This is a genomic window from Oceanospirillum sp. (assembly GCF_048265165.1).
GTDB lineage: Bacteria > Pseudomonadota > Gammaproteobacteria > Pseudomonadales > Halomonadaceae > Oceanospirillum.
The window spans coordinates 173,015-403,700 of the sequence record NZ_JBLXCD010000002.1; the positions used below are offsets into that span (position 1 = coordinate 173,015).

The following is a 230,686-nucleotide window of genomic DNA, read 5'->3' on the forward strand; positions in this document are numbered from 1 at the left end:
CCAAACCCGGTAAGGCGATTCGCCACACCTGAGGAAGAGTCACTCGAATAAAAGTCTGATACTGGGTCATACCCAGAGCAACTGCAGCTTCCTTTTGCCCTTTAGGGATCTCCTGCAAGGCACTACGAAAAACTTCTGTGGCATAGGCACCAAAAGCGATACTCAGCGCCGTTACCCCGGCAACAAAAGGACTAAGCTCAATATACTCGTCATAACCAAATTGACTGGCAACAGCCATCAACACGACTGACGAACCAAAGAAAATGGTCAGAACCAGCAGTAACTCAGGCATACCCCGGACAAAAAGGGTGTAACCATTACCGATTGCTCTGAGTGTTTTAGAAGAGGACACCTTGGCGGATGCACCCAACAAACCAAAAACCAGGCCAACCGCCAGACTGCACAATGCCAGTTGCAGCGTAACCCAGGCACCGCTGATAAGCAGATGACCAAAACCTTGCAGATCCATAGGAGATACCGATGACGTAAGAGGTAGGTTGAAAAAATAATGGCCGCATGGCGGCCATTACAGATCAGACGAGAGACCCGGTCTTAGTAGATAGAGAACGGGAAATACTTCGCATTGATACGGTCATATGTGCCGTTTTCTACAATCTCTTTAAGGGCTTTGTTCATTTTCTGACGCAGCTTGTCATTTTTACGAACAGCGATACCGATTTTGTCATCAATATCAATCTTCTCGCCTTTGAACTCAAATGCCTGACCTTCATCGGAGCGCAACCAGTCATAGGCTGGCAGCTGATCAGAAACAATAGCGTCCAGGCGACCAGAAGACAGATCCAGATAAGCATTGTCCTGGGTGTCGTACAGTTTAACGCTTACTTTATCTCCCAGGTTATCTTCCAGGTACTGGCCTGCAATTGTAGCTCGCTGAGCACCAATGGCTTTCCCTGATACGCTCTCCGGAGAAAAACTACCCTTCTTAGGAGCCACAAAAATCAGGCTATTGGAGTAGTAAGGGTCAGTAAAATCAACCACACGGCTACGCTCAGGAGTGATCGACATACTGGCAATAATCGCATCATACTTACGCGCCATCAGACCTGGGATAATGCCATCCCAGTCCTGAGCAACGATAGTGCAATCCGCTTTCATTTGCTCGCACAGAGCATTTGCAATATCAACGTCAAAACCTTTCAGCTCACCGGATTCATCGATGAAGTTAAAGGGCGCATAAGCACCTTCGGTAGCAATACGGACTTTATCCGCAGCCATAGAGAAGGGAGCAGCCAGGGTCGCCGCAACAAGGGCCACACCGGCCAATGCATGTTTTAGATTCATTGTGGATTCCTCTTGGGATTTATTTTAATTATGACTGGATACCTGCCCGGCTGTTAACCAAAGCAACAGGCACCCTTTTTAACGCCATGGTAAGGCACCATAAGCAGATAAAAACTTACAGATGGCTACTCAGAAACTCCCGACAACGGTCGGAGTCAGGGTTGCCAAATACTTTATCCGGCGGCCCTATTTCTTCAACCTGTCCCTTATGCAGAAACACAATCTGGGAAGACACATCCCGGGCAAAGCGCATCTCGTGGGTTACAATCAACATGGTTCGGCCTTCAGCAGCCAAATCACGCATCACAGCTAAAACCTCATTGACCAGTTCAGGGTCAAGTGCTGACGTCGGCTCATCAAACAACAGAACCTGCGGATCCATCGCCAATGTTCGGGCAATTGCAATTCGCTGCTGCTGTCCACCGGAAAGCTGGCTGGGGTAGTTGTGACGTTTATCAAACAGCCCTACTTTTTTTAACAAATCTTCAGCACGGGCGATCGCTTCATCTTTAGTGCGCTTTAATACATGTATAGGCGCTTCGATAATATTTTCCAGTACAGTGCGATGGGGCCAGAGGTTAAAATTCTGAAAAACAAAACCAATCTCTGAGCGCATACGTTCCAGCTGCTTCTGATCCGCGGCTTCAAGCTCGCTGTCTTTGTTTTTCTTAAGTTTAAGAGATTCTCCGGCTACAGTGATTGTACCGGATGACGGGGACTCCAACAGATTAATACAGCGCAGAAAAGTACTTTTTCCTGACCCACTGGAACCCAGAATAGAAATGACGTCACCGTCACGGGCTTGCAGGGAAATACCTTTTAAAACTTCTAAGGAGCCATAACTTTTATGGAGATCTCTGATTTCCAGAGCAACAGGCGCGTCGGACATGGGGTGCGCTTCCTGGTAACAAATGAATTGTGGATGTTTTTTTTAATTTTTGTTCGGCGTATTAGACCAAGGTGTCATTTTTAAAGCAATCGTATGAAATTTTCCAGTCAATTTTCCTGACAGGTCCGCTGAGTGAAAGCTAAATATCGTAACTTCCCGAAAAAAGACAGGATAACCTTACTAAATTAAAGCAATTGTTCACAAACTCGACAATCATAAATCATCCGTAAATCATAGTTTACACGCTATCATAATCTTACCCAGAAGTAGAAAGCAGCACAGTACTTTTTCGATAAAATGACTGAGCGCCCGCAAATGCCTCCCTGACCCACACGCTTCATACCCCATCAGCAGTTTATGATAGGGATCATTTTGTTTTCTTTGCAGTCAAAGCTGTTAACAGATGTAAACCTATTGCTTCTTTGGCCGATAGAAGGGTAGTAGGTTAAGGGCGTTACGTCAGAACAGGCCGCCAATATCAGCCTGTGTCAGGTTTAGGAGAGAACTATGGTATTTGCAGTTTATGAACAAGGGATGCGTATCCACACACCGCGGAAAACACTTCTCGGCCGCCGGGGAATTGATGCACTCCAGGAAACGCAAAATACCCGGCGCCTGGCGGATACCGACAGTGATTCAAGTCATCTGGAGCGGATGGCTGAGCGTTCTTTTGAGCAAATTCAGAATGCCGCGGTAAAACGTCGCCTTGAGGATCTTCCGGAGCAGGAAGAGCAAAACCCAGAGCAGGCGCAACAGGACAAATCAGATAGTCCGGTCGATATCTCTAAAAAAGCACTCAAAGCATACTCCTCTACGGAGCAAAGCCATACCCATGGTGAGCGTCCTGCCGTCAGCGCCGCGATGATTATGTCAACGCCTATTGTCTCTGCTGAATTCGATCAGAATCTGCAGCAGGGCTGGAGTATGATGCAGCAACATAAAGTACAGCACCTTCTTTTACTTAACCGAAAAGGCGCCTTAATGGGGCTGGTATCTGATAAAGATATTCTGAAGGTCACGTCCGGTGTCGGTGATATTGAACTTGAAGGGCGCACCGCATCTGAAGTCATGCTTGGGGATCTTATTAGCCGCAAGCTACTGACAGTAAGCCCTGAAGCCAGTTTATTGGATATTGCTCATGCCATGCTGGAACAGCATGTCTCAGCTATGCCAGTTGTCACAGATAATGATGAGCTTAAAGGTATCATTACAAGAACAGACCTGTTGCAGGCGATGATCAATGGTCAATTGGAAACATGGTACTAAATCAGAAGTATAATACTGACTCTTAGCAGGCATTTTTCCGGTAGGGTCGGCGGAATCAGAAACACCGGTAAATCCGGGTAAATTTGTGGCTTATTGTGCAAAAACAGATGTCACAGGTCGCATCAGTGAAAAAAAACCCTCAATATCGGACATCAGATCATTGAGGGTTATGGATCTAACAAGTGTTGTTAAACGTCAACTCAGGCTATTTTTTAGTCAAGAGCTGGGACAGCTTACTGTTAAGTCGTTTTTTCTCTTCTTTTATCCGAACTGATTTCTCTTTCTGCAAACGCTGTTGGCGGATGCCTTCCAACTGCTCTTTCGCATGGCCCGCTTCTTCTTCCGTCACAAAACCGGCATTATTTCCCGATAGATCCATCCGTACAGCGCCAGTTTTCAGTACGCGTAGATAGCGCGGACTTCTGACATACCCTGCCAATGCTCGCCGAATCCAGTGATCAGGAAGAGCCTCATGCTCTGCCAGGTCCTCATGAATGCCGATTTTAAGCGGCTGAATAGTCACCGTAGAAAAAGCCTTCGGATAACGCTCACTCCAATGTGCCAGAATAGCTTTAGCATCAAATTTTTCCATAACAGGCCCATGTGGTGTCTCATCCTGGTCTGCAGTTTTCTCCGACAGCCAGTCAGTAGGATCAAGAGTCTCACGAATTAACGCACGAACAGCATCAGAGCTTTCCAGCAAAGATCCATCCAGCAGATTTTTCAGGCGTTGCTGCAGACCGCCCAACTCCTGGCTAAGGGAGAGGTAATCTATTTTTAAGGCGTCAAGTTCCGATACCAGACGCTCATTATCTGCTTCCAGTTCAGAAACACGCTCCGAGCCTTCATCCGCATCCTGTTCTACTGATGCCAGCCCCTCTGTCGCAGCCACATCAGCCCGAAGAGCCGTTCCCTGAGCAACATTCAGTTCTGCTTTGGTATTCTCAAGAGTACGCTCCAGGTAGTTACAGTGCTCCTGTAAGCTCTGGTTTCTAACCTTAAGCTCATTGCAGTGCCGATTTAACTCTGTCATTCTTTTATGATGACTTCTCAGAGCCTGAAAACTATTATCCGCACGCTCATTCAGTTCATTGAACAGGTGATCTAATGTATTGGCTGATGAATCACTTGGCATGGGCAGCACCCTATCCTTCATAATCTACGGCGATCTTACCGGCAGTTACGCCATGTTACCCTGCTGGCTGATAAATATAAAAGCCATAATCATACTCACCAGTGCCTTCTTTCTTGCACTCTTCGCAGGAGACTTCCTGCCACTGGCTTTCATCATACTCGGGGAAGAAAGCATCTCCCTCAACGTCTGCATGTACCTTGGTAATATAGAGTTTATTGGCATACGGCAGCGCCTGCTTATAGATCTCGGCACCACCCATAACAACAATCTCTTCACCACCATCAATCAGGCACTGCTGATCTGCACGCTCCAGAGCGTCCTCCAGTGAATGCACCACCACACAACCACTTGCAGTGAAACCAGTATCACGGGTCACAATAATATTAGTACGCCCCGGCAGCGGGCGCCCTATCGATTCGTGGGTTTTGCGTCCCATAATCACAGGCTTCGCCCAAGTACACTGTTTAAAGAATTGCAGATCCTTTGGCAAATACCAGGGCAGCTTATTATCAACACCGATAACACGGTTTTCAGCCATCGCCCAGATCAGGGCAACCGGGGCATCCAGTTCTAAAGACATAACTTGATCTCACTCACGCACAGGCCGGTCAGAACGCAGAGTCACGGACCGGCAAAGAATTAAACCGAAAATGGGTACTGAATCGCTTCATGGTACTGATAACCCGCCACATCAAAGTCATCCAGAGTAACCCAAGTTTCCAGATCTTCTAGGCTCTTAATTTCAGGATTAATGTTCAACTGTGGTGATGGGAAGGGCTCACGCTTTAACTGAACATCACGCATCAGTTCCAGCTGGTCTTCATAAATATGGGCGTTAACAATTTTATGGTATGCCTTGCCTGGCTTGTGGCCGGTGATCTGCGCCATTAGCGCCAGCAGGGTAAATACCTGCACCTGATTAAAGTTCAGACCTAACGGAACATCACAGCTGCGCTGGGTACTATTCAGATACAGCTTGCCACCCAGTAGTGAGAAATGATGGCTGTACATGCAGGGCCGCAGACAACCCATCTCGAACTCGCCGGGATTATAAAAGTTCAGAATCTCGCCCCGGTCATCCAGTCCACGGCTCAGATCATCCACAATCTTTTTCAGCTGATCCAGATAAGTGCCATCGGGTTTCGCCCAACTCCGGCCCTGCACACCATACACGCGGCCCATATCGTCCTCTCCTTTACGGTGAGGGTTGTTCAGCCAGCTGGGGTTTTCATTGGCATTCGCATTCCAGGTGTTGCAGCCGATAGCACGGAACTCTGCAGCACTACTGTAACCCCTCAGGTAACCCAAAAGCTCAGCAATAGCGGCTTTCCAAAAACTTTTTCGGGTGGTAATCAGCGGGAACTGATTATTTTCCACATCATATTCAAGGTCGGCATTGATAACCGTCAGACAGCGCTTACCGGTGCGTTCATTATCAACCCAGATACCTTCTTCAACAATTCGACGGCTGAGATCAAGATACTGCTGCATGCTGGTTCCAAAAATTCAGAAATAAGGCGCAATATAGTACGTTACTACGCCCTTTTTTTCGCCCCTGATGCAGTGAAAATCTGTAAAGCCGTATCAGACGACCCGCTCACCCTTTAGTCTGATCAAAGCATGCCTGCTTTCTACCCCAGACGATCAACGCTAGGCCAGCCAGAATCATCGGCAACGACAGTAGCTGTCCCATTGTAAGCCAGTCAAAAGCCACAAAACCGAGATGAGCATCCGGCTGACGGACAAACTCCATCATAAAGCGGAAGATACCGTAACAGGTGAGAAAAGCGCCGGACAATACACCTCTGGCAGGCCGTTTACGATCCAAAAGGTTCAGAATGACAAACAGAGCAACCCCTTCCAGCGCAAACTGGTAAAGCTGGGAGGGGTGGCGGGCCAGGTTATCCACATGGGGAAACACCATACCCCATGGCAGATCTGTTGGGCGGCCCCAAAGCTCACCGCCAATAAAGTTGCCCACCCGACCGGCTCCAAGGCCAATGGGCACCAGCGGGGCGATAAAGTCAGTAACAGTCAGCATATTGGCCTGCATGCGACGGGCAAAAATAATCATCGCAACAATCACACCCAAAAGACCGCCGTGGAAGGACATGCCACCTTCCCAGACCTGAAACAACCAGAGCGGATCGGCCAGAAAGCGGTCAAAATTATAGAAAAAGACATAGCCAAACCGACCACCGAGTACCACCCCCATCGCACCGTAGAAGATCAGATCACCGACATCATCACGGCTCCACCCCAGACGGTGGGCACGCTGCTTAGCCAACCACCAAGCTCCGGCAAAGCCAATCAGGTACATCAGGCCGTACCAGTGAATTTTCAGGGGGCCTATCGCCACCAGTACAGGGTCAATCTGTGGGTATTGCAGCATGAATAAACCTTAACGTCAGCTTTGAATAAGCTAGCTCAGTAAAAAGCGGATACCGATCAGCAACAGCATTACCGCAAAGATGCGCTTCAGAGTATCAGAAGGCAGGCTATGGGCCAGTTTTGCGCCGACTTTAGCAAAGATAACACTGGTGGAAACAATCCCAATAAATGCAGGCCAGTACACATAGCCCGTTGCATACTCCGGTAACAGAGGATGCCCCCAGCCTTCTTCGATATTTGCCAGAGCACCCACAATTGCAATGGGTAAACCCACCGCAGCAGAAGTTGCGACGGCGGTCTGCATCTTAACATTACACCAGCTCAAAAAAGGCACTGTCAAAGAGCCTCCGCCAATACCAAAAATAGCGGAAGCCCAGCCAATAAAACCGCCAGTCCCTATAAGACCGGGCCTTCCGGGAATGGTTCGCCCAGGTTTAGGTTTCAGGCCAAATCCCATCTGCACAGCAATTAAAAGCGCAAAAATACCAATCACTTTCTGCAGTAATTCACCACTCATCATACCGGCGGTTTTAACTCCCAATACCGTACCAAAAACGATACCAATAGCGATCCCGGTGAACCAGTCCCAACGCACAGCACCTCTCCCGTGATGCGCTTTGATAGAACTGACAGACGTCACGACAATTGTCGCCAGAGAGGTACCCACTGCGAGATGAGTCAGCACTTCAGGGGAGATCCCCTGAGCAGAAAAACTGAAAACCAGCACCGGCACAATGACCAAGCCGCCACCTATGCCAAAAAGTCCTGCCAACGTTCCGGCAACCCCCCCTAAAGCGACATACATTAAAAGCGTTACCATAAAATGAGCTCACTCCAGAAAAAAAGACAGCGGGTATCTGTCCCGCTGCAAACATTATACATTTATTATCCGACCAACCTCTCAGAAGGGCACACGCCCTTCTTCATATTGCTGGCGCCAATGATCCACCTGGGAGCGTAGCTCTGAAGGATGGTAAGGTTTAGCAAGATATGCGTTCATACCCGCATCAAAGAAGCGCTGCCGCTCTGTTTCCAGTACATTTGCGGTAACCGCGATGATAGCAGCCGGCTGCAACTGCATCGCTTTCTCACGCTCCCGCCAGCGAATAGTGGTTTCGATACCATCCATATCAGGCATAAATATATCCATAAGTACAACCTGATACGTTTTCTCAAGCATCTGCTCAAGGGCATCCTGCCCGCTATTAACGACGTCGACATCATAACCCACTTTTTGCAAGGCTGATTTTGCCAGCATAGTATTTACAGGGCCATCATCAACCACTAGAACCTGGGCCTGCGACTGACTCCCTCGCTTCTGCTTTTCATTGGTTTCTGCAGACCCGGCCAACCAGTTATCCCGGGTCAGATACATAAGCGCATCTACCTTTTCTTTCAACTGTAAACTCAAGCGTTCGCGTTGCTCAGGTTGCGCCTGAATCTGCTCCGTAAGGCTCAGAATATTCTGCAAGGGCTTTTCCAGCTCACGGCGCATCGCCTGAAGATACTCAGTCTGTAGCTTTGAAGCCTCAAGTGCCCGGTCACGATCAAACTTCATCTGATCGCGGATCTGGTACTGTTCAGAAAGATCAAACAGCAACCCTACCAGGGTACGCCCCCGGGCATCACGGCTGCGCGCCGAATCCGATGAACGGGACAGAACAACTGATACAGGATGGTTTTTATCATCCGCACTAGCCAGAACCAGCTCTTTAACAAAAGTTCCCTCATCCACAGGTGTTACAGGGATAAATTCTGTCAGCAGGTGCCCCCGAAACTCCTCTTCAGTTTTGCCAAAGAAGCTTTCAAATGCACGGTTGCACCCCTGTATCCGAAACTCACCATCAGTATCAAAGACAGGAAGAGGGATGGTGTTGAGAAGATTGCGAAAGTAGTCATTCAGCTTATGGCAGCTGGCCTGATATTGTGCCATTTCCTGCTTAAGAGTATCGTTTTCATGCACAAAACGGTGCAACAGGCTGGCCAGATTATGAATCTCTTCTACCGGACTGCTCAGATCTTTTTTCGATGAGGCCTTATCCTCCAGAGAGGTGCGGGCAACTTCATCAAAATACTCCAGTGGTCCCTTAATCTGGCGATAAAGCTTATAACTCCGGGCCTTGTGAACGCCCATGTGCAGCGCCAATAATATCAGAATCAACAAAAGTACAAGCAGACCAACATCCTGCAGATAGTCTGCGAAATTATCAGCCCCTACGTATAACGCCTGCTCCGGTGTAACCGCTAACAGTTTCCATCCGGTGAGGGGCACCGTATTCCAGGCTACAACACTCGGCTCACTCAGGTTAACCTGGGCTAACCCAGCCTGCTGATGAGCCACCAGACGGGAAAGATCTGTCATTCCGGGACGCTTATAAAGATTGAACAGCTCCGGCTTAAACTCATTGGTCGTCACATGGCGAAAGCTATACTGACCATCAGTCAACTCTTTAAGGCCAAAGTCCTCCTCTCCTTCCGGCGGTAAGGCCAGAATATTGCCATCTTTGCCAACCAGAATTGCATAACCAGACCACGGCTGAGGCAAGGCAAACAGATGGCTGATCAGAGCTTCTACGGTCAAATCAAGACCCACAACCGCTTCCAGGCTGTCACCATCATAGACAGGGGCGATATATGAGATAATCCAGCCTAAACCGGCAGGGTCCAGATAAGCATCGGTCCAGACGGGTTGCCGCTGAGGGTTGTGGGTTTTATCCGCCAGATAATAGAAGCTGAAAGAAGTGAGATCCAGATCCGGGGCAAACTGTTCATGTACATTCCGATAAGGGTAGAGCAGATTGAGTTGATCCGACGTATTCAGATAAACCTGTTTAACCAAAGAATTAGCCTGCTGAAGATCGGCAAACAGATAATTCAATGGCAATAGCTGACGGGCCTTTGTCTCACGGGAAGAAAGATCCCGGGATTTAGTGGAGTAGTAAACAGCAACGCCGCCATCATCCACCGTTTTCATCAACACATTATCCCGAGTTAATCCAAGGGGGGTGCTCAGATCACCGGGCAGATCTGAAGCCAGTGTACGCTCTGTCTGGCGACGCAATATATGAAGCTGACTCTGCACTGAACCCAACTGAGCATTAACCCAGTCCGTTTTGGACTGCAGAGCAGCGATCAGCTGCTGCTCATACTCTTTTTTCGCGGCGCTCTGCTGATTGAGTCCCAGCAAAAAAAAAGCACCGAAAAGCGCAAACAGAAAAGCTGCATTGACCAATATCAGCTGAATCATCCCCGCACGCATGTACGTTTTATAGATCCAGGTTTTCAGCGATATACGCAATGGAAGTGCAGTTTCTGTCATGAGCGTCCCTGAATAAACTTGCTAGCAGAATTCATTTCTGGAGAGAAAGTATCATACACTGTCTGACAAGGTGATTTCATCCCTGCATTTTAGCCTGAAAACCTCCCAGGCTCGTACCCTGAGCTTTATAAAACGGAAAACCGGTATGTGTATTATTCTTTTTTCATGGCAAAAGAACCGTCATTTTCCTTTGGTTGTTGCAGCCAACAGAGATGAGTTCTATCAACGGCCAACATCAGAGCTATCATATTGGGAAAACAGTGACATTATCGCAGGCCAGGACCTTCAGGCTGGCGGGACATGGCTCGGCATTACACTGTCAGGTCGTTTTGCTGCGGTCACCAATTTCCGTCAGGTAACGGATATGCATAACAGCTATCCACTGAGCAGGGGTAAGCTCTGTCAGAATTTTCTTGAAGGGTCTATGTCACCTGAATGCTATCTCGAAGAGCTTGCCGATATAGCCATGGATACCGGTGGGTTTAACCTCCTGGTCAGTGACAGCAAAACACTGGGATATGGCTGCAACCGATTTGGTACTGAAGAAGGCGACCCTTATTACGATTTCAAACCTCATCTGCCGGCGGGTATTTATGGCTTAAGTAACCATCGGCTGGACACGCCCTGGCCAAAAATCCGGCAAAGCAAACAGCTGATGACTGAGTTTATCGCCTCACTACCGGAGCAGGAAACCCCACTGAGTGAAGCCCGTCGGTCTCACCTTCTCAACGAGGAGCATCTTCTGCCGGTTATCACCCATAGCAAAGAAGCTGCAGATCACGAACTACCGGACACAGGCATAGGTTTAGATAAAGAGCGCTTTTTATCTCCATCTTTTATAAATTCCAGTATGGACTATGGGACAAGGGCCAGTACAATACTGATCCGCAACGACTCCGGCCAACAAACGATAATGGAACAAACCTGGCACCCCGGCGGACAAACAGGGGTAAGAACGCTGGTCTGTCTGTGACTGAGCAGAGTTTTAATCCAACATCGCGACCGTTTCAAAGGGCAGTCTTTTGACCAGATTTCACCTGTTCACCACATCAGGCAACCATCCCCTAAACCGCATCATACTGTTGCTTGTCGGTCTGTTATCACTGCTGTCAGTTCAGACTGTAAAGGCCAATCTGATAGCTCCGGAGCAACACCAGCCAACTCCTGTCGAAAGCGCCTGGATTGGCGTCACTCTGCATAGCCGGTTTGATAATACCAAAGCAGACTTTGCACCTCAGATTGCACCAGCCTACCTGGAGAATGATTTTAAGCATATTTGGCTGAACGCTTCCGGAGAGCCCGGAGCTGCAGCTAACGAACTAACCCGGCTGGTTAAAGTTTTTGCAGCCATGGATCTCCCGCGACAACCCCATCCCTGGTTGCAGCCCTATCAGAATTTTTTGACCTTACAACAGCAACCTCTGGATCTGCCTCTTCCCCGATACCTGTTAGCTACAGATCTGCTCTATAGTGAGATGTACGCTCGGCTACGCCATGACATTGCCACACAGCGCTTTATTCAGGCTGACGAAGATGATGATCATCAGGAGTACCGTTATGGTGGCGTTGCTCTGAACAGTTTTGAATCTAAAGCCAAGCCCTGGATGGATGACCTTCAGCTAGAGCTAAAAACCGCATCAACACTACCGGATGATCAGCGGGAAAATTACCTGCAGCGCCAGATCAAAATGCTCTACCCGAAAAACGATCAGATACCTGCAATACTGGAGGCACTGAACTACTGGCAGCAGCAACAGGCATCTCCCTGGCCTGAACTGCCTTTTGACCAACACCTTGAGCCCGGAATGATTCGGGAAAGCTGGATGCCGGTACTAGTTGAGCAACTGCAGCGCTTACGGGTTCTCCGAGAGGAGTACAGCCCTGTCATTCCGGGGCGCTATGACGATAAGCTGGTTGAGGCTGTTAAAAAAGTTCAGGCCCAGCATGGCCAGACTATAGATGGAATCATAGGTCTGCAAACCCGCCGGGTACTCAACCTGCCCCCTAGTAAGCGAGTACTCAAACTCGCCCATAACTTTCGCAGGCTTTACCATCTGCCAGAGCAGCTGGGTCATCGCTATATGATGATTAATATGGCGGACTACAAGCTGGAGCTGGTGGAAAAAAACAAGCCAACAATGGAGATGCGGGTGATCATCGGTTCGCCTGAACATCGCACCCCCATTATGAAGCAGATGCTAACTTCAGTCATTCTCAGCCCCCGATGGAACATCCCTCAAAGCATCGGCGTTAAAAGTATTCTGCCCCGGATCAGAAAAAATCCGGATTACCTGAAAAGCCGTGAAATGCAGATTGTCGACGGCTGGAGCACCCCCGCTAAAGAAGTCCCTGTGGAGCAAGTCAACTTCAATGACTTTGCCGACAACCCGGATCAGTTTCCTTATCGGTTTGTACAGCTACCGGGAGAATATAATCAACTGGGCTATGTCAAATTCCGCTTGTCCAATAACAAAGCGATTTACATGCATGACACACCTGCCAAGCATCTTTTCAGTCGTCGTGAACGGGCGATGAGTAACGGCTGCGTCCGGCTTGAAGATGCGTTGTCACTGGTTGATCGTTTGCTGGCCGAGGAGCCTTGGGACTGGAACAAGAGACGTGTACAGGATGTACTACGCTCCAAAGAAGAGCGCTACCTGAAAATGAAGCCTTATCTTCCAGTGTACCTGATGTACTGGACAGTCTGGCAGGATAAAGAAGGCCATATCCAGTGGCGGGATGATATCTACAATAAAGACCGCCTACCGGGACCTGAGCAAGTCGAAAAGCTGTTAATCGCAGCAAAGAAAAAAAATCTCTGAATGCCCGGTCTTTCAGGCTATCTTAAACAGCCTTTGAACCAGGCCCGCTTAAGGCAAGAGTTGGCTGCAACAAAGCACTAAGCCCTAAATCGCTCATGGTTTCAGCCATACTGGCAACAACTTCTTCTGAGGTATTCAACAGTAATACCTGGTTCAAGAGGTTTTCCGCATCGGTTTTCCGCAGCTTGCGAATTGCCGACTTCACCCGGGGTAAGTTAACGGCGTTCATCGACAGGGTGTCATACCCCATCGCCATTAACAGAACAGCTCCTCGGGGGTCACCAGCCAGCTCACCACAAAGACTCAGGCTACAACGACTGCCATGGCAGGCCCGAGCAATAGTATTCAGGGCATTAAGAACCGCCGGATGAAAGCTGCTGTACAGATCAGCGACCCGGGGGTTGTTGCGGTCTACGGCCAGTAGATACTGAGTCAAATCATTGCTGCCAACAGATAAAAAGTCCACCAGCCGGGCGATTTGAGGCACCTGATAAATAGTTCCCGGCACCTCGATCATAACCCCGATATTCGGACGCTCCAGCTGCAGCCCTTCGGTGCAAAGCTCTTTATAAGCGCGTTCGATCAGCGTTATCGACTCAGCAACCTCCCTCAGGTTTGAAATCATAGGTAGCATGATATTCAGGTTATTCAAACCTTCACTAGCCCGCAGCATCGCCCTTACCTGGACAAGAAAAACCTCCGGGTGATCCAGGGTGACACGAACACCACGCCAACCCAGAAAGGGGTTCGCTTCATTGATCGGAAAGTAGGGAAGCGCCTTATCACCGCCAATATCCAGCGTACGCATGGTCACCGGCTGTGGATGAAACGCCTCTAACTGTTCACGATAAACCGCCTGCTGTTCACTTTCTGATGGAAAACGCTCGCTGACCATAAAGGGCACTTCAGTACGGAATAAACCAACCCCTTCAGCGCCATGATTCAGAGAGTGGGTGATATCCTGAGCAAGGCCGGTATTCACCATTAAAGGCATCTTGAAACCATCAAGGGTTTCACTGGGTAAGCCCGCCAGATCTTCCAGACCCTTTTGCAACTTTTGCTCAGCCCGCATCAGGTTGCCGTATTGAATCTGAAGCTCATCACTGGGGTTATTAAATACCACCCCCTGATAGCCATCAACAATCAATAACTGCCCATTAAGCAGCCCTAGGGGCAGATCTACCGTCCCCATCACCGCGGGGATACCCATCGCTCGCGCGAGAATAGCCACATGCGAGTTACTGGAGCCTTGAACTGAAACCAGACCAGCCAGCTTCTCTTTCGGAATTTCACCCAGCATGGCGGGTGTCACTTCCTCGCTGACCAAAACAGCTTTCTGAGGGTATTCAACCTCGTCCTGGTCAACCTTCTGCAGGTATCCCAAAACACGGCGGCCCAGATCACGAATATCGGTGGCCCGCTCTTTCAGATAATCATCTTGGGAGAGTTCAAAGAAACGGGCATGGCGGGTAACAACCTGACACAATGCGCCTTGCGCCCAGTTGCCCTCCCCGATTTTATTGATCACTTCCTGACCAAGAGCGCTGTCGTCCAGCATGCGCTGATACGCCTCAAACAGCGCCCGCTCTTCCTCACTCAGGCGCTGGGCCAGACGACGATTAACTTCATGAATATCATTACGTACCGCAGATAAAGCGCTGCGGAACTGTTCAATCTCGAACGCCGGATCCTCTGGTACTCTATCAGGCACAGTATCCAGATTAGCCACCGGCAGAATAACCACAGCAGAACCAATAGCGATACCGGATGTACCGGCTACGCCCTTAAAACAGCTACCATGGATATTGTTCTGGGCAAGGCCAGACAGGCTGGAAGAGCCGGTTGCCAATGAGTGAGCCAGCAAGCCCGCCAGCTGCGCAGATACCGTCACCAGAAAAGCTTCTTCGCCTTCATCAAAGCGGCGCTTCTCCTGCTGCTGAACAACGATCACCCCAAGAATGCGACGCTGATGAATAATAGGCACACCGAGGAAGCTGTGGAATTTCTCCTCACCGGTTTCCGCAAGATATACATAACTGGGGTGCTGGGTCGCATCATCCAGATTAACCGGCTCTTCACGCTCACCAACATAACCAACAAGCCCTTGTCCGGCGCTCAGGGAAACCTGTTTGATGGCCTCTTTTTTGAGCCCCACACTATCCATCAGAACATAACGCTGCTGATCCTGATCCAACAGATACACCGAACAAACATCCGTTTTCATCGCCCGCCGAACCCTGCGCACAATAATGGAAAGTGTCTCATCCAGTGTTCTGGCTGAGTTCACTTCCTGAACAATGCGCTGCAAGGTTTTGAGCATAGTCTCCCCTTTCCTTAAATGGGTTTGTCAGACAGGTAGCTGTCCTGACGAATATTGACTGTTAATGGTGTAAACAGGTTTCTGTTATAGCGGTGAGAAAGTTCCTTTAATGCCCTACGGTATACTTCCCGCTTAAAAGAAACCACCTGACCAAGTGGATACCAATAACTGACCCAGCGCCAGCCGTCAAACTCAGGCGAGGGTGTATGATCAACACAGATACTGTTTTCCGCGCAGCGAAGCTGCAACAAAAACCATTTCTGTTTTTGGCCAACGCATAAAGGCTTACTATGGCGACGGATCATTTTGCGCGGCAACCGATACCGCAACCATCCACGAGTGCAGCCAAGCACATGAACATCATCAGCGTTTAAGCCAATCTCTTCTTTTAACTCACGATATAAGGCCTGCTCAGGTGTTTCATATTCTTTGATTCCACCTTGCGGAAACTGCCATGCGTCTTGACCCACACGGCGTGCCCACAGCAGCTGCCCATACTGGTTCGTCAAGATTATACCGACATTGGGCCGGTAACCATCAGCATCAATCACGCAGATCACCTTGTATTTATATTAGGGCTATTGTTTCACAAAGCACCTGAGTTCTTCAATCAGACAACAGATCCATTGCTTTAGCAAATCAATCCTGTCAGAACAATCCTTTACAAGCTTCCGGGCTCTGGGATAATTGAGCTTTTCAAGGCAATGTCTCATATTTCATCCCGAAAACCACCCTATGCTGACTGGAGAACAAAACGTGAATCTGGCTATTTTTGACCTGGACAACACCCTTATCGCCGGTGACAGTGATCATGCCTGGGGAGAGTTTCTGACTGAAAAAGGCATTGTTGATGCCAGGCTCTATAAAGAGACCAACGACCGGTTCTACGAACAGTATCAGAATGGCACCATGGACATTATGGAGTACCTGAACTTTTCTTTAAAACCTTTGGCCGAACATGAGCCGAGCCAGCTGAAGCAATGGCACCGCGAGTTTATGCAGGAAAAAATTGAACCCATTTTGCTGGATAAAGCCTTTGCCAAACTGGACTGGCACCGCAAGCAAGGGGATTACATTCTGATCATCACCGCCACGAACCGCTTTATCACAGAGCCCATTGCTGAACGACTGGATGTCCACGAGCTGATCGCCATCGAGCCGGAACAGGTTGATGGCCGCTACACCGGCAAAGTAGCGGGTATTCCAAGCTTTAAGGAAGGTAAGGTCACCCGTTTGAATAACTGGCTGGCAGACAAAGACTTTAGGCTGTCTGACACCTGGTTTTACAGTGACTCCCACAATGATTTACCACTCCTGCGTTTAGTTGGTAAACCGGTCGCAGTGGATCCTGATGAAAGTTTACGGGCAGAAGCCCAGCAAAAAGGCTGGCCGGTTGAATCTTTCCGCTAAGTCACACGGCTTCCAAAAAAGACGTACCGGCATCACAGGTACGTCTTATCATCTAACGCGTTTAAAGCCCTTCCCTTTAGAAAATCAGAACATTTGGCAATGTTACTACGATGGCCAAAGGCCATTAACCCGTCTCCGAGCATGATCTGTCGAACCAAAAAAACCTGCCACAAAGGGCAGGTTAAAAGTACGGTTAGTCTAGCAAGCTAAGGACGATGACGACGACCGAACACCGCCCAGATTTCTAACCGTAGGACACAGAGTGTGCTTCACACAGGAGGTCAGGTGCAGCTACAAGTTAGCCAAACGCCTGAATACCCGTCTGGGCACGCCCCAAGATCAGAGCGTGAATATCGTGAGTACCTTCGTAGGTGTTAACCGCTTCCAGGTTCATCGCATGACGGATCACGTGGAACTCGTCGGAGATACCGTTACCACCGTGCATATCACGGGCAACACGAGCGATATCCAGAGACTTACCACATGAGTTACGCTTGATCAGAGAGATCAGCTCAACCGGGCAGCTACCCTCATCCATCAGACGACCAGCCTGCAGGCAGCCCTGCAGACCCAGAGTGATTTCAGTTTGCATATCGGCCAGTTTCTTCTGTACCAACTGCGTTGCCGCCAGAGGGCGGTTAAACTGGATGCGATCCAGTGAGTACTGACGCGCCGCATGCCAGCAGAATTCCGCTGCGCCCAACGCACCCCAGGCGATGCCGTAACGTGCTTTGTTCAGGCAACCAAATGGGCCTTTCAAACCCTTCACGTTTGGCAGTAGATTCGCCTCAGGGACAAATACATTGTCCATTACAATTTCACCGGTGATTGACGCCCGCAGCGAGAACTTGCCTTCGATCTTAGGAGTGGTCAGACCTTCCATACCGCGTTCAAGGACAAAACCGTGGATCTCACCATCCAGCTTCGCCCATACCACCATCACATCAGCAATTGGCGAGTTGGTAATCCACATTTTTGCGCCGGTCACACGGAAACCACCATCAACACGCTCGGCACGGGTTTTCATACCGCCCGGATCAGAGCCCACATCCGGCTCGGTCAGACCAAAACAACCCACCCATTCACCGGTGGCCAGTTTTGGCAGATATTTCATACGCTGCTCTTCAGAGCCATACGCGTAGATCGGGTGCATCACCAAAGAAGACTGTACGCTCATGGCAGAACGGTAGCCGCTGTCTACACGCTCAACTTCACGCGCCGCCAGACCGTAACAAACATGATTAACTTCCGCACAACCATATTTTTCCGGCAGAGTGCTGCCCAGAAGACCCATCTCACCCATCTCGTTCATAATTTCACGATGGAAGATCTCATTACGGTTTGCCTCAAGCACCCGTGGCTGAAGCTTGCTCTGGCAGTATTCACGGGCCATATCGCGCACCATGCGCTCTTCTTCCGTAAGTTGCTGATCCAGATTGAATGGGTCTTCCCAATTAAATGCGGCGCGTTGGCTCATGTTAGTAACCTCTGTCTTTCTTTGGCTTTTAGAATTATTCGTTTACGAGATCGATAGAGAGATCTGATATATCGACGTTAGCGAGGGCAGAACGATAAGTACAATATATGAATTATATAATTTCTATAAGAAGAGGTTATCAAGGTGACGCACGAGTCACAGGCAAGCAGCTTAAGACTTCGCAGGTACTCGCAGAAACCACGAGACGATTAGTACTCAGCAACCCTGATCATCGCGCTTATCATAAACACTAGTACCACAACATAATCATTCCGAATGTAGCAACACCAAACAAAATAGGCAGCCCCATGGATCGGGTACGCGTCCAAACAGCAAAAGTAACAAGTGTTCCGACACCTGTTGCCAGCCAGGATACGGTATCAAGATGGGCAGGGACTAAAGATGTGCCAAACATTGCTGCGATCATTGTTGGCCCTAATATCGTTAACCAGGACGGCATTGCACTGATACCGCCCTCCATCTGTTTCTTAGTCAGCGCCGCCTTCATCCAAAGATATGGCAAAAGGCGAAGTAAATAGGTACCAAGAGCAATACTGGCAAGAGCCAGCCACATAGATATTTCCATACTTAATGCTCTCCCAAAAAGCGTTGGTTTTTCAGTGCGTAAAATAAGATCGCACCACTAATCGCAGCTAGCGGAATAGCCATATTCGGATACCCTATAATTTTCAGAACTAAAGCGGTAACCGCAGACAAGGCAATGGTGGCTGACCACAACAAGCTCGTGCAGCGAGGAACAATTAAAACCAGAAACAAGGCAGGAAGTGCAAAAGGCAATACCTCGCTAATTAATGGCCAGCGCTGAGTCAACTCTCCACCGGCAATTGCCCCAAGAGCAGTACCGCCAATCCAGCTAAACCAGGCCAGAGCTGCCGCTCCGGTATACCAACCCAACCGCTCCTTTTCCGGTAGCTGTGGTAAACGAGCGTGAGCTAACGCAAATATCTGGTCCGTCAGGCCATGCATCAACGGCATCCACTTTTTATCTTCGCTCAAATAAGGCGCGAGATTTGGGCCATAGACAATATGGCGAGCATTGATCAGCAATGTCATGATAACAACCAGCCATAAGGGTGCACCGGAGGCAGCCATGGCAACAAAGAGAAACTGGGATGCGCCTGCATAGATAAAGGTGGAAATCAGAATCGTCTCCAGCACGCTAAAACCAGACTGAATCGAAATAAGACCAAACGAAATCGCCACAGGGATGTAACCACCCAGCAGCGGAATCGCGTCTTTTACACCTTGCATCCAAGGTGCACCTGCCAGCTGGCGGATCAGGGTACTCATACTGAAACATCCTGTTTGGGATAGGTAATCACCATCATTAAGGTCGCCCATGTCTCATAGGTCTGATAACAATGCGGGTTATCTGCAGCAAAGGTATAGGCTTTACCAATCTCCAGATCACGCCGATCATTGTTTTCCCCCGCCAGTAGCTTGCCACTGATTAACGTCAGGGTTTCTGTCGTACCGGCAAGATGTGGCTCCGATTGTTTAACCGTATTGGGCGCGCAAGACATCCAATAGACATCAACACGCGGATTGTCATCGCCCTGACCAATCAAACGTACCTGTACACCATTTTCTCCAAACAGCGGCTCTTCACTGGCAACCAGATCACCAAAGGGCACACCTAACTGGATCGCCAGACGCCAAATAGTTTCGAATGTTGGATTTCCATTACCTTGCTCAATTCGGGAAAGATTGGACTTCGCAAGCCCTGCATTTTGCGCAAGCTGAGACAACGATAGCTCTTTGGCTAGGCGCAGTTTCTGGATATTTCTCCCCAGCGAGCTGAGAACTGGTCTGTTCATGAACACCTCAATTTGTTCTTTATATAGAACGTTCTATATAAAGAACAGAATATTGTCAAACCATTAAATCCATAAACAGCAGGACTCACCAACAAAAAAAACCCGTAACCGGCAATCAGTTACGGGGCTGATGTTACACCGACAAAGGGTGCACAGATTGGCGATCTGAAAAGTGCTTACGCGAAATTCGCTTCCGCTTCTTCCAGAATATGCTTGCCGATCGGAATTGCGGAGGTTGCGGCAGGCGATGGCGCATTACAGACGTTGATGGTGCGTTTGGTTTTAACGAACAGGAAGTCGTCCACCAGTTTGCCATCTTCGGATACGGCCTGCGCGCGAACACCGGCAGGATAGGCTCCTAGATCCGATTTTTTAATAATCGGGCAGTACTTGTTCACCTCCTTCAGGTAGCCACCTTTGAAGATGGAGTTCTTCATCTCGATCAGGCCGGGCTTCAGGTTGGCTTTGAGTACTTTCAAAATACCGGGGTAGGTTAAGGCTTCGATACTGTCTTTTAACGAGATATCGGTTTTCTTGTAGCCTTCACGTTTCCACGCCATTACCGCATTGGGGCCAACGGTGACGGTGCCGTCAATCATGCGGGTCAGGTGCACACCCAGAAATGGCATACTTGGATCAGGAATCGGGTAGATCAGATGGTTTACAACTTGGTTGTGTTCCGGTTTTAGTAGGTAGTATTCACCACGGAACGGGCAGATTTTAAACTTAGGCTTAATGCCCAGCATCTTAACGACACGATCAGCCATTAGGCCAGAACAAGAGATCATATATTGGCTGGTGAATGCCCCTTTATTCGTCGTGACGGTCACTTCTGAGTCACTCTCTTTCAGAGTTTTCACCTCACAGTTAAACTCAATAAGACCACCAGCTTCACGAACTTTATCCGCCATCACTTCGGTGACACGACGGTAGCTGACAATGCCGCTTGAAGGTACAAAGATACCACCGATACCGGTAATATTTGGCTCCCGTTCTTTCAGTTCATCGGCATTCAGCCAGTAACGTTCAATGCCATTAGCCTCGGTACGCTCCCAAAGCGCCTGCATACGCTCCATTTCGATATCATTGGTGGCAACCAGCAGTTTGCCACACTCATCGTATGGAATGTTGTTCTCATCACAGAAGGCTTTTGTTGCCTTATTACCTTCCAGACAAAATTTGGCTTTCAGGCTGCCGGGCGTGTAGTAAACACCCGCATGAATAACACCTGAATTATGGCCGGTCTGATGGTTTGCCACTTGGGCTTCTTTTTCCAGAACCAACAGTTTGGCACCTGGTTTTTGTTGCAGTAGTTGCATCGCAGTAGACATACCGACGATGCCGCCGCCAATGATGATGTAATCGTACATTCTGTTCCTCGCTTGGCGCGAATAGCTTCTGTAAGGCGAAATCCGACGTTACAGAAATGCAGTGTCTATAAGGCAATTTACCCCGCCGGGAGCAAAGGGCTTCCAGGCAGGGTAAGAACCGAAGGATAACCCTCAGGTCAACCGGAAACCATCATGTTTCCGGCTTTTGCTTCCACGTTTTTTCACCGTTGACAGGTTAACCCTTGACCGGATTACTGGCGTGGTTTACGCAGCGTTTTCTTGTGCGTGAAATAACCGCGCTGACGCATCAGCTCACGCCGCAGTTCAGGGTGTGGTGTGAATTTATCACGACCATGCAGCCAGAAGTGGTTATTGATCAGCAGGAAGCTACCTACGGGAACGCGAACCGACTGAGTACCTTTACTGGATTCAAAAGACTCACCCAGCTCAGACAGCCACACACCTTCTTCCAGGTTAGCGGGTTGTGCAAACTGATCAATGTAAGATGTAATTGGCTTGCCATCCACGTCCAGGTCGAATACCGGGTGATAGATATCTTTAGAAATATTCTTACTCGGCGGCACAGCCCAACGAATCGGGCGATAAGCCATCGGGTGAGTAGAGAAGGTTTCCAGATCTTCCCAGTCATCCAGATGCAGCAGAAGAGAGTTGCCGCCGTCCATGTTTTGCTCATCAACTTTTAGCATCAGGTTGAAGTCAGTATCTTCTTCAACGTAAGTGCCATCATTGTGCAGCTCCATTACACGGTGAGGCTGACGCAGATAGCTGTCAGATTTATCAACATTCACAACGGCAAAGCGGGCATAGAACTGTCCACTCATGGCATCAAAGTTAGAGCGCCCCATCAGATGAGCAACGGCAGTACAGAACCGCACCATATCCTCAGCCTGGGACACATCATCCAACCCTTCCGGCTTAATCAGTAATGCGCCGGTTTGGCGGTCTGTCAGCGTATCCGCCAAAAATGCCTGCAGTTTATTACCGCAAAGGTCATCCAGAACTTTAGCCACACGAAAACGCAGGAAGGATTTATATTCCAGCGCCTGAATTGGCCACTCTTCGATGGCAGCCAGAAATTTCTCAACGGTTTCCTTGCTGAAAGTCAGATCAAGGATGCGGCCATTACTCTGTTCAGAAACAGATACGGTGAAACCTTTATATTCAGTGCCTGCGGTTAGGCCATGACGTTCAATAACAGTGCTCATTGGGTAGCTCCTGCAGTGTGTAATGCTGCTATCAAATAGGGTTTTTGTTCAATTCAGCTTCATTCTCAGAAGCCAGGGGACACTTAAAATGTCTCGATAAAGAAATAATATATTCATTATATAAAAATATCTACATTTTTTGCTAATAGCGATAAAATCAGATTTCCAGGCAGGAAAGAAACAGAGGGTGAGTTGTAAGGCTTGAGACTCTGTTTATAATCATCAGCACGCATCACCCCGCGCGTAACCTAGGGAACACGACCTGAGAGATGAAAACATCAGTGATAAACAGCACACAGACCAGTGGCCAGGCATACGGCGCTACCGATAAAGAGATGGAAAGCAGTAAGGCCAATCAGGCCACCATTGCGTATCGTTTGCTGAAGCAGGACATTATCAATGGTGCTTATCAGCCCGGAGATAAGCTGCTGATGAGTCATCTGAAAAGTCATTACGAGATTGGTGCCGGCCCAATGCGTGAAGCGCTGTCACAGCTGGTGGCAGATCGCCTGGTCACAGCGATCAGTCAGCGAGGCTTTCGTGTCGCAGAGATGTCTGAAGAAGAGCTGACGGATATCTACGATGCCCGCGCTCACCTTGAAGCCCTGATTACCGGCCTTGCAGTAGAGCGTGGCGATGAAGACTGGGAAGCGGAAGTGCTGGGCGAAGCCCATAAGCTATCACGGGTAAATGAGATCAACACACCGGAAGAGATGCTGCAGGTATGGGATAGCCGACATAAGTCCTTCCACCAATCCATTGTGAATGGCTGTGGATCTTCCAAGCTTCTGGAGCTGCGCGCTTCACTGCTGGATCAGGCGGAACGCTACCGTCAGCTCTGGCTGAAACAAACCGTATTCTCTCAAAACGCACTGGAAGAAAAACGTCAGGAACATGCAGAGCTGGTCGATGCGCTGCTCAAACGGGATAAAACCAGAGCCGCTGAGCTGATGTACCACCATATTCTCAGCCCTATTGCGATTATCAAAGAAAGACTTCCGGGCTGAATCTGACCTCTGGTCTCTATACCGAAGTAGAGGTTGAAGTGGTCGCGTTAAAGAGGCTTTAAGCCTACTTTTGTGATGATATCACCTTCGACCTCCACCACAATCCAGCGAATGCCGTGCCACTCAAACTGATCACCCACTACCGGGTGGCCACCAAAGCGGGAGCACATCAGCTCCCCCAGCGTCATCTCATTTTGATCGGGGCTGACCGTTAGCCCATATAAAGCGGCCAGATCTTTTAACGGCGCATCGCCGCTTAGGGTGAAGTCACCAAAAAAGCTACGGATCTTCTCTTTGCAGACTCGCGGGGCTTCATCAAACATCTTGTTCAATGCGGGCAGGTCCGCTTCGCGGCAGATAATACATACCATATCGCCCTGCTGAAGCCGTGTTCCACCGGAAGGATGTATCAGCTGCTTTTCGCGAAACACCGCTGCGATCCGTGCCCCGGAAGGAAACCGTAACCGTCGCAACTCTACATTATTCAGTGCCTCAGAACTCAGACGATAGGTTAACAGCTCATAATCTGTGTCAGGATACACGCCCAGTCGGGTGCGCCGCTTAGGTTCAAAAACAGGAGGCAGCTCCATCTTCAGCCAGCGCGCTGCCAATGGCAACGTACTACCCTGAATCAGTAGTGAGATCAGTACGACATAGAAAGCAATATTAAAATACAGATTAGATTGCTCTACCTCAGCTATCACAGGGAAGATAGCTAATACGATGGGCACAGCACCCCGCAAGCCTACCCAGGAGATAAAGCTTAGCTCTCTTATATTAAAACGGAAAAAGGGCTTCAGGCAGAGAAAAACGGCTAAAGGACGGGCAACCAGAATCATACCTAAAGCAAGCAATGTTGCTGGCAAAGCAACAGCCCACATCTGATGAGGCGTGACCAAAAGCCCCAGAATAAGGAAAAGACCAATCTGACTTAGCCAGGCCAGGCCGTCGTTAACCGGCAAAATATACTGCAGGTGCACCGAACGGCTATTACCGATAATCAGACCCGCCAGATAGATCGCAATAAAACCACTACCACCCAGCAGATTAGTCGCGGCAAAAAGGCCTAACCCGGCACCGGTAACCAGTAGCGGGTAAAGTCCCGGCGCCAGATTTAACCGCTTCAAAAGACGCGCGAACAACCAGCCGCCCACCAAGCCAAAGGGCAAACCAATACCAAACTGCTTCACAAAGATAAAGAGAACTGACCAGGCATCAGGATCAGGCTCCGTCAACAGAGTAATCAGGGTAACCGTTAAAAAAATGGCCATTGGGTCATTAGTGCCGGACTCAATCTCCAGCGTAGCACTGACCCGCTCATTAAGACGCACCCCCTGACCTCCCAGCATGGAGAAAACAGCAGCGGCATCGGTGGATCCAACAATGGCTCCTACCAAAAGACCTTCCAACAGTGATAGATCAAACAACCACATTGCCAAGAAGCCTGTTAAACCACTGGTCACAAGCACACCGAGTGTCGCCAGCGATAATGCAGGCCTGAGACCAACCCGAAAGGTTGTCATCCGGGTTCTCATTCCCCCATCAAGCAGAATAATCGCCAAAGCCAAGTGCCCAATCACATAGGCTGACTCAAAATCTGAGAAATTAATTCCGCCCAGGCCATCCTCGCCCGCCAACATCCCGATGCCGAGAAAAACAAACAATAACGGCATACCCACACTGGCCGAAATTCGACTGGCAAGAATACTGAGACACAGCAAGAGAGCTGCAATAAGAAAAATAAGATTCAGGTTGTCCATCAAAGTCTCCCGGGAGTGAAGGGGAAGTCACATCCCTCATATGCTACACACTTGATGGGAAAAGAAAAAATCTAATACACCCTGTATAAAAAAAGGCCGCATCAAAAGCGACCTTTTTTCAGTGCAGAGCTAAAAAGCGGGTTACCACTTCTTCTCATCGCGTACGACAAACACCGAGCAGTTAGCATGACGCACAATCTTCTCAGCATTAGAGCCAAGCAGATAGCTGGAGAAACCGGGGCGGCCCGCAGCGACAATAATCACCTCAGGCTTAACCTTATCCGCCTCTTCCAGCACAGTATCATACACAACACCGGACTTTACCCGGCATTTGCCGCGCAGATGCTCAGGTACATATTTTTTAAACAGCTTTTTCACCTGCTGTTTCATATCCCCAAGAGCCTGCTTCACCGCATCTTCCGATAAAGAAAAGTTACCGTGATGAACAAGGTTCTGATCAACATAAACCGCGTGGATCTCGCCTTTTTCATCACCAATCAGCTGCTGCGCCAGAGCAACCGCTTTAGGGAACATGTCTTCGTGTTCCAGATCCATCGGGATCAATACCGTGTTGTACATAATCTACCCCATTACCTTATTTGGCAGCCACATCACCAGATCCGGGTTCAGCATACAGATGATCAGCACCATTAGTTTCAGCAAAATGAAAGGCGTCACCGATTTATAGATATCGAGCATGGTGACATCCGGAGGGGCAATCCCCTTCAGATAGAAAAGCGCAAAGCCATACGGCGGCGTCTGAACTGCGATCTCAATATTCAGGATCATCAGGATACCAAACCAGATCGGATCAAAGCCAAGGTCAACCACGATAGGGGTGAACAAGGGCGCACACATCAGCACGATAATAAATTCGTCGATGATAAAGCCCAATCCGAGCATCACCAATTGCATCAGGATGATGACACCCAACGGCGGCAGACCCAAGTCCTGAGTAAAGTTAGCAATCATATCCTGAACGCCCATCAGCAAGTGGAAATTGCTGAACAAGGAAGCACCCAGAATAATCCACATAGCCACAGAAACCAGCATCGCGGTTTCCATACCTGCCATTCTGAACATGCCTAAACGGAAGCGTTTAAAGAAAAAGGCCAGAATAATCGCCCCGACAACACCGATAGCACCGGACTCTGTTGGGGTCGCAATACCACTGATAATACTGCCCAAAACAGCAAAAATCAGCAAAACAGACATAAAGCCATCACGCAAGGTACGTGCTTTCTCCTTCGGCGTCATTTTGGCTTCAGCACCGGTTCCCAACGGAGCCCGATCCGGATTCATTTTGCAGCTGATCAGGATGTAAGCCACCATCACAATAATGGCAAGCAGCGCAGGAAAGAGCGCCGCGATAAACATCTTGCCCACAGAGTTCTGGGTTGAAGCCGCAAACATAATCATAGGCACACTGGGTGGAATCAGAATTCCCAGACCACCGCCTGCCATGATCACACCCAGAGCCAGGCGTTTGTCATAGCCACGATCCAACATCGGTTTCAGAGCGATACTGCCGGAGGTCATAATACCGGCTCCGATAATGCCCACCATCGCACCGATCATGGAGCAAACGCCAATCACACTAATCGCCAGTGAACCGCGCACTTTGCCGATAACCAACTGGCTGGCATTGAACATTGCATCACCAATGCCCGACCGGGTCAGCAACTGTCCCATATAGATATACAGAGGAATCGCCAGCAGAATAAAACTGAATAGGGTCGCCTCAAAGGTATTAGGCAAGATATTAAAAATACCTTCACCCCAGGTTGCATACCCCACCGCCATTGCGATGCCACCCAGTGCAAAACCAACCGGCGCACCCAGGGCAAAACTCACCAGAATACAGAGCAGCAGAACACCGCTGAGCAACTCAATTCCCATCTTCTGTGTCCTCTTCTTCCGGCTCAGAAATCAAAGCCTGGCCCGCAATAACGTAATAGATATCTTTAACCATATTGCTGCTGATCTGTAGTGTAATCAGCGCACCGGATACCACCAGCATCATCCAGAAATGATGTGTGTGGGGGGCCCAATTACTCATCTTGCGGTAGTTAAACTGCAAGGCTTCGCCAAATTTTTCATAGGCAATCATCATCAGAACGAACATGAAAAATGCGGCGAGAATACCCGTCAGGACATCAAAAATACGCTTTGTTTTGGGTGATACAGTCAAATAGAGGATATCAACATTAATATGAGTCTTTTTCTGGTAGGCGTATGCACCACCGAGACCAACCAGATACGCAAAAAAGAATAATGCGAGATCCTGAGCCCAGATCGTAGGTTGATTGAAAAGGTACCGGGAGCCAACCTCATAGGCGATAACAATTGCCAATAGCGGCATTAAAACAGAAACACTTTTCCCTATAAAACGTACCAACCGATCAATCCATGAGCAGTAGAATATAAATATCTTTTTGACCATAACGCTATGCCTGCAATAAAAAATAAAGGGCGGAGTACGCCCTTTATTTAACAACGGAACCTGACATTCCAATAAGCTCAGAGCTTATTGCTGTTTTTTCAGGATCTCAATCAGCTCTGCACTGAATTTGTCAGCTTTCGCATAATCGTCCCATAGAGACTCACCCGCTTTTTTCCAGGCTGCATTATCAGCTTCGCTTGGTTGTGGGCTCCATTTCATGCCTTTTGCTTCCATATCGGCAATCGCTTCCGCTTCCCACAGACGGGATTTAGTCATCTGCTCACGGGCATGGATTGTCGTTGCTGCTTTAACAATCGCTTTCAGGTCATCCGGTAGTTTGTTCCAGGCTTTCTGGTTAACCACAACAGGCAGTACCTGAGCGCCAGCCAGCGGTAAACGGTACATATACTTAGCAACTTCTACGTGGTTACCATCGCGGTGGTCAATAAGGTTAGAACCGATAGAACCATCGATGACACCAGTCGCCAGACCTGTATAGATCTCACTCCAGGTCATAGATACCGGTGAGGCACCCAGGTTACGAACAAACTTGCCGTATGCACCTGGCGCACGCAGTTTCAGCCCTTCGAAGTCAGCAACTGAGTTAATTGGTTTTTTAGTCAGCAGATAAACCGGAGGCTGAATGTAAGGATCTAAGTAAACAAGTCCCTGCTCACCATAAGCACGGGTCAGTACTTCGTTCCAACCGTCTTCGTGGAACAAAACACTCAGTTTAGCGACATCAGCAGTACCGCCAGGCAGACCTACTTCAACGATACCTGCAGGCAGTTCGCCAGCATTCATCGGCTGGAAGTGCGCACCCATCGTGATCAGGCCAGACTTAACCGCACCCAAAATACCTGTAGTGGAAACACCTTCACCGGCATACATCATTTTTACAGAGATACGGCCACCGGACATCTTTTCGATGTTCTCAGCCATATTGCCGTAAACTTCACCAAAAGCAGTACCACGGGAGTACAGGTTAGCAAAACGCCAGTTATGCTCAGCAGCTTGTGCAGAAGTGGACGTAACAGCACCCAGGCCCATTACGGCAGCCAGGGAACCCGTTAGAATCTGTTTCTTGAGTTGACCGATTTTTTTCAGCATCTTTTTGCTCACTTTAATTGTTATTTCAGTTTAGGGGCATCATCTGCACCGGGGTAACCATCTGAAGTGGTTTTTAACCGGTAATAGGGTCGACGATAAGAGGACATCATCGGGACTACAAAACGTGCGAAACAAATGGAGAACTTAACCCTTGCGGGAATCATCGCCGTAAACCACTAAAAATAGCAGGCTATATCAGTGGTATGTCAGCATCGCGTCGCAGACTAAGAGTGAAGGTATATAGACACGTTAAATAAGTAAAGGATATGACAATTATACTTATGATAATTTTTTTTGATACATAAGTGCCTGCTGTATTGATGAGCAGACCATCATGAATTTGCACCAGATTGGCCCAGAGAAAGGAAATAAGTGATTATTTTCAATAAGATAGCCTTTATTCTATTTTGGAAAATTGATCTAGCTCAGGGTAAGGTCTAATACCCATACGCCTTCCAGGTCTTTCAGGGGAAAAATCATGAGGGAACAGCGGCTTCTTTTTGGGGCATTTTTTCTGTTTTTTTCCTGGTAACTGAAAAAGCTTTTCAGACCCGAAATTTGGGGTGCATAGCCAAAAAAAGCCTGAAATAAACAAAAAAAAGAGAGCACGGCAAAAGCGCTCTCTTTAGACTAAAGGCTGACACACATACGGATACCTGCAACGGCAAGATAACTACCTCTCCGAGATAACCCCTTTTGCTAACAACTGCTCTATCTGCTCAATCGTCAGGCCCGTTTCCTCCAGCACTTTACGGGTATGCTCTCCCAACAGAGGTGCAGGTTTCTCATAGGTAATAGGCGTACCGGACATTTTCAACGGGTTAGCTACGGAAGGTGACGTGCCATTTTCAGATCTCCCATGGGCAATTTCAACTTGCATTTGGCGGGCTTTAATCTGTGGGTCATCAAAGGCTTGCCCAATATTATTAATAGGCCCGCAAGGTACTGAAAGTGCCTCCAAGGCGGTAATCCAGTCCAGGGTTGTTCGCATCTGAACCAGGGGTTCAAGAATACCCAACAGCACGTCACGATTGGCGACCCGCTGAGCATTAGTTATGAAGCGCTCATCCTGTGCCAGGTTTGGCTTGCCGGCTTCCTGACAGAATTTAGCAAACTGAGCATCGTTACCCACCGCCAGAACCATATAACCGTCAGCAGTTTTGAAGCTCTGGTAAGGCACAATATTGGGATGAGCGTTACCAAGACGTGTGGGTGAGTTACCGGACACCAGATAGTTCATTGCCTGATTAGCAAGGCAGGCAACCTGCACATCCATCAGAGCAATATCAATATACTGACCCTGGCCAGTTTGCTCCCGTGATGCCAACGCCGCCAGTACACCCGTTGTGGCATACATTCCTGTCAGAATGTCTGTCAGGGCGACTCCCACTTTCTGCGGGCCAGCCCCGGGACGGCCATCTTTCTCACCGGTGATACTCATCAGACCACTCATCGCCTGAATCAGAAAATCGTAGCCAGCACGCTTAGCATAGGGGCCATCCTGGCCAAAACCAGTAATGGAGCAATAGATTAACTGAGGGTTAACTGCTTTCAGGCTTTCATAATCCAAACCATATTTCTTCAATCCGCCGACTTTGTAATTTTCCAGTAAAATATCACTCTCTGCCGCCAGACTTCTAATAATTTCCTGCCCCTGGGGACTGGTGATATCTAACGCTAAGGAGCGCTTACTACGGTTTGCACATAAGTAATAAGCAGCTTCGCCGCGCGGATCATTAGTAACCGGCATCCACGGAGGCCCCCAGCTACGGGTGTCATCACCGCGTAATGGTCGCTCGATTTTAATGACATCAGCTCCCAAATCTGCCAATACCTGTCCTGCCCAGGGGCCAGCCAGAATACGGCTCATATCCAGTACCCGAACATGAGATAGCGCGCCCATAAGAATCTCCCTAATTCGCACGCTGCTCCTGAATTGGAGTAGCTTTTCGCTTTATTATTTATTTTATCTTTAGCAAATTAACGAGACGGGAATGATAATTACAATATATAGTAGGTATAGTTTTGATAACTAACATGAATGGTGGGTCATGGATATTAAGCGCCTGAAGTATTTCTGCGCACTGGCACAGATAGGCAACTTTACTCACACAGCAACTTATCTTGGTATTGCCCAGCCGGCATTGAGCATGGCGATCAAGAAACTGGAAGAAGAGGTTGACCTGAAACTGGTCAACCGAGCTGAACGTAAGATGGCGCTAACCTCTGACGGCAAGGTGTTGCTGCGTCACGCTCAAAAAATTCTTGATGCAGTAGGCGACGCGGAGCTGGAACTACAGGAGCTGAAAGGCTGTGAAACCGGCACTATTCAGTTTGGTGCATCCAGCATGCTCAGCTCCTACTATCTACCGGAAATACTGGCCCAATTTAAGCGTCAGTACCCAAGAGTCCGAATCAATCTGGTGGAAGCCGGTACCGCATCCCTGCAGCAGATGCTGCTGGAAGGTGAACTGGATATCGCACTGGTACGGCTGGATCGGCCCCACGAACAGATCCGCAGCGTAGAACTGTTCCATGAGGAGATCGTTGCCTGCGTACCTGATGACCATCCACTAGCTAACCATGCCACGATTACATTGGACACGTTCTGTCGGGAACCACTGATTCTGTTTCGGGAGGGCTACTTTCTTCGGGAAGCGGTCAGTAAATACTCCAAACAACAACATATCAAGCTGGATATCCGCTTTGAAACGAACCTGATTGAGCTACTGAAATCTATGGTAAGTAACGGGGTCGGTATCAGTACAGTACTGTCCGGTATTATTCGGCCGGAGGACAACCTGAGGGCGATCCCGTTTGATTCAAGAATCCCGCTGAATATCGGACTTGGCTGGAAGCGAAATCACTACCTTTCCAAAGCAAGCCGTGCTTTTGTTGATTTTATGCAGGAGCACCTGACTGAAAATCTGGTCAGTAAATCCAGCAACACAACAACAGCAGCCAAGCCTGTTCCTCATATCCTGCCACTCCCCATCAGGGAAGAGCCCTGACAGGCGCTAGCCGATGTAGCGCAGGCGCGCAGTTCCGACCCTGTGCTTTACTGCGATACATAGCAACATCTGCATTTTTGATCAGTTGCTTGGCATCAATGCCATCATCGGGATAAAGTGTCAGGCCAATACTGGCAGAGATATTCAGGGTTACACCATGGATGACAACAGGCTCAATGACTGCCTGCAAAACTTTATCAGCTACCCACTCTGCAGCCTCATAACCTGCAATGTCCGGCAGGATGATATTAAATTCATCCCCCCCAATCCTGGCGATAACATCACTCTCACGAAGAGTTCTCTGCAAACGGACAGCAATCTCTTTCAGCAGCTCATCTCCCACCTCATGGCCGTGGTCATCGTTCACCGACTTGAAATAATCCAGATCCAGATACATCAGAGCCAGAGACTGTTGCTGCCGTTGCGCTTGTTTCAGTGCAATATCCAGCCGATCCTTGAACAGACGCCGGTTGGCTAACCCTGTCAGTGCATCATAGAAGGCCAGTCGCTCCATACGCTCCTGCTCGTGTTTAAGAGCGGTAATATCTTCACTAACATAGACCAGATGAGTAATAACATTATCATCGTTACGAATCGGTGCCACAGAACTCATCACCCAAAACGCTTTCCCCTTGTAATCTTTAAATCTGCGCTCTCCATGCCAGACATCACCGGCCTGAACAGTGTCACGGATATTATTCTGTAGCTCCGGCTCCTCATCATCAGATATCAGTAATCCCACAAACTGACCTTTCAACTGAGCCTCATCATAGCCTGTGGCCTCAATAAGGCTGTGATTAACATAATCAATCTGCTGATCACTATCCGTTATCATGACAAAGCTGGCTGAGTGCTCCACCGCCTGCGAAAGCTGAGACAGCTGCTCACTCATTTTAGCGGCTTCAATCGCAATAGCTCCCAGATGAGCATTAACCATCATAAGTTCCATCTGATCACGGGTTGGCTCAGAAGGCGATGAGTAATAGATAGCAAATGTGCCCAGCACCTTTCCCAAGCGGTTCTTAATCGGCATCGACCAACAGGCAGCCAGCCCCGCCCGGGAGGCAAGATCAGCAAAACCAGCCCAGTAAGGATGCTTTCGGATATCTCTGACAATAACAGGGCGGCCTGTGTAAGCCGCCGTACCGCATGAACCTGCACCTTCACCTATCGACAGGCCACTCACCGCCTTATTATAGAAACCTGGTAAGCTAGGCGCAGCACCCAGCTGAAGTGTATTGCTAAGCTCGTCAACCAGCAAAACAGAGCAGTAAATCCCCGGATAAAGCGTTTCAGTAAAGGTTACCAGCTCAGAAAAAATATCTGGTAAGGGAGACCCTTCCGCCAGTTTTTCCAACACCGTATTGCGATGCGTATCGATCTGCCGCATGCGGTTATCCGACGTTATATCCTCACTGATTGTCAGTACCCCACCAAAGCGGTCACAACAGCCAAGTAAGGGGAGCCTCAACGTTTCAATTAAATGAGATTCACCACTCTTTCCTGTCAGCCAGCGCGACTGTGAGTGTCGGGCGTTAGATAAGCGAACCTGCTCATCCTGCTGCTCCATTGAGAGATAGGTCTCTTTATCCGTAAAAAGATCCCGTGCACATTTGCCTATCACCTCATTCCGGGAAAGCCCCAAAAAATCCAGATAACTTTGATTGCACTCAATGTAACAGCCGTGCTGATCCTTAGCTGCAATAAGTAACGGCAGATGGTCTATCAGGTTTCGTAGTATCTGGTGGCTTTCCGACAGGCACTGATACTCATCTTCTTTCAGTCTAAGCCGAATATGGTTTTTCTGTTTCAATTGATTAAAGCGCCATAGTTGAACAGTCAACACAACGCATAAAATACTGGTCAGTACCAGCCCGCCAAGCAGAAGGCTGTTACCCCCAAGTGTTCCGGATGAAGCGATAAAGCCTGAGATATTCAATGGTGTTATCTCTATATTTGGGAGCCGGTGACTGACTCGTTAAAGACCGATAGAAAAATCGCCATGCCCCTGCGGGTAAGAAGCAATTACCACGATCTATTCTTACTAATTATATATTAGTAATGTTTTCCCGGTCTGTGATGTCAATCTAAGAAAACGAACCGGATAATCTAAAGTACCACCACCCATAGCAGCCACGGCCGCGACCGATTCACGTTCAGATACAAGATAGCTCAGCACAACAGGAATAGATGGTCTACCCTTTGTATCAGGTACGGTGATTTGCACGCATCCGCAGGAGGTCTTTATGTTTCAACACCTATTTGGGGTGATCTATCACCCAAAAGCCCAGTGGGAAGAAATTCGTGAAGAGAAGTACACTTGGGTTGACTGTTATAAAAACGATCTGGTTTGGCTGGCAGCCATTCCTCCGCTGTGTATGTTCATTGGCGCCACTCAGATGGGCTGGAGCGTCGGGGGTGGTGAATATATAAAAATGACGCTTGCCAGCGCATTACCCATATCCGTCGCCTTCTACTTTGCTCTGCTGACCGGCGTTTATGTGATGGCTAAATCTGTGCATTGGATGGAGCAAACCTATGGTGCCGATGCCGGTTTTGACCGCTGCATGGTGCTGACCACTTATACCTCAACCCCCTTATTTATAGCGGGTTTTGCAGGGCTCTGGCCCGCTCTTTGGTTTGTGGTATTTGCAGGACTTCTCGCCATGACGTATACCATTTATTTACTCTATAACGGCGTCGAGACTGTAATGGATATCCCTGAAGAACAGGCGTTCATGTTCGGAACATCAATCCTGACCGTTGGTCTTGTGGTATTAGTGGGCATGATCGTAACCAGCACTGTACTCTGGGGTATGGGTATGATGCCTGTATTTACCCAGTAACAGAAAGTCCGCCCTCCCCTTTATTCCCTGAACACCCCACACCCCGTCACATGGATGTGACTTCCTAATTTCGGACTCTGTTTTTTTATGTTCCCTGCTAATCCTTTCATGACCTTTGCGAATGAATTACCTACAATTCACCCTGACCGTATCAATAGCCTCTGCTCGTACCGGAATTCGCATGACCCGAAAGAAACAAAGCATGACTTCGAAGAATTCACCTCTGCCCTACCGGGACGGAGTACCGCCAAGCTACCTGATTTTACCCTGTGATGAAGAGCACCCTAAAGGTCGCTGGCCAAACCTGTTGAGTTTCCTGCAACACCGCTTTCCTCATATAGATCCCGAACTGCTGCGCCAGCGTTTAGCAAAAGGCGACCTGATGAACAACAACGGGGAACCTCTGACGGAAGATGCTGAGTTTATTGCCGGGATGAAAATATGGTACTACCGCGAAGTACCGGATGAACGGCCAGTGCCTTTTCAGGAAGATATTATTTATGAAGATGACCTGATCGTCATTGCTGACAAACCGCACTGGCTATCAACCATCCCCTCGGGACGCCATTTGAAAGAAACCCTGTTGATTCGCCTGAGAAACAGACTGCAACTTCCTGATCTGGTTCCGGCTCATCGACTGGACCGGGAAACCGCAGGCCTGGTGCTTCTCTGTAAGCAACCGCAACACAGAGGTGCATATCAGACGATGTTCCAACAGCGGCAAGTCAAAAAAACTTATCGCGCTGTAGCGGGTATCAACCCAGAACTGAAGCTGCCACGGATTCACCGGAGTCTGATGGTGAAAGGGGATTACTTTTTCACCATGAAAGAAGAAAAAGGCGAGCCTAACAGTGAAACAGCCATCACACTGCTTACCAGACAAGGTGATAGAGCACTCTACGAAATGAAGCCACATACCGGACGCCAGCATCAGCTGAGGCTACACTTGTCAGCAATGGATATCGGTATCGAGAACGATCCTTGGTATCCCAACGTTCAGCCGGAAGCAGATCACGATGATTTCAACACTCCACTTCAGTTACTCGCTTATACGTTAGAATTTACTGACCCAGTTACCGGCGAAAATCGCTTTTTTAAAAGCAATCTCCAACTGACGATTCCACACCCGGCAACCTGATCGCTTGTTTCTAGCCGTTAGAATAAACCGTTCATTACGCAGCAAAAGTATCTGATTAAAACAAGGAGAGTCTTATGTACAAGCTCGCTTTTTTCGTTCCGGAATCTCATCTTGAACCAGTTAAAAATGCAGTTTTTGAAACCGGTGCCGGCCGTATTGGTCACTACGAGCATTGCTGCTGGCAAGTGAAAGGACAAGGGCAGTTCCGGCCGCTGGCAGGCAGTCACCCCCATATAGGAGCACAAGGTCAACTGGAAACAGTGGAGGAGTATCGGGTAGAGCTGGTGTGCGAAGACAAACTGATCAGGCAAGCAGTGGCTGCGATGAAACTGGCGCATCCATACGAAGAGCCCGCCTATGATGTCATCCATCTTGAAGAGCTATAAGACAGCTCAGAGAACAGGCTGAGCAAAGAAAAGCCAGTCATCAACTGGCTTTTTCGGCCTCTATCGCAGCATAAAAGCGGTCTCGGTCTTCCTGGCTGACATCGCATTGATGCATAGGAAACTGGCCCTTTTTACGGTCTTCAAAATAGAGACGTAAGGTTTTTTCAATGGTCGGAAATGCCAGCTCTCCCCAAGGAATCTCTTCCTCTGCAAACAGCTCAACCTCAAGACTTTCCGGCCCGGCGCCGTACTCAGGTTTTGGCATATCCGCCAGAAACATCATATAAACCTGGCTGATCACGGTTGTGTCGATTAATACATAAAGATGGCTGATATCCACCTTCGCCTGAGCTTCTTCCCAGGTCTCACGGGCAGCCGCTTCAACCGTAGTTTCTTCGTTTTCCATAAAGCCCGCAGGAAGTGTCCAATAGCCTATACGCGGCTCAATGGCGCGCTTACAGAGCAAAACTTTATCACCATAAACCGGAACAGTACCCGCTACTATCTTAGGGTTGTGATAATGAATCGTATGGCAGGCATCGCAGATATGGCGGGGACGGTTATCATCATCCGGTATGCCGATCCGAACTTTCTCACCGCATTCACTACAAAAATTCATCCTAAAAACGGTCCTTTATCCGGGGGCTCCCGCTCTTTAACGAGGCCTCAATTATCAGGCTGATGTCATCAGAGGGCACAGGCCTCTGACGCACTAGTTCACAGAATACGGCAGAAATTACAAATTGACTAGCGTCAAACTTTTCCCTGTGGCAGGTTTCTCCTTTACTATAAACAGTCTCCCAGATAACAGAGATTAAGCGTTGTGACTGCTGAACGATCCGACCATCCGACTCATCACGAAAAAAGCACGCTTACCGGACAAGGTAATGATTACCTGGCACGTCTTCGTGAAAAGCTCGTCCACTTTGAGCCTTCCCGCATCAAGGGATCTCATCCTGATGCGGCAGTACTTATCGCCCTAACCGATGACCCCTTTGAGCCGGAGATTATTCTGACCCGCCGGGCCTCTCATCTGTCCAGCCATTCAGGCCAGGTAGCGTTTCCCGGAGGAATGCGGGATAAGACAGATCGCAACCTGAAGCATACCGCGCTACGTGAAAGTGAAGAAGAAGTCGCTATGCCGCCCGAATGTGTGGAGATCATCGGCAAGTTAAATCAGGTGGTGTCACATATGGGAGTCCGCGTCACACCTTGGGTTGGTATTGTCCCTGCAAATATAGAGCTGACCGCCAATGAAGATGAGTTAGATGCTATTTTCCGTGTCCCTCTGAGCTTCTTTCTAAAGGATGAGCGCCACCATACCGACGTGATTCCTGTAGAAAAGCGCGCTATCTACGTGCCTTGTTATCATTTTGACGAATTTGTTATCTGGGGACTTTCTGCCATGATGCTGGTGGATCTTCTGGATACTGGTATTGGGGCTGATATATCCCTGACTAAAGCGCCGGAGCCCGGTAGCCCACTACGCCACCTTGAGCCCAGCAAGCATCGACGGGTGAGCGAGTAAACGGCCAGAAGAACAAAAAATAAAAAACACAAAAATAAAAAGGAGCCAATCGTGATTTATGACCTAGGAGATAAACGTACCGAATTCGCCTCTGCAGAGCACTTTGTCGCCCCCAGTGCAGATCTGATCGGTGATATCAGAATAGAACACCAGGCCAGTGTGTGGTTTAACGTCACTGTTCGGGCAGATAACGACAGAATTACCATCGGTGAACAGTCTAACGTACAGGACGGGTCAGTCCTGCATGTTGATAACAAGATGCCACTAACACTGGGCAAAGGGGTTACAATTGGCCATAAAGTAATGCTACATGGCTGCGACATTGGTGATTACAGTCTGGTGGGTATGAATGCGGTCGTTTTAAATGGTGCGAAAGTTGGTAAATACTGCATAATTGGCGCAGGTGCTGTCGTCAAAGAAGGCATGGAGATCCCGGATGGATCTCTGGTGGTTGGTGCTCCGGCGGTGATTAAGCGCCAGATTACAGAGTCACAGTACGCCATGCTGGAGGCCAGTGCTCAACACTATGTGGATAATGCCGCACTTTATCGGGAACAGCTTAAGCCCAGATCCGGCCATTAGGCTGGTATAGGTCTGGCTTCATAAACAGCCCTAAAAGCAGTTCGCTTTTGCTATAGTGGCACTTGCCAGAGGTCTCTTCGGCCTGGCAGACAACAGATGATTTCTATTGGAGTTTTTTGTGAATCATAAAGAATCTCTGTCTCAGGCCATACAACCTAAGGCAAATGAAACCAAGGCGACGCCATCACCTTGCGTCAGCCTTTGTGCGCTCAATGATGAAGGTTTTTGCATAGGTTGTTATCGTGATGGTAATGAAATCCGTCTTTGGAATACCTACAGTGATAACCAGAAGCGCCAGGTATTAAATAGCTGCCAGCGTCGGGCCAGTCTTGACCAGGCATTTATCACCTTGTAAGCGACATTCAGCTCTACCCGGTTGTGAAGAATCGTGCCTACCCTACTAAAAATAATCATCTTCACATCCGGTTTTCGGCACAAGCTATCAGCCCCGATCTCTCATTTCGTATTTTCTCTTTTGTTGCCACCGGGAACCTCTTCCGGTTTGGCAGAACCACCTAAAGGATCTGATTTATGACCCGTATCGGCACTTCGCCCTCTATTGGAACCCCACTCAGCCCTACCGCCACCCGTGTTCTGATGTGCGGTTCAGGTGAATTGGGCAAAGAAGTCGTCATTGAACTTCAACGCCTTGGCTGCGAAGTGATCGCTGTTGATCGCTACAAGAATGCACCAGCCATGCAGGTTGCACACCGCAGCCATGTAATCTCTATGCTGGATGGCGACGCTCTGCGCCAAGTGATTGAGCTGGAGCAGCCTCATCTGATCGTGCCGGAAATTGAAGCCATCGCCACCGATACGCTGGCCGAGCTGGAAAAAGAAGGTTTCAACGTGGTGCCAACTGCCCGTGCCACCCAGCTGACCATGAACCGTGAAGGCATACGCCGCCTGGCGGCTGAAGAGCTTCAGCTTAGCACCTCTCCCTACAAGTTTGCCGGCACCAAAGAAGAGTATCTGACGGCAATTAAAGAGGTCGGTATTCCCTGCGTGGTGAAACCCATCATGTCCAGTTCCGGTAAAGGCCAAAGCCTTGTGCGCTCTGAGGCGGATGTCGAGCACGCCTGGGGTTACGCTCAGGAAGGTGGTCGTGCTGGTGCCGGTAAAGTGATCGTGGAAGGTTTTGTCGATTTTGATTACGAGATCACCCTGCTGACCATTCGTCATGAAGGTGGCACCTCCTTTTGTGCACCAATCGGTCATCGTCAGGAGAAAGGCGATTACCGTGAATCCTGGCAGCCGCAGGCAATGTCTGAGGTTGCTCTGGCGGAATCCCAACGCATCGGCAAAGCGATCACAGATGCTCTGGGCGGTCGTGGCCTGTTTGGTGTTGAGCTGTTTGTTAAAGGCGATAACGTTTACTTCAGCGAAGTATCCCCTCGTCCCCATGACACCGGCATGGTCACCCTAATCTCCCAGGATCTGTCGGAATTTGCCCTGCATGCCCGCGCCATTCTGGGCCTGCCGATCCCCTCGACCCGTCAGTTTGGCCCCGCAGCCTCAGCGGTTATTCTGGTGGAAGGAAACTCAGAGCAGGCAAGCTTTGGCAATCTGGGTGCCGCATTAGCTGAGCCTGACACTCAGCTGCGCCTGTTCGGTAAGCCAGAGGTCAAAGGCGAACGCCGTATGGGCGTTGCTCTGGCACTGGAAAATAGCATCGACGCCGCAGTAGAAAAAGCCAAGCGTGCCGCTGCTGCGGTTACCGTTGAGCTGTAACGGGCGGACCTTTACCCAAAGGCTTTCGGTGCAGCCCCTTTAGGCTTTAGACCTATTCAGAGGTTGGCACCGTTTAAACCCTGCCTCCGAACGATTAGAATAGTTCGCATCACTCTGATGATTAAGGTTTTTTAACCTTAATCATCAACCCTTACACTGAACCAGAAGACAGATCCGACATGGAAAAACGCAGAGTTTTAACCGGCATCACCACCACAGGTACCCCTCACTTGGGTAACTATGTAGGTGCGATCCGCCCCGCTATTGAAGCGAGCCGTGATCCGAATAATGAATCTTTCTACTTCCTGGCTGACCTGCACGCTTTGATCAAATGCCACGATCCGAAGCGCGTACAGGAATCCCGTCGCGAGATCGCCGCTACATGGCTGGCCTTGGGTCTGGATACCGATAACTCTGTCTTCTACCGACAGTCAGACATCCCTGAAATCACTGAGCTGACCTGGCTGCTGACTTGCGTGTGTGCCAAAGGTCTGATGAACCGGGCCCACGCTTATAAAGCGGCTGTACAGGACAACGAAGCCGAGGGCGGTGCCGACCCAGATAAAGGTATCACAATGGGTCTGTTCAGCTATCCGGTACTGATGGCAGCAGATATTCTGATGTTTAACGCTACCGACGTACCCGTGGGCCGTGATCAGATTCAGCATATCGAAATGGCCCGTGACGTTGCCGGTCGTTTCAACCACATCTATAAAGGCCAGTACTTCAAACTGCCGGAAGCCCGTATCGAAGAGAGCGTTGCGGTTCTGAACGGTCTGGATGGCCGTAAGATGAGCAAAAGCTACAACAATACAATTCCTCTGTTTGTACCTGAGAAAAAGCTGCTTAAACTGATTCGTAAAATCAAAACCAACTCACTAGAGCCAGGTGAGCCAAAAAGTACCGAGGATTGCACTCTGTTCCAGATCTGGCAAGCGTTTGCCGATGAGAACCAAATCGCCGATATGCGCCAGCAGTACGAAAACGGTATCGGCTGGGGTGATATGAAAAATGCCCTGTTTGAGCTTGTAAACGACCACCTGAAAGAGCCGCGCAGCAAGTACGAAGAGCTGATGAACGATATGGGCTATGTAGAAGAGGTGATGCAGAAAGGTGCTGAGAAAGCTCGTGCTGAAGCCGGTGCCCGTATCGACCTACTGCGTAAAACCGTTGGTTTTGGGTCCTTTGTATAAGTACCGTTGGTTTTGGGTCTTTTGTTTAAGGCTTGCTCCTTAAGCCACATCATCTGAATGCTGAAACAAAAATCCCCGATCATGACCGGGGATTTTTTTGCACCAATTTCTACCGCCCAAGGCAGATAGATCAGGACAGCTCTTTGTCCTGACGCTCCGCAACAACAACCCGATTACGACCTGCAAGTTTAGCGCGATAAAGAGCATTATCCGCCCGAAGAATCAGACCGGTCTGGGTTTCCAGTTGCGTATCACTTTTCGACGCCACACCAAAGCTTGCGGTCACCACAGGGGCTACATTACTGCTGGGGTGCTTCAGCTGCAATTCTTCAATCTCTTTTCGACAGCGCTCAGCAAGGTGCTCTGCAACATCTGCAGCTTGTCCGGGAAGAATGATACAAAACTCCTCACCACCGTATCGGGCAACCTGATAACCATAGCTTTGTAGCTGTGTCCTCAAGTAATCTGACACGGCGACCAGGCACTTATCTCCAGCCTGATGCCCCAGATGATCGTTATATTGCTTGAAAAAATCGATATCAAAAAACACCAGACTCAAGGGCGTTCCCTGAAGCTCTGAGCGGCGTAACTCTCGTTCCAACATCATATTAAAGTGACGGCGGTTAGCAATACCGGTCAGCTCATCGGTCAGGGCCATCTGATTCAGTTTTTCAGCTTGTTTGTTCAGCAGGGCTTCACGTCGCACCATAGAACTGACGTCCTGCACCTCAATCAAACAGAAGCGCTTACCATCTGACAACATTGGCTGCACACGAATAGACTGGGAAAAACGCTCACGACGCACACCCTGCCCCCGAAACAACGGCAGAGGAGACCGGTTAAGGCCTGGGGATAAAAGTGATGGCAGACCTGATTTTAATGCCTGCATGACGGCCTGGTGAATACGTGAACCCACAAGCTCAGGATAGTGCTCAAATAGTACCTTACCCTGCAGGTCGTCCGAAGTATCAAAGGCTTTATTGAGCCAATGGTTAATAAAATGAACCCGGTATTCTTCATCCAGAATCATGACGCCAGACTGAAGTACTGACAACGCCCGTTCAAAAAGCTGCATATGTGTTTTAAAATCCTCAGAACGATCTACTGAACGCCTTCCAGAAAACCTCTCAGCGCCTGCTGCAAATTTGCTTCAGACCCACTGCCCATAATAAAGGCCAAGTAACCCTCCAGGTTCTGACTCTCAAGAGCCAGCTGGATTTGGATAAAGAGCACGGTCTGCTCGCTCTCTGGTTTTTGTAAAATTTCATCAACAGAGGCAACGGTTAATTCAGGCAGATCACAGGAAAAAGTATCCTGCAGCATATCCGCAATCGTTGAGAAACAGGCATTAAGAATGATATTCCCTATCTCATTCAAAGCATCCTGTTCAATCTCACTGAGCTGCTCAATCGGGACCTGGCTACCCAGCATCAGGCGAACAATCTCTAGGCTGGAGTTCTCCGGAAACATCAGCATAGCCTCGCCGGAAAAGCTGCCATTAAACATCTGACTAACACAGGTCAGACGCTCAGCACCAATGCCCGGAGACAGGAGTTCAATAACCCGATGGATGGGCATAACATGCACCACAGGAACGCTCATCGTGACAGGTTCCTGGGTCAGCTCACTGAGAGCAGAAGCTGAACGCCCCACGCTGATATTAAAGATTTCAGCCAGTGCGTCTAACTCCAGTACAGTCAGATCATTCATTTTCCCGGCTCCAGATCGCCAGTGCCTTTTCAGCTACGGCCGGGGTAATCGGCTTCGCAATAAAATGCACGCCAAGCTCTTCTGCCCGCGCCTGGCTGGAGGACTGAATATTGGCAGACAAAAGAATCATGGTCGTATCCGGTAGCTGAGGACGTAAAACTTCAACAGCTTCAAAACCATCCATCACCGGCATATTAATATCCATAACAATCAGATCCGGCGTTTCAGCTGTGGCCTTTTCAACTGCCTGCTGGCCATCTTCCGCCTCAACTATCTGCCAGTCGCTGGCGGCCATATTGATCATTTTACTTAGCATCATGCGGGAAACACGACTGTCGTCCACCACCAAAACCGTTTTGCTCATAAATCTACCTTAAAATTAAAATCTGAAAACAGAACTGCTGTCTGAAATTGTGTTTAACAGTTCAGAAGCTTTATGGGGCGGTTAAATAAGCCATTCTGAGGCTAATCTATCGTATCTGAGCTTAAAAAGCAGTATCCGGTCAGATTGTTTATTGCAGCACAGCATGAGGGGAGATTACAAGAAGCTTCATCTTTAGCTTATAACCAGCTGATATAAAAGAAAAAAACCGATTGGATATTCCAACCGGTTTTTTTCAGTAGATACGAGACTAAACAGGACTGACGACTATTCGTAATCTGGCTCAGGCATATGAGGTAGCTTCTGCACAATGTAAGTGTAAACCGTTGGTACCACATAGAGTGTTAGTAACGTACCAAAGGTCAGACCGCCTACAATCACCCAGCCAATAGCCTGGCGGCTTTCTGCACCGGCGCCGGTAGCCAGAGCCAACGGCAGGTTACCCAGCACCATGGCACCGGTCGTCATCAGAATCGGACGCAGACGCAGAACACTCGCCTCGACAATCGCCTCAAACTTCTCCTTGCCCTCTTCCCGGAGCTGGTTGGCAAATTCCGTCATCAGAATACCGTGTTTGGTGATCAGACCAATCAGTGTAATCAGGCCGATTTGGCTATACACATTCAAGGTACCACCGGTCATCTTCATGGTGAGCAACGCCCCCAGAATGGCCAATGGAACCGTCAGCATAATCACCATTGGAGAACGGAAGCTCTCAAACTGTGCCGCCAGAACCAGATAGATAAAGCCCAGCGCCAGAATAAAGGTAATCATCAGAGAGTCGCCAGATTCCACATATTCCCGAGCCTGGCCACTGTAATCAAACTGAATTCCCTGAATACCCATCTCTTCCGCTGTTTGCTCAACCGTATCCCGTAGCCAAACCAGAGCATCGCCCTGAGTCAGTCCCGGTGTCAGGCTGGCTTTAATGGTTGCTGCGCGCAGCTTATTGAAGTGGTTCAGCTCTTTAGGTGCAACCGTCTCAACCAGAGTTACCAGGTTAGACAACTGGACCATCTGGCCTGAAGAAGAACGCACATAAATAGACGACAACGAAGACGGTGTAGCGCGGTCCACGTCCGCTACTTTAGCAATAACATCATATTGCTCATTACCATCTTTATAGCGGGTAATCGTCCGACCACCCAGCAGGGTTTCCAACGTGCTGGTCACATCAGAAATAGAAACCCCTACCGCTGCAGCCTTGTCACGATTAATCTTCAGGTTGATCTGTGGTTTGTTCAGCTTCAGGTCAACATCCGGGTTTACCAGCTTTCCACTGGCGTAAACCTTGCCCATAACCGCACCGATCAGCTTCTGCAGATCTTCAAAATTGGCGGTGGACTGAACAACCATTTCAACAGGACGGGCAGTCGGGCTTTGCCCCAGAGATGCCGGTGTAATCGGGAATGACATGATACCTGGAATACCGGCATACATAGGACCACGCAGGGTTCCTGCAATTTCCTGAGCACTACGTTCGCGCTCTTCCCAATCTTTAAGACCGGCAAAAGAAATCACATTACTTTCCGTTGGGAACAAACCGGTAATCACGAAATAACGCTCAATCTCAGGGACACCAGAGAATACGCCTTCAATCTGACGGCTGTACTTGTCCAGAAACTCTGTAGTAGATCCTTCAGGGCCGATACCAAAGCCGATAATCGTTCCCCGGTCTTCAACCGGTGACAGTTCGCTGTTCAGGCTGCTAAAGGTGACATACAAACCACCCAAACAGGCCACGCCAACCAACAACACAACCGGACGAGCTTTCATGGTCCATTTCAGAGAACGACGATAAAGGTCACCCATACCGTTCAGAACCTTCTCCCCCCAGAGATAGAATTTACCATGGCTCTCATGTTTGAGAATCCGGGAGCACATCATAGGTGACAGAGTCAAAGCCACAAAGCCGGACACAACCACAGCACCAGCCAGTGTCAGTGCAAACTCTGCAAACAATTTACCCGTCCGCCCTTCGGTAAAGGCCAAAGGTGTAAACACCGCCGCCAGAGTAATGGTCATAGCGACAACCGCAAAACCGATCTCTTTAGAGCCTTTAAATGCCGCCTGAATCGGGTGCATCCCCTCTTCAATGTGACGATAGATGTTCTCCAACATCACAATGGCATCATCGACTACCAGACCAATCGCCATCACCATCGCCAAAAGCGTCAGAGTATTGATGGAGTAGCCCAGTATGTACATAAAAACGAAGGCACCGACCAGGGAGACCGGAATGGTTACCAGAGGGATCAGGGTTGCCCGCAAGGAGCGCAGGAAGATAAAGATCACCAGAATAACCAGGATCACAGCTTCTGCGATGGTGGAAAATACCGCATTAATAGAGCGATCAATAAAAATAGAGGAATCGTAAGCGACATTCACTTTCATTCCTTCCGGCAAAATCGCTTCAATTTCCGGAATCATCTCGCGAACACTGCTGGAAACATCCAGCGGGTTAGCCACCGACTGTTTGACAACCCCCATAGCAACAGCCGTCTTACCTTTAAAACGTACTGTACCTCGGTCATTTTCGGCATCGATACGAACACGGGCAACATCTTTTACCCGAACAAGATAACCGTCGTTGTCCCGAAGAATTACCTGCTCGAACTCTTCTGGGGTCTGCAGATCCGTTTGAGCCAGCAGGGTAAATTCACGATTCTCAGACTTAATGGTACCCGACGGTACCTCAAGGTTCTGACTGCGTATCGCATTGGATATGTCGGTAGTTGTAACACCAAAGGCCGCCATACGCGCCTTATCCAGCCAGATACGCATAGCATATCGGCGTTCACCAAAGATACGGACTTCTGCTACACCCGGCGCAGTCTGCAGACGGTCTTTCACCAGTCGATCGGCAAAATCGGTCATCTCTAACGGCGTATGGTTCGGGCTGGAAAAAGCCAGATACATAATAGGCTGAGCATTTGCCTCTACCTTCGCAACGATTGGCTCATCAATATCATCCGGCAAGCGACCCCGCACACGGCCAACACGGTCACGCACATCAGATGCTGCGTTGTCGGCATTACGCTCCAGCTTAAAGTTAATAGTGATCTGACTCTTACCACTACTGGAAGAAGAGGTCATATAATCGATGCCTTCAATACCGGAAAGAGAGTCTTCCAGTACATTAGTCACCTGAGATTCAATAATACTGGCGTTGGCACCGGTGTACGTGGTGACAACAGAAACCGTCGGCACATCGATATTCGGGTACTCCCGAACCGAAAGACGGTCATAGGCGATCACGCCCACCAGCATCAGCAACAGACTCATCACTGTTGCAAATACCGGTCGTTTAATGGAAATTTCTGACAATACCATGCCGAAGATGCTCCTTAATTAGCCATTAGCAGATGGGCTTACTGGCTTTGTTCAGCCTGAGGTTTTGCGGATTGCAGATTGACCGGCATGGCTGCTGCACCAGGGCGGAGTTTCATTTGTCCTGCTGTAACAACAATATCACCTGCTTTAACTCCCTGAAGAACCTGTACACGGCCACGCTCCCGGATACCGGTCACAACAGGACGTATAGCAACTTTGCCTTCTTCCAGCACATAGACCAGTTGAGTATTCCCCTGGGGAACTAACGCTTCTTCCTGCAGAAGCAGTGCATCTTCAATCGTTTCCAGCTTCAGGTTAATACGGGCAAACAGACCCGGACGCAGCTTACCGCTATCATTAGGCAAACTGGCAACCACCTTCACACTTCGGCCATTCACATCCACTTCCGGAGACACGGCGAATACGGTTCCTTTAAACTGTTCACCTGGAATAGCATCTATAGAAACAGCAACACTTTGCCCCACCGCAAGACCTGTCAGATAAACCTCAGGAATACGGAACTCAACACGCAGCGGGTTAACCGACACCAGGCTGACCAATGACTGTCCGGGTGTCACATACTCACCAACACTGACCTCACGCAAACCCACCAGGCCATCAAAAGATGCATTCAGCGTCATTTTGCCTAGCCGTTCTTTAGCCAGTGCAACACCTGCTTGGTCAATACGCAGTTTTGCCAAAGCACTATCACGGGTATTGACACTACCTGCGTTAGAGCTTACCAATTGATTAGCGCGCTTATATTCAACCTCGCTAAGCCCCCGGCTGGCTTCAGCCTGTTTCAGTTCAGCGCTCGGAATAGAGTCATCCAGTTTAATAAGCGGCATACCCGCCTTAACCATCTGGCCTTCACGGAATAAAATTTTTGCAACCCGGCCAGCCACTTCAGGACTGATGGCAACAGACTCATCCGCTGAAAGGGAACCAACCACCTCCACCGTGCGTTCAAGAGTCTCTGTCTGAACAACCTGCGCCTCCACCGGCATCGGGGGCATTTCTGCTGCATTGGCCTTAGCGGCGCTAAAAGTAAGGGCACTGATGAAAGGTAACAAAGCACCGAATGTCAGTGTCCGGGAAAGGGAGTGTTTCATGTAATTGAGCCTCTGCTTATCCTTGAGCATGTTGTGTTGCTGAGCTGCTTGCTTTTACAGTCTTGTTGAACAACGTATGCTGCCGTTGTCGGCGACATGTAGCGTTCGTACTCGAACTATCAGCGAGTCATACACGAGCCACGTCGCACAGGACAAATGGATTGATATATAAAATAGCGGACTATGATACTCAGCTTTAAGGAGCATCACAGAGGAACAATTAATCGTCAATCATCCTGTGAGTAATAACCCGAAAAATCGAATATCTCAGATATTTTTTCAACGAAAAGGCCAAGTAAGTTTACCTGAAAGCAGGTAAATCCGTAGCGCCCCAACCTCAGTTGTGAACCAGTATTTGCTGCCCCAAAAGCCCGGTGAGAAAACCTGCAACGGCTGCCATCGGTGGCCACCAATCTTTATCAAGCCGAACCTGAGGTGCAATATCCTGGAACGTCAGATAAAGAATCCCACCAGTAGCCCAAAGCATGATAAAGCCGAGCGCCATTTCCATCTCTGAAAGCCAGACAAAACCTACCCAGGCTGAAAATGGGCCAATGGGCACCAGCAGAATAAAGAAAATCAGAATTTTTCGACACTGCCCCGGGCGAACAGCGATCATCTCACGGTATGCATTAAAGCCTTCCGGTAGATTTTGCAACGCCATCAATAGCGCCAACAGCAAACCACTCTCGCTCCCCAAGGCCAGAGAAGCGCCCAGAGCCATCGCCTCCGGCATAAAGTCCAGCAACATCGCCAATAACTGGGCCGTGGAACCGCCCTGACGGCTTAGAATGATGTCTGCAACCATAAACATCAGACCACCACTTAACACCGCAACGGCAACCCATACCGTTGACAGTGATTTCTGTCCTTCCGGCACCAGTACCAACGCAACGGCTGCCAACAGGACGCCCGCTCCATAGGCGATCACCGAATGTTTAAGCTCATTTTGCAGCCATTGGTTCTGGAAGTGCTCAATCCGCGCCAGAACGCCCCCTAGAGGAATAGTTATCGCAGCAAGTGTGGAATAAAGCAGTGCCAGACTGAGAGCTTCAGACATAATGTATCCTTATATATCCAGTTCAGAAAAAAGTTCATTAAAGCTTTCAGAAAGCTGTATTAAAGTGCTCCCAAACGACACTCTCTTTGACCCAACAGATCAGGCCATAAAGCTCTGCCAAAGAAGGCGCAAAGCCAGTAGCGTGACAATCAGTGCAAAACCCCGACGAAACAGGTGACCCGGAATCCGGTTCAGCAACTTAAGCCCTAACCAGGTGCCGAAAGCACCAGCAGCAATCATTAATACAATCGGCACAAACCACGCAGAAAAATGAAAGCCCAGTGCCCCAAAGACAGCGGCCTTTGTCACATGCTGAAATGACATACATGCAGAGAAGGTTGCGGTTGTGGATAACTTATCCTGATCCAACCGGTGCACAAAGGCTGCCACTAAAGGGCCTGTTGCACCAACAAACATAGAGATCAGGGTTGTCAGTCCTCCGGCAAAAACGGTTTTAGCACCACTTACCGTCAGCTTTTTCGGCTTAGGGCCCCAAACCATATAGAGAATAAAAAACGCTACCGCCCGCTGAATCCAGTCAACCGGTAACTGAACAAGTACCTGAGACGCGATCAAAGCTCCCAGCACAGCCCCCAGAGAAAACCTCAGCACCATTGGCCAGTGAATATGTCGGCGGGTCATCAGTGCCCGATTCGCATTGGAACCAAACTGCACCAAGCCGTGCACAGGGATCAGAGCCAGAGGAGGCAGCAGCGTTGCCATCACCGCCAGCAGCAGTACACCGCCGCCAATGCCCATGGCTGCAGTGATAAAAGAGGTCAGAGCGCTGGTGAGCACCAGCCAAAAGAGATGAAGATTGGAAAGCCCTTCCGTTAAAGGCTCAGTCCAAAACGCCTGCAGATCCACCATATTACGAATCGCCTGTTCTGATCAGATAAAACCGGGTTAAAAGCCGCTCAGCAAGCAGATACCCTATGACATGCCAAAATGTCAGGCGTCCAGCTCTTAAAGATCATGTTATATCACGAAGTGCTCTGCCTTTACCTTATCTGAACAGCTCATTAAAAATCAGCTTTGCGCAGGCTGAACAATGACTGAGGCCTGATCCGATGCCCCGGACGTATCCTTCTCCGCTTTTTTCTCTGACTGGGCTTCATTCTGAAGCTTCGGCTGAGTATTCTGTTGACGGTAACGGCCAATAATCAAGCCCATCACCACAGTGACAAGCAGTGAAGCAAACCACAACTCCGCACCAAACAACCACAAGCCGATACCTATGGTAATCGCATCAATCACTAACAATGCCCAGCCACGATTTACGCCCCAGACCCTCTCCATATAAAGCGCCAGCACGGTAAACCCACCGGTTGAAGCGTTGTGCTGAAACAGTGTCACAATCCCAAAAGCCATCAGAGCGCCCGCCGCCAAAGCCCCCAAAACGGCAGAGCCAAGATCCAGCACCACATACTGTCCAATCAGGTCGGTCAAGACACCAATCAGTGTCACTGCCAGGGCGGTACGCAAGGTGAATGCCCAGCCTTTTTCGTAGTAAGCCAGCAGATAAAATGGCAGATTGATCACCAGAAAGACCTGACCAAAAGAGAGATCAGCCAATAGGCGATCACCGATCAGACCTACACCGGTAATACCTCCGACAGCAACCTGGCTGGACTGTAAAAACAGGATACCCAGTGCCATCAGAAAACTACCTTCAAGAATACCTAACCAGTTGTGTGCATGACGCTTCATAACGCTCTCACTTTTCATATTGCGTATTTTTTGCAGAGACGGTAAACGCCAAGCTTTCCCGGACAACGTATGCTCATCAGGAAAACAGCGTTTATAGAGCGGAGATCAAACTCCGCAAAGCGAAAAGGAGTGTCAGCTCTGGAAAACACGTGGCTGAAGCTGAGCTTCAGAGAAAAGAAATTCGTTCGGTTTACTTTTGGCGGTTTTAATCGCCCGAACCGGTGACAAGCGCAGCATAGAGCAACAACCACTTAATACAGACGCGTAAGAGCACTGGCGCGCCATGCACCAGTTCAGACACATCAGTAAATTAACGGAAGCTCGTGTGATCAATGCTGATTTTTCCCTGCTAAGAGGTAGGCAATTACAGCGCGTATTGTACGAGGTTTAATAACAGGCGCAAGAGACACCCCACTGAAACTTTATTACTATCGGCAAAATGATTTTACAGCTGGCAAGCCACAGTGACAGTCGAAATATTGTACCTGGACATTCAACATCAAAGGCGTCAGCTGACAGAGTATCAATCCACCGCTTGCATCGGCACCATACTGAGCAGTGCAGAGCGAACCCGCTCAACACTCAGGTCATGAACACAGGGATCTGTAGCTTTATTTTTATGCTGACGACATACCCGGTCATTACAGGGCTGACAGGTACGGTCGCTACTGACCGTTTTCACCTGAGCTCGCTGGGGTGTGGATTGATTACCCTGCTGATCATGGTCTTCCGGAATAACAACATCCAGCTCACCACTGCCTCTTAACATGACCAGAGGGTGATTCAGGGCCCGGCATAACTGACTGTACAGTGTCTCCTGGGCCAGAACCGCACGGCTTTGCGCCAGCAGATCCAGTTTATCATCCCAGGCCAGCCGCCCACTCAGATTGCTGACATCCATCTGACGTTCATGATCTAAACCTGCGCAGATCTGTTCACAGAAAGCCTGCTCGGTTCTCGGAGCGATCAACCAGACCTGCCATCCCTGATCGATCAGCTGTTCTGCCAGCTTAGTCCAGCGCTCGACTGGCCAGCGTTGCCCGGACCTCAGGTCACCACCGGGACAAAACACCATCGCCGGACGCTCCGGGTTCAGATGGTGCTCCTTACTTAGTGCCCGGGCGTTATCCTGGTCGGAAAACAACTGAGGCTCCAGCGGCTCATCACTCATCTCACCATGATCATCCGCTAACGCCAGATAGCGACTGCGACGGGTTGGAAACTTCCCCACAGGCATCCAACGGGCATCATTGATCAGCATAAACCGGAATCGCCCTAAAGTGCCGCTGCGGCGGTCAATGCCAGCCATCCAAGGAACCAGAGCGGGTTTCCATCGGGAGGTAAAAACCAGCGCCTGATCAAAGGGTTCAAACTCCTTCTGCCACTCTTCCAGCTGACGACCGGCGATCCAAAATAATTTTCCGGCAGCCTTGCTATCAGGCAAGGTCAGCAGATCATCCAGCCCAACCAGGCGCCGAGCCAGCGAATGCAGATGGGCAGGTGCCATCAGGCTGATACGGCACTCCCTGTGCTTACGGATCAGGCGCTGAATGACGCACTGTACATCCAGCAAAGCATCCGGGGTTTCATCGGCAATCAACAAAATCTTCATGGCAGGCTCGTTTGCTACAGGTCTAAGAGGATCACAGCATATTACTGCCCAAGGCAGCTTTTACAAGGGGAACAGAGGCGATTGCAGGGTAGCGCCTTATGACAGGGGCACTAGCTCCGCCGCTCAAGCAACCAGGTTGCCATCTGAGTTAATGCCTGAGAGTTGTCGATATCGCTGATCGCTTCAATCGCCCGATAGTAATGCCGATACAGATGCTCAGTCGCACCCTGACGCCCCAGACAACGGACAAAGGTAGAAGCCTGATTGCGGTGATCCAGTTGCGCGGGCTTACCCAATGTCGCCTCATCGGACTCCACATCCAGCAGATCATCTTTAATCTGAAATGCGATGCCCAAATGGTATGCATACCGCTGCAAACAAGCGATATGCGACTCAGGCTGCCCGGTAAGAAGCGCGGGCAGCACCAATGCGCTCTCTATGGCATAAGCAGTTTTCTTCAGGCTGATCTCTTCCAGCGCTTCAATGGTTAAAGTTTTGCCCTGAGCTTCCAGATCCAGCCATTGGCCGTGGCAGATTTTCTGGCTGAGCTGGCTGGCGTATTCCAGGGATTTCAGCAGATGCTCTGCCTTAAACCGCCCCATACCGGCATGGACTTCCACCGCTTTCAGGATCAGGTTCACTGCAGAGATCTCAGCTTTAGCTTCACTCTTCAGGTGCTGATGCAAGGTTGGCTTTCCACGACGCAGATCAGAATTATCCTGACTGGGCTTATCATCCAGAATCAGTGACGCGGTGTGCATGTATTCGATAAACCGCACCACAGGTGCAATCTCATCAAATGTCAGACTCAGGCAATCCTGACCGTAGAGGACGCACAGCACACCCCGAAAATATTTACCACCGGCTGACAGCGAATAGTTCGCGGCCTCCTCCAGAGGGTTACCGGCACTCAGTGGCAGCTGTGTTCTGATCTCTGCCTGAATCGCTTTAATGCGCTGCTTCAGGGCACCCGCATCTTTTTGCCCGCTCTGTTTTTCCTGAAGCTGCTGTTGCAGTTGTGTACTGAAAAACTTATCCAACCAGCCCATCTCCAGCGGTAGATCAAGGGCTGACAACACCGCCTGCTGAACGGGCAGCAGTTCAGGACAGTCCTGAGTTAACCGCCCCATTCGTTCAGAAAACCCCACCTTACCCAGTGTTTCCAACAGAGACTTATGGCTGTTGATACAGCGCTTTATCAGAAGGTTTTTTGTCTGAGGTTCATTGCGATAACACCGGTAGATCAGATGGTGAAGTAGCGCCCAATACAGCCGGTAAGGGTGAATCCCTTCATAGAGGGTATTCTGATGGATCAGGGCAACAAAAGGGGTGATATTGCCCTCCTGATAATCCAGATCCACATCTTTCAGGTCATCATGCAGCTGGTTAAACAATCCGAAGTACTGGTAGTTGCCCAAAGTAACCCGATTGGAAACCAGTGCATCCGCCAGAATTCTGGAACGGCTCGATTTGTTAATCATCCCCAACCATACCGGCCCGGCACCCACCTGCTGGGATTTGAGAAAAATATAAGCCTGATCCAGAAAAGCCTCAAAGTGGTCTGACTGCTGTTGCTGAATAAAGCTGAAAGCTTCCGTCAATTCATCAAAAACATAGGTTAACCATCGAGTTTGTATGTCTGGGCTGGGCTGATCTGATGACGCCAAATCCGTTTTATCCAGAACCGGCCGGTGAACGACTCCCTGCAGAATGGAGTGTTCGAGGGCCAGATTAAAACATCTCTGCTGATCCGCTGTGAGCACCTGGGAATCCTGCAGATCATCAATCAGCGGGTAGGTCAGCCCGTAGTAGTATCCCAGCCGGATCGCCTGTTCAAAGTCAGCACCCGCACCTTTGCTTTGCCACTCGTTCATCAGAACACCGGCTATAACTTTCAGCAGCTTACGCATGCCCTGATGAGCTGCCAGTGCTTCCGGCAGCTCCTGCTTTAAGCGATAGATTTTGGCCGACAGCCAGATAAAAGCACTCTGAGCCTGATGCTTTTTTGCCCAGCAAAAGCCGTGCAGCATCATATCTGGGGTATCCGTCGAGATATTCTCTGCCGTAGCCTCAGTCAGTCTCTTCGCCAGATCATCAGTCAGGTCATCAATATTATCCGCGACATCAGCCTGATTAAGATCCAAATCAAGATCCCGAACATACAGGTAAGCAAGGGACTCCCGCAGGTAGCGCTTTAGTTTTTTCTCACTGACCAGTTTTTTAATAAAAGCCGGGCTGTTAAAAAAACTCAGTTTGTGCGCCAATGAAACCTTAGGTGCGCTCTGACTCCATTGATGAATATCGTCTGCAAGGCCGGGGAAGGTGCCGGGGTTCTGACCATCAGCCAACAGGGTGTCCAGAAAGTGTTGCGCCTGCTCCTGAGCATGGGCAAAGCCCTGTATCCTACGTGGATTTGTCATGTTACTGGCTCAGAGTCCTGTTCGCTGGCGTTGGGGTGATGATATTGATTAAGGTTATGATTCATTATGCGGATCACAGTAATGACATCAATGCAGAATAGCAACTTATATACAGGAGGCTGCGAACATGAAACCAGGGCCTGGTCGAGACTCGATTTTCAACCTGCAGAAACAACCTGAGGCTCCGGTAAAAAGATGAAAAAACACCTCATTAACTACTTTAATGGCATTGCCGATCAGAAATGGCTCTACCCGGCGCTGTTTGTCTTTTCTTTTCTGGAATCCATCATTATTCCGATCCCCCTGGAGCTTGTACTGGTGCCGTTAATGCTGCAAGCCTCACCCCGACGGATCTGGTTGCTGGCAGGTATCGCTCTGTTGGGTTTTCTGGCAGGGGCCACTCTTGGTTATTTCAGTGCCATACATCTTATTGATCAGCTGGAACCCTGGTTGCTGCAGTCTCAGGAGAGCCAGCAATACTATCAAGCTGCTTTGGCCGAGATGGAGGAAAATGGTTTCTGGTATCTGCTGACCGTTGGTATTACACCGCTGCCCACACAGATCGCCATGCTGGCTGCCGGTAGCACTGCATTTCCATTCGGACTGTTTCTGCTGGCGATGCTGGTGACACGCTCAATTCGTTACTTTTCCATCGCCTGGGTGATGAGTTTGTGGGGTAAGTCTGGTTATCACTGGCTGAAAAGCCATAAATCGAGAGCCAAGAAACTGGCAGTGCTGTTACTTGTTATTTTAGCGCTGTATGAGCTGGTTCTCTGAAAACAGCTCCCCCTTGTATCCTAAAAGCCTTCTGAGAACAGCGCTAAGCGCGCATAAAAATACCCGCTGTCACCAGAGCGGGTATTCTTCAGGCACGTTAAATCCTTAAGGGTTCACTGGCGCCAGCCATTCAGGATGCTCAGCACGTTTACCGGTCACCTGATCAAAGTAGAGGCTCTGCAGTTTCTCGGTGATCGGGCCACGGCGGCCTTCACCGATCTGACGGCCATCCAGCTCACGAATCGGCAGCACTTCGGCTGCAGTACCGGTGAAGAAGGCTTCATCAGCGATATAAACCTCGTCACGGGTGATCCGTTTTTCGATCACATCCAGACCCAGCTCCTCTTTTGCCATCTCAATCACAGTGCGGCGAGTGATGCCATCCAGACAGGAGGTCAGCTCAGGGGTATAGATCTTGCCATCACGTATAACAAAGATATTCTCGCCGGAACCTTCCGCCACATAACCTTCGTTATCCAGCAGCAGAGCTTCCTCGCAGCCGGAGCGCAAGGCTTCTGACAATGCCAGCATGGAGTTCATGTAGTTGCCGTTAGCCTTCGCCTTGCACATGGTGATGTTCACATGATGGCGGGTGTAGGAGGAGGTCTGCACTTTGATGCCCAGCTCTTTCGCTTCCGGCGACATATAAGACGGCCACTCCCAGGCGGCAACCATAACATGCACTTTCAGGTTGTCTGCACGCAGCCCCATGCCTTCTGATCCGTAAAACACCATGGGACGCAGGTAGGCATGATCCAGATTGTTGTCACGCACGGCTGCCAACTGAGCTTTGTTCAGCTCCTCTTTGCTGAAAGGAATCTGCATATCCAGAATATGTGCCGAACGGAACAGACGGTCAGTGTGTTCCTGCAGGCGAAAAATCTGTGCGCCCTTGTCGGTTGCATAAGCCCGGACACCTTCAAAACAACCCATACCGTAGTGCAGAGTGTGAGTCAGTACATGTACTTTTGCATCTTTCCAGTCCACCATCTGGCCATCTAACCAGATCAGACCTTCGCGTTCGGCCATAGACATATCAGATATCCTTCAGCTTTTAGATTGTCGTTTTGCTTTTGAATTCTTGTTTGCGTTCAAAGCATCAGTATAAAAGGCTTCCCGTCACCGGGCTGTCAGCTTTCCAGAAGACTGTGCCAGATACGGGTCACGTTTGTTCTGTGCTCGGTAAACTGATTCGCAGGCACCACGCTCGGCACCTTCTGCATAGAGGCATCATGGGCGGCCTGCCGGTATACCAGATAAGCCTCACTCAACTGCCCCACCTCTTCCTGCGTTAATAGCCCCACCTGTTCCACCGTTTCCAGAATACGCATATTATCGGTCCACTGCAGCAATTCAGGATGCTCGCGGCTGAAACGCAGCACGCAGTACTGGGCAATAAACTCAATATCCACCATGCCACCGGCATCCTGCTTCAGATGGAAGTGGCTATGCTCGCCGGTCGCATCCGGCTTGGAACCCAGGTTGTCCCGCATCTTAATACGCATGGAGACAACATCCTCCCGCAGCTGATTCAGGTCGCGCTCTTCGGTCAGAATTTCGGCACGAACCTGAGTAAACGTCTGAGCTACTTCAGAGCTACCAGCCACAACACGGGCGCGTACCAAGGCCTGCTTCTCCCAGGTCCAGGCTTCCTTCTGCTGATAATCCTTAAAAGCTTTAACCGAGCTTACCAGTAAGCCTGAGTTACCTGATGGGCGTAAGCGCATATCCACTTCATACAGCTGACCGGATGGCGTCAGGGTATTCAGAATATGGATAATCCGCTGACCCAGACGTGTGAAGAAAACACCATTGTCGATGCTCTTTTTACCTTTGCTGTCGCCGTCGGTAACCCCTTGAGGAGCTGCATCATGCAGAAATACCAGATCCAGGTCAGAGCCATAACCCAGCTCAATGCCTCCCATTTTGCCATAGCCGACAATAACAAAAGCAGGATCACACAGGACATTATCTGCCTTTGCCGGAACACCGTATTTATCCGTCAGGGTTTTCCAGGCCATCTGCAGCACATATTCCAGAACCGCTTCAGCGATAAACGTGAGGTAATCACTCACCTTCATCAGGTGACGGGTCTGATTGATATCCGAGGCAGCCACACGGAGTACATGGGCGCGTTTAAAGTAGCGCAAGGCCTCCATCTGCGCTTCTTCATCTTCTTCCGGAAGACGCAGCATCTGCTGACGAAGGTCGTCCCTCAGCAGTTCAATATCCGCAGGCGTATAAAGCGTGGCTGGGTTGAGCAGCTCATCCAAAAGAATCGGTGTTTTCGCCAGGTGTTCGGCAATCCAGGGACTGGCAGAACAGAGTTTAACCAGCTGCCTCAAAGCACTTGGGTTCTCGATTAACAGCACAAAGTAAGCGCTTCTTCGCAGTACCGCCTCGACCAGTAGTAACGTACGCTCCAGTGTTTGTGACGGCGCAATACTCTCCGCCACGGCCTGCAGTAACATCGGCATAAAAGCTTCCAGACGCTCACGGCCTTCACGCTGCAAACCCTGAACCACACGACTGCAACGTAGGCTGTCCAGACGGCGATAGGTCGACTCCGCATCCTCGAAACCCTGTTCCTGCAGCAGACGAGCCCCGCCTTCAGGATCATATTCCCCCTTCCAGAGTGCACCCAGCTCTGCGCTTTGATTATCACCCTGCTCCTCTTCACCTTCCGGAGCGGCAATCACATTTGCGAAGTGTTTACTGACTTTCGCCCGCTCCAGCTCAAGACGGGCTTCAAAGTCCTGCCAGTTGTCAAAATTCATGATGTAGGCCATACGCAGGCGCGGGAAATCATCTTCCGGTAGCGTCTGGGTCTGCTGATCGGCAACACCCTGAAGAGCATGCTCAGCATTGCGCAGGAAGAGATAGCCTTCCAGCAGCTCGTCGGTCACCACCTGAGGAATCAACCCAAGGCCACTGATTATCGGCAGCACTTTACGGATTGAGCGCTCCTGCAGTTCAGTATCACGGCCACCACGAATCAACTGGAACACCTGTGTAATAAACTCCACCTCGCGAATACCGCCGGGGCCGAGTTTTACATTAGTGAATAACCCCTTGCGTCGCACCTCACGGTTTATCATGCCTTTCATATCCCGCAGGGATTCAATGGCACTGAAATCTACATACTTGCGGTAAACAAAGGAGTTAAGCTCTTCCAGCAGCGCATTACCACCCTCGACATCACCCGCGATAATCCGCGCCTTGATCATGGCGTAGCGTTCCCACTCCCGCCCCTGATCATGGTAATACTCCACCATAGCGTTGTGACTGAGAGCCAGTGAGCCGCTCTGACCGTATGGACGAAGACGCATATCCACGCGGAAAACAAAGCCATCAACAGTGTTGGCATCCAGCGCCGCAATCAGTTTCTGACCGAGGCGAATAAAGAAATCCTGATTATCCAGCGAACGGCTACCGCCCTGGGTTTGGCCATGTTGCGGGAAACAGAACATCAGATCGATATCGGAAGAGAGATTCAGTTCGCAGGCACCCAGCTTACCCATGCCGATGACTGACATGCGCTGGGGTTGAGGCTCGCAACCCTCTTCCGCTTTGGAGTAAGGCGTGCCCCACTTGGGGGTGTAAAAATCGTACAGCCAGTTCAAGGCCTCATCGACGCAGATATCTGCCAGATAGCTCAGCTCTGCTGTGGTCTGCCACATATTTGCAGTGAAAGAGAAGTCACGCCAGATAATACGCATCATCATCTGACGCCGAAACTGACGCAAAGCACAGTGCAGATCATTTTCGGTGCTGCAGCCTGCCAACTTAGCCTGCAGGATTGCTCGCATCCGGACAGCATTTAGCGGGGCAGTGAACCACTCCTGCTCCAGCATCTCTGCCAATAAAGAGGGAAAACGCAGCATACTATCGACAACATATTCACTGCAGACAATAATTTTTTCCGCATGGGGCAGTGCTTTCAGTCCCTCAAAAAGCTCAGCGTCCAACCCATTTTGCAGTTTCTGCCACTGCTGATCCGATGTTGTTTGCAGGTTTTCCGGCAGCTGTTGGGCAGGTTGTTGCAGGATCGATGACGACATGATGCTTCCTTATCTATTCTAATCTTCTGGTAACAATACGATGCCAGCGATAAAAGCCACAATAATTGCAGCAGAATATCTGTCAGCACAAACCTGACAGAAGACATAACCTGATACAGATCCCTGGCAGTACAACCAAAGCAAGCTTATCCAAAAGACACGGGCAATGCGAAATTTTATGCCCAAAGCCTATGGGAACAAGGACTGGCGCTCATTTCATATCTCCGTTTTGCTCCGCACAATGTATAATGCCGACGCCCCAAAGGGATTCGGGTGCAATAAAAAGCATATCATTCCAATTGCAAAGGACCATCCCATGGCCCAAACCATATCCCAAGGCTTTTTGCGTAATTTTCTTGGCAACTCCCCTGTGTGGTACAAGCAAGTTATTCTCGCCTTTCTGATTATCAACCCTATTCTCTATATGACCCCTGGACTCGGCCCTTTCGTGACAGGCTGGCTTCTGATTGTCGAATTCATATTCACTCTGGCAATGGCCCTCAAATGCTACCCGCTGCAGCCTGGCGGTTTGCTGGCAATTGAGGCGATTGTCATTGGACTAGCATCCCCCGAAACAGTAATGCATGAGATTGAAGGAAACCTTGAGGTTATTCTCCTACTGGTCTTTATGGTGGCCGGCATTTACTTTATGAAGCAGCTGCTGCTCTTTGCCTTCACTAAGATCTTGCTGGGAGTACGTTCAAAACCCATACTTTCTTTACTCTTCAGTATCACTGCAGCCCTCCTGTCGGCATTTCTTGATGCACTGACCGTGACTGCGGTAGTTATCAGCATTGGCGTTGGCTTCTACTCTGTTTATCACAAGGTTGCCTCAGGCAAGCAGTTTCACCATGACAGCCATGACCACGGCAATGATGGTTCTCTGGCAGAACAACACCATAATGATCTTGAGCAGTTCCGGGCCTTCCTGCGTAGCCTACTGATGCATGCAGCCGTGGGTACCGCATTAGGCGGTGTCTGCACATTAGTCGGTGAACCACAAAACCTGTTGATCGCCAAGGTAGCAGGTTGGAACTTTGTCGAATTCTTTACCCGAATGGCCCCGGTAACTATGCCTGTTCTGGTTGTTGGTCTGCTCACGTGCCTGCTTCTGGAGAAAACGAAGGTCTTTGGTTATGGCGAATTACTCCCAGAGTCCGTACGCCAGATTCTGGAGAATTTTGATAAGCACCAAACTGAAAAACGCACAGGTAAAGATAAAGCCGCTCTGATTGTTCAGGCCGTTACCGCCGTATTTCTGATATTAGCCCTGGCATTTCATATTGCAGAGGTCGGCCTGATAGGCCTGGCTATTATCGTGCTGCAAACAGCACTTAATGGTATAACTGAAGAACACCAGATCGGACATGCTTTTGAGGAAGCTCTGCCGTTCACCGCATTATTGGTGGTCTTTTTCTCTGTGGTGGCTGTAATCCATGAGCAACATCTTTTCCAGCCATTTATCCACATGGTTTTAAGCCTGGAAACCAGCCAGCAACCCGCAATGCTTTTTATTGCTAACGGCGTGCTGTCTGCCATCAGTGATAATGTGTTTGTTGCAACGGTTTATATCTCTGAGATTAAAGCTGCACTGGATGCCGGAGAGATTACCCGTGAGCACTTCGATACTCTGGCTGTTGCCGTTAATACAGGTACAAATCTGCCCAGTGTCGCAACACCAAACGGCCAGGCAGCCTTTCTTTTCCTGTTAACCTCTGCCATTGCGCCTTTGATCCGTCTATCCTACGGCCGAATGGTGGTAATGGCGCTGCCTTACACCATTGTCATGTCTGCCATGGGCCTGTATGCCGTAATCTACTGGGTGCACTAACCCTGAGCGACGTCTTACGCCTTAATCTGGCGTCATAAAAGAAACTGCTGTAATTTATTTTACAGGCTGCCCATAAAACTGCCGTGCTTTATGTAAACGCGGCAGTTTCTTTTTTCTGCTTATAAATCAAAGCACACCAGTCTATCTTCTTCAAAAACGATGTTACCGGCATAAAAGCTGTTTACATTTCTCCTTTAGCGCCACCCTTGCTTCGTTCAAACGTATGTTTTAAATTCGGCAGTCTTTGACTCAACTCAAAAGCAATCATCCAATAAAGAAAACAAAAATAAAATCGGAGCCGCTATGACACTTTCGCAACTTACAGAGAGTTTTATACCAGACAGCCTTAGGCAAGATCAGGATCGGCTTATCCATGCCCGAACCGTTGTCACCGTTGCCCTTCTGGCCGGTGTCATCGCACCTGTCTTTGCAATGAGCTATTTCAAGAATCAGCACCCTGCTATGGGCTGGGGCATTCTGGTGGGTAGCGCAGGGCTTCTGATCGGGCCTATCCTGTTGCGTATTACCGCAAAGGAGCGATGGGTAGCCGAAGGTGTGATCAGCTGTATGTATGCGATGATCGTCTGGATGCTTTATGTTAATGGAGGCATCATGTCGAGCAGTGCCCTCTGGATGGCATCCATTCCTTTTGCCGCCATTTTTATCGCCGGGCGAGGCTCCGGCTATTTCTGGTCATTGATCAGCTTGTGTACCATCGCTACGTTTCTCTATATTGATCAAAACAGCATTCCTCTGCCGGAGTCCCCGATTCCGGAAAGCATGATTCCCTCTCAGCAAGCAAAATCCCTGATCGGAATGAGCCTGATTGTTATGGTTCTGGCTCTGGCATTTGATAAAGCTAAGTCCAAGGGTTTTGAGCAACTGGAAACAGCCCGTAAAGCCAGTGAACAGAATGAGCAACGTATTGCGGAAATTCTAGCTAAGGTCACCTCCTCAGTGCATCAGGCAGAAAACGTCAGCCGTGATGTCACCTCCAGTGCTCAGCGCATCACCCAAACCATGCAGCAACAAAACCAGGCTCTGGGAAGTATGGTTGAAGAGGCCGATAAGATCGTCACCGATGTTTGCCAGCAAGCTAGTGATGCCGACCTTGCGGTAACCACTGCCAAGAAAACCGGCTCGGAAGCCAATGAGGGCGGAGCGGTCATGAACAACGCAGTTAACAAGCTTAACCGGGCCACAGAGGTCATTATGGACGCCGCTGGGCGACTGGAAACACTGGAGCAAAGCAGTCATGAAGTGAACTCCATCGTGGTTATGATCCACGATATTGCAGAGCAGACCAACCTGCTGGCACTCAATGCCGCCATTGAAGCAGCCCGTGCCGGAGAGCAGGGCCGGGGCTTCGCTGTCGTTGCCGATGAGGTTCGGAGCCTGGCTGAGCGCACCCGCAATGCAACTCAGGATATCAGTGATAAGATCCGCCTGATTGTTGATGGCACCGAGTCTGCCGTTGCGGCCATGCAGGAAGGTAGTCAGGAGGTACAGCTGGGGCAGAGCCATGCCCAGGCTGCCCAGGAACAGATTCAGGCGATTATCCAGGATACCTGCCAGCTGGGCCAGCAAATGGAGCAACTCTCCACTACAGGGCAACAGCAACAAACAACCTTTACCCACTATACGGAAGAGATCCGCAATATTGGCCAGCAAGTTGTACAGTTAGCGGACGAAACGCAGCAAATTCAAAGTAATATTGAGCAACTGGATCAAATTATGGGAGAACTGAGCCGGTCGGTAAGAGCATTCGAGACAGCCTAGATATTTTGAAGGCCATTTTCTCGCCAAGGAAGGCAAAATATTGCACTATTACCCGCTCGCGATGATCGCTGACCTCCCGTGACCAGCTGACTCCCAAGAGGTAATCTCCACCATGCAAAAACTGGCTACTCTCACCTGCCTGTTAACACTTTATGCTTGCGGAGAAGGCTCTGATGAAATAAACACCTCCAGTAGCAAGGGGGCAGGTGATACATCTATATGCAGTAGCGTTTATTATTCAACTCAAGCGGCTAACACCTCTGGCTTAGATCCTCTACTGAACGCCCAGTGGCACCTCCTTAATAACAGAAACAACCCAGGGGCAGCCGGTCAGGATATCAATCTTCCACAGACATTATGGAATGAAGCCACCGGAGCCGGAGTCAAAATCGCAGTGATCGATGGCAGCATTGATTACAGCCACCCGGACCTGCAGCCCAACCTTGACCTGGATAACTCTTGTCAGTTTGGCGTCCCTCTATCAGGCGGGCATGCAACATCCGTCGCGGGCCTTATCAGCGCGGTCAGAAATAACGCACTGGGTGGGTCAGGGGCTGCCCCTGAAAGCAAAATCCAGGGTTTTAATACGCTTGATGCAGACCCCACCGTAACCGTTTGGGAAACATCACTATCTGCAACCAGCGAACGTAATCGCGATATTGATATTTTCAATATGAGTCTGGGCTATGGCATTGAAACAACGCCCATTGATTACGACACTAATATTGCGTCCATGATTAAGTCCGGTACGGAGTCCGGCCGCAAAGGTCTGGGCGCGCTTTATTTTAAAGCAGCAGGGAATAACTTCAGTGATCCTGCATGTTCAACAGAGAACTACCACTCAGAGCTTCTGCCATGTCAGGGATCAGCCCTAGACCCGGATAATAATATCCCCTATCTGATGGTGGTATCGTCCCTGAATGCAAACGGCACGAAAGCCAGTTATTCCTCCTCGGGCGCGAATATACTCTTTTCATCTCCCGGAGGTGACAGCCGGACGGGGCTTGTCACCACAAATGATATCAGTCTGGCAACCGGTCTTACTGATATCAGAGGTTTTAAAGGCTACACCAGAGCTTTTTCAGGAACATCCGCAGCAACACCTTTGGTGTCAGGGGTGGCCGCCTTAGTTCTTGAAGCAAACTCGGATTTAGGCTGGCGGGATGTACGGGATATTCTGATCAGAACCGCGGATAAAGTTGATACGGGTGACAACTCTGGCGAGGATAACTACATTGTCATCGGCAATGATGGCTCGATATTAAAAACCCGCACACCATCTACTAACCTGATTATTGAAAATGCCTGGCAGACAAACGCAGCAGGGCTTTCGTACCATAACCACTATGGTTTTGGACGAATCAATGCAGCTAACGCGTTAAATAGCGCCAAATCCTATAGCGCTAACTTACCGGACCTTATAAGCGTCAGCACGGAAAATGGAAGCGGCGGAGTCATACCCAATAGCAGCAATAATCCCTTATCATCCTCACTCTCCATTTCAAGCGAACTAAGCACTGTAGAGTCTGTCCAACTCAAGCTCGAGCTGAGTCACCCCTATGCTTCCGATCTGATGGTTAAACTGATTGCACCGTCAGGTACAGAGAGTATCGTGATGACACCCAGAAATGCGCTTAATGCTGAAATTAACCATTATGAGTTCACGTTACTGAGTCAGATGTTCTATGGAGAAACAGCCGCAGGTTCCTGGCAGCTTCAGGTGTACGATACACAGGCAGATGCTTTTGCCACAGGTACTCTCCACAGCTGGTCATTGACCATTTTAGGACACTAAGCAAATATAAGCCGACCAGCTTTAACAAACACAGGATAATAGAAATGCGTTTATTGACCCTGATACTCTCTGGTTTACTGACACTGCTACCGCTATCAGCCTGTGCTTACGATGGTAAAAAACCGGTGGTGACTCAGGATCAGCTTCCTGCACACCTGAAAACCGGAAAACAGATCCGTATCGAAAACAGTCATTACCTGATTCTCGACCAGGTCAGAGCCTATAACACTGAAAGCCAAACAGGTCAGAGAGCCCTGCAAGGCAGTGACACTGAAATTGGCCGGAAAGGCAACTATAGCATCCAGGCAAAAGCCACTGCCAATGACGACGGGCGCCCGGTTATCTGGAATCAAACCACTCAACGCTACGCTGTTCTACTGGATGAGCTGGGCCTTGTGCTCACCGAAAACGGTGAGGCTGAAGCAGTTGCCCAACAGTATGGAATGTCTCTGTCCGTTCAAATCAAACGCCTGAACAGAGCCTACTTCCGGATTGATGCGAACAGAATTCCAGATCTGATGCGCCAGCTACAGCAGGATAGTCGAGTCAAATCCGTCATCCCGAGTTTAATGGAAAACCCTCGTCAGCCTATGTAGCCCTGAAAACGACTAAAATCTTCAGGACTGAGAAGCTTTCCAGTCCTGGGCTGCCTGAAAGCGCGCCTTCAGATAAACCATTAACTCATCAAGAGCTGACTCAGCCGCTGGCGCATCACTTTGCTCAATAGCCTGATACAGGCGCCGGTGAACAGCCACTACATCCACACGGTCCCGAAAACGATACACCACCATATTGGTGACCGGCTGCATCGCCTCAATAACCGCGTACATCAGAAACTGTAGCATTGAGTTCTGACAAGCATCCACCAGAGCGCGATGAAAACGCACATCAGAAGCGCAAAACTCCTCATCCGTCAGAGACTCAGACTGTTGCTGCTCCAACTCCTGCTGCAGCTGCCTCAGTACTGATTTATCAGGGTTGCGGGCAGCCAGGCGGACACAGGTTCTCTCCAGCTCGTGACGGGCATCGGCAATCTCAGTCAGACTAAACTGATCCATACTTGCCAAGAGGGTTGCCGAAGCGGTCAGGCTTTCACTGGCATCATCCAGAGACGGGCGGTTAACAAATGTCCCACCGGTAGGGCCACGGCGGGACCTGATCAGATTTTGTGCCGCCAAACGCTTCAGGGCTTCTCGAATAGTTGGGCGAGACACCTGATAGCGAGCAGCCAGCTCATCCTCAGTTGGCAGACGATCATCAGCTTTAAGTTCACCGGAAAGGATCGCTTCGCGCAGCTGTTCAGAGATCTGCTTGGCAAGACTTTGTGTCATCAGGGGTTGGATTTTCACAACAAACCTCGGAATAGAATGATATTTGGCTGATGGCCGACGGGCTGAACATCAAAAGCAGCAGACTCAGAACATAGTGATATTTGCCGCATTATTTTATAGCGAATAGTAGCAGAATCCATAAGATGACGCACCATTCTTCTATTTGTTTGACAAATAGAAGAATTAGCGATTAACCTTGCTTTATCAACGCAGCAGAACAATACGAATCAACTCTGCTGCAAACAAACTTCGATTAATCCAAAGGTTAACCCCTTCTTAAAAGCGAAGGCTAATATCCCTGATAAACAAGGTGTCACAGTATGAATAAAGCACTGGTTCTGGAACAGGAAGAGAAGAAAACACTGGCAGGTGTTCGCACTCTGGATGCAAGCGAACTGCCTGAAGGCGATGTTCTGGTCAATATCGAATATAGCTCTATGAATTATAAAGATGCCCTTGCCGTGACCGGCACAGGAAAAATTGTTCACCAGTTCCCTATGGTGCCGGGCATCGATCTGGCTGGAACCGTTGCTGAGTCTGACAACCCTGACTACAACGCCGGTGATGCCGTTGTTCTGACCGGCTGGAGTGTTGGTGAAAAATACTGGGGTGGCTATGCTCAGCAGATGCGGCTGCAATCCAAGTGGCTGGTACCTCTTGCTGAAGGCCTGACTGCCAAGCAAGCGATGACAATCGGTACTGCGGGTCTGACCTCTATGCTCTGCGTTATGCGCCTGCAGGAAAGCGGCCTCAAACCGGAGCATGGCCCTGTACTGGTCACCGGGGCAACCGGTGGTGTAGGAAGTCTGGCGGTCGCCCTACTGGCAAAAAATGGCTTTGAAGTTGTCGCCGTCAGTGGTAAAGCAGACAGTGTCGATTACCTGAAAAAACTGGGTGCCTCAGATGTACTGCCACGTAGCGAATTTGAAGAAAAAGCCCGCCCACTGGATAAGTCTCGCTGGGCCGGTGCTGTCGATACCGTTGGTGGCGATATTCTGGCCAAAGTTCTGTCTCAGATGAACTACAACGGCCGTGTGGCAACCGTTGGCCTTGCATCCAGCTTTGCTCTGAACACTACTGTTATGCCGTTTATTCTCCGCGGTGTAGATCTGCTGGGCGTTGATAGCGTTATGATCCCTTACGAACGTCGCGTTCAGGCCTGGAACCGCCTGGCAAAAGAGTTGCCACAGGAAATTATGGATCAGGTATCGGAAGAGATATCTCTGGAGCAGCTGCCGGAGCAGGCGCAAAACATGGTTGAAGGAAAAGTAAAAGGCCGTGTACTGGTAAACCCTAACCTTTAAAGTTAAGCCGATCTTCTCTTAACAGGCAGACAATAAAAAGGCCGCACGACTCCGGTTTTGTTACCGGGGTTGTAGCGGCCTTTTTGGCGAATCCTTCCGCAGCTGAACAAACTCAGCTCACAGTGATAATCCCTAGGAATTAACCCAGGAAATAGCGCGACCAGAAAATAGTGGCTGGCAGGCAGTTCATGCCGATAAGTATCGCCAGGCCTGGAATAAAGTAGATTAAACCAGCTTCGTCACGGAATTCTTCGTCATGATGGGACATTTCAGATCCTCACAGATTGATTTAAAGGGTGCTGAGACTTGTTTTTTTCTTAGTCGTTCTTATAGATAAAAGCTTTTGACTTAAATCAAATTATGACGGGCATTTTACGGAGATATGACAAGCTGTCCAGTCCGACTTTAGACCTTATTCAGCTCCGACGCTGCAAGAAAGAGTGTAGGTGGTACGAAGTGACGTGAGCAGGGCGAAATGACAGGGCCTGCACAAAATAGTGTTAAATAACCGAACGCCCGCCTTCCACAGGCAAGACCACCCCGGTCAGATAGGGGTTATTGAGAATATAATGAATAGTCTGAGTAATGACATCAGCACCGGGCTCGATCTGCAAGGCTGACTTCTTCAGCGCTTTCTTCCGGTACTCAGCATCATCGTCCGGCTGAAACATAATAAGCGCTGGTGCGATGGCATTCACTTTAATATCCGGCGCAAAACCAGCAGCAAAAGATTGCGTCAGGCTTTCCAGGCCCGCTTTGGTTGCAACATAAGCGCCATGTTTTTTCGAACCCTTGCACACCACTGCATCGCTTAAGTGAACAATATCTCTCGGGCCATTATGGGCAAGTAGTAAAGGCTGGCACGCCTGATTGATCAGAAAAGGCGCCAACATATGAACACTGAACAGGTGCTGAAAATCATTGGCAGCCTGACTAAGACTGGCGTTATCCACACCCTTTTGATCCGGTAGCCAATCGGAAGCGTTGTGGATAATTGCCCTGAGGCAGGAGGTTTCTTTTTTCAAGCAAGCAATAAAGTCAAGAATACCAGCCTGGTCACTGAAGTCTGCCTTTAACGTTGTAACCCCCTTCGCTCTGAGCTGTTCCAGATCAGGTCGCTCAGTGCGATACGTAATAATCACAGACTGCCCCTGATCTGCCAGAGCCTCTGCCGCGTGACGACCCAGACGCCGGCCACCACCGGTAATCAAAATCGGTGCTTTCATATCCGCACTATTTTTAACGCCTGCATTCATCAACCTGCCGCCCCAATCAGAACATCACTTACGCGGAGCGTAAGCAAAAACATCGGAAAAAACACACTCATCCGATAAGCCATACTGGATCAGGGTATCTGTTACGGAGTAGACCATATTGGGCGAACCACTGGCATAGACCGTCGCATCATCAAATTTACCATGATCTTGAATCATCGCATCATGCAGCATCCCCACATGCCCTTCCCACTCCTGGCCCGGCAACAGATCGCCAACAACCGGTACAAAATGGAAATTTTCATATTCACACTGCCACTTCTCAGGTAGCTCTGCCATGTAGAGGTCCTGTGGTCGGCGCGCGCCCCAGTAAAGATAAAGCTGCTGATCAGAACCCTGCTCAAATGCTTCTTCTAGCAGAGCTTTCATCTGGGTAAAGCCTGTACCTGCAGCGACAAAAAACGCCTTATCGGTTCCTGTTTGCTTCAGTGTACATTCACCTTTTGGCAGCTCAACCTGGATGCTCTTACCTTCCTGCAAGGTCTGCAGTAACAGGCGTGAATTATCGCGATCCGGTAAGTGTTGAATATGCAGCTCTAACCGACGGCCATCAGGGCGGTTGGCTATAGAAAATGCGTTACGCTCACCATTAGGCAAAATCACCTCAAGATATTGCCCTGCAACATAGTCCGGCATATTACCGGCAGGTGTTTGCAGCACAACCTGATACACATCTGAGCTGCCGAGCAGTTCGGCACTCTCAATCTGACAAGCCATTGTCTTCACTATATATTCTCCTGGTGCCAGTACCCGATGAAGCCGAACCTCAGCCGGACCTCTGGCAGATGCAGTACAAAATAAAAAAGTTTTTCCGGGTGTTGCCGTCTGAAGACCGGCGGAGGTTCGATAAACAACCTCTCCACTCAGCAATGTGGTTTCACACACTTCGCAGACACCGTTTTTACACCCTCTCAGCAGACGGAATCCCTGTTGTTTTGCAGCCGCCAAAAAGTTCTCATCACAGGCCACATTAAAACTTGCAGCCTTGTGAAGACACTCGATTCTGAGGGTGCGTTTATTCTTTGTGATCATCCCGCTTTACCGCCCCTGATTTCAATCGGTTGTTTATTCGCCGCCATCAGGAAGTTCTGCTGAGATACAGGATGCATATCCGGAACATCGTCTCAGGATGAAGCTTTATCAAAAATACCCAGTTCGTCCCAAAGATCATCCACACGCTGCTTAACAGCAGCATCCATCTCGATAGGCTCCCCCCACTCCCGATCTGTCTCACCCGGCATCTTATTGGTGGCATCCATACCCATTTTGGAACCCAGGCGAGGAATCGGTGAGGCAAAATCCAGGTAATCGATCGGCGTGTTTTCAATCATGGTCGTATCCCGCGCCGGGTCCATACGAGTAGTGATTGCCCAGATCACATCCTTCCAGTCCCGCACATTAATATCGTCATCAGTAACAATCACAAACTTGGTGTACATAAACTGACGAAGAAAAGACCAAACCCCCATCATTACCCGCTTGGCATGACCAGGGTACTGCTTCTTCATGCTGACCACCGCCATACGATAGGAGCAGCCTTCCGGGGGCAGATAGAAATCCACGATCTCCGGAAATTGCTTCTGCAGAATCGGTACAAATACCTCATTCAGTGCGACACCCAGCACAGCAGGCTCATCCGGTGGACGACCCGTATAGGTACTGTGATAGATGGGATCTTTACGATGCGTAATTCGCTCCACCGTAAACACCGGGAAGCTTTCGACTTCGTTGTAATAACCTGTGTGATCACCAAACGGGCCTTCCGGAGCCAGCTCATCGGGATAAATATGGCCTTCCAGAATAATCTCGGCATTAGCCGGAACCTGCAGGTCATTGCCGATACATTTGCCCAGCTCGGTTTTAGAACCACGTAGCAAACCGGCAAAAGCATACTCGGACAGAGTATCCGGTACAGGTGTTACCGCACCCAAAATAGTTGCCGGGTCAGCACCCAGGGCAACCGAAACCGGGAAAGGTTTACCTGGATGCACCTGTTGCCACTCACGGAAATCCAGCGCACCACCGCGGTGGGAAAGCCAGCGCATAATAAGCTTGTTTTTACCGATCAGCTGCTGACGATAAATACCCAGATTCTGACGCTCTTTGTGCGGGCCTTTGGTAATCACCAGCGGCCAAGTTACCAGGGGGCCAGCATCTCCGGGCCAGCAGGTCTGTACCGGAATTTTATAGAGATCAACAGCATCACCTTCGATCACGACTTCCTGACAGGCCGGGTTACGCACCTTTTTAGGCCCCATGCTGAGCACTTTCTTAAAAACGGGCAGCTTTTCAATGGCATCTTTAAAGCCCTTGGGAGGCTCAGGTTCTTTCAGGTAAGCCAGTAGTTTGCCGACATCCCGCAAAGCAGTAACGTTATCTTCCCCCATCCCCAGTGCCACGCGACGAGGAGTACCAAACAGATTACCAAGAACCGGCATATCGTGACCGACAGGGTTTTCAAACAGTAAAGCAGGGCCTTCAGCACGAAGTGTCCGATCACAGATTTCGGTCATCTCAAGATAGGGATCGACGGGTTTCGAGATGCGCTTTAACTCGCCCATCGCTTCTAACTGATCAATAAATTCACGCAGGTCTTTATAACGCATAGATATTCCTGATCTTCCTCTGGCAACCGCTGCCAACGGATTTAGACGATATAAGTCAATGGTTCAACGAAAGCTCACACGAGAATGCAGGTCGTGCAATTTGCTTTCGCCAGATGTGAAAAAGGGTAAGCGTTGCTTACCCTCTTATTCAGGCTTTCAAAAGTACTAAACCGCTCTCTGAGCTTAAACCGCTTATTTGCGCTTCATGGCCTCAAAGAATTCATCATTGGTTTTCGTATCTTTTAAACGATCAATCATAAATTCTATGGCGCCGGTATCTTCCATTGGATTAAGCAGTTTACGCAAAATCCACACCCGCTGCAGACCATCCTCTGTTGTCAGAAGATCCTCACGACGAGTACCGGAACGACGGATATTGATCGCCGGATAAACACGTTTTTCTGCAATCTTACGATCCAGATGCAGCTCCATGTTACCGGTACCTTTAAACTCTTCGAAGATCACTTCGTCCATTTTGGAACCGGTGTCCACAAGAGCAGTTGCGATAATGGTCAGACTGCCACCATGCTCAATATTACGGGCAGCACCAAAGAAGCGCTTAGGTTTTTCCAATGCATGAGCATCAACACCACCGGTCAGAACTTTACCGGAGGATGGAATAACGGTGTTGTAAGCACGAGCCAGACGGGTAATCGAGTCCAACAGAATCACAACATCTTTTTTGTGTTCTACGAGACGTTTAGCGCGCTCGATCACCATTTCTGCAACCTGAACGTGACGAGCAGGCGGCTCATCAAATGTCGAGGCGACAACTTCACCCCGAACAGACCGGGTCATCTCGGTAACTTCCTCAGGGCGCTCATCGATCAACAGAACGATCATATGGCACTCAGGGTTATTACGGGTGATGGAAGAAGCGATGTTCTGCAACATCAGGGTTTTACCGGCCTTGGGAGGGGATACAATCAGACCACGCTGACCTTTACCTACCGGAGCCACCAGGTCGATCACCCGGGCAGTAAGGTCTTCAGTGGAGCCGTTACCGATCTCCATAATCAGACGCTCATCCGGGAACAGAGGCGTCAGGTTTTCAAACAGGATTTTGTGTTTGGAATTTTCCGGCTTGTCAAAGTTAATCTCATTAACTTTCAACAGCGCAAAATAACGTTCGCCATCCTTTGGAGGGCGAATTTTACCCGCAATGTGGTCACCCTTGCGCATATTGAAGCGACGAATCTGGCTTGGCGAGACATAGATATCATCCGGGCCGGCCAGGTAAGAGCTATCCGCTGAACGCAGGAAACCAAAGCCGTCCTGAAGAATCTCCAGAACACCATCGCCATAAATATCTTCACCGCTTTTAGCGTGTCGTTTCAGGATGGCAAAAATAATATCTTGCTTGCGTGAGCGAGCAACGTTGTCAATACCCATTTGTTGGGCAAGGTCGATCAATTCTGGGACAGATTTTTGCTTTAATTCGGTAAGATTCATGGGTCGTTAGGAGCTTTGGTTTAGGGGCTAGGTTTACGAAAATTCTGGCGAATGGTTTCGTTCAGACTGGGACTGACCAGCGACTTAATGCCGGTAGCATTATAAGGAGAAGGCATGCGGAACACATACAACGAAAAGAAACATACCACTAATGAAGTCAGTATACCAGTCTTTACTGGCATATATTGCGCAGACCCATGAGCCTGCGCAATATCTGATCACTTAAAGGTTGCCGTCAAGGAAAGCAGCCAGTTGTGATTTAGACAGGGCACCTACTTTTGTTGCTTCAACGTTACCGTTCTTAAAAAGCATCAGTGTAGGAATACCACGAATACCAAATTTAGGCGGTACATCTGTGTTTTCATCAATATTCAGCTTGCAGACCTTAATCTTGCCTGCATATTCCTGAGCAATTTCTTCCAGAACAGGGGCGATCATTTTGCAGGGACCACACCACTCAGCCCAGTAATCAACCAGTACAGGAAGATCTGCCTTCAGAACATCATCATCAAAAGACGTATCACTAACATTTACAATATTTTCGCTCATTTAAATGCCTCCGGGGCAATTTTAATCGGCTCGTAAGATCCCTGCATAACGTTAAAACTGCATCAGCAGCTTATCCAAAGACAAGAACGAGCCTAAGACGGTATAGAGTACAGAAGTCAGCCTGTCCCTAGGATAGAAACAGCAATGACATCAGTATCTGAATGAATAACACTATAATAGCACCGGAATGCCTGACGGTAAAAGTTGGAATTAAGCATAAGCTAATAAATAACAGGTCTTGCTAATACACAAACAGAGGGACAATCCTCCTCTATGCATAGATAGCGACAAAGTAATCAGAAGAGCTTCACCAACAGCTGAATCAGCGCCAAAACCCTCCGCAAAACAACAGAATGTCATAGATTCGTCATGTGACACTTTTATGATCGTGCCATAATAAGAGAACTTTCAGCGTGACAGTAAGGCTAGGAATAATGAGCGATACGGATAAGCCAGCAACAGCTCCTTCAGACACCAGCTACGATAACGATCTGCTTGCCGCTATCGATCTTGGCTCCAATAGCTTCCATCTGATGGTTGCCCGCTCCGTTCAGGAAGAGATACGGACGCTTGAACGCCTCGGCGAAAAAGTCCAGCTTGCAGCAGGCCTTGATCAGAAGAACAACCTGACCGAGGATGCACAGCAAAGAGCCCTCAGCTGCCTGAAGCGGTTTGCCCCTTTCCTCACAGGTATTCATCCGGATAACATTCGTATTGTTGGTACAAATGCTCTTCGCGCCGCCCGGAATACACCTTGCTTTCTCAACCGGGCGCAAAAAGTACTGGGGCATCCTCTGGAGATCATCAGCGGCCGGGAAGAAGCCCGCCTAATTTACATGGGAGCCGCACACTCTCTGGCAACGCCTCAGGGCAGGCGCCTGGTGGCAGATATTGGTGGCGGTAGTACAGAGTTTATTATTGGCGAAGGCTTTGAACCCAAAGCGCTGGAAAGCCTGCACATGGGTTGCGTTGCCTACAGCAAACGATTTTTCCCGGATGGGCAGATAACCACTAAACGCTACCAACAAGCGGTACTGGCGGCCAAAAATGAGCTTTTGAATATCGTCAAACCGTTCAAAAAGCTCGGCTGGCAACAAACCGTTGGTACCTCCGGTACGATCAAAGCCTGTGCGGCAGTGTTACAGCAAAATGGCTGGAGCGAAGGCCCGATTACCCGGGAAGCATTAACAAAACTCAGCAGAGCCTTACTCAAGTTCAAAGATCTTGATAGCGTTCAGCTGACCGGACTCCGGTCTGACCGGGCAAGAGTCTTTCCAGCCGGGATTGCTATTCTTCAGGCGATTTTCGAGCTTCTGGACATCCAGGAGATGACGTTTACAGATGGAGCTCTGAGGGAAGGGATCCTGTTTGATCTTCTTGGTCGCTTTTCTGACCATGATATCCGTGAAAAAACCGTAACCGCACTGAGCGAGCGTTACCATTCAGACCTGTCTCAGGCAGATGCCGTCACAAAAACAGCACTTCATCTTTTTGATCAGGTAAAAAATAACTGGAAGCTACAACATGATGAACTGAGACAGGTACTGCGTTGGGCGGCCCAACTGCATGAGATCGGCCTAGGCATTTCCCATAGTCAGTTCCACAAACATGGCGCTTACCTGCTGCATCACTCTGACTTGCCGGGTTTCTCCCACCAACACCAATCAATGCTTGCCGTCCTGGTGCGTAGCCATCGCCGCAAATTTCCCATGGCCGAGTTCCGGTCGCAACCGGACATTCTGGTACAGCCTCTGATCTGTCTCGCCATACTTCTGCGCCTCGCGGTCCACCTGAACCATAGCCGCCCGGACGAAGCCAACCTAAGTGCAAAAATTGAAGTCGATGGCCAACAGATCAAGCTCAGCTTTCCGAATGGCTGGTTTGAAGATAATCCTCTGACTCTGGCAGATCTGGAGACCGAGCAGGCTTATCTGCAGGCCTATGGTTATAAGCTAAGCTTCTGAAAAAACCTGTAAAGATACTCTGCCATATAATGACTAAGACTTGAGAACGATCCTTTAAAAGGACGTTCCCACCATTGAAGAAGAGGTTTGATCAAGCGACACACACGACTCATATAAAAGGAGAAGTACATGTCCAGCCAACCAGAGAGCAAAGACAGTCTGCATACTTTGTCGAGTCTTCATGTCGGTGAAGACACCTACCACTATTACAGCCTGATCAAAGCTGAAGCAGAATTGGGCGACATCCGTCGCCTTCCCTTCAGCCTGAAGGTTCTGCTGGAAAACCTGCTACGCCACGAAGACGATCTGACCGTCGATAGAAATCACCTCAAAGCGATAGCCGACTGGCTGAAAGAGCGCCGCTCCGACACCGAAGTTCAGTTTCGCCCCGCCCGGGTTTTGATGCAGGATTTCACTGGTGTCCCCGGTGTAGCAGATCTCGCAGCCATGCGTCATGCGGTTCAGAAGGCGGGTAAAGACCCAGCCCGAATCAACCCCCTGTCACCGGTAGATCTGGTGATCGATCATTCTGTTATGGTGGACCACTTTGGTAACGCAGACGCCTTTAAAGAGAATGTCGCCATTGAGATGACGCGCAACAAAGAGCGCTATGAGTTTCTGCGCTGGGGACAGCAGGCATTTGAAAATTTCCGTGTCGTACCACCGGGTACCGGTATCTGTCATCAGGTGAATCTGGAGTATCTGGGTAAGACGGTCTGGCACAAAACAGAAACGGATGGCAAAACCTTTGCCTATCCGGACACACTGGTAGGCACAGACTCTCACACCACGATGATCAACGGCCTGGGCGTTCTCGGCTGGGGCGTGGGCGGCATAGAGGCAGAAGCCGCCATGCTGGGCCAACCGGTGTCGATGCTGATTCCGGAAGTGATCGGCTTTAAGATCACAGGGCAGCTACGAGAAGGCATCACGGCTACAGACCTAGTACTCACAGTAACCGAGATGCTACGTAAAAAAGGCGTGGTTGGTAAGTTTGTCGAATTTTACGGTGAAGGTCTGCAAAGTATGCCCGTAGCAGACCGGGCAACACTGGCCAATATGGCGCCGGAATACGGTGCCACCTGTGGCTTCTTCCCGGTGGATGAACAGACCCTGAACTATCTGACGCTCACCGGACGCGAGCCGGAACAGATCGCACTAGTGGAAGCCTACGCCAAAGCCCAAGGGCTCTGGCATGATCCTTCAGCCAATCCCGAACCCCTCTATACCGACAGCCTTGAGCTGGATATGGGACAGGTCGAATCCAGCCTCGCGGGGCCTAAACGCCCCCAGGATCGTGTAGCCCTGAAAGATATACCCGCTAGTTTTGAACTACTGATGGCTACAGGTGAAGGCGCACCCAAGACCAGCGATCAGGTAACCACGGAGCTACAGAACCGCAAACTGGACTCAGAAGGAGGCCAGACCGCTGTTGGAGCTCAACACAGCCACTTTGAACACGCCGCCAGCCAGGTGTTGGAACTCAATGGTGTTAAAAACTGCCTCAATCCGGGCGCGGTGGTTATTGCCGCGATCACCTCCTGTACCAACACCTCCAACCCCAGTGTGATGATGGCGGCAGGGCTGCTCGCCCGTAACGCTGTTGCGAAAGGCCTGACAACCCAACCCTGGGTTAAAACCTCCCTTGCACCGGGCTCTAAAGTTGTGACCGAGTATCTGCAGGCTGCAGGTCTTGAAGAGAGTCTGAACCACCTTGGTTTCAACCTGGTGGGCTACGGCTGCACCACCTGTATCGGAAACTCCGGCCCACTGCCGGATGCCGTAGAACAAGCAATTACTGACGGCGATCTCACTGTTGCCTCGGTATTGTCCGGCAACCGAAACTTTGAAGGCCGGGTACACCCTTTGGTAAAAACCAACTGGCTGGCGTCACCCCCTTTAGTTGTGGCTTACGCTCTGGCGGGTAATATCCGGGTTGACCTGCAGAAAGATCCGCTGGGCCATACTCCCGATGGTCAACCGGTATATCTAAGGGATCTCTGGCCCAGTCAGCAGGAGATCGCAGATGCCGTGGAGCAGGTCAAAACCACCATGTTCCGACAACAGTATGGCGCGGTATTTGAAGGGGATGCGATCTGGCAGAACATTCAATTCCCACAAAGCAAGGTTTACGACTGGTCTGAAGACTCCAGCTATATTCAGCATCCCCCCTTCTTTGAGGGCATTCAGCCGCAGCCCGAACCGGTCGCGCCTATCGAAGATGCCTATATTCTGGCGTTGCTGGGTGACTCTGTTACCACCGATCATATCTCACCGGCCGGGGCATTTAAGCCGGAAACGCCAGCGGGACAATACCTGCAGTCACTGGGTGTAAAACCGGAGGACTTCAACTCTTACGGCTCTCGCCGGGGTAATCATAAAGTGATGATGCGCGGCACTTTTGCCAATGTTCGTATCCGCAATGAGATGCTCGACGATGTTGAAGGTGGTTATACCCGTTTTGTGCCCACCGGTGAGCAGATGGCTATTTTTGATGCCGCTGAGAAATACCGAGAGAAGAACATTCCTCTGGTGATTGTGGCCGGGAAAGAGTACGGCACAGGCTCAAGTCGGGATTGGGCTGCGAAAGGCACCCGCCTGTTAGGCGTGCGAGCAGTGATTGCGGAATCCTACGAGCGTATTCACCGTTCCAATCTGATCGGTATGGGAGTGATACCACTTCAGTTCCCTGCAGGAACGGATCGCAGAAGCCTTCAGTTGACCGGCAATGAGACACTCAGTATTCAGGGGCTTACCGGTGAGATTCATCCAGGTCAGCACCTGACTCTGACGGTGCGCTATAAAGATGGCCAAACCGCTGAGTGTGAACTGCTCTCTCGTATCGATACTGCCAATGAGGCGCTCTACTTCCACCACGGCGGGATTCTGCACTATGTGGTGCGTCAGATGCTGAACGACGACACCTGAGAATAAAACCCGGTCTAAAAAAATGCCCTGATCTGAATGCAATATATCAGAACCAGGGCACATTAATGAGACCCGTTAGCGTAATGCTAACGGGTCTTTTTCGATAAGCTGAAAGGCTTTTCCACGCTCTGTCAGGCTTTCTTTTTGCTTTTAAGCATCGCCCGCAGTGGGCCGGAACAACCATAGCCCAAAAAAGCCACTAACAAGACTGTAGCCGGGTCATAGGCAATCACCACAAAGGCAAGGGCAATTACAAACATGGTCAGAAATGGCACCCGCCCCTTCAGATCGATCTCTTTAAAGCTGCTATAGCGCACATTACTGACCATCAGCACACCAACCGCAGCAACAATAAAGGCTAATGCGTACTTATAGGATGTATCGATTAAGTTCAGGTCGCTGAAAGTCCAGACGATTCCGGCAATAATCGCCGCTGCCGCAGGGCTTGGTAAGCCGATAAACCAGCGCTTATCCACTGAGCCAATCTGCGTATTAAAGCGCGCCAGGCGTAGCGCCGCACCTGCGACATAAATAAAGGCAGCAAACCAGCCAATTTTACCGATATCTCCCAACATCCAGCTAAAAGACACCAGCGCCGGCGCAACACCAAAAGAGACCATATCCGCAAGGCTGTCATACTCTGCACCAAACTCACTCTGAGTATTGGTCATACGGGCAACACGGCCATCAAGGCCATCGAGAATCATGGAAACAAAAATCGCAATCGCGGCATTATCAAATACGCCATTCATTGCAGAAACGACAGCATAAAAACCAGAAAAAAGCGCACCTGTGGTAAACAGATTTGGCAACAGGTAGATCCCTTTACGGCGAACCTTTCTGCCTTCCTCTACCGTCTCTTCTTCTATCTCATCTTCGCCCATCGACAACATGCGGGTCTCTTCCACAAAATCGTCATCGTGAACTGATTTACTCTCAGGTTGAGCATTATCGGGCTGAGATTGCTTCTCTTGATCAGACATTGAAAAACCTATCACTAAAGATTGAAGCAGACATTCTACACCCTGAGTGCCCTCTGTCTCTATCGCTACTAGGTGTTAAATAGTTATCAAAAGCGCTGAAAACACCGCTTTCCCGATAAAACCTGTTTTAACGCAACAAGAGCATCGAACCCACCCTGTGCTCACAACAATAGCCAGTACAGAAACAACAGGTACAAAAAAGGCCAGCGTAAGCCGGCCCTTTTCAGATCAGAAAAGAAACTTAGTTCTTTTCTTTGTCTACGATCTTGCTTGCTGCGATCCAAGGCATCATAGCGCGCAGTTTGCCGCCAGTTTGCTCGATTGGATGCTCAGCATTGTTACGACGACGAGCGGTCATTGAAGGATAGTTAGTCTGGCCTTCAGCGATAAACATCTTCGCATATTCGCCATCCTGAATGCGCTTCAGTGCGTTGCGCATCGCTTCACGGGACTGCTCATTGATCACCTCTGGGCCAGTTACGTATTCACCGTACTCAGCGTTGTTAGAGATGGAGTAGTTCATGTTAGCGATGCCGCCTTCGTACATCAGGTCAACAATCAGCTTCAGTTCATGCAGGCATTCGAAATAAGCCATTTCAGGAGCGTAGCCCGCTTCTGTCAGCGTTTCAAAGCCCATTTTAACCAGCTCAACCGCACCGCCACACAGTACAGCCTGCTCGCCGAACAGATCCGTTTCAGTCTCATCTTTAAAGGTTGTTTCGATGATACCGGAACGACCACCACCAACGCCCATCGCGTAAGACAGTGCCAGCTCTTTAGCAGAACCGGATGCATCGCGGTAGATAGCGATCAGATCAGGAATACCGCCGCCTTTAACAAACTCAGAACGTACCGTGTGGCCTGGCGCTTTAGGTGCAACCATGATTACGTCCAGATCTGCACGTGGCTCAACCTGGTTGTAATGGATGGAGAAGCCATGGGCAAAAGCCAGAGTAGCACCCTGTTTGATGTTAGGGGCGATCTCTTCTTTGTACAGCTGACCCTGGAACTCGTCAGGGGTCAGAATCATAACCACATCAGCAGATGCTACAGCATCAGCAACGTCAGCTACTTTCAGACCGTGAGCTTCTGCTTTAGCACGGGAAGAAGAACCTGCGCGCAGACCAACAGTTACATCAACGCCAGAATCTTTCAGGTTGCACGCGTGTGCGTGGCCCTGTGAGCCGTAACCGATGATAGAAACCTTCTTGCCCTGGATGATGGACAGATCACAATCTTTATCGTAGTAAACTTGCATGTTGGCACGTCCTATAAATTAGGTGTCTCAGCGCTATACGCCCTGAGAAGCAGTTCTTGGTATTTGTTACTGAGATCTGCCGGCCGGGTAAGCCATCAGATTCTTCATTTTTTTGTTAGGGTCAGCAGTAAAGTTCTGTCAGCTCTTGCGCTGTTCTTTATCTGGGGCGTTAACCTCTTTGGGTTGTTTATCGCCTTGCCTGTTCCTGTTGAAGCTAAGATAAACCAGCGCAAGCATTGCGTAAAATGATATATATGCAACAATATATCCCAATTTCCGCAACACACGATTATAATCTGCTTCCTGAGGATCTTCCCCTTGGATACCCGACTGCTGAAACACTTTCTGGCCCTGTCTGAAACACTGCACTTTGGCCGTGCCAGCGAGGCATGTCATATCAGCTCTTCAGCCCTGAGCCGCAGTATCAAACAACTGGAAGAGTCCCTCGGCGTTAGCCTGTTTGAACGGGACAACCGCACCGTTAGCCTGACTCAGCAGGGCTTAAAGTTTCAGGTCTATGCCCGGGAAGCACTCAGTCAGTGGGATATGATCCGTAATGCACTACTGGAGGATGCGCAGGAGTTACAGGGTGAACTCAGTATGTACTGCTCCGTGACCGCCAGTTACAGTTTTCTGCATGATATTTTACGGCGCTTCCGAAGTCGTTACCCCAAGATTGAGATCAAATTACATACCGGTGCCCCTGAGCCTGCCGTTCATCGGGTATTAAATGGTGATGAAGATATCGCTATTGCCGCCCGACCCGATAACCTCTCCGGTGCCCTCGCATTTAAATCTACCGGCTTATCACCACTTCTGTTTATCGCACCCACAGATGATGCTGTTATCGCGCCCCAGTTTGCTGGTGATATTGAGCACGTAAACTGGTCCGACGTACCGATGATTCTCTCAGAGCAAGGCTTAGCCCGTACACGGGTTGATCGTTGGTTCAGCAACAAAGCCCTAAAACCCAATATTTACGCCCAGGTTGCCGGTAATGAAGCGATTGTCAGCATGGTAAGCCTGGGGTTTGGTGTCGGGGTTGTGCCCAAAATCGTGCTGGAAAACAGCCCGCTGGCCAATACTGTTCAGGTTTTGCCTGTGACACCAACACTGCCTGCTTTTGACGTAGGTGTCTGCGTGTTGAAAAAGAAACTGAAGAACCCTCTGATCGAAGCATTTTGGGCTCAGCTGTAGCGAGGTCATGACAAAGACAGCAAGGGAATAAAAAGACCGGAACAAAAAAACCGCTGAGCCCTCACTTCAGAGTCAGCGGTTTTTCTTGTGGCACAGCCTGCATACTCTTCGGCAGCAGGTTGAATTTCCGAGAACTTAAAGGCTAAGCACTTTCTCACCACGGGAGATACCGGATACACCGGTACGCACCACTTCCAGAACCGTATTCAGCCCCAGAGCCTGGATAAAGGCATCCAGCTTATCACCTTCACCGGTCATCTGGATCGTGTAGGTCGTACTGGTCATATCCACGATCTGGCCACGGAAGACATCTGTTGTGCGCTTAATTTCTGCACGTTGGGCTCCCACCGCCTTCACTTTAATCAGCATCAGCTCACGCTCAATATGCTGACCTTCGGTCAGGTCAACCAGCTTCACCACATCAAGTAGCTTGTTCAGCTGTTTAGTGATCTGCTCAATCACCTGATCTGAACCGACGGTGGTCAGGGTCAGACGAGACAGAGTCGGATCTTCCGTTGGTGCCACGTTCAACGATTCAATATTGAAATTACGCTGAGAGAACAAGCCCACAACACGGGACAGAGCGCCAGCCTCGTTTTCCATTAAGATGGAGATAATGTGTCTCATGATCAGGTACGCTCCGTCTTACTCAGCAACATGTCACGCATTGATCCTTGCGGGATCTGCATCGGGTAAACGTGCTCTTTCGGATCGACCATTACGTTTACAAACACCAGCTCATCTTTCATAGCAAAGGCTTTTTCTAGCGTTGGCTCAAGGTCTTCAATGCGGTTAACCGTCATCGCCTTGTGTCCATAGGCTTCAATCAGCTTCTCAAAGTCCGGCAGAGATTCCATATAAGAGTGCGAATGACGCTCTTTATAGTTCAGATCCTGCCACTGACGCACCATGCCCAAAGACTGGTTGTTCAGGTTGATGATCTTCACCGGAATGTTGTACTGCTTACAGGTCGACAACTCCTGCAACATCATCTGGAAACTACCTTCACCAGTGACCAGTGCCACATCGTTATCCGGGTAGTTCAGTTTGATGCCCATGGCCGCAGGAAAACCAAAGCCCATGGTGCCAAGGCCACCGGAAGTGATCCAGCGATTAGGCTTATCGAACTTGTAGTACTGAGCCGCAAACATCTGGTGCTGACCAACATCCGTCACCACGTAAGCATCACCCTTGGTCACACGCCATAACGCTTCGACCGCCTGCTGAGGCTTGATCGGACGATCTTCCTCCGCCTGATACAGTTCAGTGTGCGCCGCACGCCACTCATTGATCTGCTTCCACCACTCCGCCAGCGCATCAGCATCCGGAGAAGTCTGCGACTGACCCAGTAGAGTCAGCATCTCATTCAGAACCGAATCAACCGGGCCAACAATCGGCACATCGGCACGAACAGTCTTGGAGATAGAGGTTGGATCAATATCCACATGAACAATTTTTGCCGTTGGGCAAAATTTGCTGACATTATTGGTTGCACGGTCATCAAAACGAGCACCAATACAAACAATCAGATCCGAGCTGTGCATCGCCATGTTAGCTTCATAGCTACCATGCATACCCAGCCAGCCAACGCTTTGCTCGTCTGTCTGCGGGAAAGAACCAATACCCATCAGGGAAGTGGTCACCGGGAAGCCCAGTTTCTTCGCCAGTTCAGTAAACTGCGCAGACGATTTACCCAGAATAACACCGCCACCGCCATAGATAATCGGGCGCTTGGCTTTCTGCATCAGCTCAACCGCTTTCTTGATCTGACCGGTATGACCACGGGTCACAGGGTTATAAGAGCGAAGCTTCACTTTTTTCGGATATTCGTATTCAAAGCGATCGGTCGGGGCGGTCATATCCTTAGGGATATCCACAACCACAGGGCCCGGACGACCGGTTGAAGCGATATAGAAAGCTTTCTTGATGATCTCAGGAATTTCCGATGCGTGCTTCACACTGAAACTGTGTTTTACCACAGGGCGGGAAACACCAATTATATCGGTCTCCTGGAAGGCGTCTTCGCCAATCAGATGACTCATTACCTGACCACAGATAACAACCATAGGAATCGAATCCATATATGCGGTTGCAATACCCGTTACTGTGTTGGTCGCGCCAGGACCCGAGGTAACAAGAACCACACCTGGCTTACCCGCTGCACGGGCGTAACCGTCAGCCATGTGGGTAGCACCCTGTTCATGGCGTACCAGAATGTGTTTAACCTTATCTTGGCGGAATATGGCATCGTAAATATGAAGTGCCGATCCGCCGGGATAACCGTAGATATACTCAACGCCCTCATCCTGAAGAGAACGAACGAGCATGTCGGCGCCAGAAAGTAATTCCACCGTAGTGAACCCCCAAATTTGAGTTCCCCGTCATCTTTGGACAGTCGGGAACATCGAGCTAAAAGAATGCTTTCCAATAGGTGCGGACTATGTGACTGATAGATTAAGGGCAGCCACGCGCGCGCTCCTGATCATGCAAGCTCATGACTAGGCTGCCTTACCTGGCACATAGAACCGGATAGGTTCTGCACTCTTCTTCGCACGGGTAGATGCGGATCGGGGCGTCAGCCAGGCCTGGCGGGTAAACCTGGGCCTGCTATTCCTTCGGTGGGTAAATAAAGCCTGTTTACCCTTTCGCGTAGACGGTCGGGGTTCGCCCTGTATCTACGCCCGGAAAATAAGGACAATTAGGTTCTAACAGCAGGTTAAAGATGTCAATAGAACAATAGGGCGAGTTGGGGAGCTTATTGGGCTTTTTGGGTGCAACGCAAAACAAAAACAGGCTTTTTCAGCAAAATCATTCAATTAGCGCTACAGCAACCATACATTTCATGCAGGATTTTCAGAGAACTGTTCTCACAAGGTCAACCTTTAGATAGGTGAAAAGCGACCCTTTTAAGAGGGATTTATTGAACAGATTTATCAGTGATATTTCAGAACGGATAACAGGGCATGGGCAGGTCAAAATCTGTGCTAATTAAGAGCACATCTCGCTTATCACACTTTTTCGCGCGTAAAAGTGTGGGTTACCGCATTTTTATGCGCATAAAAATGTGAGAAAACGCACTTTTCTGCGCGTAAAAATGTAAACCCTTGCTACAATAGGCTTAGTGAATCCTTTGACCTGCAGGAGCAACCCCGTATGCAGCGCACCCTACTTGATGCTTTGATCGCATGGAAAAACCAAGCCAGCCGTAAACCCCTGCTGATTGATGGTGCCCGCCAGACCGGTAAGACTTTTCTGCTGCAGGAGCTGTTCGGCAAAACCTTTACCAGCACCCTACATATCGACTTTCTGGAAACGCCCGCCTACAAAGAGGCCTTTGAAAGTTCACTGAATCCGGATGATGTGTTGCTCAATCTTGAGCTAATCAGCGGCCAGAGCTTTAACCCGCAAACTGACCTGCTGATTCTGGATGAGATCGGTGAGTGCGAGCGGGCCGTCACCTCGCTCAAGTATTTTGCCGAAAAAGCCTCTACTTATTTTGTTGCCGCCAGCGGTTCCAACATCGGTCTGCTGAACACCTTTCCGGTGGGCAAGGTGCAACAATACAACCTGCGACCGCTGACCTTCGGTGAGTTTCTGACTGCCGCTGAAGAACCCGCGCTGCTTAAAGCCTTTAATCAACAGATGAACTCACCTGCGGTACACAGCAAGCTGATGGATAAACTTACCGACTATTTTTTTACCGGCGGCATGCCGGAAGCCGTGTCGGTTTGGTTTCAGCACAAAGAGCAGAGCATTTTGGAACGGGTTGAACGGATCAATCAGATCCACGCTGATCTGGTAGCGGGCTATCAGCGGGATTTTGGTAAGTATGCCGGAAAAGTCGATGCCACTCTGATTGAGTCCGTGTTTAACAGTATTCCGGCACAGCTGTCACTGGTGATGGATGAATCGGTGAAACGCTTTAAGTTTAAAAACGTGCATGAGCGTAAATCCCGCTACAACGACTTTGAGAGCGCCATTCACTGGTTGCAGAACTGCCGTCTTGCCCTTGCCAACTACCCGATTGAAGGCATGCCCAAGTCACCGTTGGCAGCTTACAAAAAGGACAATAAGGTAAAGCTGTTTCTGTTTGATACCGGCCTGCTCAATCATATGCTGGGCAGCGGTTATCGTGAGATCAAACAGCAGAGCTACGAGTACAAAGGCTATATCGCGGAGAACTTTGTTCAACAGGAGCTGGCGGCTATCGGCGTTGATCCTACGTTCTCATGGAACGATGCACGGGCTGAGATTGAGTTTATTGTCAGCAATGGCGAAGGCAAGATTATCCCGATAGAAGTAAAAAGCGGCAAAAGGACACGGGCGAAATCCCTGCAGTCCTATATAGAGAAATGCTCACCGGAGAAAACCATCAAACTCACCGGAACACAGGGCTCCCCCATCACCGAGCAGACGCATATCGTGATGCCGCTTTATTATGCGCAGTTTTTGCCGGAGCGGTGGTAAGCGTTTTGAATCGTACCGGGGCGCTAAGGGACTCTGGATGCCAGCTTTTTATACACCGCATCCTTATCACGTTTTCCGATCGCCAAAACGTAAACAACGATCTCATCATCAATAACTTCATACGCCAAGCGGTATCCTGCTGTACGCAGCTTAATTTTGTAGACCGCATCAAAACCCCGTAATTTGGCTGAGGGCACATGGGGGTTAGTCAGCCGCTCCTTCAGCTTCTTTTTAAACTGACTCTGAATCGGCGGTGCAAGCTTATCCCACTCCTTTTTAGCCGCAGGAAGAAACTTCAGCCTATAGGTCATCAATATTGACTTCCACAGCCTCGGATAAGTCACCACGGCGGCTTTCAACCAACTGGGTCAGCTCATAATCATCCAGCTGATCCATCAGAAACTCATACATCTCCGCAGGCACCAGATAAGCGGTTGGCTTGTTGTGGTTTAAAATAGCGATGGCAGCGCCATCTGCTTCATTAAGTAGCGCGGTCGGGTTTTTCTTCAGCTCAGAGATACTTGCCGAGCAATCCGCCAAAACCTGTCTCATAACACACCTCAAAAAGCATCAAATTAAGTGCTTATTATAGGTCTTTTTTTTTGCGATTTGCGAGAAGTGAAAAGTGGTAAAAGGACACGGGCGAAATCCCTGCAGTCCTATATTCAGAAATGCTCACCGGAACACAGGGTTCCCCAGTCACCGAGCAGACGCATATCGTCATGCCGCTTTATTATGCGCAGTCTTTGCCGGAGCGGTGGGAGTAAATTATGGATGTCCCCCGTTCTAAACCTTTGCACCTTTCTTAGAGTTACAAGAAGCACACAAGACCTGATAGTCCGCTATTTCATCGTGAAATTCTAAAAATGATGCGGGATCTACAAGCTCCCACCCAAAGTCAACATTTTGAATTGCTGGTTTACCTTGCTCTTTTATGAATGATTCGGCAATTCTTACAAATGGCACAGACTTATGATCGACAGCTAGTAAATCATTACTGCCACATTGAGCACACATATCTTTCTTGACCTGTTTGAATGTCCCAGCTCTAGAAGCTAAACGCATTGCCCCAATAAGATTTTGGCGCTGTTCATACCCATCAATGCTTTTTCTCCATCCCCACGAACCTGTATAGGTTTCAGCTGGATATGAAACACAAACTGCAGGTGCACTCCCTATCTTCGGAGCAGATCGCTCAACCCACTCAAACTCATAACCACAGATTTGACCGAACAACAGAGTGTCAGAATTCGAGAAGCGACTCCCAACTTCATAACGGAGTATCAATTCTCTAGCTAGCTCTCGACGACGCTTCTTTGTCATCTTCGGATTTTTATTGTCAGTGTTTGCCATCTATATACTCTAAGACACCTTATGAAATAAAAATCCCCGCTGCTCACGTCTGCAAACAGCGGGGATATTCAGGCTTTAATGTTTAGCCGATAGGCTGATCAAACAAACACCAGTTCGCCATCCTGCACTTCCACTTTGATGGTGTGGCCGGGGGCGAATTTACCGGCTAGGATCTCCTGCGCCAGCGGGTTTTCGATCCAGCGTTGCAGGGCGCGTTTCAGCGGCCGGGCTCCGTAAACGGGATCGAAGCCAACATCCACTAGCTGTTCCAGCGCCTCTTCCGACAGTTCGATGGTCAGTTCACGCTCATCCAGTCGCTGCTGCAGACGCTGCAGTTGAATCCGTGCAATGCCTTTAACCGCTTCACGGGCAAGACTGTGGAACACGACAACTTCATCAATACGGTTGATCAACTCAGGGCGGAAGTGGTTGCCGACAACCTCCATCACTTTGTTTTTCATCTCATCGTACTGATCGTCTTTACCACCATAGGCCTGAATTACATCGGAGCCTAAGTTAGAGGTCATCACGATAACGGTGTTACGGAAGTCCACGGTACGACCTTGGCCATCGGTCAGGCGGCCATCTTCCAGCACTTGCAACAGAATGTTGAACACGTCCGGGTGGGCTTTTTCCACCTCATCCAGCAGCACAACAGAGTACGGCTTGCGGCGCACGGTTTCCGTCAGATAACCACCTTCTTCATAACCGACATAACCCGGAGGTGCGCCGATCAGGCGGGCTACGGAGTGTTTCTCCATAAACTCAGACATATCGATGCGCACCATGGCATCTTCGGTATCGAACAGGAACTTAGCCAGTGACTTACACAGCTCGGTTTTACCGACACCGGTTGGGCCTAAGAAGAGGAAAGAACCGTTCGGGCGATTCGGATCAGCCAGACCCGCACGGGAGCGACGCACCGCATTGGAAACCGCTTCTACGGCTTCTTCCTGTCCGATGACACGCTCATGCAAGGCATCTTCCATCTGCAGCAGTTTTTCCCGCTCAGATTCCAGCATCTTGCTGACCGGAATACCGGTCCATTTAGAGATCACTTCGGCAATCTCTTCCTCGGTCACGCGATTACGCAGCAACTGATGATCGGTTTCCTCCACCTGGGAGGCCATCTCCATACTGCGTTCCAGATCCGGGATAATGCCGTACTGAATCTCAGACATACGTGCCAGATCACCGTTACGGCGGGCGGCCTCCATATCCAGACGGGCCTGTTCCAGCTGTTCTTTCAGCTGCTGTGCACCCTGTACGGCCGATTTTTCGCTACGCCAGATCTCGTCCAGATCGGCGTATTCCCGTTCCAGATCTTTAATCACACCCTCCAGGTGCGCCAAACGCTTGCGAGAAGCATCGTCATTCTCTTTTTTCAGCGCTTCCCGCTCGATCTTTAACTGAATCAGACGGCGATCCATACGATCCATCTCTTCCGGTTTGGAATCCATCTCCATACGGATACGGGAACCCGCCTCATCAATCAGGTCAATGGCTTTATCTGGTAGCTGACGATCGGTGATATAACGCTGGGACAGTTTAGCTGCTGCAATTAATGCGCTGTCGGTAATATCCACACCGTGGTGCAGCTCATAGCGCTCTTTCAGGCCGCGGAGAATGGCGATGGTGTCCTCTTCTGTTGGCTCATCCACCTGTACTTTCTGGAAGCGGCGCTCAAGGGCGGCATCTTTTTCGATGTATTGGCGGTACTCATCAAGTGTGGTTGCGCCCACGCAATGCAGCTCACCACGGGCCAGAGCAGGCTTGAGCATATTACCGGCATCCATGGCGCCTTCGCCTTTACCTGCGCCGACCATGGTGTGCAGTTCATCAATAAAGAGGATAACCTGACCTTCCTGCTTGGCCAGCTCATTCAGCACCGCTTTCAGACGCTCTTCAAACTCACCGCGATATTTTGCGCCAGCAATCAGGGCCCCCATATCCAGTGAAAGCACCTGCTTATTTTTCAATCCTTCCGGTACTTCGCCGTTGATAATACGCTGAGCCAGACCTTCCACAATGGCAGTTTTACCCACACCTGGCTCACCAATCAGCACAGGGTTATTTTTGGTACGGCGCTGCAGAACCTGAATGGTGCGACGGATCTCATCGTCACGGCCAATCACAGGGTCAAGCTTGCCATCCAGAGCCCGCTGGGTCAGATCGACGGTAAAGCGATCCAGTGACTGGCGCAGCTCTTCACTATTTGGGTCATCCACGCTTTCACCACCCCGAACCTGATCAATCGCCTTGCTTAAAGACTCCTTACTCAAGCCGCAACCGCGGATCAGTTTTCCGGTATCGCCTTTATCCTGCACAGCAGCCAACAGCACCAATTCGCTGGAAATATAGGAGTCTTTACGCTGTTGAGATTCCTTGTCCGCCAGATTCAGCATACCGCCTAACTCCGGCGACATCATAATCTGGCCATCGCTGTTACTGATAACAGGCAGGGACTCAAACTGTTCACGCAGCTCATTACGCAGCTTATTAAAATCGCCGCCAGCCTGACTGATCAGAGGGCGGATAGAACCGTCACGCTGCTCCAGCATTGACAGAATCAGGTGAACAGGCTGCAGGAGATTATGATCATGACCCACAGCCATGGATTGGGCATCAGCAAGAGCTTGCTGAAGTTTTCCGGTTAAACGGTCAACACGCATTTCGTATTCCTCGGTAGACCTGTGTAACCCCGTGATGTGTCGTTGGGCTTTATTCAGCCGAAGTAGTGTCGGGGTTTCCGACAGGTGGGTTATTGCTTATACCGGAAAGATAGGGGCAAAAAGTACAAGTTCAAGGCTGACGGGGGTTTTATGGCATCAAAGAGGTTGATATGGGTCAAGATAGAGAGGCTTATTTGTTATTCAGGACGTAGGTTGGATAAGCCAAAGGCGCCATCCGACAACAGGCGCCATCCGACAACAGGCTACTCTGCTAACCAGATAATACTGGCCATGCGGCCGGTTTGACCGTCGCGCCGGTAAGAGTAGAAGCGTTTACGCTCTGCGTAGGTACAGAAGGCCCCACCATAGACCTGATCGACACCCCGCTCCGCCAGTTTCAGGCGTGCCAGCTGGTACAGATCCGCCATGTAATGATTCAGTCGGAAAGGGCTTGGCTCGAAGCAGTCGAAACTTTGCGGTAGCTGTTCAACAAAACGCTGACGGACTTCGTCACCCACTTCAAAGTGTTTGCTACTGATGGCTGGACCTAACCAAACCAGGGTTTTCTCCGGTTCAATATTCAGCTTATCCAACGTCGCTTCTAACACCCCATCAGCCAGTCCGCGCCAACCAGCATGGGCAACCCCCACTTTGTCGCCCTCTTCTGAACAGAAGAATACCGGCAGGCAATCAGCGGTCATTACGACACAGGCATAATCAGAGTTAAAAGCTACAGCGGCATCCGCTTCAATATTGGGAGTAAAACTTTCAGCAACACGGGTACTGTGAGTTTGGTTCAGCCAGAGCAGAGGCTGATTTTTACCCACAAAGTTTTGCAGATCTTCACGGGCCATAGCAACATTAGCGGGATTATCACCAACGTGCTCTGCCATATTGAAATAATCAAAGGGTGGCTTGCTGCCTCCCCGTTCACGGGAGGTAACCAGCGCCTTTACATTTTTCGGGGCTGGCCAGTGCGGGGCCATAAAGGCAAAGGCATTACGCATTAATCTTCCAGATCCGTTTCCAGCGCTTCCAGCAGCTTAAGAAAATCATCGGGAAGATCTACTTCCCACTCCATCAGATCTCCTGTGGCAGGGTGCCAAAGTTCAAGACGCTTGGCATGCAGTGCCTGTCGGGTGAAATGGCGCAGTGCCTGCTTAAGGCCTTCACTGCTCCCTGCCGGTAAACGCATACGACCACCGTACACAGGGTCACCAACCAAAGGATAGTTAATATGTGACATATGCACACGAATCTGATGCGTTCGCCCTGTCTCCAGCTTACAACGAATATGGGTATGCCCACGATAGCGCTCAAGCACCCGGTAGTGGGTAACAGCAGGTTTACCGGTTGGCGTGACAGTCATTCGTTTTCGGTCTTTCTCATGCCGACCAACGGGGGCATCAACCTTACCGCCACCCGTCATCACTCCAACGGCCACAGCTTCATATTCACGCCCCATGGAACGATCCTGTAGCTGCTCAACTAAGGCATTCTGTGCCATCAGATTCTTAGCGACGACCATCAGGCCTGTGGTGTCTTTATCCAGGCGATGCACAATACCAGCGCGGGGCAGATGCGCCATATCAGGAGCATGGTGCAGTAGTGCATTCAGCAAGGTGCCGTTCTGATGACCCGCGGCCGGATGGACAACAAGACCAGCAGGTTTGTTGATCACAAGAATATCGTTATCTTCATAAACGATATCCAGTGCGATGTCCTGGGCAACCCACTCGTCATTGTTCTCTTCTGTGGCTTCGATTTTCAGTGCTTCGCCGCCGTTCAGTTTCTCTTTCGGCTTGCGCTGCGCACCGTTGACTGTCAGTTCACCGGATTTAATCCAGCTTTGCAGGCGGGAACGCGAGTAGTCGGGAAAGAGCTCTGCGGCAATCTGATCCAGGCGGGAACCGCTAAGTTCAAAAGGGACAGTTGCTTGCAGCGAGATTGATTCAGCCATGAATGAATAAAGATCCGGGTAAGAGTTAATATCTGAACTTAAGCGCCTAGAAGCATGAAACTCCGGCTGGCTCAGGGTGTCAAAGAAAGGCTCGCAATGGGTCAATGACAAATACGTATTTATCATCGGCCTGTGCTATAGTCATTCGCCGTTCATTCTACCATTGAAAACAGTTCTTTTGGTGATTATGCGTAAGCCAGTTTCTTTCCGTCATTATAAACACTGTAGCCGCAATGCTCATTTGGGCAAGTCTGTCTGCTCCAGATTGTTATCCCGCCAGTCTTTTCTGGCTGCTTTTGCAGGTCTGGCACTTATGCTGGCAGGTTGTGCCAGTGATCAGTCCGCAGCAGATTTAGCCAAAGCTGAACGTACGCTTTATCTGGAGGCGAGGAACGCTCTGGAAGGCAACAACTTTATTCGCAGTCTTGAGCTACTGGAGGCCCTGGAAACCAAGTACCCTTTGGGCCGCTTCTCAGAACAGGCTTTGCTGGAACAGATCTATGCCCAGTTTCGTAATCAGGATTACGAAACGGCCCGAGCAACCGCTGACCGCTTTATTCGTCTTCATCCACGGCATGCCCAGGTTGACTATGCCTATTATATGAAGGGAATGTCATCGTATATGGCGGGCCGCTATATGCTGGAAGGCCTGGAGCTGATAGACATTTCAGAGCGTGACCTCGGTGCTACACGGGATGCATTCTCTGACTTCGACAACCTTCTGCGCCGCTTCCCGGATAGTCGCTATGCTTTCGATGCCCGCCAGCGGATGCTTTATATCCGTAATGTACTGGCCCGTCGTGAGATCTTTATCGCACAGTTTTATATCCGCAAGAGCGGTTATGTTGCGGCCATCAAGCGCAGCCAATTTGCACTGGAAAATTATCCGACAGCCGGAACTTCAGGCGATGCATTGGCGACGCTATCAGAGGCATATCTGCATCTGGGCATGGAAGAAGAAGCCCGTGAAGCACTTGACCTGCTAAAATCCCAGTACCCTAAGCATAAGCAGCTAACCTCCAACGGGCAGCTTAAATTACTTAAGCCGCTGGGTGAGGGCAGCAAAGCACCCTGGGAAGCGTTGATTCCGGATGTGTTCAGCTAAAAATACGGATCGCCGATGGTCAGCTATTTATCGGCGCTTTATGCTCAAACAGAAACTCAATCCAGTTTAGGATGGCATTATGGGCTTTATTATTTTCCGCTTAATCATCTTTATCGGTATTGTCTGGCTGGGCATTCGCCTGTTAAAAGCTTACAACCAGAGGAAGCTGCAATCCCAAAGCGACGGGCCTGCATCTGAAAAGCGTACATCCGACTCACAACAGATGGTTCAGTGCCGATACTGCAATCTTCACCTACCCCAGACAGATGCAGTGAAGCATGAGAATCTTTGGTTTTGCTGCCATGAACATAAGCAGCACTTTCTGGATAAAGGCCCTGAGAAGAAATAGGCTGTATTGTTTCCTGTAAACAGGTCTCTGGAAAAAAGAAAGGGTGTGGATAACCGGGAAAAGCCAGTTATCCACACCCTTTTTTATGGGTGCTATCGATCTTAAATCATCTCGCCTTCTGTTTCTTTCAGTCGAGAGCTTGGCTGATAAGGAGCCGGATCAATAATAGTCTGCTGACCCAGCAGCTGGTTACAGAGCAGCTCCGTAGCGGCAGGTGCCAGAACCAAGCCATTGCGGAAATGACCGGCATTAACATGCAAATGGCCCACCTCCTCCACAGCACCGATAAAAGGCACACCATCCGGTGACCCTGGGCGCAGGCCACACCAATGATGTTCTACCGGAATATCCTTCAATGCAGGAATAAGAGCTTCAGCGCTGGCCTGCAAAGACTGACGGGCCTCTTCAGTCGTTTGCTTATTAAAACCGTCATACTCCAAAGTTGAGCCCACCAGAATGCGACCATCGTTACGGGGAATCACATAACGGCCATCCAGCATAACGACACGGTTAACCAAGCCCGGCTCTGCCTTGTAGACCATCATCTGACCGCGTACTGGTTCGATCGGGAATTCCGGCAGTAGGTTTTCGCCTTCCTGACCTTCAGCCTTGAGCAGGCCTGAACTCCAGGCTCCGCTACAGATAATGACCTGACCTGCACTCAGTACCGAGTTAGTCGTGTTAACACCAATTGCCTGTCCATCCATTACCCGAATGCTTTTGACCTCAACATGCTCCAGAATACGGACGTTAGGCCGCTGCTCAAGACTCTTTTTTAATGCCTTTCCCAGACGGGGATTACGGATACTACCAACCTCAGGCATCCAGATGGCTTGCTCTTTACCCGGAGCGATATTGGCTTCTGTGTTATAGATAAACTCTTTGGCAACCTGCGTCAGTGGTTGCTGATATTTTTCAGCCCAAGCCAACGCCTCAGCTTCATCGTCAACCCGAAGCATCAGTATACCTCCGGAGCGAAACTCCGGATCAATCCCGGTCTCTTCGGCCAGCACTTTTGCTAATTGAGGATAATACCCTTGCGACCAGTTGGCTAAGGCGGTAATTTCCGGGCGGTAACGCCAGGGGTAAAGCGGGGAGACAATGCCGCCTCCGGCCCATGAGGATTCTTTACACAACAAGCCTTTATCAACAATAGTGACATCCGCGCCGGAATCCGCCAGTGTACGGGCAGTCATCATACCGATCACGCCACCACCGACGATTAGAAAATCGTTCAAACTATTTCCCCTGTCTTTATGTTTATTGATTAACGGTATCGTCTTCCTGAGTTCTGATGATACGTTAGAGCCTTCATTTAGCCCGACGGACTGGCAGCCATATCACAATTCAAAAAAACGCATCTTGCAGCCTCTGCGCGCATCACAGCATCAGCTCCATAACCGCCTGTCATCCGACCCGCGTAGAACAGAGTCGAAACCTGGACACTGTGACTGCGATTTTGGCTATCCTTCCAGGTTACCGTTGCGGTGTACCGGACTGTATTGGTAAAACCTGCAACAGGAAAACTCCCCCAACCGATATCATAGTTCGTACCCTCTCCCGCAACACCACTCTGGGAACCTCCGGCAGTTGAGCTCTGGAGAATTTTCAGGCTCTCTATTTTACTCTGGGCAAGTGCCAGTGCCTGAAAGCGCACTTTAGTTGTGGCGCTGGCCTGAAAAAGCTCTGCCTGAAATTTCGCAGTCGCCGCCATACCCACAGAAATAATCAGAACGATAAGCAGGACTTCGATCAGGGTTATACCTGTTTGCTCTGTTTTCATCATGTCCGATAGATATCTTTCCATGGTGTTTCTGCATCCTATGGCAAGCCTTACCAATCACGCCAACTTCCGGGAATACGAATATAAAGAATAGCGGGTGAGTGACTTATACGATCCTCCACAAGGCGCACAACCTGCTGTCGGGTAAGATCTGAGTCGGACTCAGCCGCTGCCCTGGCTCGAACTTCCACCAACCAGCGAACACAAGCAGATTTTACAGCCCCCAGTCCCGGATCTACACAGCCTGGCAGATAATCAACACTCAAATTATAGCGGTCACTGCCTGCTGTGATGACGGAATCCGGCGCGGTAAGATCATTCCAGGTTGCAAAATCAGGGGCATAACGATTCAGCCAGGCGATACCATATTCAAGGGCAGCCTCTGCAGCATACTCAATCTCTCTGCTTCTGTTTTCATTAGCAGAGACAGCCTGCTCCATTAGTAAGGTACGAGCACTGAGAAAAGCCATAATCGTCAGGGAGACTAAAAGTACCACTGTAAACATAAGTGTTGCCAATCCGGCCTGATGACGCTTAAGGGATATAGCGATCATTACGCACCCTCACTTTACCGGTCACCGTCATTGAGAACTCATCCCTGCTACCGCTGATCGTGACCTGAAGATTGCGCGCTTCAAGGCAGCTATCTCCAGCCGTACAAGCATGGCCACTCGGTATAGCAATAGCCTCAGGTGCCGGAAGAATATGGCCATCGCGATCAGTGTAGCTAATTGAGAAATGAGTGATTTTCACGTCATCTTCTGTCAGAGACTCCCAGGTATTCAACGCTGCGTTATAGTCACAACCAGGATGTGGCCCCCCATAGGAAACGATCGTCCCTGTTCTGATTTGCAACCGCTTGCTACTGCTCAGTTTAAAACCGAAGTGATTCATATCTCCGGTATAGGGGTCGTTGTCGCCATCCAGATCATAACTGTAAGTAACGCAGCGACACTCATAAGCAGCATTGCAATCCCACAGCCGAAGATTACTGACCGGATCCATAAAGGGGTTATTGCTATACAGGCTCTGCATTGCACTCTCTGAGTCTGGCAGAGCACCTCCTGCCAGACCACCGGCACGCCTGAGCTCACTCAGGATCAGATCCATGCTGGTGCGTAAATTATGATTCAGCTGCACCTGTTTGTGACGATCCATGGATGACGTAACCGTTGCCAGGTACACCGTCATAACGGCACCGACCAGGGATAAACCCAATACCATAGAGATCAGCAGCTCCGGCAAGGTAAACCCGGCCTGACCGGGACGACGCAGAGAATGAAGGTTCACTCAACAATCCTCCACTCCCGATAGATTACCACAGGCCTTTACCCTGCCAATTCTGGAAATGACAACAGCACCGGAGTAAGACGCTGAGTTCAAAGGGATCGTTCCTGCAAAAGAACCAGAGCCCCAAGGTAAGCCTCTGACACCATCAAAACGAAAACTTCGTAACTGACTGATACTGACCCCGGAATAATCTTCACTGGTCAGACGATGAATAACCTGAGATCCGTTCACGGTGAGTGAGCAGGCATCCGCTTGCATGGGATCAGAAGAAGAGCAATCACAATCAGTCGACAAACTCAGACCAACGCACCAATCAGCTCCGGCAGAGCCCGAAACAAAAATGGTCACATTTCGTTTGATTGCCTCTGAACGCGCATAAACCAGCTTTTGCTTAAGATTAAACAAAGCCCCCCTAAGCCGCTCCTGCTCTATGTATCGGCTTATATTAGGGCCGACTGCCACCGTAAGAATACTGATAATAATTAACGTAATCAGCAGCTCTATCAGAGTAAATCCCTTTGCTCTCATATTGCCCTCTGTTTTTTCAGATACTATTGTCTTAACATGCCATGCAGACGCAGGGTTCACAAGCACTCTTCGTAAGTGCTTTGCGTCTAAAAGCACTTCAGTGACCACCTCTCTGATCAGGATCAAAAGGATGTGCCATGCCTGATTTCAAGACCGTAAAACAGGGATTTACTCTGCTAGAGCTACTGATTGTTCTTGCCATTGTTGGCATTCTGGCTGCAGTCGCCTATCCCTCGTACAAAAATTATGCCTTTGAAAGCCGTCGTGTTGATGCCTATAGCTCAATTCTACGCATACAGCTGGCCGAGGAACGCTGGCGAGTCAGCCATAACAGTTATACCTCTGATATGACGGATGCAGGGTTAGATACTGCGACAACATCCGGTGAAGGCTTTTATACCCTCTCTGTTAGTCACCCATCCGCTGTGGGCTACCGCATTACAGCCAGCGCAATCGGCTCACAATCAGAGGATACCGGCTGCAACAAAATTGAGCTGACCAAATCCGCCTCCGGCGAAACCAGATCTCCTGTTCATTGCTGGTAAGCCTTATCAGAACGCGTCTCAAGACATAAAAAAAGCGCAGCTCTGTAGAAAAACAGAAGCTGCGCTTTTTGACTTCAGTCTATCGATGACGTTTTACTCACCGATATCGGTCAGCCTAAGTTCTTTCGGAATCGAAAACACCACATTCTCTTCTCGCCCATCCAGCTCAACAGGGTCTGCTGCCCCGAGCTCTCCTAACTGCTCAATCACCTGCTGCACCAAAATAGCAGGCGCAGAAGCTCCCGCAGTAATACCGATCTTAGGCTCTCCCACAAGCCAGGCAGGGTCGATCTCTGAAGCGTTGTCGATAAGGTACGCCTGTGTATCCATCCGCTCGGAAAGCTCACGCAAACGATTCGAGTTTGAGCTGTTCGGTGAACCCACCACCAGAACTAGGTCACACTCCGCCGCCAGCTGCTTAACCGCATCCTGCCGATTCTGCGTTGCGTAACAGATATCATCTTTTTTCGGCCCCTGAATCTCAGGAAACCTCACCCGCAATGCATCAATAACCCGGGCGGTATCATCCATCGACAGGGTTGTCTGGGTTACAAAAGCCAGCTGAGACGGGTTTCGCACCTTAAGGCTGGCGACATCAGCTTCATTCTCCACCAGATAGATAGAGCCTCCGGCAGATGTATCGTAACGCCCCATGGTCCCTTCCACTTCCGGGTGCCCTTCATGACCAATAAGAATACACTCCTGCCCCTGTTTACTGTACCGCAGCACTTCAAGATGAACTTTGGTTACTAGAGGGCAGGTGGCATCAAATACCTTCAGTCCGCGGCGATCAGCCTCATCCTGAACAGCTTTCGAAACCCCATGGGCGCTGAAAATCACAATGGTGTCATCAGGCACTTCATGCAGCTCATCAACAAAAATAGCACCACGCTCTTTCAGATCATTAACCACAAACTTGTTGTGCACCACTTCATGGCGGACATAAATCGGCGGCTCAAAAACTTCCAGAGCACGGTTCACAATCTCAATGGCACGATCAACACCGGCACAAAAACCACGGGGGTTAGCCAGTTTAATCTGCATCTGTGCCGGATTAACTTCTGTTACTGACATGGGGTTACTCTTTAGCGATCAGCCATTAACGACAAATAGGATTGCAATGCACACAGAGAAAGCAGAACTATGCTTCTGTTGCCTGCTCCGGTGCATCTTCTACTGCGATAATTTCCACTTCGAATTTTAATGCACGCCCCGCCAGAGGGTGGTTAAAGTCTACCGTTACCTGTTCATCATCAAACTCGACAACAACCCCTGGCAGCTCTCCATTGGCCTTATCAGCAAAGCTCAGCATCAGGCCGGGCTCAAGCTCAAGTTCCGGGGCAAACTGCTGACGGGGCAGCTTCTGAATATTGCTTGGATTATGCTGACCAAAGGCATGCTCCGGATCAACATCAAAAATCTCTTTTGCACCAGCGCTTAAACCCAGCAGTGGTTCCTCAAAACCCGCAGGCAGATTACCATCGCCCACGATCAGACGAACCGGATCTTTATCGAAAGTACTGTCGACTGTGGCACCTTCTGCCAGTTTCAGGGCAAAGTGCAATGTCACCTGTTTACCGGGACCGATCTGTTGTTCACTCATTATTCAATTACCTTATTCTTTAGCCAACTGAACCAGAGTTCAGTAAGGGCATACAGCACATTGCCGATCGCCCGTTGAAAGTATCGGCAGGACAATCACTCAGATTTTTCCTGCGTTTTTACGCTATCAGTTTTAGCACCATCCGGGTTACGGATCATATCTACAATCAGCATGCCCGCACCCAAAGTGATAGCAGCATCTGCCAGATTAAAAGCGGGAAAATAGGCGTTATCCCAATGGAACAGCAGAAAATCCACCACATAACCCAATAGGATACGGTCATGCAGGTTACCCAGAGCACCACCTAAAACCAGCGCCAAAGCGCAGGCTAACCAGGTTTCGTTGGGTTTAAGTCTTGTCATCCAGACCACAAGACCACCGCTGACAGCAAGCGCAATCAAAGCAAAAAACCAACGCTGCCATCCTGATTCCCCAGCCAAAAAGCTAAAGGCAGCCCCTGTATTGTGCAACAGCGTCAGGTCAAATACCGGCAGCACATACAGGCGTTCCGCATAATTAAAACTGTCGGTTACCCAAGCTTTGGAGAGCAGATCCAGAGCTACCACCAGAACACTCAGCATCAGCCATTTCAGCTGACCACTTTTACCCTGTTGTTTTTGATCCATAGCGGTATTTCTCAACTCCCCGCGGGCAAATTCTCTGTGTAAAACTGAGGCGCCCACTGGCGCCTCAGAATTTCCTGTATAACCACTGTTCAGATATTCCTGTTTCTGAACTCAGAGCCGTTTATGCAAACTGACGCTGCTCACCTTTGCCATCCGGCAGGTTAGTCACGCAACGACCGCACAGCTCAGGATGCTCGGCATGCTGACCCACATCTTCACGGTGGTGCCAGCAGCGACCACACTTAGCATGCTCAGAGGCTTTAACCGCTACTTTCAGGCCTGCCAGTTCAGTATCAGCTGCGTCACCAGCATCCGCCAGATCAGCAACCTGTGCATCAGAGGTCAATAGTACAAAACGCAGCTCTTCACCCAGACCATCGATCAGGGCTTTCAGTTCCGCATCAGCAAACAGGGTCACTTCTGTCGACATAGAACCTTTTACTGTACCGGCATTACGGGCGTCTTCCAGCGACTTGTTCACCGCTTCTTTTACATCTGCGATGCGGTTCCAGTAATCACGATTCTTCTCACCGTCAGCCTTCATCTCAAACAGGCCGTCATACCAGGTTGTCAGATATACTGAGTCTTCACGCTGACCCGGAATATTTTCGTAGATCTCTTCTGCGGTGAAGGTCAGAATCGGTGCCACCCAGCGAACCAGCGCTTCGATGATGTGGTACAACGCAGTCTGGCAGGAGCGACGCGCCAGACTATCCGGCTGCGTGGTGTACTGACGATCTTTGATGATATCCAGATAGAAACCACCCAGATCCTGCGCACAGAAGTTATGCACTTTCTGATAGATGCTCAGGAAGTGATATTCGTTGTATGCACCTTCCAGTTCACTCTGCAGCTGCAGCGCGCGATCTACCGCCCACTGATCCAGTGACAGCATCTCTTCCGGTGACACCATATCGGTTTCCGGATTAAAGCCGTTCAGATTCGCCAACAGGAAACGTGCAGTGTTACGGATACGACGGTAAGAATCTGCTGTACGTTGCAGAATCTGTTTCGATACCGCCATCTCACCGGAATAGTCCGTCGCAGCAACCCACAGGCGCAGGATGTCGCCACCCAGAGAGTCCGTCACTTCCTGAGGTGCAATCACATTGCCCAATGACTTGGACATCTTGTAGCCCTTCTCATCCACAGTAAAACCGTGGGTTAGCACCTGTTTGTATGGCGCGCAACCATTGATTGCAATAGACGTTTTCAGGGATGACTGGAACCAACCACGGTGCTGATCCGAACCTTCAAGATAGATATCCGCCGGGAAAGTCAGCTCCTCACGGGGACGCAATACCGAGTGATGGGTCACACCAGAGTCAAACCAAACATCCAGCGTATCGGTCACCTTGTAGTATTGACCCGCTTCATCGCCTAACAGCTCTGCCGCATCCAGCTCAAACCAGGCATCCATACCCTCTTTTTCCATCAGCAGAGCGACTTTTTCCATCAGCTCCGGGGTGTTCGGGTGCAGTTCGTCCGTTTCTTTGTTGATGAACAGCGTGATTGGCACACCCCAGGTACGCTGACGGGAAACACACCAGTCAGGACTCTGCTCAACCATGGACTCGATGCGGTTCTGGCCCCAGGCCGGGAACCACTGCACACCCTTGATCGCTTCCAGGGCATCTTTTTTCAGCCCCTTCTCTTCCATGGAGATAAACCACTGAGGTGTCGCACGATAGATCAGTGGTGTTTTAGTACGCCAGCAGTGTGGGTAGCTATGTTCAAAGGCTTTGTGGTGCACCAGTTTGCCTTCACGGGTCAACGCATCCATCACGGGCTCGTCGGCTTTGTATACGTGCAGACCGGCAAACTCGCCAGCTTCATCACTGTAAACACCGTTAGCCTGCACCAGATTGATGGTACCCAGACCATAGGCTTTACCTGCCACGAAATCTTCCATACCGTGATCTGGCGCTGTATGCACCGCGCCGGTACCCGCATCAGTAGTCACGTGGTCACCCAGAATCACAGGCACCTGCTTGTCATAGAACGGGTGTTTCAGCAGCTGGTTTTCCAGCGCTTGGCCGGAGGCTTTCGCCAGCACCTCATACTTGTCTTCACCCCAACGCGCCATGATGTCATCCACCATAGAGGCTGCCAGTACAAAGCGCTGATCCCGCAGCTGAACCAGTGCATATTCAAAAGCGGCATTTAACGATACCGCCTGACTGACCGGCAGTGTCCACGCAGTAGTGGTCCAGATCACAACGGACAGATCAGCTTCACCCGCCGGATTGCCAAACAGCTCCAGCGCTTTCGCCTGATCAATAAAGGTGTAAGCCACATCCAGCGCGATGGAGGTTTTATCCTGATACTCAACCTCAGCCTCTGCCAAAGCAGACTGGCCCACAACACTCCAGTAAACTGGCTTGTAGCCTTTAACCAGATGACCGTTCTCCACGATGCGTCCAAGAGCACGCACAATATCCGCTTCGGTCTGATAGTTCATGGTCAGGTACGGATTTTCCCAGTCGCCAAGGATGCCTAAACGGATGAAATCCGCTTTCTGGCCGTTAACCTGCTCTGCTGCGTACTCCCGGCATTTCGCACGGAACTCACGGTAAGGCACCTTGTCACCGGCACGGCCAATCAGAGTCTCAACCTTGTGCTCAATCGGCAAGCCATGACAATCCCAGCCCGGCACATAAGGGGCGTCAAAACCCGCCAAGGTGCGCGACTTAACAATCATATCTTTCAGAATTTTGTTAACTGCGTGGCCAATATGAATATTACCGTTAGCGTACGGAGGGCCGTCATGCAGAACAAATTTTGGACGACCTTCACCGGCCTTGCGCAGTTTCTCGTACAGGCCGAGCTCATCCCAGCGAGCCAGTCGGGAAGGTTCACGCTTTGGCAGATTGCCCCGCATCGGGAAGTCGGTTTCCGGAAGATTGAGTGTATGCTTATAGTCGCTCATGGCTAAGAATCGCTGCTCTTTGTCAAATTATCCGCTACCAGGCTATCGGGTGACCCAGTATCAGGGAAGTAGGGTTTGTTTCTTTATGTCAGCAGCGGCGTTCACTCTGACATCGGCTGAGGAATCAGCCGGACATACCATTAGCCAAAGGAATCCCCTGGCTGGCATGCTGTACAAAATAATCCCGCGCATGCTGCAGATCATGCATGATCTGATCCCGCAGGGCGGCAACGTCAGAGAAACGTTTTTCGTCCCTCAGTTTACTGCAAAAAGTGACCTGTACACGCTGCCCATACAGATCACCATTAAAATCAAACAGATGGACTTCAAGTGCCGGACGAACCCCATCGATAGTGGGTCGATTACCTATGTTGGCAACACCTTTGTGCAAAAGACCATCACTAGTATTCAGCAGAACCGTGTAGACACCATGCAAGGCTGGTTGTTTATCTTTTAACGACAGATTGGCCGTTGGTACACCCAGCTGCCGTCCCAGTTTACGGCCATGCAATACGCGTCCGCCGATCTGATAGGGCACGCCCAGTAGCTTGTTCGCCAGAACAAAATCAGACCCCGCCAGAACGGTACGAATGCGGGTACTACTGACTCGTTCAGCTTCAACTTCAAAAGTAGTCGTATTAACGACATCAAAACCAGTTTCCTGACCAACCTGCTGTAGCAGAGCGAAGTCCCCGGCCCGGTCACAACCAAAACGGAAATCATCACCTACAACCAGATAGCGTACACCAAGCCCTTGAGTTAAGACTCTCTCAATAAACTCACGACCTGAAAGGCTAGCCAATTTCTGGTTAAAGGGCAGGCAAAGAATCCGGTCAATACCCTGAGCGGCTAAACGCTCAACCTTATCACGAAAGCGCGTCAAACGAGCCGGTGCCTGGCTTGAGGCAAAAAACTCTCTGGGCTGAGGCTCAAAAACCACAACCGCAGATGGCAAACCCAGCTCCAGGGCTTTCGCTTTGACCTGGCGCAAAATAGCCTGATGACCCAGGTGCACACCATCAAAGTTGCCAATTGTTGCTACGCAGCCCTGATGCTCTTTTCGTAAATTGTGCAAACCCCGTATCAGTTTCATTTTGCTCCTGTGGTTCATAATGTGTTTTTCGCCCACTGCGTCATATTGCCTTGCAGCTTATTCCTGCTCATTTTGTCCGGTATCTCTGGCACTGCCAGCCAGATGATTGAGCATATGAATTTTCTAAAAGAGACCGATTATAGCGAAATTACGCGCCACTGCATCCCTTCTGCTGCGGAATATACGTGACCATACCAGACACAGGTCTAATAACGCATATGACGCAAGCGCAGGCCTGCCAGAAGCAGCATTACAAGATAAAGGCCGCCGCCGGCAATCACCAAAGCACCCAGCCAGAATACACGCTGCTGCCAACCGAATGCGGCCCACTCTGCAGCCTCAGGCGTCAGCCAAAGCAGCAGTGACGCCATCACACCTGCAGCCGGAATCAGTTGCAACAAATAACGTACCCAACCGGGCTGCCAGACAAACACACCTTCCCGACGAAGGGTCAGCCAGAGCAAACCCGCATTCAAAAAGGCAGACAAGGATGTTGCCAGAGCAAGACCAGCATGATCCAGCCAGAACACCAGTAACAGATTAAAGAGCATATTCGCCACCATAGCGATAATGCCGATTTTCACCGGTGTCCGGGTGTCCTGTCGGGCATAAAACCCCGGAGCGAGCACCTTGATCAGCATAAAGGCCAGCAAACCCACCGCATAGGCCCGCAAGCTCAGAGCCGCCATATCAACATCATGTACCGTCATAGCGCCATACTGAAACAGTGTAAACAGCAAAGGTTCTGCCAGTACAGTCAATGCCAGAGCAGCAGGAACGGCAATCAGTAAAATCATACGCACCGCCCAATCCAGAGTTTTGGCAAAAGCTTCCCCTGACTTTTCTGCATGCTTAGTAGACAAGCTAGGCAGAATGACTGTTGCCACTGCAATGCCAAACACACCCAACGGCAGCTCCACTAGGCGATCGGAATAATAGAGCCAGGAAACACTACCACTGACCAGAAAAGAGGCCAGCACAGTATCCAGTAACAGATTGATCTGGCTGACGGATACCCCAAACAATGCGGGTGCCATCAGTTTCATAATCCTGCCAACACCCTCGTCTTTCCAACGAACTTTAGGGCGAGGCATCAGCCCGATACGGGCCAGAAATGGCAACTGAAAAAGTAGTTGGGCACAACCTGCAATCAGAACCCCCCAGGCCAGCGCCATAGCAGGCTCTTCCATAAAGGGTGTCAGCCACAGAGCAGTAGCTATCAGAGAGAGGTTAAGCAGCACAGGGGTGAAAGCCGGGATAGCAAAACGATCATAGCTGTTCAGAATGCTGCCAGCAAAAGCGGTCAGAGAGATCAGAAGCAGATAAGGAAAGGTAATCCGGAGCATCTCTGCTGTTAGTGCCTGCTTCTCCGGCAGCTGACTAAAGCCAGGGGCAAACACCCAAACCAGTACAGGTGCCGCGACAATTGCCAGAGCTGTCATTCCGCTTAAAGTCAGTCCCAGCGTGCCAGCCACTGAGTCGATCAACCCTCGCACCGCCTGACGGTCTCGCTGACTGCGGTATTCGGATAACACAGGTACAAAGGCCTGATTGAAAGCACCCTCAGCAAACAAACGACGTAGAAAATTAGGAATTTTAAAAGCAACGAAAAAAGCATCAGCGCCGGCACCCGCACCAAAGAGGCCTGCGATCACAATATCCCGCATCAACCCGAGAACCCGGGAGATAAGTGTCATAACACTGACCAATGCACCAGAACGCAACAACCCTGGTTTGCGGACCTGTTGATCGGTAGCAAGCAGCACCGGTGAAGTTTTATCACCTGCCGCCTGAACATCGGAAGTTGGCTTCTGCGGCTCTTCAGGTGAGGGCGCAGCAGGTTTAGATTCTGTTGGCTTCTGTTCAGACATGGCGCTTTCCTGCGGTGTCAGCTATGAAAATCAGTACTTTCATATCGGCTAACAAGATTTAAATCAGAGAAGAGAGCATTTTGCCGAATTTTAGGCACAAAAAAACCGGCCTAAGCCGGTTTTTTTAAAGGTAAAACCTCTAAAATCATGCAGCCAGAGTTTTAACTCGCGCATTCAGACGGCTCTTGGTACGAGCTGCCTTATTTTTAGAGATGATGCCTTTATCAGCAACACGATCGATTACAGGCTGTGCTGCATCGAAAGCTTGTTTAGCCTGAGCGTGATCACCCGCTTCAGCTGCCGCTACAACGCGCTTGATGTAAGTGCGCACCATGGAGCGCAGGCTGGCATTGTGATTACGGCGCTTCTCAGCCTGGCGTGCACGTTTTTTTGCAGATGCGATATTCGCCACCGTTAAGCTCCTTGGAGAAATCGGTCTAATTAAATTGAAAGACGCATTAAGCGTTTTTCACGAATTAAAGTCTAATGTCTTTAGGGGTGCGCATTCTACGGTAAACCATAGGGTATGAACAGCCTTTTTGACAATTAAGCGTATTTTTTTTCTAAGACTTTATGCCAAAGCGGCGTAAAGCAGCAGAAAATTGTTCCGTTTATTCTAAACCAGAACCAGATTATCGCGATTGATCAACTCAGGATCGGCCACATAACCCAGCAAAGATTCTATCATACCCGAAGGCTGTCCGAGGATTTTTAATGCATCCTCATGATCATAGTTCACCAGACCTTTTGCAATCAGCTCACCCTCTTCACTGACGCACTGAACCATATCCCCCCGCCGAAAACGCCCGGTCACCCGACAAACCCCTACAGAGAGTAAACTGGAGTGCTTATTCCGAAGAACACGCACAGCGCCGTCATCCAGAACCAGGGTTCCCCGGGTCTGAAGGTGCCCTGCGAGCCAACGCTTACGGGCTGCCCAAGGAGTATCTTTAGGCAAAAACAAGGTGCCGATGGACTCACCAGAGGCTGCCCGAATCAGGACGTCTGGCTGACGCCCACTGGCAACCAGTGTTGTTGCACCAGAGCGAGCCGCAAGGCCTGCAGCCCGTACCTTGGTAATCATACCACCCCGTCCTAAACGACCTCCGTCACCAGCCATTGCAGCCAACTCCGGGTCATCGGCCCAGGCCTCTTCAATTAAAGTTGCATCAGGGTTAGAACGGGGGTCGGCTGTATACAAACCTTCCTGATCGGTCAGAATAACCAGAGCATCCGCTTCCAGCAGATTAGCAACCAAAGCCCCCAGCGTATCGTTATCACCAAATTTTATCTCATCGGTAACGACGGTATCGTTTTCATTGATAATGGGCACAACACCCAGGTCTAACAGCGCCTTAACTGCACTGCGTGCATTCAGGTAGCGTTTGCGATTAGACAGGTCATCATGGGTTAGAAGAATCTGAGCAGCCCTCAGTCCATGGCGCATAAACTGACTTTCATATGCCTGAACCAGCCCCATCTGTCCCACTGCTGCTGCTGCCTGCAGCTCATGCAGAGCTGATGGGCGCTCCACCAACCCCAAACGACTCATTCCTTCGGCTACGGACCCGGAAGAAACCAGAATCAGCTCTATTCCCTGCTGACGCAAAACAGCCATCTGATTTACCCAGGCGCTTATCGCCGGCAGATCTAACCCTTCACCGTCATTGGTCAGTAGAGCACTGCCTATCTTCACTACAACGCGTTTAGCCCGCGCCAGCCTGTCACGCTGAGACATTTTTCCGGCCTTATCTTCCAAAATCTGCCACCTTCAGGCAGCGTTTAATCCACAACACCTGAATTCAACCAATGCTAAAAAAGAGCGCACCTTTTACTTGGCATACTCCACTTCAACATCGTAATCATCGTCATCAAAATCGTCGTCATCTTCACTTTCTTCGCTCAGCTCTTCAGCTGGCTTAATCCGCGGCCCGTGACGACGTTCCAGGTAAGCCTCAACGCGCTCCACCGCTTCTTCTTCCATGCGGCCTCGTATTTCAGCCTCTTCTTCCGCCAGTGCTGGGTTTTCTGCCTGAGCGATACGCTGCTCATCAAGCCAGTTCATAATCTGTTGACAAACAACCTGCGTACCATCACTGCTGATCGCAGACACACGGAACACAGGCCCCTGCCAGTCAAGCTCACGGATAATACGCTCACAAACGGCATCCTGCTCATCCTCAGGCAATAGATCCAGCTTGTTCAGTACCAGCCAGCGAGGGCGCTCAGCCAAGGTCGGACTGTACTGCTCCAGTTCACGAATAATCGCCTGCGCAGACTCAACCGGGTCAGACTCATCAAACGGAGCCACATCCACCAGATGCAGTAGCAGACGAGCACGGGTCAGGTGTTTCAGGAACCGAAAGCCTAAACCCGCCCCCTCAGATGCACCCTCAATCAACCCGGGAATATCCGCCATCACAAAATGCTTAAACTGGCCCAGCTTAACGACACCAAGGTTAGGCACCAACGTCGTGAAAGGATAGTTAGCAACCTTAGGCTTAGCTGCCGATACGGAACGGATAAGCGTAGATTTGCCGGCATTTGGCAAACCCAGCAAGCCAACATCTGCCATCACTTTCATTTCAAAGCGCAGATTACGCTCTTCACCCAGAGTACCGTTGGTCGTTTTCCTCGGCGCACGGTTGGTACTCGACTTAAAGCGAGTATTACCCAGACCACGACGCCCGCCCTGAGCGACAATCAGCTCCTGACCAATCTCCGTGATATCACCCAGTACTTCCAGGGTTTCTTCGTCAATAACGGTTGTACCGACCGGAACCTGAATATAAAGATGCTCCCCGGCTTTACCAGAGCACTGACGTCCCTGACCACCCTCACCATTCTCCGCGCGATAGCGACGCTGATAGCGAAAGTCGATCAGTGTATTCAGGGAATCATCACCCACCAGAATAACATCGCCGCCATTGCCACCATCCCCACCATCGGGGCCACCTTTAGCCACATATTTTTCGCGGCGAAAGCTCAGGCAACCATTACCACCTTTACCGGCTGCGACATGAATACTTGCTTCATCTACAAACTGCATGCTTGTGCACTCTTAATCTGGTGTATTGTTCCAGCTTTTCATCGGCCACACCCATCACGAAGCTGCCAGAGGATCATTCTCTGCATTGAGTCGCGCCATCTTACTGATTTATCATCCAGCCGTAGAAAAGCCCTGTATTTAAAATATCCAACGCAGGCATCCGCCACCGAAGATTATACGGAGCGTGTGGAAATCTTTGCCTTCAGATCACTCGATGATCGGAGCAACCTGTCTTTATAAAAACAACCAATTTTTAAATTATGGCAGATACGAAAAAAGCCCCGCACGCGGCGAGGCTTTTTCAACCGATCGAAATCGGCTTACGCAGGTACGATAGTAACGGTTTTACGTTTCTTCGGACCACGTACTTCAAATTTCACAACACCATCTGTAGTAGCAAACAGAGTGTGATCTTTGCCGATACCAACATTAACCCCAGGGTGGAAACGTGTTCCACGCTGACGAACAATGATGTTACCTGCTTTAACTACTTGGCCGCCAAAGCGCTTAACACCAAGGCGTTTCGATTCGGAATCGCGACCGTTACGGGTACTACCACCAGCTTTTTTGTGAGCCATGAGTACTTCCTCGTTAAGTTGATCTTGCCGGGCAGACTCCACTGCGTCAGTGATTATTGAGCCTGACCGAAACTGAAATTGTTTGAGTAAAATTAACCAGCGATGCCAGTAATTTTTACTTCAGTGAACCACTGACGGTGGCCCTGACGCTTCATGCTGTGCTTACGACGACGGAATTTGATGATAGTAACTTTATCACCGCGACCGTGGTTTACAACTTCAGCAGAAACCTTAGCACCCTCAACCAGAGGAGCACCAACTTTAACGTCTTCACCGTTAGCAACCAGCAGAACCTGATCAAAATCAACTGCAGAACCTGTTTCCAGCTCCAGCTTTTCGATTTTCAGGGTATCGCCTTCTTTAACGCGGTACTGTTTACCGCCAGTTTTAATAACTGCGTACATGCTTGTTCTCCAGAAAAACAGCAGTGCTTAGTAGAGTTATATGCTTCTTACTTACCTGCTTTGAATAGAAGCGCTCTGGCAACTATCGGACAGGGAGCAAAGGACTGAGGTGAGAGGGCAAAAGCCTATAACTCACGCACAGTAACTAAGCAGGGCGCGAATTTTATAGCAACAGCGCCATGACAGCAACTAAAAGACCTGTTTTTTAGCAGCGCCAAAAGATACAGATACGAGATTTCTTCCCAACACTTTGATAATCAGGAAAATCTCACCTTTACGCGACTTAAAGCGACTGCCGGGCGGGGCTTTATCTTGACACCCCTCCCCCCGCCCAATAGCATTCCTACAGTCCTACTGAGCATAGCCCTTGAGGCATCTGCCCTTGATTAGCTAACCAACGAGAAAAGCAGTCCTGAACATGCAGCCAAAGAGCGCCATCCACGATCTGGTCGCGGACGACTTCGCCGCACTAAACACCTATATCATCGACCAACTGCACTCAAGAGTGCCTCTCGTTGAGAAAATTGCGGAATATATCGTCGATAGCGGCGGTAAACGCATGCGCCCGCTATTAGTACTTCTCACCTGCAAAGCTCTCAGCTGTGACAATGACAAACGCATCCCACTATCTGCACTGGTGGAGTTTATCCACACAGCCACGCTGCTGCATGATGATGTCGTAGACGAGTCCGACATGCGTCGTGGCCGGGATACCGCCAACAATAAATGGGGAAATGCCCCCAGTGTTTTGGTCGGCGACTTTCTGTATACCCGTGCTTTTGAACTGATGGTCAACATCGGTCATATGGATATTCTGAAAATCTACGCCAATGCCACCAATGTTATCGCTGAAGGCGAAGTACTGCAGCTCACCAATGTGCGCAACCCTAAAATCACTGAAGCACAATATATGACAGTGATCAAAGCGAAAACGGCCATGCTATTTGAGGCTGCAACTCAATCTGCAGCTGTACTTTCCGGCGCAAGCCAGGAGCAGCAGGACATGATGGCCGATTACGGTAACTATTTAGGGCTGGCCTTCCAGCTACAGGATGACCTGCTGGATTATCAGGGTGATGCCGGGGCCATGGGGAAAAACGTTGGCGATGACCTGGCAGAAGGAAAAGCAACCCTGCCGCTGATCCGCGCGATGGAAGTCGGCACGGAAGATGAAGCCAAGCTGATCCGTAAAGCGATACGCAAAGGGGGGCTGGAGTTCCTTGAGCCTGTTCTCGAGATCATCAGCAAGACAGGAGCACTACAGTACACCGAGCAAAAAGCCTTTGAGATGGCAGATAAAGCAAAAGTCTGCCTGAACTGTCTTCCGGAATCCCCATTCAGAGAAAGATTGGCCCTATTTGCGGATATGGCTGTCAAACGCAGCAGCTAGAGCCACAGAAATACTCTGCTGATACAATATCTGCAGAGTATTTTTTCTTCACGCTTCAGCAACGAAGTACTACATTGGCTCCGAGATAAAAAGTGCTTTTAAAACAAGGCTATAAAATACCTGTCACATACTTCTATGCTACAGGAGATAAGCCTGATATTTTATTATGCAGCAGGGTAATAAGTGATAACCAGAGGGGCACCGGATCGCCTACTGATGAGATATCGACAGGCGCCATGAACGCGAAAAAAACCTCCATACAATCTCCGGATTCAGCGCGACTGATTGCGCTTGATAACCTGAGTACCCCAACACTGATTGCTACCCGTGACGGTATCCTGCAGTACGCGAACAAAGCCGCCCGCCATTTACTGACCTATGGTGATGCCGGCAGCCACTCTCTGTGTGGCAAAGAGCTTTTCTACCGATTAGGCCCTAACCAGTATCACCAGTTAAAGCAGGCTTGCCAGCGATTCTGCGACGAACAACTGAGCCTGACGTTCAATTATGGTGAACACAAAAAGCGTATACAGATGTTTGTGACGCCACTGCTAACAGGCAACCCGGAAGAGGCGCTGCTACAGGTCACACTGAAAGATGTGACCCAATATGAAGCAGCGCAACATCTGCCAGTTCATTTTCATCAGGCGATGCAACAGACTGAAGATATGGTTATGGTTACGGACTGCCAAGGCCTGATCGAATACGTCAACCCAGCCTTTCTCAGCCAAACAGGCTACTCAGAAGCAGAAGTAATCGGCGAAACCCCTCGTATCCTCAGCTCAGATGAACATGATGAAGCTTTTTATGCCGAAATGTGGAAAACGCTTCGCGCAGGGGAAAGCTATCGTAGCATCTTCATTAACCGCCGTAGAAATGGGGAGCGCTACCATGAAGAGAAAACGATCACACCGATTCGCGATGATACGGGTCATATCAGCCACTTTGTCGCCACAGGGCGTGATATAACAGATCTGATCAACAGTGAGCAGCGCCTGGACTATCTGCGCCGGTTTGACACATTAACCGGCCTACCCAATCGCCAGCGCTTATCAGAGCAGTTTGAGCAGCACGTGATGCAGCGGCGTAAAACGCCAATGGCGCTATTTCTGGTAGACCTCGATCGTTTAAGCCGCATCAATGACAGTCTGGGCCGGCAAGCCGGTGATGAACTGCTACGACTGACTGCTGGACGGCTACGCAAATCCCTCCCTGCGCACTTTGTTGGCCGCCTCGGCAGTGACGCATTTATGGTCATGGCCGAAGACGTGCAAACACCAGATCAGGCTGCTCACCTCGCTCAGGAAATACAGCAGGTCATGGCCCTACCTTTCGAGCTTACTCAGGCTGAGCTCTTTATGAGCGTTAGCCTGGGCATCACTCTTTATCCTTATGATGGAGACCAATTTGATGAGCTGGTCAACAAAGCAGACAGTGCCATGCACCGCTGCAAAGATCATGATCAGAAATTTGGCTTCTTCACTGAAGACCTGACTCTGCAAACCCAACATAGAGTCAAACTGGAAAATCAGTTACGCCAGGCACTGCTGCACAAAGAGTTTCATTTGGTCTTTCAGCCCAGAATTGATATCGCTACAGAGCAGATCAACAGCGCAGAAGTGTTGCTACGGTGGATAAAACCGGATGGAAAAGTTATCTCACCGGGAGAGTTTATTCCTGTATTGGAAGAGATGGGTTTAATAACATCTGTCGGCGAGTGGGTTCTGATGAGGGCTTGTATCTATGCCAGTCAATGGCAAAAAAAAGGCCAACCTATAAAGATTTCAGTCAATCTTTCAGCGAAACAATTACGCCAACCGAACCTTCCGGATATTGTTACCCGTTGCCTTGAAACTTCAGGCCTAAGCCCTGAACTATTAGAGCTTGAACTGACAGAAACCAGCATGCTGGAAGATGTAAGCCATTCTATCAGTCAGCTTAACCTGCTACGTGACAAAGGTATCCGCATTGCCATTGACGACTTTGGCACAGGCTACTCATCTCTGGCATACCTGAAACAGCTTCCGGCAGACACACTAAAAATCGACCAGGCGTTTATTCAGGAGCTGGGTAGCAACGACCCCAGTGACCGAAATATCGTACAGACGATTATTCAACTGGCGCACAATTTCAACCTCAGTGTTACCGCCGAAGGGATTGAAACGGAGCAACAGCTTGAGATCATTCGCCAGCTGGGCTGCAACGAGGCCCAAGGCTTTCTCCTCGCCAAACCGATGAATGAGCCTGAGCTGCTAACGACACGACACGCATTTAATAGCCGTGCAAAGTTAACGCGCGACTAGCACCTCAACATTCAGCAAAATGCACCCTTGCAAGTCTGCTCCCTGTATCAACTACCATCCTTGTCCTGCAGTACCTGACGATGCATTTCTGCCTTAAAGCGACTTGTCATATCATCCGGCCATAATGGCCGATCCAGCAAATACCCCTGCGCAAGATCACACCCTAGTGCCTGAAGGTATTCCAGCTGCTCGGTAGTCTCAACACCCTCTGCAACCGTAAGCAGGCTCAGGCTTTGCGCCAAACTGATAATCGCCCGAGTGATAGCACTGTCGTCCGCATCGTGTGGCAGGTCTGAAATAAAGGCTTTATCAATCTTCAGCTTATCCAATGGAAAGCGCTTCAGATAGGCCAGGGATGAGTAGCCGGTACCAAAGTCATCCAGAGAAACCCACACACCGAGCTCTTTCAACCGCCTCAAAATCCCGATTGCCTCAGAAGCCCCTTGCATCAGAGTGCTTTCAGTCACTTCAATCACCAGGTTCTCTGCCGGGAAGCCGGTTTCTTCCAGTACCCGACGAATCTGGTCGACGAGCTCTTCCCTGAACTGCAGTGCCGAAACATTAACCGCCAGCTCTATATCCGGAAAACCTTCCTCCCGCCAGCGCTGCCCCTGCAAACAGGCTTCATACATCACCCATGCGCCCAGCTCCAGAATAAGCCCGGTTTCCTCAGCAAGTCCGATAAAAAAGTCAGGCGGCACCAACCCCTGCTCAGGATGCTGCCAGCGTACCAGGGCTTCAACACCATACAGTCGCATATTTTTCATGCAGAACTGCGGCTGGTAAACCAACCGCAATTCACCTTCAGCGATGCCTTTGCGCAAGGCATTTTCCATCACCAGACTACGGGAAACATCGTCGTTGATTTGCTGAGTAAAAAACTGATACTGATTCCGCCCCTGAGCTTTTGCATGATAAAGTGCAGCATCTGCATTACGGAACAACATTTCAAAGTTCAACCCATCCCCCGGGTACAGTGCAATACCAATACTTGGGGTCAGGGTCAGCGAGTGCCCGCCCAGTTCAACCGGCTGACTTACATGCTGAATAATATCCCGCGCCACCAAAGCCGCATCATTGGGATGATTAAGATCTGACAGCAGAATGACAAACTCATCGCCACCGACACGACTGACGGTAACAAGATCATCCACAAGCGCAGTCAGGCGCTCCGCCACAGCGCAAAGCAGGCGATCACCGACCTCATGCCCCAAAGAGTCATTCACATTCTTGAAACGGTCCAGATCAACAAACAGTAGCGCCAGATGACTATGATTATGCCTTGCAATATGTACTGCCTGATCAACACGATCCGCCAGCAGACGCCGATTAGGCAGGTCAGTCAGGGAATCATATTCCACGAGATAGCGCAGGCGTTTCTCATTAGCCTTGCTCAACGAAATATCACTCAACGTCGCGATATGATTAACAACGTCTCCATCTTCTCGCACCAGATTCAGAGAAAGCCATTCAGGAAACAGCACGCCATCTTTACGTCGGTTCCAGACTTCCCCTTGCCATCGCCCAGTCTTCATCAACCTTGACCACATATCTTCATAAAATCGCTCATTATGACTTCCAGATGCCATAAACGAAGGATTTTTACCCTCTGCCTCTTCCTGTGAGTATCCCGTTATCTCAGTAAAAGCAGGGTTGACCGCCAAAATTCGGTTGAGGGCATCTGTGATCATGATCCCTTCTGTGGCATTTTCAAAAACACGGGCAGAAAGCTCCAGCTGACGACTGTTATCCATTAACTGCGATCTCTGGTGCTCAATATCCTGCTCATAGCGGATAAAGATTCGTCGCAACCAACGGGAGTAAACCAGAGCCAAAATCAATGCCAGCAGCAAGCCGGCCACCATCACCAGCACGAAGCTTCTGACGGCATCGGCACTCTGGGCATCCAAAGTTGCCTTATGCTCAGCTAGCATAGGCGCAAGGTCATCAGGGTAGATCCCGGCCACTAACACCCATCCCCATTCGGGCACAACTTTGACCTGTGAACGTTTAACGACTGGCCCCCGCCCATCCGGATAAAACCAGCTATATTCAACAATACCTCCCCCTGAGGCCGCCGTATCCATGATGGCATCAATCGCAACACGATGCAGATCCCTCACATCCCGGGTTTCAGACAAAACCGTCAGGGCCGTATTTGCCAGCGTATTACCCTGCAAATCCAAGACAGAAATATAACCATTATCACCGAAACGGAAATTTTCCAGCCGACGAGTTACCTCTTGCTTAAGGTCATTTTCAACCCGATAAAGATAGTCACCAGCACCAATAATCCAGTTATACGGTTCAAAAAGACGCACATAGGCAATTTTATCTTCCATCAGTTTATGATCAGAGGGCGCATACCAACGATAGCGGGAAAAACCGGATTGCTGAGCATTATTACTCACGGCATCAATCAGCCCTCTCATAATGTAATGACCGGTATCGTCTCGGTTATCATAGAGAGAACTGCCTTCAAGATGAGGTGCCGTAGGCAAGAGAACACACATTCCTTCAAGGTCATCAATAAAGAGATAACCACGACCTTCAAAGAAGCGGACATTGCGCAGAGATTCCCGGATCAGAGTTTTGATCTCAGTGTCAGACAAGCGATCTTTTGATTCAGCATAAATCGACTCCGCAACAGCCACTGCCTGATCAACGAAGACTTTAGACTGTGCCCTCAGAACCTGCTCTGTTCGGGTGCGCATGTACTGGATATAGCTGGCTGTCGCATCCAGCTCAGACAGCAGCAACCCCTCCTGCTGTTGCAAAACTTTTTGCTCAAGCCTGTCAAGCTGTTGCTGCTTTTGATTGCCCAGCGCATAGAAGAAATAGCTGCTGACAATCAGACCGAAGATAAATACGACCGCCAGCATACCGATTGTTTGCAGGGCTGGCAGACGCCGGGCCTTGAGCTCAAATTTCATAATCGCCTTAATACAGATTCAGCCTGCTACAAAATAGCCTAAACAGAAGATATAGTGCTGTCCGAAAACCGTAACAGCCTGAAATAAAACAGAACACCTATAAATATAGCGCTATAAATATTATTTGTGGCAATCAGCCCAGCGCAGGAATCACTGAATGACTGCTGTAACCGAGCATACAGCATAATAGCCGTCACCAACGCCTGTCAGGACAAAAGCAAGTAGCGTCCAGTCTAATGATTCACTTAGTGCTAGAAATTCCAACCAGACAGCAACTAAATAAACTACCAAACCAGTAAACACCAGAGAAGCGCATTAAAGTATATAACCTACAACTACTGAGAGAGCCAATAGACCCGGAAGCTCTTATGTCGTCCTAAAAGCATTTAGCAACTCCATACAGGAATCTTCACCCAATGATTAATTTCGATGGCAGAGGAAGTCCGAAAACGTTAGACACTGTAGTGCTTTTTCCGCGGCAAAGAAAAGGTTAACGTCAAACATGCCAGCACAAACAAACTCTATATTAGCTTGTACAAATAGCCGCCTGTAGCGACTCAGACTCTGACAGGAATTGTTCATGCCGGGACATTTTTACTTTAAACTAGCGTTCAGGACGGTTAGATTAAGACTAGCATCGGATAATCAATCGATAAGGCCATGACCGTCCATCGCCACACAAAGTCTCACAATGTTACAACGTGATACAGTTTTTCTAAGTGGTCAAGGCTACTATGACTCCATCACCCCTAACACGATACAAGCCTGCTTATATAAAATGGATGATAAAAACTTAGCGCCCGACGCTGATTCTGCTCAAATCCCTAAAGACCTGCCATCAGTGCCGGGGGTTTACCCTGCGCACCATAAAATGTCGGCAGCGGAAGCAGCAGAAAAAGAAGCTGAACGCGAACGTGAAAAAATCAAAGCACAGTGGGAAGCGAAACAGGCGGAAAAAAAACAGGAAGAGCGTAAAAAGGCTGAAGAAGCAAGGCTAAAAGCTGAGCGTGAAGCCCTTTACAAAGACCTGGAAACGCTGAATTACGAGCTTCTCTCGCTGAGTGAATACCCTTCTGATTTTGAGATAGAGTCTGCCCGACGCTCACGCTTGGGATGGTTCTTCGGTTTGGGTATCTCTGTATTCCTGTTCACCAGCTCTCTGCTAAACCTAGTACACCCTTGGGTCGGAGGAATATCAGGCGGCATCGCATTTGTGCTTTGGTTAAGTCACGGCACAGGTATGATGAAGTTTCTGCCGGGACTATCGCTTTATCCTGAGCTACTGGCTAAGCGACGAAAAATCAAAAATGGGGTGACCGAATATATCCAGCAGATTGAAGCCAAACGGGGTTTTATTCACCGCATCTATCCGTTGGTGCATCATAATCCAAGGCTCAGGGCACGTAAATTTCGCCGGATCGCTCTAATGTCTAAAGAGCACACCCTGATGAGTAATATGAAAACACTACAGGATGTTGCTCTATATCATGAATATCTTGATGAGTGCCGCAAAGCAGCAGAAGAATATTTCCGTACAGAAAGGGAAGACCAGATGCTGGCAGACATGGATTTCGACCCTAGTGTCGAGGACCTGGAACAAGAGCTAAACGACAACACCCATGACGAAGAGAGCACAGAAAACGATCAAACGGATCAGTTATCCGAAGAAAAAAGTCTGAAAACGGACGACAACAGCCTGAAGACAGATGACGATAGCCTAAAGACAGATGACGATAGCCTGAAAAAAACTGATGAATCAGCCGTAACGCCCAATGAAACATCATCGACTCAGGACAGACAGGGCGGACACAACTGATCATTAAATCCGTTAAAGGAGTCTGCGGTGTCAGTGCAAACCTCATTATCACAACATGTTGTTGTGCTGGGAGCCAGCCCAAAACCGGAACGTTACTCTAATCAGGCTATTCGCCTGCTGATGGATTATCAACATAACGTTACTGCGGTAAACCCTGCATTTGATCAGATTAACCAGTGTCCATGCGTTCGCGAGCTTGCAGCTATTCACCAACCTATAGACACTCTGTGTCTGTACCGCAATGCATCTCAACTTGCCAAACAAATAGATGAAATCATTGCTCTTAAACCTAAGCGGGTCATCTTCAACCCTGGAACAGAGTCCTGGGAGTTACAACAAGCGTTAACCCAGTCGGGTATATTGTGGCAGGAAAGCTGCACACTCGTTATGCTACGCAGCGGGCATTTCTGAACAACCTGCCTTACGCCAGAGTCAGAGCAGTCCCAAGGATTTTTCCTTGCGATTCTGATAACCCGTTTCAGCCTTCGAGCAAAACTGAATAAGTCCTCTATGCATACACATCCACTGTCACCAGAGCGCCTGGCAATCTTTGTCCCTTTTTCAAAGCTCTCTGAAGAACACCTGATCCTGCTGTGTCATCGCATTGAGATTTGTCAGGAACCTGAAGGTAAAGAGATAAGTCCCAGAGGGGATAACCGCAGCGAAGAGCTTTTTCTTCTCAGTGGCCGGGTAACTGTTTTCGCTGAAGATGGCAGTGAAATAACGCTATCTGCCGGGGATAACCGCAGTCGATTCAGTTTGCTGAATTTACGACCGAGCCCAAACCTTATCGTCAGCCAAACTGAGACCGAGTTTTTTCTCCTGGATAGCGATCTGCTTCAGACTCTCCAGGCTGAATCCAGCAACCTCTCCCTGCCTCTGACAGAAATTCTGGCCAATGACAGCAGCCATCCACTCGTATTGCAGTTCTATCGCTCTCTGATACAAAATAAACTGAGCCTGCCATCCCTGCCGGAAGTCACCCAAAAGGTCAGCCAAATTATTGTTGATGAGGAGTTGAATGTTGATCATATGGCCTCTCTGATCGCAGCTGATGCCTCCCTGGCCGCCCGGTTAATTAAAGTGGCAAACAGCGCTCTGTATCGTGCGTACGGACCTATCAGTCAACTATCTGAAGCGATTAAACGTCTTGGGCTAAACGCAACCCGTCACCTGGTTCTCGCCTTTGCGCTACAAGTACAACTTCAGATTCCTGCAGCAAACTGGGTCAGAAAGCGTCAGCTGCGCAGCTGGAAAGAGAGTATTCAACTGGCAGCCATCTGTTATGTTCTGGCAAAGAAATGTACCAAAATTCCGCCGGAAGAAGCTCTTTTGGCAGGCCTGCTGCACAATATTGGTGAATTACCCCTAGTGCAATTTGCCGCCGAATACCCTGAACTTGCAGATGACCCGGACTACCTTGACCAAATAATGCAGGAGGCCAGAGGGCAGGCCGGTGCCATAATCCTACATCGATGGAATTTCCCGGAAGCCCTGGTAACTGCCGTACAGCATGTAGACACCTGGTTTTATGAGCCTAACTCCAAGGACGTTACACTGACCGATATTTTAATTCTGGCACGCCTGCACAGCATGGCCATGAGTGAGCGCTCCCCTTCTGCACCATCGATCAGCCAGGTTCCTTCCTACGAGAAAATTGCGCCAGGGCCACTGACAAGTCAGCAACGGCTTGAAATTCTTGAAGATGCCAGGGACCAGATCAGCGAAATTAAAAGCATCTTCAATCGCTGACACCCTACAATCTGACAAATTACTTTTTTCTCTGCATGGGCATCTGTTAAATCTGCAGGATAGGGTAAGATAGGCTTAGCATATTAGCTCAGATTCAGCCGGCCGGCTGATCAACTGAAACAGGTTAAGGGGTCAAGCGTGCGAGCACTGATTCAAAGGGTTGCCCGAGCAAAAGTTGAGGTTGATCAACAATGCATTGGAGAGATCAACCAAGGACTATTGGTCTTTATCGGTGTGGAAAAAGGGGATCGTACAGAAGATGCCGACCGCCTGTTAAAAAAATTGCTGGCTTACCGGGTATTTGCCGATGCCGAAGATAAAATGAACCTCAGCGTCACGGATGTTCAGGGAGGACTGCTTCTGGTCTCGCAGTTCACTCTGGCTGCAAATACTCAAAAAGGACTAAGGCCCAGCTTCTCATCTGCAGCACCTCCGGCAGAGGGTGAGGATCTGTATAATTACCTTGTTGAGCAGGCCAAAGGGCTCCACCCAAGCGTGGCTACAGGGCGTTTTGGTGCAGATATGAAGGTAGAGCTGCTCAATGACGGCCCGGTAACCTTCTTGCTGGAAACCTGATCGACTCCAAACAATTTCTAAGGCAGAGTTATGACACAACACTCCAAATCGAGCAAAGTCGCGTTAGTCACCGGAGGCGGCCAGGGCATAGGCCGCGCTATCTGCCGGGGACTACTGAATCAGGGCATGATCGTTATCTGTGCTGATATCGACCTTGAAGCCGCCGATGAAACTGTTTCTCTCTATCAGGATCTGGGAACAATTAAAGCCCATTCCTTGGACGTTTCCGATGAGCCTGTTGTTCAGGAGTGCATTCAGGAGATTATCGGAGAATTTGGCCACCTTGACGTACTGGTCAATAATGCCGGGCTGTCAACTCCCTTCAACGACCCGATTGAAGACCTTTCCCTTGAAGACTGGCAGCGCTATCTTGATGTTAATCTGACAGGTGTATTCCTGGTCAGTAAACATGCCGTACCCTACCTTCGGGAGCAGCAGGGCAGCATTATCAATATAGGCTCAACCCGGGCAAACCAGTCTGAACGGGACACAGAAGCCTATGCCGCCAGCAAAGGTGGCGTGATCTCACTGACCCATGCACTGGCGATCAGTTTAGGTGGTGAAGTACGCGTAAACTGTATCAGCCCCGGTTGGATAGAAGTGGGAGACTGGCAGAAAGCCCGCACATGCATCGAGCCTATTCACTCCCCCTCCGATCTGGCTCAACACCCCGTGGGTCGTATCGGTAAGCCCGATGATGTCGCCTATATGGTCTGCTATCTGGCAACTGACGTTGCAGGCTTCATCACAGGTCAGAACTTCGTCGTTGACGGCGGTATGGGCGTCAAAATGGCCTATAACGACAGCTAGCATTCGAGGTCAGTCAACAGGCGGCCGAATATGAGAATATCCGGCCGCTCAGTCAGTCTCACAAAACAGTCAAAGTTCTAACTCCGCCTCGGCTGTCTCTAACTCCTCTGAAAGTAGCATCCACTCCTCTTCGATGGTTTCTGAAGCGGTACTGAGCTCGCCCTGCCTTTTGAGCAATACCTGCAGACGATCTTTATTTTCATCCTGATAGATCTCAGGCTCCGCAAGCTCCTGCTCAATATTACCAAGCTCTGCCTGAACCTTATCCAGCTCGGACTCCAGCTTATCTACTTTTTTCTTCAGTGGACGTAACTGCTCCCTGCGCTGCGCTGCTAAGCGACGCTCCTCTTTACGGTCACGCTTTTCTTCGACAGCCCCCTCCTTATTACCAGATACAAGGTCAGTCTCCGTGCCAGCGCCTTTCTGCAAGGCAAGCGTCCGGTTCTTCAGCCAGACATGATAATCCTCAAGATCACCCTCAAACGGCTCAACCCGGCCATCGCATACCAACCAGAACTCATCAACCGTGTTGCGCAGCATATGCCGGTCATGGGAGACCAGAATGACCACTCCCGGAAACTCCTGTAGCGCAAAAGTCAGCGCCAGCCGCATTTCAAGATCCAAGTGGTTGGTAGGCTCATCCAGCAGCAACAGGTTGGGTTTCTGCCAGGCGATCAGAGACAGAGCTAAACGGGCTTTCTCGCCACCAGAGAACCGATTAACCTCTGTCTCCACATCATCCCCCCGAAAACCAAAACCACCCAGATAATTACGGATCTCCTGTTCGGAAACCTTGGGTGATAAGCGTTGAATGTGCAGCAGTGCCGAGGCATTCAGATCCAGAGACTCCAGCTGATGCTGAGCAAAATAGCCCACCTGCAGGTTTTCACTGGGTGTATAAATACCAGAAACCACCGGCAGGTCGCCCACCAAGGTTTTAATCAGAGTCGATTTACCTGCGCCGTTCGGACCTAAAAGACCGACACGCATCCCCGGCAATAAGGTGAAGCTCACCAGACTCAGAATCACACTGCTGTCGCCATAACCGATATTGGCATCATCCATTACCAAAAGCGGGGATGACGTTTTCTCGGTGCAGGGAATGGTGAACTGAAAGGGTGAATCCACATGGGCAGGAGCAATTTTCTCCATTCGTTCCAGTTCTTTAACCCGGCTCTGCGCCTGCTTCGCTTTTGAAGCTTTCGCCTTAAAGCGACGGACAAAACTCTCAATCTCAGCAATACGGGTCTGCTGCTTCTCAAACTGGGCCTGTTGTTGAGCCAGGCGCTGGGCACGCATAATCTCAAACGCCGAATAATTACCACGATAGAGGTTGATCTTCTGCTGTTCAAAATGGGCGATATGCTCTACAACACTATCTAAAAAATCCCTATCGTGCGAGATCAGCAGTAGTGTGCCCGGGTACTGGCGCAACCAGTTCTCCAGCCACAATGTTGCATCCAGATCTAAGTGGTTCGTCGGCTCATCGAGCAGAAGCAGATCAGACGGCATCAACAGTGCCTGTGCGAGGTTCAGACGAATACGCCAGCCACCGGAGAAAGACTGTACCGGCTGCTGTGTCTGCGCCATAGTAAAACCCAGCCCCAACAGTAGCTGCTCGGCACGATTGGGTGCCGTATAACCATCCAGCGTCTCCAGCTCGGCGTGCAAGCGGGCAATACCATTATTATCCCCGCTCGCTTCCGCCTCCGCTAAAGCATTCTGCACTTTGCGCAGAGGCTTATCACCATCAAGCACATACTCAAGAGCTGTTTTATCCCGGGCGTGAACCTCTTGAGCCATATGAGCGATACGCAGTTGAGGCGGGATCAGTAATTCACCCGCATCCTGATGTAGCTCACCTAAAAGCAGTTTAAACAGACTGGACTTACCGGCACCGTTAGAACCAACAACACCGATACGCTGACCACGATGGATAATCAGAGAGGTATTTTGCAGGAGAGAGAGACTTCCCCGTTGCAGGCTCAGGTCTTCTAATGTAATCATGTGATTTTACTGTCAAAAATGTTGCGTGCGGGAATTGAAGCCTGGATCAGATCGCGCAAAAAAGAATAATGATGAGCCCGGAGGCCGGCAACCATGTCAGAACTTACCTTGTCCTATGATAACCCATTCTGGCGTTTTTCTACGAAACTCTATCGTCTCGAAACCGTTGAAGCAGCCTGCCTTTATCTTCAGGACCACCAGGGAGTCATGGTTAACCAATTGCTTTTCAGCTGTTGGCTGACCACTCAGAATGTTTGCTTCACCCGTGAATGGCCAGCACAGGTAGAGCCTGTACTGGGTTGGCATAATCAGTTTGTCGTACCGCTACGGAAACAGCGCCGTCAGCTGAAGCCTATGACAGGCGTTGAGGCACACCTGAAGGAGATGAGCCAACACCTCCTCTCTGCGGAGCTTATCGCCGAACAACATGAACAGGCACTTCTTTACCTTCTTTATTCCCTGAAAAAAGGTATGCAAACCTGCGCAGACAGAGAAACGGCCCTGCGCAGCAACCTGAAATTTACACTTAAAGATGCCAGCTTCACAGCAACAGCCCAGCAGCAGCTGAAAAACTTATTGGAAATGGTTGTCGACCAGGATATTGCCCAAGCGATTATCATCGGCTTGTCTGCTGATCAGGTTTAGCCTGGCCACGATCGTACTGCCTGCATGCTTTAAATGACGTTGTGTTTTTATGGCAGCCAAAGAGGAAGCCCTTATTCATATCCGGAGCAGAAGTGTTACCCTAATGCCGGTGAATATGGGTTTGACTCTAAAGGCAGCACAAATAACACAACAGCTGGAACACTTTAGCTCAATAGAAGTCTGAGTCTCCATCGCGACAGATACAAATGTCATTAACAGCATATCTGTCCATTGGCCTTATCCTCCACTAAATAACGTCTGGAGGGTATTAAAAGAGGCTCAATGTATTACTCAGGAGCACCGAAAAAACGGGGCCCTGGTACCAAATTAATTAATGATAGGCTGCCCGGGATTATTTTATTTATACCCCCAGCCGGAATTAGCAGCCCCTAATAAGGAGTTTTCATGAAAAAAGCGCTACTCACCCTGACCCTCACCAGCCTGCTTGCTACACCTGTCATGGCAGACACAACCCCAACTACGGAAGAAGATCGACTGAGTTATAGTTTGGGGTTGATCATGGGCCAGCGCCTGAAACAGGAATTTACCGACCTGAATGTCGACATGATGTCTCAGGCCGTAAAAGACCTGTACGCTGACGGTGAGATGAAGATGACCGAAGCAGAAGTCAAAGAAACCATGCAAGCTTACCAGCAGAAGAAAATGCTGGAGCAGCAGGAAGCTCAGGCAAAAGCTGCTGAAGCCAATCTGAAAGCGGGTCAGGAGTTCATGGCCCAAAATGGCAAGAAAAAAGGCGTTGTAACCACTGACTCCGGTCTGCAATACCAAGTACTGACGACCGGTAATGGTGCAAAACCTGCTCTGACCGATCAGGTTAAAGTCCACTACGAAGGTAAACTTCTGAGCGGTAAGGTATTCGACAGCTCTTATCAGCGTGGCGAGCCGGTCACCTTCGGTCTGAATCAAGTAATTACGGGTTGGCAGGAAGGTCTGCAGCTGATGCCTGTGGGTAGCAAGTGGAAAATATTCATTCCATCTGACCTTGCCTACGGTCCTGGCGGCACAGGTGGCCCTATCGGCCCGAATGAAACGCTGATTTTTGAAGTTGAGCTACTGGATATTAACCCGGAAGCTTAACCGCCCATAAGGCAGTGCCGCAGCCCTTCTGGATCGGTCGACACCTGAAATTCAAGCATTACCGAATGCCCGGGCAGTTTATCTGCCCGGGCATTTTTTGTTTGATCATATTGAATTTCTGACCTAACAACAGAAATCCTGACCTATTAGTAGGCGTGCAATTGTTAATTAAGGTCACCGGCCTGACCTACCTCTGCTAAAGCCTATCCCTGACTGGACAGCCCTCCCCATAACACTAATACTGCCTTGTACAGAGAAGCCTTAACACCCCTTCTGGAAAGGAAGCAAGCTATGGTCCAAACAACCTCGTCTTCTGGCCTACGCCCAATACCCGCTTTTGTGGCACTATGTATTGGGCTTCTTATCTGGCTACTACCCCAACCTGACACAGTATCTGACCAAGGCTGGCTAATGCTCGCCATGTTTATTGGCACCATTGCCGCTATTATTGGAAAAGCGATGCCAATCGGAGCTCTATCTATTTTGGCCATTACACTCGTCGCAGCTTCCGGTGTTACCAGCGATAACCCTGGCGCGTCCATAAAAAATGCCTTGGGCAGCTTTACCAGCCCTCTGATATGGTTAATCGCCATTGCGATTATGATCTCACGAGGTTTGATCAAAACAGGTTTAGGCGCCAGGATCGGCTACCACTTTATTGCCCTATTTGGTAAACGAACCCTAGGAATCGGCTACGCCCTGGTACTGTCAGAGCTAACTATCGCACCCGTTACACCAAGCAATACTGCACGGGGTGGCGGTATTATCCACCCGATCATGCTATCCATCGCTCGAAGCTTCGGTTCCAGCCCGGAAAACAATAGTACCGGAAAAATCGGTAAATACCTGGCCTTGGTGAACTACCATGCCAACCCGATCACTTCTGCCATGTTTATCACAGCCACCGCTCCAAACCCTCTCACGGTAAAACTTATTGCAGAAGCGACTGGGGCTGAGATCAGCCTGAGCTGGACAACCTGGGCAGTGGCAATGCTGCTACCCGGATTGGTCGCTATCGCCTTGATGCCTTTGCTGCTCTATTGGATCTATCCGCCTGAGATCAAAAAAACGGAAGATGCCCGAACTTTTGCCCGCCAGAAACTCGATGACCTGGGACCTTTGAGTCGTGGCGAAAAAATCATGCTAATGGTCTTTTCTATTCTGCTCGCCCTTTGGGCTGATCTTCCCGTTTGGTTTTTTGGAGAGGCTTATCAGCTTAATGCAACCACAAGTGCTTTTATCGGCCTGTCGATTCTACTGATGTCCGGTGTTTTGGTCTGGCAGGATATTCTGGCAGAAAAAAGCGCTTGGGATACTCTGGTTTGGTTTGGGGCTCTGGTCATGATGGCCTCCCAACTAAACAGCCTTGGCGTTATCAGCTGGTTCTCTGCCAGCATACAGGGGCTGATTGCACAAACCGGACTAGGTTGGGCTGGGGCCAGTGGCTTACTGGTGCTGATTTTCCTCTACTCCCACTATTTCTTTGCCAGTACCACTGCACACATCACAGCGATGATGGCAGCATTTCTTACGGTCGGTCTGGCAATGGGTGCGCCACCAATGCCTTTCGTTCTGATGATGGCTGCAGCCTCTTCCATTATGATGACACTAACCCACTACGCCACAGGAACATCACCCGTGATCTTCGGTTCCAACTACGTCACCCTCGGAGAATGGTGGCGCGCGGGCTTCATAATGAGTATCGTCAATTTAACCATCTGGGTTGTCATTGGCGGTCTCTGGTGGAAACTGCTCGGCTACTGGTAGGCCTGCAAAAGCTTAAAGCCAGACGCTTAATAGCTAATACAAAAACAAAAAAACCGCAGCGTGTCATGACCTAAAAAGTCATACCCGTTGCGGTTTTTTTGTATCACCACTGGCGGTTAACGATTAGCCGCCGATAGCTCAGCGGCTAAAATTTAACACCTAGAGGTATAACTGCTTACTTATTCTTCGCGCGCTTACGCTCATTTTCAGTCAGCAGTTTCTTACGAACACGGATCGATTCCGGCGTAACTTCCACCAGCTCATCATTTTCGATGAACTCAAGCGCCTGCTCCAGCGTGTGCTTGATCGGCGGAGTCAGCGTCAGAGCTTCATCGGTACCGGAAGCACGAACGTTAGTCAGCTGCTTGCCTTTAGTCGGGTTAACCACCAGGTCGTTACTACGCGAGTGAATGCCGATCACCTGACCTTCATACACTTCCGCACCGTGACCCAGGAATAAACGTCCACGATCCTGCAGGTTAAACAGACCGTAAGACAGAGTCTTACCTTTCACCATGGAAACCAGTACGCCATTCTGACGCTTAGCCACTTCACCATCTTTAACGGTGTCATAACGGTCAAATACGCTGGTCATAATGCCGGAACCAGAAGTCAGAGTCAGGAACTGACCACGGAAACCGATCAGACCACGAGAAGGTACAGTGAACTCAAGTTTCACACGACCTTTACCGTCTGGCTCCATGTTGGTCAGCTCGCCTTTACGCAGACCCATCTCTTCCATAATTGAACCCTGATGCTGATCTTCAACGTCGATCACAACATTTTCATAGGGTTCCATCATAACGCCATCAACTTCTTTGCGGATAACTTCCGGACGGGATACACCCATCTCGAAGCCTTCACGGCGCATGGTTTCAATCAGAACAGACAGGTGAAGCTCACCACGACCGGACACGATAAATTTATCAGGAGAGTCACCTTCTGCAACACGCAATGCAACGTTGTGAATCAACTCCTGATCCAGACGCTCTTTGATATTACGGGAGGTTACAAACTTACCTTCTTTACCGGCAAACGGAGAATCGTTCACCAGGAAGGTCATGCTTACCGTTGGCTCATCAACCGTCAGAGGTGGCAGGGCTTCGACCAGCTCAGGGTCACACAAAGTATCAGAGATGCTCAGGCCATCGATACCGTTAATACATACGATATCACCGGCATTCGCCAGATCAGTATCAACACGATCAAGGCCCATATAGCCTTTTACGTTCAGAACCTTACCTTTACGCTCATCACCGGCGATGTTCTTAACCACAACCTGTTGGCCCGGCTTCAGCTGACCACGGGTAATACGGCCAATACCGATAACACCGACATAGCTGTCATAGTCCAGCGCAGAAATCTGCATTTGGAAAGCACCGGCAGGATCAACATCAGGTGCAGGAACGCGGTCAATAATCATATCCAGCAGAGGCTTCATATCGTCTGCCATATTTTCCGGATCATCACCCGCAATACCGTTCAGTGCAGACGCGTATACAACCGGGAAGTCCAGCTGCTCATCAGTCGCACCCAGGCTATCAAACAGATCAAATACCTGATCCATAACCCAGTCAGGACGAGAGCCCGGACGGTCGATCTTGTTGATCACAACAATCGGCTTCAGGCCACGCTCAAACGCTTTCGAGGTTACGAAACGGGTCTGAGGCATAGGACCGTCCTGCGCATCAACCAGCAGCAGTACACAGTCAACCATAGAGAGAACACGTTCTACTTCACCACCGAAGTCAGCGTGCCCAGGAGTATCAACAATGTTGATCCGGTAATCTTCCCACTTGATTGCGGTGTTTTTTGCCAGGATGGTAATGCCGCGCTCTTTTTCCTGATCGTTGGAATCCATAACACGTTCGGAGCCAACGTCTTTACGGTCCAGCGTACCGGAGAACTGAAGAAGAGAATCAACCAGAGTAGTTTTACCGTGGTCAACGTGCGCAATAATTGCAATATTGCGTAACTTATTGATATCTGAAGACATTCGGAGTATTTCGCCTGCTCAAAAATTAGAGACCGACCACACCAAACGATAGATAAACCCTAAAGCCGACCTAAAGAGCGAGTCCAGATCTCTGGAATGTTTGCTACCCAAAAAGGTAGCAAAGTAAAAAATAAAAAGGTTGGAAATTGTACACACTTTACGGTTGCGGTTGTATGAATTTCTTTACCAGAAGCCAATATATAAACGTTTAAATCAGCAAAACCCTCAACTCTCAAGCAAAAACAAGTGCTTACGCAAGATAAGAATTAAGGGTTCACCCTACTTTGCAGAAAAAGTCCTTTTTTTAACTTTCTATCTTGTCGCGATCCGGTAAAATCCAGCTTTTTTTGTCGCTTGCGACATTTTACTGCTGCTTTAAAAACGGGTGAGACATGACCAAACAACGCAGAGCCGTATCTCTGATTTCCGGCGGACTGGATTCCATGCTGGCTACCAAAGTCATTCAGGAGCAAGGCGTCCATGTAGAAGGAATCAACTTTTACACCGGCTTTTGTGTCGAAGGGCACACCCACGCCATTCGCAAGAAAGACAAGGAAAAACAAAAAAAGAACAGCTCTCTCTGGGTTGCCGAACAGCTGGGGATCAAACTGCATATTATCGATATCTCAGAAGAGTACAAAGATATTGTCCTCAACCCGAAACACGGTTACGGCCAGAATCTTAACCCCTGCCTTGATTGTAAAATCGATATGGTTGCCCGTGCCTGGCAATGGTGTCAGGACAATGACTTCGACTTTGTCATCACCGGAGAAGTCATCGGCCAGCGACCTAAGTCCCAGCGTAAAGCAACCATGCCAATTATCGCCCGAGAATCTCAGGTCGAGGATCGTTTGGTACGGCCTTTATGCGCGCAACATCTGCCGGAAACGCATCCTGAACGTGAAGGCTGGGTGAAAAGAGAGGAGCTGTATGACTTCAGTGGCCGCAGCCGCAAGCCACAGTTTGCTCTGGCTGAAAAATTAGGTATTGATGAATGGTCGCAACCTGCGGGCGGCTGCTGCTTCCTGACCGATGCCAGCTACAGTAAAAAGTTACAGGATCTTTGGGATGCCCGCGGCGAACGCCGCTATGAAGTTGACGATATTATGCTCCTGAAAGTAGGTCGCCATATCCGCCCGGCTAAGAATTTCAAGCTTATCGTCAGCCGCGAAGAGGGTGAAAACAACTTTATGCGCGGCTACCGCTCGCAGTTCACCTACCTGTATCCGACAAGTCATGGCGGCCCGCTAACTCTGATTGACGGCTCACCCACGGATGAAGATCTTGAGCTGGCGGCCCGTATTGTTGCTCGTTTCAGCCAAGGCCGGAATGCTGACAAAGTAACACTGGAAGTGGTACGTGAGCATAACCAACCAGCTCAGGTCGTCCAGGTTGCGCCTATGCCTGCGGAAGATATTCCTGAAGAGTGGTACATCCACTAAACCCGCACCGGATCATCATAGTTTAGCCTTAAAGAAAACGCACCAGATCACTCTGGTGCGTTTTTTTCATATTCAGCCTAAAATAAAAGCCTACTGCACAAATAGTGCGCGCCTTTAGCAGCCCCAAACAAGACTGCATGGTTCTGGCGTCCCATCGGAGAAAAATCAAAATGAGTCAACACGAACTAAATGCCCGCAATCTGCTCTGCCCGATTCCGGTGATCCGCACACAGAACAAAATCAGTGAACTATCCGCAGGAGATCAGCTTGTAGTCTACTGTACCGATCCGGGGACTCTGCACGACATTCCAGCCTGGTGTCGCGTCCATGGTCATACTTTAGTCTCAGCAGAAGAGCAATCTGATGAGATAGTCATTACTATTGAAGTTAACGACACCTAACAAGCACCACAAACGAGCACAGAGCATCAAAGCGCACCAAAAAAAAGCACCAAGCTCAGTATAAGTGACTTCACATCCCTTATTTCAGGACTTATTTTTCTGGTAACACATTGGTATTACTGGTTTTTTACCAAATGGCATCTAACTTGCTAAATAGATGATAAATATGAAAAGCCTGTCGGACGGGCTTTTAACAAACCAAGTAAAAACGATTACGACAATCGATTTTGACAACAAAGCGAAAGCTCCATTGGAGGACAAGCAATGTCAGCGAACACCCTTAACCTGATTAAAGAACATGACATCAAGTGGGTTGATCTGCGCTTCACCGATACCAAAGGTAAAGAACAGCACGTTACCATCCCTGCCCGTTATGTCGATGAAGAGTTCTTCGAAAACGGCCAGATGTTTGACGGTTCTTCTATTTCTGGTTGGAAAGGCATTAACGAATCCGACATGATCCTGCTGCCGGATGACACCACCAGCTTCATCGATCCCTTCTTTGAAGACAAAACACTGGTTCTACGCTGCGACATTATTGAGCCTGCAACCATGCAAGGCTATGAGCGTGACCCACGCTCCGTCGCTAAACGCGCTGAAGAGTACCTGAAGTCTACCGGTCTGGGTGACACTGCTTTCTTCGGCCCTGAGCCTGAGTTCTTCATCTTTGATGATGTTCGCTGGGATTCCAACATGTCCGGCAGCTTCGTGAAAATCGATTCTGAAGAAGCGGCATGGAACTCAGAGAAAGCGATAGAAGGCGGTAACATGGGTCACCGCCCACGCGTTAAAGGCGGTTACTTCCCTGTTCCTCCTGTTGATTCCGTACACGACATCCGCGCTACCATGTGTAACGTAATGGAAGAGATCGGTCTGGACGTAGAAGTTCACCACCATGAAGTGGCGACGGCTTGTCAGAACGAAATCGGCGTAGCGTTCAACACTCTGGTTAAGAAAGCCGACGAAGTTCAGATGCTGAAATACGTTGTACACAACGTTGCTCACGCCTATGGCAAAACGGCTACCTTTATGCCGAAGCCAGTTGTTGGTGATAACGGTTCCGGTATGCACGTTCACCTGTCTTACTGGAAAGACGGCGTAAACCAGTTCGCTGGTGACCAGTATGCGGGCCTGTCTGAATCTGCCCTGTTCGCTATCGGCGGCATCATCAAGCACGCTAAAGCACTGAACGCTTTCTGTAACCCAGGCACCAACTCTTACAAACGTCTGGTTCCAGGTTTCGAAGCACCTGTTATGCTGGCGTACTCTGCCCGTAACCGTTCTGCATCACTGCGTATCCCTTACACGTCCAGCCCTAAAGCTAAGCGTGTTGAAGCTCGCTTCCCTGACCCAATCGCGAACCCATACTTGGCATTCTCAGCTCTGCTGATGGCTGCTCTGGATGGTGTTCAGAACAAGATTCACCCTGGCGACCCAGCGGATAAAGATCTGTATGATCTGCCAGCTGAAGAAGCAGCAGCAATCCCAACTGTTGCAGCGTCTCTGGAAGAAGCTCTGACCTGCCTGGATGCTGACCGTGAGTTCCTGACTAAAGGCGGCGTATTCACCGATGACATGATCGATGCATACATTGAACTGAAAAATGAAGATGTTGCACGCGTAAACATGACGACTCACCCGATTGAGTTTGATCTGTACTACAGCGTATAAGTTGATCATCAGCTAACAGGCTTCCGCTCTTCTTATGAAGAGACTTAACCCCTGACCTAAACTGTCAGGGGTTTTTTTATGCCCGCTTCCCCTGTAAGCCTAAGCGAACAACAGTGCCGAACCGGACCTTTTCAAACAAAGCCGGAAACCCCCTTCGCACCAAAAAAGCTCACCAGAAAGCACGGTAATCCACGAACAAAAACCAACATAGAATACTGCTGACAAGCGGAGGAGCTGGTAAAACAGTATATTCAAAGAAACTGCAAACGAAAATACGCACAAAACTGGGACACCCTCAGTCAGCACAAGGCAACCAAATGCACTATAGTTGTGCGCATAGATACACCAAGGCCATCGGCAAATCGACTTCAACCAAACCTGTAGCAGCAGAGAAGCCTGAATAGATGGGCAACCACTTATTTTTGCTCTTAATTTTCCTTACTGGTGCAGTTTTTGCTGTATCTGTAGACCGATGTATAAAAAACAATCACGTCCCGGAGAGACAGGTGTGAGCAAAACGGATCATCAAAAACTTCTGCTCGACAATCTGAGTACAGCCGTCATTCAGGTAGACCATGAGCTTTGCTTAGTTTACCTGAACCCTGCTGCAGAGATGCTGTTTGCCTGCGGGGCGAACAGGGCTATCGGTATGCCAGTTAATCAGCTGTTTATTGAGGATGACAGCACACCGGAGGCCTGGAAACAGGCTGCTAATGCCGGCCACCCATTCACAAAAAGGGAAAGCCAGATCGTATTGCCGAACGGGAGCCGGAATATTGTTGATTACACCGTAAGCCCGGTGCTGACACCAGAGGGCTATTACCTGGTCGTAGAACTGCAGCCCAGAGATCGTCTGCTGAAAATCAGCAAGGAAGAGGAGCTTTTGGCGCAGCAGGATACACTGCGAACCCTCGTCCGGGGCATGGCCCATGAGATCAAGAACCCTTTAGGTGGAATACGGGGAGCCGCACAATTACTGGAGCGGGAATTACCGGAAGAAAGCCTGAAAGACTATACCGAGGTCATCATTAGCGAAGCTGACCGGCTGCGTAATCTGGTGGATCGTATGCTGGGGCCCCGGAAAATGCCTAACCTCAGCAGCCTGAATATCCATAAGGTCCTGGAGCATGTATATGCACTGGTCGCGGCAGAGTCGGAAGGCAGTATTAAACTGGTCAGAGACTACGACCCCAGTCTGCCGGATCTGATCGGCGATCAGGAACAGTTGATTCAGGCTATTCTCAATATCGTACGTAATGCGATGCAGGTACTCGAAGAAAGCCAGCAGCAAGACAAACATATCACCTTCCGAACCCGCGCCAAACGCCAGTTTACCCTCGGATCGGAACGCCACCGCCTACTCTGTCAGGTAGAAATTATCGACAACGGCCCGGGCATTCCACCTGAGTTGCTGGAAACTCTATTTTACCCTCTGGTTACCGGGCGAGCCGAAGGCACTGGCCTTGGTCTCTCTATCGCCCAAACGATTCTGCATCAGCATCATGGGCTGATTGAGTGTGAATCCAAACCCGGGAAAACCCTTTTCAGACTTTTGATTCCGTTGGAGCAGAAAAATGAGCAAACCCTATAACGTATGGATTGTCGATGATGACCGCTCTATCCGCTGGGTACTGGAACGCTCGATGGAGCAGGAGGGCATGTCCGTTAAGGTCTTTGAACGCGCAGAAGGCGTACTCAAAGCCCTGAGCACAGAAGCACCGGACGCCATCATCACCGATATCCGCATGCCAGGCATGGACGGACTGGAGTTACTGGCCCAGATTCAGGAGCAGCATCCGGCATTACCGGTTATCGTAATGACCGCCCACTCTGACCTGGAAAGCGCTGTTGCCTCTTATCAGGGAGGTGCATTTGAGTATCTGCCTAAGCCCTTTGATGTTGATGAAGCCGTTGCTCTGGTTAAACGCGCCATCAGCCATGCGAAAGAACAGGAGCACCCATCCGGTCAGGTTAATCCGCTGCCCAGTACAGAAATTATTGGTGAAGCGCCGGCGATGCAGGAAGTATTTCGTGCCATTGGCCGTCTGTCCCACTCCAATATCACCGTACTGATCAACGGCGAATCCGGTACCGGCAAAGAGCTGGTTGCCCATGCTTTGCACCAGCACAGCCCCAGAGCCGGAAATCCGTTTATCCCGCTGAATATGGCTGCAATCCCGAAAGACCTGATTGAGTCTGAGCTATTTGGTCATGAGAAAGGTGCTTTTACCGGAGCCAACACTCAACGACGGGGGCGCTTTGAGCAGGCTGATGGCGGCACTCTGTTTCTGGATGAGATCGGGGATATGCCAGCAGATACCCAGACCCGACTATTGCGGGTTCTGGCTGATGGAGAGTTCTATCGTGTCGGCGGTCACACTTCGGTTCAGGTTGATGTACGTATTATCGCCGCAACCCACCAGGATCTTGAAACCTTGGTACAGGAAGGCCGCTTCCGTGAAGATCTGTTCCACCGCCTTAATGTCATCCGTATCCACTTGCCGAAATTGAGTGAGCGCCGGGAAGATATCCCGCGGTTGTCGGAATACTTCCTGTCAAAAGCAGGCAAAGAACTGGGAGTTGAACCCAAGATTCTGCTGCAGGAAACCATCGATTACATGCAGCAATTGTGCTGGCCAGGCAATGTGCGTCAGCTGGAAAACACCTGTCGATGGATCACCGTTATGGCCTCCGGGCGAGAGGTACACCAGGATGACCTACCTCCGGAATTGATGGAACAAAAACAGGCTGAAGGTGCGAATAACAGCCGCTGGCAAAGTGCATTGCACCTGTGGGCTGATAATGCCCTCACTGAAGGGCGTAAAGGCATTCTTGATACCGCAGTACCGGAATTTGAAAAAGTCATGATTGAAGTTGCTCTGAAACATACCGCCGGAAGACGTCGGGATGCAGCAGAACTTCTGGGATGGGGACGAAATACCCTGACCCGCAAAATCAAGGAGCTTAACCTCGACACCAGCGGTGATGATGACGAAAACTAAACACCGAGCGTTTTAGCACCACTGTTCAGGCAGTGCATATGCCCGACAAATATTCTGCCAGCCCCCGTTCCGGCAGAATATTTGGGCGGTTTGATGACTCAAAAAACTAAACAGCACCCTCGAACCCTACCTGACGCCATGCTTCGTAGGTGATAATAGATACGGCATTCGACAAGTTCAGGCTCCGACTGGTTGCCATCATAGGGATTCTCAGCCAGTGATCGGTTGTAAACTGCGCTAAAATTTCCGCTGGCAGCCCCCGGGTTTCCGGGCCAAACAGCAACACATCTCCCGCCCGAAATGACATATCGGTAGCAAATCTTTTAGCCTTGGTTGTGCAGGGGAAGATACGCTTACCTTCCATCGCCTCGCGGAAGGCCTCAAAGTCTGGATAGCGACTCACTAATGCCAGGTCGTGATAATCAAGCCCTGCCCGCCGTAATTTCTTTTCCTCCAGATCAAACCCTAAAGGCTCAATCAGATGTAGCCGGCAACCCGTGTTGGCACAGAGCCGGATAATATTTCCTGTGTTAGGTGCAATTTCAGGCTCAAACAAAGCCAATTCAAACATTAAGATCTCTCCAATACGGGCTCAGGTTATTACCAATAAAGCCCAGAAAAAATTACTCAAACAGCGAAGGCTTAAACACGAATTATCTATCACTATCATGATCCAGCGCATGAAACAAAAAAACACATATTGATACGCACAGCAAAATCAAACAAAATACTGCATACAAAGCCAATAAAAAAAACCTATATTAAGGCTGACAGAGCTATAAAAAGCCCAATTCATCCGAGGAACCTGACTATGCTAAGCCAATTATCCGTCGGCAGGAAGCTGGCATTAATGCTTGCCATCCCTATTGTAGGATTGCTGGTACTGTTTCTTATGGCAAGAAACGAACTGGATCACTTCGATGAGGGCGTTGATACTATCTATGAAGACAGGATTGTCCCCCTTGAGCGCCTCTATGGGATCAGTGTCGATTATGTAGTGCTTATTATTGATGCGGTAAACAAAGCCAATGCAGGTCTGATAACCGCCCAGGAAGCTATTGCCGGAATCGATAATGCCACCAAAGATATTGAAGAGAACTGGAAAATTTACACCTCAACGCAGCTAACCAACGAAGAAGCCCAGCTTGTTAAAGAGGCGGAACAGCTCTTTAAACCTGCCGATCAATCAATTGCTGAGCTACATAGCTACCTGAGCGGTCTCAGTGGTACAGTCACAAACCAACTGAACAACTTTGACGGTGAGCTTTACAAGACGGTTGACCCTATCGTCGATAAGATTGCTGAGCTGATCAGCCTGCAGCTACGTATTGCCGGTGAACAGCGACAACTGCTGAAAACAGACTACCATACCAACAACATTATGATGATCGTTGAGCTTAGCATCGTTATAGTTACTATTGTTGTGTTGGGCTTGCTGGTAGCCCGCGCAATTACCGGCCCACTATCAGCCATGCGCGACACCATTAATAATATTGAGGCAAGCCATGACTTAACAATACGGGTCACAGCTAACGGCAGCGATGAAGTAGCCCAGATTGCTCTGGCTGTTAACGGCATGATGAGTCAGTTTCAGCAACTAGTACAACAGGTGCTCCAGTCAGTGGACAAAGTTTCACAGGAAGCAGGCAATCTTGCTCAGGCCAGCCAGCATACCAGTGATGGCATGATACGCCAGCAGGATGAGACCGACCATGTGGCTACCGCTATGAATGAGATGGTTGCCACAATCCAAGAGGTTGCTCGCCATGCCTCTGAGGCAGAGAGTGCCGCTCAGACGACCCGTTCCGAGTCAGAGAATGGAGATCAGATTCTTCAGGAGAATAATCGCATTATCGAATCTCTGGCAGAAGAAGTTGAGAACGCCGCCAAGGTGGTTTCTTCTCTGGAGAACGAGGCTCAGAATATCGCCCTAGTGATCGATGTCATTAAAGGTATCGCAGAGCAAACGAATCTGTTGGCACTGAACGCCGCGATCGAAGCTGCTCGTGCTGGTGAGCAGGGACGTGGCTTTGCCGTAGTTGCAGATGAAGTGCGAAGCCTTGCTCAAAAAACGCAGGAATCCACTCAGGAGATCGAAGGGGTCATTGTCCGGGTTCAGGAAAGCAGCCGAAATGCTGCCACAGTGATGCAGAGAAGCCAGGAGCGAGCTAAGGCGGGCCTGGAACAGAGTGCCAAAACCAGTGAGGCTCTCACCCAGGTTACTCATCACGTTACGCTGATCAGCGATATGAATAGCCAGATTGCCACCGCCGTTGAAGAGCAGAGTGCTACAGCAGATGAGATGAACCGAAGTGTCGTTAGCATTGCTGAAGTGACCAGAGACTCAACTGCAGCATCTCATCAGACAGCAGCAGCCAGTGAGGAGTTGTCTCTCTTATCCACAGAACTTCACGGCATGGTCTCCCGCTTTCAGGTCTGACAGATTAATTCACCTTCCGGTGTTAAAACCAGCTTTTTCCACCGGATACTTACTCCTATAATAGAGGCAGTTGCCTAATATTATTCAACGGTACACTGTTATCTGACTGCAGTCAGTATTAAGGTTGCAGGAAGCATTGTAGTTGTAAAAAGTACCAACGCGCATTGTGAATAAAATATTATTCACACTAAGCACTTAGGAGTGTTAGATATGAGTCTGGATCTGCTAAACGAATTAGAAAAACGTGTTCAGTCTGCGGTAAGCACTATCGAAGATCTGAAACTGGAAATTGAACAGCTCAAGGAAGAAAATACGGCTCTGGTCTCAGAAAAGGATGCATGGGAGGGTCGTTTGGCAGAACTGCTGGGTAAATTTGATCTGATTGACAGCACTGCACCTGATACCGCTGAAGAAGTCTCTGAGTTTACTGCCGAAAACGATACAGAAGAAAACCTAGAGGATGAAACCCTGGCCAATCAAGCCTTTGAACAGGATTTTTCAGAGGCAACAGAGGAGTCGGAACAGGGCAACGGCTTTAGCAGTAATAACAACTACTGATCTTAAACAGATCTGAGAAGACAAAAACCGGCTTTTAACATACCTCTCTATAGTTGGGCTTCCAACATTGAAGGTTGCGTCATTCAGCCGGTTTTTTGTACCGAAAATACTGTCATCTGCCTTTTTTAAGTCAGGTCACAGGACATCAGAATAGCATTCTCGCGCCCCTCACCAGGCACCGCATAATAATCCTTACGCACTCCATCGTCGGTAAAGCCCAGCTTACGGTACAAATGTAGAGCGGATACGTTACTCTCCCTTACCTCCAGAAGAATCAGTACCAGATTTTGCTCGCGAGCCTGATCCATTACGGCTTCAAGTAAGAAAGCGCCAATACCCTGCCCCTGAAGAGAGTCCTGCACTGCAATATTATGCAAGTGCCATTCATCAGCAATTTTCTGCAGCATAGCATACCCTACCAAACGATCCTGAATAAAAACGCCCAGCAAAGTGTCACCTCGCTGAAGTCCAAGCTCAAACATCAGACGGGTCCATGGTGTCAGGTGCGCCGCACGCTCTATGGGCATGACCGCATCCAGCTCCAGAATGCCGACCTCACGAATTTTCTTCATATCAGGCCTCCCTGGTGTTTGCGTTCCAGCAGGCTATACAGCAACTGGCGCTTCCCATCCGCCTGTCTCATCACATCGGTCAGACTCATTGGATGATGCAGTGTAATATTCAGCAAGCCTTCGCTTTCAGCGATCAGTTCCGGCAGGCCACCAAACCACCAACACTCCTGGTTAGGCTTACAGCCCAACCGAGCCCCCTTTACCAGCGCCTGAAACACCTGGACAAACTCCTGCTCACGGCAAACCGCAGGCATTCCTGCCAGAGGCCAGACAAAAGGCAGACTCACCACAGGTTCATTAAAGCCTATCAACTGCAGGATTGACTGAGCAAAAGGCAGGAACAGCTGTTCAGAATCACCATGCTCACCAAAATGGCTGACAATCAACGGACGGTCACCCTGTTGTCGGATAAAGACCAACTGGAGCCGGTCAGGTACCCGGTTAACCTGACCGGCAGATGACGCTGCCAATGCACCCATCGGATCAGGGGCATCACTGGTTTGAGATGTTTGATGTTCCGCCGTGGCAAGTGTTTCAGCGCCCACCTGAACCGTTGGCCCCTCACCGTTATTCCGGAAAGGCATACTGACCGCAGACGGAATGCCAGTTGAGGCTGAATCTACAGCATGGCCTGAAGGTGACGACTCAGCTGAATTGCCTTTTCCTGGACGCAGACGATCCAGTGGCGAGGTTTGCTTAGGCCCTTCGTGATAGAAATACACAGACGGCCGGGCACCGGGCAAGGACTGCCGGGGCATCCAGCTAACAACACCCAACTGGTGAAGATAATCGAGCCGTTGGTTTTCATTCAGCACGGGGCAATAACATCCTATGAAACATAATGAATAAGCGTTGAAGGGCTGCAAGCTTTATTAAAGCAACGGCCGGACAGCCAGAAACAATGAAAAAGCGACAGGCATTATACCTGTCGCCTCCTTCATTGAATATCCAAGAACCGGCATTGAATATCCCACAGTCGCTATTGCATAGCTCAGAACTAAAATCCAGTGGATTCAATCAGACTGCAGCACCCTGCGGGTGCTTGCGCTCAACCTGACTGACCAGTGCATTCAGCGCATGAACATAAGCTTTACCTGACGCAATTACAATATCGGTATCGGCCCCCAGGCCGGTCACCAGGCGCCCTGCTTTATCCAAACGTACTGTAACCTCACCCTGAGAGTCCGTGCCACTGGTGATCGCATTCACCGAGTACAGCTCCAGCACAGTATCGCTGTTTACAATCTTCTCAATCGCTTTGAAAGTTGCATCCACAGGGCCGCTGCCTTCCGATTCAGCAGCCACTTCCTCACCATCGACACTCAACACAACTTTCGCCAACGGCGTCTCACCGGTTTTAGACTGTACCTCAAGGGTTTCCAGGCAGTAGCGTTCAACCGCATTAGTCGCACGACTATCGCTCACCAGAGCCTGCAGATCCTCATCGTAGATTTCATGTTTTTTATCTGCCAGCTGTTTAAACAAAGCAAAGGCATGGTTCAACTCAGCTTCTGAATCAAAGCTGATCCCCAGATCGGTCAGACGGGAGCGGAAAGCGTTTCGGCCCGAGTGTTTACCCAGGACGATGGCGTTGGTATTCCAGCCTACATCCTGAGCCTTCATGATCTCATAGGTTTCGCGATGCTTGAGTACGCCATCCTGATGAATACCAGACTCATGAGCGAAGGCGTTTTTCCCCACAATCGCCTTATTCGGCTGCACAGGGAAACCAGTCACCGTGGAAACCAATCGAGAGGTCGGCACGATATGCACGGGTTCAACTTGAGTTTGCACCGTAAAAATATCCGGACGGGTACGGATACCCATAACCACTTCTTCCAAAGAAGCATTACCAGCACGCTCACCGAGACCATTGATGGTACATTCCACCTGACGGGCACCGGCCTGAACTGCTGCCAGCGAATTCGCCACCGCAAGCCCTAGGTCATTATGACAGTGCACCGAGAAGATCGCTTTGTCTGCATTAGGTATGCGGTTTAATAGCTGACGGATAGTCTCCGCAAACTGATCCGGTATCGCATAGCCTACCGTATCCGGAATATTGATCGTGGTCGCACCGGCATCAATAGCCGCTTCGATAATACGGCAGAGGAAATCGATCTCGGAGCGTCCTGCATCTTCGCATGAGAACTCCACATCTGAGATCAGGCTACGGGCTTTTTTCACCGCGCGCACCGCCTGCTCTATCACCTGTTCCGGCTGCATCTGCAGTTTGTACTGCATGTGAATTGGCGAGGTGGCAATAAAGGTATGAATACGCCCTGAGTTAGCACCTACTAGCGCTTCAGCAGCTCGTTCAATATCCGCATCCAAAGCACGAGACAGACTACAGATGGTACTGTCTTTTACGTTATCAGCAACCGCTTTGACCGCTTCAAAGTCACCGGGACTGGCGATGGCAAAACCCGCCTCGATCACATCCACCTGCATTTTCTCTAGGTGTTTGGCGATACGTACTTTCTCATCTTTGGTCATGGATGCGCCGGGACTCTGTTCGCCATCCCGTAAGGTGGTATCAAAAATTACCAGATGCTCGTTACTCATGTTTATCTCCTGCATGGGGCCGTAAATTCCTTTTTTGCCCCTGTATTGTCTGATGCTCCGGTCGCAACCAAGGCTTGTCTGCGCCTGAGCTTTTTTACTTTTTATTTGACTATAGCGCCAGCATCAGACCTTGCCAACTGTGGCCCACAGGGATAAATGAGATTCGAACTACCGGTGTCGGTCTAATAGTTTTTTATTGCGTGCATAACGACAAAAAAGCCATATTAGAGATACTGAACACAACATAAGACCCAGAACTACCCCCTGCCAAAAAATGGCGATGTCATAGGTCCGTAGCAGGAAAATGATTATAAAACCAACCAACTGGCTGGCCACAGCCATCAGTCGTAAACCGTCATTCATAGCGTTTCACCTGTGATTAGTGGAGATTTTCACCCCGGTTAAGGAACCCATAGACTGAACTGCGTTCTGAAGCAGGATCGTTTACAATGCGTCTGGGATCGTTTCAGATTTACACCTGTTATTTCAAATTCAAACAATATGGCTGCCAAATGCTAAGAACAAGATCTTTCGCTATTGCATTCTCACTGGCTCTTTTCGGAGCAGGTCTTCACACGGCTCAAGCCAGCCTGAACAGTCAACAGACCGGCAACGAAGCACCTGCAACCCAGTTAGCGACCGTATCAACATCAAATACGTCAGAAAAACATCCATCATCAGAAACAGAACAAGTCTCTTTAGCCGACAAAGGCAGCGAAAGCATGGTAGGTCTGCCTTTACCTATCTCCCGTGCTCTTGAGCAGGGTCTGGTACTGGAAAGTCAGTTTCATGCGGAATCCGACCTGACAGGCTGGGTGCTCTCCCTTGATGGTCAGTTTACTCTGGTTTATACCACGCCGGATCAACGCACGCTGATATCCGGTGCCCTGATCAATGAGGCGGGCCAGAACCTGTCTGAACGTTATGCCCAAAAATACTTCCCAAAACCTGATATTGCGTTACTGGAAGAAGCAACCTACATCAGTATTGGAGCGCCAAAAGAGCTTAATCTTCCCGACTCTGCTACAGCACCGGTTGATGCCAGCCCCGACGGCGAAAGTACTAACACCCAGGCAGAGTCCGGTGCAGAACCTGCAACCGAACAAACCATTGAAGCCAAGCGTGTTATCTATGCGTTTTTTGACCCCAGCTGTCCTTTTTGTCATCTCGCATGGAAAGCCTTTCAGCCTTATATAGATAAAGGGGTTGAGATCCGTTGGATTCCGGTCGCCTTTCTGAACCCGGAAAGCCGAGATAAAGCAGCCGCCATTCTGCAAAGCCGGAACCCGGAGAACGAACTGACAGAAAGTATGCGTCTGTTCAATACAGAGCAACAGCCAACAGCCGCAGTAAAAGAAACATCCCGCCGCCAACTGCAGAGCAATATGAAGCTGATGCAACGTTTTGGGATTCAGGGAACACCCGGACTGGTTTGGGCTGATGAGAGCGGTGAACTGAAGATTCGCAGCGGTATGCCAAAGCTGGGGGAATTTCCCCATATTACTGGATTACCGGAACAACCTCAGACAGACCCGGGATTATTCCGTTTTCGTTGAGCCATAAAGGACCCATACCATGGATGCTGTTTCACTCGGCCCCTTTATGCTGTCAGCCAAGGTGATCTATCTGATCACTTCCGTGGTGCTCTTTTTTATCGGAGCAGAACTACTGCAATGGCTGAAGGTAAAAAAGTGGCCTGACAACACCTTCAGTTTCAGTCATTGGGCACAGAACAGCTTTTGGCTTGGCTTAATACTCGGTCGATTAACATATGCTGTTCAGCACTTTGATAGCTATCGTCATGACCTGGTCTCTATTCTCTATTTCTGGCAGCCAGGCTACTCGATCACAGCAGCTCTGATCGCAGCAGCTGCGGCCAGTTTCTGGTCTTTCCGCTCGCCTAAATGGCTTCTGGTCAGTCTTACCTGGCTGACAAGTTGCACTCTGATTTGGTTTGCCCTTTCTGCTCTTGACCCCATTAGCAATAATACGCAGCAGAAAATCCCCGAACTCACTCTGACAGCGCTTCACCAGGATAGCCCTTACACCAGATCTGTCTCTCTTCCGGAACAGCAAGGAGCCGTGATCCTAAATATCTGGGCGAGCTGGTGTGGTCCTTGTCGTCGGGAAATGCCATCCCTGGTTAAATTTGCACAGGATTACCCTGAAGTACAGCTCTGGCTGGTTAATCAGGGGGAGTCACCTCAGATGGTTCGACGTTTTATTGAAAACAGTGATAGCGCTATACCTGAACAGATAATACTTCTTGATCCCAATCAAAGCCTGATGCAGGCGATCCAGGGCGTTGGCTTGCCGATAACACTGGCCTACAAAGATGGACAGCTGATGGATAGCCATACAGGAGAGGTTAATCACGCCCGCCTGAGAGAGATGACAAAAGCAATCCTGCCAGAAGAGCAGTAATTCCCTGCTCACCTCTTCCTATGATCTATGTTTGAAAGCACTGGGGATACGGCAATAAATCCGTTAACATAGCGCCCTTTTTTCTCGGCCAGGCCACTCCAGTTATTTATCAGCTGAAGGGGTTGCCCCGAAAAACGACACCACCTTCTTATTTGCTAACTTATTACCCACGTTAAAGAGGTATACATGCTGCCCTACATTCCCGGACAACGATGGATCAGTGACGCCGAAAGCGACTTAGGATTAGGAACCATTCTGACCTGCGATATGCGAAGCGTAACCGTGCTGTTTCCTGCTTCGGGAGAGACCCGCGTATATGCCACCCGCTCAGCTCCGCTCACTCGGGTATCCTTCTCCAGTGGTGATCAGATCGAAAGTCATGAAGGCGAGCGTTTTATCGTCGCTACCGCACTGGAAGAAGATGGTCTGCTGGTTTATATCTGCCTCGACACCCAGGGCAATGAGAAAGAGGTGCCGGAGACACACCTGAACAATCACCTTAGCCTGCAGAAAGCAAAAGACCGCCTGCTGACCGGCCAGATTGACCGTAATGACTGGTTCAACCTACGTTACCGCACCTTACTGCACAGCGATAAGCAAAGCCGTGCCGCTATTCAGGGCTTATCCGGTGCCCGAATGGCTCTTATCCCTCACCAGCTCTATATCGCCCATAGTGTTGGAAGTCGTTACGCTCCCCGGGTTTTGCTGGCGGATGAAGTAGGTTTGGGTAAGACCGTAGAAGCGGGACTCATTCTGCATCGCCAGTGGCTCACCGGAAACGCCCAGCGCATTCTGATTGTGGTGCCGGAGTCTCTGCAGAACCAGTGGCTGGTAGAGATGCTTCGCCGTTTTAACCTGCAGTTCAGCCTGTTTGATTACGAACGCTGCGCTCAGTATCCCGGCCAGAACGCTTTTGAACAGGCCCAACTGGTGATCTGCAGCTTAGAACTCCTGACGGATCACCCTGAGCTTCAGGAGCAGGCCGTTGCCGCCCAGTGGGACACTCTTGTTGTCGATGAGGCACACCACCTTGAATGGCACCCGGACGCTCCGAGTCAGGCCTATCAGTGCATCGAGCAGTTAGCAGAAGACACCTCCGGCCTGCTTCTTTTAACCGCAACGCCGGAGCAGCTGGGAAAAGCCAGCCACTTTGCCCGCCTTCGCCTGTTAGACCCGGAGCGTTACTCAAGTTTTGAGCAGTTCGAGCAGGAAGAAGGTCAGTACCAGCCCATTGCTGAAGCGGTTGAAGCCTTAGAAGATATTGCTGACGGCGAGCCAGCCACCCAGACTGTTATCACTCAGCTGCGGGAACTACTGCCGGAATCTGATGCACAGGCATTGATCGATCTGATTGAAAACGATGAAGCGGATCTGGAGCAGATCGATTCAGCCTGCACTCAGCTGCAAGGACAACTACTGGACCGTCACGGCACAGGTCGCGTTCTGTTCCGCAACACCCGTGACACGGTCACCGGCTTTAAACAGCGCCAGCTACAGAGTCATCCACTGGAACTACCGGAAGCCTATGAGGCTCAGATGTCTTCCTCCGAATTACAGGCCCACCTGAGCCCGGAACAATATATCGAAGATGCTTTAGTCACCGATAACTGGGCTAAGGATGATAGCCGTTTCCAATGGCTCCTCGAACATCTGCACAACCACGATGACGAGAAAACCCTGCTAATCTGCCATAGCGCCGCCAGCGCTCTGGCTCTGTCTGAAGCACTGAAGGAGGCCACTGGCCTGCACGCACCAGCCTTCCACGAAGGCCTGAGCATCCTGGAGCGAGACCGTGCCGCCGCCTGGTTTGCTGATCATGAGTCTGGCCCACCGGTACTGATCTGCTCAGAAATTGGCAGTGAAGGCCGTAACTTCCAGTTTGCCCGTCATCTCGTGCTGTTTGATCTGCCGCCGAACCCCGATCTTCTGGAACAGCGTATCGGCCGCCTCGACCGTATCGGTCAGCAGCACGATATTCAGATCCATGTGCCCTACTTTGAAGAATCCGGTCAACAGGACCTGCTGGAGTGGTACGACAGAGGTCTTAACGCCTTTACCGCGCCCTGCCCTGCAGCTTCTGCACTCTTTACCGAGTTTGGTGAAGCCGTTTCTGATGCTATTGTCAGCCAGGATGCTGAACGCCTTGAGCAACTCACTGAAGCCACCGCACAACGCCGTCAGGAACTGAATGCCGCCATGCAGGCGGGCCGTGACCGTCTACTGGAGCGTAACGCCTGTCGTCCGCAGGAAGCCCAGGAGCTGGTCAGTGCCATTGAAGCTCAGGATGAACCAGAAGCGCTGAACACCTGGCTGGAAAACGCACTGGATATCTTCGGTGTTAACAGCGAAGAGACCGGCGAGTTCAGCTGGCATCTGACACCGGGTGAACACATGCTTAACTCGGATCTGCCGGGACTCGACAACGAAGATGGTTTCTCCATGACCACCAGTCGCGACTATGCCCTGCACCGTGAAGACCTGCAGTTCTTTAGTTGGGAGCACCCGTTTGTACAAGCGCTACAGGAACAGGTTGTCTCCGGCAGTCTCGGTAATAACGCCGTCAGCATCTTCAAAACCAAAGCGCTGCCGGAAGGTACTCTGCTGCTGGAAGTGATCGCCTCGATCCACTGCGCAGCACCGAAACACCTGCAGATCGGCCGCTACCTGCCTCCAACCACTATGCGTTTCCTGCTAGATGAGCGTGGCAATGATCTGGGCAAAAAAGTCAGCTTTGAGGGTCTGAGTCCAAAACTGGATAGACTGAAAAAAGCCACCGCACGGGAAGTGGTCAAGCTACGCCAGGAACAGATACGCGAACTGGTGGATACCGCTGATAGCCGCGCCAATGATATTCTGCCCACTGTGATCGAAGAGGCACAGCTGAAGATGCAGTCGCTGCTGTACCCTGAGGTGCAGCGCATGAAGGCCCTGCGTGAAGTAAACCCATCGATCCGTGACATCGAAGTCAAAGCACTGGAGATGGAGTATCTGGCCGTGGCCGATGCACTGGAAAAAGCGCGGGTGAATATCGAAGGTATCCGGGTGATTGTGACTGCGTAACACACCGGACGGCACAACTCAAAAAAGCCAGTACTTTCACCTGAAAAGTACCGGCTTTTTTGAAAAACGGTGCTCTGTAATCACAGACCCAGTGTATTAGTTCGGTATCGCTACCACCTGCTCTTCCGGCTCAGGGGCTTCCGGATCAATAAGCCCCGGCCGCGGCAGCAACGGCTGCATTTTCTTGTAGATCACTTCAATCCTGGCTTTATCTTCAGCGGGAAGCTTGTCATTCCAGGAGAGCTCAACAGCCAAACGCCTAAGGTGACGGAAGCGCCAGCGCAGACAAGTCAATAACTCTGAGATTTCAGACATCTCAACCTGATCAATCTGGTCTTTATTCTTCTCACCCCAGTCAAGCCATTCCGACAGATGCTCTGACCCCATACCAGCGGAATCGCGCACCCAACGCAGCTGGGTAATACACTCTGAAACACCTCGTGCGATGCGTGAACGAGGGTAGTCAGACGAAATATCAAACAGCTCAACAGCCATATCAAAGAGCTGATGCACCTGTTCATTCTGGCGGGAAACACTTCCGACATTAACTTCAGGTAATGCTTTATTAACATGGGAGGAAATTTTTGGCTCTTTCAGCACCGCAAGCAAGGCTTCAACATTACGGACACCAAAAGTGCTCATATTGACTTCAAGATAGGCATTCCAGGTCAGGATTGTCCTGCTGGTACGCTCTTTATCATAAAAAATATCAAATAACTGATCTGCAAGCCCAACCAAGGGTGCCGCCCAGTTAATCTCTTTTGCAGGCTTTTGTGCAGGATAACCTGACCGGTCACAGCGTTCCTGGTGATCTGCAACAGCACTCAACACATCTTCATCGTAAATTTTGCGTCCTTCCAAAATGATGCGAGCCACAATCGGATGCGTTTTAAGAGCGCGCCATTGCTGATATGTCAAACCTTCCTGTTTAGTCGCAGCCTCTACTGGTATATGCAATAAACCAATATCATGGCTCAGGCCTGCAGCAAAGGCAGAGAAGTAACTCTGATGTGGTAAATCCTGTATCTTTGCTAATAGCGGAGCCATCCAGGCACAGAACAAGCTTCGCTTATAGAAATCCGGCATCACTTCCTGCATCACTGTCAGGCGCTGCAGAATCGGAGCGGGTATCGGCTTAACAAAAAGAAGTTGCCGGAGGGTTACTTCAAATTCAAAGTGCTGATGTAGCAAGTTGAGCTCTGACTCACTCTCAACCAACTCCAGAATCTGATTTAAAATGTCATAAACGGTAAGAGGATTTGCAACACTGATAGACTGATCAAGTTCTTTCTTGAGCTTATGTTGAACCAAGTGACCCGCAACCTTCTGATTGATCACTGCCCCTTTTTTCAACAGCAAAACACCGTGTTCATTCAGAATATCTTCAGAGGCTGTCGCAGGGTGGGTATCTTGGACATCAGCCAGATGATTGACATACTCATCGGTCTGATTCGGTTCATATTCGTTGTTCTCTTCTGACATCCAAAACGCCCCTAAAATGCCATTATAAGCTGCTGTCGAAGTGAGCTATTCCTTAGAGAATAAGTCATCTATCAAAATAGATGTCCCTGAATACAAGGGATAAAATACCAGCTCACCTTTCCGTTAATGCCTCCCATAATAACAAACTAAACCGCTTTGAAAATATTTCTCGTGTTTCCTCTGATGCTATCGCTCTAAAATCTGCGCAAGCGCTGGCCTGACGGTAGGATATTGAAACACAAAACCAGCCTTTTCTAATCGGTAGGGGACGACTTTAGCCCCTGTCAGCAGCATCTGGGATAACTCACCCAGTGCCAGTTTTAGCAGGCAGGCAGGAACTGGCATCAGCGTGGGGCGCTTCAGAGTCCCTGCCAGAATACGGCTAAAGGTCGCATTACGCACCGGAGTCGGTGCCGTACCATTGAAAGCGCCACTCATATCATCTCTTTGAATCAGAAAAAGAATGATATTGATCAGGTCGTCTCTGTGAATCCAGGGCATATAGTGCTGACCAGAACCTAAGCGACCTCCAAGCCCCAGTTTAAAGGGTGTCAGCAAGCGACCTAACATACCGCCATCCGGCCCCAGAACCAGGCCTGTTCTTAACAGACAAACCCTTACACCGCTCTGCTCTGCTGCCAGCGCCTCACCTTCCCATTCAACACACAGACGGTGAGCAAACTCATCATGGGCCGCAGACAATTCAGTAACCTCATCATCATCATGGGCACCATAAAACCCAATGGCAGAGCCACTGATCAGCACTTTAGGCTTTTGACTCGCCTCTTCAGCAAAACGTACCAGCTGACGGGTTGGTCGTAGACGGCTTTGCAACAACTCGTCTTTTCGGGCGTCACTCCAGCGGGCATCAGCGATAGGAGCACCAGCCAAGTTGATCATCACATCAATGGGCTGGTCCAGCCACTGCAAAGGGTCAGAAGCTGCATTCACCGGACGCCCAATAATAGAATTCACCTGATCCGGCCAGCGGCTGACAACGTAAAGCACATGTCCTTCATCCAAAAGGCGATGGCAAAGAGCCTTACCAATAAAACCTGTGCCACCTGTAAGCATAATGTTCATCTGATACGCCTCCTGCCAGTCAATCACACTGCATTGAGTATGATTTAAAACTGATAAATTTGTATAATTTTTTTGATCTTGTACAAGTATACCTCTGAGACACGTTTTCGGATCAGACACGTTAGATAACACCTACTGAAAAGGCTTCCGCTATGTCCGCAACCAACCCGGCATCACTTCAGAATAACGACCGCCAGACACTGCTTGTACTTCTGGCCCATGGCAGCAGCGACCCCGCCTGGCAGAAACCCTTCAGGGAGATGGCCGACAGCATTGCAGCTAACCAGCCACACCCCGTAAGACTTGGATTTATGGAGCTTTGTGGGCCTTCCCTTGAGGATATAGCTAATGATCAACCTGCAGATCGGATTATTGATATTGAAATTCTGCCGCTGTTTTTTTCCGCAGGTCGCCACCTCAGAAGAGATGTTCCTAATCAAATTTCAGAACTGAATAAACGCTTCAAGCATCTTACCTTTACGCTGCATGATCCTGTGGGCTTCCACCCCAAAATGACCGAAGCCCTAACTTCGATTGCAGCCGATCTCGATTTCTCTGACAAAAATAATTGTACAAAATGATTTTTTTGTACAATTATTAGCAGACACCAACGGGTTACTGTCTATACTCATAGTTAGTCAGAGATAACCTGACCCTCTACTCCTATTAATGTAAATAAACCAGTGTCTGACAGAGGTCTGCTGCTATGACAAATGCCACCACAGCATCACAAACATCAGTTTTTCCGGATCGTGAAATTCGCATCGGCATCAGCCAGTGCCTGCTGGGAGAACAGGTTCGTTTTGACGGCGGACATAAACACGCTCGCTATTGCACAGATGTTCTGGCAAAACACTTCACATTTATACCAACCTGCCCTGAAGTGGGTTCAGGTATGAGCATCCCCCGCGAACCGATCCGGCTGGTCAGCATGCAGGATGAAATACGGGTACGGGGTACTAAAAGTGATGATGACTATACTGAGCAGCTAACCCACTTCAGCGAACGCACGGTTAATCAGCTGACAGGCCTGAGTGGCTATGTTCTGCTGGGCAAGTCACCTAGCTGTGGCATGGCCCGCGTTAAGGTATACCGTGAAAACGGCAACCGGTCAGATATATCCCAGGGCGGTATCTTTGCTGAAACATTAATGCGTACCTATCCAGAGTTACCGGTTGAGGAAAGCGGACGCCTGACCGACCCACAGTTACGGGAGAGCTTTCTGACCCGTGTTTACGCCTACAACACTTGGCAGGCACTGGAAGAAGCGGGTATGACACCTAAAGCACTGCTCGATTTCCACACGCAATACAAGCCTCTGCTAATGGCACACAACCAGCAGGCCTACCGGAATCTGGGCAAATGGCTGGCGGGTGTGGACAAAGCCAGCGTGGAACAGAAGGCCAAAGAGTATCTTCCCCAATTTATGGCGATCCTGAAAGAACCGGCTACCCGTGAAAATCACACTAATACTCTGATGCATCTGCAGGGTTACCTGAGAGAAAAACTGACCAGTTCAGAGCGTCAGAACCTGCGTCAAACCATTGATAATTACCGCACTGGCATGATCCCGCTGATCGCGCCCCTGGTACTCATGCGCCACCTGTTTGAGGTACATGGTTGTGAATACGCCGGAAACTACCGCTATCTGTACCCTTACCCAGAAGATCTGGCCATTGACGGCGTGTAATGCAAACAACTTAAGCGAACCAGTAGGAATATCATGAGCCAACCCCATACACTCCACCCCTTCAGTTCAACGGAAGTTGTCCGAGCCGAAGATCGCTGGCTACCTATCCGGGAGGTTTCAGAGCGCACCGGCGTCAACTCAGTCACGCTTCGTGCCTGGGAGCGCCGATACGGTTTAATCAAACCTCAACGCACCCATAAGGGGCACCGCCTCTACTCTGAATTTGATATCGAACGTATCGAGCAGATTCAGCAATGGCTGGGCCGAGGGGTTTCTGTGGGACAGGTCGCTAAGCTATTACCACCCTTGACCGAACGGGAAGCTGCTGCCCAGGAGTCAATGCCGACAACGCAGTCGGCCAATCCTGAACCGGACTGGCAGCCGGTATTGGATGAGTCCATGGTGGCGCTGCAGCAGGGGAATATGATCCGCTTTGACCAGACACTGAATCAGGTGAGCGCCATCTATCCGGCGGCCCTGCTGATGCGTTTTTTCTGGCAGCCACTGCTGACCTACCTGGCTGCCGAACCTGAAGGCGAGCGCCGTCAGCTGATGCAGCTACAGCTGGACAGCTATCTTCGCAATCGTGTTGGTGCCCGTCTGATGCATCGCAATCTGCAGACCAAAGAGCAGAAGCGTCTGCTGATCAGCCACCTGCCGACACACAAACCCAGGTTTGAACTCTGGCTGGCAGCACTGATGTGTACCGATCTGAATATTCCCGTACTACTGCTGGATGAGCTACCTGTCTGGTCGCTACTGCATCTGGTTGAACAACAGCACCCCCTTAGCGGTGTTTTACTGTTGGGCAATGAGAAAACGACACCACTGAAACAGAGAGAACAGCAACAGCTTAAGACAGTGGGCTCACCCTGCTGGCTGGCTGGCCCTCTGGCCAAGATTCAGCCAGACATCTTTACCAAATGCGGCTGGCAGATCGCTGAAGACTGGCCAACACTACTAACTGAACAGCGCCTGCATTTCTGACCACACCAACTCAGGACTGGCCAACACTACTAACTGAACAGCGCCTGCATTTCTGACCACACCAACTCAGGAAAAGCTGCGACACGATAACAATGACAGCTAAAACACTAACACTGATAAACCAGAGGAGATCACCATGTCACAACTGGTCTGGTTTCGATCCGATCTGAGAGTTCATGATAACCCGGCACTATTTACCGCATGCCAGCAAGCGCAACAGAATGGCTCAGGGGTTATTGCCTGCTTTCTGCGGCCTCTACAGCAATGGCAATCCCATGACTGGGGTCAAAACCGGATACGTTATACCGAGCGCTGCCTGCTGGATCTCAAAGAGGAACTTGAGTCGCTGCATATCCCCTTGATCTGCCTGGATGTGGCAACCTTTGCCGGACAAATCCCGGCGCTGCTCCAACTGTGCCAGCGGCTGAACTGCGATCAGATTTTCGCCAATGAAGAGCCAGAACTGAATGAGCGTCAACGGGATCAGCAGCTTATCGCTCAGGCGGAACCGGCAGGAATCCATTGTCAGCTGTTCCATGACCAGAGCATTCTGCCATTGGGCAGTGTGCTGAAAAATGATGGCACCCCCTACCGGGTTTACACCCCATTCCGTAAACAGGCGCAACAGATGATTGCCCAACAGCCGGTGCAGACGTTCCCTTCCCCGGCTCCTGTGATTTCTGATACACAACAGAGTTTGCAGCCAAAGATCGAATCGCTGTCATTAGCTCAGTCGGACGGGGTGACTTTTCAACCTCAAAACTATTCGGATGATCCAATCCAGCAACGCTGGCCCGCCACCGAAAAAGAGGCTTTTCATCAGCTGGAGCTGTTCTGTGGACAGCCGATCAATCGCTATAAAACTCAGCGTGATTTTCCGGCCGATGCTAAAGGCACTAGTCTGCTGTCACCGATGCTGGCAACGGGTAAGCTCTCTGTTAAAAGCTGCTGGCGTGCTGCGGAGCAGATAAGGCTGAGTGATCCGGCTGCTGCAGAATCCGCCAGCACCTGGCAGGGTGAACTGCTGTGGCGGGATTTTTATCGTCATCTGCTGGTTTTGTATCCGGAACTGAGCCGCAACCAGCCTTTTAAAAAAGAAACGTCCAATATCCAATGGCGCAACGCTCCGGAGGACCTGCAACGCTGGCAGGAGGGAAGAACCGGATTTCCACTGGTGGATGCCGCGATGCGCCAGCTGAAAGAAACCGGCTGGATGCACAACCGGCTGAGGATGCTGACTGCCGTTTTCCTGAGTAAGTACCTGCTGATTGACTGGCATGAGGGAGAGCGCTGGTTTATGCAGCATCTGGTGGATGCGGATCTGGCGTCAAATAATGGAGGCTGGCAGTGGGCCGCATCTACCGGCACCGATGCTGTGCCATACTTTCGACTATTAAGCCCCTACCGCCAGGCGGAACGCTTTGATGCTCAGGGTGAGTTTATCGCCCGCTTTGTGCCGGAGTTGGCAAAGTTACCCGCAAAACAGCGCACCCAACCGAAAGGTTATGTACAGGGCTATCCGAATCCGATGGCCGATCTTAAAGAGGGTAAGGAAAGAATGATGGCAGCGTTTAAAGCGGTGAAATCAGAATCTTCTGCTCAATAGGCAAAGGGTCACCATGAAAGACGGATATTGCCTATACTCATTTACAGGGGTGGACGTTCATTTTCCCGTGACGCCTGATTAATTCAGCCTATCAGCAGGAAGAGTACGTTGTTGTGATGGAGAGTAAAACAAGCTGCTAACCCTCGGGGCTATCGCTCTTTAGCACTTTTTTCTATACTCCGATCATGCTTTCACTTGGGCAAACACTATTTATTGATGGGGTAAACGTGCAATATACCCCCACACGTTTTAGACTATGCGCGACTATTTCTGACAGAAATCGAATAATAACCACTGGATTTTTTCTGTGACCAAGCAAAATTCTTATAGCCGTGAAGAGTTGCTGCAATGCAGCCAAGGGGAGCTATTTGGTCCGGGCAATGCTCAGCTGCCTGCACCTAATATGCTTATGTTGGATCGTATCGTCAGTATTACTGAAGATGGCGGCGAACACGGTAAAGGCGAGATTATCGCCGAACTGGATATCACACCTGATCTTTGGTTCTTCGACTGCCATTTCCCGGGTGACCCGGTAATGCCTGGCTGTCTTGGACTTGATGCTATGTGGCAGCTGGTAGGCTTCCACCTGGGCTGGTTAGGCAATGCTGGCAAGGGTCGTGCCCTTGGCAGTGGTGAAGTTAAATTCACAGGCCAGATCCTGCCAACCGCTAAGCTGGTGACCTACAAGATCACTATTAAGCGCGTTATCTCCCGCAAACTTTGCCTGGGTATCGCTGATGGCTCAGTATCAGTTGATGGTCGTGAGATTTACACCGCAAAAGATCTGCGTGTGGGTCTGTTTACTTCAACAGATAACTTCTAAGACAGAGGGCTAACCATGAGACGTGTAGTTGTAACCGGAATGGGCATTGTATCTTGCCTGGGTAATGACGTTGCCTCCGTGCTTGAGTCCCTGCGTCAGGGTCGCTCTGGTATTAAATTCAACGAAGAGTATCGCGATCGCGGTTTCCGCAGCCATGTTTCCGGCTCTGTGGATATTAATCTCGATGAGATGATCGACCGTAAGCTGAAACGCTTTATGGGTGATGCTGCTGGCTACGCTTATCTGTCCATGCAGCAGGCTATTGCCGATTCAGGCCTGAGTGAAGACCAGGTCTCCAACGTACGCACCGGCCTAATTGCTGGCTCCGGTGGTGCATCTTCTGCTGATCAGGTGGAAGCAGCAGATATTCTGCGTGAAAAAGGCTTACGCCGCGTTGGTCCTTACCGTGTTACACGCACCATGGGCAGCACCGTATCTGCTTGTCTGGCAACGCCATTCAAGATCAAGGGTGTTAACTACTCTATTTCCTCTGCCTGTGCGACCAGCGCCCACTGTATTGGGGCCGGTGTTGAGCAGATTCAGATGGGTAAACAAGATGTTGTGTTTGCCGGTGGTGGTGAAGAGGAACACTGGACGCTCAGCTGTCTGTTTGATGCTATGGGCGCACTGTCTACCAAATATAACGAGACACCTGAAAAGGCTTCCCGTGCTTACGATGCAAACCGTGATGGTTTTGTTATCGCAGGTGGCGGTGGCATGCTGGTTCTGGAAGAGTTGGAACACGCTAAAGCCCGTGGCGCCAAGATCTACGCAGAAGTAGTTGGCTATGGCGCAACCTCTGACGGCTATGACATGGTGGCTCCTTCTGGTGAAGGTGCACAGCGATGCATGGAACAGGCGATGTCTACAGTTGATGGCAATGTTGATTACATCAACACCCATGGCACCTCAACGCCTGTGGGTGACGTTGCTGAACTGAAAGCGGTTAAAGCTGTTTTTGCAACAGAGAGCGGTGGTAATAGCCCAGCGATGAGCTCAACCAAATCGCTGACCGGCCACTCTTTGGGTGCAACGGGTGTTCAGGAAGCGATCTACAGCCTGTTGATGATGAAACATGACTTCATCACCGCTTCTGCTAACGTGGAAGAGCTGGATGAGCAAGCACAAGGCTTGGATATCGTGACGGAACTGCGTGAAGGCGTAACTCTGGATCGCGTCATGTCCAACAGCTTCGGCTTCGGCGGCACCAACGCCACACTGATCATGCAGCGTTATGAAGGTTAATCAGCACCGCTGAGTAGCTTTTAAGTTGCATTAAAAAACCCGCGCGACTCTTAGTGAAGACTAAACGTCGGAGCGGGTTTTTTTGTGCCCGTTATTTGCCGACAAGCGCCGCTAACAGTGCGCTGAAAACCTGATAGACTCTCTATTTTGTCGATAATACCCAACACGCTTGCCAATCAATGGGCCGCTTCATGACAGATATCCGCTGGTCACAACGTTTTAATCATTTCAAAAATGCCTACGCTCAGCTGCGGGAAGCTCTTGAGCTGATGGACACACGTCCACTGAGCAATCTGGAAAAACAGGGCACCATTCAAGCTTTTGAGTTTACCTACGAGCTGGCCTGGAACGTACTACGTGATTATCTGGTCTGGCAAGGCGCTGAAACAATTTCGGGTTCCCGAGATGCCATTCGTGAAAGCTTTAAACGCGAGCTTATTAGTGACGGCCATGCCTGGCTGGCAATGCTGCAGGACAGAAACCGTACAGTACACACCTATAACGAAGAAACAGCTAACCAGATTCTTGATCACCTTCAACATAGATATGCATTGCTTTTCAGTGAGTTTATTCAGACCTTTACCGACAAACAGAATGGGTTGGAAGATGAGCTCTGAGATAACAGAAAAATTCGGCCTTTCCCGGCAGGATATCGAACACTATCAATCTGTTTTTGCTGACTTTCCACAGGTGGAACGCGTCATGCTTTATGGCTCCCGAGCCAAGGGTAATTATCGCCCAGCTTCGGATATTGACCTAACACTGACCGGCATACTGGACTGGCAAACGTTCAACGAAATAGAGCAGCGCCTTGATGATTTGATGTTACCCTACCAGATTGACCTTTCGATCTGCTCACAGATCGACAACCCAGAGCTGATTGAGCATATCAAAAGAGTCGGCAAGATTTTCTATGAGAAGGCATCGCAATAGTTTTTCTGACTAACGCTCCGTTTTCCTTTAAGCGCCAACCAACATCGTTAAAGCTAAAACGGCGGATGACGCCCCTTAACCCCCTGAGCAAAAATCAACCACTGCGTACGGGGCTTATGCCGCCCTACGTCGCGGCCACAGGAGGCTGTAGGGTGCCATAAGCGGCTGAGGCACGAAGGCAGCGTCATGCACCGCTGAGGGCGCAGGCTACAATATACCAGACCAGTGTTTACAACACTTAGGCCAACAATTACAACACCCAGGCGAGCGTTAGCGGTAGAACCAAAACACTGGCGAAGTTGCCCAGCAGCACGATGGATGCAACTCTTGTGGGTTCCTGATTAAACTGCTCTGCGATCATATAGTTGAGTACCGCAGGGGGAAGTACACTGAAAACAACCAGAATCGCCAGCTGTTGAGGGTCAAATGTCCAGATAAAGGTTGCCAGCCAAGCCATCAGTAAACCGGACAGCGGGCAAAGAATGGCACCAGTCAGCCCTATTTTCCAATCAGAAAGATCCACGGATAGTAGGCGTACACCCAGGGTAAACAGCATCAACGGAATGGAAATCTGTCCCAGCATGTCCATCGGGATCGCTACCGCCTCCGGTAATGACCAACCTGCAAAACTAAAAACAAAGCCGAGAATTGTCGCCTGAACCACGGGCATTTTCAGCATGGCACTGAATTTCGTCCTGTGATCCAGAATATATAGCCCAATACTGAAATGCAGCAGCATTTCGACAATAAAAACCATCACCGCTGCTGGCAGCGCCGCTTCACCAAAGGCGAGAACGATCAGCGGAATCCCCATATTACCGGTGTTATTGAACATCATCGGCGGGATAAAGGTCTTCAGATTCCAACCCAACAGTTTCACAATCGGCAAAAGAACAACACCGGAGCCCAACACGATAAGGGCTGAAGCCAAAGCCAGATCCTGATAAGCGACCATATCAAAGGATTTATCTGCCAGCACTGAGAAGACCAGTGCCGGAACAAAAACATCCATATTCATACGATTAGCCGTTGATATATCCGTTGGCTTCCAGCGGCCGTAGAAAGCGCCAATTGCAACAATCAGAAATAACGGGAAAACTGTCAGTAATAACTTTTCAACCAGCACCTAACCTCTCCTAAGCAATAGGGATGTAGCAAACTGTGCAAATGACAAAATGAGAGAAAACCTGAGCATGAAAGCAAGCCGGAATAAACAGTCGTTAATAACTGTTGTTCCGGCCTGAAATTCATTCTTTCGATGGATAATGAATGTCTAAAAAAGAGAGCTACAGATCATTCGGCACTAACAGTACCGGTATTTTGGTATGCATACCTATCTGTTGTGCAGTATCGCCCAAAAGCTTTTGACCAAACATGCCGTGATGGCTGTGAGAGCCAATCACAATCAGATCCGCCTGCTCAGTTTTAGCCACACGCAGTACCAGTTCGGCAGGATTAGCCTCATCAACCAGAATCTGCACATCCAGCTCGCCAGCATCTGGTAGACCATCCAACTCTTCATCCCGGAACTTAGCCACACGCGCCTGCATAGTATCCCGGATTCGGGTCATTCCCTGGCCATGAATCTCTTCCAGTGCTTCTTTTGGCAGATAGTGCTCAATGATCGCATGACCAAATTCACTCACCGGCTCCAAAGCATGCACCATGATGATACGGGCCTTGTATTGACGCGCCAGGTTAACGGCATGGCGAAACACAGGTCGTGTGTTTTTACCCAACGTTGTGGCGTATACGATGGTGTTAATTTCCGGAAGCATAGGCACCTTTCCTTTTATAGTTCAGACAGTTCAAAGCGGTCTAAAGTATTCTGAAGCGAGCACTCAGTGCTTCCAGCTGCGCGGCACGCTCGTGCACGGCACGACTGGCTGATACAATTTGCCCGGTTGCTTCATGATTTTGCCCAATTTCGTGGGCAATATGATCCATATCACGAGCCATCTGGCTGGTTGTTTCGGCCACTTCACGTACTGCATTCATAATTTCCTGAGTCTGATCGGCTGCATCACGGGTTTGTTGCTCAATGGCCCGTACCGCTTCTACAGCCTGGTCACCCAGTTTTCGTCCCTGCTCAACCCGACTACGACTCTGCTGCATTGCATTAATCACAGACTGAGTATCATTCTGGATCGCTTCCACTTTCTCTGTAATATCCGTGGTCGCTTTCACTGTTTGCTCTGCCAGTGTTCGAACCTCGTCAGCGACCACAGCAAAACCGCGACCCGCCTCACCAGCACGGGCTGCTTCAATAGCAGCATTCAATGCCAACAGGTTGGTTTGCTCGGCAACACCAACAATCAGGTCAATCACCACATCAATCTCTTTTGAGCGGGCTCCCAGGGTTTCAACGGAACTGCTGGCCTGATCGACAACCTCAGCAACATCAGCAAGGGCCTGAATCGCCTGGCCTATCACCTGAGCACCTTGATGGGCTGTTTCAAATGCAGCATTAGCTGAATCACTGACATGCTGAGTGGTATCAGCAACCTGATCTGTTGTAGCACTGATCTCTTCAGTGGCAGCAACCAGAGAGCTACTGCGGGATGAAATAGAGCTACTACCATCAACAATCTGCTGCACAGAGGCATCCATACTGTCAGCCGTTTGCTTTAGCTCACTATTACTCTGTACAAGGTGGCTTATCACATCATTTAAACCACCAGTCATGGTATTGGTCGCTACCGCAAGATGGCGAAATTCATCTTTTTCGCTACCCTTCTCTGCCATCTTATGAGTCAGATCACCTCTGGCAATTTCACTAAGCACTTCCAGAGTTTGCTTCACGTTACGGCTGATGGATACGGCCACAGAAGCCACAATCGCACCGATAACAACCGCCAGTAGCACGCTACCTAAAATAATTGACCAACGGGCCGTCGCCGCCGCTTCAGTCGCATGTTGCTGAGCTTTTACCAGCAGATTCTGTTCAAGATAGACACGACTCTGCTGCATCTGATCTGAGATCTTTTGGCGATGATCTGCCAGCCTGGAATCAAGCGCCGCCAACTCTGTTCGCATCGCCATCACTTTATGCAGGGTTGCTTCATACTTATCGACAAAAGGGAAAAAGAGATCATCAAAGGCCATCGCCCGAATATCGGTACGCAGCTGATCCACAGAAGCCTGTACCACACTACCCTGCTCCTCTGTCGGATAGATCAGGAAATCTTTCTCTTTGGCTCTAATTTCCCGTAAACGGGCAGCAAAAGAACCAAACACTTCGATCTCACTGAGCAAGGCAGCGGAATGTTCTTCCAGTTGCCCCAGCTCACCACTCTGGGCACTGAGACCATAACTCTTTCGAACCTGAAGCCACTGATCCAATGTCTCAAGGTAAGGGGCCAGCTGGGTGGTTGTATCTGACAGCAGAGATTTCGCTCTGTCATCTTCCAGATTGACTGCCGCCGAGTTGAGCTGATTGATAGCATTACTTTTCAGTCCGCCAAGAGCGTTATCGATAGCGCTGATGGTTTCTTCGTTCGCGGTTTCCCGCAGTTTGGAAAATTGCAGTAACTGGACTTCAAGATTACTTACCTGCTGCGTTACATGACCGAGACGCATCACATGTTCAGATGCACCGGTCAGCAAACCCAGACTGATAATAGAATAGAGACCCATCGAGCTAATACCCAGAACAACACCTAGGACAACTGCGATAAGCTTTTGACGTAATGAGAGGTTAAAACTCATTGCCAGAGCTCCTTTTTATGCCTACACAGGCGATATTTTTTATTTTTAGGGATCAGAAGGCACCCAATGCAACTGTACAGGCTGCACCGGAAACCCAGCGATGATCTTTCCTTAGACACACATTTCAGAACAACAACCATTGAACCATTAAAACATTAAACCGCTTTTGCAGTACTCAAGCGGTCCACTAAATAGATAATAGACTGATACGGAATACCGCTATGTTCACTTAAACCTATTTCACAGGTTCTGCTGTTGGAATAACCTTCATCGCAAGTCGCTACCGCATCCGACAGATCCTTCAAGGCTGAAGCGTTCAGCTCCGGCTGAGAAAAACCTTTATCACCGGCAAAGCCACAACAGGTGATATCCGGTGGTGTAATAACTTCATCAGCACACGCTTTCGCCAGTGCGAGAAATTTATCAGCCAGTCCCATTTTGGTGGTGCTGCAGGTAACGTGCAGCGCAATACGATCTTTCTTAACAGCTATTGTCAGGCGGGGCAGAACAAAGTCATAAATAAATTCGACCTGTTCATGCAAGCGCAGACGGCTATCCAGTTTTTCTCGCATTTGCATCAGGCAGGGACTGGTGTCACAAAACACCGGATATCGCCCATTGTCGGTTGCGGACAGCAGAGCTTTATTCAACTGATCGGCTTTCACAGCAGCAGCATCAAACTGGCCTTTACTCTGAAATGGCATACCGCAGCACTGATCACCCAGACGATCAGGGAAGATTACCTCAAAGCCTGCTTTATTCAGTAGGCTTATGGTAACTTCCGGTGTGGATCTGTCCTCACCTTGATGACGCGCAGCCCCCATAATCCGGGTCGCACAACTGGGCAGATAAACGACCCGGTTATCATCCGTAAGACCTTGCCTTCCCTCTGTTAAGGAAGCCTCAGTCACGTCCCCCTGCAGACGTTTTTCCGGTTGACGCATCGGCATACGCTTTAAGATATCATCAATCTTAGGCGAAGCCTTAGGCATGGACGGTGTCCACTGCTGCACACGATTTCCGGACACTTTACGTGCCATAGATGTGATGGTCGACATATTCTTACTGCCGACTAAAGCATGCATTCCATCTGTAACCTTTAGCATGGTACGGGAGGTGTTGGCAACCGTTTCAAAGTGACCCGCGATCCATTTAGCAGTTCCCGCGTAGCCTTTGTTACGTTCATGGCGAAGGCTTCGGGTCAGGTCTCCGGTGTTGATACTAACCGGGCAGTTCATCTCACAAAGCCCGCAAGCCGCGCAGGTATCAATACCTTGGTAGTCGTACTCACTAACCAGCTCTTTCAGACGCTCAGCTTCCTGCTGACCACTCCCGCCCTGATCAGCAGTATCTTCAAGGCGATTAATTTCTCTCCAGATCACGATGCGCTGACGGGGTGTCAGACTGAGATTACGGGATGGGCAGGAGGACTCACAGAAACCACACTCGATACACTTATCAATCAGGGAGTCAGCCGGAGGCAGAGGCTTGAGATTTTCAAGGTGCAGATTCGGGTTGCGGGTGAGAATCACATCCGGATTCAGCAGATGGCCTGGGTCAAACAGTGCTTTGAGTTGCCACATGAGATCATAAGCATCTTTACCCCATTCAAGCTCCACATAGGGCGCCATATTGCGGCCGGTGCCGTGTTCCGCTTTCAATGAGCCCTTATACTTCACCGCCACCAGATTCGCCACATCATCCATCAGTTGCTGATAGCGTGTGATCTCTTCCGGGTCGTCAAAACCCTGGGTAAAGACGAAGTGCAGATTACCTTCCAGCGCGTGACCGAACAGCAGCGCTTCATCGTAGCCGTACTTGCGGAACACCTGCTGCAGCTCCTGTACGCCCTCTGCCAGCTGTTCAATAGGGAAAGCAACATCTTCGATAATCACCGTGGTGCCAGTCATACGTACGGCACCCACCGCAGGAAAGAGCCCCTTACGGATCTTCCAGTAGAGATCATAAGTGGCGCTGTCTTCGGTAAATTCGATAGGCGCGACGGTTTCAATATCGGTAATCGCCGCTGTCACTTGCGCCAGTTTCTGTTCCAGCTCGTCACGCTCACTACCCCGGACATCCACCAGAAGGGCCGCAGCGTCATCACCCAGCGTTTTCAGAATCTCCGGCATGCCCGATTTGTCTTCCACAGCACGCAGGCCGGCACGGTCAATCAGCTCAACCGCAGCCACTGGAGTTGGCTTCATTGCGGTTACTGCACGACAGGTGGATTCCATATCCGGAAAGAAGATCATCGCTGCGGCTTTCAGTGGATGCTCGATCACCGTGCGGTAGGTCACTTCGCTGATAAAGCCTAAAGTACCTTCAGAGCCGATCATCAGGTGCTTCAGAATCTCAAAGGGATCGCTGTAATCCACCAGAGAGTTCAGGCTGTAGCCCGTGGTGTTCTTCAGTCGGTATTTATGGCGGATCAGGTCGGCCAGTTGCTGATTATCGCGGGTTTTTTCGCCCAATGTTTTCAACTCAGCCAACAGACCGGCATGACTCTGCTCAAAGGCTTTACAGCTACTTTCGTCGGCGGTATCTAATAAAGTGCCATCCGCCATAATCACCCGCATATGTTCAACTGTGTTATAGCTGTTCTGGGCGGTGCCACAACACATACCACTAGCATTATTGGCGGCAATACCACCGATCATGGCGGCATTAATAGAAGCCGGATCAGGGCCGATCTTACGTTGGTAAGGTGCCAGCAGCTGATTGGCTTTTCCGCCAATCACACCGGGCTGTAGAGAAACCGAATCACCCTGGTCATGAATACGATAACCGCGCCAGTTACTGCTCAGCTGAATCAGCACTGAGTCAGTCACCGCCTGACCAGACAGACTGGTTCCCGCAGCACGGAAGGTTACCGGTAGCTGGCGGGCAGCTGTCGCTTTCAATACCGCGATCACCTCCTGCTCACTATCAACCCGCACCACCAATTGGGGAATCAGCCGGTAAAAACTGGCATCGGTACCGTAAGCCAGTGTGCGTAACTCGTCATGGATCAGACGCTCCTGACTGATAAATCCGCTCAGTTCGTTATACAGCTCTTGGTAGGCCTGCTTCATTGTGGTCTCACCCTGCATCAATAATCATGGCCGCTGATGGCACGTTTCTAAGTTATTCTAATTTGGTCTTTCAGGTTTGGTTACTGGCGCACCAGTACGACCAGTTCTTTCGGGCCATGTACGCCATAGGCCAGTGTCTGCTCAATATCTGCGGTCTTGGATGGACCAGAGATCAGTAGTGCATTGGTTGGCATACCTTCCGATACCCAATCTTCTGACACGATCACCTCATGGAAGGTGTTTTTCAACTGGCTTGCATCGACCACGGCGAAATGAATCGGTGGCACCAGCGTCATCAGACGGGGCTGGTCATTATCCGGCCAAAGTACCAGAGTGCCGGTCTCGGCAATAGCACTACGTACATCGGTAATGGCAGCATCAACACCGGAGAAGAGTTCCGCTTTCCAGCCTTCAATAGGCTGATCATAGACTGGTAAATCAACAGCACCATCGGCCAGATAAGCACGCACCTCCCGGCCCACCGGGGATTTCTGAGGTGTAAGCAGATTTTTTATCTGCTTCTCGACTAACAACTCTTTCAGTTTTTCCAGCCAGTTATCTTTACTGACCCGATACACTTCCGCGTGCACCGATTCGATCTTCTGCTGAAAAAGGTCCAGCTTTTCACTGTCACTCCACTGCTTCTCCGTTACTGCGGAAAAGTCACTGACAGGAGCGGTCAAAGCACCATCACGGCGATGACGCAGACGATTTAAAATAGCATCACGGGCGCTCATCACAGATCTCCTGCGCGTTCTTGTTTCTTGTTGTCCGAAGCCTGTTCCTGCTGACGGACCTTCATCCGCTGATGCAGTGTCGTTTTCGCCAGCTTTGGCATGGTACGACAGCTCATCCAATCGCCCATGCCTTTACTTAACAGGGCGTCCGGCAGCAAACCCCACAGAACCGTGGCAATACCTGTTCCAGAGCGGTACAAGCCGCCATGCTTATGCATTTTTGCCCAGCCTTTCCAGATCAGCGGCTCCATTCCTTTGCGCTTGGTACCGCGCCCTTTTACAACGGAATTGTCGTGACGGTGATCCCCCGCTACGGATTCTTCACGTAGACGCACCAGCAACTTAGGAATCGGAATTTTCACCGGACAGACTTCACCGCAGGCACCGCATAATGAGGAGGCACTAGGCAGGTCTTTGGCATCATCCATACCCACTAGATGTGGCATCAGAATAGAACCAATCGGCCCCGGATAGGTGTGACCGTATGCATGGCCGCCAATGCGGGTGTACACCGGACAATGGTTCATACAGGCACCACAACGAATACAGCGCAACGTATCTAACAGCTCATCATCCTGGTAGATATTGGAGCGGCCGCCATCCACCAGTACCAGATGCACCTCTTCCGGGCCATCGAGTTCGCCCTCTTTACGCGGGCTGGAGATCATATTGAAATAAGTCGTAATATGCTGACCGGTGGCGGAGCGGGTCAGAAGTGACAGCAGAGGCGCAACGTCCTCCAGATTTTCCACCACCTTTTCGATACCGGTTACGGCGATATGAACCGGCGGAACCGTGGTGGTCAGACGGCCATTCCCTTCGTTTTCCACCAGGCACAGGGTGCCGGTTTCCGCTACGGCAAAGTTAACACCGGAAACACCCACATCGGCTTTTTCAAAGCGCTCCCGCAACTGCTGCCGGGCTTCTGCGGTAAGGTACTCCACATCACGGGATTTTTGGGTGCCGGTTTTTTCGTGCATCAGATCAGAGATCTGGTCCGTATTCTTGTGAATCGCCGGCATAATGATATGGGACGGTGTTTCTTCCGCCAGCTGGACGATATACTCACCCAGATCGGATTCCAGCGCTTCGATGCCGTGTTTTTCAAGATAGTGGTTCAGCTCCATCTCTTCGCTGACCATGGACTTACCCTTGATAACGCTTTTGGCATTTTTTTCGTTGCAAATATCGAGAATAATTTTGCAGGCTTCGTCGCCGTTTTCAGCCCAATGTACCTTGATGCCTTGAGCGATCAGGTTCGCTTCCAGCTTTTCCAGCAGCTCCGGCAATTTGGATAAAGCGCGCAGACGGATAGCGGCGGCCAGTTCACGGGTGCGCTCCAGCTCATCCGTGGACGGAAATGCCTGCTGGCGTTTCTCCATCAGACCATCCATCGCCTTACGAAAGTTGGCCCGAATCTGCGGATTGGTAATGGCGTCATGCACTCTGGGGTGGAACTCCCCGACACCATTTTGCTGAGCTGATGCATCATGACCCATGACAGCGCCTCCAAAGAAAACTGGCGATATGCTCACCTTTAAAATTGCTATCCTGCCCTTGGTTTTCCATCTGCTCTGCCGCACCGGTAATATTCATCATACAGCCACAGTCACTGGTGATCATGGCGTCAGCACCGGTGGCAGCAATCGCTGCGACTTTATCGGTCACCATCGCTTCGGATATTTCAGGGTGTCGCACCGAGAAGGCACCGCCAAAGCCACAGCACTCTTTCATCCGTTCCTGTTCAACCACTTCAACATTGGCCATTTTTCCCAACAGTGACGGGCCGACATCGCCCAGGCCCATCTCACGGCGGGCACTGCAGGAAGTATGCATGGCAACCCTGATCGGCTCACCTTTATCTTCAATCTGCATATGACAGACATGCAGTAAAAATTCCGTCAGCTCGTAAATACGGCCCGAAATCTCTTGCGCCAATGCCTCTTCAGGATAACCAGCAAACAGTTCAGGATAATGCTCTCGCATCATGCCGGCACAGGAGCCGGACGGCAGTACGATCAGGTAGTCTTCAGGAAACAGCGCCAACTGAGCCGCCGCTACTTCACGGGCCTGATCGTGATAACCCGAGGTATAAGCAGGCTGACCACAACAGGTCTGATCCTGAGGAAAAATAACCTCGATGCCTTCACGCTCTAACAGCTGGATACCGGCCATGCCGGCATCAGGATAGAAAAGATCCACCAGACAAGTACCAAAGAAGTAAACCTTCTTAGGCTTTGGGGGATAAAGCTTAATACTGCTCATCGCTAAATCACTCGTATTATTCAGCTCTGCCGGAGCAGTGCTATTTATGTCGTAGCATCCTGGTAAGTCAGGCCGTTGTGGCATTCGGGATGCCGGCACTGTGTCCTTGAGGTTATATTTCTGTCAGGTTTATCACTGATCAGGGCGGCAAGCACTGAGCCTACAAAAGATAAAGAGATGCTTAATACATCCGGCAGCCTGCTCTCAGGCGAGAGCAGGCTTTAATCACTCTGCAGCTTAACCATATGCCATAGCTGGAAGCCACAACACCAATTCAGGCCAGGCAACGATAATTGCCAGTGCCAGTAGCTGAATCATGATAAAAGGCACAACGCCTTTGTAGATATCAGACAGTTTTACATCCGGAGGGCAAACACCTTTCAGGTAGAAGATAGAGAAGCCCACGGGAGGTGTCAGGAAGGACGTCTGCAAGGCCATCGCCACTAACATCACAAACCAAACCAGCTCAGGATTATCCACAACGCCGTAACCATCAATATCCAAGCCCAGAGCAGAGATCACAGGAGCGAGCAAAGGTAGCGCAATCAGAGTGATCTCGATCCAGTCCAGAAAGAACCCCAGCAGGAAGATGATCGCCAGTACACAGGCAATAATGCCGTAAGTACCAAATGGCAGACTCGTCAGCCAATGCTCGATCAGCTCATCACCACCCAGTTCTCGCAGCACCAGAGCAAAACAGGTCGCACCCAGGAATACCGCAAAGATATAAGCCGTGGTGTTGTACGATCCCTGCGCCACTTCTTTAAAGACTTTAAGATTCAGCTTTTTGTTGTGCCATGCCAGTAGGGTCGCACCCAGCGCACCAACACCGGAAGCCTCTGTTGCCGTGGCAATACCGGCAAAGATCGAACCCAGAACCGCCACAATAAGCGCTACCGGAGGCAGGATGCTTTTGAACACCGCCAGAATCATCTTCATCTCAACCGGCTTAGCATCCGCAGGCAAAGGTGCTGCCGAAGGCTTAAAAATACCGACGGACAGAATAAAAATGACATACATAAAGCCCAGCATCAGACCTGGAATAACCGCGCCCATGAAGAGATCACCCACGGACAGCGCCAGCTGATCCGCCATAATCACCAGCATGATGGATGGTGGAATCAGAATGCCCAGTGTACCGGCAGAAGCGATGGTGCCCAGTGCCAACGGTTTGGAGTATTTCTGCTCCAGCATCGCAGGCAGCGACATCAGTCCCAGCAGCACAACAGACGCGCCAACAATACCGGTGGAGGCCGCCAGAATAATACCGATCAGGGTCACAGTAATCGCTAAGCCACCACGGACACGGCCAAACAACTGCTGAATCGAATTCATCAGCTTTTCTGCCACACCGGAACGGTCCAGCATGATACCCATAAAGATAAACATGGGCAGGGCCACCATGACCCAGTTATCCATGATTTTATATATTCGGTTCACCACCAAACTCAGGGTGAGCATATCCAGCCCTGTAAAGGTGTCCAGATAGATATCTGACAGGTAACCAATAAAGGCAAACGCTACACCAACGCCACCCAGAACAAATGCCACCGGAAAACCGGTGAACAGCAACGCGATGAAGCTAAGGAACATCGCGATGACAAGAATCTCATTTACTTCCATCTGACGAACCCCTTATTCACCTTTTATCAGACCAACCACATCACGCATCAGGCGTGACAGACCAGCCAGAAACAACAAACCAAAACTCAGCGGAATCACAGACTTAATAATCCAGCGATAGGGTAAACCCGTTGGAGATGCTGAGCTTTCATTGATTCGCCAGGAGTCATAAACAAACGGCAGGCTGGAGTCGAACACCACATAGATAAAGGGAAACATCAGAAACAGAATGCCAAAAATTTCCCATAGATGTTGAGCTCGACGACTTAGCCGCGCGTGGAAAAGATCAACCCGAATATGAGAATTGGTCACTTGAGCATAGGAGATACCAAACATCACACCAACGGCATAGAGATGCCACTGCAGCTCCTCCAGCACAACAAGACCATGATTAAAGCCATAACGCAGAACAACCTGCACAATAATGACCGCCATAAGCACGACATAAGCCCAAGCGAAAACTTTGCCCGCTGACAGGACTATTTTGTCCAAAAAATCAGCCAGAGGCACATTCACCTTGGGAGAGGACGTTGTGTGAGACACAGCCACGCTCCTGAAAACATCTTTGGGGGATTGATGGCACTAATAATAAGGCCGGATTTGATTAACCTCTTGCCGGTAAAACCGACAGGCAAGGCGCTTTTATTCAATCACAGGACAGATTACTAAGCACTTCCCCCTTATTGGGTTAAGGCACCAGAGGTGAACCTCTGGTGCCTCGGTACTTCAGGCATCAGCATAATGGTGCCGAGCCTGACTCATTAGGTTACTTCTGGCGCGGCAGGTAACCGTTACTACCCCATAGTTTGTAGTCTTCACGGAAACCGTTCAGGTCATCCCACACCTTTTTGAAAAAGGCGTCATCGGCTGCTTCTTCCTTGGCAACATCAACCCATGCTGTCCGGAAAGCTTCCAGCATAGTGTCGTTCCATTTCATAATTTTCACGTTGTTCTTCTCAACGTTCTCTTTCATTACAGCAAACTGCTTCGCCTCACCTTCTGCAAAGGAGTCAGCCATGGATGCCTTACACACCTGATTCATCACAGCCTGCTGAGACTCTGACATCTGATTCCAAGTGTCCTTATTCAGCAACAGCTCAAATATCGTTGACTGCTGATGCCAGCCAGGGAAGTAGTTATATTTGGCAATTTTGTGGAAGCCTACGCGAGTATCAACAGCGGGCATGGAAAACTCAGTGGCATCAATTGCACCTTTTTCCAGCGCCGGGAAAATTTCTGAACCTGGCAGCAGAGACGTAGAAACACCCAGTTTTTCCATCACTTTGGCACCCAGGCCAAAGAAGCGCATACGCAGACCCTGTAAATCTTCCGGTTTTTCAATCGGCTTCGCAAACCAGCCAGATGTTTCCGGTGGGTTAATCGCACAAGGCAGGACTTTTACGTTATAGCCCGCCTGGTCATACATCTCCTGATACAGTTTCAAGCCGTTACCGTAGTACATCCACGCCATGTACTCACCAGCATCAGGACCGAAAGGAACCGCTGAAAATATTGGAGAAGCAGGAATCTTACCCGCCCAGTAACCAGCCGTTGTATAGCCTGCATTAATTTTACCGCGGGAAACCGCATCCAGAATTTCAAACGGAGCCACCAGTTTGCCCGGCTCATAAACTTTCATACGAATACTGTTATTGGAAACCAGCTTCACTTGCTCAGCCACTTTAGGAATAGGTGAGCCAAGGCCCGGCAGACTGGTTGCAAATGCCACCGGCACTTTCAAAAGAATTTTTTTATCGGCAGCTTGAGCTTCCAGCGCAATACCGGCCAGAGCAACGGACACGGAAGCAGCCGTCAGGGTGGCTTTCATTATTTTTTTCATGATCGATTCCCGAGCATTTGGATTTGTTTATTGTTATCAGTCACCGGAATACTCTGCCCTGCCCATAACGGCAATCTGCAACTATTGCAGCCAACAGCATGTGCATGTTTCCGATGTATCCTCTACAGAATCAAATTGGTCAAACCAATTTACAAGACTCTGACAGCAAAGATAGTGACCTTCTCTGCCTTTTGTCAAATCTCGTTGCACCACAATACAACTCATATCGCCTGTTTTGCTCTGTAATGGTGCCAAAAGAAAGAAAGAAACAAGAATATTCACCAGCATAGCTTTGAAATAGGCTTTATTAATACTTAATAACGACGGCATACAGAAATATTCTCTTTTTTGACAATCCCGATTAGTGATGGGCTCTATAATCAGCACAAACACCGCATTTGACAGTTCTTGAGATTATAACTAGCATTGGTATTACCAATTTCAATCAACTGTTTCAGAGCATAAAAGTAAGGCCGTCAAACACTAACCAGGATCATCCTGCAGCCTTTTATATTCACCCGCTGACTGCATAGCAGCCCATTTAGGTTTACCAATCGTGGAAAGCAGCAACTACCGCCGGGTTAAACAACCCAAGATTTCTGACATCATCATGCAGCAACTGGAAAGCATGATTCTTGAAGGAACATTTAAACCGGGGCAGAAGTTGCCACCGGAGCGGGAGCTTGCAACCCAGTTTGAAGTCTCACGTCCCTCCCTGCGTGAAGCCATTCAGAAACTGGTTGCCCGAGGCCTTCTATTCAGCCGTCATGGCGGTGGCACCTATGTCTCCGAACAACTGGGCACCTCGTTTACCGATCCTCTGCAAGATCTACTTAGCTCACACAACGAGTTTCTTTATGATCAGCTGGAGTTCCGCGATGCTCTTGAAGGCATATCAGCGTACTACGCGGCCATGCGCAGTACCGAAGCCGATAAAGAGATGCTGACCAAGCGTTTCAACAACCTGATGCAGGTTTACGAAAAAAACGACCCGGTTCTCGAAGCAAAGGTCGATGCTGAATTTCATATGGCAATTGCTGAAGCCGCCCACAATGTCGTACTGCTACACACCCTGCGGGGCCTGTTTAACATGCTGGAAAAAAGTATTGTCGCCAATCTGAAAAACCTGTTTGAAAGAAAAGAATCCCGCCCGGTTCTCCTCGATCAGCATAAAGCGATGTACGATGCCATCATGGAAGGTAACCCGGAAAAAGCACGGGCAATGGCCCATGAACACCTGGTCTTTGTCGAGGACAGCCTGCTGGAAATGAGCCGCCAGGAAACGCGTGTTGAACGCTCTCTTCGCCGGGCACAAACCCAGCCGGTGTAACGATGACACCTACGGTTCAGACAGACTCTAACGACGGTCATAGTTTGCTCAGCAGTCTGGGCATGTTGCTGCTGTTTATTTTTATTATCTGGCAGGTCGCAGCCTGGACAGAACACTATGAACTGAGTCAGCTGGAGTCTCAGGCCCGTAATGAACTGACGCTGAATATCGCCAGCCTCAGAGGTAAACTCGATAAATATGAGTTTCTGCCAGAAATTCTGGTGAACAAGCAGAACCTTGCAGGGGTATTAAGGGAGCCCAAGCCTGACAGCATTCAGCAGCTCAACGCCATTCTGAAAAATTTCAAACAGATCACCGATGTCTCCGATATCTACCTGTTAGATGAAAAAGGCACCACCATCGCCGCCAGCAACTGGCAAAACCCCAAAAGCTTTATTGGTCAGAATTTCAGCTACCGCCCCTACTACCAGCAAGCAATCAACGGACAATCCGGACGCTTCTACGGCCTTGGTACAACATCAGGCGAGCGGGGCTATTACTTTTCTTACCCCGTATTTAGCGGGTCATCTCCGATCGGTGTTCTTGTGGTCAAGATTGTGGTTAAAAACCTCGAAATACCCTGGAAAGACCCGAGAACAGAATTTATTGTGACAGACCCGGACGGCATCATCTTTATTACCAGTCGCCGGGAGTGGCTACTGCACAGCATACACAACCTCAGTAATCATGACCTCGAGCGGATTCACACATCAAAACGCTACGGGGAGCAGGACATTAAACCGCTGGCTTACCGGGTCGCACAGACATTTGATGAAGGTATGCTGGTTAAGATCGCATCGGACAGGGATACTGACAACATACAGGTCAATACCTACCTGCAGTTTAATCGGGCTATGCCGAATGCAGGATGGCATCTGCACATTCTGAAAAACACCCAAAATGTCCGCACTGAAATTCTGAAAAACAGCCTGCTTGCAGCGGGTATTTATATGGTGCTGGTATTACTGACGCTGTACAGCCTGCAGCGCCAGCGCATTCAGCGGGAACGGGTGCGTCACGACCGGGAAACCAAAAAGGCTCTTGAGGCAAACGAAGCCCGCATCCGCGCTATTCTGGATAATACCAAAGCAGGCATTATTACAATGGATCGTGCTGGCAAGGTGGACTACATCAACCCAACCGCCGAAGTCCTTTTTGGCTATCAGCTCCATGAGTTGCACGGCCATAACTTTAGCGATCTGATCAACCATCATCACAAACCACACTGTCAGCAGGCTCTTACCGAAGCCAGCAGTCACCCCATTGAGGTACAGGGTTTACGTAAAGACCGTCAGCCGGTTCCTGTAGAGATGATCATCAGCATGATGGGCCGCAGTCAGGGATCAGACTATATGATCACCCTGCACGATATCACTGAAAGAAAGCAGCATGAGGAGGCTCTTCAGGCAGCTTACGATGAGATGGAAAACCGGGTTGTTGAGCGAACTCAGGATCTGACCGAAACCAACGACAGACTCAAGCAAGAGATTGAGCAGCACCGCCACACCGCAGAAACTCTGCAAAAAACGCAGGACGAGTTAATTCAGGCCGCGAAACTGGCAGTCCTTGGTCAGATGAGTGCCAGTATCAATCACGAGCTCAATCAACCTCTGGCTGCAATTCGTACCTACGCAGAGAACAGCGTAACCTTTATCCAGCGCGATCAACCCGATATGGCTCAGGGTAACCTTGAGCAAATTGTTGAACTGACAGATCGTATGGCAACCATCAGCGCCCAGCTGAAACTCTTTGCCCGTAAGAGTGAAGGTCAGCTGGCTATTGTCTCGGTGCAGGCGACCATTCAATATGCGCTGCGGCTGTTCAGGCCTCAATTGGAAAAAGAGCAGATTGCACTCAATATTACCCTCCCTGATCAGGATCTTTTTGTCCGGGCCGACGCTGTGCGCCTTGAGCAGGTGATCGTAAATCTCATCAGTAATGCACTGCTTGCCGTATCCGGGCGCCGGGAGAAGTTAATCACCGTCAGCCTGAGGCAGGCTCAACGGGATAGTAACAACCTGGCTATTATTGATGTCGCTGATAGCGGCGCGGGTATTACGTCTAAAAACCTGCGTCAGATTTTCACCCCCTTTTTTAGTACACGGGAAGGTGGCAAAGGTCTGGGACTCGGCCTATCCATTTCCTACCGGATCATCAGCGATTTTGGTGGTAGTATTACCGCATTTAATCGTCCGGAAGGTGGAGCCACTCTGAGAGTTACTCTGCCCATTGCTGAAGCCCCCGAGGTCAACAGCAGACCCTCGGCCTCCCTCCCGGAAAAAAATTCCTATCGATAGCAGCGAGAATTCTATGAGCCAGGCCTCCGGCGTTTTTGTGATTGATGACGAAAAACATCTTCGGATAACAGTGGCTCAGACGCTTTCTCTGGCAGGCTATACGCCTAAAAGCTTCGACAATGCGGAACATGCCCTGCAGCAACTGGCACCGGACTGGGATGGCGTCATCATCTCAGATATCCGCATGCCGGGTATGGATGGGCTTGAGTTTATGCGTGAAGCCCTGCGTATTGACCGCGACATTCCTGTCATTCTGATCTCAGGCCATGGAGACATCTCTATGGCGGTCAATGCGATTCGTGAAGGCGCTTACGATTTTCTTGAAAAACCCTTTTCCAATGAATTACTGCTGGATGTGGTAAAACGAGCAGAAGAGAAACGTCACCTGACCCTGGAAAATCGTCAGCTTAAGCAGGATCTGGAAGTCCATAGCGCTCCCGGCCCTCGCATCATAGGCAAAACCCGGGTCATGCAGCAGCTATTGAAAATGGCCAGACAGGTCTCCCCACTTCAGACCGATGTTCTCCTGTTTGGTGAAACCGGCGCAGGCAAAGACCAGGTTGCCCGTTTTATGCACGAGCATAGCCCACGTCAGGGCAAAAACTATGTCGCCATCAACTGCGGTGCTGTACCAGAATCCATTATCGAATCTGAGCTATTTGGCCACGAGCCTGGTGCATTTACCGGTGCTCAGAAACGTCGTATCGGTAAGTTTGAACATGCCAACGGTGGCACTCTGTTTCTGGATGAGATTGAAAGCATGCCTCTGTCACTGCAGGTTAAGCTCCTGCGGGTACTACAGGAACGTTACATTGAGCGATTGGGCAGTAATGAATTAATTCCCTTAGATATTCGCATCATCGCCGCCACTAAGGTAGACCTGAAACAGGCTGCTGAAGAAGGCAATTTCCGCGAGGATCTCTATTACCGACTCAATGTCGTTACCCTTGATATTCCTCCCCTGCGTGAGCGCATGGAAGATATACCTCTTTTGTTCCAACACTTTGCGCTGATTGCTTCCAACCAGGTAAAGCGTGAAGCCCCTCCGTTAAATGGCGGATACATTTCGATGCTTATGAGCCATAACTGGCCGGGTAATGTACGGGAACTGCGTAATCTGGCTGAGCGTTATGTTCTGCTAGGTGAAACCTGTGACTATAATCTGGAGCAACTCATGTTTGGTGAGGAGTCCACCGCCCCACTCACCCTGCCCCAGCAGGTCGAGATGTTTGAGCGCAGCCTGATCGAGCAGGAACTTGCCCGCCAGAAAGGCTCCATTAAACTCACCATGGAAGCCTTGGGTCTGCCCCGGAAAACCCTCTACGACAAACTAAAAAAATACGGCCTCAGGCGGGATGATTTTACCTGATTCAACCAACGCTGTTCTGAGTATAAAACCAATCAAAGCAGTGGCATATTTGTCCGGTCAAACTGAAACCTGCTAATCTGCGTAGGAAGCCCCATCAAAACCACAGGGTTACTCTATGTCAGCGTCTAAATCTCATTCAGCGTCATTAAATACGACTTCAGGTACGTCATCAGTCCCGTCCATCGCCATTATCGGTGCAGGCCTTGCGGGCTGTACCTTAGCTCACCAACTGGCAGAAGCCGGCTGCAGGGTAGATCTGTTTGAGAAAAGCAGAGGCACCGGCGGTCGGCTTGCCAGCTGCAGAGTCGGGGAAGAAACCGCTGACCTTGGCGCCAACTGGCTGGAATGGGAGGCAAAACCTTCTGCCCATCACTTGCCGTTTCAGGACTGGCTCTCCAAACAAGAGGCTGAAGGGCACCTGCATCTCTGGCAACCGATTACTCAGAATTTCCAACGAGAAGCTCAACCCGACCGAAAACGCTATGTAGGGAACAACCGTCTGAGCGCACTAACCCGCTCCTTGATCAACCACAACAACATCACACTTCACAGCGGGATTCGTGTCGAATCGGTTAAACCCCGGATGAGTAACGGTCGTAGCAGCCTGCTGCTGACGGATACCGCACACCATGCTCTTGGAACATTTGATCAGGTTGTTGTGGCAACACCAGCCCCTCAGGCTGTCCCGCTACTTAAAGCAGAACCTGCGCTGCAAGCATTAGCACAGAAGGTTCAGCCTGATGCTTGCTGGACTCTGGTGCTGGGCTTTGAAACACCCCTAAGCACACCGATAGAACTCTTTGAAGGCGAACACCCTGTTCTGCGTCGTGTCGTGCGGGATAGCCGTAAACCCGGACGTCACCTTGCAGAAGATATCTGGGTAATTCAGGCCAAAGCAGACTGGAGCCTGCAGATGGTGGATGATGAGAAAGAGCATGTACAGAAAGCACTGGAACATGCCTTCCATCAGTTGATGCAGTCCCAGCCGGTTGCGGACAGCGCCCGCTGCCATCGCTGGCTGTACAGCACCTGTACCAGCCTGAATCTGGATTCCGGCTTCCTTCATGATCCTCAAACCGGACTTTCCGTTTGTGGTGACTGGTTAGCGGGGTTCGGCTTTGAGGCCAGTTGGCAGTCTGCCATGGCATTAAGCCACACCCTTCTCAGTGGTCTGAATAAATAATCACTCTGATGCATGACTGCTCTTACCAGCTTTTCTGCCAGCTCCAGCGTACTCTGGGATCTGTCATCAGATACCAGAGTTCAGTAATGGGGGGTGCTACAGTGGTAATCAGCCCCATCAGAAGGCTAAACATCAGGATGGTATTACCTATATTTTGGTAGTCGAACAACTTAAAAGCAGTGCCAAAGGAGCGCTTAATACGGGCATTGGTCAGATCCACGCTGTAGCACTCATCCAGCAACAGGTGAATCAGATAGCCTATCAACAAACTGATACCCATCAGCCAACTGACATCTTCCGATAAATCTACGGCCTGATAAGCCAGAAAGGCGGTAAAAACCGCAAACAGGCAGCCAGCCAACAACGAATGGAAAATCCCCCTGTGCACGGTAAAGCGGGCAAAAACATACCAGATACCATAACGTACCGCGATAAAACTGGTAGCCCCTGCCAGCCAAAGCCCTGCGAGGGGCACTTTATCGGCCAAAGCCACCACCGAAAGTACGGCAGCAATCCCTCCCAATATTGAAAATAGTGCCCGCACCACATTGGAGTGATCAGAATCGATGTCCGGTAAAATGCCACCAATCATCACCAGACACCACCCGGCAATCGCTTCATTCAGCGACATCAGGCCAGTAACGAGTGCACCAGATAAAACAAAACCACCACCCAGAGCCGCCCCGCCAAGATGGGTTTGAAAATTTGCCATAAATCACACCCGGAAAAATAATAGAAATAACAGCATCAACTAATAGGCAAAGTAAGTAAAAACAAAAACTTAGCGCTTAAAAGCATAGCGATTACTGGAAATAAAACCAGTAATAAATCCAATCGTTTTCTGAAAATCTGAGACAGGAACCCAGTGATCCGAGTGATCAAATAGAGGTGACCGGGTCACTTAAAGCGAAGTGAGGAAACATAAAAAAGAGTACAGAACCTGAGCTTTAATAAGCCCAGCCCTGATGAAAAAGCAAAGCGGTCAGGCGGGTTTAACGTGCAGTTCGAACAGATCCGGGTCCAGCCAGATATTAGCCTGTTTTACTTTTTTATAGCGCAGATCAACAGAAAGCAGCTGCTTTAACTGTTTGCGGTCATCTGCCGATGCATTACAGCCTGTTATCACCTTTTTGACCAAACCTGGAGGAAAGTTAAACAGAAAAAATTCCTGATTACTGGTATTGGCTACTTTATCTGCTGCTTCCTTAGGTCGAACCAGACGCACTTCCTGTTCAAAGCTCCAGCCTTCGCCCCGATAGAACAGAGAAGGAAAAGGCTGCACCCGGGCTTTCACCGAAGGCCGCTCATTGGAATAGGTAACAGGACGCAACACTTGTGGCTGCTCTTTGTGTTTCGGATGCATAAAGTAGCTGTGGCCGCCATCCAGCTCAATAACAAAACCTTTATAGTTATCACAATAGCGTTCCCACAATACCGGATTGTCCGGCGCTTTAAAAAAACGACAAAGTGCTAAGGATTGCAGCTTTTTCGGGTCTGGCAATTTTTTGACTTTCGGTTGCTGGCGTTGTCGCATCTGCTTTTCAATGGCCGGGCGCTTTTTAGCGGCTTGTTCACAGAAATACTCCTCTGTCACCAACGCCTGCATGTGCTTTGGCAGTGCTGAGTACTGACGGCGCAGCTCTGCCTGAAAATCTTCATTACTGATCGGAGTCTGATCCGGCGCCTTGCGTACAGACGGGCGGTTAATCTCAAATGGGTCCTGGCGCTCCACAGCTCCGCTAAAGTGCAGGCGATTATTGCGCAGTACATCAAGATGGCGGAAAGAAAGGTAGAGATAAAGCTTCATAGCGTGTTGTCGTCCCGGAGATACTAAGTCAGAGTGCCATCAGACTCAGCCCGATGGACAAGCCAGATCATAACACTCTGTCAGCGCTTTCGGGATACGTCGGGCTTTGCCATTGCTCATATAGGTGCAGACGTAATGACTGTAGGCTTTGAAGAGTGTCTTGCCATCGCGGATGCGCTTGAGTTCAAAGCGGCGGAAGACACTGATGCGGTTATGACACTCAAGCCAGGTTGCCATAATCAGCTCATCACCTTCATGGGCGGGAGCGACATAATCCAGCTCATGCCGGTGTACCACCATGGCAACATCCCAAGCGCCATAACGCTCAAGGGTGATGCCCAACTGATGGAGATGTGCCCAACCCGCTTCTTCCAGCCACTTCAGGTAGACCGCATTATTGACGTGCCCGTAGTGATCGATGGCATCTGACGTTACGTTGATGGGCAAAAGAAAGGGATGTTGCTGCCCCTGTTCCGGCACCAGCCAGTTCAGTACTCCCACACAATCGACCACTCCGTTATCCACAACCTCTTGCCCAGCAGTCGGTGTGGATAACCTGTTCTTATGGCCTCGGGTATCAGTCACGGAAAACGCGAACCACCAGAGATTTCAGATAAGCGGTCTCCGGAATCGCCGGATGCACCGGATGATCCGCCCCCTGGTGTCCCTGCTCAAGAATCTGAGCCTGACGATCCACATGGCGAGAGGTACTGCGTACGATATCGATCAGGCGATCATAAGCCAGATGCATCGAACAGGAAGCCGAGATCAGAATGGCATCTTTCTCCAGCAGGCGCATCGCCAGCTGATTGATACGCTGATAGGCCAGCTCACCATTTTTGATATCTTTGCGGCGTTTGATAAAGGCGGGTGGGTCGAGCACGATCACATCAAAACGCTCACCTTCCTGAATCAGCTGTTTCAGCGCTTCAAAAGCATCCCCCAGCATGGTTTCAACTTTGTCGCTGACACCGTTCAGACTGGCGTTTTTCTCCACTTCATCTAATGCCGTTTCTGAGGCATCAACACAAAGTACAGAACTTGCGCCAGCCGCTGCGGCCTGCACACCCCAACCACCCACATAACTGAACAGATCCAGTACTTTTTTGCCTTTGCAGTAGTGCTGCAGACGGGCACGATTCATACGGTGATCGTAGAACCAACCAGTTTTCTGGCCACTTAGAATCGGCACATGGAATTTAACGCCGTTCTCTTCCAGATAAACCTCATCCGGCAGAGTGCCACGGGCAACACGGGTTTCTTCTACCAAGCCTTCCAGCTTGCGCATGCCGCCATCATTGCGCAACACAATCGCCTGGGGCTTAAGCACTTTCTCCAACGCATCCAGAATATCGTCTTCCAGCACCTGCATACCGGCAGTATTCAGCTGTACCGAAAGCACATCACCAAAACGATCCACCACCAGACCCGGTAACAGATCACTTTCACCGTAAACCAGACGATAATGAGGCGTCGGGAACGCTAGTTCACGCAGACCTAAAGCAATTTTGAGACGATGCACAAGCAAGGACTTGTCCAGCACCTGTTCAGGGTTCTGGCTGATCATACGGGCACAGATCAGGGTCTGCGGATTGATATACGCGGTTCCCAACACCTTGCCGTTATAGCCCTCAACAATAACCTGCTGACCAGAGGTGTAGTTACGCAGTGGAGAAATATTGGTATCCACCTCGTTACTGTACAGCCAAATATGGCCGGCACGGATACGGCGCTCGGCATTTTTACGCAGACGCAGGGTGGCTAAAGGGCTTGCTGACATGGTGTTTTTCTCACTGACACAGGGATTGAGATATCGGGTATCGATTGTAGGCGCGCATTATAACCAAAACAGGGAGGGTTTCCCCTGCCTGTTTTACCCTGCTCTCCGCCGGAAGCGAAAAAATCAGACTTATTGAGCGTCTGATTTATCCGCAAAAGCACCAGCTTTTCGCTCGCAAAGTGCGGCAAAGCGCTCGCAGGACTCATCATCTGCAAAAGCAGCCAAAGGAACCCAGATATAATTTACGCCACGGTATAACAGAAAGCCCCTAGGCGTACGAACCACTTTAGAGATATCACCCCAGCCAAACTGGCCTTCTGTTTTATCGCCGGTTTTTGCGCTGACACCGTCATCATCAATCAGCAGACTGATCTGCTGATCTTTCTGGTCGCTTTTCTGAAAGCGGTTTAGCAGCAGTTTTCTGTGCATACGACCGCGAATCAGAAACCAGTAAACCGCCAGTACCAGTGCCATAGAGTCTGCAGGCTGGAAACCACGCTCAAACATCATAAATACGCTCAGCAGAATCAGAGCACCAACCACAAGAGTGACGATCTTATCTTTCGTATTCGCCGCGCCAAGCTTGGTGTGCTCATCGCTGGCTTCCAGATAAACCTGCTCACTCCACAGGTATTTAATTTCAATGGCGGACATGACGTCTCCTGTCAAAAATTTCATGGGATAATTAACGGCTATCTGACTGTATTTAGTGTTCGAGGTTCATTTCTTACACCATCGCAACAGGTCGGTCATCAGGCCAGATGTACCTGAGCATTACGCGGCAGCCCATCCCGCTCACCCAGCGCCTGCCGCAGCAGCTGTTTCTTCACCGAGGGTGTATTATTTACCAGGCTCATACCCGTATTGCGCAACCAGCGCAGAGGCAGTGGCACCGGGCCATACAGTCGTTTGAAACCTTCCATCAGCGCCATCATTTTCAGGTTGTCCGGCATACGTCGACGCTGATATTTGCCCAGCGTCTGCTCAATACCCAGCGGTTGTTTGCGCTGCCAAGCAGCGGTCAGCTCTTCCACCAGCGTTGCAGCATCCAGCAAGCCAAGATTTACACCCTGTCCCGCAAGAGGGTGAATGGTGTGGGCGGCATCGCCGGCCAGCACTAGCCCCGGCTGCCAGTAGCGTTTGGCGTGACGTTGGCGCAGCGGGAAACTGTAGCGCGGATCACAGCTGATCACCCGGCCTAGTTTATGCTCAAAATGCAGCGACAACTCAGAGCAAAAATCCGTCGCATCCAGAGACATTAGACGAGCAGATTCCTCCGGTGTGGTCGACCAGACGATAGAGCAATAATGATCATCCCCTGAAACGGTCACCGGCAACAAGGCTAAAGGCCCGGTTGGCATAAAGCGCTGCCAGCAGGTGCCGCCATGGGGTTGCTCTGATTTAATCGTGGAGACAATGGCTTCGTGGCCATAATCCCACTCACGGGTTTCAAAACCACCCCACTCACGCAGGCAGGACCGGGCTCCGTCTGCAGCAACAATCAACCCTGCCTGTAACACCCGGCCATCCTGAAGATAAACCTGACGCTGAACATCGCCGGGCTTTGCTTTATTTTCCAACCCTGGGCTGATGCCTTCAATTCGTATTCCGCAGTGCCAGTGGATATTATCGTAGGATTTACTCTGGGCAACGAGGGCGGTCTGGGTAACGCTGTTCTCAACGATATGACCGATATTTTCTGCAAAAACATCATCACAGTTGAACTCGATATGTCCGGTGCCATCTGCTTCCCAGACTTTCATCTGCTGGTAAGACGTCACCCGTTTTTGCTGCATACAATGCCATACGTTCAGGCTATCCAAAAACAGGCGGGAGGCTTCGGTTAGTGCACTGACACGGGGATCCACGCTCTCAGGGTTCCAGAAGGGTTCCTGATCCGCGGCTTCCAGAATTGCGATCTTCATTCCCGTTGCGGCGACACCACAGGCGATGGCAGCGCCAACCATACCCCCACCAACAATAATCAGATCGTATAGCTGCAGATTGTCTGCTGCACAGGCTTGCGTTTGGCGATCGATCATCAGACTTCTCCTGACGGTGTTGTTATGGGGTTATGATAAGCAGCATTCTGTTCTGGCTCAGGGGCCTCAAGCGGCTCGGTAAGTGGATAGAGTCGCACGGAGGAGCCACCAATCCCCATCGCCTGACGGGCAAACCAGCGTTTGGCTGGTTTCAGTCGATCCAGTAGCATCAGGCCTCCGGCTCTCAAATGTCCCAGCACCGGATTAGCATTGGCGAACAGGCGTATCAGACCATCACTGAAGCCGATCACGGCATCCTGATCCGACTCCCGGCGCTGCTGATAACGCTGCAGAGTTGAAAGGCTACCCAGTGCTTCACCCTGATTCGCCGCCTCATTCAGCACTCCAGCCAGCTCAGCAACACCTCTTAACGCCAGGTTATAGCCCTGCCCCGCCACCGGGTGCATATAGTGGGCTGCATTTCCCAAAACAGCCAAGCCGGGACGCACCTGTTCAGTGGCACGAATCAGTGTCAGCGGATACTGGTGCCGCGCTCCAATACGTTCGATATCCCCCAGGCGCGGGCCAAACAGTTGTAACAGCTTGCGCTTGAAATCTGCCTCTGAAAGCTCGCTCACCTCATCCATCTGCTCAGCAGACACCGTCCAAACCAGTGCGACATCTTTTGCCTCCGGTAAGGGCAGCCAAGCCATAGGCCCGTCTGCGGTAAAGCGCTCAAATGCCCAGTTTTCATGGGGCTGGCTCATGGTGAGGTTACAGACAATGGCACACTGGTCATATGGGCGGACATGGTCGACAATATTCAGCTGTTGCTTTAGCCCCGATTGGCCACCGTCTGCCAAAACCACAAGCCCAGCCTCTATCTGATGCTCGCTACCGTCATCACTACGGCTTAGGGTCAGCCGGTGCTTCTCGGCATTAATGTCAAAGCCGGTCACTTTAAACGGGCAGAACCATTCAACATGCTGCGCCTGCTTAACACCGCTGAGTAGTATCTGCCCCAGGGCGATATTCGGTGCGACATAGCCCAGCGCATCCACATGATGATCTGCCGCATTCAACCGGGTAGCTCCCAGATGGCCTTTGTCAGAAACATGGATTTTTCGGATTGGTGCCACATGGGGTTCCAGCTGCTGCCAGAGTCCGATCTGCTCATAGATATGCCGTGTTCCCCAGGAGAGCGCCGTTGAGCGGGCATCGTAACTGGTTTTGATATCGGTGGGTGTCGCATCAGCGTCTGCTGGGCTATGGGAAGCAGCTACAGCCTCAACCACAGCAATCGACCAGTTATGCTCACGGGCAAAACCTTCCAGTGCGCAGGCGAGACTCGCTCCCACTAAACCACCACCGATAATGGCAATATCGTAGGCGGGTATCTGACGGGCTTCCTGGGAAGCTGAAACGGCTGTTGTCACCGGTTGTCTCCTGTATATGACCTGTTTCGGGTCGTATTCGCTATACGGCCAGCCCAACGCCCTGACCGGTCATAAGTGCTTCAATTTCTGCAATATTTTTTGGCACACCCGAGGTAATCACCTCAGGGCCTGATTCAGTAACGATAACGTTATCTTCAATACGGATGCCAATTCCGCGCCAGTGCGCGTCTACAGTGTCATCGTCATGGGCAACGTAAAGCCCAGGCTCGACGGTCAGCACCATACCCGCCTCAAGCGGCCGTGACTGACCATCAATCTTGTAGCGCCCTGCATCATGCACATCAATCCCGAGCCAATGACTGGTACCATGCATAAAGAAACGACGATAGCTTTCCGATTCGATCACTTCATCCAACGTTCCGGTCAGAAGCCCTAGGTCCAGCAGCCCCTGGCAGAGTACATTCAGGGCAGCGCGGTGTGGTGCATGACAATCCAGACCCACTTGCACCTGATCAATGGCGGCATACTGAGCCTCGAGAACAACCTGATAGAGCGCAGCCTGCTCCGGGTTAAACTTGCCGGAAATCGGGAATGTCCGGGTAATATCTGCGGCATAATGCTCCAGCTCACAGCCGGCATCAACCAGAACCAAATCTCCCGCCTGCAGAGGCTGACTATTTTCCACATAATGCAGAATGCAGGCATTGGCACCACCACCGACAATGGTGTTATAAGCCGGGGCACGGCTTCCTGACCGCATAAAGTGATAGAGGTATTCAGCTTCCAGCTGGTACTCCATCATGCCCGGTTCGCATACACGCATCGCTCTGCTATGGGCCTCAGCAGAGATATCTGCTGCCACTCGCATCACCTCAAGCTCAGCGTCACTTTTAAACAAGCGCATCTCGTGGATCAACGGCAACAGATTATGCTGTTGCTCCGGTGCGATTGCCCCCATACGGGCCTTCTGACGCAACTGCTGACACCCGTCATTGATACGGCGGCTCAGTGCATCATCGCCCTGCATCGGATAAAACAGGTGTTGCGCACCGTTAAGCAGCTCTGGCAACCGGGTATCCAGCTGACCCAGTGTGTAAGCCTCGCTTATTCCGTAATCTTTTTTTGCCGCATCCTGGCCAATACGAAAGCCGGTCCAGACTTCCTGTGCCCTGTCTTTTGGCAACGAAAACAGATGACTGTCGCCATCCTGATGGCCCGGAGTCAAAATCAGCCAGGCATCTTCTTCAGCAAAGCCCGTCAGGTAGTAAAAATCACTATTCTGGCGAAAGGCGTAATCGGCATCGTTATTGCGATAACGTATTTCGGCCCCCGGCAAAACCGCAACACTGCCTTCCGGCAGCTGATCCATCAGGCGCTGCCGTCTTTGAGCATACTCTTCAGCGGGAATAGCATACGTTTCCTTTGCAGCAGTGATATTGCGGTTTATCAAAGCTTTTTCAGTCAGGCTGGCTCCAGCCTGGGGCAGCTTCTGCCGGGTACTGCTTACTTGCGTCATATCGACTCCTGTTATTCAACGTCTGAGATCAGCTGCTCTCTGGACTTAATGTGCGGCACGTTATCAATACGGTGACAGTAACTAAACGGTGTAATACCAGCGAAGACTATAAAATCTATTGCAGTGTCTTCGCTTCCTGAGCAGCCTCATCTAGTTGAGGAGCCGTTGGGTTACACTCCGTATAAAGCATCATGGCCGTCATACGGACGTATTCACTGACAGCAAACAGATCCTTTTCATTTTGCTCATCATCGTCCAATGGCTCGCTCATTTCTGCAATCTGCTCCAGATCCTGCAGGGCTTCTTTCAGGTCTGTAGACAGCTTACCTTCCTTAAAGGTCTGGTTATCACCAAGCGCCGAAAGGAATCCTTCACACCACTCCAGCAACGTTTGCATGCGTTCATTCAGCGAGAAGTCTTCATCGGCAATCAGTAACTTAAAGCCCAGATCCTGATCTTTAATACCTGCTTCCGTTTGTTCAAGCAATTCAGCCAGTTCTACTTTAGACTCATCGCTATCCAGTTCAGCCACATCCATAAACTGCATCGCCTGACGTAACCAGGTGTCCAGGTCCGGTATCTGTCCGGCACAAAGCTGACCGCAGAGATCGCCATGCAGCTCGGCTGGAGCATGCAAACAACCGTGGCGTAAAAACAGATCACTGATTCGGGCAAAAACGGGTTGTTGAATTTCGGTTTGCTGTTGAACATCTGTCATAGGGGGGCCTTTCTCCGGCAAGTACTTTAATAAAAAATCAGTAAATCCGGCCCCAATAACAGAGAACCGGTTCACGAATCACTGGATTACAGTCTATTTTGACGAGAAAAAGCTCATTTGTCAGGAAGTTAGTATTCATTCACGTCAATTGACCAGTTACAATCGCAGATCTATAGTACGGGTATCCTCAGCTAAAGATAATTTTATGGACACTGACGATTTAGATCAGTTGGAAAAACAGATACATGAGCTGCTTTTAATTTGCGTTGATCTGCGCAAGGAGAATGAGCGACTCAAAAATACGGTTAGCCAACAGACCACAGAACTGGAAGCCCTGACGCAAGAGCGTCAGGCCACGGAAGAGAAAGTCAGTTATCTTTTAACCCGCTTAGGGCCATCGGAGCCACAAGATGAGTGAAACACAGAGCAGTCAAACCGTCGAAGTTAAAATTCTCGAACGTAGTTATGTGGTCGGCTGCCCCGATGATAAACAGAACGACCTGATCAACTCGGCCAAATATCTTGATCGCAAAATGCGTGAGATTCGCGATAGCGGTAAAGTGATCGGCACAGAGCGTATTGCTATTATGGCAGCCCTGAATATCGCCTATGAGATGTTGCACGACTCTCGGGAAGGCGACGACTCACAGGAACAGGTTCAGCGTATTAATGAAAAGCTCTCCGCCGCCATTCAGGCTCTTCGCCAGGATGATAAAGATAGCAACGCCGCCTGATTTTTTTTATTGCCTGCGTTATACTCTTTCCCTGATTCCTGGGGTGTTCGCCAGCTGTTAACGTCCTCGAGCCTAATTACAAACCCAGGGAATCATCCGTGAGTACCCGTGTGCATGTCCGCGCGACGGAAAGCCTTAGGTACTTCGATGATTACCCACCTTGAACCTAATTGGTTCAAGGGCAACGGCAGCAGCGGCACTCTGGGGCTTTATCACCCTCTCTTTCCAAAATTTCCCCAAGCCTATTCCGGTCTGACGATGACAGCGACCTCTTCACCATCACCCGATATGTCACCTGAATCCCTGACACTGAGCCGAACTCAGCTTCGTCGCGAGATGCGTCAACGACGCCGCGCCCTGAGTGTTGTTGAACAGAAAAAAGCAGCGGCACGCCTGAAAGCCCAGGTACTGGCACTGCCGGAATTTCTGCAGGCAAAACGAATTGCACTCTATCTGCCTAATGATGGCGAGATCGACCCGACACAACTGATTGAACAGGCACGGAAAATGGGCAAGGTTTGTTACCTGCCGGTACTGCAACCTTTGGTAGAAAACCGCCTGTGGTTTGTTCGCTTTGATCATAAAACACCGATGACCCATAACCGATTCGGAATCCCGGAGCCAAAACTGAAGGGTTTTGCGGATAAAAAACGCAACCGCTGCCGACCGGAAGACCTAGATCTGGTGCTATTCCCTCTGGTCGCATTTGATGAGCAGGGCGGGCGTATGGGTATGGGAGGTGGCTTTTATGACCGCACCTTTGCCTTCACCCGCCACAGAAAGTTTGCCAAACCAGCGGTGATAGGCTTAGCTCACGAATGCCAGAAAGCTGATGATTTGCCCATTGCTGACTGGGATATTCCGCTACAGGCTATCGCAAGTGATCAAGGTGTTTATCGGGCGTAACAACTCATAAACGCTCCTTTTAAGGCTTTGCCGAATACTCTAAAAGCTCATCAGCAGGCATAGGACGGGCAAACCAGTAGCCCTGATAACATGGGCAGCCCAACTCTCTCAGAAAGTTATACTGAGCCTCGGTTTCTACACCTTCAGCCACCAGGTCAAGCCCAAGGCTAAGCCCCATCTGTAAAATCGCTTTCACCAGCTGAGCGTCTTTCTCATCATTTACCAGATCCTGGACAAACTCCTGTGCGATCTTAATCTGATCAATTTTCAGTTTTTTCAGATAACCCAGAGATGAATACCCTGTTCCAAAATCATCGATGGAGCAGCACACTCCCAGCTTTTCCAGATGCCGCAGAGTTGTATTCAGGTCCTGGCCCGACTTAAGAAAAACGCCCTCAGTTATTTCTATCCAAAGAAGTCCTTTGGCAGCAGGGTATTTTGCCAGCATAAACTCGATTTGACTGACAAAATCAGGATGAGCGAAATGGCGTGAGCTGATATTGACAGATACTTTACAGTGAGCGAGCGATGTATCCTGCCAGAGCTGCATCTGATAACACGCCTTTTCAAGTACCGCCATGCCGATATCAATAATAATCGTACTCTCCTCAGCAATGCAGATAAAAGAGCCGGGGCCGATCAAACCCTCGTCCGGGTGCTGCCAACGGATAAGAGCCTCACAACCAATCATCACGCCATTGCTGTCGTGCTGAGGCTGATAAAATAGCCTGAACTGGTCTTCTTCCAGCGCAATCCGAATCGATTTTTCCAGTTCAAGCCGGTGCATGACTTCAACCTGCATACCAGGCTCATAGAAAGCGAAAGCAGCCTTGCCAGCACTTTTAGCCCGATACATGGCTGTATCCGCCTGTTGAATATACCCTTCCGCTTCGACATCCGGTTGAGGCAGGTAGGTAATGCCGATACTGGCGCTAACTTTATGGCGATGCCCTTTCAGGTCAAACGGCTCTTCCAGTACCTGCAGAATACGCTCTGCCACATGGGCGGCCTGGTCCATAACAAAATCGGCGGAGTCTACATCACCGGGTAACAGAAAAAGAAACTCATCTCCCCCAAAGCGGCTGAAAATATCTTCCGCTCTTAAGGTAGCACTCAACCGTTCAGCAACCGCCTTAAGCAACTCATCCCCCATCTCATGGCCGAGGGAGTCATTCAGCATCTTAAAGTCATCCAGATCCATAAACATCAGAGCACTAAAGTCATTATGACGTCCACAGTGCATCAGCTGATGGCGCAGAGACTCCATAAAGAGATCACGGTTCGGAAGCTCCGTTATAGAGTCATAGTAAGCCAGATAACGAATTCGCTCCTCACTGGCTTTTTTATCCGTAATATCCAGGAATGCCGCAACATAGTGTGTGGTTCCTCCCTGCCCAAGAGTATCAACGGCAGTAATCGTCACCAGCTCTGGGAAGATAGAGCCATCCTTACGCTTATTCCAGATCTCTCCATGCCAGTGCCCCTGCAGAATCAGAGACTGCCAAAGCTTGCGATAAAAATTATTACCGTGCCGCCCAGACTTGAGAATACTGATCTTGCAACCCAAAACCTCATCACTGCGATACCCCGTAATCTGGCAGAATGCTGAGTTAACCCGCTGAATCACAGTATCTGCGTCAGTAATCACAATCGACTCATGGGTTTCAAAGGTGATAGCGGCAAGCTCCAGCGCCTGAGCAGAGCGACGCTGCTCTGTGATATCCCGAGCAACAATGGATAGAAAATGATTGCTGGAAGCATTGCTCCCCCCCATCAGTACACGCTCTCCCTTAAGGGACAGATGGCACTGATCAGAGCCGTTTTCACTACGAAGCGTACATTCAATATCAAGACGCTGGCCTCTTAAGGCGGCATCCAGAGCCTGCTCAACGACAGAGACCTGAGCAGGTATCACCTGCTGTAAAAAAAGCGCATCGCTGGCAATATGAACGCCGGGGTCCAACCCCAAAAGCCGGTAAAACTCATTTGACCACTGGTGCGGACGACCGTTATGTGCCCACTCCCAGCTCCCCATCTGAGCAATACGCTGAGACTCTGCCAGCAACTCGTTACTCTTTTGCAGCTCACGGGTTCGTATATGAACCTGCCGGGAAACTTCTGCAGTACGACCGGCCTGTACCAACAGAACACCGCCCAGCACAGCAGATACAAAAAAGCCGCCAGTCAGGACAAAATATAAGCCCCAGGAGTACCCCATTAGCTGCCGGGAGGCCCACTGTTCCATCACCCAAACATCAGCACCAACCTGAATCTCCGAACGGTATGCCAGCTTATCTCTCCTTTCATTAGAGAAACCATCGCTCAAATAATAGGGCTGATCCTCCAGGCCTTTCGGGTAGAGTTTTACACCGTTCTGCTGAAGCTCGTGTCGCCTGAGAACTTCATTCACCAGGTCTGCCATACGAACTACTGCAACGACATAACCTGCCAGAGCATCAAGGCGTTCGCCTTCACTATCCGGTGTACTCCTGCTGTGAAAAGCAGGCAAAAAAATCAGGGCTCCTTCCTGCTCACCATTCTCCTGGACCAGGTGAATAGGTGCAGTTGCGCTGGGTAACCCTGATTGAACCGCTTTCTCCAGAGCCTCTCTGCGTAAGGGATTGGACAAGACATCAAAGCCCAATGCCGCCTGGTTAACATCAAAAGGCTCAATCAGAGTTACAACCACGTAGCTATCTCGGTTTTCAGCTCGAACCAGCCCATAAACCGGGTGCCGCTCCTGGATCATAAAAGGTACATTGCCATACACATTACGCATATGAAGCACAAATTCATCCCGCTCATGGCCTTTTAGATAGATATTCCAGGAAAGGCCATGCAGGCTGCCCTGACGCTGTAGCATCTCATTAGCAAAGCGCTCAAAGTCTGCTGGCGACAGGTCAAAGTCAGAATAAATAAAGCCTCTGAGGTTATAAAGTTGGCTGATATGAGCATCCAGCTCTGTCTGAATAGCTAAGGCAAAAGCCCGGGCCTGGCCCTCGAAACGGTTTTTCTGGGTCTCTTCTTCTTTTTCCAGTCCCTGCCGGTACATAAGAATGGTAAAAAAGATAATCAGTACTAAAGGAAGACCTACAGATAGGCGCTGGGCACGCCAATAGCGACGAGGTAAAGCAAACGCCAGAAACATTAAAGGTGTAAAGACAATCACCCCGATCGTATCGCCAACCCACCAGGTCAACCAGTTGATCTGCGCCCCTTCCAGGGCCATTACACCGGAACTGACCAGATATCCCACACAGAAGGTGGCACTCACCAGGCAGGCAACAGGCCCGGCGAGAAGCAAGAACCGGATAATGTCACCAGCCTTATTAAGCCGCGAGGGGTAGCCTACATAGCGGCGAACCAGAAAAGCCCCAAACAACGCCTGAGCAGCCGATGCACTGGCGATCCAGGCCATAGAAAGCACACTGCCCAACGATGGCAGCGCCAGCCCGTGCTGATTGAGAATATTAACCAGGAAAGATGCCAGCCAAACACCAACAACCCCCGGGGATCGCCAGATCAGAGTAGAGGCGAGCGCCACACCTGATGGTGGCCATATAGCCGTTGCATAACCCGGAGGAATAGCCAACTGCAGACCTAAAAAGCCTGCAATAATATTGACTGAGAGAACCAGTAAAACAACCAAAAAAAAGTGCTGCACGGGCGATCCTTAGAAAAGCGTCAGAATTCCAGCCGATATTGCATTCCTACAGAAGCAGGCAATCATATCCCTCTTTCCTCTGATTCAGATTAGCAGGTTGCAAACAAAAAACCCCACGACATTAGTGTGGGGTTTTGAGTCGGCAGCATCCGGTAAGGATGTCACTGATAAGGCTTCACGTCAGGCAAGTCTGGTCATCCACAGGAGGATGACTTGCAACAAACAATCAGAGCAATCCCTGCGCATAGCTTGTCACCACGACCCCTAATCCAAATACCAGTATCAGTACTGTCACCAGATCAGGCTGTTTTCTTTTCATGGTTATTCCCTGCTGTTATCACTTGAGCTTAAAACCAAATAAAAAACGAAACGCCCTAAAACCAGACAAAAACTATCCAGATTGAGGCTTTCTTTTCATTCTATAGAGGTGCGACTGCTTTGCAATACATACCTCAATTACCTTTTTTATCGGCAGATGGTTGCCGTTATCTGTCCCAAAAACCGATACTCAGAATGATAAGCAAAAACAACACCAGCACAGCATCTCAGGTGAAGATCCCCAACATGCACTTACTGCAAGAACAGCTGATATGCAGGATTTTCACTCTCATCCCAATAGCGATATCCGATACGATCCAGATACTCAGAAACTTTTTTCTTATCCTGCTCAGGAACCTGCATACCGATCAATACACGGCCATATGCGGCACCATGATTCCGATAGTGAAACAGAGAGATATTCCAGTTTTGTCCCAGGTTATTCAGAAAATTCAGCAAGGCTCCCGGACGCTCGGGGAACTCAAAGCGGAACAGCTGTTCATGCTCAACATCATCATTACGCCCGCCTCCCAGGTGGCGGATATGCAGCTTAGCCATCTCATTATCACTTAGATCGATGGTCGGGTAGCCCTTCTCCTCCAGAGACTGAATCAGCTCGGCCCGGTCATTGATATCTTTTAGCTGAATACCGACAAAAATTTTGGCATCACGACTATCCGAATAGCGATAATTAAATTCAGTGACCATACGGCGACCAACAATTTTACAAAACTGCTTAAAACTACCGGGATGCTCAGGAATCGTCACCGCCAAAATCGCTTCGCGCTTCTCACCCAGCTCAGCACGCTCTGCAATATGCTGTAAACGGTCAAAGTTGGTATTGGCTCCGGAGTTAATACAGATCAGAGTTTCACCTTCCACCGCATTCTGCTGAACATATTTTTTCAAGCCAGCTAATGATAGTGCGCCGGAAGGCTCAGACACCGCACGGGTATCTTCAAACACATCTTTTACAGCTGCACAAATTTCGTCAGTAGTCACCGTGACCACCTCGTCAACAAAATGCCGGGCAATACGAAATGGCTCTTCACCAATCTGAGCAACAGCAACCCCCTCTGCAAAAATTCCAACCTGATCCAGCACAACCCTTTCACCGGCATCCAGTGCCGCTTTCAGGCAAGCCGCATCCTGCGCCTCGACACCAATCACTTTGATCTCAGGGCGCAAATACTTCACATAAGCGGCGATACCTGCGATCAGTCCTCCACCGCCAACCGGAACAAAAATAGCATCGATATCCGCCGGGTACTGACGCAGAATTTCCATCGCCACCGTACCCTGACCTGCAATCACCTCTGGATGATCATAGGGAGGAATATAGGTGTAACCTTTTTCAGCCACCTGTTCCTGCGCATACTGAGAAGCTTCGGCAAAAGCATCACCTTTCAGAATCACCTTCGCACCTCGGGCTTTTGCAGAAGCGACTTTGATCTCCGGGGTGATTTTCGGCATCACAATCGTTGCCTTGACGCCCATATGTTTTGCAGCCATCGCCACACCCTGAGCATGATTACCGGCAGATGCGGTGATCACACCCCGGGCTTTCTCTTCATCTGACAGCTGGGCCATGGCGTTGTAGGCACCGCGTAACTTAAAAGAGAAAACCGGCTGAAGATCTTCACGCTTAATCAAAATCGTGTTGTTCAGGCGCTTGGAGAGAAAACGGGCCTCACTCAGAGGGGTTTCTTTGGCCACATCGTATACACGAGCCTGCAAAATGCGTTTTACGTATCTTTCCAACATCTGTTTCTTCACTCTCTGCACAACACAATAGATTCGTTATTTATAGGGCTTTACCATAGGGGCGACTATCTTATGCCTTAAGGCAAGATAACGTCTACAGCTTACCGGGCTTAGCCCGTATAATGAGCGGGAATTTTATCCAAAAGCGTTTAAAACAGATCTCAAGCAGGCTCATATCCCCATGACTCAAGACGAACTGAAAAAAGCGGTTGCCCAGGCGGCACTGGAAGAAGTTAAGAAAATCATTGATAAAGACAGCATTGTTGGGGTTGGTACCGGCTCCACTGCCAACTTCTTTATTGATGCGCTGGCCACCATCAAACTGGATTTTGATGGTGCCGTAGCCAGTTCCGAAGCAACCCGGGAACGTCTGCAGGCTCATGGTATCACCGTGTACGATCTGAACGGTGTTGGCACGGTTCCGGTCTATGTTGACGGTGCAGATGAAGTAAACGGCCGTCTACACATGGTCAAAGGTGGTGGTGGTGCACTAACCCGCGAAAAAATTATCGGTGCCGCCTCTCAGACATTTATCTGTATTGCTGATGAAAGTAAGCAGGTGGACATTCTGGGTGGATTCCCGCTGCCAGTTGAAGTGATTCCAATGGCACGCAGCTACGTAGCTCGTGAGCTGGTAAAAATGGGAGCAAACCCGATGTACCGTGAAGACTTCGTCACCGACAACGGTAACGTCATTCTGGATCTGTACAATTTTCCGATCGATGACCCTTTAACCATCGAACAAAAGATCAACAACATCACAGGTGTTGTGACCAACGGCCTGTTTGCCTTGCGCCCGGCAGATATACTGCTGCTCGGTTGTGCGGATGGTGTTAAAAGCCTTAAAGCCAAATAAATCACAGGCTTTCAGAAAGCGACAGTCCTGCACTGTCGCTTATTTTTGCATTTCATCCCCACAGCCATCAGGTCAGGCTACGACAGACCCTGAGACCTGAAGAAGAGACTTATGCTGTCGGTTCTTTATCGACATTTCAAACGTATCACCTGAGTTCAGTGCCGCAACTCCCGCCGGTGTCCCCGTCAGAATCACATCCCCAGCTTCAAGTGTGAAAATATGACTGATAAAGCTTACCAACTCCGCCATTGGGGTGATCATCTGATCCGTGCTCCCTTGTTGACGTTGCTGCCCGTTTACATTCAGATTAATTTCAAGAAACTGCTCGCAGGTAGGTCCACAGGGAATAAAGCCTGAAAGGGGAGCCGAGCCATCAAAAGCTTTAGCTACCTCCCACGGATGACCTTTCTCCTTAAGCTGGCTCTGCAGATCACGTAAGGTGAGATCCAGTGCCAGTCCCACACCGACAATATTGGTCATTGCTTCTTCAGGGCTCACCTTACGGATGGTATCCCCTACCAGTAATGCAACCTCTGCCTCATGATGACACTCACCCTGGCCTTCAGGCAGCACCAAAGGCTGAGCAATATCCACAGCTGCCGTAGACGGTTTAATAAACAGAAGCGGTTTTGCCGGAATCGGGTTGTTCAGTTCCTTAGCATGTTCCGCATAATTACGCCCAATACAAACAATCTTACCCAGGGTCCATGGCGTTGGCTTGCTATCAGCCCATTGCAGGTTAAAGGCCATATCAGAGTTCCTTTTATTATCAATATCATCTTTTTTTTACAGGGATAACATTATTATCCGCCATAAATTTGCTTTTCTACAAGATTTTCATCCTGTTCTTAAAATCAATAACGCACAATACTTTAGTCGCAAGAACTTGTTCTGGACTAGCAAATCAAAACTGACGCACTAGAATTGCCGCCCTAACAATGAGGCTGCTATGAGGATATAGATTATGACCAAGGATGACGTCAATGTTTCCCAAGGAATACGTCGCTCCCTCAAAATCAGCCTGATTACACCCTTTATTGTCCTAATGCTGCTGGTCACTTTTGTTATTTCAACACTTAGTTACCTGGTTGGCAGCAATGCACTGGCTTCACTCTCAAAGCAACTCCTGACCGAACAGACAGAGCGAATCAGTCTTGTCGTTGATCGACACATGTATGGTTCAGGAGCCGTCCTGGAAACCGCATTCCCCCACGAATTAAGCGCCTCATCAGACCTGAAAGACGATCTGCCTGCCATGCGTGAACGCTTCTGGACTGCAACTGCTCTCTACCCTGAGTCAAATAACTACGTTTACTACGGCAATGAAGCGGGACAGAGCTTTGGGCTGAAACGCTCCAGGGAGGAACCTGCGGAGATTCGCCTCTGTCTCGACAACGATGTTACACGCAACCGTTATCGACTGGATAGCCTCGGTGACAACCCGGAGTTTCTCTACCGGGAAAGCAAGCCCTTTGATCCGCGAGAACGCCCTTGGTACAGAACGGTTCAGCACAAAACAAAACATACCTGGACCGCTGTTTATGTCGACTTCTCCTCCGAGGATTTAGTGGTCACCCGTGCTCGCCAGGTACTCTCTGCTGAAGGTAAAACACAAGGTGTCGTTGCCACCGACCTACCCCTCTCACAGCTGAACCGGTTTGTACAACAGCTCAGAGTCTCAAAGGATGCCCGTACCGCCATTGTCGAGCCAAATGGTATGCTCATTGCGGCCTCATTTTCGCCCAACGTAGAACGTATTGGGAACGAAGTGAAGCGGGTCAATGGGATAAAGACTCAGGACCCTCTGTTTAACAGTTTATTGAATAAGTACCTTCCGCAGTTCTCAACGATAGATCCCAAAGCACCTGCAGCAGTCACTCTGACTAACGCCCCGGATGGCACTCAAGTTCTGGTCGCCTATAAGCGCATCACCGATGATGCCGGATTAGACTGGGTAGCATTAATTATCGAACCCTATTCAGATGTTATTGGCAGCAGTATCCGCCTGACAGTCTGGTTGGCTCTGGCAAGCCTGCTGGCCATTATTATCGCCATCACGATCGGTTCTCGCCGTCTGGGTCATGTTGCCAATGTTATCCGCAGCCTGGCGACAACGGTCAGTCAGTTTGGCGACGGCAAAAGGGTCAGCCCTATTACCACCAAGCGCGATGATGAGATCGGCCTGCTGGCGACCAGTTTCAAAAAAATGCAGCAGCAGCTATTTACCGATCAGCTCACGGGCACGGCTAACCGCAATGCCCTGCAGCCTTATCTGGAACGCCAGATCACTATCGCTGCAGAGAAAAAACAGCAAGTGGCATTACTATTCATCGACCTGAATAAGTTCAAACCACTGAACGATACCTGGGGCCATATCAATGGAGATCTGGCACTCAGGGAGATCAGTCTGCGCTTGCAACAGATCATCGGTGAAGACGATATACTGGCCAGGCTGGGTGGTGATGAGTTTGTAATCGTACTCTCAGCACCTGCAGATGATGCTCATATCAAAACAACAACGGACGCCGTCTACGAACAGGTATCTAAGCCTCTTCAGACTTTGGATGGAATACCCGAAGGCACTGAAGTTTCCCTTGGAGCGTCCATCGGCGTTGCCTGTTATCCAGAGGATGGGCTGGATGCACAGACACTGCTTGATGCTGCGGATCAGAAAATGTACGCCGACAAAAAGAAGCAAAGAGCCGGGCGCTGAAGGCTCTGAAGCCATTATGTTTACCAGCGGCCCTTATAACAGAGGGCGGCTGGTCACTTTTTCTAGATTCAGTGCAAACATCACATAGCGTTTATAGCCCGAAGAACGGTTGCATCAACTTTGGAATCCAGCCCTCAAATTTAAGCGGTGCATCGGTGACAATCAGGCAGATACAATCCTGGTCACGGTCAGCAATAGGCTGATGTTTAATATCCGGATCAAGATCTGCAACATCACCAGCGCAAAGCCGACCCGTTTCATCACAGTAGGAGCCACTAAGAATTAGCGTCAGCTCACTACCATTATGGCCATGGCTTGGCATACAGGTACCAGGAGATATTTTCAGTAGGCGTACCGCCTTATCTTGGCAAAACTCTGGCTGATCGAATTTAATCTGGCTAATACCCGGCGCTAAACGTTGCCAGTTTTGATCTGTCTCCAGCCATTTAGCAACCGGCTCAGCCCATTCCGGCAACCAATCAGGTCGTTTAACAGGTAACTCTTCCGACTGAGAGACCGGATCAGAGTCCAGCAGATCCAGTTTTGCAAAGATATCATCCACATCGGTATTCATGACCGCCTGAGGCAGGCCATCAAGCAACCCCCCGCCAACGGCTTCGGCCTCCGCTACACGCTGACGACAGTGTTCACAACAGGCCAGATGGCACTGTAGTAGCATCTGGGAACCTGCACTTAAGCTGCCTGAAGCATAGCTCAGCAGAGTCGCATCATCCGGGTGGTGCTTGGGCGTCGAATCAGGCTGAAATGCCGGTGCCTGAGACATTGTGATATGGTTCTGTTTCATAGTGACTCTCCACCGGCCAGACTGTCGGCAGCTAGCGACATTCTTAATTTCTTAAAAGCCAGACGTAGCCCGGATTTTACACTACCAATCGGAATTTCAAGATCTGCAGCAATTTCGCTGTGACTCTTACCCTGATAGTAGGACTTATAAACTAACTGAGCTTGCATAAGCGGTAATTCTTTCAAAGCGTCTTCTATATGCTTTTTTGAGTTCTGCCAGCTGTTGTCATCCTCACCGGCTTGCTCGTGATGGTTCAGCAATCCTTCATGTTCATGGTAGGAGTCCGTACTTTGTTCAAGTTTACCCCTACCGGAACGCTGCTGGTCGATAAACAGATTACGGGCGATACAGAAGATCCAGGTTGAAGCCGCAGCCTTTGAAGCATGATACTGCTCGGCTTTTCGCCAGACCTGAAGCAAAGCCTCTTGGGCCAGCTCTTCCGCTTTAGCATCAGACAACCCAAATCTGAGTAAATAGGTTTTTACCCGCGGAGCAAAATGCTGGTACAGGGCGGCAAATTTTTCCCGATTACGATTTAAACCGACATCCGTAAGCGCCTGATTCCAGTTCTGAGATGCTGATTGCACTTTTTCCATCCGTTTTCTCCCGTGATCTCGGCTTTTCTACGCACCGGCTTATCAGCCGGATCACCTGCAGATCGGTCGGAGCATTGAATTTATTTTATTTATCGATTCACTTCCATTTAACAGCCTCCACCTGAACAGACCATCCAGGAATAAAGCTTTTGAAGATCATTTAACGCTATGCTTTATTTTACAAGCTTTTCCTAAGAAAGGAGTCCGGCCTGATATCAGCTGAACACCATTAAGTGATCTGCTCATACTGATCAGCCGTAAAGCCAGTCAATGCACGTAATTTGAACATCAGCTTATTTGGAGCATCGTTATGGTCTCTACAGTTACCGGTATATCAGCGTCTGACATTACCGCATCTGACGCTCAACCAACCAACAACAGCTCCCGTGGCAAAACGGTTGCCGTTATTGGCTCGGGTATCTCGGGTCTGTCTGCGGCCTGGCTGCTGAGCAAAAAACACGCCGTCACCCTGTTCGAAAAAGATGACCGCTTTGGCGGCCATTCCAACACAGTTACAGTCAAAACGAAGGATGGCCCCATTCCGGTGGATACAGGGTTTATCGTTTTTAATCCGGTGAACTATCCTAACCTGACAGCGCTGTTTAAACATATCGGTGTTGACGCTCCTGCAACAGATATGTCTTTTGCCGTGTCTGCAGAAAAAGGCGCTATCGAGTACAACGGTAATGGCCTGTCCGGTATATTTCCAACATTAGGCAATGTTTTTAACCCTCGCATCTGGCGCATGCTGAAGGATGTACTGCGCTTCTACAAAGAGTGCAGTAGCTGGCAAAACAGCCTCCCTGAAGAGATGACTCTGGGCGAGCTGCTTGCAAAGTATCACTATTCCGATGATTTCAGGGATCTGCACCTGATACCGATGGGGGCAGCCATATGGTCAACGCCTGCGGATCAGATGCTGGATTATCCGGCACGGGCTTTCCTGAATTTTTGCCAGAACCATGGATTGCTTCAGGTGGAAAACAGACCTCAGTGGCACACGGTTCGCGGCGGTAGCCGGGAGTATGTCAGTAAGCTGGTCCGTGAGATTCAGCCCGCTGCTTTCTGCAATCGCGGTGCACGTCAGGTGATACGCCCCAGTGGTAAAGCTGGCGACACTGATAAAGTCATTGTAGTGGACTCCCGTGGAGAGCTGCGCGAGTTTGATGAGGTGGTTCTTGCCTGCCATGCTAATGAAGCACTTCAGCTGTTAACCAACCCGACTGAGCAGGAACAGCATCTGCTGGGAGCCTTCTCGTATCAGCGCAATAAGGCGATTTTGCACAGTGACACCCAGCTGATGCCTGAAAACCGGAAAGTCTGGTCTAGCTGGAACTACCTGCGGGGCAGCAAAGGAGAGCAGCATAACCAGCAATCACTGGCCGTCAGTTACTGGATGAACAAACTTCAGCCTCTGGACACAGATCAGCCTTTGATTGTGACCTTAAACCCGCCGACAGAACCGGCAGAGGGCAGTATTCATTGCAGTTTTCTTTATGACCATCCGGTATTTGATAAAAATGCCATGGCGGCCCAACAGGAGTTGCATAAACTTCAGGGTCAGAATCACACCTGGTTTTGCGGTGCTTATTTTGGCTTTGGCTTCCATGAAGACGGTCTGCAGTCCGGCCTTGCGGTTGCTGAGGCCCTGGGTGATGTACGTCGCCCGTGGCAGGTTAAAAATGAATCCGGTCGTATTCATTGGCCGGAACATATATCAACCAGCCAGCAAGCTGTATCGGATCAGCCCACTGGGGTTCACAAGGTTCTGACCGACAGCAGCCCCCAATCCAACGCCAGCTAATCGAAGGAACGAACGATGGAAGATACCGACTCAGAAGAGCTCCGCTTTCGCAGCCGTCTCTATTACAGCACCGTGATGCACGACCGGGTTAAACCGGTACGACACCGCTTTGTTTATAAAACCGGCACCTTTCTGCTGGATCTGGACGAGCTGGATGCTTTGGAAAACCATTTTGGGAAAAGGTTTGGCCTGAACCTGTTCGGCCACAACCATTCCGGCCTGTTCAGTCTTTACGATAAGGACTATGTTGCTCACGAAGGCGATACGATAAAGCAGCATGTCCAGCGCCTGCTGGCGGATAGCCATTGCGCGCCTGCATCACGTATTGAGTTGTTATGTATGCCACGACACCTGGGTTATAGCTTTAACCCGCTCTGCATCTTCTTCTGCTACAACGCAGCCGGCGAGCTTTACACCACGCTTTATCAGGTGAGCAATACCTTCAGCCAGAAGCATATTTATTCGGTAGAAGCCAAGCCAGTTCAGGTCGGTGAAAAATCGGCCCTGCACCATCAGGCTGACAAGGTTTTCTATGTCTCGCCTTTTATCAATATGGATTGTCAGTACCGTTTTCGGATCGCCACACCGGGGGATGTACTCAAGGTACTGATTCGTCAGGAGGACCGTGAAGGTCTGCTGTTAAATGCCACACTCACCGGAAAGAGCACCCCGCTGACCGCCAAAGGTCTGGTGGCGATGACTCTTAAACGCCCCCTGTTTACCTATAAGGTCATAGCAGGCATTCACTGGGAGGCTCTGCGTCTGTGGCTGAAAAAAATTCCGCTGGTAAGCCGCAAAGAGATCCCTAAGCCGCCACTCGTTACCAAAGGTCAGCCTCTGGCTATGACAACAAAAGAGGAATAATCCTATGCTGTTCCATTCACGCTCTGCAACTCAAGCTCAACCCGGATCAGAAAGCCCTGCCGGATCAGCAACAACCTTTACAACCGAGGGCTCACGACCTAACAGAAATAAAGTCGCCACTCGCCCGGTTCGCCACCCATTCTGGCGCTGGCTGATCAATAGCATGCAGAAAGCCCGCCTCAGTCGCCTGACGCTGATACTGCCTGACAACCGTGCCGTCCATATTGGTGATATTCAGGAATCAACTCCCGCCCCGACAATTCGCATCAAGAGTACTGCTGCCATCCGTAAAGCCTATATATCCGGGGTTCTGGGCTGGGGTGAAGCCTATATCGAGGGCGACTGGGAAACCGATGATCTGCTTCAGGTGACCGAATGGGCGATGCATAACACTCAGGCACTGGATCAGGTATTTGAAGGTAGCGCCTTTGGCCGCTTACTACATCGTTTGCTGCACAGGCTGAATGACAATAGCCTGAAAGGCAGTCGTCGTAATATTTCTGCGCATTACGATCTGGGTAATGAGTTTTATGCTCAGTGGCTCGACCCTAGCATGACCTACTCTTCGGCGCTGTATCGCAACCCTAAGGAAACGCTGCAGAGTGCACAGCACAATAAATATGACCGTATTCTGGAGCTGCTCAATATTCAGCCCAAAGATAAGGTTCTGGAGATCGGCTGCGGCTGGGGCGGTTTTGCTGAACGCCTGCTGACACAGCATGAGGATAGTGAGTACCACGGTGTTACCTTATCCACAGAGCAACTTAACTGGACACAGCAACGGCTCCAGCATCGGGCTGTGGATAACCGGGGTGAAGCAACACTGACCGATTATCGAATGATCGAAGGGCAGTACGACAAGATCGCCTCCATCGAGATGCTTGAAGCGGTTGGAGAAGAGCATTGGCCCACCTACTTCAAAACACTCTATGACCGCCTGAAGCCCGGTGGCGAAGCCGTGATCCAGGTGATCACCATTGACAGGGAACGCTTTGAAAACTATCGCAACAATGCCGACTTTATTCAGCGCTACATCTTCCCCGGTGGTATGTTACTGACGCCGGAAGTTGTACAGCAGCAAGCTGAGCAGACAGGCCTGGATCTTAATTTTCTCCAGTCCTTCGGGCAGGACTACGCCCGCACACTTTCTGAGTGGCGCAACAACTTTGATGCCGCCTGGGAAGGCATTAAACCCCTGGGGTTTGATGAACGCTTCCGGCGACTATGGCGTTATTACCTATGCTACTGCGAAAGCGGCTTTCGCCACGGAAGTATCGATGTTTACCTGTTCCGCCTGAAAAAGCCGGAGTAATGCCATGATTTACCGGAGATTACTCCCCAGATCTTTTCCAGCAAGCAGGAAGGTGCTCAGTACTATGGGTACCATGCTGCTGCTCTTCAGCCTTAACCTTCAGGCAGAGACGACCCTGCCTGAACAATCTACCTCTAAACCTCAGACGCCTTTCCATAACCTCAGCTATTGGCAACAGTTATATGGTGACAGCCTGGAATTTAATGTCACCCGCAACGACAAGCCCGTAGGTCAGTATCAGGTCGCGTTTAAAGGCACGGATCAGAGCTGGCGCGTTGAAAGCCGAATGGCACTCGACTTTAAAGCCTTTCTCTTTTTCCCATACCGTTTCCGTTATCTGGGTGTTGAGCACTGGCAAAATGATCAGATGACGCACTTCACCAGTCGGATTGATCGTAATGGCGAGTTAAGTGAAACTTTTTTGCAACGCTCTCAGGATACCAGTGGCCTGCCCTTCTGGCGTGGAGGCTTAAGGCAGTCGCCAAAAGGTAAGCCCGCCAACGAATCCGTTAAACCGTTAACCAACGGCTCGCAGAATCTGGCGTTAAGCAACCACTATAACTACGGCATTATTCAGCAAAGCCAGCTCTTTAACTCCCTTACCGGAGCGCTGAATCAGATTCAATTGAAAAAAGAAGACCTTGAGCGGATTTCCGATGGGCGCGAGAAGGTACTCACTACCCGTTACCGCTACACAGGAGATCTGAAAGACACCTGGGTCTGGTACACCCATGATCAGCGCTGGTTAAGAATGCGCTTTATTGCCGATGATGGCTCAACCATTCAACTGAACTGTCAGCGCTGCTACCCCGACTAAGCCGATCCATTCAATACAGATCTTCCCCCTATATCGAAAAAACGAGGTATTCACATGTCACAGGAACTGATCTGGATTACCGGTGCCAGCCAAGGAATAGGTAAAGCCCTTGCTCTGGCCTACGCCAAAGCCGGAAAAACCGTAGCCATAAGCGCCAGACATTCTGAAAGCCTGCAAAACGTCGCCGATGAAGCTGCCAGCCTGACCGGACGAATCCTGGTACTGCCCTGTGATGTAACGGATAAAAACCAGGTGATCACATCTCTTAACCAACTGATTGAACAGGAGCGACTGCCTGATCGCGTCATTCTCAATGCTGGCACCCACCAGGCAATGGCAGCCAAAGCGTTCAGCGCAGACACAATAGCGAAACTCTTACAGGTCAACACCCTGGGGTCAGCGATACCACTTGAGGTTTTACTGCCCCATTACCTGAAGCAAGGAAGTGGACAGATCGCGATTGTTGCCTCAGTTGCCGGTTACCGTGGGTTGCCGACCGCCAGTGCCTATGGTGCCAGTAAAGCAGCTCTGATCAATATGGCGGAATCGCTTCGCTCCGAACTCTACCGTTCCGGTGTTGATATCCGCCTGATCAACCCTGGCTTTGTTAAAACACCGCTGACCGATAAAAATGAGTTCGATATGCCGTTTCTGATCAGTGCGGAAAAGGCGGCCAGTACCATCATCAAGGGCCTGTCCGGCAAACGCTTTGAAATTGTCTTCCCGGCTCCCATGGCCATTGCCATGAGTGTGCTAAAATGGTTACCTGATCGTATCTTCTTTCCATTGATCAACAGAGGTACCGGCCATGGACGCTAATGCCGAAGCAGAACAAACCCACCAACAGGATCAACTGCATCAGCAACTAAGACAGTACTTTAAACTGTTCCAGGGAGGCCAACATACCAAACCGCTTACCTCCGCGGATATCGCTCACTTGGTGCACTCCAATATTGTCTTCAAAGACCCTTTCCAGCGTATCAATGGCCCGGATGCTTTATGCCGGTTACTGAATCACTTTCACCAGTCCGTTACCGATGCCCGCTTCCTGATTGAAGCGGTATTTGAACACCCGGAACATGACAAACTGCACAATCGGCACTATCTGGTGAAATGGCGCTTCAGCGGCCATCTGGACACTATCGGGCTATGGGAGTTTCCCGGCGTCAGCGAGATTGAACAGGATGAGGAAGGCCGTATCACCCACCACACCGACTTCTGGGATGCGGGTGAGCATTTCTACGAGAAACTGCCGTTTTTTGGCCGTATCACGGGCTGGATCAAAGCCAAAGTGGCGAATGCGGGGAAGGGCTGAACCAGCAATATGCACATGTAAAACGCCTCTCAGTCTATGAAAGGAATTATTGGTAGGATGGGCAGAGGCTCATAGAGAAACCGCTATGAGATAGGTCTTCGCACCATCCTACACTTCTGTTTTACCTGCTTAAATGTGCCCTTTCATAGTCTCTATGCCTGATAGCCAGTAAAAGCAGAAGCTGAATAGCTAGCGTTTCAAACTACTCCTCGATAAAGCTCATTAACTCTTATAAAACTAGGTGAGAGTCAAACTCGGGAGCTATTGCTGCGCTACTAACATCGTATAGTGTTTCAGGGTTTTTCAAGCACAGCTGATAATGCTTCCCTTCACCAGAGTGCTCTTTAGAACAATCAACATTCCACAATCTTAGCCAATAGCCTGCAACTGCAGCTCGGACGTAAACCTCTCTCTCTCCATTCTCATCCATGCCATACTCACAAAGAATAGATTCTCTATTTTGTAAGTTTTCTTTGTTGGGGTGCGGCATAAGAATAAGTTTAACTTTTCGATTCCATTGAATATCACCATTGACACCTTCATCGGGTGAGATTAATTCCTTCATATTTTGTGCCGCTTTTATACGTCCTAATACGAAATCCCAATACCTATTCTCTACACGATCATAAGCCCTAACATGCCAGCGAATACCATTATCAACAATTGCATGAGGCGATATTTGGATTTTTTTTCCGCTTCTGGATGCCGCTACATACTCAATTTCAACCGCTGTTTTATTTGCAATTGCTCTGGTTATCGTAGAAAGAATTTCAACTTTAGGGAGCGATAAGCGATTAGGTGCTTCTACCCCACTCTCCAGACCAACAGCCTTAGAAATACTAGAGTTCCGTAATTTGGATAAAGCCGTCTGCGCTGAAAGCTCAAAGCAAGGCTCAAACGTTTCAGCATTCAACTCCCACCGTTTGCTTGCCTTATTCATTTCCATGTTCAGACCAAGACTAATTTCGTTATACAACTTAAAGTCTCTTGTGGCAGCTGCTTCTTTAATGCCATAAGAATCCATGAGGTCAATTCTTGATACATAACCTCGAAACTGGATTAGAAACTCAATATATTCCAAACGACTGGCAACTGACCGCGGAAAGTCCATAACACCTCCATACATCATCAAAACAACACCAGAGTAACACAAAGATAAATCGTTGACCTGATCAAAATGATCGGATATATTAATCAAACAATGAAAGTAATGCCTTTAACTTACCTAAACAGGAGAACCATATGGCAACAAACAAACCCTACGGGGACAACAGAAGAGCCGGAGCAGTAAGAGGAAGGAGCCAATTCCAGACACCATCTGGATTGTGGGCCAAACGAGATACAGCAACGGGCCAAATCATGAGCGTAAAGAAAGACGGAGGATCATACAAAGGAGTCAGAAGAGAGAAGTAGGCATAAGCTCCACACCTATACCTATTTCATTGGGGTAATAAAAAGCTCTCCACAAGCTTTTTATGGACTTACACTAGGAAGACTCAGTCCCATGTAAGCAAACTAAATATTTAGCATAAATATAGTAGCTGTGTGTGCCCTAATTTTCAAGAGATCCTTCCTCAACACTCTAGGAGAATCCTAATGAGAATTAAAACTGTTCGGGTAACTAGCTACCCTCGGTTTAGACTTGGAAAATGGGAGCAAGTATGCACTCATTATAGATCTGCACCTCAACGCTAATGTAACCAACAAAACGCCCGGCTGTTTTCACAGCCGGGCGTTTGTTATGCGATTCTGTCAGAGATAAGCGTTACAACAGATAGCCATCCACCAAGCCTACCAGCTTACCGATCTCGGGTTTGGTCATGGTGTCGTTGGCACCCAGGCTTAGGGCTTTGCGGCGGTTCTCTTCACTCATAATGGATGAGAACATCACAATCGGTGTGGTGCGGTAAGCTTTACCTTCCCGCAGACGTTTGACAAGGTGCAAGCCATCCATGCGCGGCATTTCTACATCAGAAATCACCATGCTCACCAGATCACTGACCGGCAGGTGCTCCTCTTCAGCGACCAGTTCAAATTCCTGCAGCATCTCATAAGCATCTGCCCCGTCTTTAGCGGCAATAACATTATAGCCCGCCGTACGCAGAGTGGTTTCAATCAGCTTACGAATAAAAGCAGAGTCATCCACCACTAGCAGTGTATTAGCCTGGCGTTTGGCTGTCATACGATCATCAATGATCACTTTACGATCTTCTTTGACGTCGTACTTTTCCATACTCAGTTCCGGATTGATATCCGAGATAATTTTCTCAAAGTCGAGAATCATGATCAGTCGGTCATCACGACGTACAACAGCAACGACACAATCCTGCTCGCCACTTTCAAGGAACTGGCTCGGAGACTCAACCTCTTCCCATGAGATACGGTGAATCCGGCTGACACTGTCCACCAAAAAACCATTCGCCATACGGTTAAAGTCAGTCACGATGACATTCTTGGTTTCGAAGGCACTCGGAGTTTTCACACCCAGCCACCCTCCCAGATCAACCAAGGGAATCAGGTTGTCACGCAGGGAGAAAACCCCTACCAGGTGCGGCTGAGGGTTAGGATAATCTGTGGTTTCGGGAACCCGGATCACTTCACGAACTTTCGCGACATTAATACCATAGTGACTAATTTTTTCTGTTCCATCAGGGCGTTGCTTACGCAGCTGAAACTCTATGATTTCCAGCTCGTTAGTACCACTTTCTAACAGAATCTCTTGTTTTTCCGGGCTGACAGCGCTCATAAGCTCCCTCTCCGAAGTTTCCCGTTATCAGGTAAATAATCCCTATCATCCAGCCTGTCTGCCGGATAAAAAGATCGTTATCTGTCGCCCTAAAAGGGCTGTTTCTGTTTATAAAGTCACTTTACCAGAGCAGTCATAAATAGCATATAGAATTCATGGTTAATAAAAGAGGAGACGCTTTAACCTCAAACCTGAATGTTCGCGATCAAAACGCTTCTCCATATTATGATCTGGTATTTCAGTGATTAGCGCTCAAAAGCAATCTGACCATTAACCAGTGCGATCTGCACCTGTCCTTTCAGAGTCGAACCCGTCAGCGGTGAGTTTTCACCGGCAGTAAACAGGTCACTATCCTTCACTTGCCAACTTACTTCCGGGTCAAAAACAATCAGGTCAGCCCACTGACCTTCAGTTAATTGACCAGCATTAAGCCCCATCGCCTCTGCCGGACCGCTTGTTAAACGCTCAATAAGTTGCGGCAAACTGAACACACCGGATTCAACCAACTCCAGACCTTGGCTTAGCAGCGTTTCCAGTGTCGCCATGCCCGGTTCTGACGCCGCGAACGGAGCCATTTTAGCGGCTTCTTCGTGAGGCAAGTGAGCAGAACTGATAACACTTAGCACGCCATCCCGTACGCCCTGACGCAGCGCTTCACGATCGGACTCGCTGCGCAGCGGAGGCTGAACAAAAAACTGACTGTTGTAACCATCAATCTCAGCTTCGGTATAGGTCAGGTGCGCCATCGTCGTATCCGCTGTCACCGGCAGGCCTTTGGCCTGAGCTTTGGCGATCATCTCGACAGCCTGTGCCGTGGATAGAGCACTGAAGTGAATTCTGACCCCGGTGACCGCCACCAGATGCAGTACACGGGACAGTCCAATCGCTTCCGCTGCGGCGGGAATCCCTGCCAGCCCTAAGCGACTGGCCAGGGCACCCTCATGGGCACAACCATCGGCCCGTAACCAGGAGTCTTCTGGGTAAAAAACCACCCGCAGATCAAAGGTGGACGCATACTCAAAGCAACGGCGCAGAATAAGCGTGTTATCGATGGCGTTGCGCATATTTGAAACCGCCACACAACCGGAGTGCTGAAGGCCTGCCATATTACTCAGGTGAGTACCTTCAAGGTTCTTTGTCATCGCACCTATTGGCCGGACTTTCGCCTGCCCGATTAGCTCAACTTTATCCATAATCTGCTGCACAACAGCAGAACTGTCGATGCAGGGGGAAGTATCTGGCCGACAGCAAAGTGTTGTGTAACCACCAGCCAACGCAGCTTTGGTCTCACTGCGTAAGGTACCTTTGTAGCTGGGCCCCGGTTCCCGCAGGTGGGTTCCAATATCAATCAGGCCCGGCGCAATAACCTGACCTTCGGCGTGCAGCGTCCGTTCCGGAGTGAACCCGGCAGGCGCCTGGCCGAGAGCCAGAATACGACCATCATCAATATGGATATCCGTTACCTGATCCTGTTGCTGAGCCGGGTCAATCAGGCGACCACCACGGATTGTTATCTTCATGCGGAGGCCTCCCCTTGCTGCTCTGTATCCGCTGCACCATTGGCAGCGACTTCTTTTGTTTTCTGCTGCGTCTGTCCGCTCACCGCCATAGACATCACCGCCATACGGATCGGAATACCGTAACTTACCTGATTCAGAATCAGTGATTGCGGGCCATCAGCCACGGCAGATTCAATCTCAACCCCCCGGTTAATTGGCCCGGGGTGCATCACCACCGCATCCGGTTTGGCATAACTGAGCTTCTCTGTGGTCAGACCGTACAGGCGGTAGAACTCACTCTCACTGGGCAGCAGGGCACCGTCCATACGCTCTTTCTGTAAACGCAGCATAATCACCACATCCACATCTTTCAAGCCGTCTTCCATGCGGGTATAAAGAGAAGCGCCCATCTGCTCCAGCGGTTGCGGCAGCAGGGTTTTAGGGCCGATAAGGCGTACCTCTTCTGCTCCCAGAATATTCAACGCCTGAATCTGTGAACGGGCCACCCGGGAATGCAGAATATCGCCAACAATCGCTACTTTAAGCCCCGCAAAATCACCCTTGTGTTTACGAATCGTGTACATATCCAGCATCGCCTGCGTCGGGTGCGCATGGCGACCATCCCCGGCATTAATGATGGCAACGTTGGGCGAGATCTGACTGGCGATAAAGTGCTGGGCCCCACTGTCCGCATGGCGAATCACGAACATGTCGCTGCCCATGGCCTCCAGATTTTGCAGCGTATCCATCAGGGTTTCACCTTTGGAGGTCGCTGAAGTGCTGATATCAAGATTCAGTACATCTGCCGACAGACGCTTCGCCGCTAATTCAAAGGTAGAGCGGGTACGGGTACTGTTTTCAAAGAAAAGATTTACAACGGTCTTACCCCGTAGCAAAGGCACTTTTTTTACCGACTGCTCGCCCATGCTGACGAAGGAGTCTGCGGTATCGAGAATCTCTTCCAGAATTTCTTTGTTAAGGCCACCCAACGTTAAAAAGTGGCGCAGCTTTCCGTCCTCGGTCAGCTGGACAGATCGGGGATCTGAGGGGGTTTTCGGGGCGCTTGTTGGCTTCATCGGTCGTTCTCACCAGTCTTACAACACATTAAAAAGAACAGCACGTTAATTATCTGCAATTGGCTGGCGCCGGGCTTTCTTCCTGGCGCAGAAAAACGGCAGTGTCATCACTGCCGTTTCAATAAAACATTAAGCCGTCGCTGGCGACAGTAACGCTAGCGCCAGAGGCTCAGCACTTAGCTTGATGCGCACACCCTCGGGTAACTCAAGTCGCTGCCCGGCGATGTCCGGCTGTATCGGTAGCTCACGGCCCGGAAGGTCAAGTAAGGTTACCAAGCTGACAGAATCAGGGCGTCCGTAATCAAACAACTCGTTCAGGGCGGCCCGAATAGTACGGCCACTCATAATCACATCATCCACCAGCACAATATGACGGGATTCCGTAGCAAAGGGCAGATTGGATGGCTTTACGCTGGGATTCAGACCAACACGAGTATAATCGTCACGATAGAAGGAGATGTCCAACGTACCCAGTGGCTCATTCAGCATCAGACGCTGATGCAGCTGCTCCGCGATCCAGACACCGCCGGAATGAATACCCACCAAAGCGATACTCTCCTGTCCCAGCCGCTCAATACGCTGGCGCAGAGCATCAGCCATCTGATCCAATAAAGGCGCTACCTCTGGCAGATCATCGCTGGAACGTATCACTAAGCGCTCCTGTTTTTGATTCAGATTTGGGATATCAGTCGTCATGGGTGTTCCTGATCCTTGCTAAGTCTTGCGCCTCAGAAAGTGATGGCGTGTCTGAGGCAAAATGTAACATATTCGGTCTGTGCTTATCCCTGAGGAGCGTCAAACCAGGCTTCTAAAATCAGCTGGGCCGCAATACCATCCACCGGATTATCTTTATAGCTGCCTTTATGCCCCAGATCTTTTGCGATGCTTTTCGCCTGTTTAGTGGTACCGCGCTCATCAACAGCAAACCAGGGTTTGCCATACTGCCCATAAAGACGATTACCGAACTTGCGTGCCCGGCGACTCATTTCACTTTCGGTGCCATCCATATTGATCGGCAGGCCAACGATAAAGGCATCCGGCTGCCATTCATCGATCAGCTTTTTCAGCACTTCTTTATTGGGGATGCCGTCCCGGGCCGGAACAGGTGTCAACGCCGTTGCGGTACCTAACATCTCCTGACCGACAGCAACACCAATACGGGTAGTACCGAAATCAAAAGCCAGAAAAGTTCTCTGACCAATGTTATTTGCTTTGCTCATATCAGGCATGACCTGCCTGCGAACTCATCAAGTTGATGTCGATACCAAGAAGACCGGCAGCAGCCTGAAGTTTTTGTTCTGCCGGAGCGTCAAACAGCACAGGCAGCGTTGCCGGGCAGGTTAACCAGGTATTATCCTGAAGCTCTTTCTCCAGCTGACCACCTTCCCATCCGGCACAACCCAGGGCGATCAGAAACTGCTCTGGTCCACGACGATTAGCGATTGAGTCCAGAATATCCACCGAGGTGGTCAGTGCCAGTTCATCGGTAACTGTCATACTGGATTCCCAGTCATCCGCACTACCGGTATGAATGATAAAACCGCGCTCATGGTGAACGGGGCCACCCTCCATAATCGCGGGCACAACTTCTTCAGATTCAGCCAACCCACTGTTCGGGTTGGGTAACTCAAGTTGAGCAAACAGCTCTGCAACGGGCAGTTGAGACAATTTTTTGTTGATAACAATACCCAAGGCACCATCTTTGTTATGTTCGCAAATGTAGGTTACTGTACCGGAAAAATTGGAATCCTCCAGATGGGGCATCGCAATCAGGAAGTGGTTACGCAAACTTTGAAACTGACTCATCACTTAACCTTTATCTCTTGCCAGACGGATATCAGCCCGACTCGCTAAATAAGTTACCATTCCCGAACTGCCAGGTACGGATAATTTCAAGAATGTCGGTACGCTCGCGTATAGAGCGTGGAAAAGGGGCAAAAGGGGCCGCCAGGTGGACAATCTCCAATGCGGCCTCATCCAGCACCCGTTGACCGGAGGATTTTAATATCTGTGCCTCTTTGACACTACCATCCGGATTGAGTGCAACCAGCAGCCGTAAACGCCCAGTCAGATTCTCTCTGCGGATGCGTTCAGGATAGTTCAGATTACCAACCCGCTCGACTTTCTCCTGCCACTGTCTCAGGTAAAACGCATCATCCGAAGCTTTCGCAGTCAATGTTGATATAGTTCGGACTCTTGGGCGTTTGGCATACTGCTCAGCCAGTGCCTGTTGCTCCGCCTCTAAACGTGCAATCTCAAGGCTACGGGCGAGAAGAGCCTGGGCATCACTTAAACTGGTTACCAGTGGAGGATCTTCTGACGCCTCTGGTTTAGCTTTGGGTCGTGTCTCGGAAGCAGGCTTTGACTTCAGAAGCGGTTCCGGCTTTGACTCCGGGCTTTTTTTTGCTTCAGGCTTAGCCTCTACCTTAGCGACAACCGGATCAACAGTTTTTTTCTTCTGCAGAGGCGATGAAGACACTGAGGTTTGCGGCTCCTGTTCCTGCTCTCCGATGCCACTGGCCTGCTGGTCCTGCTCCGCGATACGCTTAACCGGTTCATTCACCGGCATGGCTGGTGCCTTGCTCAGAGTAACATGAAGGGGGCTCGACAAACGCTCTTTCGGCACAGGAGGATTAACCTCCAGGGCAGCCCAGGCCAAAAAATGAATCACAAAAGCCAGCAATATCGTAAAAGCGATACGATCCACAGCCCGCACCTGACTATCAGGGTGCGTAATTGGCGGCAGACCTCCGACCTGAATTTCAGGCTCAGCCGAAGTGCTAGCGTCTGTGTTCACTATCAGTAACCTGAGATTTTAAGCAGAACGTTCAGCCAGCTTGGCCGCAATTACGTCCATCAGATCACCGGCGATATCAAGTCCAAACTGATCGTTCAGCTCACGCACGCAGGTCGGGCTGGTAACATTCAGCTCGGTCATGTAACCACCGATCACATCCAGACCAACAAACAGCAGGCCTTTCTCTTTCACCACGGGAGCCACTTGCTCACACAACCAGTAATCACGATCAGTCAGCGGACGACCGACACCAGCACCGCCTGCAGCCAGGTTGCCACGGACTTCGCCCTGAGCAGGAATACGTGCTAAGCCGTAAGGCACAGGCTTACCATCAACCATCAGAATCCGGGTATCGCCATCCACAATCTCCGGCAGATATCTCTGTGCCATAATCTGACGACTGCCCATTTCAGTCAGGGTTTCCAGAATCGCACCGATATTCAGGCCATCTTCTTTTACACGGAATATACCAGTGCCACCCATACCATCCAGCGGTTTAAAAATCACATCACCCTGCTCTTTGTGGAAGCTCCGCAGAATATCTTCACGACGACTGACAATCGTTGGTGGGCAACACTCAGGGAACTGCTGGGCAAACAGTTTTTCGTTACAGTCACGCAGGCTCTGTGGTTTATTCACCACCAAAACACCTTCCCTCTCTGCCTGCTCCAACAGATAGGTGGCATTCAGAAATTCGGTATCAAACGGAGGATCTTTGCGCATCAGCACAGTGTCCAGCTCCGTCATACTGGCGTTAACCGCTTCACCCAGTTCAAACCAGTTGTCGGGGTCACGGAACACTTTTAATGGCTGCATCACAGCCATCGCTTTGCCTTGCTGCAGGTAAAGGTCCTGTTGCTGCATATAATACAGCTCCCAGCCCCTATCCTGTGCGGCCCAAAGCATCGCCAGTGTGGTGTCTTTTTTGTAGGTGATCGCCTCGATCGGGTCCATCACCACACCTAGTTTGATCGTCATATCCGCTTTCTCCCGATCGATGCCCGCCTGAGTTTATTCAACGGGCACTATAAAAAGATTAGTTACTGTGGGCTTCTTCGACTTAAAAATCGCCCCACAGATACTGCAGTACGCTTAATGCGACTACAGGCGCTGTTTCTGTGCGTAAAACCCGGGGGCCAAGAGCCAATGGATGAAAACCTTCGGTCTCAGCCTGAGTGATTTCTGCGGCTGATAATCCACCTTCCGGGCCGATCAGCAGAGCAACCTGTTCAGGCTGGTCGTAGCCACTGAGCTGACGCTCCGTTCTGTGATGCAAGACCAGCTTCAAATCCGCCTCAACAGCAGATAGCCAATCCTGCAGAGTCATCGGAGGGTGAACCACAGGCACACGATTACGCTGACACTGCTCACAGGCGCTGATTGCCACCTGCTGCCAATGCTGTTGTTTCTTGGCGGCACGGTCGCCTTTCAGACGCACATCACCATGTTCGGTATAGATGGGGGTAATTTCGGTAATTCCCAGCTCGGTCGCCTTCTGAATCGCATACTCCATGCGATCACCTTTGGAGATGGACTGGGCCAGGTGTATCTGAAGAGGTGACTCTTTTTCATCCGGATGAAAAGTATCAAGCGAGACAGTCACAGAGCGCTTACTGGATTCTTTAATCGTGGCAGAAAAACAGCCGCCCGCTCCATTAAAAAGCGTCAGCGGCTGTCCGGCCTTCATACGCAGCACCAGGCCAACATGGCGGGCAGCCGACTCATCAAGCTGAACAGACTGCCCCTCGACCATAACCTGAGGGCTGTAGATACGTGGTATAGCCATTCAGATTAAGCGTTACCAGCCTGCTCCTGCTGACGCTGAACGGCATCCGCATACAGAGCATCAAAGTTAACCGGAGCCAGCATCAGGGCAGGGAAGCTGCCACGGGTTACGATGTTATCTACTGCTTCACGAGCATAAGGGAACAGTACATTCGGGCAGAAAGCCCCCAGAGTGTGATGCAGCTGTGCATCTTCCAGACCCTGAATGAAGAACAGGCCCGCTTGCTGGATCTCGACCAGAAACGCTGTTTTTTCTTCATTGGTGACCGTTACGGTGAGAGAAACCACCACTTCATACAGATTCTCACCCACTTGCTGGCTATTGCTGTTCAGGTCGAACTGAACCTTAGGCGCCCAATCCTGCTGAAACGTAGCCGGAGCATTCGGAGACTCAAAAGACAGATCTTTCAGGTAGATACGCTGTAATACGAATTGTGGTTGGTTCTGTTCTTCACTCATGGTGCTTCCTTAAAATTATTGGTGCCGAAAACGGCTTCTCTCTGGATTGCCTGACACGCATTATTATTGCCGGACACTCACTCAATCCGCAGACACCGGAGCGATTATCCCGCTAACAGCTGATTCAGCTGACCGGTTTGCTCTGCGGCAAAAAGGTCATCGCAACCACCAATATGAGTTTCACCTACCCAGATCTGCGGTACAGTACGACGACCACTGTTTTTCATCATTTCCTGCATTTTGGCAGGCTCACGCTCGACATCGATCTCAGTAAAATCGACCTTTTTCGATTGTAACAGGCGCTTAGCCTGAACACAGAACGGGCACCAGGATTTACTGTAAATCACTACATTTTGCATAAGCTCACCTTTAATAGAAAACTGCAGAAGATATATATTGGCTTACCCCGTCATATGGGGTCTTCCATGATCTGTTACAAGCAAAGAGGCAGGCATACCCACCTCTTTGCCATACCGCAGAGGAATCCTCTGCCGCAACACATAATATCAGAAAAGCCTAATTCAATCCTGACAGCTATGATTCCAGGCTACGCCGGAATAGCAACCGTATCAGCCTGAAACTGCAACTAACCGGAGAAAATGCAAAGCGTCTATTTCGTCACAACCGGCAAATTGTCATTCTGCCAGTTACTCATACCGCCGCGCATGACACAGGCTTTTTCAAAACCTGCTTTCTGTAACTCACTAACAGCCCCTGATGCTGTATTACCCATTTTGCAAACAACAATAATCGGCTTAGCTTTGTATTTTTCCAGTTCACCAACCCGATCTTTCAGACTCGCCATGCTGATATTCACTGCACCGGCAATATGACCGTTGCGGAAATCACCACGATCCCGGATATCCAGAAAAACACCTTCTTCACGGTTCACCAGCAAGGTGGCCTGCTGACAGCTGATCGCTTTATTGCCGGTCATGAACTCATATCCCAGCCAGAGAATCAGCAGGATCGCAAATGTACCCACCATCATCCAGTGGTTAGTGGCAAACTCAATAAACTGTTCCAACTTCTTTCCTCGTCAGCCTTTCATTGATCATGGATGCGCAGATCACCCGGTCTACCGGTTTATAAAACCCGGAAAATCACCCCGGAGGACTGGCATTTAAAGGCAGTTAGTATACACAACCTGATGAAGATTTAACCGCCCCAAACAGGTTGGTTTATATACTTTTTTCACATCTTTATCCCCGGCAAAGAATTTGGGAGGCCCGAGAAATCTGGGGTATGATGTCCAGCTACTGCGAAACGTCTGTCAGGACGTGTAACTTTTTATGAATCTAATGCGACCCTGAAAACATCATGTCAAAACGTACGCCTGTTGCTCTTATCATTCTGGATGGTTTCGGCCATTGTGAAACGACCGAAAATAATGCCATTGCCAATGCCAACAAACCGGTTTGGGATCGCCTGTGGGATCAATACCCCAATGCTTTGATCGAAACATCAGGCATGGCCGTAGGCCTGCCGGATGGTCAGATGGGCAACTCAGAAGTTGGTCATATGAATCTCGGAGCCGGACGTACTGTTTACCAGGAGTTTACCCGCATCACCAAATCGATTGCTGATGGTGATTTCTTTGAAAATGCCGCGTTAGTTTCTGCCATCGACAAAGCCGTTGCAGTGGATAAAGCCGTACATCTTATGGGCCTGCTGTCACCAGGTGGTGTGCACAGCCATGAAGAACACATCTTTGCCGCCTGCAAACTGGCTGCTGACCGTGGTGCAAAAAAAGTTTATGTTCATGGCTTCCTTGACGGTCGTGATATGCCTCCCCGTAGTGCAGAAGCATCCATCATTAAAACAGATGCCCTACTGAAGAAACTCGGCATCGGTTTTGTTGCGTCCCTGATCGGCCGCTACTACGCCATGGATCGCGACAACCGTTGGGACCGCGTTGAGCAGGCTTATAACCTACTAACACAGGCAAAAGCGGAACATGTGTATACCGAGGCAAAAGAAGCTCTTCTGGCGGCTTACGAACGGGATGAAAATGACGAATTTGTTGCCGCCTCCAGCATCCGCCCTGATGGCAAAACGGTTAAGATCGAAGATGGCGATGCCGTTCTGTTTATGAACTTCCGTGCAGACCGGGCCCGGGAGATTACCCGCAGCTTTGTTAACGCAGACTTTGACGGTTTCACCCGCGAAGTAACGCCTGTGCTGGCCGACTTTGTCATGCTGACCGAATATGCCGCCGATATTAAAACCACTACCGCCTTCCCGCCAGCCAAACTGGTGAATACTCTTGGCGAATACATGGCGAATCAGGGCAAAACTCAGCTGCGTATCGCTGAGACTGAGAAATACGCCCATGTAACCTTTTTCTTCAGCGGTGGCCGGGAAGAGGAGTACGAAGGTGAAACCCGCATACTGGTGCAGTCGCCACAGGTCGCCACTTATGACCTGCAACCTGAGATGAGCGCACCGGAAGTTACCGATAAGCTGGTTGATGCGATCAAAAGCGGCGATTTCGACCTGATCGTTTGCAACTATGCCAACGGTGATATGGTGGGTCATACCGGAAAATACGATGCTGCGGTTAAAGCGGTTGAAGCACTGGATGTTTGTCTGGGGCGTGTCACCGAAGCCCTGCTGGAAGTGGGTGGTGAGTGCTTAATCACCGCAGACCATGGTAATGCAGAGCAGATGATTAACCCGGAATCAGGTCAGGTTCAGACAGCCCATACGACTTTCCCGGTTCCCCTTATTTACGTAAATGAACGCGCGGAGTCAGTTACGCTTGAGAATGGCCGTCTTTGCGATATTGCGCCGAGCCTGCTAAAAATCATGGATCTGAAACAACCGACTGAAATGAGCGGTCATAACCTTGTTTCTTACGCCTGACATTCAGAGACGTCACTGAATTTCGGACAGAATGACACACAAAGAGCTGGCCTCCCCAGCTCTTTACCATTTGACCAAAATGCCTACGGGTAACGGAAAGCACTGTCATTGATAATCAAAAGAGCCGCTGCACCTTTGCTGCAAAATAAACAGAGTCGAGATTTCGGACACTGGCCCTTTTCCTTACAGCTTCTCAGCTACTTGCTGGCGATCCTGCTTATCTCCTCATCCGCCCTTTTGTCTTTACCTTCACAGGCAGCGGGCAAAGAGGATGTTTCAGCCCAGCAGCTAAAAGAGCTGAACGGTCGCATCAAAGTTCTTGAGCAATCACTAAACCAGGTGAAGGGTGCAAAAGCTGAAGTACTTAAAAAACTTCAGACCTCCGAAAAGAAAATATCCGATACAGCCCGGGCCATCCGAAGTAATCTGGCGAGTAGCAAACGACTGCAAAGCCGCCTGAGTGTACTTCGGGCAGAAAAAAGCAGCCTGAGGCTCAAACAGAACCAGCAGAAAGATTACCTGGAAAAGCAGATCCGTTCAGCTTATGCCATGGGACGACAGGAATACCTGAAAGTTCTGCTTAACCAGCAGCAACCGGACCAGATCTCACGGGTCTTACGCTATTACGATTACATCAATAAGGAGCGCAGCCGACATATTGATGAATACCTGGAAACAGCCCACAGTCTGAACCGGGTTGAAAAAGAGATTTTACAAAAAGATTATGTCCTGACCACAACCCGCAGTAAGCTGGAAGCTGACCGTGGCCGCCTGAAAGTCGAGCAGAAGAAGCGGGAAACTCTTGTCTCTCAATTAGACCGGGAGATCTCAGGCAAAGGTCAGGAATTAGCCCGCCTGAACCAGGACAGAGCTCGCCTTGAGAAATTATTAAAAGAAGTACAGCAAGCTATTGTTAATATTCCCATGCCGAAGGATACCCGACCGTTTAAGTCCATGCGTGGCAAACTGCCCTGGCCACTTAAAGGCCCTGTCGCTTATGCTTTTGGCAGCGAGCAAATTCGTGGCAAACTACGCCGCAATGGTATGGTGATTCGCGGTCAGGAAGGCACAGAAATTAAAGCGATTCACTCCGGGCGTGTTGTTTTTTCCGACTGGCTCAGGGGGTACGGCGTACTTTTGATTCTTGATCACGGTAATGGCTTTATGAGTCTCTACGGTCATAATCAATCTCTGCTTCGGGAAGCCGGTGACTGGATTCATGCCGGTGAAAGTATCGCAACCGCTGGGCGAAGCGGCGGACAAAGCCGGAGCGGTCTGTATTTTGAAATTCGCAAGAAAGGGGCTCCGCAAGACCCCATTATCTGGCTCGGCAAACGCTGAAAAACACTCAGACCACCCTGTGACAAACAGGCAAATCTGATGATACAAACCCCGACGACCGTTAGCTGTCATGACCGGGGCATTAAGGAGTGATTCATGAGAACCTCGCAGACCATACTAGGAATCGGCTTTGGCCTGTTACTCAGTCTGACAAGTTCAAACCTGTTTGCAGAAGTAACCCCATCCGATGAAGCTCTGGCTTATGAGGCTCAGGAACTGCCACTGGAGGAGCTACGTACCTTCGGAGAAGTGTTCGAACGCATCAAGCGTGCCTATGTCCATGATATCAATGACGAAGAGCTGTTGGACAATGCTATCAGAGGGATGGTCACAGGCTTAGATCCTCACTCCACCTACCTGACACCAGATGATTACGACGAACTGCAGGAAAGTACTCAGGGTGAGTTTGGCGGTCTGGGCCTTGAAGTCAGTTCTGAAAACGGCTTTATTAAAGTCGTTACCCCGATAGATGACACACCAGCAGCACGGGCCGGCATCCGCCCTCACGACCTGATCGTTAAGATCAATGACACTCCGATTAAAAACTTACCGCTGAACAAGTCAATAGAGCTAATGCGGGGTAAGCCCGACACGGAAATTCGCCTGACGATTATGCGGGACGGTGCAGACGCCCCCTTCGAACTAACACTGAAACGGGCTCTGATCCGTGTTACCAGTGTAAAACATCGTATGCTGGACGAAGACTACGGTTATATTCGAATTACCCAATTTCAGGTACATACCGGCGAAGAAGTCGTCAAAGCCCTCAACAAAATGCACAGTGGTGCTAATGGTCAGCTCAAAGGGGTTGTTCTGGATCTGCGCAACAATCCGGGCGGTGTATTACAGGCAGCGGCTGAGGTCGTGGATGCCTTTATCACCCAAGGTCGTATTGTTTATACCAAAGGTCGACTGGACAATACTGAGCTTAGTTTTGATGCCACACCGAACAACCCAAGCCATGGAGTACCTTTAATCGTCCTGATCAACGAGGGCTCTGCCTCTGCCTCTGAAATTGTATCCGGAGCGCTTCAGGATCATCACCGTGGTGTAATCATGGGTACTCAAAGCTTTGGCAAAGGCTCCGTACAAACGATTCTGCCCCTTGGGGAAAACCGCGGCCTGAAGCTGACGACCGCCCTGTACTACACGCCATCCGGCCGGTCTATTCAAGCTCAGGGTGTAACTCCTGATATAGAAGTAAAGCCTGCTCGCCTGACGCCTATTGAAGCCAGACTACAGATCAAAGAGGCGGACCTTGAGGGGCATCTTGAAAGCAGTCAGAAAGCAGTTGGCCAGAAACCTGAAGACAGCACCTCATTGGCTGAAAGTGACTACCAGTTATTTGAAGCTTTAAGCCTGTTGAAAAGCCTGCATATTCTGAATAAAAGCCCAGATAGCAGTACTCTCAGCAGCAACGAAGCAACCCATTAGAACCTGATCAGGCTGCCTGTAAGGGCGGCCCAAGCGACACTGATATGACGACTATTTCACAGCATCATTCACACTTACAAACGCAACTTAGCTCAGATATTCCGGGGCTGAGTACTCTTCTTTCCCTGTTTTTTGGTTTTTCTCTTCTCGGTTTCGGCTCGCCAGTGCAGGCCTCCAGCTCACCCACGATTACCTTGGTCATTGATGACATAGGCTACAATCTGCGTAATGGCTTACGGGCAGTAAACCTCCCCGGTGCTATATCCTACGCAGTACTGCCCCATACACCTTACAGTCAACGACTTGCCAAAGCTGCCCATCAAAAGGGCAAAACAGTAATGCTTCATGCGCCAATGACTAACGTACACCAATGGGAACCTGGGCCGGGCACCCTCAGTCCATCCATGGATAGAGAAACCTTTGATCAGGCATTAAAAAAAGCACTTGCCGATATTCCATTTGTACAAGGTGTTAATAACCATATGGGTAGCGAGCTGACACAGGACAGTGTCCGTATGCAGTGGCTTATGGAAGAAGTGAGCAAGCGTCGCCTGTTCTTTATCGACAGCCGCACCACAGCAAAATCAGTGGCCGCCAAAACAGCCCGTGCGAATGGCGTCCCCAACATGAGCAGGGATGTCTTTCTGGACCATATACGAACTCCTTCTGCCGTAAATGAGGCTTTCGATACCCTGGTTCGCCAGGCACAACTCAACGGGCACGCCACGGCAATAGGCCATCCTCACAACGTCACGCTCAATATGCTGGAAAACCGGATACCGGAACTTCAGGCTCAGGGTATTCGGCTGGTTTCCGTTCCGGAACAGCTGGTCGCCATGGGGCAGATATATAAGGATGTGCAACCCGCTTCTGCCACACCAGAAATAACAATTCCCAATCGAAGCCCAGCTTTCTGGCGTAGTGAGATTCAGCAACTAACCCGATTCAAAGAGACTGATGCCACACATCCTAAAATCACTCGTAAAGAGGTGATCATCAGAAAAAAGTCCCCGAATCTTCAGCGCCTCAACCGGACTGAAGAACGTGCCGTACCGAACAGAGAAAATACTCCGCACCTGAGAGATGCCGGCCGGGATATGTTGCACCAACCTATCCATCATCCGGACTGGCTGACCCCCAAAGATAAGCAGAACTGGGCAGCAGCCCATGACTGAAGAATGCATGTCACCTGATAACCTGAATACTTTCTCTTTACTACTATCAATACAGGCTACCCCCCAGAAATGAGTGCTTTTTTTCAACAACTGAAAGACTTAGCCCCCTGGCAGCAAACTGCGTTTGCCACAGCATTAGCTGAACGCATGTACCCTAACTACGCACTGTTTTGTCAGGTAACGGAGCAGCCTGAGCAAGCCGCACAGTTAAAAAAGAGCCTGATGCTGATTTGGGAGCAACTGGCTAATAAGGCCAGCACAATCAATTTTGAAGTTCAGCTGGAAAGATTGGCAGACCTGATACCCAATGATGCTGACTATGAAATGTACGGTGTTTACCCGGCGATTGATGCCGCAATGGCTGCTCATACCGCTATGGAACTGGCCATGGGCACTCAGGCAGAAGAGGTTACCCGTGTCAGTCGCCTGATGCGCCAGACCATTATCAGCTTTATCGAGGCAACTGAAGAGGTGCCTGAAGATGAGAAGGCCCGACGAAAAGCCCTGAACGATCATGAACTGATGCAGTTTGACCGCGAGTTTCAGGATGAAGTACTGGAACAGATCAGCGCGATGAAACACCCTCAGAAGGATAAGCTGAAAGCGCTGCGCCTAATGGCTCAGAATGATGGCGTGAGCTGCCTGGGGCTGGCGGTTTAACCTTCCTGCCATTAAAAAAACCCGGAGCATAAGCTCCGGGTCACACCTCTAAAAGCTACTGGCTCTCCACTGCGGACTCATTCAGTCCCCGATCCCGGACACTGCTGTGGAAGGACTTTTCGTCTTCACTTTCCACAGATACTGAGCCTTGTTCCACCTGCTGTTCAATATCAGACTCAAACATCAGATTACCGCTACTCATCAGGTCCTGATAGGCGTAATAGCCAAAACCCGTGCAAATCACCAGCACAACAGCAGGTACGCTGACATACACTTTTCTGAAGTGCCGGGCGACAAAGTAAACAAACAGCATGAGTTCAATAACACCAAGCGCCAGGACCAGATAATCACCAATACCGCTGATTCCCCGGATAATAGGGTTCTCTTCCGGTGTATGCGCACCAATAAGCTCCATACTGACAACACCGGAGCCATTCAGCAGGCTGATCACAAAAATAACCAAAAGCCAGGCCAAAGCAATACGCTTTTCATGAAAGAGCGCCTGAAAAAACAGTGTCGTCAGTGCCAGGACAAAGGCAAAAAAAGCGCCAGCCAGATACCATTGATAAGCGATAAATTGCTCTGTGGACATGAAAATTCCTTAGCTTGAAGAGGGCAGTGCTGAGCTTTTAAGCTTAATTCCGGAAAAGCATAAAAGTCCGGCACTTTACCTATGAAGTACAGACTCAGAAACCGAAGTTTTATTTCTTCAGCCAACCATTACCTAAATCGATCAGGTTGCCGGGGCGGGTCTTTTCAATCACTTTTTTTCCAGCAATTTTCTCGACTTCCTGCAACGTTATCTTGTTCTTTGCTGCCAGGTCTTTATAAACCTGCGTACGCTTATTGTTCACATCATCCACCAAGGCTTTTACACCAGCCTCAGGCTGGACTACCCCTAGATAACCGGTATAACGCTCACCAACCCAACCGCTATCTTTGGCAGCATCCAAATCCAATGCATAAGCCGGCCCCGCCATGACCAATGCCAGCAACAAGCTAATCATAAGTGCAGTCAAAGAAGAAACCCACAACCGTGGTGCTACGTGGTTATTGCTTATCGTGTTATTCATCAGGTTAACTCCTTAGAAAAGATCACTGTCTTCGCTGAACATCTGCTCCAGCTCTTTATCAACCTTGACCCGAATTTCATGATCGATCTTAACATTCAGATTGATGGTGATCGGCTCCTTGGCCCCCACCTCAATACGGGGTGTACAGGCTGCCAGAAAACTGAGCATACCGGTTAAGAGTAAAAGTCTGAGTATCATTGATACATCCCTTGTGCTGATTCGCTGAGCGATTTATCGATCTGGTCGCTTAATCGCAGCGCTTTAAGTAGCGTCAGAATATTCTGCTCGCTGGTAAAATTCAGGTTAACCGGCTGTGACTCTGCCTTGTTTTCACCTCGGATGGTCAGTACCGCTGTCAGCTGGCCATCCTCGTTCATTTCAATATCACCCTGCATCAGATCATAGTGAAGATTATTAAGATGCCTTAACTGGCTGGCCAGCGTTGCCTGCTGCTGTAACATCGCCTGCCAGGCTGAGTTTTCCCTCAGAACAATTTCGCCCTCAGAGCTATAAACCCTTCCCTGTCGAATCGCAATCCCTGTGTCACTAAGCCGGAGAGGGAGTGTACCATTGAGTCGCCCGGTTACCTTGATCTGTCTATCGCCTAAGGCGATCATTTCGCTGAGGTCCAACTTATCCAAAGTCAGCTCTGAAGTTTCACCGCCACTATCTGAAGTTCCACCACTACTAAATGGATAGTTCATCCGGTCAAGCAATACCGAGCCACCCAAGGCCTTTGCAGATAAACCCGTAAACCGAGCCTTTACGGACGATACCTTATTGTTCAGGTCACCGGATAGATTAAGATCCACAGCAAGGTCCGTTAGTTCCACTCCAGCATAGATTCGCCCGGCCTTCAGGGTCGTCTGCTCAGTATGCCACTGGCCAGAAGTCAGCACGCCCTGTAACGGCAGCTTAATCTGATTGAATTCATAGCCATCTGCTTTTCCGCCAAGGCGGCTCAAACCAATAGAAAAATCGCCCCCCAGCCCTGCTGTTAAATTTTCTGAAGCTAAAACAGGATCTTCAGACAGCTTTGCCAGATGTGCTCTTGAGATATCAAAGCGCCCTGTTAAATCTAACTGCCCGCCGGTAATTTGAGTTTGCGATGGCAGCTTAAACCATTCCCCTATACGAGACAGTTCAAGCTGTGTTTCTGCGTGCAGCTGCAGAGCATCGGGGTTCAGGTCAAAATCTAGTGATAATTCAGGTAGTAGCGCGTTGGGGGCATCCGCCGATACGTCTGCCAAAGAGGGCCTCTCAACCAAGCTCACTCTCAGGGCTCCCTCAATCTGAGAGATCAGATCCTCAGCCGTTAGAATGGATAAAGGCGCAGTAACATCAAGATCACTGCTGTAAGGTAAGCTTATATTCTGTTTTAGTTCAGGGTGGCGTATCAGTGTCTCCCCTTCCCCATGATGTATCAGCGACCACCTGCTCGCTGAGTCGGCCTGATTCTCCAGAGCGAACACCCCTTCACCTTTGTGCCTGAAGACAGGAAGTTCAAATCCGGCGGGAGCCCAAAGAGTTGCCTCATCATTCGGCACTGGTTTTAGTACAGTATCACTGCTCAGAATATCGACCTGAGCATGTTTTATTAGGGGAAAACCTTGCTGAAGGTCTGCAAAAACCGACGGGGAATCCACCGCCAGAGCGACTGCTATTTGAGAAGACACCTCCAGACGACGGGACTGATTCGCAAAAAAAGCCTGAGGTTTAAGCTCTGCACTGAAGCTATTTTGTAATGTGAAATCAAGCGTATCCGGCGTTAATTTCACCCCCTTCAAATGGAACTGCAGCGCCGGTGCTTGTCGGTCATGGGGTTGCCAGCTTCCCGAGAACTCTGCCCAGTTAATCATTTTTTCAGTCAGGTTCAGCTCTATAGGCGCGGCCAGCTCCAACCGGATACGTCCACCCTGTTCTAATGACGCAGGACTCAGCCCTTTAGACCAAACCAGTAACTCTGACAGATCAACCCCAGCAAGATGCTCTTTCAGACAAGTACCGGAAACCAGGTGATCCTCTGTGCCCCCCAGCGAAAGCGTTAATCGCTCCGGCTGGCCCGCCAGATAACTAAGGGATACCGTGCGCGAATCAAGGGGTATGCTGCACAGCTCGTCCCCATGAAACACCACTGATGGGATACTTATCGCCAAATCGGCCCGAGACGCCTTCAGCTGTATCGCCAAACGAATATCAGACTCCGAAATAGCAACAGGGTGATTGGCAAGGTATTCCTGCGCCTTCAACAATCCGTCTTTCAATGGCAGCCATGCAGGCAGATCCAGATGATCTGAATTAAAGCGCTCCGCTTCCCGAAGAACCACATCAAACGTCTGCCGGGAATCACTTAACTCTGCCTTCAAGTCGAAAACAAAGGGTTCTGCTATCCCCGCCTGAGTCTGAGCCAGATCTCTGGCGATCAGACTGAATTGCCAATGGTCATCCTCTGCTTTTACTCCAGAGTCGCCCTTGAAATACTGCAGGCGAATAACACTATCCAGCGGCACACCTTGCAAGCTTAGAGATCTGACGGTCAATGTGTGCAACGGGTATTGCTGTCGCAGGGCATCCAGTTTTGTAACAACGGCTTTGAGCTGTCGGTAGTACTGCTCATACTCTGATCGCAGGCTCAGCTCTTGCCGAAGCCAGCCCATTGAAGAAGGCCTTTCAGAAACGGATACCGGTTGATCACGAGAGGTTATCGATGCTTTAGGTGACGATTTATCTTCTGCAGGTACAGATTCGGTTTCGGCCAGGGCAGTATCGGGTAGGGTTAGCGCCCTGGGTAACTGATCAGGCAAGCGAATATCCACCCGATCAATAATCAACTCGCCGGAAACAGGCCATGAAACACCTTCAATAACCAGTGCGCTGTTTTCAGGACCCGATAAGGAAAGCTTTTTCAGTCGCTGCCAGCTCTTCAGCTGAAGCAGCTCCAACCGGAGGCTATCCGCAGGCAAACCCGCCAAGGGTTCAGAGAATATATAATGGTTAATAACAGAGGGTAGCCAGCGATCATGGCTGTAGGCGAGCAGAGATAAAAGAAAAGCAAAAAACAGGGTGCAGCCCAGAAGAATAGCTGAACTGACAAGTAAAAACTGTCGAAACCGCATCTGAGCTGCACACTCCTGCCTTGAGCACGATAAAGGGTGCGCCTAAAGGCGCATCTCAATCCCCTGCTCAGCCATAAAGGCCTTAGCTTCAGGAATGGTGTGTTCACCAAAATGGAAAATACTGGCCGCCAGTACAGCATCCGCATGGCCCTCGGTGACACCGTCAGCCAAATGCTGAAGATTACCAACACCACCGGAAGCGATCACAGGAATCGGAATAGCGTTACTGATGGCGCGGGTGACTTCCAGATCGAAACCATTTTTAGTGCCGTCACGATCCATGCTGGTCAATAGAATTTCACCAGCACCATACTCATTCATCTTGATCGCCCACTCCACCGCATCCAGACCCGTTGGCTTACGGCCTCCATGGGTAAAGATCTCCCAACGGCCCGGCTCGCCCTCGGCACTGACACGTTTGCAGTCGATGGCAACCACAATGCACTGACTGCCGAACCGCTCTGCAGCTTCACGGACAAAGTCCGGGTTAAATACCGCAGCCGTATTGATACCGACTTTATCGGCACCAGCATTCAGCATACGGCGGATATCCTCGCAGGTACGGATACCACCGCCAACGGTCAGCGGGATAAAAACTTCGCTGGCGATCTCTTCAACCATATGAACCGTGGTTTCACGGTCTTCGTTACTGGCGGTGATATCAAGAAAGGTGATCTCATCCGCACCTTGTTCGTTATAGCGTTTGGCAACCTCAACCGGGTTACCCGCATCGCGGATATCAACAAAGTTAACGCCTTTTACCACACGGCCTTTGTCCACATCCAGACAAGGAATAATTCGTTTTGCCAGTGCCATACTCGGCTCCTGTTCTTTATAAATCCAAAGTGATGGATGGCTGCATCAGCTGCAAACGCAAACCCTATAAAAGCCTGCAACGGATTTTATCCACGGTCGCCAGGGAGGGCGACGTGCGCATGTTCGGTTCATGGACGAACCCACATGCGCGGGATAAAACAGGCAGCAGGCTTTAAGCCCCGGGGCATAGAAACCAGCCCTGACAGAGACCCGCCTTACAGACTCCGGCCGGTTCATCCCTGAACCGAGCCGGAGCCACCGCCATCCTTGGCGGCTACTTGTAAGGCCGACTCTGTCGGGCTTCAGCTCTCAGTATCTCTGAGACCGCTACCCCTTTGAATCAGGCGCTTTTGCCATCCCATTCAGCAAAGTTTTTCAACAACTGCAGACCGGCATCGTGACTCTTTTCCGGGTGAAACTGCACCGCAACCACGTTGTCGTGAGCCAGTGCCACATGGCAGGTTTTGCCATAATGGGTTTCACCAATCACCTGAGATCGGTCAGCCGCTTCCACATAGTAGCTGTGGACAAAATAGAAGCGGGCATCATCCTCAATACCTTGCCAGATCGGGTGGTTTTGAGTGTGCTTAACCCGGTTCCAACCCATGTGGGGTACTTTCAGTTTTTCGCCGTTGTCATCTGTCAGCGGGTCACCAAAGAAACGCACATGACCTTCAAACTGCCCCAGGCAAGGCACACCACCGTTCTCTTCACTGTCCTGCATCAGCGCCTGATAGCCAACACAGATACCCAGAAAAGGTTTACCGGAAGCGATATTCTCCTGCACCACTTTATCCACACCCAGTCGACGAATTTCCGCCATGCAATCACGGATTGCACCCACACCAGGTAATACAACATGCTCGGCACTACGAATCACCTCAGGATCAGAGGTCACGACAACCTGCTGATCAGTGGCCACGTGCTCAAGCGCTTTCGATACAGAGTGCAGGTTACCCATGCCATAATCGATAACAGCAATTGTCTTCATTATAAATCCTTAAACACGCACCTACAGACTGCCTTTTGTTGACGGCATCATGCCCGCCATACGCTCATCCATCGCCAGCGCCATGCGCAGAGCACGGCCGAAAGCTTTAAAAATGGTTTCTGCCTGATGATGAGCATTAAAGCCTTTCAGGTTATCAATATGCAGGGTGACACCGGCATGATTCACAAAGCCCTGGAAGAACTCCCAGAATAGCTGAGTATCCAGGCGGCCTATACTGGCGCGGGTAAAATCAACATTCATCTCAAGGCCTGGGCGACCGGAAAAATCGATCACTACCCGCGACAAGGCTTCATCCAGAGGGACATAGGCATGACCATAACGTGTCATACCTTTTTTATCTCCCACCGCTTTGGCAAAGGCCTGCCCCAGGGTGATACCAAGGTCCTCCACGGTATGGTGGTCATCAATATGCAGATCTCCCTTGGCAACAATATCCATATCAATGAGGCCATGCCGGGCGACCTGATCGATCATATGTTCCAGAAAGGGAACGCCAGTATCGATGTTCAGTTGACCTGTGCCATCAAGGTTTACTGAAACCTTAATTTGGGTTTCCAGGGTGTTACGCTCTACGCTTGCGGTACGCTCCGCCATGAAGATTCTCCGGAGGGCTTTGTTATTCAAGAAAACGGGAATTATAGAGAATCTGACCTGCTATCCGCTACAATACTTCTGCAGACTCTGCACTTTATTCATACCAAATGCTGCATCGGGGTCAGACCCAGCCTATTATGCATCATTCGGAACGCTTTTAATGTTCAGAAAGCGTTTTATCTATCTTTCGGAGACGCGGAATGCCCGTTTTATTAACGATTGTTAATGACAAAACTGACCAGGCACATATTGAGCAACTGGAAAAAATCTACACCGATGCCCAAGCAGAGCGTCTGGCACAACTCCCGAATGTTAACTCCGCAAAATCTTTTGTGGATACGATCCTGCAAAGTCCGGAGCAAAGTTTCTATTGCGGTCTTTTTAATGATCGCCTGATTGCCGCTGCCGTTATCACGCAACAAAGCAACGCATGGCAGATCAGCCACCTTTGCGTGCGCAGCGTCACCCGCCGCAGAGGAGTAGGCAGTCGCTTACTCACGCTGGTGATCGAGGCCGCCAAAGCTAATAATATGACAACCCAGGTTGCCACCAGCGCCCTGATGACCCAGGATCATATTATTCTGCAACGCATGGGCTACACACTGAGCGAAGCGGGCGATCACTACCTTCTGGATATTCGCTAACAGCAGAATGACAATCGACCACAGCCCGACCATCATTTCACAACAGGGAAGCAATAACAGTGCGATTTTTATTGAAATCACTATTTTATCTGGTGAGTTTTATTTTCCTCCTGCTGGCAGGCCTTGCGATCTACCTGACGCAGTTTTTTGATGCCAACCAATACAAGCCCCAGATCCTTGATGCAGCCCAAAATGCCGGTGTCCCTCTGGAGATTAACGGCGAGCTCAATGTTGCCGTTTTTCCTCGTATTGGACTGAATATCAATGACGTTGTGGTCAAACTTCCGGATACAACAGACACAACATTAGCGGCTGTCAATCAGGTTGCCGTTTCTGTCAAAGTCATGCCTCTGCTCTCGGGTTCAGTCGAAGTGGATCGCATTGTTGTGGATAGCTTGCAGGCCGACTTGGTTGTGGATAACTCCGGCAAAGGTAACTGGCAGGCGCTTATTCCTGAAAGCACTGAAGCCGCCCTCCCCGCCGACGGTAGCCCTCAGGAAGACCAGAGCACAGATACCACACAAAACGCAGGCTTACCGAACATTGAGATTGGCGGTATCGATATCACCCATGCTCGCCTGACGTATACAGATCAACAGCAGAATGTTCGCTTTGCCGTTAATGACCTGAACTTTACCAGCGACAATATTCAGCTGGGGAAAAGCTTCCCCATCAGCTTTTCCACTCAGGTAGAAAGCAGTAACCCTGAACTGGACGCCACATTACAACTTAGCGCCAGCGTTACAGCAGATCTGGAAAAAGAGTTATTCCGTTTAAACGCACTGGATCTGCAGCTAAACGCCAAATCACCACTTATCCCCGGTAATAATGCACAACTCAACCTCCAGGCCGATGCACAGGCAAACCTCCAACAGGATAGTGCCCAGTTTAACGCCAGCAAACTAAGCGTAAACGGTATCGATATCACCCTGAGTTCACAGATTGAACGGCTCACCACCGCCCCTAATATTAAGGGCAACCTCCAGATCAGTCAGTTCAACCTGAAAGAAACCCTTGCTCAGCTGGAAATTTTACTGCCGGAAATGGCACGTCACGATGCGATGCACGCACTGGCACTATCTGCTGATTTTGAAGCATCAAAAGAAGCCGCTGCGATAAAAAACCTGCTGATTACACTGGATGACACCCAGGTTAAAGGCAGTGCATCCGTCAAACTTGCCAATCAGGCCGTCACAGCCCAGTTAGATATCGATAAACTGAATGCAGATCACTATTTACCACCCGTTAAAGAGAAAGCGGATGACGTCGCGGAAACAGAACAAGCACCAGCCGAAGCAACACCAGAAACAGATCTGCTACCGGTTGAGC

200 protein-coding genes, 1 other RNA gene and 1 pseudogene (2 of these 202 cut by a window edge) are annotated in these 230,686 nt (G+C 49.9%); 79 read left to right on the forward strand and 123 right to left on the reverse strand.

Annotation, left to right across the window (positions count from 1 at the left end):
- The 3 genes from ACN0R8_RS04370 to ACN0R8_RS04380 all read right to left on the reverse strand — a co-directional run.
- On the reverse strand, positions 1-469 hold the 5' portion of the coding sequence (locus tag ACN0R8_RS04370; RefSeq protein WP_417595453.1) for an ABC transporter permease. The gene continues 224 nt to the left of window position 1, outside the view; the window shows 469 of its 693 coding nt (coding positions 1-469); the start codon lies at positions 467-469; its stop codon lies off the left edge, out of view.
- Between the two features lie 83 nt (positions 470-552).
- Complete coding sequence (locus ACN0R8_RS04375; protein ID WP_417595455.1) at positions 553-1,302, reverse strand: ABC transporter substrate-binding protein; 750 nt, start codon at positions 1,300-1,302, stop codon at positions 553-555.
- A gap of 115 nt (positions 1,303-1,417) precedes the next feature.
- Positions 1,418-2,191, reverse strand: a complete 774-nt coding sequence (locus ACN0R8_RS04380; protein WP_417595457.1) for an ABC transporter ATP-binding protein — start codon at positions 2,189-2,191, stop codon at positions 1,418-1,420.
- A 507-nt stretch (positions 2,192-2,698) separates the two neighbouring features.
- Here ACN0R8_RS04380 and ACN0R8_RS04385 point away from each other — a divergent pair.
- Positions 2,699-3,457, forward strand: a complete 759-nt coding sequence (locus tag ACN0R8_RS04385) for an HPP family protein (RefSeq protein WP_417595459.1) — start codon at positions 2,699-2,701, stop codon at positions 3,455-3,457.
- Between the two features lie 205 nt (positions 3,458-3,662).
- Here the strand turns inward: ACN0R8_RS04385 and ACN0R8_RS04390 are convergent, their stop codons facing one another.
- The 6 genes from ACN0R8_RS04390 to ACN0R8_RS04415 all read right to left on the reverse strand — a co-directional run bounded on the left by ACN0R8_RS04390 (position 3,663) and on the right by ACN0R8_RS04415 (position 10,302).
- Entirely contained in the window at positions 3,663-4,592 is a 930-nt protein-coding gene (locus ACN0R8_RS04390; protein ID WP_417595461.1) for a ProQ/FINO family protein, read from the reverse strand.
- A gap of 55 nt (positions 4,593-4,647) precedes the next feature.
- Complete coding sequence (locus ACN0R8_RS04395; protein ID WP_417595463.1) at positions 4,648-5,172, reverse strand: dihydrofolate reductase; 525 nt, start codon at positions 5,170-5,172, stop codon at positions 4,648-4,650.
- A 59-nt stretch (positions 5,173-5,231) separates the two neighbouring features.
- A complete protein-coding gene (locus ACN0R8_RS04400; RefSeq protein WP_417595465.1) occupies positions 5,232-6,083 on the reverse strand; it encodes a thymidylate synthase in 852 nt (283 codons plus the stop codon).
- Between the two features lie 106 nt (positions 6,084-6,189).
- Positions 6,190-6,984, reverse strand: a complete 795-nt coding sequence (gene lgt / locus ACN0R8_RS04405; RefSeq protein WP_417595467.1) for a prolipoprotein diacylglyceryl transferase — start codon at positions 6,982-6,984, stop codon at positions 6,190-6,192.
- A 30-nt stretch (positions 6,985-7,014) separates the two neighbouring features.
- The gene (locus ACN0R8_RS04410; RefSeq protein ID WP_417595469.1) at positions 7,015-7,803 is read right to left on the reverse strand and encodes a sulfite exporter TauE/SafE family protein; all 789 of its coding nucleotides are present in this window, start codon (positions 7,801-7,803) and stop codon (positions 7,015-7,017) included.
- 81 nt (positions 7,804-7,884) lie between these two features.
- Positions 7,885-10,302, reverse strand: coding sequence for a response regulator (locus tag ACN0R8_RS04415; RefSeq protein ID WP_417595471.1), 2,418 nt, complete (start codon positions 10,300-10,302; stop codon positions 7,885-7,887).
- 145 nt (positions 10,303-10,447) lie between these two features.
- Here ACN0R8_RS04415 and ACN0R8_RS04420 point away from each other — a divergent pair, with 145 nt between their 5' ends.
- Together ACN0R8_RS04420 and ACN0R8_RS04425 are read left to right on the forward strand one after the other, a co-directional pair.
- Positions 10,448-11,275 carry an NRDE family protein gene (locus ACN0R8_RS04420; protein ID WP_417595473.1) on the forward strand — a complete coding sequence of 276 codons (828 nt, stop codon included), beginning with the start codon at positions 10,448-10,450 and terminating at the stop codon, positions 11,273-11,275.
- A gap of 49 nt (positions 11,276-11,324) precedes the next feature.
- The gene (locus ACN0R8_RS04425; protein WP_417595475.1) at positions 11,325-13,124 is read left to right on the forward strand and encodes a L,D-transpeptidase family protein; all 1,800 of its coding nucleotides are present in this window, start codon (positions 11,325-11,327) and stop codon (positions 13,122-13,124) included.
- A 22-nt stretch (positions 13,125-13,146) separates the two neighbouring features.
- Here ACN0R8_RS04425 and ptsP read toward each other — a convergent pair whose 3' ends face one another.
- On the reverse strand, positions 13,147-15,444 hold the full coding sequence (gene ptsP, locus ACN0R8_RS04430; protein ID WP_417595477.1) for a phosphoenolpyruvate--protein phosphotransferase: 2,298 nt from the start codon (positions 15,442-15,444) through the stop codon (positions 13,147-13,149).
- Between the two features lie 14 nt (positions 15,445-15,458).
- Positions 15,459-15,995, reverse strand: a complete 537-nt coding sequence (locus ACN0R8_RS04435) for an RNA pyrophosphohydrolase (RefSeq protein WP_417595479.1) — start codon at positions 15,993-15,995, stop codon at positions 15,459-15,461.
- 205 nt (positions 15,996-16,200) lie between these two features.
- Between ACN0R8_RS04435 and ACN0R8_RS04440 the strand changes: the two genes are divergently transcribed.
- The gene (locus tag ACN0R8_RS04440; RefSeq protein WP_417595481.1) at positions 16,201-16,854 is read left to right on the forward strand and encodes an HAD family hydrolase; all 654 of its coding nucleotides are present in this window, start codon (positions 16,201-16,203) and stop codon (positions 16,852-16,854) included.
- 298 nt (positions 16,855-17,152) lie between these two features.
- On the opposite strand, the gene ACN0R8_RS04445 is transcribed toward ACN0R8_RS04440, so the two are convergent.
- The 6 genes from ACN0R8_RS04445 to glaH all read right to left on the reverse strand — a co-directional run bounded on the left by ACN0R8_RS04445 (position 17,153) and on the right by glaH (position 22,726).
- Positions 17,153-18,331: an acyl-CoA dehydrogenase gene (locus ACN0R8_RS04445; protein WP_417595483.1), complete on the reverse strand. Its 1,179-nt coding sequence runs from the start codon at positions 18,329-18,331 to the stop codon at positions 17,153-17,155.
- A 250-nt stretch (positions 18,332-18,581) separates the two neighbouring features.
- Positions 18,582-18,917 carry an AzlD domain-containing protein gene (locus tag ACN0R8_RS04450; protein WP_417595485.1) on the reverse strand — a complete coding sequence of 112 codons (336 nt, stop codon included), beginning with the start codon at positions 18,915-18,917 and terminating at the stop codon, positions 18,582-18,584.
- A gap of 2 nt (positions 18,918-18,919) precedes the next feature.
- Positions 18,920-19,642, reverse strand: coding sequence for an AzlC family ABC transporter permease (locus ACN0R8_RS04455; protein ID WP_417595487.1), 723 nt, complete (start codon positions 19,640-19,642; stop codon positions 18,920-18,922).
- Complete coding sequence (locus ACN0R8_RS04460; RefSeq protein WP_417595489.1) at positions 19,639-20,169, reverse strand: helix-turn-helix domain-containing protein; 531 nt, start codon at positions 20,167-20,169, stop codon at positions 19,639-19,641. The genes ACN0R8_RS04455 and ACN0R8_RS04460 overlap by 4 nt, the downstream gene beginning before the upstream one ends.
- Positions 20,170-20,345: 176 nt before the next feature.
- On the reverse strand, positions 20,346-21,539 hold the full coding sequence (lhgO, locus tag ACN0R8_RS04465) for an L-2-hydroxyglutarate oxidase (protein ID WP_417595491.1): 1,194 nt from the start codon (positions 21,537-21,539) through the stop codon (positions 20,346-20,348).
- Positions 21,540-21,751: 212 nt separating this feature from the next.
- Positions 21,752-22,726: a glutarate dioxygenase GlaH gene (gene glaH / locus ACN0R8_RS04470; RefSeq protein WP_417595493.1), complete on the reverse strand. Its 975-nt coding sequence runs from the start codon at positions 22,724-22,726 to the stop codon at positions 21,752-21,754.
- A gap of 281 nt (positions 22,727-23,007) precedes the next feature.
- Here glaH and csiR point away from each other — a divergent pair, with 281 nt between their 5' ends.
- On the forward strand, positions 23,008-23,733 hold the full coding sequence (csiR, locus tag ACN0R8_RS04475; RefSeq protein WP_417595495.1) for a DNA-binding transcriptional regulator CsiR: 726 nt from the start codon (positions 23,008-23,010) through the stop codon (positions 23,731-23,733).
- Between the two features lie 47 nt (positions 23,734-23,780).
- Here csiR and ACN0R8_RS04480 read toward each other — a convergent pair whose 3' ends face one another.
- From ACN0R8_RS04480 to ACN0R8_RS04505, 6 genes are all read right to left on the reverse strand, one after another.
- On the reverse strand, positions 23,781-25,493 hold the full coding sequence (locus ACN0R8_RS04480) for a potassium/proton antiporter (RefSeq protein WP_417595497.1): 1,713 nt from the start codon (positions 25,491-25,493) through the stop codon (positions 23,781-23,783).
- Positions 25,494-25,634: 141 nt separating this feature from the next.
- Positions 25,635-26,072 carry a universal stress protein gene (locus ACN0R8_RS04485; RefSeq protein WP_417595499.1) on the reverse strand — a complete coding sequence of 146 codons (438 nt, stop codon included), beginning with the start codon at positions 26,070-26,072 and terminating at the stop codon, positions 25,635-25,637.
- A 3-nt stretch (positions 26,073-26,075) separates the two neighbouring features.
- Positions 26,076-27,392, reverse strand: coding sequence for a TRAP transporter large permease (locus tag ACN0R8_RS04490; RefSeq protein WP_417595501.1), 1,317 nt, complete (start codon positions 27,390-27,392; stop codon positions 26,076-26,078).
- Positions 27,382-27,891, reverse strand: coding sequence for a TRAP transporter small permease subunit (locus ACN0R8_RS04495; RefSeq protein WP_417595503.1), 510 nt, complete (start codon positions 27,889-27,891; stop codon positions 27,382-27,384). Before ACN0R8_RS04495 ends, ACN0R8_RS04490 begins: the two co-directional genes overlap by 11 nt.
- 129 nt (positions 27,892-28,020) lie before the next feature.
- Positions 28,021-29,046 (reverse strand): TRAP transporter substrate-binding protein, encoded by a 1,026-nt coding sequence (locus tag ACN0R8_RS04500; protein ID WP_417595505.1) that lies wholly within the window; start codon positions 29,044-29,046, stop codon positions 28,021-28,023.
- 673 nt (positions 29,047-29,719) lie between these two features.
- Positions 29,720-30,949 carry a CaiB/BaiF CoA transferase family protein gene (locus ACN0R8_RS04505; RefSeq protein WP_417595507.1) on the reverse strand — a complete coding sequence of 410 codons (1,230 nt, stop codon included), beginning with the start codon at positions 30,947-30,949 and terminating at the stop codon, positions 29,720-29,722.
- Positions 30,950-31,097: 148 nt separating this feature from the next.
- Here ACN0R8_RS04505 and ACN0R8_RS04510 point away from each other — a divergent pair, with 148 nt between their 5' ends.
- On the forward strand, positions 31,098-32,057 hold the full coding sequence (locus ACN0R8_RS04510; RefSeq protein WP_417595509.1) for a LysR family transcriptional regulator: 960 nt from the start codon (positions 31,098-31,100) through the stop codon (positions 32,055-32,057).
- On the opposite strand, the gene ACN0R8_RS04515 is transcribed toward ACN0R8_RS04510, so the two are convergent.
- The gene (locus ACN0R8_RS04515; RefSeq protein WP_417595511.1) at positions 32,041-33,996 is read right to left on the reverse strand and encodes a diguanylate cyclase domain-containing protein; all 1,956 of its coding nucleotides are present in this window, start codon (positions 33,994-33,996) and stop codon (positions 32,041-32,043) included. The genes ACN0R8_RS04510 and ACN0R8_RS04515 overlap by 17 nt on opposite strands.
- Positions 33,997-34,303: 307 nt before the next feature.
- On the opposite strand from ACN0R8_RS04515, the gene ACN0R8_RS04520 reads away from it, so the two are divergent.
- The 3 genes from ACN0R8_RS04520 (at position 34,304) to ACN0R8_RS04530 (ending at position 36,427) form a co-directional block, all read left to right on the forward strand.
- Positions 34,304-34,903, forward strand: a complete 600-nt coding sequence (locus ACN0R8_RS04520) for a Yip1 family protein (RefSeq protein WP_417595513.1) — start codon at positions 34,304-34,306, stop codon at positions 34,901-34,903.
- A gap of 202 nt (positions 34,904-35,105) precedes the next feature.
- The gene (locus ACN0R8_RS04525) at positions 35,106-36,041 is read left to right on the forward strand and encodes a pseudouridine synthase (protein ID WP_417595515.1); all 936 of its coding nucleotides are present in this window, start codon (positions 35,106-35,108) and stop codon (positions 36,039-36,041) included.
- 74 nt (positions 36,042-36,115) lie between these two features.
- Entirely contained in the window at positions 36,116-36,427 is a 312-nt protein-coding gene (locus ACN0R8_RS04530) for an NGG1p interacting factor NIF3 (RefSeq protein ID WP_417595517.1), read from the forward strand.
- 40 nt (positions 36,428-36,467) lie between these two features.
- Here ACN0R8_RS04530 and ACN0R8_RS04535 read toward each other — a convergent pair whose 3' ends face one another.
- Complete coding sequence (locus tag ACN0R8_RS04535) at positions 36,468-37,046, reverse strand: NUDIX hydrolase (RefSeq protein WP_417595519.1); 579 nt, start codon at positions 37,044-37,046, stop codon at positions 36,468-36,470.
- A gap of 204 nt (positions 37,047-37,250) precedes the next feature.
- On the opposite strand from ACN0R8_RS04535, the gene ACN0R8_RS04540 reads away from it, so the two are divergent.
- The 5 genes from ACN0R8_RS04540 to ACN0R8_RS04560 all read left to right on the forward strand — a co-directional run bounded on the left by ACN0R8_RS04540 (position 37,251) and on the right by ACN0R8_RS04560 (position 41,461).
- Positions 37,251-37,955: a CoA pyrophosphatase gene (locus ACN0R8_RS04540; RefSeq protein WP_417595521.1), complete on the forward strand. Its 705-nt coding sequence runs from the start codon at positions 37,251-37,253 to the stop codon at positions 37,953-37,955.
- Positions 37,956-38,006: 51 nt separating this feature from the next.
- Positions 38,007-38,537, forward strand: a complete 531-nt coding sequence (locus tag ACN0R8_RS04545; protein WP_417595523.1) for a gamma carbonic anhydrase family protein — start codon at positions 38,007-38,009, stop codon at positions 38,535-38,537.
- Positions 38,538-38,655: 118 nt separating this feature from the next.
- The gene (locus ACN0R8_RS04550) at positions 38,656-38,892 is read left to right on the forward strand and encodes a DUF1289 domain-containing protein (protein ID WP_417595525.1); all 237 of its coding nucleotides are present in this window, start codon (positions 38,656-38,658) and stop codon (positions 38,890-38,892) included.
- 176 nt (positions 38,893-39,068) lie between these two features.
- A complete protein-coding gene (purT, locus tag ACN0R8_RS04555; protein WP_417595527.1) occupies positions 39,069-40,268 on the forward strand; it encodes a formate-dependent phosphoribosylglycinamide formyltransferase in 1,200 nt (399 codons plus the stop codon).
- A gap of 179 nt (positions 40,269-40,447) precedes the next feature.
- Positions 40,448-41,461 carry a tryptophan--tRNA ligase gene (locus ACN0R8_RS04560; protein ID WP_417595529.1) on the forward strand — a complete coding sequence of 338 codons (1,014 nt, stop codon included), beginning with the start codon at positions 40,448-40,450 and terminating at the stop codon, positions 41,459-41,461.
- A gap of 130 nt (positions 41,462-41,591) precedes the next feature.
- On the opposite strand, the gene ACN0R8_RS04565 is transcribed toward ACN0R8_RS04560, so the two are convergent.
- The 10 genes from ACN0R8_RS04565 to ACN0R8_RS04610 all read right to left on the reverse strand — a co-directional run bounded on the left by ACN0R8_RS04565 (position 41,592) and on the right by ACN0R8_RS04610 (position 54,800).
- Positions 41,592-42,536 (reverse strand): GGDEF domain-containing protein, encoded by a 945-nt coding sequence (locus ACN0R8_RS04565; protein WP_417595531.1) that lies wholly within the window; start codon positions 42,534-42,536, stop codon positions 41,592-41,594.
- Between the two features lie 26 nt (positions 42,537-42,562).
- Positions 42,563-43,171 (reverse strand): chemotaxis protein CheX, encoded by a 609-nt coding sequence (locus ACN0R8_RS04570; RefSeq protein ID WP_078319451.1) that lies wholly within the window; start codon positions 43,169-43,171, stop codon positions 42,563-42,565.
- Entirely contained in the window at positions 43,164-43,535 is a 372-nt protein-coding gene (locus ACN0R8_RS04575) for a response regulator (RefSeq protein ID WP_417595534.1), read from the reverse strand. Before ACN0R8_RS04575 ends, ACN0R8_RS04570 begins: the two co-directional genes overlap by 8 nt.
- Before the next feature lie 285 nt (positions 43,536-43,820).
- A complete protein-coding gene (locus ACN0R8_RS04580; protein ID WP_417595536.1) occupies positions 43,821-46,886 on the reverse strand; it encodes an efflux RND transporter permease subunit in 3,066 nt (1,021 codons plus the stop codon).
- A 38-nt stretch (positions 46,887-46,924) separates the two neighbouring features.
- A complete protein-coding gene (locus ACN0R8_RS04585; RefSeq protein WP_417595538.1) occupies positions 46,925-47,998 on the reverse strand; it encodes an efflux RND transporter periplasmic adaptor subunit in 1,074 nt (357 codons plus the stop codon).
- A gap of 337 nt (positions 47,999-48,335) precedes the next feature.
- Positions 48,336-49,058 carry a ZIP family metal transporter gene (locus ACN0R8_RS04590; protein WP_417595540.1) on the reverse strand — a complete coding sequence of 241 codons (723 nt, stop codon included), beginning with the start codon at positions 49,056-49,058 and terminating at the stop codon, positions 48,336-48,338.
- 99 nt (positions 49,059-49,157) lie between these two features.
- A complete protein-coding gene (locus tag ACN0R8_RS04595; protein WP_417595542.1) occupies positions 49,158-49,928 on the reverse strand; it encodes a sulfite exporter TauE/SafE family protein in 771 nt (256 codons plus the stop codon).
- A 159-nt stretch (positions 49,929-50,087) separates the two neighbouring features.
- On the reverse strand, positions 50,088-50,768 hold the full coding sequence (locus tag ACN0R8_RS04600) for a YitT family protein (RefSeq protein WP_417595544.1): 681 nt from the start codon (positions 50,766-50,768) through the stop codon (positions 50,088-50,090).
- Between the two features lie 523 nt (positions 50,769-51,291).
- Positions 51,292-52,380 carry a lipopolysaccharide heptosyltransferase II gene (waaF, locus tag ACN0R8_RS04605; protein WP_417595546.1) on the reverse strand — a complete coding sequence of 363 codons (1,089 nt, stop codon included), beginning with the start codon at positions 52,378-52,380 and terminating at the stop codon, positions 51,292-51,294.
- A 110-nt stretch (positions 52,381-52,490) separates the two neighbouring features.
- Positions 52,491-54,800 carry a polyprenyl synthetase family protein gene (locus tag ACN0R8_RS04610; RefSeq protein WP_417595548.1) on the reverse strand — a complete coding sequence of 770 codons (2,310 nt, stop codon included), beginning with the start codon at positions 54,798-54,800 and terminating at the stop codon, positions 52,491-52,493.
- A gap of 195 nt (positions 54,801-54,995) precedes the next feature.
- Between ACN0R8_RS04610 and ACN0R8_RS04615 the strand changes: the two genes are divergently transcribed.
- Positions 54,996-55,577 (forward strand): YqaA family protein, encoded by a 582-nt coding sequence (locus ACN0R8_RS04615; RefSeq protein WP_417595550.1) that lies wholly within the window; start codon positions 54,996-54,998, stop codon positions 55,575-55,577.
- 105 nt (positions 55,578-55,682) lie between these two features.
- Here ACN0R8_RS04615 and ACN0R8_RS04620 read toward each other — a convergent pair whose 3' ends face one another.
- Positions 55,683-56,612 (reverse strand): branched-chain amino acid transaminase, encoded by a 930-nt coding sequence (locus ACN0R8_RS04620; RefSeq protein ID WP_417595552.1) that lies wholly within the window; start codon positions 56,610-56,612, stop codon positions 55,683-55,685.
- 95 nt (positions 56,613-56,707) lie between these two features.
- Complete coding sequence (gene glnE / locus ACN0R8_RS04625; RefSeq protein WP_417595554.1) at positions 56,708-59,638, reverse strand: bifunctional [glutamate--ammonia ligase]-adenylyl-L-tyrosine phosphorylase/[glutamate--ammonia-ligase] adenylyltransferase; 2,931 nt, start codon at positions 59,636-59,638, stop codon at positions 56,708-56,710.
- 316 nt (positions 59,639-59,954) lie between these two features.
- Between glnE and nhaB the strand changes: the two genes are divergently transcribed.
- From nhaB to ACN0R8_RS04645, 4 genes are all read left to right on the forward strand, one after another.
- A complete protein-coding gene (gene nhaB / locus ACN0R8_RS04630) occupies positions 59,955-61,469 on the forward strand; it encodes a sodium/proton antiporter NhaB (RefSeq protein WP_417595556.1) in 1,515 nt (504 codons plus the stop codon).
- 303 nt (positions 61,470-61,772) lie between these two features.
- A complete protein-coding gene (locus tag ACN0R8_RS04635; protein ID WP_417595558.1) occupies positions 61,773-63,248 on the forward strand; it encodes a methyl-accepting chemotaxis protein in 1,476 nt (491 codons plus the stop codon).
- A gap of 112 nt (positions 63,249-63,360) precedes the next feature.
- Positions 63,361-65,043 carry a S8 family serine peptidase gene (locus ACN0R8_RS04640; protein ID WP_417595559.1) on the forward strand — a complete coding sequence of 561 codons (1,683 nt, stop codon included), beginning with the start codon at positions 63,361-63,363 and terminating at the stop codon, positions 65,041-65,043.
- Positions 65,044-65,087: 44 nt separating this feature from the next.
- Positions 65,088-65,639: a hypothetical protein gene (locus ACN0R8_RS04645; protein WP_417595561.1), complete on the forward strand. Its 552-nt coding sequence runs from the start codon at positions 65,088-65,090 to the stop codon at positions 65,637-65,639.
- Between the two features lie 21 nt (positions 65,640-65,660).
- Here the strand turns inward: ACN0R8_RS04645 and ACN0R8_RS04650 are convergent, their stop codons facing one another.
- Entirely contained in the window at positions 65,661-66,392 is a 732-nt protein-coding gene (locus ACN0R8_RS04650; protein WP_417595563.1) for a FadR/GntR family transcriptional regulator, read from the reverse strand.
- 302 nt (positions 66,393-66,694) lie between these two features.
- On the opposite strand from ACN0R8_RS04650, the gene ACN0R8_RS04655 reads away from it, so the two are divergent.
- Positions 66,695-67,678, forward strand: a complete 984-nt coding sequence (locus ACN0R8_RS04655) for an oxidoreductase (protein ID WP_417595565.1) — start codon at positions 66,695-66,697, stop codon at positions 67,676-67,678.
- 139 nt (positions 67,679-67,817) lie between these two features.
- Here ACN0R8_RS04655 and ACN0R8_RS04660 read toward each other — a convergent pair whose 3' ends face one another.
- From ACN0R8_RS04660 to trxA, 6 genes are all read right to left on the reverse strand, one after another.
- Positions 67,818-67,946, reverse strand: coding sequence for a hypothetical protein (locus tag ACN0R8_RS04660; protein WP_274378421.1), 129 nt, complete (start codon positions 67,944-67,946; stop codon positions 67,818-67,820).
- Between the two features lie 232 nt (positions 67,947-68,178).
- Entirely contained in the window at positions 68,179-68,904 is a 726-nt protein-coding gene (gene folM / locus ACN0R8_RS04665; protein WP_417595567.1) for a dihydromonapterin reductase, read from the reverse strand.
- A gap of 54 nt (positions 68,905-68,958) precedes the next feature.
- Positions 68,959-69,984, reverse strand: coding sequence for a 2Fe-2S iron-sulfur cluster-binding protein (locus ACN0R8_RS04670; RefSeq protein WP_417595569.1), 1,026 nt, complete (start codon positions 69,982-69,984; stop codon positions 68,959-68,961).
- Between the two features lie 92 nt (positions 69,985-70,076).
- On the reverse strand, positions 70,077-71,558 hold the full coding sequence (gene ubiD / locus ACN0R8_RS04675; RefSeq protein WP_417595571.1) for a 4-hydroxy-3-polyprenylbenzoate decarboxylase: 1,482 nt from the start codon (positions 71,556-71,558) through the stop codon (positions 70,077-70,079).
- A 192-nt stretch (positions 71,559-71,750) separates the two neighbouring features.
- Complete coding sequence (rho, locus tag ACN0R8_RS04680) at positions 71,751-73,010, reverse strand: transcription termination factor Rho (protein ID WP_078319469.1); 1,260 nt, start codon at positions 73,008-73,010, stop codon at positions 71,751-71,753.
- Positions 73,011-73,232: 222 nt separating this feature from the next.
- On the reverse strand, positions 73,233-73,559 hold the full coding sequence (gene trxA, locus ACN0R8_RS04685) for a thioredoxin TrxA (protein ID WP_417595573.1): 327 nt from the start codon (positions 73,557-73,559) through the stop codon (positions 73,233-73,235).
- A gap of 434 nt (positions 73,560-73,993) precedes the next feature.
- Between trxA and ppx the strand changes: the two genes are divergently transcribed.
- Positions 73,994-75,523 (forward strand): exopolyphosphatase, encoded by a 1,530-nt coding sequence (gene ppx / locus ACN0R8_RS04690; protein WP_417595575.1) that lies wholly within the window; start codon positions 73,994-73,996, stop codon positions 75,521-75,523.
- A 129-nt stretch (positions 75,524-75,652) separates the two neighbouring features.
- Entirely contained in the window at positions 75,653-78,451 is a 2,799-nt protein-coding gene (acnA, locus tag ACN0R8_RS04695) for an aconitate hydratase AcnA (protein WP_417595577.1), read from the forward strand.
- A gap of 131 nt (positions 78,452-78,582) precedes the next feature.
- Here the strand turns inward: acnA and pssA are convergent, their stop codons facing one another.
- Positions 78,583-79,434: a CDP-diacylglycerol--serine O-phosphatidyltransferase gene (gene pssA / locus ACN0R8_RS04700; RefSeq protein ID WP_417595579.1), complete on the reverse strand. Its 852-nt coding sequence runs from the start codon at positions 79,432-79,434 to the stop codon at positions 78,583-78,585.
- Between the two features lie 241 nt (positions 79,435-79,675).
- Complete coding sequence (ilvC, locus tag ACN0R8_RS04705) at positions 79,676-80,692, reverse strand: ketol-acid reductoisomerase (protein ID WP_417595581.1); 1,017 nt, start codon at positions 80,690-80,692, stop codon at positions 79,676-79,678.
- Positions 80,693-81,010: 318 nt separating this feature from the next.
- On the opposite strand from ilvC, the gene ilvY reads away from it, so the two are divergent.
- Positions 81,011-81,889, forward strand: a complete 879-nt coding sequence (gene ilvY / locus ACN0R8_RS04710) for an HTH-type transcriptional activator IlvY (RefSeq protein WP_417595583.1) — start codon at positions 81,011-81,013, stop codon at positions 81,887-81,889.
- A gap of 135 nt (positions 81,890-82,024) precedes the next feature.
- Here the strand turns inward: ilvY and ilvN are convergent, their stop codons facing one another.
- Together ilvN and ACN0R8_RS04720 are read right to left on the reverse strand one after the other, a co-directional pair.
- Positions 82,025-82,516 carry an acetolactate synthase small subunit gene (ilvN, locus tag ACN0R8_RS04715; RefSeq protein ID WP_078319475.1) on the reverse strand — a complete coding sequence of 164 codons (492 nt, stop codon included), beginning with the start codon at positions 82,514-82,516 and terminating at the stop codon, positions 82,025-82,027.
- Between the two features lie 2 nt (positions 82,517-82,518).
- Positions 82,519-84,240: an acetolactate synthase 3 large subunit gene (locus ACN0R8_RS04720; protein WP_417595586.1), complete on the reverse strand. Its 1,722-nt coding sequence runs from the start codon at positions 84,238-84,240 to the stop codon at positions 82,519-82,521.
- Between the two features lie 802 nt (positions 84,241-85,042).
- Here ACN0R8_RS04720 and ACN0R8_RS04725 point away from each other — a divergent pair.
- Positions 85,043-86,356: an ATP-binding protein gene (locus ACN0R8_RS04725; protein WP_417595588.1), complete on the forward strand. Its 1,314-nt coding sequence runs from the start codon at positions 85,043-85,045 to the stop codon at positions 86,354-86,356.
- A gap of 23 nt (positions 86,357-86,379) precedes the next feature.
- Here the strand turns inward: ACN0R8_RS04725 and ACN0R8_RS04730 are convergent, their stop codons facing one another.
- Entirely contained in the window at positions 86,380-86,667 is a 288-nt protein-coding gene (locus ACN0R8_RS04730; protein WP_417595590.1) for a type II toxin-antitoxin system RelE family toxin, read from the reverse strand.
- Entirely contained in the window at positions 86,657-86,908 is a 252-nt protein-coding gene (locus tag ACN0R8_RS04735) for a type II toxin-antitoxin system Phd/YefM family antitoxin (RefSeq protein ID WP_417595592.1), read from the reverse strand. Before ACN0R8_RS04735 ends, ACN0R8_RS04730 begins: the two co-directional genes overlap by 11 nt.
- A 63-nt stretch (positions 86,909-86,971) precedes the next feature.
- On the opposite strand from ACN0R8_RS04735, the pseudogene ACN0R8_RS04740 reads away from it, so the two are divergent.
- Positions 86,972-87,123 (forward strand): annotated as a pseudogene (locus ACN0R8_RS04740) (AAA family ATPase); the annotation flags it as partial.
- A 19-nt stretch (positions 87,124-87,142) separates the two neighbouring features.
- Here the strand turns inward: ACN0R8_RS04740 and ACN0R8_RS04745 are convergent.
- The 4 genes from ACN0R8_RS04745 to rluD all read right to left on the reverse strand — a co-directional run bounded on the left by ACN0R8_RS04745 (position 87,143) and on the right by rluD (position 92,341).
- Positions 87,143-87,709, reverse strand: a complete 567-nt coding sequence (locus tag ACN0R8_RS04745) for a hypothetical protein (RefSeq protein WP_417595594.1) — start codon at positions 87,707-87,709, stop codon at positions 87,143-87,145.
- Between the two features lie 98 nt (positions 87,710-87,807).
- Entirely contained in the window at positions 87,808-90,381 is a 2,574-nt protein-coding gene (clpB, locus tag ACN0R8_RS04750) for an ATP-dependent chaperone ClpB (RefSeq protein ID WP_417595596.1), read from the reverse strand.
- A gap of 263 nt (positions 90,382-90,644) precedes the next feature.
- Positions 90,645-91,388 (reverse strand): peptidoglycan editing factor PgeF, encoded by a 744-nt coding sequence (gene pgeF, locus ACN0R8_RS04755; RefSeq protein ID WP_417595598.1) that lies wholly within the window; start codon positions 91,386-91,388, stop codon positions 90,645-90,647.
- On the reverse strand, positions 91,388-92,341 hold the full coding sequence (rluD, locus tag ACN0R8_RS04760) for a 23S rRNA pseudouridine(1911/1915/1917) synthase RluD (protein ID WP_417595600.1): 954 nt from the start codon (positions 92,339-92,341) through the stop codon (positions 91,388-91,390). The genes pgeF and rluD overlap by 1 nt, the downstream gene beginning before the upstream one ends.
- Before the next feature lie 187 nt (positions 92,342-92,528).
- Between rluD and ACN0R8_RS04765 the strand changes: the two genes are divergently transcribed.
- Both ACN0R8_RS04765 and ACN0R8_RS04770 read left to right on the forward strand, forming a co-directional pair.
- Entirely contained in the window at positions 92,529-93,446 is a 918-nt protein-coding gene (locus tag ACN0R8_RS04765) for an outer membrane protein assembly factor BamD (protein WP_417595601.1), read from the forward strand.
- A 79-nt stretch (positions 93,447-93,525) separates the two neighbouring features.
- Positions 93,526-93,795: a PP0621 family protein gene (locus ACN0R8_RS04770; RefSeq protein ID WP_417595603.1), complete on the forward strand. Its 270-nt coding sequence runs from the start codon at positions 93,526-93,528 to the stop codon at positions 93,793-93,795.
- Between the two features lie 101 nt (positions 93,796-93,896).
- On the opposite strand, the gene thiO is transcribed toward ACN0R8_RS04770, so the two are convergent.
- The 5 genes from thiO to ACN0R8_RS04795 form a co-directional block, all read right to left on the reverse strand.
- Positions 93,897-95,033, reverse strand: a complete 1,137-nt coding sequence (thiO, locus tag ACN0R8_RS04775; protein ID WP_417595605.1) for a glycine oxidase ThiO — start codon at positions 95,031-95,033, stop codon at positions 93,897-93,899.
- A 77-nt stretch (positions 95,034-95,110) separates the two neighbouring features.
- Entirely contained in the window at positions 95,111-95,602 is a 492-nt protein-coding gene (locus tag ACN0R8_RS04780; protein WP_417595607.1) for a type IV pilus modification PilV family protein, read from the reverse strand.
- A gap of 26 nt (positions 95,603-95,628) precedes the next feature.
- Positions 95,629-96,132: a pilus assembly PilX family protein gene (locus ACN0R8_RS04785; protein WP_417595609.1), complete on the reverse strand. Its 504-nt coding sequence runs from the start codon at positions 96,130-96,132 to the stop codon at positions 95,629-95,631.
- Complete coding sequence (locus ACN0R8_RS04790) at positions 96,113-96,868, reverse strand: PilW family protein (RefSeq protein ID WP_417595611.1); 756 nt, start codon at positions 96,866-96,868, stop codon at positions 96,113-96,115. Before ACN0R8_RS04790 ends, ACN0R8_RS04785 begins: the two co-directional genes overlap by 20 nt.
- Positions 96,869-97,396 carry a GspH/FimT family protein gene (locus ACN0R8_RS04795; protein ID WP_417595613.1) on the reverse strand — a complete coding sequence of 176 codons (528 nt, stop codon included), beginning with the start codon at positions 97,394-97,396 and terminating at the stop codon, positions 96,869-96,871.
- A gap of 137 nt (positions 97,397-97,533) precedes the next feature.
- Here ACN0R8_RS04795 and ACN0R8_RS04800 point away from each other — a divergent pair, with 137 nt between their 5' ends.
- The gene (locus ACN0R8_RS04800) at positions 97,534-97,941 is read left to right on the forward strand and encodes a type IV pilin protein (protein WP_417595615.1); all 408 of its coding nucleotides are present in this window, start codon (positions 97,534-97,536) and stop codon (positions 97,939-97,941) included.
- Between the two features lie 93 nt (positions 97,942-98,034).
- Here ACN0R8_RS04800 and ispH read toward each other — a convergent pair whose 3' ends face one another.
- The 11 genes from ispH to rplU form a co-directional block, all read right to left on the reverse strand.
- The gene (gene ispH / locus ACN0R8_RS04805; protein ID WP_417596365.1) at positions 98,035-98,985 is read right to left on the reverse strand and encodes a 4-hydroxy-3-methylbut-2-enyl diphosphate reductase; all 951 of its coding nucleotides are present in this window, start codon (positions 98,983-98,985) and stop codon (positions 98,035-98,037) included.
- Positions 98,986-99,082: 97 nt separating this feature from the next.
- Positions 99,083-99,544 carry an FKBP-type peptidyl-prolyl cis-trans isomerase gene (locus tag ACN0R8_RS04810; protein WP_417595617.1) on the reverse strand — a complete coding sequence of 154 codons (462 nt, stop codon included), beginning with the start codon at positions 99,542-99,544 and terminating at the stop codon, positions 99,083-99,085.
- A 95-nt stretch (positions 99,545-99,639) separates the two neighbouring features.
- Entirely contained in the window at positions 99,640-100,170 is a 531-nt protein-coding gene (gene lspA, locus ACN0R8_RS04815) for a signal peptidase II (protein ID WP_417595619.1), read from the reverse strand.
- 121 nt (positions 100,171-100,291) lie between these two features.
- Positions 100,292-103,099, reverse strand: coding sequence for an isoleucine--tRNA ligase (gene ileS, locus ACN0R8_RS04820; RefSeq protein WP_417595621.1), 2,808 nt, complete (start codon positions 103,097-103,099; stop codon positions 100,292-100,294).
- Positions 103,100-103,223: 124 nt separating this feature from the next.
- The gene (gene ribF / locus ACN0R8_RS04825; RefSeq protein WP_417595623.1) at positions 103,224-104,192 is read right to left on the reverse strand and encodes a bifunctional riboflavin kinase/FAD synthetase; all 969 of its coding nucleotides are present in this window, start codon (positions 104,190-104,192) and stop codon (positions 103,224-103,226) included.
- A gap of 206 nt (positions 104,193-104,398) precedes the next feature.
- Positions 104,399-105,889: a murein biosynthesis integral membrane protein MurJ gene (gene murJ / locus ACN0R8_RS04830; protein WP_417596366.1), complete on the reverse strand. Its 1,491-nt coding sequence runs from the start codon at positions 105,887-105,889 to the stop codon at positions 104,399-104,401.
- 319 nt (positions 105,890-106,208) lie between these two features.
- A complete protein-coding gene (rpsT, locus tag ACN0R8_RS04835) occupies positions 106,209-106,475 on the reverse strand; it encodes a 30S ribosomal protein S20 (protein WP_078319497.1) in 267 nt (88 codons plus the stop codon).
- A 204-nt stretch (positions 106,476-106,679) separates the two neighbouring features.
- On the reverse strand, positions 106,680-107,801 hold the full coding sequence (gene proB, locus ACN0R8_RS04840; RefSeq protein WP_417595625.1) for a glutamate 5-kinase: 1,122 nt from the start codon (positions 107,799-107,801) through the stop codon (positions 106,680-106,682).
- Positions 107,802-107,894: 93 nt separating this feature from the next.
- Positions 107,895-109,112 carry an Obg family GTPase CgtA gene (cgtA, locus tag ACN0R8_RS04845; RefSeq protein ID WP_417595627.1) on the reverse strand — a complete coding sequence of 406 codons (1,218 nt, stop codon included), beginning with the start codon at positions 109,110-109,112 and terminating at the stop codon, positions 107,895-107,897.
- 320 nt (positions 109,113-109,432) lie between these two features.
- Complete coding sequence (rpmA, locus tag ACN0R8_RS04850; RefSeq protein ID WP_078319500.1) at positions 109,433-109,690, reverse strand: 50S ribosomal protein L27; 258 nt, start codon at positions 109,688-109,690, stop codon at positions 109,433-109,435.
- 92 nt (positions 109,691-109,782) lie between these two features.
- Complete coding sequence (rplU, locus tag ACN0R8_RS04855) at positions 109,783-110,094, reverse strand: 50S ribosomal protein L21 (protein WP_078319501.1); 312 nt, start codon at positions 110,092-110,094, stop codon at positions 109,783-109,785.
- A 418-nt stretch (positions 110,095-110,512) separates the two neighbouring features.
- Between rplU and ispB the strand changes: the two genes are divergently transcribed.
- Positions 110,513-111,484: an octaprenyl diphosphate synthase gene (ispB, locus tag ACN0R8_RS04860; protein ID WP_417595630.1), complete on the forward strand. Its 972-nt coding sequence runs from the start codon at positions 110,513-110,515 to the stop codon at positions 111,482-111,484.
- 236 nt (positions 111,485-111,720) lie between these two features.
- Positions 111,721-113,787 (forward strand): putative bifunctional diguanylate cyclase/phosphodiesterase, encoded by a 2,067-nt coding sequence (locus tag ACN0R8_RS04865; RefSeq protein ID WP_417595632.1) that lies wholly within the window; start codon positions 111,721-111,723, stop codon positions 113,785-113,787.
- 47 nt (positions 113,788-113,834) lie between these two features.
- Here ACN0R8_RS04865 and ACN0R8_RS04870 read toward each other — a convergent pair whose 3' ends face one another.
- Complete coding sequence (locus ACN0R8_RS04870; protein WP_417595634.1) at positions 113,835-116,720, reverse strand: cache domain-containing protein; 2,886 nt, start codon at positions 116,718-116,720, stop codon at positions 113,835-113,837.
- A gap of 691 nt (positions 116,721-117,411) precedes the next feature.
- Here ACN0R8_RS04870 and ACN0R8_RS04875 point away from each other — a divergent pair.
- The 5 genes from ACN0R8_RS04875 to ACN0R8_RS04895 all read left to right on the forward strand — a co-directional run bounded on the left by ACN0R8_RS04875 (position 117,412) and on the right by ACN0R8_RS04895 (position 121,674).
- Positions 117,412-118,536 carry a cell envelope integrity protein TolA gene (locus tag ACN0R8_RS04875; protein ID WP_417595636.1) on the forward strand — a complete coding sequence of 375 codons (1,125 nt, stop codon included), beginning with the start codon at positions 117,412-117,414 and terminating at the stop codon, positions 118,534-118,536.
- A gap of 27 nt (positions 118,537-118,563) precedes the next feature.
- Positions 118,564-118,947: a CoA-binding protein gene (locus ACN0R8_RS04880; RefSeq protein WP_417595638.1), complete on the forward strand. Its 384-nt coding sequence runs from the start codon at positions 118,564-118,566 to the stop codon at positions 118,945-118,947.
- A 99-nt stretch (positions 118,948-119,046) separates the two neighbouring features.
- On the forward strand, positions 119,047-120,288 hold the full coding sequence (locus ACN0R8_RS04885) for an HDOD domain-containing protein (RefSeq protein WP_417595640.1): 1,242 nt from the start codon (positions 119,047-119,049) through the stop codon (positions 120,286-120,288).
- Between the two features lie 138 nt (positions 120,289-120,426).
- On the forward strand, positions 120,427-120,864 hold the full coding sequence (gene dtd, locus ACN0R8_RS04890; RefSeq protein WP_417595642.1) for a D-aminoacyl-tRNA deacylase: 438 nt from the start codon (positions 120,427-120,429) through the stop codon (positions 120,862-120,864).
- Positions 120,865-120,894: 30 nt separating this feature from the next.
- Positions 120,895-121,674: an SDR family NAD(P)-dependent oxidoreductase gene (locus tag ACN0R8_RS04895; protein ID WP_417595644.1), complete on the forward strand. Its 780-nt coding sequence runs from the start codon at positions 120,895-120,897 to the stop codon at positions 121,672-121,674.
- Positions 121,675-121,743: 69 nt separating this feature from the next.
- On the opposite strand, the gene ACN0R8_RS04900 is transcribed toward ACN0R8_RS04895, so the two are convergent.
- Positions 121,744-123,681 (reverse strand): ATP-binding cassette domain-containing protein, encoded by a 1,938-nt coding sequence (locus ACN0R8_RS04900; RefSeq protein ID WP_417595647.1) that lies wholly within the window; start codon positions 123,679-123,681, stop codon positions 121,744-121,746.
- Between the two features lie 93 nt (positions 123,682-123,774).
- Here ACN0R8_RS04900 and ACN0R8_RS04905 point away from each other — a divergent pair, with 93 nt between their 5' ends.
- The 3 genes from ACN0R8_RS04905 (at position 123,775) to ACN0R8_RS04915 (ending at position 127,191) form a co-directional block, all read left to right on the forward strand.
- Positions 123,775-124,326 carry a TIGR02444 family protein gene (locus ACN0R8_RS04905; RefSeq protein ID WP_417595649.1) on the forward strand — a complete coding sequence of 184 codons (552 nt, stop codon included), beginning with the start codon at positions 123,775-123,777 and terminating at the stop codon, positions 124,324-124,326.
- A 405-nt stretch (positions 124,327-124,731) separates the two neighbouring features.
- Entirely contained in the window at positions 124,732-125,424 is a 693-nt protein-coding gene (locus ACN0R8_RS04910) for an FKBP-type peptidyl-prolyl cis-trans isomerase (RefSeq protein ID WP_417595651.1), read from the forward strand.
- Positions 125,425-125,715: 291 nt separating this feature from the next.
- On the forward strand, positions 125,716-127,191 hold the full coding sequence (locus tag ACN0R8_RS04915) for an anion permease (RefSeq protein ID WP_417595655.1): 1,476 nt from the start codon (positions 125,716-125,718) through the stop codon (positions 127,189-127,191).
- Between the two features lie 175 nt (positions 127,192-127,366).
- On the opposite strand, the gene typA is transcribed toward ACN0R8_RS04915, so the two are convergent.
- A complete protein-coding gene (gene typA, locus ACN0R8_RS04920) occupies positions 127,367-129,187 on the reverse strand; it encodes a translational GTPase TypA (RefSeq protein WP_417595657.1) in 1,821 nt (606 codons plus the stop codon).
- Positions 129,188-129,579: 392 nt separating this feature from the next.
- Here typA and ACN0R8_RS04925 point away from each other — a divergent pair, with 392 nt between their 5' ends.
- The 5 genes from ACN0R8_RS04925 (at position 129,580) to glnG (ending at position 135,703) form a co-directional block, all read left to right on the forward strand.
- A complete protein-coding gene (locus ACN0R8_RS04925; protein WP_417595659.1) occupies positions 129,580-130,629 on the forward strand; it encodes a tRNA (5-methylaminomethyl-2-thiouridylate)-methyltransferase in 1,050 nt (349 codons plus the stop codon).
- 170 nt (positions 130,630-130,799) lie between these two features.
- Positions 130,800-131,030 carry a sulfurtransferase TusA family protein gene (locus tag ACN0R8_RS04930; protein WP_078319517.1) on the forward strand — a complete coding sequence of 77 codons (231 nt, stop codon included), beginning with the start codon at positions 130,800-130,802 and terminating at the stop codon, positions 131,028-131,030.
- 264 nt (positions 131,031-131,294) lie between these two features.
- The gene (glnA, locus tag ACN0R8_RS04935; protein ID WP_417595661.1) at positions 131,295-132,701 is read left to right on the forward strand and encodes a glutamate--ammonia ligase; all 1,407 of its coding nucleotides are present in this window, start codon (positions 131,295-131,297) and stop codon (positions 132,699-132,701) included.
- Between the two features lie 508 nt (positions 132,702-133,209).
- Positions 133,210-134,292: a nitrogen regulation protein NR(II) gene (glnL, locus tag ACN0R8_RS04940; RefSeq protein WP_417595663.1), complete on the forward strand. Its 1,083-nt coding sequence runs from the start codon at positions 133,210-133,212 to the stop codon at positions 134,290-134,292.
- Positions 134,276-135,703, forward strand: a complete 1,428-nt coding sequence (gene glnG, locus ACN0R8_RS04945; protein WP_417595665.1) for a nitrogen regulation protein NR(I) — start codon at positions 134,276-134,278, stop codon at positions 135,701-135,703. The genes glnL and glnG overlap by 17 nt, the downstream gene beginning before the upstream one ends.
- A 106-nt stretch (positions 135,704-135,809) precedes the next feature.
- On the opposite strand, the gene ACN0R8_RS04950 is transcribed toward glnG, so the two are convergent.
- Positions 135,810-136,274, reverse strand: coding sequence for a tRNA (cytidine(34)-2'-O)-methyltransferase (locus ACN0R8_RS04950; RefSeq protein ID WP_417595667.1), 465 nt, complete (start codon positions 136,272-136,274; stop codon positions 135,810-135,812).
- A 240-nt stretch (positions 136,275-136,514) separates the two neighbouring features.
- On the opposite strand from ACN0R8_RS04950, the gene ACN0R8_RS04955 reads away from it, so the two are divergent.
- Both ACN0R8_RS04955 and ACN0R8_RS04960 read left to right on the forward strand, forming a co-directional pair.
- Positions 136,515-138,143 (forward strand): methyl-accepting chemotaxis protein, encoded by a 1,629-nt coding sequence (locus ACN0R8_RS04955; protein WP_417595669.1) that lies wholly within the window; start codon positions 136,515-136,517, stop codon positions 138,141-138,143.
- A 210-nt stretch (positions 138,144-138,353) separates the two neighbouring features.
- Positions 138,354-138,701 (forward strand): cell division protein ZapB, encoded by a 348-nt coding sequence (locus ACN0R8_RS04960; RefSeq protein WP_417595671.1) that lies wholly within the window; start codon positions 138,354-138,356, stop codon positions 138,699-138,701.
- A 125-nt stretch (positions 138,702-138,826) separates the two neighbouring features.
- On the opposite strand, the gene rimI is transcribed toward ACN0R8_RS04960, so the two are convergent.
- From rimI to ACN0R8_RS04975, 3 genes are all read right to left on the reverse strand, one after another.
- Complete coding sequence (gene rimI / locus ACN0R8_RS04965) at positions 138,827-139,273, reverse strand: ribosomal protein S18-alanine N-acetyltransferase (protein WP_417595673.1); 447 nt, start codon at positions 139,271-139,273, stop codon at positions 138,827-138,829.
- Positions 139,270-140,088 carry a hypothetical protein gene (locus ACN0R8_RS04970; protein ID WP_417595675.1) on the reverse strand — a complete coding sequence of 273 codons (819 nt, stop codon included), beginning with the start codon at positions 140,086-140,088 and terminating at the stop codon, positions 139,270-139,272. Before ACN0R8_RS04970 ends, rimI begins: the two co-directional genes overlap by 4 nt.
- Before the next feature lie 202 nt (positions 140,089-140,290).
- Positions 140,291-141,838: a 2-isopropylmalate synthase gene (locus ACN0R8_RS04975; protein WP_417595677.1), complete on the reverse strand. Its 1,548-nt coding sequence runs from the start codon at positions 141,836-141,838 to the stop codon at positions 140,291-140,293.
- A gap of 512 nt (positions 141,839-142,350) precedes the next feature.
- On the opposite strand from ACN0R8_RS04975, the gene ACN0R8_RS04980 reads away from it, so the two are divergent.
- The 3 genes from ACN0R8_RS04980 (at position 142,351) to rapA (ending at position 147,322) form a co-directional block, all read left to right on the forward strand.
- A complete protein-coding gene (locus ACN0R8_RS04980) occupies positions 142,351-143,394 on the forward strand; it encodes a thioredoxin fold domain-containing protein (RefSeq protein ID WP_417595679.1) in 1,044 nt (347 codons plus the stop codon).
- A 19-nt stretch (positions 143,395-143,413) separates the two neighbouring features.
- Positions 143,414-144,262 (forward strand): redoxin domain-containing protein, encoded by an 849-nt coding sequence (locus ACN0R8_RS04985; protein ID WP_417595681.1) that lies wholly within the window; start codon positions 143,414-143,416, stop codon positions 144,260-144,262.
- Between the two features lie 186 nt (positions 144,263-144,448).
- The gene (gene rapA, locus ACN0R8_RS04990) at positions 144,449-147,322 is read left to right on the forward strand and encodes an RNA polymerase-associated protein RapA (RefSeq protein ID WP_417595683.1); all 2,874 of its coding nucleotides are present in this window, start codon (positions 144,449-144,451) and stop codon (positions 147,320-147,322) included.
- A 96-nt stretch (positions 147,323-147,418) separates the two neighbouring features.
- Here rapA and ACN0R8_RS04995 read toward each other — a convergent pair whose 3' ends face one another.
- Entirely contained in the window at positions 147,419-148,804 is a 1,386-nt protein-coding gene (locus ACN0R8_RS04995) for an HD-GYP domain-containing protein (protein ID WP_417595685.1), read from the reverse strand.
- A 186-nt stretch (positions 148,805-148,990) separates the two neighbouring features.
- Complete coding sequence (locus ACN0R8_RS05000; RefSeq protein ID WP_417595687.1) at positions 148,991-149,887, reverse strand: TIGR01777 family oxidoreductase; 897 nt, start codon at positions 149,885-149,887, stop codon at positions 148,991-148,993.
- A 152-nt stretch (positions 149,888-150,039) separates the two neighbouring features.
- Here ACN0R8_RS05000 and ACN0R8_RS05005 point away from each other — a divergent pair, with 152 nt between their 5' ends.
- The 8 genes from ACN0R8_RS05005 (at position 150,040) to ACN0R8_RS05040 (ending at position 157,171) form a co-directional block, all read left to right on the forward strand.
- Positions 150,040-150,468, forward strand: a complete 429-nt coding sequence (locus tag ACN0R8_RS05005; protein ID WP_417595689.1) for a sirohydrochlorin chelatase — start codon at positions 150,040-150,042, stop codon at positions 150,466-150,468.
- A gap of 125 nt (positions 150,469-150,593) precedes the next feature.
- Positions 150,594-151,577: a YbgA family protein gene (locus ACN0R8_RS05010; protein ID WP_417595691.1), complete on the forward strand. Its 984-nt coding sequence runs from the start codon at positions 150,594-150,596 to the stop codon at positions 151,575-151,577.
- 33 nt (positions 151,578-151,610) lie between these two features.
- Positions 151,611-152,564: a MerR family transcriptional regulator gene (locus ACN0R8_RS05015; RefSeq protein ID WP_417595693.1), complete on the forward strand. Its 954-nt coding sequence runs from the start codon at positions 151,611-151,613 to the stop codon at positions 152,562-152,564.
- Positions 152,565-152,700: 136 nt separating this feature from the next.
- Positions 152,701-154,170, forward strand: coding sequence for a cryptochrome/photolyase family protein (locus ACN0R8_RS05020; protein ID WP_417595695.1), 1,470 nt, complete (start codon positions 152,701-152,703; stop codon positions 154,168-154,170).
- A 307-nt stretch (positions 154,171-154,477) separates the two neighbouring features.
- Positions 154,478-154,993, forward strand: a complete 516-nt coding sequence (gene fabA / locus ACN0R8_RS05025; protein WP_417595697.1) for a 3-hydroxyacyl-[acyl-carrier-protein] dehydratase FabA — start codon at positions 154,478-154,480, stop codon at positions 154,991-154,993.
- Positions 154,994-155,008: 15 nt separating this feature from the next.
- Positions 155,009-156,238, forward strand: a complete 1,230-nt coding sequence (fabB, locus tag ACN0R8_RS05030; RefSeq protein ID WP_417595699.1) for a beta-ketoacyl-ACP synthase I — start codon at positions 155,009-155,011, stop codon at positions 156,236-156,238.
- Between the two features lie 191 nt (positions 156,239-156,429).
- Positions 156,430-156,855, forward strand: a complete 426-nt coding sequence (locus ACN0R8_RS05035; protein ID WP_417595701.1) for a nucleotidyltransferase substrate binding protein — start codon at positions 156,430-156,432, stop codon at positions 156,853-156,855.
- Positions 156,845-157,171, forward strand: a complete 327-nt coding sequence (locus ACN0R8_RS05040) for a nucleotidyltransferase domain-containing protein (protein ID WP_417595703.1) — start codon at positions 156,845-156,847, stop codon at positions 157,169-157,171. Before ACN0R8_RS05035 ends, ACN0R8_RS05040 begins: the two co-directional genes overlap by 11 nt.
- Before the next feature lie 250 nt (positions 157,172-157,421).
- Here ACN0R8_RS05040 and ACN0R8_RS05045 read toward each other — a convergent pair whose 3' ends face one another.
- The 10 genes from ACN0R8_RS05045 to ACN0R8_RS05090 form a co-directional block, all read right to left on the reverse strand.
- Entirely contained in the window at positions 157,422-158,297 is an 876-nt protein-coding gene (locus tag ACN0R8_RS05045) for an AEC family transporter (protein ID WP_417595705.1), read from the reverse strand.
- A 160-nt stretch (positions 158,298-158,457) separates the two neighbouring features.
- Entirely contained in the window at positions 158,458-158,949 is a 492-nt protein-coding gene (locus tag ACN0R8_RS05050; RefSeq protein ID WP_417595707.1) for a universal stress protein, read from the reverse strand.
- 40 nt (positions 158,950-158,989) lie between these two features.
- Positions 158,990-160,879 (reverse strand): methyl-accepting chemotaxis protein, encoded by a 1,890-nt coding sequence (locus tag ACN0R8_RS05055; protein WP_417595709.1) that lies wholly within the window; start codon positions 160,877-160,879, stop codon positions 158,990-158,992.
- Positions 160,880-161,034: 155 nt separating this feature from the next.
- Positions 161,035-163,953 (reverse strand): FAD-binding and (Fe-S)-binding domain-containing protein, encoded by a 2,919-nt coding sequence (locus ACN0R8_RS05060; RefSeq protein WP_417595711.1) that lies wholly within the window; start codon positions 163,951-163,953, stop codon positions 161,035-161,037.
- Between the two features lie 80 nt (positions 163,954-164,033).
- Entirely contained in the window at positions 164,034-164,690 is a 657-nt protein-coding gene (locus ACN0R8_RS05065; protein WP_417595713.1) for a LutC/YkgG family protein, read from the reverse strand.
- Positions 164,690-166,189, reverse strand: a complete 1,500-nt coding sequence (locus tag ACN0R8_RS05070) for a LutB/LldF family L-lactate oxidation iron-sulfur protein (protein ID WP_417595715.1) — start codon at positions 166,187-166,189, stop codon at positions 164,690-164,692. The genes ACN0R8_RS05065 and ACN0R8_RS05070 overlap by 1 nt, the downstream gene beginning before the upstream one ends.
- Positions 166,179-167,039: a (Fe-S)-binding protein gene (locus tag ACN0R8_RS05075; protein WP_417595717.1), complete on the reverse strand. Its 861-nt coding sequence runs from the start codon at positions 167,037-167,039 to the stop codon at positions 166,179-166,181. Before ACN0R8_RS05075 ends, ACN0R8_RS05070 begins: the two co-directional genes overlap by 11 nt.
- A 153-nt stretch (positions 167,040-167,192) precedes the next feature.
- On the reverse strand, positions 167,193-168,578 hold the full coding sequence (locus tag ACN0R8_RS05080) for a TRAP transporter large permease (RefSeq protein WP_417595719.1): 1,386 nt from the start codon (positions 168,576-168,578) through the stop codon (positions 167,193-167,195).
- A gap of 12 nt (positions 168,579-168,590) precedes the next feature.
- The gene (locus ACN0R8_RS05085; RefSeq protein WP_417595721.1) at positions 168,591-169,121 is read right to left on the reverse strand and encodes a TRAP transporter small permease subunit; all 531 of its coding nucleotides are present in this window, start codon (positions 169,119-169,121) and stop codon (positions 168,591-168,593) included.
- 223 nt (positions 169,122-169,344) lie between these two features.
- The gene (locus tag ACN0R8_RS05090) at positions 169,345-170,418 is read right to left on the reverse strand and encodes a TRAP transporter substrate-binding protein (RefSeq protein WP_417595723.1); all 1,074 of its coding nucleotides are present in this window, start codon (positions 170,416-170,418) and stop codon (positions 169,345-169,347) included.
- A 610-nt stretch (positions 170,419-171,028) separates the two neighbouring features.
- Between ACN0R8_RS05090 and ACN0R8_RS05095 the strand changes: the two genes are divergently transcribed.
- The 4 genes from ACN0R8_RS05095 to ACN0R8_RS05110 all read left to right on the forward strand — a co-directional run bounded on the left by ACN0R8_RS05095 (position 171,029) and on the right by ACN0R8_RS05110 (position 176,597).
- On the forward strand, positions 171,029-171,748 hold the full coding sequence (locus ACN0R8_RS05095; protein ID WP_417596367.1) for an FCD domain-containing protein: 720 nt from the start codon (positions 171,029-171,031) through the stop codon (positions 171,746-171,748).
- A 2-nt stretch (positions 171,749-171,750) separates the two neighbouring features.
- Positions 171,751-174,045, forward strand: a complete 2,295-nt coding sequence (locus ACN0R8_RS05100) for an ATP-binding protein (RefSeq protein WP_417595725.1) — start codon at positions 171,751-171,753, stop codon at positions 174,043-174,045.
- A 13-nt stretch (positions 174,046-174,058) separates the two neighbouring features.
- The gene (locus ACN0R8_RS05105) at positions 174,059-175,414 is read left to right on the forward strand and encodes a sigma-54-dependent transcriptional regulator (RefSeq protein WP_417595727.1); all 1,356 of its coding nucleotides are present in this window, start codon (positions 174,059-174,061) and stop codon (positions 175,412-175,414) included.
- A gap of 115 nt (positions 175,415-175,529) precedes the next feature.
- A complete protein-coding gene (locus ACN0R8_RS05110) occupies positions 175,530-176,597 on the forward strand; it encodes an NAD(P)/FAD-dependent oxidoreductase (RefSeq protein WP_417595729.1) in 1,068 nt (355 codons plus the stop codon).
- A 22-nt stretch (positions 176,598-176,619) separates the two neighbouring features.
- Here ACN0R8_RS05110 and ACN0R8_RS05115 read toward each other — a convergent pair whose 3' ends face one another.
- From ACN0R8_RS05115 to ACN0R8_RS05155, 9 genes are all read right to left on the reverse strand, one after another.
- On the reverse strand, positions 176,620-177,309 hold the full coding sequence (locus ACN0R8_RS05115) for a metal-dependent hydrolase (RefSeq protein WP_417595731.1): 690 nt from the start codon (positions 177,307-177,309) through the stop codon (positions 176,620-176,622).
- Between the two features lie 270 nt (positions 177,310-177,579).
- Positions 177,580-178,404, reverse strand: a complete 825-nt coding sequence (locus ACN0R8_RS05120) for a hypothetical protein (protein WP_417595733.1) — start codon at positions 178,402-178,404, stop codon at positions 177,580-177,582.
- Between the two features lie 45 nt (positions 178,405-178,449).
- Positions 178,450-178,989, reverse strand: a complete 540-nt coding sequence (locus tag ACN0R8_RS05125; RefSeq protein ID WP_417595735.1) for an acyl-CoA thioesterase — start codon at positions 178,987-178,989, stop codon at positions 178,450-178,452.
- Positions 178,982-180,184, reverse strand: coding sequence for a class I SAM-dependent rRNA methyltransferase (locus ACN0R8_RS05130; protein WP_417595737.1), 1,203 nt, complete (start codon positions 180,182-180,184; stop codon positions 178,982-178,984). The genes ACN0R8_RS05125 and ACN0R8_RS05130 overlap by 8 nt, the downstream gene beginning before the upstream one ends.
- A 129-nt stretch (positions 180,185-180,313) precedes the next feature.
- A complete protein-coding gene (locus tag ACN0R8_RS05135; RefSeq protein ID WP_417595738.1) occupies positions 180,314-180,838 on the reverse strand; it encodes a YcxB family protein in 525 nt (174 codons plus the stop codon).
- A gap of 98 nt (positions 180,839-180,936) precedes the next feature.
- Entirely contained in the window at positions 180,937-182,226 is a 1,290-nt protein-coding gene (locus ACN0R8_RS05140) for an FAD-dependent monooxygenase (RefSeq protein WP_417595740.1), read from the reverse strand.
- Positions 182,226-183,602 carry a 2-octaprenyl-6-methoxyphenyl hydroxylase gene (gene ubiH / locus ACN0R8_RS05145; RefSeq protein WP_417595742.1) on the reverse strand — a complete coding sequence of 459 codons (1,377 nt, stop codon included), beginning with the start codon at positions 183,600-183,602 and terminating at the stop codon, positions 182,226-182,228. Before ubiH ends, ACN0R8_RS05140 begins: the two co-directional genes overlap by 1 nt.
- A gap of 40 nt (positions 183,603-183,642) precedes the next feature.
- Positions 183,643-185,079 carry a Xaa-Pro aminopeptidase gene (gene pepP / locus ACN0R8_RS05150; RefSeq protein ID WP_417595744.1) on the reverse strand — a complete coding sequence of 479 codons (1,437 nt, stop codon included), beginning with the start codon at positions 185,077-185,079 and terminating at the stop codon, positions 183,643-183,645.
- 115 nt (positions 185,080-185,194) lie between these two features.
- Positions 185,195-185,797 carry a UPF0149 family protein gene (locus ACN0R8_RS05155; protein WP_417595746.1) on the reverse strand — a complete coding sequence of 201 codons (603 nt, stop codon included), beginning with the start codon at positions 185,795-185,797 and terminating at the stop codon, positions 185,195-185,197.
- A 205-nt stretch (positions 185,798-186,002) separates the two neighbouring features.
- Here ACN0R8_RS05155 and zapB point away from each other — a divergent pair, with 205 nt between their 5' ends.
- The 4 genes from zapB to ACN0R8_RS05175 all read left to right on the forward strand — a co-directional run bounded on the left by zapB (position 186,003) and on the right by ACN0R8_RS05175 (position 187,437).
- Entirely contained in the window at positions 186,003-186,215 is a 213-nt protein-coding gene (zapB, locus tag ACN0R8_RS05160; RefSeq protein WP_078319563.1) for a cell division protein ZapB, read from the forward strand.
- Positions 186,208-186,531 carry a cell division protein ZapA gene (locus ACN0R8_RS05165; protein ID WP_417595748.1) on the forward strand — a complete coding sequence of 108 codons (324 nt, stop codon included), beginning with the start codon at positions 186,208-186,210 and terminating at the stop codon, positions 186,529-186,531. The genes zapB and ACN0R8_RS05165 overlap by 8 nt, the downstream gene beginning before the upstream one ends.
- Before the next feature lie 32 nt (positions 186,532-186,563).
- Positions 186,564-186,743, forward strand: a non-coding RNA gene (gene ssrS / locus ACN0R8_RS05170) — 6S RNA.
- A 46-nt stretch (positions 186,744-186,789) separates the two neighbouring features.
- The gene (locus ACN0R8_RS05175) at positions 186,790-187,437 is read left to right on the forward strand and encodes a 5-formyltetrahydrofolate cyclo-ligase (protein ID WP_417595750.1); all 648 of its coding nucleotides are present in this window, start codon (positions 186,790-186,792) and stop codon (positions 187,435-187,437) included.
- Between the two features lie 19 nt (positions 187,438-187,456).
- Here the strand turns inward: ACN0R8_RS05175 and ACN0R8_RS05180 are convergent, their stop codons facing one another.
- Together ACN0R8_RS05180 and ilvA are read right to left on the reverse strand one after the other, a co-directional pair.
- A complete protein-coding gene (locus ACN0R8_RS05180; protein WP_417595752.1) occupies positions 187,457-191,101 on the reverse strand; it encodes an EAL domain-containing protein in 3,645 nt (1,214 codons plus the stop codon).
- Between the two features lie 570 nt (positions 191,102-191,671).
- Positions 191,672-193,195 (reverse strand): threonine ammonia-lyase, biosynthetic, encoded by a 1,524-nt coding sequence (gene ilvA / locus ACN0R8_RS05185; protein WP_417595754.1) that lies wholly within the window; start codon positions 193,193-193,195, stop codon positions 191,672-191,674.
- A 169-nt stretch (positions 193,196-193,364) separates the two neighbouring features.
- Here ilvA and rpiA point away from each other — a divergent pair, with 169 nt between their 5' ends.
- Positions 193,365-194,039 (forward strand): ribose-5-phosphate isomerase RpiA, encoded by a 675-nt coding sequence (gene rpiA, locus ACN0R8_RS05190; protein WP_417595756.1) that lies wholly within the window; start codon positions 193,365-193,367, stop codon positions 194,037-194,039.
- 72 nt (positions 194,040-194,111) lie between these two features.
- Here rpiA and ACN0R8_RS05195 read toward each other — a convergent pair whose 3' ends face one another.
- A complete protein-coding gene (locus ACN0R8_RS05195; RefSeq protein WP_417595758.1) occupies positions 194,112-194,789 on the reverse strand; it encodes a fumarylacetoacetate hydrolase family protein in 678 nt (225 codons plus the stop codon).
- Between the two features lie 214 nt (positions 194,790-195,003).
- Between ACN0R8_RS05195 and ACN0R8_RS05200 the strand changes: the two genes are divergently transcribed.
- On the forward strand, positions 195,004-196,752 hold the full coding sequence (locus tag ACN0R8_RS05200) for a diguanylate cyclase domain-containing protein (protein ID WP_417595760.1): 1,749 nt from the start codon (positions 195,004-195,006) through the stop codon (positions 196,750-196,752).
- Between the two features lie 91 nt (positions 196,753-196,843).
- Here the strand turns inward: ACN0R8_RS05200 and ACN0R8_RS05205 are convergent, their stop codons facing one another.
- Entirely contained in the window at positions 196,844-197,557 is a 714-nt protein-coding gene (locus ACN0R8_RS05205; RefSeq protein ID WP_417595762.1) for a ChrR family anti-sigma-E factor, read from the reverse strand.
- The gene (locus tag ACN0R8_RS05210; protein ID WP_417595764.1) at positions 197,554-198,153 is read right to left on the reverse strand and encodes a sigma-70 family RNA polymerase sigma factor; all 600 of its coding nucleotides are present in this window, start codon (positions 198,151-198,153) and stop codon (positions 197,554-197,556) included. The genes ACN0R8_RS05205 and ACN0R8_RS05210 overlap by 4 nt, the downstream gene beginning before the upstream one ends.
- A gap of 310 nt (positions 198,154-198,463) precedes the next feature.
- On the opposite strand from ACN0R8_RS05210, the gene ACN0R8_RS05215 reads away from it, so the two are divergent.
- The 6 genes from ACN0R8_RS05215 to ACN0R8_RS05240 all read left to right on the forward strand — a co-directional run bounded on the left by ACN0R8_RS05215 (position 198,464) and on the right by ACN0R8_RS05240 (position 204,265).
- Positions 198,464-199,957 (forward strand): NAD(P)/FAD-dependent oxidoreductase, encoded by a 1,494-nt coding sequence (locus tag ACN0R8_RS05215; RefSeq protein ID WP_417595766.1) that lies wholly within the window; start codon positions 198,464-198,466, stop codon positions 199,955-199,957.
- Positions 199,958-199,972: 15 nt separating this feature from the next.
- Positions 199,973-200,821, forward strand: coding sequence for a DUF1365 domain-containing protein (locus ACN0R8_RS05220; protein ID WP_417595768.1), 849 nt, complete (start codon positions 199,973-199,975; stop codon positions 200,819-200,821).
- 4 nt (positions 200,822-200,825) lie between these two features.
- Positions 200,826-202,133, forward strand: coding sequence for a class I SAM-dependent methyltransferase (locus ACN0R8_RS05225; protein WP_417595770.1), 1,308 nt, complete (start codon positions 200,826-200,828; stop codon positions 202,131-202,133).
- A 64-nt stretch (positions 202,134-202,197) separates the two neighbouring features.
- Positions 202,198-202,950 (forward strand): DUF6134 family protein, encoded by a 753-nt coding sequence (locus tag ACN0R8_RS05230; RefSeq protein ID WP_417595772.1) that lies wholly within the window; start codon positions 202,198-202,200, stop codon positions 202,948-202,950.
- 54 nt (positions 202,951-203,004) lie between these two features.
- A complete protein-coding gene (locus ACN0R8_RS05235) occupies positions 203,005-203,769 on the forward strand; it encodes an SDR family NAD(P)-dependent oxidoreductase (RefSeq protein ID WP_417595774.1) in 765 nt (254 codons plus the stop codon).
- A complete protein-coding gene (locus tag ACN0R8_RS05240; RefSeq protein ID WP_417595776.1) occupies positions 203,759-204,265 on the forward strand; it encodes a nuclear transport factor 2 family protein in 507 nt (168 codons plus the stop codon). Before ACN0R8_RS05235 ends, ACN0R8_RS05240 begins: the two co-directional genes overlap by 11 nt.
- 229 nt (positions 204,266-204,494) lie before the next feature.
- Here the strand turns inward: ACN0R8_RS05240 and ACN0R8_RS05245 are convergent, their stop codons facing one another.
- From ACN0R8_RS05245 to ACN0R8_RS05305, 13 genes are all read right to left on the reverse strand, one after another.
- Positions 204,495-205,376, reverse strand: coding sequence for a WYL domain-containing protein (locus ACN0R8_RS05245; RefSeq protein ID WP_417595778.1), 882 nt, complete (start codon positions 205,374-205,376; stop codon positions 204,495-204,497).
- A gap of 654 nt (positions 205,377-206,030) precedes the next feature.
- On the reverse strand, positions 206,031-207,011 hold the full coding sequence (locus ACN0R8_RS05250; RefSeq protein ID WP_417595780.1) for a chemotaxis protein CheV: 981 nt from the start codon (positions 207,009-207,011) through the stop codon (positions 206,031-206,033).
- Between the two features lie 245 nt (positions 207,012-207,256).
- Positions 207,257-208,531 carry a dihydroorotase gene (locus ACN0R8_RS05255; RefSeq protein ID WP_417595782.1) on the reverse strand — a complete coding sequence of 425 codons (1,275 nt, stop codon included), beginning with the start codon at positions 208,529-208,531 and terminating at the stop codon, positions 207,257-207,259.
- Entirely contained in the window at positions 208,528-209,586 is a 1,059-nt protein-coding gene (locus ACN0R8_RS05260; RefSeq protein WP_417595784.1) for an aspartate carbamoyltransferase catalytic subunit, read from the reverse strand. Before ACN0R8_RS05260 ends, ACN0R8_RS05255 begins: the two co-directional genes overlap by 4 nt.
- 129 nt (positions 209,587-209,715) lie before the next feature.
- A complete protein-coding gene (pyrR, locus tag ACN0R8_RS05265; RefSeq protein WP_417595786.1) occupies positions 209,716-210,282 on the reverse strand; it encodes a bifunctional pyr operon transcriptional regulator/uracil phosphoribosyltransferase PyrR in 567 nt (188 codons plus the stop codon).
- A gap of 83 nt (positions 210,283-210,365) precedes the next feature.
- Entirely contained in the window at positions 210,366-210,806 is a 441-nt protein-coding gene (gene ruvX, locus ACN0R8_RS05270; RefSeq protein WP_417595788.1) for a Holliday junction resolvase RuvX, read from the reverse strand.
- Between the two features lies 1 nt (position 210,807).
- On the reverse strand, positions 210,808-211,392 hold the full coding sequence (locus ACN0R8_RS05275) for a YqgE/AlgH family protein (RefSeq protein WP_417595790.1): 585 nt from the start codon (positions 211,390-211,392) through the stop codon (positions 210,808-210,810).
- 31 nt (positions 211,393-211,423) lie between these two features.
- Complete coding sequence (locus ACN0R8_RS05280; RefSeq protein ID WP_417595792.1) at positions 211,424-212,383, reverse strand: TonB family protein; 960 nt, start codon at positions 212,381-212,383, stop codon at positions 211,424-211,426.
- Positions 212,384-212,401: 18 nt separating this feature from the next.
- The gene (gene gshB / locus ACN0R8_RS05285; RefSeq protein ID WP_417595794.1) at positions 212,402-213,361 is read right to left on the reverse strand and encodes a glutathione synthase; all 960 of its coding nucleotides are present in this window, start codon (positions 213,359-213,361) and stop codon (positions 212,402-212,404) included.
- 82 nt (positions 213,362-213,443) lie between these two features.
- Positions 213,444-214,169 (reverse strand): 16S rRNA (uracil(1498)-N(3))-methyltransferase, encoded by a 726-nt coding sequence (locus tag ACN0R8_RS05290; RefSeq protein ID WP_417595796.1) that lies wholly within the window; start codon positions 214,167-214,169, stop codon positions 213,444-213,446.
- Positions 214,170-214,174: 5 nt separating this feature from the next.
- Entirely contained in the window at positions 214,175-214,627 is a 453-nt protein-coding gene (secB, locus tag ACN0R8_RS05295; protein ID WP_078319587.1) for a protein-export chaperone SecB, read from the reverse strand.
- A 104-nt stretch (positions 214,628-214,731) separates the two neighbouring features.
- Complete coding sequence (grxC, locus tag ACN0R8_RS05300; protein ID WP_078319588.1) at positions 214,732-214,986, reverse strand: glutaredoxin 3; 255 nt, start codon at positions 214,984-214,986, stop codon at positions 214,732-214,734.
- A 251-nt stretch (positions 214,987-215,237) separates the two neighbouring features.
- Positions 215,238-215,654 carry a rhodanese-like domain-containing protein gene (locus ACN0R8_RS05305; protein ID WP_417595799.1) on the reverse strand — a complete coding sequence of 139 codons (417 nt, stop codon included), beginning with the start codon at positions 215,652-215,654 and terminating at the stop codon, positions 215,238-215,240.
- A gap of 293 nt (positions 215,655-215,947) precedes the next feature.
- On the opposite strand from ACN0R8_RS05305, the gene gpmI reads away from it, so the two are divergent.
- The 5 genes from gpmI to ACN0R8_RS05330 all read left to right on the forward strand — a co-directional run bounded on the left by gpmI (position 215,948) and on the right by ACN0R8_RS05330 (position 222,102).
- On the forward strand, positions 215,948-217,492 hold the full coding sequence (gene gpmI / locus ACN0R8_RS05310) for a 2,3-bisphosphoglycerate-independent phosphoglycerate mutase (protein WP_417595801.1): 1,545 nt from the start codon (positions 215,948-215,950) through the stop codon (positions 217,490-217,492).
- 135 nt (positions 217,493-217,627) lie between these two features.
- Positions 217,628-218,833: a murein hydrolase activator EnvC family protein gene (locus tag ACN0R8_RS05315; RefSeq protein ID WP_417595803.1), complete on the forward strand. Its 1,206-nt coding sequence runs from the start codon at positions 217,628-217,630 to the stop codon at positions 218,831-218,833.
- A gap of 96 nt (positions 218,834-218,929) precedes the next feature.
- A complete protein-coding gene (locus ACN0R8_RS05320) occupies positions 218,930-220,267 on the forward strand; it encodes a S41 family peptidase (protein WP_417595805.1) in 1,338 nt (445 codons plus the stop codon).
- A gap of 44 nt (positions 220,268-220,311) precedes the next feature.
- A complete protein-coding gene (locus tag ACN0R8_RS05325) occupies positions 220,312-221,442 on the forward strand; it encodes a divergent polysaccharide deacetylase family protein (RefSeq protein ID WP_417595807.1) in 1,131 nt (376 codons plus the stop codon).
- Positions 221,443-221,511: 69 nt separating this feature from the next.
- Complete coding sequence (locus tag ACN0R8_RS05330) at positions 221,512-222,102, forward strand: YjaG family protein (RefSeq protein WP_417595809.1); 591 nt, start codon at positions 221,512-221,514, stop codon at positions 222,100-222,102.
- A 55-nt stretch (positions 222,103-222,157) separates the two neighbouring features.
- Here the strand turns inward: ACN0R8_RS05330 and ACN0R8_RS05335 are convergent, their stop codons facing one another.
- From ACN0R8_RS05335 to hisB, 7 genes are all read right to left on the reverse strand, one after another.
- Positions 222,158-222,694, reverse strand: a complete 537-nt coding sequence (locus ACN0R8_RS05335; RefSeq protein WP_417595811.1) for a hypothetical protein — start codon at positions 222,692-222,694, stop codon at positions 222,158-222,160.
- 109 nt (positions 222,695-222,803) lie between these two features.
- The gene (locus ACN0R8_RS05340) at positions 222,804-223,175 is read right to left on the reverse strand and encodes a YdbL family protein (protein WP_417595813.1); all 372 of its coding nucleotides are present in this window, start codon (positions 223,173-223,175) and stop codon (positions 222,804-222,806) included.
- 12 nt (positions 223,176-223,187) lie between these two features.
- Positions 223,188-223,373 (reverse strand): YnbE family lipoprotein, encoded by a 186-nt coding sequence (locus ACN0R8_RS05345; RefSeq protein WP_078319596.1) that lies wholly within the window; start codon positions 223,371-223,373, stop codon positions 223,188-223,190.
- The gene (locus tag ACN0R8_RS05350) at positions 223,370-226,291 is read right to left on the reverse strand and encodes an intermembrane phospholipid transport protein YdbH family protein (protein ID WP_417595815.1); all 2,922 of its coding nucleotides are present in this window, start codon (positions 226,289-226,291) and stop codon (positions 223,370-223,372) included. Before ACN0R8_RS05350 ends, ACN0R8_RS05345 begins: the two co-directional genes overlap by 4 nt.
- Positions 226,292-226,333: 42 nt before the next feature.
- Entirely contained in the window at positions 226,334-227,107 is a 774-nt protein-coding gene (gene hisF / locus ACN0R8_RS05355; RefSeq protein WP_417595817.1) for an imidazole glycerol phosphate synthase subunit HisF, read from the reverse strand.
- Between the two features lie 340 nt (positions 227,108-227,447).
- Complete coding sequence (gene hisH, locus ACN0R8_RS05360) at positions 227,448-228,098, reverse strand: imidazole glycerol phosphate synthase subunit HisH (protein WP_417595819.1); 651 nt, start codon at positions 228,096-228,098, stop codon at positions 227,448-227,450.
- Between the two features lie 21 nt (positions 228,099-228,119).
- On the reverse strand, positions 228,120-228,713 hold the full coding sequence (gene hisB / locus ACN0R8_RS05365; RefSeq protein WP_417595821.1) for an imidazoleglycerol-phosphate dehydratase HisB: 594 nt from the start codon (positions 228,711-228,713) through the stop codon (positions 228,120-228,122).
- Between the two features lie 200 nt (positions 228,714-228,913).
- Between hisB and ACN0R8_RS05370 the strand changes: the two genes are divergently transcribed.
- Positions 228,914-229,357 (forward strand): acetyl-CoA sensor PanZ family protein, encoded by a 444-nt coding sequence (locus ACN0R8_RS05370; RefSeq protein ID WP_417595823.1) that lies wholly within the window; start codon positions 228,914-228,916, stop codon positions 229,355-229,357.
- Between the two features lie 71 nt (positions 229,358-229,428).
- A protein-coding gene (locus ACN0R8_RS05375; RefSeq protein ID WP_417595825.1) for an AsmA family protein crosses the window boundary here: on the forward strand, positions 229,429-230,686 show its 5' portion. 932 nt of this gene lie beyond the right edge of the window; only the first 1,258 of its 2,190 coding nucleotides appear in the window; its start codon is at positions 229,429-229,431; its stop codon lies off the right edge, out of view.

What these genes read in the sequence shown, in the direction of transcription:
- ACN0R8_RS04375 (WP_417595455.1), bottom strand. Translation starts at nt 1,302, where the DNA reads ATGAATCTAAAACATGCATTGGCCGGTGTGGCCCTTGTTGCGGCGACC.
- ACN0R8_RS04380 (WP_417595457.1), bottom strand. Translation starts at nt 2,191, where the DNA reads ATGTCCGACGCGCCTGTTGCTCTGGAAATCAGAGATCTCCATAAAAGT.
- ACN0R8_RS04385 (WP_417595459.1), top strand. Translation starts at nt 2,699, where the DNA reads ATGGTATTTGCAGTTTATGAACAAGGGATGCGTATCCACACACCGCGG.
- ACN0R8_RS04390 (WP_417595461.1), bottom strand. Translation starts at nt 4,592, where the DNA reads ATGCCAAGTGATTCATCAGCCAATACATTAGATCACCTGTTCAATGAA.
- ACN0R8_RS04395 (WP_417595463.1), bottom strand. Translation starts at nt 5,172, where the DNA reads ATGTCTTTAGAACTGGATGCCCCGGTTGCCCTGATCTGGGCGATGGCT.
- ACN0R8_RS04400 (WP_417595465.1), bottom strand. Translation starts at nt 6,083, where the DNA reads ATGCAGCAGTATCTTGATCTCAGCCGTCGAATTGTTGAAGAAGGTATC.
- lgt (WP_417595467.1), bottom strand. Translation starts at nt 6,984, where the DNA reads ATGCTGCAATACCCACAGATTGACCCTGTACTGGTGGCGATAGGCCCC.
- ACN0R8_RS04410 (WP_417595469.1), bottom strand. Translation starts at nt 7,803, where the DNA reads ATGGTAACGCTTTTAATGTATGTCGCTTTAGGGGGGGTTGCCGGAACG.
- ACN0R8_RS04415 (WP_417595471.1), bottom strand. Translation starts at nt 10,302, where the DNA reads ATGACAGAAACTGCACTTCCATTGCGTATATCGCTGAAAACCTGGATC.
- ACN0R8_RS04420 (WP_417595473.1), top strand. Translation starts at nt 10,448, where the DNA reads ATGTGTATTATTCTTTTTTCATGGCAAAAGAACCGTCATTTTCCTTTG.
- ptsP (WP_417595477.1), bottom strand. Translation starts at nt 15,444, where the DNA reads ATGCTCAAAACCTTGCAGCGCATTGTTCAGGAAGTGAACTCAGCCAGA.
- ACN0R8_RS04445 (WP_417595483.1), bottom strand. Translation starts at nt 18,331, where the DNA reads ATGAGCCAACGCGCCGCATTTAATTGGGAAGACCCATTCAATCTGGAT.
- ACN0R8_RS04450 (WP_417595485.1), bottom strand. Translation starts at nt 18,917, where the DNA reads ATGGAAATATCTATGTGGCTGGCTCTTGCCAGTATTGCTCTTGGTACC.
- ACN0R8_RS04455 (WP_417595487.1), bottom strand. Translation starts at nt 19,642, where the DNA reads ATGAGTACCCTGATCCGCCAGCTGGCAGGTGCACCTTGGATGCAAGGT.
- ACN0R8_RS04460 (WP_417595489.1), bottom strand. Translation starts at nt 20,169, where the DNA reads ATGAACAGACCAGTTCTCAGCTCGCTGGGGAGAAATATCCAGAAACTG.
- lhgO (WP_417595491.1), bottom strand. Translation starts at nt 21,539, where the DNA reads ATGTACGATTACATCATCATTGGCGGCGGCATCGTCGGTATGTCTACT.
- glaH (WP_417595493.1), bottom strand. Translation starts at nt 22,726, where the DNA reads ATGAGCACTGTTATTGAACGTCATGGCCTAACCGCAGGCACTGAATAT.
- ACN0R8_RS04480 (WP_417595497.1), bottom strand. Translation starts at nt 25,493, where the DNA reads ATGGACAACCTGAATCTTATTTTTCTTATTGCAGCTCTCTTGCTGTGT.
- ACN0R8_RS04485 (WP_417595499.1), bottom strand. Translation starts at nt 26,072, where the DNA reads ATGTACAACACGGTATTGATCCCGATGGATCTGGAACACGAAGACATG.
- ACN0R8_RS04490 (WP_417595501.1), bottom strand. Translation starts at nt 27,392, where the DNA reads ATGGGAATTGAGTTGCTCAGCGGTGTTCTGCTGCTCTGTATTCTGGTG.
- ACN0R8_RS04500 (WP_417595505.1), bottom strand. Translation starts at nt 29,046, where the DNA reads ATGCTGAAAAAAATCGGTCAACTCAAGAAACAGATTCTAACGGGTTCC.
- ACN0R8_RS04505 (WP_417595507.1), bottom strand. Translation starts at nt 30,949, where the DNA reads ATGGGCGCGCTATCTCATGTTCGGGTACTGGATATGAGCCGTATTCTG.
- ACN0R8_RS04510 (WP_417595509.1), top strand. Translation starts at nt 31,098, where the DNA reads ATGGATATTAAGCGCCTGAAGTATTTCTGCGCACTGGCACAGATAGGC.
- ACN0R8_RS04520 (WP_417595513.1), top strand. Translation starts at nt 34,304, where the DNA reads ATGTTTCAACACCTATTTGGGGTGATCTATCACCCAAAAGCCCAGTGG.
- ACN0R8_RS04525 (WP_417595515.1), top strand. Translation starts at nt 35,106, where the DNA reads ATGACTTCGAAGAATTCACCTCTGCCCTACCGGGACGGAGTACCGCCA.
- ACN0R8_RS04530 (WP_417595517.1), top strand. Translation starts at nt 36,116, where the DNA reads ATGTACAAGCTCGCTTTTTTCGTTCCGGAATCTCATCTTGAACCAGTT.
- ACN0R8_RS04535 (WP_417595519.1), bottom strand. Translation starts at nt 37,046, where the DNA reads ATGAATTTTTGTAGTGAATGCGGTGAGAAAGTTCGGATCGGCATACCG.
- purT (WP_417595527.1), top strand. Translation starts at nt 39,069, where the DNA reads ATGACCCGTATCGGCACTTCGCCCTCTATTGGAACCCCACTCAGCCCT.
- ACN0R8_RS04560 (WP_417595529.1), top strand. Translation starts at nt 40,448, where the DNA reads ATGGAAAAACGCAGAGTTTTAACCGGCATCACCACCACAGGTACCCCT.
- ACN0R8_RS04565 (WP_417595531.1), bottom strand. Translation starts at nt 42,536, where the DNA reads ATGCAGCTTTTTGAACGGGCGTTGTCAGTACTTCAGTCTGGCGTCATG.
- ACN0R8_RS04570 (WP_078319451.1), bottom strand. Translation starts at nt 43,171, where the DNA reads ATGAATGATCTGACTGTACTGGAGTTAGACGCACTGGCTGAAATCTTT.
- ACN0R8_RS04575 (WP_417595534.1), bottom strand. Translation starts at nt 43,535, where the DNA reads ATGAGCAAAACGGTTTTGGTGGTGGACGACAGTCGTGTTTCCCGCATG.
- ACN0R8_RS04580 (WP_417595536.1), bottom strand. Translation starts at nt 46,886, where the DNA reads ATGGTATTGTCAGAAATTTCCATTAAACGACCGGTATTTGCAACAGTG.
- ACN0R8_RS04585 (WP_417595538.1), bottom strand. Translation starts at nt 47,998, where the DNA reads ATGAAACACTCCCTTTCCCGGACACTGACATTCGGTGCTTTGTTACCT.
- ACN0R8_RS04590 (WP_417595540.1), bottom strand. Translation starts at nt 49,058, where the DNA reads ATGTCTGAAGCTCTCAGTCTGGCACTGCTTTATTCCACACTTGCTGCG.
- ACN0R8_RS04595 (WP_417595542.1), bottom strand. Translation starts at nt 49,928, where the DNA reads ATGGTGGATCTGCAGGCGTTTTGGACTGAGCCTTTAACGGAAGGGCTT.
- ACN0R8_RS04600 (WP_417595544.1), bottom strand. Translation starts at nt 50,768, where the DNA reads ATGAAGCGTCATGCACACAACTGGTTAGGTATTCTTGAAGGTAGTTTT.
- waaF (WP_417595546.1), bottom strand. Translation starts at nt 52,380, where the DNA reads ATGAAGATTTTGTTGATTGCCGATGAAACCCCGGATGCTTTGCTGGAT.
- ACN0R8_RS04610 (WP_417595548.1), bottom strand. Translation starts at nt 54,800, where the DNA reads ATGACAAATCCACGTAGGATACAGGGCTTTGCCCATGCTCAGGAGCAG.
- ACN0R8_RS04615 (WP_417595550.1), top strand. Translation starts at nt 54,996, where the DNA reads ATGAAAAAACACCTCATTAACTACTTTAATGGCATTGCCGATCAGAAA.
- ACN0R8_RS04620 (WP_417595552.1), bottom strand. Translation starts at nt 56,612, where the DNA reads ATGTCTATGGCCGAACGCGAAGGTCTGATCTGGTTAGATGGCCAGATG.
- glnE (WP_417595554.1), bottom strand. Translation starts at nt 59,638, where the DNA reads ATGTCGTCATCGATCCTGCAACAACCTGCCCAACAGCTGCCGGAAAAC.
- nhaB (WP_417595556.1), top strand. Translation starts at nt 59,955, where the DNA reads ATGGCCCAAACCATATCCCAAGGCTTTTTGCGTAATTTTCTTGGCAAC.
- ACN0R8_RS04635 (WP_417595558.1), top strand. Translation starts at nt 61,773, where the DNA reads ATGACACTTTCGCAACTTACAGAGAGTTTTATACCAGACAGCCTTAGG.
- ACN0R8_RS04640 (WP_417595559.1), top strand. Translation starts at nt 63,361, where the DNA reads ATGCAAAAACTGGCTACTCTCACCTGCCTGTTAACACTTTATGCTTGC.
- ACN0R8_RS04645 (WP_417595561.1), top strand. Translation starts at nt 65,088, where the DNA reads ATGCGTTTATTGACCCTGATACTCTCTGGTTTACTGACACTGCTACCG.
- ACN0R8_RS04655 (WP_417595565.1), top strand. Translation starts at nt 66,695, where the DNA reads ATGAATAAAGCACTGGTTCTGGAACAGGAAGAGAAGAAAACACTGGCA.
- ACN0R8_RS04660 (WP_274378421.1), bottom strand. Translation starts at nt 67,946, where the DNA reads ATGTCCCATCATGACGAAGAATTCCGTGACGAAGCTGGTTTAATCTAC.
- folM (WP_417595567.1), bottom strand. Translation starts at nt 68,904, where the DNA reads ATGAAAGCACCGATTTTGATTACCGGTGGTGGCCGGCGTCTGGGTCGT.
- ACN0R8_RS04670 (WP_417595569.1), bottom strand. Translation starts at nt 69,984, where the DNA reads ATGATCACAAAGAATAAACGCACCCTCAGAATCGAGTGTCTTCACAAG.
- ubiD (WP_417595571.1), bottom strand. Translation starts at nt 71,558, where the DNA reads ATGCGTTATAAAGACCTGCGTGAATTTATTGATCAGTTAGAAGCGATG.
- rho (WP_078319469.1), bottom strand. Translation starts at nt 73,010, where the DNA reads ATGAATCTTACCGAATTAAAGCAAAAATCTGTCCCAGAATTGATCGAC.
- trxA (WP_417595573.1), bottom strand. Translation starts at nt 73,559, where the DNA reads ATGAGCGAAAATATTGTAAATGTTAGTGATACGTCTTTTGATGATGAT.
- ppx (WP_417595575.1), top strand. Translation starts at nt 73,994, where the DNA reads ATGAGCGATACGGATAAGCCAGCAACAGCTCCTTCAGACACCAGCTAC.
- acnA (WP_417595577.1), top strand. Translation starts at nt 75,653, where the DNA reads ATGTCCAGCCAACCAGAGAGCAAAGACAGTCTGCATACTTTGTCGAGT.
- pssA (WP_417595579.1), bottom strand. Translation starts at nt 79,434, where the DNA reads ATGTCTGATCAAGAGAAGCAATCTCAGCCCGATAATGCTCAACCTGAG.
- ilvC (WP_417595581.1), bottom strand. Translation starts at nt 80,692, where the DNA reads ATGCAAGTTTACTACGATAAAGATTGTGATCTGTCCATCATCCAGGGC.
- ilvN (WP_078319475.1), bottom strand. Translation starts at nt 82,516, where the DNA reads ATGAGACACATTATCTCCATCTTAATGGAAAACGAGGCTGGCGCTCTG.
- ACN0R8_RS04725 (WP_417595588.1), top strand. Translation starts at nt 85,043, where the DNA reads ATGCAGCGCACCCTACTTGATGCTTTGATCGCATGGAAAAACCAAGCC.
- ACN0R8_RS04730 (WP_417595590.1), bottom strand. Translation starts at nt 86,667, where the DNA reads ATGACCTATAGGCTGAAGTTTCTTCCTGCGGCTAAAAAGGAGTGGGAT.
- ACN0R8_RS04735 (WP_417595592.1), bottom strand. Translation starts at nt 86,908, where the DNA reads ATGAGACAGGTTTTGGCGGATTGCTCGGCAAGTATCTCTGAGCTGAAG.
- ACN0R8_RS04745 (WP_417595594.1), bottom strand. Translation starts at nt 87,709, where the DNA reads ATGGCAAACACTGACAATAAAAATCCGAAGATGACAAAGAAGCGTCGT.
- clpB (WP_417595596.1), bottom strand. Translation starts at nt 90,381, where the DNA reads ATGCGTGTTGACCGTTTAACCGGAAAACTTCAGCAAGCTCTTGCTGAT.
- pgeF (WP_417595598.1), bottom strand. Translation starts at nt 91,388, where the DNA reads ATGCGTAATGCCTTTGCCTTTATGGCCCCGCACTGGCCAGCCCCGAAA.
- rluD (WP_417595600.1), bottom strand. Translation starts at nt 92,341, where the DNA reads ATGGCTGAATCAATCTCGCTGCAAGCAACTGTCCCTTTTGAACTTAGC.
- ACN0R8_RS04765 (WP_417595601.1), top strand. Translation starts at nt 92,529, where the DNA reads ATGCGTAAGCCAGTTTCTTTCCGTCATTATAAACACTGTAGCCGCAAT.
- ACN0R8_RS04770 (WP_417595603.1), top strand. Translation starts at nt 93,526, where the DNA reads ATGGGCTTTATTATTTTCCGCTTAATCATCTTTATCGGTATTGTCTGG.
- ACN0R8_RS04780 (WP_417595607.1), bottom strand. Translation starts at nt 95,602, where the DNA reads ATGGAAAGATATCTATCGGACATGATGAAAACAGAGCAAACAGGTATA.
- ACN0R8_RS04785 (WP_417595609.1), bottom strand. Translation starts at nt 96,132, where the DNA reads ATGATCGCTATATCCCTTAAGCGTCATCAGGCCGGATTGGCAACACTT.
- ACN0R8_RS04795 (WP_417595613.1), bottom strand. Translation starts at nt 97,396, where the DNA reads ATGAGAGCAAAGGGATTTACTCTGATAGAGCTGCTGATTACGTTAATT.
- ACN0R8_RS04800 (WP_417595615.1), top strand. Translation starts at nt 97,534, where the DNA reads ATGCCTGATTTCAAGACCGTAAAACAGGGATTTACTCTGCTAGAGCTA.
- ispH (WP_417596365.1), bottom strand. Translation starts at nt 98,985, where the DNA reads ATGCAGATTAAACTGGCTAACCCCCGTGGTTTTTGTGCCGGTGTTGAT.
- ACN0R8_RS04810 (WP_417595617.1), bottom strand. Translation starts at nt 99,544, where the DNA reads ATGAGTGAACAACAGATCGGTCCCGGTAAACAGGTGACATTGCACTTT.
- lspA (WP_417595619.1), bottom strand. Translation starts at nt 100,170, where the DNA reads ATGGATCAAAAACAACAGGGTAAAAGTGGTCAGCTGAAATGGCTGATG.
- ileS (WP_417595621.1), bottom strand. Translation starts at nt 103,099, where the DNA reads ATGAGCGACTATAAGCATACACTCAATCTTCCGGAAACCGACTTCCCG.
- ribF (WP_417595623.1), bottom strand. Translation starts at nt 104,192, where the DNA reads ATGAAACTGATACGGGGTTTGCACAATTTACGAAAAGAGCATCAGGGC.
- murJ (WP_417596366.1), bottom strand. Translation starts at nt 105,889, where the DNA reads ATGACACTTATCTCCCGGGTTCTCGGGTTGATGCGGGATATTGTGATC.
- proB (WP_417595625.1), bottom strand. Translation starts at nt 107,801, where the DNA reads ATGTCTCAGCGTGACAGGCTGGCGCGGGCTAAACGCGTTGTAGTGAAG.
- cgtA (WP_417595627.1), bottom strand. Translation starts at nt 109,112, where the DNA reads ATGCAGTTTGTAGATGAAGCAAGTATTCATGTCGCAGCCGGTAAAGGT.
- rpmA (WP_078319500.1), bottom strand. Translation starts at nt 109,690, where the DNA reads ATGGCTCACAAAAAAGCTGGTGGTAGTACCCGTAACGGTCGCGATTCC.
- rplU (WP_078319501.1), bottom strand. Translation starts at nt 110,094, where the DNA reads ATGTACGCAGTTATTAAAACTGGCGGTAAACAGTACCGCGTTAAAGAA.
- ispB (WP_417595630.1), top strand. Translation starts at nt 110,513, where the DNA reads ATGCAGCCAAAGAGCGCCATCCACGATCTGGTCGCGGACGACTTCGCC.
- ACN0R8_RS04865 (WP_417595632.1), top strand. Translation starts at nt 111,721, where the DNA reads ATGAACGCGAAAAAAACCTCCATACAATCTCCGGATTCAGCGCGACTG.
- ACN0R8_RS04870 (WP_417595634.1), bottom strand. Translation starts at nt 116,720, where the DNA reads ATGAAATTTGAGCTCAAGGCCCGGCGTCTGCCAGCCCTGCAAACAATC.
- ACN0R8_RS04875 (WP_417595636.1), top strand. Translation starts at nt 117,412, where the DNA reads ATGTTACAACGTGATACAGTTTTTCTAAGTGGTCAAGGCTACTATGAC.
- ACN0R8_RS04885 (WP_417595640.1), top strand. Translation starts at nt 119,047, where the DNA reads ATGCATACACATCCACTGTCACCAGAGCGCCTGGCAATCTTTGTCCCT.
- ACN0R8_RS04895 (WP_417595644.1), top strand. Translation starts at nt 120,895, where the DNA reads ATGACACAACACTCCAAATCGAGCAAAGTCGCGTTAGTCACCGGAGGC.
- ACN0R8_RS04900 (WP_417595647.1), bottom strand. Translation starts at nt 123,681, where the DNA reads ATGATTACATTAGAAGACCTGAGCCTGCAACGGGGAAGTCTCTCTCTC.
- ACN0R8_RS04905 (WP_417595649.1), top strand. Translation starts at nt 123,775, where the DNA reads ATGTCAGAACTTACCTTGTCCTATGATAACCCATTCTGGCGTTTTTCT.
- ACN0R8_RS04910 (WP_417595651.1), top strand. Translation starts at nt 124,732, where the DNA reads ATGAAAAAAGCGCTACTCACCCTGACCCTCACCAGCCTGCTTGCTACA.
- ACN0R8_RS04915 (WP_417595655.1), top strand. Translation starts at nt 125,716, where the DNA reads ATGGTCCAAACAACCTCGTCTTCTGGCCTACGCCCAATACCCGCTTTT.
- typA (WP_417595657.1), bottom strand. Translation starts at nt 129,187, where the DNA reads ATGTCTTCAGATATCAATAAGTTACGCAATATTGCAATTATTGCGCAC.
- ACN0R8_RS04925 (WP_417595659.1), top strand. Translation starts at nt 129,580, where the DNA reads ATGACCAAACAACGCAGAGCCGTATCTCTGATTTCCGGCGGACTGGAT.
- ACN0R8_RS04930 (WP_078319517.1), top strand. Translation starts at nt 130,800, where the DNA reads ATGAGTCAACACGAACTAAATGCCCGCAATCTGCTCTGCCCGATTCCG.
- glnA (WP_417595661.1), top strand. Translation starts at nt 131,295, where the DNA reads ATGTCAGCGAACACCCTTAACCTGATTAAAGAACATGACATCAAGTGG.
- glnG (WP_417595665.1), top strand. Translation starts at nt 134,276, where the DNA reads ATGAGCAAACCCTATAACGTATGGATTGTCGATGATGACCGCTCTATC.
- ACN0R8_RS04950 (WP_417595667.1), bottom strand. Translation starts at nt 136,274, where the DNA reads ATGTTTGAATTGGCTTTGTTTGAGCCTGAAATTGCACCTAACACAGGA.
- ACN0R8_RS04955 (WP_417595669.1), top strand. Translation starts at nt 136,515, where the DNA reads ATGCTAAGCCAATTATCCGTCGGCAGGAAGCTGGCATTAATGCTTGCC.
- ACN0R8_RS04960 (WP_417595671.1), top strand. Translation starts at nt 138,354, where the DNA reads ATGAGTCTGGATCTGCTAAACGAATTAGAAAAACGTGTTCAGTCTGCG.
- rimI (WP_417595673.1), bottom strand. Translation starts at nt 139,273, where the DNA reads ATGAAGAAAATTCGTGAGGTCGGCATTCTGGAGCTGGATGCGGTCATG.
- ACN0R8_RS04975 (WP_417595677.1), bottom strand. Translation starts at nt 141,838, where the DNA reads ATGAGTAACGAGCATCTGGTAATTTTTGATACCACCTTACGGGATGGC.
- ACN0R8_RS04980 (WP_417595679.1), top strand. Translation starts at nt 142,351, where the DNA reads ATGCTAAGAACAAGATCTTTCGCTATTGCATTCTCACTGGCTCTTTTC.
- ACN0R8_RS04985 (WP_417595681.1), top strand. Translation starts at nt 143,414, where the DNA reads ATGGATGCTGTTTCACTCGGCCCCTTTATGCTGTCAGCCAAGGTGATC.
- rapA (WP_417595683.1), top strand. Translation starts at nt 144,449, where the DNA reads ATGCTGCCCTACATTCCCGGACAACGATGGATCAGTGACGCCGAAAGC.
- ACN0R8_RS04995 (WP_417595685.1), bottom strand. Translation starts at nt 148,804, where the DNA reads ATGTCAGAAGAGAACAACGAATATGAACCGAATCAGACCGATGAGTAT.
- ACN0R8_RS05000 (WP_417595687.1), bottom strand. Translation starts at nt 149,887, where the DNA reads ATGAACATTATGCTTACAGGTGGCACAGGTTTTATTGGTAAGGCTCTT.
- ACN0R8_RS05005 (WP_417595689.1), top strand. Translation starts at nt 150,040, where the DNA reads ATGTCCGCAACCAACCCGGCATCACTTCAGAATAACGACCGCCAGACA.
- ACN0R8_RS05010 (WP_417595691.1), top strand. Translation starts at nt 150,594, where the DNA reads ATGACAAATGCCACCACAGCATCACAAACATCAGTTTTTCCGGATCGT.
- ACN0R8_RS05015 (WP_417595693.1), top strand. Translation starts at nt 151,611, where the DNA reads ATGAGCCAACCCCATACACTCCACCCCTTCAGTTCAACGGAAGTTGTC.
- ACN0R8_RS05020 (WP_417595695.1), top strand. Translation starts at nt 152,701, where the DNA reads ATGTCACAACTGGTCTGGTTTCGATCCGATCTGAGAGTTCATGATAAC.
- fabB (WP_417595699.1), top strand. Translation starts at nt 155,009, where the DNA reads ATGAGACGTGTAGTTGTAACCGGAATGGGCATTGTATCTTGCCTGGGT.
- ACN0R8_RS05035 (WP_417595701.1), top strand. Translation starts at nt 156,430, where the DNA reads ATGACAGATATCCGCTGGTCACAACGTTTTAATCATTTCAAAAATGCC.
- ACN0R8_RS05040 (WP_417595703.1), top strand. Translation starts at nt 156,845, where the DNA reads ATGAGCTCTGAGATAACAGAAAAATTCGGCCTTTCCCGGCAGGATATC.
- ACN0R8_RS05050 (WP_417595707.1), bottom strand. Translation starts at nt 158,949, where the DNA reads ATGCTTCCGGAAATTAACACCATCGTATACGCCACAACGTTGGGTAAA.
- ACN0R8_RS05055 (WP_417595709.1), bottom strand. Translation starts at nt 160,879, where the DNA reads ATGAGTTTTAACCTCTCATTACGTCAAAAGCTTATCGCAGTTGTCCTA.
- ACN0R8_RS05060 (WP_417595711.1), bottom strand. Translation starts at nt 163,953, where the DNA reads ATGAAGCAGGCCTACCAAGAGCTGTATAACGAACTGAGCGGATTTATC.
- ACN0R8_RS05065 (WP_417595713.1), bottom strand. Translation starts at nt 164,690, where the DNA reads ATGAGCGCCCGTGATGCTATTTTAAATCGTCTGCGTCATCGCCGTGAT.
- ACN0R8_RS05070 (WP_417595715.1), bottom strand. Translation starts at nt 166,189, where the DNA reads ATGGGTCATGATGCATCAGCTCAGCAAAATGGTGTCGGGGAGTTCCAC.
- ACN0R8_RS05075 (WP_417595717.1), bottom strand. Translation starts at nt 167,039, where the DNA reads ATGCCACAACGGCCTGACTTACCAGGATGCTACGACATAAATAGCACT.
- ACN0R8_RS05080 (WP_417595719.1), bottom strand. Translation starts at nt 168,578, where the DNA reads ATGGAAGTAAATGAGATTCTTGTCATCGCGATGTTCCTTAGCTTCATC.
- ACN0R8_RS05090 (WP_417595723.1), bottom strand. Translation starts at nt 170,418, where the DNA reads ATGAAAAAAATAATGAAAGCCACCCTGACGGCTGCTTCCGTGTCCGTT.
- ACN0R8_RS05095 (WP_417596367.1), top strand. Translation starts at nt 171,029, where the DNA reads ATGCAGCAACTGGAAAGCATGATTCTTGAAGGAACATTTAAACCGGGG.
- ACN0R8_RS05100 (WP_417595725.1), top strand. Translation starts at nt 171,751, where the DNA reads ATGACACCTACGGTTCAGACAGACTCTAACGACGGTCATAGTTTGCTC.
- ACN0R8_RS05105 (WP_417595727.1), top strand. Translation starts at nt 174,059, where the DNA reads ATGAGCCAGGCCTCCGGCGTTTTTGTGATTGATGACGAAAAACATCTT.
- ACN0R8_RS05110 (WP_417595729.1), top strand. Translation starts at nt 175,530, where the DNA reads ATGTCAGCGTCTAAATCTCATTCAGCGTCATTAAATACGACTTCAGGT.
- ACN0R8_RS05115 (WP_417595731.1), bottom strand. Translation starts at nt 177,309, where the DNA reads ATGGCAAATTTTCAAACCCATCTTGGCGGGGCGGCTCTGGGTGGTGGT.
- ACN0R8_RS05120 (WP_417595733.1), bottom strand. Translation starts at nt 178,404, where the DNA reads ATGAAGCTTTATCTCTACCTTTCTTTCCGCCATCTTGATGTACTGCGC.
- ACN0R8_RS05130 (WP_417595737.1), bottom strand. Translation starts at nt 180,184, where the DNA reads ATGTCAGCAAGCCCTTTAGCCACCCTGCGTCTGCGTAAAAATGCCGAG.
- ACN0R8_RS05135 (WP_417595738.1), bottom strand. Translation starts at nt 180,838, where the DNA reads ATGTCCGCCATTGAAATTAAATACCTGTGGAGTGAGCAGGTTTATCTG.
- ACN0R8_RS05140 (WP_417595740.1), bottom strand. Translation starts at nt 182,226, where the DNA reads ATGATCGATCGCCAAACGCAAGCCTGTGCAGCAGACAATCTGCAGCTA.
- pepP (WP_417595744.1), bottom strand. Translation starts at nt 185,079, where the DNA reads ATGACGCAAGTAAGCAGTACCCGGCAGAAGCTGCCCCAGGCTGGAGCC.
- ACN0R8_RS05155 (WP_417595746.1), bottom strand. Translation starts at nt 185,797, where the DNA reads ATGACAGATGTTCAACAGCAAACCGAAATTCAACAACCCGTTTTTGCC.
- zapB (WP_078319563.1), top strand. Translation starts at nt 186,003, where the DNA reads ATGGACACTGACGATTTAGATCAGTTGGAAAAACAGATACATGAGCTG.
- ACN0R8_RS05165 (WP_417595748.1), top strand. Translation starts at nt 186,208, where the DNA reads ATGAGTGAAACACAGAGCAGTCAAACCGTCGAAGTTAAAATTCTCGAA.
- ACN0R8_RS05175 (WP_417595750.1), top strand. Translation starts at nt 186,790, where the DNA reads ATGACAGCGACCTCTTCACCATCACCCGATATGTCACCTGAATCCCTG.
- rpiA (WP_417595756.1), top strand. Translation starts at nt 193,365, where the DNA reads ATGACTCAAGACGAACTGAAAAAAGCGGTTGCCCAGGCGGCACTGGAA.
- ACN0R8_RS05195 (WP_417595758.1), bottom strand. Translation starts at nt 194,789, where the DNA reads ATGGCCTTTAACCTGCAATGGGCTGATAGCAAGCCAACGCCATGGACC.
- ACN0R8_RS05200 (WP_417595760.1), top strand. Translation starts at nt 195,004, where the DNA reads ATGACCAAGGATGACGTCAATGTTTCCCAAGGAATACGTCGCTCCCTC.
- ACN0R8_RS05205 (WP_417595762.1), bottom strand. Translation starts at nt 197,557, where the DNA reads ATGAAACAGAACCATATCACAATGTCTCAGGCACCGGCATTTCAGCCT.
- ACN0R8_RS05210 (WP_417595764.1), bottom strand. Translation starts at nt 198,153, where the DNA reads ATGGAAAAAGTGCAATCAGCATCTCAGAACTGGAATCAGGCGCTTACG.
- ACN0R8_RS05215 (WP_417595766.1), top strand. Translation starts at nt 198,464, where the DNA reads ATGGTCTCTACAGTTACCGGTATATCAGCGTCTGACATTACCGCATCT.
- ACN0R8_RS05220 (WP_417595768.1), top strand. Translation starts at nt 199,973, where the DNA reads ATGGAAGATACCGACTCAGAAGAGCTCCGCTTTCGCAGCCGTCTCTAT.
- ACN0R8_RS05225 (WP_417595770.1), top strand. Translation starts at nt 200,826, where the DNA reads ATGCTGTTCCATTCACGCTCTGCAACTCAAGCTCAACCCGGATCAGAA.
- ACN0R8_RS05230 (WP_417595772.1), top strand. Translation starts at nt 202,198, where the DNA reads ATGGGTACCATGCTGCTGCTCTTCAGCCTTAACCTTCAGGCAGAGACG.
- ACN0R8_RS05235 (WP_417595774.1), top strand. Translation starts at nt 203,005, where the DNA reads ATGTCACAGGAACTGATCTGGATTACCGGTGCCAGCCAAGGAATAGGT.
- ACN0R8_RS05240 (WP_417595776.1), top strand. Translation starts at nt 203,759, where the DNA reads ATGGACGCTAATGCCGAAGCAGAACAAACCCACCAACAGGATCAACTG.
- ACN0R8_RS05245 (WP_417595778.1), bottom strand. Translation starts at nt 205,376, where the DNA reads ATGGACTTTCCGCGGTCAGTTGCCAGTCGTTTGGAATATATTGAGTTT.
- ACN0R8_RS05250 (WP_417595780.1), bottom strand. Translation starts at nt 207,011, where the DNA reads ATGAGCGCTGTCAGCCCGGAAAAACAAGAGATTCTGTTAGAAAGTGGT.
- ACN0R8_RS05255 (WP_417595782.1), bottom strand. Translation starts at nt 208,531, where the DNA reads ATGAAGATAACAATCCGTGGTGGTCGCCTGATTGACCCGGCTCAGCAA.
- ACN0R8_RS05260 (WP_417595784.1), bottom strand. Translation starts at nt 209,586, where the DNA reads ATGAAGCCAACAAGCGCCCCGAAAACCCCCTCAGATCCCCGATCTGTC.
- pyrR (WP_417595786.1), bottom strand. Translation starts at nt 210,282, where the DNA reads ATGACGACTGATATCCCAAATCTGAATCAAAAACAGGAGCGCTTAGTG.
- ruvX (WP_417595788.1), bottom strand. Translation starts at nt 210,806, where the DNA reads ATGAGCAAAGCAAATAACATTGGTCAGAGAACTTTTCTGGCTTTTGAT.
- ACN0R8_RS05275 (WP_417595790.1), bottom strand. Translation starts at nt 211,392, where the DNA reads ATGAGTCAGTTTCAAAGTTTGCGTAACCACTTCCTGATTGCGATGCCC.
- gshB (WP_417595794.1), bottom strand. Translation starts at nt 213,361, where the DNA reads ATGACGATCAAACTAGGTGTGGTGATGGACCCGATCGAGGCGATCACC.
- ACN0R8_RS05290 (WP_417595796.1), bottom strand. Translation starts at nt 214,169, where the DNA reads ATGGCTATACCACGTATCTACAGCCCTCAGGTTATGGTCGAGGGGCAG.
- secB (WP_078319587.1), bottom strand. Translation starts at nt 214,627, where the DNA reads ATGAGTGAAGAACAGAACCAACCACAATTCGTATTACAGCGTATCTAC.
- grxC (WP_078319588.1), bottom strand. Translation starts at nt 214,986, where the DNA reads ATGCAAAATGTAGTGATTTACAGTAAATCCTGGTGCCCGTTCTGTGTT.
- gpmI (WP_417595801.1), top strand. Translation starts at nt 215,948, where the DNA reads ATGTCAAAACGTACGCCTGTTGCTCTTATCATTCTGGATGGTTTCGGC.
- ACN0R8_RS05320 (WP_417595805.1), top strand. Translation starts at nt 218,930, where the DNA reads ATGAGAACCTCGCAGACCATACTAGGAATCGGCTTTGGCCTGTTACTC.
- ACN0R8_RS05325 (WP_417595807.1), top strand. Translation starts at nt 220,312, where the DNA reads ATGACGACTATTTCACAGCATCATTCACACTTACAAACGCAACTTAGC.
- ACN0R8_RS05330 (WP_417595809.1), top strand. Translation starts at nt 221,512, where the DNA reads ATGAGTGCTTTTTTTCAACAACTGAAAGACTTAGCCCCCTGGCAGCAA.
- ACN0R8_RS05335 (WP_417595811.1), bottom strand. Translation starts at nt 222,694, where the DNA reads ATGTCCACAGAGCAATTTATCGCTTATCAATGGTATCTGGCTGGCGCT.
- ACN0R8_RS05340 (WP_417595813.1), bottom strand. Translation starts at nt 223,175, where the DNA reads ATGAATAACACGATAAGCAATAACCACGTAGCACCACGGTTGTGGGTT.
- ACN0R8_RS05345 (WP_078319596.1), bottom strand. Translation starts at nt 223,373, where the DNA reads ATGATACTCAGACTTTTACTCTTAACCGGTATGCTCAGTTTTCTGGCA.
- ACN0R8_RS05350 (WP_417595815.1), bottom strand. Translation starts at nt 226,291, where the DNA reads ATGCGGTTTCGACAGTTTTTACTTGTCAGTTCAGCTATTCTTCTGGGC.
- hisF (WP_417595817.1), bottom strand. Translation starts at nt 227,107, where the DNA reads ATGGCACTGGCAAAACGAATTATTCCTTGTCTGGATGTGGACAAAGGC.
- hisH (WP_417595819.1), bottom strand. Translation starts at nt 228,098, where the DNA reads ATGAAGACAATTGCTGTTATCGATTATGGCATGGGTAACCTGCACTCT.
- hisB (WP_417595821.1), bottom strand. Translation starts at nt 228,713, where the DNA reads ATGGCGGAGCGTACCGCAAGCGTAGAGCGTAACACCCTGGAAACCCAA.
- ACN0R8_RS05370 (WP_417595823.1), top strand. Translation starts at nt 228,914, where the DNA reads ATGCCCGTTTTATTAACGATTGTTAATGACAAAACTGACCAGGCACAT.